This is a genomic window from Streptomyces asoensis (assembly GCF_013085465.1).
Classification (GTDB): domain Bacteria; phylum Actinomycetota; class Actinomycetes; order Streptomycetales; family Streptomycetaceae; genus Streptomyces; species Streptomyces cacaoi_A.
On record NZ_CP049838.1, the window covers coordinates 7,835,540 to 8,066,225 of the forward strand.

General features: G+C 72.3%; 181 protein-coding genes, 3 pseudogenes and 1 riboswitch (1 of these 185 only partly in view). Of the genes and pseudogenes, 105 read left to right on the forward strand and 79 right to left on the reverse strand.

What is annotated here, in order from left to right; all coding sequences use genetic code 11:
* The 6 genes in view from G9272_RS35115 to G9272_RS35140 are tightly spaced (at most 27 nt apart) and all read right to left on the reverse strand, a layout consistent with a single transcriptional unit that may run on beyond the window.
* Window positions 1-1,467, reverse strand: the 5' portion of a protein-coding gene (locus G9272_RS35115; protein ID WP_171400250.1) for an FAD-dependent monooxygenase. The gene continues 186 nt to the left of window position 1, outside the view; only the first 1,467 of its 1,653 coding nucleotides appear in the window; its start codon is at window positions 1,465-1,467; the stop codon falls past the left edge of the window.
* On the reverse strand, window positions 1,464-2,321 hold the full coding sequence (locus tag G9272_RS35120) for a fumarylacetoacetate hydrolase family protein (protein WP_171400251.1): 858 nt from the start codon (window positions 2,319-2,321) through the stop codon (window positions 1,464-1,466). Before G9272_RS35120 ends, G9272_RS35115 begins: the two co-directional genes overlap by 4 nt.
* On the reverse strand, window positions 2,318-3,271 hold the full coding sequence (locus G9272_RS35125) for a dioxygenase (RefSeq protein WP_253268045.1): 954 nt from the start codon (window positions 3,269-3,271) through the stop codon (window positions 2,318-2,320). Before G9272_RS35125 ends, G9272_RS35120 begins: the two co-directional genes overlap by 4 nt.
* Window positions 3,268-6,195 (reverse strand): family 78 glycoside hydrolase catalytic domain, encoded by a 2,928-nt coding sequence (locus G9272_RS35130; protein ID WP_171400252.1) that lies wholly within the window; start codon window positions 6,193-6,195, stop codon window positions 3,268-3,270. The genes G9272_RS35125 and G9272_RS35130 overlap by 4 nt, the downstream gene beginning before the upstream one ends.
* A 27-nt stretch (window positions 6,196-6,222) precedes the next feature.
* The gene (locus G9272_RS35135) at window positions 6,223-7,143 is read right to left on the reverse strand and encodes an alpha/beta hydrolase (RefSeq protein WP_253268046.1); all 921 of its coding nucleotides are present in this window, start codon (window positions 7,141-7,143) and stop codon (window positions 6,223-6,225) included.
* A gap of 1 nt (window position 7,144) precedes the next feature.
* Window positions 7,145-7,693, reverse strand: coding sequence for a quercetin 2,3-dioxygenase (locus G9272_RS35140; protein ID WP_171400253.1), 549 nt, complete (start codon window positions 7,691-7,693; stop codon window positions 7,145-7,147).
* A gap of 203 nt (window positions 7,694-7,896) precedes the next feature.
* Here G9272_RS35140 and G9272_RS35145 point away from each other — a divergent pair, with 203 nt between their 5' ends.
* A complete protein-coding gene (locus tag G9272_RS35145) occupies window positions 7,897-8,733 on the forward strand; it encodes an IclR family transcriptional regulator (protein ID WP_367398568.1) in 837 nt (278 codons plus the stop codon).
* Between the two features lie 98 nt (window positions 8,734-8,831).
* Here G9272_RS35145 and G9272_RS35150 read toward each other — a convergent pair whose 3' ends face one another.
* Window positions 8,832-10,301, reverse strand: a complete 1,470-nt coding sequence (locus G9272_RS35150; RefSeq protein WP_253268047.1) for an MFS transporter — start codon at window positions 10,299-10,301, stop codon at window positions 8,832-8,834.
* A gap of 294 nt (window positions 10,302-10,595) precedes the next feature.
* Here G9272_RS35150 and G9272_RS35155 point away from each other — a divergent pair, with 294 nt between their 5' ends.
* Window positions 10,596-11,705 (forward strand): winged helix DNA-binding domain-containing protein, encoded by a 1,110-nt coding sequence (locus tag G9272_RS35155; protein ID WP_171400254.1) that lies wholly within the window; start codon window positions 10,596-10,598, stop codon window positions 11,703-11,705.
* Window positions 11,706-11,861: 156 nt separating this feature from the next.
* Here the strand turns inward: G9272_RS35155 and G9272_RS35160 are convergent, their stop codons facing one another.
* The 3 genes from G9272_RS35160 to G9272_RS35170 form a co-directional block, all read right to left on the reverse strand.
* Complete coding sequence (locus tag G9272_RS35160; protein WP_171400255.1) at window positions 11,862-12,653, reverse strand: S1 family peptidase; 792 nt, start codon at window positions 12,651-12,653, stop codon at window positions 11,862-11,864.
* Between the two features lie 295 nt (window positions 12,654-12,948).
* Window positions 12,949-15,768, reverse strand: coding sequence for an AAA family ATPase (locus G9272_RS35165; protein ID WP_171400256.1), 2,820 nt, complete (start codon window positions 15,766-15,768; stop codon window positions 12,949-12,951).
* Between the two features lie 223 nt (window positions 15,769-15,991).
* Window positions 15,992-16,852 carry a helix-turn-helix transcriptional regulator gene (locus G9272_RS35170; protein ID WP_171400257.1) on the reverse strand — a complete coding sequence of 287 codons (861 nt, stop codon included), beginning with the start codon at window positions 16,850-16,852 and terminating at the stop codon, window positions 15,992-15,994.
* A gap of 186 nt (window positions 16,853-17,038) precedes the next feature.
* Between G9272_RS35170 and G9272_RS35175 the strand changes: the two genes are divergently transcribed.
* The gene (locus G9272_RS35175; RefSeq protein WP_171400258.1) at window positions 17,039-18,715 is read left to right on the forward strand and encodes an AMP-binding protein; all 1,677 of its coding nucleotides are present in this window, start codon (window positions 17,039-17,041) and stop codon (window positions 18,713-18,715) included.
* Window positions 18,712-20,319, forward strand: a complete 1,608-nt coding sequence (locus G9272_RS35180; RefSeq protein ID WP_171400259.1) for an AMP-binding protein — start codon at window positions 18,712-18,714, stop codon at window positions 20,317-20,319. Before G9272_RS35175 ends, G9272_RS35180 begins: the two co-directional genes overlap by 4 nt.
* A gap of 89 nt (window positions 20,320-20,408) precedes the next feature.
* On the opposite strand, the gene G9272_RS35185 is transcribed toward G9272_RS35180, so the two are convergent.
* Entirely contained in the window at window positions 20,409-21,224 is an 816-nt protein-coding gene (locus G9272_RS35185) for a hypothetical protein (RefSeq protein WP_171400260.1), read from the reverse strand.
* Window positions 21,225-21,433: 209 nt separating this feature from the next.
* Here G9272_RS35185 and gcl point away from each other — a divergent pair, with 209 nt between their 5' ends.
* Entirely contained in the window at window positions 21,434-23,242 is a 1,809-nt protein-coding gene (gene gcl / locus G9272_RS35190) for a glyoxylate carboligase (RefSeq protein WP_171400261.1), read from the forward strand.
* Between the two features lie 196 nt (window positions 23,243-23,438).
* On the opposite strand, the gene G9272_RS35195 is transcribed toward gcl, so the two are convergent.
* The 4 genes from G9272_RS35195 to G9272_RS35210 all read right to left on the reverse strand — a co-directional run bounded on the left by G9272_RS35195 (window position 23,439) and on the right by G9272_RS35210 (window position 26,826).
* On the reverse strand, window positions 23,439-24,128 hold the full coding sequence (locus G9272_RS35195; RefSeq protein WP_171400262.1) for a TIGR04222 domain-containing membrane protein: 690 nt from the start codon (window positions 24,126-24,128) through the stop codon (window positions 23,439-23,441).
* Between the two features lie 156 nt (window positions 24,129-24,284).
* On the reverse strand, window positions 24,285-24,533 hold the full coding sequence (locus G9272_RS35200) for a hypothetical protein (RefSeq protein WP_171400263.1): 249 nt from the start codon (window positions 24,531-24,533) through the stop codon (window positions 24,285-24,287).
* A gap of 543 nt (window positions 24,534-25,076) precedes the next feature.
* Entirely contained in the window at window positions 25,077-25,979 is a 903-nt protein-coding gene (locus G9272_RS35205; RefSeq protein ID WP_171400264.1) for a 2-hydroxy-3-oxopropionate reductase, read from the reverse strand.
* A gap of 25 nt (window positions 25,980-26,004) precedes the next feature.
* On the reverse strand, window positions 26,005-26,826 hold the full coding sequence (locus G9272_RS35210; RefSeq protein ID WP_171400265.1) for a TIM barrel protein: 822 nt from the start codon (window positions 26,824-26,826) through the stop codon (window positions 26,005-26,007).
* Window positions 26,827-27,051: 225 nt separating this feature from the next.
* Here G9272_RS35210 and G9272_RS35215 point away from each other — a divergent pair, with 225 nt between their 5' ends.
* The 7 genes from G9272_RS35215 to G9272_RS35245 all read left to right on the forward strand — a co-directional run bounded on the left by G9272_RS35215 (window position 27,052) and on the right by G9272_RS35245 (window position 32,952).
* Window positions 27,052-27,336, forward strand: a complete 285-nt coding sequence (locus G9272_RS35215) for a hypothetical protein (RefSeq protein ID WP_171400266.1) — start codon at window positions 27,052-27,054, stop codon at window positions 27,334-27,336.
* Window positions 27,333-27,701 (forward strand): helix-turn-helix domain-containing protein, encoded by a 369-nt coding sequence (locus G9272_RS35220; protein ID WP_171400267.1) that lies wholly within the window; start codon window positions 27,333-27,335, stop codon window positions 27,699-27,701. The genes G9272_RS35215 and G9272_RS35220 overlap by 4 nt, the downstream gene beginning before the upstream one ends.
* 198 nt (window positions 27,702-27,899) lie before the next feature.
* Complete coding sequence (gene uraD / locus G9272_RS35225) at window positions 27,900-28,409, forward strand: 2-oxo-4-hydroxy-4-carboxy-5-ureidoimidazoline decarboxylase (protein ID WP_171400268.1); 510 nt, start codon at window positions 27,900-27,902, stop codon at window positions 28,407-28,409.
* An 8-nt stretch (window positions 28,410-28,417) separates the two neighbouring features.
* The gene (gene uraH, locus G9272_RS35230) at window positions 28,418-28,843 is read left to right on the forward strand and encodes a hydroxyisourate hydrolase (RefSeq protein ID WP_171400269.1); all 426 of its coding nucleotides are present in this window, start codon (window positions 28,418-28,420) and stop codon (window positions 28,841-28,843) included.
* 4 nt (window positions 28,844-28,847) lie between these two features.
* Window positions 28,848-29,753 (forward strand): factor-independent urate hydroxylase, encoded by a 906-nt coding sequence (gene pucL, locus G9272_RS35235; RefSeq protein WP_171400270.1) that lies wholly within the window; start codon window positions 28,848-28,850, stop codon window positions 29,751-29,753.
* Window positions 29,754-29,903: 150 nt separating this feature from the next.
* A complete protein-coding gene (locus G9272_RS35240) occupies window positions 29,904-31,283 on the forward strand; it encodes an 8-oxoguanine deaminase (RefSeq protein ID WP_171400271.1) in 1,380 nt (459 codons plus the stop codon).
* A 325-nt stretch (window positions 31,284-31,608) separates the two neighbouring features.
* Window positions 31,609-32,952, forward strand: coding sequence for a nucleobase:cation symporter-2 family protein (locus G9272_RS35245; protein ID WP_171402307.1), 1,344 nt, complete (start codon window positions 31,609-31,611; stop codon window positions 32,950-32,952).
* On the opposite strand, the gene G9272_RS35250 is transcribed toward G9272_RS35245, so the two are convergent.
* Together G9272_RS35250 and G9272_RS35255 are read right to left on the reverse strand one after the other, a co-directional pair.
* Window positions 32,918-33,520, reverse strand: coding sequence for an exonuclease (locus tag G9272_RS35250; RefSeq protein WP_171400272.1), 603 nt, complete (start codon window positions 33,518-33,520; stop codon window positions 32,918-32,920). The two genes, G9272_RS35245 and G9272_RS35250, sit on opposite strands and share 35 nt — an antisense overlap.
* 44 nt (window positions 33,521-33,564) lie before the next feature.
* Complete coding sequence (locus G9272_RS35255; RefSeq protein ID WP_171400273.1) at window positions 33,565-34,383, reverse strand: helix-turn-helix domain-containing protein; 819 nt, start codon at window positions 34,381-34,383, stop codon at window positions 33,565-33,567.
* A 96-nt stretch (window positions 34,384-34,479) separates the two neighbouring features.
* On the opposite strand from G9272_RS35255, the gene G9272_RS35260 reads away from it, so the two are divergent.
* Window positions 34,480-35,331, forward strand: coding sequence for an NAD(P)H-binding protein (locus G9272_RS35260; RefSeq protein ID WP_253268048.1), 852 nt, complete (start codon window positions 34,480-34,482; stop codon window positions 35,329-35,331).
* 663 nt (window positions 35,332-35,994) lie between these two features.
* Here the strand turns inward: G9272_RS35260 and G9272_RS35265 are convergent.
* Entirely contained in the window at window positions 35,995-37,482 is a 1,488-nt protein-coding gene (locus tag G9272_RS35265) for an MFS transporter (RefSeq protein WP_171400275.1), read from the reverse strand.
* Between the two features lie 101 nt (window positions 37,483-37,583).
* Between G9272_RS35265 and G9272_RS35270 the strand changes: the two genes are divergently transcribed.
* The gene (locus G9272_RS35270; RefSeq protein WP_171400276.1) at window positions 37,584-37,979 is read left to right on the forward strand and encodes a winged helix-turn-helix transcriptional regulator; all 396 of its coding nucleotides are present in this window, start codon (window positions 37,584-37,586) and stop codon (window positions 37,977-37,979) included.
* A gap of 1 nt (window position 37,980) precedes the next feature.
* On the opposite strand, the gene G9272_RS35275 is transcribed toward G9272_RS35270, so the two are convergent.
* From G9272_RS35275 to G9272_RS35290, 4 genes are all read right to left on the reverse strand, one after another.
* A complete protein-coding gene (locus G9272_RS35275; RefSeq protein WP_171400277.1) occupies window positions 37,981-38,403 on the reverse strand; it encodes an acyl-CoA thioesterase in 423 nt (140 codons plus the stop codon).
* A gap of 59 nt (window positions 38,404-38,462) precedes the next feature.
* Window positions 38,463-39,146: a hypothetical protein gene (locus G9272_RS35280; protein ID WP_171400278.1), complete on the reverse strand. Its 684-nt coding sequence runs from the start codon at window positions 39,144-39,146 to the stop codon at window positions 38,463-38,465.
* A 47-nt stretch (window positions 39,147-39,193) separates the two neighbouring features.
* Window positions 39,194-39,793, reverse strand: coding sequence for a histidine phosphatase family protein (locus G9272_RS35285; RefSeq protein WP_171400279.1), 600 nt, complete (start codon window positions 39,791-39,793; stop codon window positions 39,194-39,196).
* Between the two features lie 119 nt (window positions 39,794-39,912).
* On the reverse strand, window positions 39,913-41,121 hold the full coding sequence (locus G9272_RS35290; protein WP_171400280.1) for a pyridoxal phosphate-dependent aminotransferase: 1,209 nt from the start codon (window positions 41,119-41,121) through the stop codon (window positions 39,913-39,915).
* A gap of 86 nt (window positions 41,122-41,207) precedes the next feature.
* Between G9272_RS35290 and G9272_RS35295 the strand changes: the two genes are divergently transcribed.
* On the forward strand, window positions 41,208-41,849 hold the full coding sequence (locus G9272_RS35295; protein WP_171400281.1) for a winged helix-turn-helix transcriptional regulator: 642 nt from the start codon (window positions 41,208-41,210) through the stop codon (window positions 41,847-41,849).
* A gap of 179 nt (window positions 41,850-42,028) precedes the next feature.
* On the opposite strand, the gene G9272_RS35300 is transcribed toward G9272_RS35295, so the two are convergent.
* The 3 genes from G9272_RS35300 to G9272_RS35310 form a co-directional block, all read right to left on the reverse strand.
* The gene (locus G9272_RS35300) at window positions 42,029-42,865 is read right to left on the reverse strand and encodes a hypothetical protein (protein WP_171400282.1); all 837 of its coding nucleotides are present in this window, start codon (window positions 42,863-42,865) and stop codon (window positions 42,029-42,031) included.
* Window positions 42,865-44,127: a VWA domain-containing protein gene (locus tag G9272_RS35305; protein WP_020125460.1), complete on the reverse strand. Its 1,263-nt coding sequence runs from the start codon at window positions 44,125-44,127 to the stop codon at window positions 42,865-42,867. Before G9272_RS35305 ends, G9272_RS35300 begins: the two co-directional genes overlap by 1 nt.
* A 101-nt stretch (window positions 44,128-44,228) precedes the next feature.
* Window positions 44,229-45,755 (reverse strand): IucA/IucC family protein, encoded by a 1,527-nt coding sequence (locus G9272_RS35310; RefSeq protein ID WP_171400283.1) that lies wholly within the window; start codon window positions 45,753-45,755, stop codon window positions 44,229-44,231.
* A 102-nt stretch (window positions 45,756-45,857) separates the two neighbouring features.
* Between G9272_RS35310 and G9272_RS35315 the strand changes: the two genes are divergently transcribed.
* Together G9272_RS35315 and G9272_RS35320 are read left to right on the forward strand one after the other, a co-directional pair.
* On the forward strand, window positions 45,858-47,417 hold the full coding sequence (locus tag G9272_RS35315; protein ID WP_437184336.1) for an IucA/IucC family protein: 1,560 nt from the start codon (window positions 45,858-45,860) through the stop codon (window positions 47,415-47,417).
* Window positions 47,418-47,519: 102 nt separating this feature from the next.
* The gene (locus G9272_RS35320) at window positions 47,520-49,022 is read left to right on the forward strand and encodes an amidohydrolase (RefSeq protein ID WP_171400285.1); all 1,503 of its coding nucleotides are present in this window, start codon (window positions 47,520-47,522) and stop codon (window positions 49,020-49,022) included.
* 110 nt (window positions 49,023-49,132) lie between these two features.
* Here G9272_RS35320 and G9272_RS35325 read toward each other — a convergent pair whose 3' ends face one another.
* Entirely contained in the window at window positions 49,133-49,804 is a 672-nt protein-coding gene (locus G9272_RS35325; protein ID WP_171400286.1) for a formylglycine-generating enzyme family protein, read from the reverse strand.
* Window positions 49,805-49,903: 99 nt separating this feature from the next.
* Window positions 49,904-51,211: a lysine N(6)-hydroxylase/L-ornithine N(5)-oxygenase family protein gene (locus G9272_RS35330; protein ID WP_437184388.1), complete on the reverse strand. Its 1,308-nt coding sequence runs from the start codon at window positions 51,209-51,211 to the stop codon at window positions 49,904-49,906.
* Between the two features lie 96 nt (window positions 51,212-51,307).
* Between G9272_RS35330 and G9272_RS35335 the strand changes: the two genes are divergently transcribed.
* Window positions 51,308-52,261 carry a methionyl-tRNA formyltransferase gene (locus G9272_RS35335; protein ID WP_171400288.1) on the forward strand — a complete coding sequence of 318 codons (954 nt, stop codon included), beginning with the start codon at window positions 51,308-51,310 and terminating at the stop codon, window positions 52,259-52,261.
* A gap of 67 nt (window positions 52,262-52,328) precedes the next feature.
* Here G9272_RS35335 and G9272_RS35340 read toward each other — a convergent pair whose 3' ends face one another.
* The 3 genes from G9272_RS35340 to G9272_RS35350 form a co-directional block, all read right to left on the reverse strand.
* Window positions 52,329-53,288 carry an ABC transporter ATP-binding protein gene (locus tag G9272_RS35340; protein WP_171400289.1) on the reverse strand — a complete coding sequence of 320 codons (960 nt, stop codon included), beginning with the start codon at window positions 53,286-53,288 and terminating at the stop codon, window positions 52,329-52,331.
* 4 nt (window positions 53,289-53,292) lie between these two features.
* On the reverse strand, window positions 53,293-54,288 hold the full coding sequence (locus G9272_RS35345; protein ID WP_253268263.1) for a FecCD family ABC transporter permease: 996 nt from the start codon (window positions 54,286-54,288) through the stop codon (window positions 53,293-53,295).
* Window positions 54,289-54,410: 122 nt separating this feature from the next.
* A complete protein-coding gene (locus G9272_RS35350; RefSeq protein WP_171400290.1) occupies window positions 54,411-55,436 on the reverse strand; it encodes a FecCD family ABC transporter permease in 1,026 nt (341 codons plus the stop codon).
* 250 nt (window positions 55,437-55,686) lie between these two features.
* Between G9272_RS35350 and G9272_RS35355 the strand changes: the two genes are divergently transcribed.
* Both G9272_RS35355 and G9272_RS35360 read left to right on the forward strand, forming a co-directional pair.
* Window positions 55,687-77,739 (forward strand): non-ribosomal peptide synthase/polyketide synthase, encoded by a 22,053-nt coding sequence (locus tag G9272_RS35355; RefSeq protein WP_171400291.1) that lies wholly within the window; start codon window positions 55,687-55,689, stop codon window positions 77,737-77,739.
* A gap of 117 nt (window positions 77,740-77,856) precedes the next feature.
* Window positions 77,857-78,060: an MbtH family protein gene (locus G9272_RS35360; RefSeq protein WP_081548826.1), complete on the forward strand. Its 204-nt coding sequence runs from the start codon at window positions 77,857-77,859 to the stop codon at window positions 78,058-78,060.
* Between the two features lie 69 nt (window positions 78,061-78,129).
* On the opposite strand, the gene G9272_RS35365 is transcribed toward G9272_RS35360, so the two are convergent.
* The 3 genes from G9272_RS35365 to G9272_RS35375 all read right to left on the reverse strand — a co-directional run bounded on the left by G9272_RS35365 (window position 78,130) and on the right by G9272_RS35375 (window position 82,851).
* Window positions 78,130-79,200, reverse strand: coding sequence for an iron-siderophore ABC transporter substrate-binding protein (locus G9272_RS35365; RefSeq protein WP_171400292.1), 1,071 nt, complete (start codon window positions 79,198-79,200; stop codon window positions 78,130-78,132).
* 82 nt (window positions 79,201-79,282) lie between these two features.
* Complete coding sequence (locus G9272_RS35370) at window positions 79,283-81,097, reverse strand: ABC transporter ATP-binding protein (protein ID WP_437184337.1); 1,815 nt, start codon at window positions 81,095-81,097, stop codon at window positions 79,283-79,285.
* Window positions 81,094-82,851 carry an ABC transporter ATP-binding protein gene (locus tag G9272_RS35375; RefSeq protein ID WP_171400293.1) on the reverse strand — a complete coding sequence of 586 codons (1,758 nt, stop codon included), beginning with the start codon at window positions 82,849-82,851 and terminating at the stop codon, window positions 81,094-81,096. Before G9272_RS35375 ends, G9272_RS35370 begins: the two co-directional genes overlap by 4 nt.
* Window positions 82,852-83,060: 209 nt before the next feature.
* Between G9272_RS35375 and G9272_RS35380 the strand changes: the two genes are divergently transcribed.
* Entirely contained in the window at window positions 83,061-83,837 is a 777-nt protein-coding gene (locus tag G9272_RS35380; RefSeq protein WP_171400294.1) for a cobalt-precorrin-6A reductase, read from the forward strand.
* A 7-nt stretch (window positions 83,838-83,844) separates the two neighbouring features.
* On the opposite strand, the gene G9272_RS35385 is transcribed toward G9272_RS35380, so the two are convergent.
* From G9272_RS35385 to G9272_RS35395, 3 genes are read right to left on the reverse strand one after another with little or no spacing between them, the layout of a single operon-like run.
* Window positions 83,845-84,663, reverse strand: a complete 819-nt coding sequence (locus tag G9272_RS35385) for an ABC transporter ATP-binding protein (protein ID WP_171400295.1) — start codon at window positions 84,661-84,663, stop codon at window positions 83,845-83,847.
* Window positions 84,660-85,712, reverse strand: a complete 1,053-nt coding sequence (locus G9272_RS35390; protein WP_171400296.1) for a FecCD family ABC transporter permease — start codon at window positions 85,710-85,712, stop codon at window positions 84,660-84,662. The genes G9272_RS35385 and G9272_RS35390 overlap by 4 nt, the downstream gene beginning before the upstream one ends.
* Window positions 85,709-86,782: an ABC transporter substrate-binding protein gene (locus tag G9272_RS35395; protein ID WP_171400297.1), complete on the reverse strand. Its 1,074-nt coding sequence runs from the start codon at window positions 86,780-86,782 to the stop codon at window positions 85,709-85,711. Before G9272_RS35395 ends, G9272_RS35390 begins: the two co-directional genes overlap by 4 nt.
* 87 nt (window positions 86,783-86,869) lie before the next feature.
* A riboswitch (cobalamin riboswitch) is annotated at window positions 86,870-87,022 on the reverse strand.
* A gap of 135 nt (window positions 87,023-87,157) precedes the next feature.
* Between G9272_RS35395 and G9272_RS35400 the strand changes: the two genes are divergently transcribed.
* Both G9272_RS35400 and G9272_RS35405 read left to right on the forward strand, forming a co-directional pair.
* A complete protein-coding gene (locus G9272_RS35400; protein ID WP_171400298.1) occupies window positions 87,158-88,072 on the forward strand; it encodes a HipA family kinase in 915 nt (304 codons plus the stop codon).
* Window positions 88,069-88,356 carry a SelT/SelW/SelH family protein gene (locus G9272_RS35405; protein WP_171400299.1) on the forward strand — a complete coding sequence of 96 codons (288 nt, stop codon included), beginning with the start codon at window positions 88,069-88,071 and terminating at the stop codon, window positions 88,354-88,356. Before G9272_RS35400 ends, G9272_RS35405 begins: the two co-directional genes overlap by 4 nt.
* Before the next feature lie 22 nt (window positions 88,357-88,378).
* Here G9272_RS35405 and aceB read toward each other — a convergent pair whose 3' ends face one another.
* Window positions 88,379-90,013: a malate synthase A gene (aceB, locus tag G9272_RS35410; protein WP_171400300.1), complete on the reverse strand. Its 1,635-nt coding sequence runs from the start codon at window positions 90,011-90,013 to the stop codon at window positions 88,379-88,381.
* Window positions 90,014-90,196: 183 nt separating this feature from the next.
* Complete coding sequence (locus G9272_RS35415; RefSeq protein ID WP_171400301.1) at window positions 90,197-90,808, reverse strand: nucleotidyltransferase family protein; 612 nt, start codon at window positions 90,806-90,808, stop codon at window positions 90,197-90,199.
* A 188-nt stretch (window positions 90,809-90,996) separates the two neighbouring features.
* On the opposite strand from G9272_RS35415, the gene G9272_RS35420 reads away from it, so the two are divergent.
* Window positions 90,997-91,311, forward strand: a complete 315-nt coding sequence (locus G9272_RS35420) for a DUF5955 family protein (protein ID WP_171400302.1) — start codon at window positions 90,997-90,999, stop codon at window positions 91,309-91,311.
* Between the two features lie 218 nt (window positions 91,312-91,529).
* On the opposite strand, the gene G9272_RS35425 is transcribed toward G9272_RS35420, so the two are convergent.
* Window positions 91,530-92,327 (reverse strand): IclR family transcriptional regulator, encoded by a 798-nt coding sequence (locus tag G9272_RS35425; protein WP_171400303.1) that lies wholly within the window; start codon window positions 92,325-92,327, stop codon window positions 91,530-91,532.
* Window positions 92,328-92,594: 267 nt separating this feature from the next.
* On the opposite strand from G9272_RS35425, the gene allB reads away from it, so the two are divergent.
* Entirely contained in the window at window positions 92,595-93,932 is a 1,338-nt protein-coding gene (gene allB, locus G9272_RS35430; RefSeq protein ID WP_171400304.1) for an allantoinase AllB, read from the forward strand.
* Window positions 93,933-94,011: 79 nt separating this feature from the next.
* Window positions 94,012-95,127, forward strand: coding sequence for an allantoicase (gene alc, locus G9272_RS35435; RefSeq protein WP_171400305.1), 1,116 nt, complete (start codon window positions 94,012-94,014; stop codon window positions 95,125-95,127).
* 173 nt (window positions 95,128-95,300) lie between these two features.
* On the opposite strand, the gene G9272_RS35440 is transcribed toward alc, so the two are convergent.
* Window positions 95,301-96,047, reverse strand: a complete 747-nt coding sequence (locus G9272_RS35440; RefSeq protein ID WP_171400306.1) for an SDR family oxidoreductase — start codon at window positions 96,045-96,047, stop codon at window positions 95,301-95,303.
* Window positions 96,048-96,154: 107 nt separating this feature from the next.
* Here G9272_RS35440 and G9272_RS35445 point away from each other — a divergent pair, with 107 nt between their 5' ends.
* Window positions 96,155-96,991, forward strand: a complete 837-nt coding sequence (locus tag G9272_RS35445) for an AIM24 family protein (protein WP_171400307.1) — start codon at window positions 96,155-96,157, stop codon at window positions 96,989-96,991.
* A 74-nt stretch (window positions 96,992-97,065) separates the two neighbouring features.
* Window positions 97,066-97,695, forward strand: a complete 630-nt coding sequence (locus tag G9272_RS35450; RefSeq protein ID WP_171400308.1) for a dihydrofolate reductase family protein — start codon at window positions 97,066-97,068, stop codon at window positions 97,693-97,695.
* Window positions 97,696-97,805: 110 nt separating this feature from the next.
* Here G9272_RS35450 and G9272_RS35455 read toward each other — a convergent pair whose 3' ends face one another.
* Together G9272_RS35455 and G9272_RS35460 are read right to left on the reverse strand one after the other, a co-directional pair.
* Window positions 97,806-98,192 carry a ribonuclease domain-containing protein gene (locus G9272_RS35455; protein WP_171400309.1) on the reverse strand — a complete coding sequence of 129 codons (387 nt, stop codon included), beginning with the start codon at window positions 98,190-98,192 and terminating at the stop codon, window positions 97,806-97,808.
* 110 nt (window positions 98,193-98,302) lie between these two features.
* Entirely contained in the window at window positions 98,303-98,503 is a 201-nt protein-coding gene (locus G9272_RS35460; RefSeq protein WP_171400310.1) for a hypothetical protein, read from the reverse strand.
* Between the two features lie 199 nt (window positions 98,504-98,702).
* On the opposite strand from G9272_RS35460, the gene G9272_RS35465 reads away from it, so the two are divergent.
* The 3 genes from G9272_RS35465 (at window position 98,703) to G9272_RS35475 (ending at window position 101,996) form a co-directional block, all read left to right on the forward strand.
* Complete coding sequence (locus G9272_RS35465; protein WP_171400311.1) at window positions 98,703-99,965, forward strand: histidine kinase; 1,263 nt, start codon at window positions 98,703-98,705, stop codon at window positions 99,963-99,965.
* An 86-nt stretch (window positions 99,966-100,051) separates the two neighbouring features.
* Complete coding sequence (locus G9272_RS35470; RefSeq protein WP_171400312.1) at window positions 100,052-100,732, forward strand: response regulator; 681 nt, start codon at window positions 100,052-100,054, stop codon at window positions 100,730-100,732.
* Window positions 100,733-100,811: 79 nt separating this feature from the next.
* A complete protein-coding gene (locus tag G9272_RS35475) occupies window positions 100,812-101,996 on the forward strand; it encodes a cytochrome P450 family protein (protein WP_171400313.1) in 1,185 nt (394 codons plus the stop codon).
* Window positions 101,997-102,066: 70 nt separating this feature from the next.
* On the opposite strand, the gene G9272_RS35480 is transcribed toward G9272_RS35475, so the two are convergent.
* A complete protein-coding gene (locus G9272_RS35480; protein WP_171400314.1) occupies window positions 102,067-103,083 on the reverse strand; it encodes a Gfo/Idh/MocA family protein in 1,017 nt (338 codons plus the stop codon).
* Between the two features lie 128 nt (window positions 103,084-103,211).
* Here G9272_RS35480 and G9272_RS35485 point away from each other — a divergent pair, with 128 nt between their 5' ends.
* From G9272_RS35485 to G9272_RS35545, 13 genes and pseudogenes are all read left to right on the forward strand, one after another.
* Entirely contained in the window at window positions 103,212-103,949 is a 738-nt protein-coding gene (locus tag G9272_RS35485; RefSeq protein WP_171402310.1) for a GntR family transcriptional regulator, read from the forward strand.
* A 203-nt stretch (window positions 103,950-104,152) separates the two neighbouring features.
* A pseudogene (locus G9272_RS35490) lies at window positions 104,153-104,590 on the forward strand (ABC transporter permease subunit); the annotation flags it as partial.
* 184 nt (window positions 104,591-104,774) lie between these two features.
* Window positions 104,775-105,923, forward strand: coding sequence for an ROK family glucokinase (locus tag G9272_RS35495; protein ID WP_171400315.1), 1,149 nt, complete (start codon window positions 104,775-104,777; stop codon window positions 105,921-105,923).
* Window positions 105,924-106,034: 111 nt separating this feature from the next.
* On the forward strand, window positions 106,035-106,631 hold the full coding sequence (locus G9272_RS35500) for a sugar kinase (RefSeq protein WP_171400316.1): 597 nt from the start codon (window positions 106,035-106,037) through the stop codon (window positions 106,629-106,631).
* 128 nt (window positions 106,632-106,759) lie between these two features.
* Window positions 106,760-109,594, forward strand: coding sequence for a DEAD/DEAH box helicase (locus tag G9272_RS35505; RefSeq protein WP_171402311.1), 2,835 nt, complete (start codon window positions 106,760-106,762; stop codon window positions 109,592-109,594).
* Window positions 109,594-111,879, forward strand: a complete 2,286-nt coding sequence (locus tag G9272_RS35510) for an SWIM zinc finger family protein (RefSeq protein ID WP_171400317.1) — start codon at window positions 109,594-109,596, stop codon at window positions 111,877-111,879. The genes G9272_RS35505 and G9272_RS35510 overlap by 1 nt, the downstream gene beginning before the upstream one ends.
* A gap of 268 nt (window positions 111,880-112,147) precedes the next feature.
* A complete protein-coding gene (locus tag G9272_RS35515) occupies window positions 112,148-113,410 on the forward strand; it encodes a sulfite oxidase (RefSeq protein ID WP_171400318.1) in 1,263 nt (420 codons plus the stop codon).
* Between the two features lie 411 nt (window positions 113,411-113,821).
* Window positions 113,822-114,397, forward strand: coding sequence for a hypothetical protein (locus G9272_RS35520; protein WP_171400319.1), 576 nt, complete (start codon window positions 113,822-113,824; stop codon window positions 114,395-114,397).
* A 30-nt stretch (window positions 114,398-114,427) separates the two neighbouring features.
* The gene (gene pcaDC / locus G9272_RS35525; protein WP_171400320.1) at window positions 114,428-115,738 is read left to right on the forward strand and encodes a bifunctional 3-oxoadipate enol-lactonase/4-carboxymuconolactone decarboxylase PcaDC; all 1,311 of its coding nucleotides are present in this window, start codon (window positions 114,428-114,430) and stop codon (window positions 115,736-115,738) included.
* A 43-nt stretch (window positions 115,739-115,781) separates the two neighbouring features.
* On the forward strand, window positions 115,782-116,417 hold the full coding sequence (locus tag G9272_RS35530; RefSeq protein WP_171402312.1) for an MBL fold metallo-hydrolase: 636 nt from the start codon (window positions 115,782-115,784) through the stop codon (window positions 116,415-116,417).
* Between the two features lie 39 nt (window positions 116,418-116,456).
* Window positions 116,457-117,236: an exodeoxyribonuclease III gene (locus G9272_RS35535; RefSeq protein ID WP_171400321.1), complete on the forward strand. Its 780-nt coding sequence runs from the start codon at window positions 116,457-116,459 to the stop codon at window positions 117,234-117,236.
* A gap of 116 nt (window positions 117,237-117,352) precedes the next feature.
* On the forward strand, window positions 117,353-117,772 hold the full coding sequence (locus G9272_RS35540) for a DUF6278 family protein (protein WP_171400322.1): 420 nt from the start codon (window positions 117,353-117,355) through the stop codon (window positions 117,770-117,772).
* 116 nt (window positions 117,773-117,888) lie between these two features.
* Window positions 117,889-118,632 carry an amino acid ABC transporter ATP-binding protein gene (locus G9272_RS35545; protein ID WP_171400323.1) on the forward strand — a complete coding sequence of 248 codons (744 nt, stop codon included), beginning with the start codon at window positions 117,889-117,891 and terminating at the stop codon, window positions 118,630-118,632.
* A gap of 48 nt (window positions 118,633-118,680) precedes the next feature.
* On the opposite strand, the gene G9272_RS35550 is transcribed toward G9272_RS35545, so the two are convergent.
* Both G9272_RS35550 and G9272_RS35555 read right to left on the reverse strand, forming a co-directional pair.
* A complete protein-coding gene (locus G9272_RS35550) occupies window positions 118,681-120,276 on the reverse strand; it encodes a CocE/NonD family hydrolase (RefSeq protein WP_437184338.1) in 1,596 nt (531 codons plus the stop codon).
* Between the two features lie 55 nt (window positions 120,277-120,331).
* Window positions 120,332-121,078, reverse strand: coding sequence for a hypothetical protein (locus tag G9272_RS35555; protein WP_171400324.1), 747 nt, complete (start codon window positions 121,076-121,078; stop codon window positions 120,332-120,334).
* 143 nt (window positions 121,079-121,221) lie between these two features.
* Between G9272_RS35555 and ggt the strand changes: the two genes are divergently transcribed.
* Window positions 121,222-123,033: a gamma-glutamyltransferase gene (gene ggt, locus G9272_RS35560; protein ID WP_171400325.1), complete on the forward strand. Its 1,812-nt coding sequence runs from the start codon at window positions 121,222-121,224 to the stop codon at window positions 123,031-123,033.
* An 83-nt stretch (window positions 123,034-123,116) separates the two neighbouring features.
* Here ggt and G9272_RS35565 read toward each other — a convergent pair whose 3' ends face one another.
* Entirely contained in the window at window positions 123,117-125,669 is a 2,553-nt protein-coding gene (locus tag G9272_RS35565; RefSeq protein WP_171400326.1) for an ATP-dependent Clp protease ATP-binding subunit, read from the reverse strand.
* Window positions 125,670-125,872: 203 nt separating this feature from the next.
* Entirely contained in the window at window positions 125,873-126,643 is a 771-nt protein-coding gene (gene map / locus G9272_RS35570) for a type I methionyl aminopeptidase (RefSeq protein WP_171400327.1), read from the reverse strand.
* 32 nt (window positions 126,644-126,675) lie between these two features.
* Between map and G9272_RS35575 the strand changes: the two genes are divergently transcribed.
* The 9 genes from G9272_RS35575 (at window position 126,676) to G9272_RS35615 (ending at window position 137,803) form a co-directional block, all read left to right on the forward strand.
* Window positions 126,676-126,927: a helix-turn-helix domain-containing protein gene (locus G9272_RS35575; protein ID WP_171400328.1), complete on the forward strand. Its 252-nt coding sequence runs from the start codon at window positions 126,676-126,678 to the stop codon at window positions 126,925-126,927.
* Between the two features lie 143 nt (window positions 126,928-127,070).
* On the forward strand, window positions 127,071-128,585 hold the full coding sequence (locus tag G9272_RS35580; protein WP_171400329.1) for a hypothetical protein: 1,515 nt from the start codon (window positions 127,071-127,073) through the stop codon (window positions 128,583-128,585).
* 179 nt (window positions 128,586-128,764) lie between these two features.
* Window positions 128,765-129,607, forward strand: coding sequence for a nitrilase-related carbon-nitrogen hydrolase (locus G9272_RS35585; protein WP_171400330.1), 843 nt, complete (start codon window positions 128,765-128,767; stop codon window positions 129,605-129,607).
* A complete protein-coding gene (locus tag G9272_RS35590) occupies window positions 129,604-130,887 on the forward strand; it encodes an aspartate aminotransferase family protein (RefSeq protein WP_171400331.1) in 1,284 nt (427 codons plus the stop codon). Before G9272_RS35585 ends, G9272_RS35590 begins: the two co-directional genes overlap by 4 nt.
* A gap of 29 nt (window positions 130,888-130,916) precedes the next feature.
* On the forward strand, window positions 130,917-132,500 hold the full coding sequence (locus G9272_RS35595; protein ID WP_171400332.1) for a PucR family transcriptional regulator: 1,584 nt from the start codon (window positions 130,917-130,919) through the stop codon (window positions 132,498-132,500).
* A gap of 181 nt (window positions 132,501-132,681) precedes the next feature.
* Window positions 132,682-133,524, forward strand: a complete 843-nt coding sequence (locus G9272_RS35600; protein ID WP_171400333.1) for a nitrilase-related carbon-nitrogen hydrolase — start codon at window positions 132,682-132,684, stop codon at window positions 133,522-133,524.
* Window positions 133,525-133,648: 124 nt separating this feature from the next.
* Window positions 133,649-135,052, forward strand: a complete 1,404-nt coding sequence (gene hydA / locus G9272_RS35605) for a dihydropyrimidinase (RefSeq protein WP_171400334.1) — start codon at window positions 133,649-133,651, stop codon at window positions 135,050-135,052.
* Window positions 135,053-135,063: 11 nt separating this feature from the next.
* Window positions 135,064-136,083, forward strand: coding sequence for a TIGR03842 family LLM class F420-dependent oxidoreductase (locus tag G9272_RS35610; RefSeq protein WP_171400335.1), 1,020 nt, complete (start codon window positions 135,064-135,066; stop codon window positions 136,081-136,083).
* A 181-nt stretch (window positions 136,084-136,264) separates the two neighbouring features.
* Complete coding sequence (locus tag G9272_RS35615; protein WP_171400336.1) at window positions 136,265-137,803, forward strand: NCS1 family nucleobase:cation symporter-1; 1,539 nt, start codon at window positions 136,265-136,267, stop codon at window positions 137,801-137,803.
* 85 nt (window positions 137,804-137,888) lie between these two features.
* Here G9272_RS35615 and G9272_RS35620 read toward each other — a convergent pair whose 3' ends face one another.
* Entirely contained in the window at window positions 137,889-138,557 is a 669-nt protein-coding gene (locus G9272_RS35620) for a hypothetical protein (RefSeq protein WP_171400337.1), read from the reverse strand.
* 342 nt (window positions 138,558-138,899) lie between these two features.
* Here G9272_RS35620 and G9272_RS35625 point away from each other — a divergent pair, with 342 nt between their 5' ends.
* The 4 genes from G9272_RS35625 to G9272_RS35640 all read left to right on the forward strand — a co-directional run bounded on the left by G9272_RS35625 (window position 138,900) and on the right by G9272_RS35640 (window position 143,950).
* Complete coding sequence (locus tag G9272_RS35625) at window positions 138,900-140,726, forward strand: gamma-glutamyltransferase family protein (RefSeq protein ID WP_171400338.1); 1,827 nt, start codon at window positions 138,900-138,902, stop codon at window positions 140,724-140,726.
* Between the two features lie 125 nt (window positions 140,727-140,851).
* On the forward strand, window positions 140,852-141,703 hold the full coding sequence (locus G9272_RS35630; RefSeq protein WP_171400339.1) for an inositol monophosphatase family protein: 852 nt from the start codon (window positions 140,852-140,854) through the stop codon (window positions 141,701-141,703).
* Between the two features lie 289 nt (window positions 141,704-141,992).
* Entirely contained in the window at window positions 141,993-143,405 is a 1,413-nt protein-coding gene (locus tag G9272_RS35635; RefSeq protein WP_171402314.1) for a phytoene desaturase family protein, read from the forward strand.
* Between the two features lie 35 nt (window positions 143,406-143,440).
* Window positions 143,441-143,950, forward strand: coding sequence for an O-acetyl-ADP-ribose deacetylase (locus G9272_RS35640; protein ID WP_171400340.1), 510 nt, complete (start codon window positions 143,441-143,443; stop codon window positions 143,948-143,950).
* 99 nt (window positions 143,951-144,049) lie between these two features.
* Here the strand turns inward: G9272_RS35640 and G9272_RS35645 are convergent, their stop codons facing one another.
* Entirely contained in the window at window positions 144,050-146,029 is a 1,980-nt protein-coding gene (locus G9272_RS35645) for a M1 family aminopeptidase (protein WP_171400341.1), read from the reverse strand.
* Window positions 146,030-146,258: 229 nt separating this feature from the next.
* Between G9272_RS35645 and G9272_RS35650 the strand changes: the two genes are divergently transcribed.
* The 4 genes from G9272_RS35650 to G9272_RS35665 all read left to right on the forward strand — a co-directional run bounded on the left by G9272_RS35650 (window position 146,259) and on the right by G9272_RS35665 (window position 151,476).
* On the forward strand, window positions 146,259-146,780 hold the full coding sequence (locus G9272_RS35650; protein WP_171400342.1) for a hypothetical protein: 522 nt from the start codon (window positions 146,259-146,261) through the stop codon (window positions 146,778-146,780).
* Window positions 146,781-147,249: 469 nt separating this feature from the next.
* Window positions 147,250-147,948, forward strand: a complete 699-nt coding sequence (locus G9272_RS35655; RefSeq protein ID WP_171400343.1) for a tectonin domain-containing protein — start codon at window positions 147,250-147,252, stop codon at window positions 147,946-147,948.
* A gap of 667 nt (window positions 147,949-148,615) precedes the next feature.
* Window positions 148,616-149,113, forward strand: coding sequence for a hypothetical protein (locus G9272_RS35660; protein WP_171400344.1), 498 nt, complete (start codon window positions 148,616-148,618; stop codon window positions 149,111-149,113).
* A 791-nt stretch (window positions 149,114-149,904) separates the two neighbouring features.
* Window positions 149,905-151,476: a pectate lyase family protein gene (locus G9272_RS35665; RefSeq protein WP_171400345.1), complete on the forward strand. Its 1,572-nt coding sequence runs from the start codon at window positions 149,905-149,907 to the stop codon at window positions 151,474-151,476.
* A 195-nt stretch (window positions 151,477-151,671) separates the two neighbouring features.
* Here the strand turns inward: G9272_RS35665 and G9272_RS35670 are convergent, their stop codons facing one another.
* Entirely contained in the window at window positions 151,672-152,604 is a 933-nt protein-coding gene (locus tag G9272_RS35670; RefSeq protein WP_253268051.1) for a TetR/AcrR family transcriptional regulator, read from the reverse strand.
* A 170-nt stretch (window positions 152,605-152,774) separates the two neighbouring features.
* Between G9272_RS35670 and G9272_RS35675 the strand changes: the two genes are divergently transcribed.
* From G9272_RS35675 to G9272_RS35685, 3 genes are all read left to right on the forward strand, one after another.
* A complete protein-coding gene (locus G9272_RS35675; RefSeq protein WP_171400346.1) occupies window positions 152,775-153,122 on the forward strand; it encodes a hypothetical protein in 348 nt (115 codons plus the stop codon).
* Window positions 153,123-153,652: 530 nt separating this feature from the next.
* Window positions 153,653-157,876, forward strand: a complete 4,224-nt coding sequence (locus G9272_RS35680; RefSeq protein WP_171400347.1) for a bifunctional nitrate reductase/sulfite reductase flavoprotein subunit alpha — start codon at window positions 153,653-153,655, stop codon at window positions 157,874-157,876.
* Window positions 157,877-158,079: 203 nt separating this feature from the next.
* Window positions 158,080-161,988: a glycoside hydrolase family 2 TIM barrel-domain containing protein gene (locus G9272_RS35685; RefSeq protein WP_171402316.1), complete on the forward strand. Its 3,909-nt coding sequence runs from the start codon at window positions 158,080-158,082 to the stop codon at window positions 161,986-161,988.
* 105 nt (window positions 161,989-162,093) lie between these two features.
* Here the strand turns inward: G9272_RS35685 and G9272_RS35690 are convergent, their stop codons facing one another.
* Window positions 162,094-162,444: a DUF6980 family protein gene (locus G9272_RS35690; protein ID WP_171400348.1), complete on the reverse strand. Its 351-nt coding sequence runs from the start codon at window positions 162,442-162,444 to the stop codon at window positions 162,094-162,096.
* Window positions 162,445-162,530: 86 nt separating this feature from the next.
* Here G9272_RS35690 and lpdA point away from each other — a divergent pair, with 86 nt between their 5' ends.
* The 8 genes from lpdA to G9272_RS35730 all read left to right on the forward strand — a co-directional run bounded on the left by lpdA (window position 162,531) and on the right by G9272_RS35730 (window position 171,324).
* Complete coding sequence (gene lpdA, locus G9272_RS35695; RefSeq protein WP_171400349.1) at window positions 162,531-163,943, forward strand: dihydrolipoyl dehydrogenase; 1,413 nt, start codon at window positions 162,531-162,533, stop codon at window positions 163,941-163,943.
* A 132-nt stretch (window positions 163,944-164,075) separates the two neighbouring features.
* Window positions 164,076-165,362, forward strand: a complete 1,287-nt coding sequence (locus tag G9272_RS35700; protein WP_171400350.1) for a hypothetical protein — start codon at window positions 164,076-164,078, stop codon at window positions 165,360-165,362.
* Window positions 165,359-165,823: a DUF7144 family membrane protein gene (locus tag G9272_RS35705; RefSeq protein WP_171400351.1), complete on the forward strand. Its 465-nt coding sequence runs from the start codon at window positions 165,359-165,361 to the stop codon at window positions 165,821-165,823. The genes G9272_RS35700 and G9272_RS35705 overlap by 4 nt, the downstream gene beginning before the upstream one ends.
* A 129-nt stretch (window positions 165,824-165,952) precedes the next feature.
* The gene (locus tag G9272_RS35710) at window positions 165,953-167,443 is read left to right on the forward strand and encodes an AlkA N-terminal domain-containing protein (RefSeq protein WP_301272157.1); all 1,491 of its coding nucleotides are present in this window, start codon (window positions 165,953-165,955) and stop codon (window positions 167,441-167,443) included.
* Window positions 167,444-167,452: 9 nt separating this feature from the next.
* Window positions 167,453-167,962: a methylated-DNA--[protein]-cysteine S-methyltransferase gene (locus G9272_RS35715; protein WP_171400352.1), complete on the forward strand. Its 510-nt coding sequence runs from the start codon at window positions 167,453-167,455 to the stop codon at window positions 167,960-167,962.
* Between the two features lie 178 nt (window positions 167,963-168,140).
* Window positions 168,141-169,031: an alkaline phosphatase family protein gene (locus G9272_RS35720; protein ID WP_171400353.1), complete on the forward strand. Its 891-nt coding sequence runs from the start codon at window positions 168,141-168,143 to the stop codon at window positions 169,029-169,031.
* A gap of 5 nt (window positions 169,032-169,036) precedes the next feature.
* A complete protein-coding gene (locus tag G9272_RS35725; protein ID WP_171400354.1) occupies window positions 169,037-170,305 on the forward strand; it encodes an MFS transporter in 1,269 nt (422 codons plus the stop codon).
* The gene (locus tag G9272_RS35730; protein ID WP_171400355.1) at window positions 170,302-171,324 is read left to right on the forward strand and encodes a TolB family protein; all 1,023 of its coding nucleotides are present in this window, start codon (window positions 170,302-170,304) and stop codon (window positions 171,322-171,324) included. The genes G9272_RS35725 and G9272_RS35730 overlap by 4 nt, the downstream gene beginning before the upstream one ends.
* 14 nt (window positions 171,325-171,338) lie before the next feature.
* Here the strand turns inward: G9272_RS35730 and G9272_RS35735 are convergent, their stop codons facing one another.
* The gene (locus G9272_RS35735; protein ID WP_171400356.1) at window positions 171,339-172,073 is read right to left on the reverse strand and encodes an SIR2 family NAD-dependent protein deacylase; all 735 of its coding nucleotides are present in this window, start codon (window positions 172,071-172,073) and stop codon (window positions 171,339-171,341) included.
* A gap of 78 nt (window positions 172,074-172,151) precedes the next feature.
* On the opposite strand from G9272_RS35735, the gene G9272_RS35740 reads away from it, so the two are divergent.
* On the forward strand, window positions 172,152-172,352 hold the full coding sequence (locus G9272_RS35740) for a type II toxin-antitoxin system VapB family antitoxin (protein WP_054241626.1): 201 nt from the start codon (window positions 172,152-172,154) through the stop codon (window positions 172,350-172,352).
* Window positions 172,353-172,364: 12 nt separating this feature from the next.
* On the opposite strand, the gene G9272_RS35745 is transcribed toward G9272_RS35740, so the two are convergent.
* Complete coding sequence (locus G9272_RS35745) at window positions 172,365-172,865, reverse strand: NUDIX domain-containing protein (RefSeq protein WP_171400357.1); 501 nt, start codon at window positions 172,863-172,865, stop codon at window positions 172,365-172,367.
* A 48-nt stretch (window positions 172,866-172,913) separates the two neighbouring features.
* Complete coding sequence (locus G9272_RS35750; RefSeq protein WP_171400358.1) at window positions 172,914-174,002, reverse strand: ADP-ribosylglycohydrolase family protein; 1,089 nt, start codon at window positions 174,000-174,002, stop codon at window positions 172,914-172,916.
* 210 nt (window positions 174,003-174,212) lie between these two features.
* Between G9272_RS35750 and G9272_RS35755 the strand changes: the two genes are divergently transcribed.
* Window positions 174,213-175,331, forward strand: a complete 1,119-nt coding sequence (locus G9272_RS35755; RefSeq protein WP_171402318.1) for a glycerate kinase — start codon at window positions 174,213-174,215, stop codon at window positions 175,329-175,331.
* 87 nt (window positions 175,332-175,418) lie between these two features.
* On the opposite strand, the gene pssA is transcribed toward G9272_RS35755, so the two are convergent.
* The 9 genes from pssA to G9272_RS35800 form a co-directional block, all read right to left on the reverse strand.
* Window positions 175,419-176,237 carry a CDP-diacylglycerol--serine O-phosphatidyltransferase gene (gene pssA, locus G9272_RS35760; protein ID WP_171402319.1) on the reverse strand — a complete coding sequence of 273 codons (819 nt, stop codon included), beginning with the start codon at window positions 176,235-176,237 and terminating at the stop codon, window positions 175,419-175,421.
* Window positions 176,238-176,259: 22 nt separating this feature from the next.
* Window positions 176,260-176,916 carry a phosphatidylserine decarboxylase gene (locus tag G9272_RS35765; RefSeq protein WP_171400359.1) on the reverse strand — a complete coding sequence of 219 codons (657 nt, stop codon included), beginning with the start codon at window positions 176,914-176,916 and terminating at the stop codon, window positions 176,260-176,262.
* Between the two features lie 170 nt (window positions 176,917-177,086).
* Window positions 177,087-178,292, reverse strand: coding sequence for an acyl-CoA dehydrogenase family protein (locus G9272_RS35770; RefSeq protein WP_171400360.1), 1,206 nt, complete (start codon window positions 178,290-178,292; stop codon window positions 177,087-177,089).
* A 2-nt stretch (window positions 178,293-178,294) separates the two neighbouring features.
* Window positions 178,295-178,807 carry a MaoC family dehydratase gene (locus G9272_RS35775; protein ID WP_171400361.1) on the reverse strand — a complete coding sequence of 171 codons (513 nt, stop codon included), beginning with the start codon at window positions 178,805-178,807 and terminating at the stop codon, window positions 178,295-178,297.
* A 2-nt stretch (window positions 178,808-178,809) separates the two neighbouring features.
* The gene (locus tag G9272_RS35780) at window positions 178,810-179,769 is read right to left on the reverse strand and encodes an HpcH/HpaI aldolase/citrate lyase family protein (protein ID WP_057606081.1); all 960 of its coding nucleotides are present in this window, start codon (window positions 179,767-179,769) and stop codon (window positions 178,810-178,812) included.
* A complete protein-coding gene (locus tag G9272_RS35785; protein ID WP_171400362.1) occupies window positions 179,766-181,793 on the reverse strand; it encodes a protein meaA in 2,028 nt (675 codons plus the stop codon). The genes G9272_RS35780 and G9272_RS35785 overlap by 4 nt, the downstream gene beginning before the upstream one ends.
* A gap of 17 nt (window positions 181,794-181,810) precedes the next feature.
* Window positions 181,811-183,148 (reverse strand): crotonyl-CoA carboxylase/reductase, encoded by a 1,338-nt coding sequence (ccrA, locus tag G9272_RS35790; RefSeq protein WP_171400363.1) that lies wholly within the window; start codon window positions 183,146-183,148, stop codon window positions 181,811-181,813.
* 431 nt (window positions 183,149-183,579) lie between these two features.
* Complete coding sequence (locus tag G9272_RS35795; protein WP_216377891.1) at window positions 183,580-184,395, reverse strand: TetR family transcriptional regulator; 816 nt, start codon at window positions 184,393-184,395, stop codon at window positions 183,580-183,582.
* 136 nt (window positions 184,396-184,531) lie between these two features.
* A complete protein-coding gene (locus G9272_RS35800; protein WP_171400365.1) occupies window positions 184,532-186,337 on the reverse strand; it encodes a 3-hydroxyacyl-CoA dehydrogenase family protein in 1,806 nt (601 codons plus the stop codon).
* 436 nt (window positions 186,338-186,773) lie between these two features.
* Here G9272_RS35800 and G9272_RS35805 point away from each other — a divergent pair, with 436 nt between their 5' ends.
* A complete protein-coding gene (locus G9272_RS35805; protein ID WP_171400366.1) occupies window positions 186,774-187,349 on the forward strand; it encodes an adenylosuccinate lyase in 576 nt (191 codons plus the stop codon).
* A 31-nt stretch (window positions 187,350-187,380) separates the two neighbouring features.
* On the opposite strand, the gene G9272_RS35810 is transcribed toward G9272_RS35805, so the two are convergent.
* The 4 genes from G9272_RS35810 to G9272_RS35825 all read right to left on the reverse strand — a co-directional run bounded on the left by G9272_RS35810 (window position 187,381) and on the right by G9272_RS35825 (window position 191,128).
* Entirely contained in the window at window positions 187,381-187,908 is a 528-nt protein-coding gene (locus tag G9272_RS35810) for a GNAT family N-acetyltransferase (RefSeq protein WP_171400367.1), read from the reverse strand.
* Window positions 187,905-188,303, reverse strand: a complete 399-nt coding sequence (locus G9272_RS35815; protein ID WP_171400368.1) for a RidA family protein — start codon at window positions 188,301-188,303, stop codon at window positions 187,905-187,907. The genes G9272_RS35810 and G9272_RS35815 overlap by 4 nt, the downstream gene beginning before the upstream one ends.
* A gap of 56 nt (window positions 188,304-188,359) precedes the next feature.
* Window positions 188,360-189,937, reverse strand: a complete 1,578-nt coding sequence (locus G9272_RS35820; RefSeq protein ID WP_171400369.1) for an alpha/beta hydrolase — start codon at window positions 189,935-189,937, stop codon at window positions 188,360-188,362.
* A gap of 147 nt (window positions 189,938-190,084) precedes the next feature.
* Complete coding sequence (locus tag G9272_RS35825) at window positions 190,085-191,128, reverse strand: Rv2578c family radical SAM protein (protein WP_171400370.1); 1,044 nt, start codon at window positions 191,126-191,128, stop codon at window positions 190,085-190,087.
* A gap of 201 nt (window positions 191,129-191,329) precedes the next feature.
* Here G9272_RS35825 and G9272_RS35830 point away from each other — a divergent pair, with 201 nt between their 5' ends.
* From G9272_RS35830 to G9272_RS35850, 5 genes are all read left to right on the forward strand, one after another.
* Complete coding sequence (locus tag G9272_RS35830) at window positions 191,330-191,773, forward strand: SRPBCC family protein (protein ID WP_171400371.1); 444 nt, start codon at window positions 191,330-191,332, stop codon at window positions 191,771-191,773.
* Window positions 191,774-191,926: 153 nt separating this feature from the next.
* A complete protein-coding gene (locus G9272_RS35835) occupies window positions 191,927-194,323 on the forward strand; it encodes an MFS transporter (RefSeq protein WP_171400372.1) in 2,397 nt (798 codons plus the stop codon).
* Window positions 194,324-194,477: 154 nt separating this feature from the next.
* Entirely contained in the window at window positions 194,478-197,012 is a 2,535-nt protein-coding gene (locus tag G9272_RS35840) for a SpoIIE family protein phosphatase (RefSeq protein ID WP_171400373.1), read from the forward strand.
* 151 nt (window positions 197,013-197,163) lie between these two features.
* Window positions 197,164-197,889, forward strand: coding sequence for a class I SAM-dependent methyltransferase (locus G9272_RS35845; protein ID WP_171400374.1), 726 nt, complete (start codon window positions 197,164-197,166; stop codon window positions 197,887-197,889).
* A 103-nt stretch (window positions 197,890-197,992) separates the two neighbouring features.
* A complete protein-coding gene (locus tag G9272_RS35850) occupies window positions 197,993-198,346 on the forward strand; it encodes a DoxX family protein (RefSeq protein ID WP_171400375.1) in 354 nt (117 codons plus the stop codon).
* A 66-nt stretch (window positions 198,347-198,412) separates the two neighbouring features.
* On the opposite strand, the gene G9272_RS35855 is transcribed toward G9272_RS35850, so the two are convergent.
* The 4 genes and pseudogenes from G9272_RS35855 to G9272_RS35870 form a co-directional block, all read right to left on the reverse strand.
* Window positions 198,413-199,417, reverse strand: coding sequence for a sigma-70 family RNA polymerase sigma factor (locus G9272_RS35855; RefSeq protein ID WP_171400376.1), 1,005 nt, complete (start codon window positions 199,415-199,417; stop codon window positions 198,413-198,415).
* Window positions 199,418-199,573: 156 nt separating this feature from the next.
* Window positions 199,574-201,625, reverse strand: a complete 2,052-nt coding sequence (locus G9272_RS35860) for a PA14 domain-containing protein (RefSeq protein ID WP_171400377.1) — start codon at window positions 201,623-201,625, stop codon at window positions 199,574-199,576.
* A 199-nt stretch (window positions 201,626-201,824) separates the two neighbouring features.
* Window positions 201,825-202,136, reverse strand: a complete 312-nt coding sequence (locus tag G9272_RS35865) for an NIPSNAP family protein (protein ID WP_171400378.1) — start codon at window positions 202,134-202,136, stop codon at window positions 201,825-201,827.
* Window positions 202,137-202,179: 43 nt separating this feature from the next.
* A pseudogene (locus G9272_RS35870) lies at window positions 202,180-202,491 on the reverse strand (aldo/keto reductase); the annotation flags it as partial.
* 439 nt (window positions 202,492-202,930) lie between these two features.
* Between G9272_RS35870 and G9272_RS35875 the strand changes: the two are divergent.
* The 7 genes from G9272_RS35875 (at window position 202,931) to G9272_RS35905 (ending at window position 210,882) form a co-directional block, all read left to right on the forward strand.
* Entirely contained in the window at window positions 202,931-204,490 is a 1,560-nt protein-coding gene (locus G9272_RS35875) for a flavin-containing monooxygenase (protein WP_171400379.1), read from the forward strand.
* A 151-nt stretch (window positions 204,491-204,641) separates the two neighbouring features.
* Window positions 204,642-205,475 carry a M55 family metallopeptidase gene (locus G9272_RS35880; protein ID WP_171402320.1) on the forward strand — a complete coding sequence of 278 codons (834 nt, stop codon included), beginning with the start codon at window positions 204,642-204,644 and terminating at the stop codon, window positions 205,473-205,475.
* Window positions 205,476-205,513: 38 nt separating this feature from the next.
* Window positions 205,514-206,818 (forward strand): M20/M25/M40 family metallo-hydrolase, encoded by a 1,305-nt coding sequence (locus G9272_RS35885; RefSeq protein ID WP_171400380.1) that lies wholly within the window; start codon window positions 205,514-205,516, stop codon window positions 206,816-206,818.
* Window positions 206,819-206,834: 16 nt separating this feature from the next.
* Window positions 206,835-209,024: a S9 family peptidase gene (locus tag G9272_RS35890; RefSeq protein WP_171400381.1), complete on the forward strand. Its 2,190-nt coding sequence runs from the start codon at window positions 206,835-206,837 to the stop codon at window positions 209,022-209,024.
* A complete protein-coding gene (locus tag G9272_RS35895) occupies window positions 209,021-209,944 on the forward strand; it encodes a S66 peptidase family protein (protein WP_171400382.1) in 924 nt (307 codons plus the stop codon). Before G9272_RS35890 ends, G9272_RS35895 begins: the two co-directional genes overlap by 4 nt.
* A 117-nt stretch (window positions 209,945-210,061) precedes the next feature.
* Entirely contained in the window at window positions 210,062-210,310 is a 249-nt protein-coding gene (locus tag G9272_RS35900; protein ID WP_171400383.1) for a LapA family protein, read from the forward strand.
* A 20-nt stretch (window positions 210,311-210,330) separates the two neighbouring features.
* Window positions 210,331-210,882: a GNAT family N-acetyltransferase gene (locus G9272_RS35905; RefSeq protein ID WP_171400384.1), complete on the forward strand. Its 552-nt coding sequence runs from the start codon at window positions 210,331-210,333 to the stop codon at window positions 210,880-210,882.
* On the opposite strand, the gene G9272_RS35910 is transcribed toward G9272_RS35905, so the two are convergent.
* Together G9272_RS35910 and G9272_RS35915 are read right to left on the reverse strand one after the other, a co-directional pair.
* A complete protein-coding gene (locus G9272_RS35910; protein WP_171400385.1) occupies window positions 210,854-211,201 on the reverse strand; it encodes a DUF6204 family protein in 348 nt (115 codons plus the stop codon). The genes G9272_RS35905 and G9272_RS35910 overlap by 29 nt on opposite strands.
* Window positions 211,202-211,287: 86 nt before the next feature.
* A complete protein-coding gene (locus tag G9272_RS35915) occupies window positions 211,288-211,638 on the reverse strand; it encodes a VOC family protein (protein WP_171400386.1) in 351 nt (116 codons plus the stop codon).
* A 154-nt stretch (window positions 211,639-211,792) separates the two neighbouring features.
* Between G9272_RS35915 and G9272_RS35920 the strand changes: the two genes are divergently transcribed.
* From G9272_RS35920 to G9272_RS35985, 14 genes are all read left to right on the forward strand, one after another.
* Complete coding sequence (locus tag G9272_RS35920) at window positions 211,793-212,293, forward strand: phage holin family protein (RefSeq protein WP_171400387.1); 501 nt, start codon at window positions 211,793-211,795, stop codon at window positions 212,291-212,293.
* A gap of 242 nt (window positions 212,294-212,535) precedes the next feature.
* Window positions 212,536-214,308, forward strand: a complete 1,773-nt coding sequence (locus G9272_RS35925; protein ID WP_171400388.1) for an NAD(P)/FAD-dependent oxidoreductase — start codon at window positions 212,536-212,538, stop codon at window positions 214,306-214,308.
* Between the two features lie 4 nt (window positions 214,309-214,312).
* Window positions 214,313-216,169 (forward strand): transketolase, encoded by a 1,857-nt coding sequence (locus tag G9272_RS35930; RefSeq protein WP_171400389.1) that lies wholly within the window; start codon window positions 214,313-214,315, stop codon window positions 216,167-216,169.
* A complete protein-coding gene (gene ligD / locus G9272_RS35935) occupies window positions 216,166-217,098 on the forward strand; it encodes a non-homologous end-joining DNA ligase (RefSeq protein ID WP_171400390.1) in 933 nt (310 codons plus the stop codon). Before G9272_RS35930 ends, ligD begins: the two co-directional genes overlap by 4 nt.
* 45 nt (window positions 217,099-217,143) lie before the next feature.
* Window positions 217,144-217,572, forward strand: coding sequence for a gas vesicle protein (locus G9272_RS35940; protein ID WP_171400391.1), 429 nt, complete (start codon window positions 217,144-217,146; stop codon window positions 217,570-217,572).
* Window positions 217,573-217,631: 59 nt separating this feature from the next.
* A complete protein-coding gene (locus G9272_RS35945; protein ID WP_171400392.1) occupies window positions 217,632-218,066 on the forward strand; it encodes a gas vesicle structural protein GvpA in 435 nt (144 codons plus the stop codon).
* Window positions 218,063-218,815: a GvpL/GvpF family gas vesicle protein gene (locus G9272_RS35950; RefSeq protein WP_171400393.1), complete on the forward strand. Its 753-nt coding sequence runs from the start codon at window positions 218,063-218,065 to the stop codon at window positions 218,813-218,815. The genes G9272_RS35945 and G9272_RS35950 overlap by 4 nt, the downstream gene beginning before the upstream one ends.
* Window positions 218,816-218,822: 7 nt before the next feature.
* Complete coding sequence (locus tag G9272_RS35955) at window positions 218,823-219,086, forward strand: gas vesicle protein GvpG (protein WP_171400394.1); 264 nt, start codon at window positions 218,823-218,825, stop codon at window positions 219,084-219,086.
* Entirely contained in the window at window positions 219,083-219,817 is a 735-nt protein-coding gene (locus G9272_RS35960) for a DNA primase (protein ID WP_171400395.1), read from the forward strand. Before G9272_RS35955 ends, G9272_RS35960 begins: the two co-directional genes overlap by 4 nt.
* Entirely contained in the window at window positions 219,814-221,022 is a 1,209-nt protein-coding gene (locus G9272_RS35965; RefSeq protein WP_171400396.1) for an SRPBCC family protein, read from the forward strand. Before G9272_RS35960 ends, G9272_RS35965 begins: the two co-directional genes overlap by 4 nt.
* On the forward strand, window positions 221,019-221,495 hold the full coding sequence (locus tag G9272_RS35970; RefSeq protein WP_171400397.1) for a gas vesicle protein: 477 nt from the start codon (window positions 221,019-221,021) through the stop codon (window positions 221,493-221,495). The genes G9272_RS35965 and G9272_RS35970 overlap by 4 nt, the downstream gene beginning before the upstream one ends.
* Window positions 221,492-222,262, forward strand: coding sequence for a GvpL/GvpF family gas vesicle protein (locus tag G9272_RS35975; RefSeq protein WP_171400398.1), 771 nt, complete (start codon window positions 221,492-221,494; stop codon window positions 222,260-222,262). The genes G9272_RS35970 and G9272_RS35975 overlap by 4 nt, the downstream gene beginning before the upstream one ends.
* The gene (locus G9272_RS35980) at window positions 222,259-222,447 is read left to right on the forward strand and encodes a gas vesicle protein (protein ID WP_057602494.1); all 189 of its coding nucleotides are present in this window, start codon (window positions 222,259-222,261) and stop codon (window positions 222,445-222,447) included. The genes G9272_RS35975 and G9272_RS35980 overlap by 4 nt, the downstream gene beginning before the upstream one ends.
* Window positions 222,444-222,728, forward strand: coding sequence for a gas vesicle protein K (locus tag G9272_RS35985; protein WP_171400399.1), 285 nt, complete (start codon window positions 222,444-222,446; stop codon window positions 222,726-222,728). Before G9272_RS35980 ends, G9272_RS35985 begins: the two co-directional genes overlap by 4 nt.
* A gap of 44 nt (window positions 222,729-222,772) precedes the next feature.
* Here G9272_RS35985 and G9272_RS35990 read toward each other — a convergent pair whose 3' ends face one another.
* The 3 genes and pseudogenes from G9272_RS35990 to G9272_RS36000 form a co-directional block, all read right to left on the reverse strand.
* Complete coding sequence (locus G9272_RS35990) at window positions 222,773-222,943, reverse strand: hypothetical protein (RefSeq protein ID WP_057602533.1); 171 nt, start codon at window positions 222,941-222,943, stop codon at window positions 222,773-222,775.
* A gap of 178 nt (window positions 222,944-223,121) precedes the next feature.
* Window positions 223,122-223,943 (reverse strand): class I SAM-dependent methyltransferase, encoded by an 822-nt coding sequence (locus tag G9272_RS35995; RefSeq protein ID WP_171400400.1) that lies wholly within the window; start codon window positions 223,941-223,943, stop codon window positions 223,122-223,124.
* Window positions 223,944-224,062: 119 nt separating this feature from the next.
* Window positions 224,063-224,653: pseudogene (locus tag G9272_RS36000) on the reverse strand (phosphatase PAP2 family protein); the annotation flags it as partial.
* A gap of 68 nt (window positions 224,654-224,721) precedes the next feature.
* On the opposite strand from G9272_RS36000, the gene G9272_RS36005 reads away from it, so the two are divergent.
* The 3 genes from G9272_RS36005 to G9272_RS36015 all read left to right on the forward strand — a co-directional run bounded on the left by G9272_RS36005 (window position 224,722) and on the right by G9272_RS36015 (window position 227,513).
* Entirely contained in the window at window positions 224,722-225,381 is a 660-nt protein-coding gene (locus G9272_RS36005; protein ID WP_171400401.1) for a histidine phosphatase family protein, read from the forward strand.
* 79 nt (window positions 225,382-225,460) lie between these two features.
* Entirely contained in the window at window positions 225,461-227,080 is a 1,620-nt protein-coding gene (locus tag G9272_RS36010) for an ABC-F family ATP-binding cassette domain-containing protein (protein WP_171400402.1), read from the forward strand.
* 85 nt (window positions 227,081-227,165) lie between these two features.
* A complete protein-coding gene (locus G9272_RS36015) occupies window positions 227,166-227,513 on the forward strand; it encodes a DUF6158 family protein (RefSeq protein WP_437184339.1) in 348 nt (115 codons plus the stop codon).
* A 258-nt stretch (window positions 227,514-227,771) separates the two neighbouring features.
* Here G9272_RS36015 and G9272_RS36020 read toward each other — a convergent pair whose 3' ends face one another.
* From G9272_RS36020 to G9272_RS36030, 3 genes are all read right to left on the reverse strand, one after another.
* Window positions 227,772-228,314, reverse strand: a complete 543-nt coding sequence (locus G9272_RS36020; RefSeq protein ID WP_171400403.1) for a type 1 glutamine amidotransferase domain-containing protein — start codon at window positions 228,312-228,314, stop codon at window positions 227,772-227,774.
* A gap of 94 nt (window positions 228,315-228,408) precedes the next feature.
* On the reverse strand, window positions 228,409-228,789 hold the full coding sequence (locus tag G9272_RS36025; protein WP_171400404.1) for a DUF2795 domain-containing protein: 381 nt from the start codon (window positions 228,787-228,789) through the stop codon (window positions 228,409-228,411).
* A 78-nt stretch (window positions 228,790-228,867) separates the two neighbouring features.
* A complete protein-coding gene (locus tag G9272_RS36030) occupies window positions 228,868-230,664 on the reverse strand; it encodes a thiamine pyrophosphate-requiring protein (RefSeq protein WP_171400405.1) in 1,797 nt (598 codons plus the stop codon).
* Between the last annotated feature and the right edge of the window lie 22 nt (window positions 230,665-230,686).

Consider the following 230,686-nt stretch of genomic DNA (forward strand, 5'->3'; position numbering starts at 1 on the left):
GGTGGTGAGGGGGACGCCCCGGGCCGCGGCCTCCCGCGCGAAGGCGGCGCGGTCGGGCTCCCTGTCACCGGCCAGGAGGAGCAGCGTCAGACCGTCGCCGAGCAGGTCGTACAGGGAACGGCCGTCGGGGAGCCAACTGTGCGGCAGCCGGGCGCCCGGGAAGGACAGGCCGTGATAGCTGCGCGGCACGAGCGGCGGGATCGCGGAGCCGTCGTCGACGACGACGGGGGACGAGGCGTAGTGCTGGCCGAGGACGAGGCCCTCGCTGTGGAACTCGCCGGCCTTGGCCTGGAGGGCGGCCGCGGTCCGCGCACGGCGGCGACCGGCCTCGGGGGTGTCCCCGAGGAGCGCGGGGTCGGCGAAGGACGGGGCGAGAAGCCTGTCCTGGGCGGCACCGCCGGCGATGATCTGCCGGGCCACCGGGCGCCGCTCCGTCTGGTAGCTGTCCAGCAGCTCCGCGCCGCCCCAGCCCTGGAGGACCGCGGCGAGTTTCCAGCCGATGTCCACCGCGTCGCCGACACACGTGTTGAAGCCGTGCCCGCCCCACGGGGGGTTCAGATGGGCGGCGTCGCCCACCAGGAAGACCCGGCCGCGGCGGTAGCGGTCGGCCAGGAGCATACGGGCGGTCCAGGGGTCGGTGGCGAGCACCTCCACGGCCCCGGGGTGCCCTGCGCCGACGAGAGCGCGCACCAGCGTCTCCGGTGCCACCGGGTGGTCGGGGTCGGTCCGCTGGACGATGGCCCACCACCGGTCGTCCAGGTCGAGACGGCCCATGAGACCGGACGCCTCGGGGCTCACCACCCAGTACTGCACCGCCCGGTCCAGGCCGACGGCCTCGCCCAGGCCCGGGGCCCGGAAGACGATGCTGAGGTTGGGCCGTTCACCGGACGAGCCGGCGTAGCGCGCTCCGACGGCCTGCCGGCTGACTCCGCCGCTGCCGTCACAGCCCAGCAGATAGCCGGCCGTCAGCACGCGGACGGAGCCGTCGGCGGCGGTGACCGTGGCGTGCACGGCATGGTCGTCCTGCTCGACGGCGGTGACCCGGTGGCCGGTCAGAGAGGTGACCGAGGGCAGTTCGGCCACCGCCGCGCGCAGGATCCGCTCGACGACCGGCTGCGGGACCTGCTGGCCCGGCTCCGCCCAGCGCTCGTCGCGGCCGTCGTAGAGACCGAACACGTTGCGGAACCGGGTCAGTTCGGTGCCCAGGAGCCCGGTGCAGAAGATGACGTCCTGGGACCAGGCCACGGGCAGCGGGGCGGCCGCGCGCAAGCGGTCGGCCAGGCCCCAACGGCGGAAGTGCTCCATGGTGCGGATGCTGGTGGTCTTGGCCCGCGGCCGGTCGTCGTCGACGGTGGTGCGCGGTTCGACGAGCACGGTCCGGATGCCGCGGCGGCCGAGTTCGACCGCCGCGGCGAGACCGGACGGCCCGCCGCCCGCGATCAGTACCCGCGCGGTCGTCCCCGTCACGCGCCGGACCTCGCGGACGCGTCGGCGACGGGCGTACGCAGCGTCCCGAGCCGGTCGACCTCCACCTCGACGACGTCACCGGACCGCAGCAGCCTGGGCGGCGTACGGACGTAGCCGACGCCCTCCGGGGTGCCGGTGGCGACGACGTCGCCCGGATGCAGGGTCAGGGTGGCGCTGATCCGCGACAGCAGCTCGGGCACCCCGAAGATCATGTCGCGGGTGTTCCCGTCCTGCATGATCTCCCCGTTGACGCGGGTGACCAGGCGCAGCCCGTCGGAGAGGCTGCCCGCCTCGTCGGCGGTGACGACCGTCCCGATCGGGCCGCTGCGATCGGCGTTCTTGCCCAGCGTCCACTGGGCGGTGAGTTTCTGCGCGGTACGGGCGGTCAGGTCGTTGAAGACGGCGTAACCGAGGACGGCGGCCTCGGCCTCCCGCGCGTCGGCGTCACACAGCCGGGCGCCGACGACGGCCGCGACCTCGCCCTCCCAGTCCAGGCCCGGTTCGTTCGCGGGCACCGGGACCGGTACGCCGCTCACCGACAGGGAGGCCGTCCAGCGGCCGAACACGGTCGGGTGCTCCGGGGCCCGGAAGCCGCCCTCGGCCGCGTGCGCACGGTAGTTGAGACCCACGCACAGCACCCGCGCCGACGCCGGTACCGGCGGGGCCAGGGACACCTCCGCCAGCGGGACCGTGCCGTGGCGGACCGCGCGGGCCCGCTCCAGCCAGTGGGGGAGGTCCGCGTAGAAGTCGTCCACGTCCGTGAGCGGGGTCACCCGACCGTCCACGACGACGCCGATCACGATCCGCCTGCGGCCGGATTCCCGGCCCGGATCCACCATGCCGACGAGCTTCATGCGCGCGTGCCTCCTGTTTCCGCCGCGGGTGCCGCGGCCAGACGGATGTCGAACCCGGCCTCGAGGAACGGTCCGTCCATGCCGAACCGGCGCGCCGTGTCCTCGTCGCCCGGTACGAAGGGCGCGATCAGCGCGTCCTTGACGGCGAACGCCGCGTCGGATCCGAGGTAGGGGTCTTCGGCGGCGAACACATGGGTGGTGAGCGACCGGTGACCGGCCGCCTCCACCCGCAGGTGGACATGGGCCGGGCGCATGGGGTGACGGCCGAGCGCCCGCAGCAGCTCGCCCACCGGGCCGTCGGTCGGCACCGGGTAACTGGCGGGCTTGACCGTACGGAACCAGTAGGCGCCGTCGGGACCCGTGGTGAACAGACCACGCAGGTTGCCGTCGGGCTGCTCGTCGTCCTGGCTGTCGTACAGACCCGTGTCGTTCGCCTGCCAGACGTCCAGCACGGCATCGGCCAGCGGCCTGCCGTCGCAGTCCGTGATCCGGCCGTGCACCACGGCCCGCTCACCGCGCCGGAGTTCGGGGCCCTCGGAGATCCAGGCGCCCATCGGGCGGGGCGGCGCCGGCGAGTGGAAGGGTCCCTCGACCGAGCTGGGCGTCATGGTGGCCGGGCCCGTGTGGTTGACCTCGTCCACGGCCGAGGTGAGGCCCAGCATGTCGGAGAGCAGGGTGAACTCGTTGCGGCGTTCGGTGCAGGCCCGGCCCGTACGGACCAGGAAGTCCAGCGCGCGCAGCCACTCGCCCTCGGAAGGCCGTGTCTCCCGCACGAAGGCGTGCAGATGGGTCACGAGGCCGCCGATCAGCTCCCGCAGCCGCTCGTCGTCGCCCCGGACGGTGGAGAGGACCTGCCGCACCAGAGCGTCCGGTTCAGGATCGTGGGCGGAGCCGGGGGGCACCGGCCCTCCCGCGGGGGCGGGTCGAGCCGTTCCGGTGGTCTCGGTCATGGGGTCGCTCCCGCGGGAGTCAGGGCGGCGTCCGGTGCCGCGCAGCCGTAGGTGTGGGTGCCGGACCCGGCGTGGTGCCGGGCGCCGTCGGGCAGGACGACGTGCGCGGTGGTGCCGGGCGGCACGGCGACGGAGAGGTGGAAGCGGCCGTCCTCGATGTGCCAGGACGAGCGGATCGGCCCGTACGGCGAGTGGTGTTCGGCCCGGGCCCGGGTCAGGCCCCCGCCGGGGCGGGGCGCCACGGTGAAGCGGCGGTAGCCCGGAGCGTCCTCGTCGGGCCTGATCCCGGCCGTGCAGCGGTGCAGGAAGGAGACGACCGCGCCCTTCGAGTAGTGGTTGAGGGAGTCGTGCGGGGTGCCGTCCGCGCCGACGCCGTCCCAGTGCTCCCAGACGGTCGTCGCACCCCGGTCGATCATGTGGAGCCAGGACGGGGCGGTGTCCTGGAGCAGCAGCTCGTACGCGACGTCCAGATGTCCGGAGCCGGCGAGCACGGGCAGCAGGTCCGGTGTGGCGAGGAAGCCGGTGCCGAGGTGCGTGTCCGCGGCGCGGACGAGTTCCACCAGCCGTTCGGCGGTCCGGGCCCGCAGTCCGGCCGGGACCAGATCGAAGGCGAGCGCCCGCACATGGTGGGCCTGGGTGTCCGGGCGCAGCGAGCCGTCGGCCGCGATGAACTCCGTCCGCCAGGCGGCGCGCACCCGCTCGCTCAGTTCCCGGTAGCGGTCGGCGTCCTCGTCACGGCCCAGGACGCGGGCGATGCGCGCCGCCAGCCGGGTGGAGTGGGCGAAGTAGGCGGTGGCGACGTCCGCCTTGTCCAGGGCCGCGTACCCCTCCAGGTCGCCGATGTGTTCACCGGGCACGAGCCACTCGCCCCAGTGGAACCCGGTGTCCCACAGATACCGTTCGTGCGGCGCCGGGCGGGGGGAGCGCCGGATCCGGTCCGGGTGGCGCTCCTCGCGGGCGGCCCGTTCGACCCGGCCGAGCCAGGCGGTCATGGCCGGCCACAGCTCCTCCAGGATCCCGGGGTCGCCGTAGGCCAGGTACAGCTGCCAGGGCACGATGACCACCGCGTCGCCCCAGCCGGCGGAGCCGTTGAGATGCGCCACCGGACCCTTGGGACCCTCGGTGCGGCAGGCCGGTGAGATGTTGGCGACGGTGCCGTCCGGCCACTGGTCGGCGGCGACGTCGCGCAGCCACTTCACCGAGAAGCCCGACACGTCGTAGAGGAAGGCGGCGGTCGGCACGAACAGCTGCCAGTCCCCTGTCCAGCCGGCGCGTTCGCGGGTGGGGCAGTCCGTGGGGATGTCGCAGACGTTGCCGCGCAGACCCCACCGGGCTGCCTCGTGCAGCCGGGTGACCCGCTCGTCGTCGCAGTCGAACCAGCCGGTCCGCCGCAGGTCGGAGTGGACGACCACGCCGCGCAGGTCATCGGCGGTCAGCTCGCCGGGATGGCCCTCGACGCGGACGTAGCGGAAGCCGTGCGTGGTGTGCCGCGGTTCGAAGGCCTCACCGGGCCGGCCGGCCGAGACGACCCGGTCGACCTGGCCGGCGGGGAGCGGCTCGGGCAGGAACGGCATGTCCACGCGGAGGTGATCCGTCGTCACATCGCCGTCGGGGCCCAGGGACTCGCCGTGCGTGAGGGTGAGGTGGGTGCCCATCGGACCGAGGTCGGTCAGCCGCACCCAGCCGTTGATGTTCTGGCCGAGGTCGAAGACCTGCCGGTCGGGGCGCGGGCGGGTCACGGAGACCGGGGCGAGTTCCTCGACGCGCCGCACGGGCGGGGCGGGTGAGGCGACCAGTCCGGCGTGTCCGTGGTCGGCGACCTCCACCGGCGTCCACGCCGCGTCGTCGTACCCCGGCCGGTCCCAGCCGACGGGGGTGCGGCGCAGATCGGTGAACTGCCCCGCGATCAGGTCGGCGGCCACGATCGGCCCGGGAGCCCAGCGCCAGTGGCGGTCGGTGGACACGACGGACGTGGTGCCGTCGGCGTGCTCGAGGTGCAGCTGCGCCAGGAACGAGACCCGCTCGCCCCACTGGTCGTGGGCCCGGGTGACCCCGACCTGCCCGCGGAACCAGCCGTCGGACAGCACCGCCCCCAGGGCGTTCTCGCCCTCCCGCAGCAGCGCCGTCACGTCGTACGCCTGCACCTGGAGGCGTACGTCGTACTGCGTGAAGCCCGGTGTCAGCTCGGCGTCCCCGACCCGCTCCCCGTTGAGGAAGACCTCGTAGAGACCCTGCGCGGTGGCGTAGAGCCGGGCCCGGCGGACCGGGGAACCCGCGGTGAACGCCGTGCGCAGCAGCGGAGCGGGCCGGCGCCCGGCGGGCGGCCCACCGGACACGGGCCCACCGGACACGGGCCCACCGGATTCGCCGGACACGGGTTTGCCGGCCACGCCGGGTCCGCCCGGTCCGCCTGGCACGGGTTCACCGGGTTCGCCGGGCACACCCGCCTCGTCTGAGACGGGTTCACCGGGTTCGCCGGGCACACCCGCCTCGTCTGAGACGGGTTCACCGGGTTCGCCGGGCACACCCGCCTCGTCTGAGACGGGTTCACCGGGCAGGCCGGGCACACCGGGTTCGCCGGGTACGACCGGCTCGATCCACCGTGCCTGCCAGTCGGCGGGATCCAGCAGGCCGGTCTCGAACCAGGCCTCCCGCGACCACGCGCTCTCGCCGAGGTCGGTCCAGACCTTGACCCGCCAGGTGATCCGCTCCCCGGAGCCGGGCGGCGGCCCGCCGTACGGCACGTGCGTGCTGTCGGCGGAGTCGACACGGCCGGAGTCCCAGCCCGTGCTCGTGCCGACGCGGTACGCGAACTGCTCGCGTGAGCCGGGCGGCAGCCACCAGGACAGCCGGGGGCGGCGGTTGCCGAGGCCCAGCGGCTGTTCCAGCTCGTCGGCACGCAGACAGGTGGGAGCGGCGTTCATACAGGTGACCAAACGTTCGAGGAGGAGTCAGGCCGGGGCGGGAAGCCCGAGGTGGCCGCAGACCTGGGCGGCGAACTCCAGGGCTTCGGCGAACACGGTCTCCGGATCGGGCAGCCCGGCCCAGAGGTGATCCGCGCCGTCGACCAGGCGCAGGCTCACCCGGCACCCGTGGGCGCGCAGGGCCGCGGCGAGCTGTTCGCTCTGGCCGCTGGGGACGAACCGGTCGGCGGTGCCGTGGGCGAGCAGGAAGGGCGGGGCGGCGGCGGACACATGGCTCACCGGGCTCGCCGCGGCGGCGCGCTCCGGCGCCGCCGGTACGGGTGCGCCGAGGAGCAGCGCCTCCCGCGAGTCCACGGCGTCCGGGGCGCTCACCGCGTCGGGCCGGGACTGGCGCTGCATGGTGCGCAGGTCCGCGGGCCCGTACCAGTCGACGACCCCGGCGACTCTCACGCCCGGACCGGGCTCTCCGACATCGCCCTCCCACTCGGGCCTGGCGTCGGTCAGCGCGAGCAGGGCCGCGAGATGACCACCCGCCGACTCGCCCCACAGCACGACCCGTCCGGCGTCGAGCCCCAGTGTGTCGGCGTGCGCGCGCAGCCAGCGCAGCGCGGCCTTGCCGTCGTGCAGCTGGGCCGGGAAGACGGCCTCGCCGCTGAGCCGGTAGTCGAGGGAGGCGACCGCGAAGCCCGCCCGGACGAGCCGGTCGAACGGCCCGACCGGCCACCCGGCGAAGGCCGGGCCGAACCGGTCCCGCCGTCCGGTCCGCCAGCCGCCGCCGTGCACGAAGACGACCACCGGGACCGGGCGCTCCGGATCGCGCGCGGGGCGGTACAGGTCGAGCAGCAGCGGCCGGAATCCGGCCGGTGAGCCGTACTCGACCCCCCGGAGCACGCGGGCGCCGGCGGCCGTGGTCTGCTCCGCCGGGAGGGCGGAAGCGTTCGCCGCCATGTCAGCCGTCCAGGGGACGGAGGTCGAACCGGAACTCCTGCCGGTGCTCGCGGGCGACCCGGGCCAGCTGCTCGTGGGAGGGGATGTAGGGCGGGTGCGGAAGCTCCGGCGATTCCGTGCGGGTCCCGGCCGAGCCGAAGAACCGCTCGAAGCCGCCGCTGGACGCGCCCATGATCTTCGTGTCGTCGGCCTCGACCCGGAAGGTGTGCAGGCAGCCGGCGGGCACGTAGCCGAAGTCGCCGGGCTTCAGGAGCTTCTCGTACGTCTCCCCGTCGCCGTCCTGGATCCACACCCGGGCGCGGCCGGAGAGCAGATAGAAGGTCTCGTGCACGTCGGCGTGGCTGTGGGTGGGGATCGCGTCGCCCTTGGGAGCCGCGTAGGTGAAGAGGCCGAACTGGCCTGCGGTCTCGTCCTCGCTGAGCAGAACGGTGATGAGGGCGTCGAACAGGTGGGCCCGCTCGCCCTCTCCGGCTTCCAGGAAGAAGGGCACCGGCTTCCCCGGCAGGGGGAGGCGCTTCGCACCGCCGCTCTGGGCGAACTCCGCAGTCATGAGGTCTCCTCGGAAATCTGATCGGCTCTGCCCGAGGCGGGCAACCCGTCGAGGTGGGCCGTACGAACGGGTGCCGTAGGGACGGGTGCCGTAAGGATGGGGTCGGCCACCACCGTCCCACCAGGCGGAATTCCATTGAATGGCATGCGATCGAAACCTGGACGCAATGCGTTTGCGGCCGCCGGGTGGGTCACACTGCACGGGTGACGAACAACGCGGGCACGTCCGGTGCCGCCGCCCGGGGAAGGCGGCCGCCACAGGGCGAGCCGGTGATCGACCGTGCGTTCGCGCTGCTCACGGCCTTCTCCGAGGACCGTCGCTCGCTGACCCTCGCCGAGCTCAGCCGCGTCACGGACACGCCGCCGAGTACGACGCTACGCCTGGCCCGGCGGCTCGTGCACTGGGGCGCTCTGGAGCGGGACGCCGACGGCCGCTACGTCGTGGGCCTGCGGCTGTGGGAGGTGGCCTCGCTGGCGCCGCGCGCGCACGGGCTGCGCAGGGTGGCGCTGCCGTACATGGAGGATCTGTACGAGGCGACCCACCAGCACGTCCTGCTGGCCGTACGGGACGGCACGGACGCGTTGCTCGTCGAGCGGCTGTCGGCCCACACCGCCATCGACGTGCTGTACCGGGTGGGCGGCCGGCTGCCGCTGCACTCCACGGGCGTCGGTCTGGTGCTGCTGGCGCACGCCGGACCCGACTTCCAGGACGAGATCCTCGCGCGGGCCCTGACGCACGAGCCGGAGGGCGTGCCGCTGTCCTCCGCCGCGCTACGGCGTTCCCTCGCCGAGATCCGCAGCACCGGGGTGGCCGTCGTCAACCGCGCGGAGCCCGTCCCGCTGCACGCCGTGGCGGCACCCGTGCGAGGGGCCGACGGGGAGGTCGTCGCGGCGCTGTCGGTCGTCGTACCGGCCGGCCACGCGGAGCCCCGCGTGCTCGCCCCGGCTCTGCGCGCGACGGCCCGGGCCCTGTCCCGCAGCCTCGGCGCCGTCACGGCCCCGCCGGCTCCGGCGCAGGGCGGCCTCCGCCGACGGCAGTGAAGCCCGGAGCGCATCCCCGGCGAGGCAACGTCGTCGCCCCCCGCCCTGGGACTCGGCGGGGGGGGCGACGGTGGCGGTGCGGCTCGGTCGGGAGGCCGTCAGGAGGCGGGGGCCCCGTCGCTCTCCGCCGGATCCCGCGGTGCCGGGATGAACAGGGACACCGCCAGCGCCGCCAGCAGGATCAGCGCTCCGGTCCAGAAGACCCAGGTGTAGCCGGCGTCCAGGTAGAAGGCGGTGCCCTTCAGAACCGTGCTGTGCGCGGCGAGGACGGCGAAGCACACGGCGGGGACGACCGTGCCGAAGAAGTTGAAGAGCATCTGCATCAGGCCGCTGCCCTGCCCCTGCTCCTCCACCGAGACCACGCCGAGGACCAGCACGGGAGCGATGGAGACGATGAGTCCGGTGCCGAGGTTGGCCAGACACGCCGTCAGGACGAGCTCGGTGGCATCGGCGTGGAAGAGGCCCATCAGCCCGTATCCCGCCGCGCCCAGCCCCAGTCCGACCCCCCACAGCAGGCGGGCGTCGGCCTTGCGCAGCAGCCGGCCGGCGGCGAATCCGGTGCCCAGCATGACCAGGTTCCAGGTCAGACCGATCCGCGCGTTGTGCGTGCTGGTCCAGCCCAGTCCGTCGGAGACCCCGGGGATGGCGGGGTAGAGGGCCAGCAGGATGCCCATGGAGGCCATCGCCAGCGCGGTGGCCTGGCCCACGGCCGCGGCGCTCACGGTCAGCGCGACCGGCCGCCGGCCGAGCACGCGCAGATCGAGGATCGGATGGGCGCTGTTGCGCTCGACGAGGACGAAGGCGACGAGCGCCAGCAGTCCGCCGGCCGTCCAGCCGAGGGTCGCACCGCTGGTCCAGCCCCAGCTCCCTCCCTGGCCGACCGCGTAGACCACGGCCGTCAGGCCGCCGCCGAGCAGCGTTCCGCCCAGCCAGTCGAAGCCGTTCTGGAAGTCGTGCCGCGGGGTCTCGGGCACCAGCAGGGCCACCAGGACGAACGCCACCGCGGTCGCCCCGGCGATGAACCACAGCGCGGCCCGGTAACCCCCGGCGTCGATCAGCCAACCGGCGAGCAACGGCCCCACCACACCCACCAGACCCATGCTGCCGCCGAGGATCGCGCTGGCCTGCTTCACCATCCGGGCGGGGAAGAGGTCACGCACGGCGGGGAAGGACAGGGCGGCGAACGGGGCGTAACAAGCGGCGATGCCCCGGCCGACCAGCAGCAGCCAGAAGCTGCCCGCCATGGCCGCGACGATGTCGCCGACGACCCCGAGGCCGATCATGGCGAGCATGATCCGCCGCCGTCCGTAGCGGTCACCCGCCTTGATGACGAACGGGATGAGCAGGGTCGACACCATGGTGACGATCAGCGAGAACCAGGCGACCTGGGTGGTGTGGAAGCGTTGCGCGATGTCGGCCGTCGTGTTGGCCGTGACGATGCCGGCGACGGCCAGCAGCTGCGTCGGCCAGATCAGGGCCACCAGCAAGGCCACCAGCCGGCGGTTCCAGCGTTCGGAGGTCCGGGCGGACGATGCCGTGAGCGAGGGGCCTGGAGACGTCGATGTCACGCAGCCGCTCCTTTCGCGAGCCGGGCGGGAAGGGCAGAACGCTCGGGAGCGGCATCTCCGACACATGGCGGTCGGCCCCCCACGAGGCGTGCGGCAAGAATGAGCGTCCACCGCGATGGCCACCAGGCAGATTTCCATTGAATGGCACGCGACCGAAACGTGCCCGCAACGCGTGATCGCCGACCGGGCGGGTCCGCCGGACCGGGCGCCGGACGCCTTCCGTCCGCGCCCGCAGGTGCGCCCGCGACTGTGTTGCGGACGGAAGGTGTCCGCAAGCCCCGCTACGTTGCGTACATGACGAAGACGACGTACCCGGCGGGCCCCGTGCTCGGCGCTCGTGCCCTCAACCGCGCCACTCTCGACCGGCAGTTGCTGCTGCGGCCGTCGTCGATGTCCGCCGGGGCCGCCGTGGAGCATCTGCTCGGGCTCCAGGCGCAGAACGTGAAGCCGCCGTACTACGCGCTGGCCGCCCGTCTCGACGGCTTCGTGCCCGAGGAGTTGTCGACGCTGATGACCGGCCGGGAGGCGGTCCGTATCGTCAGCATGCGTTCCACCATCCACACCCACACCGCCGACGACTGCCTGACGCTCCGGCCGTTCGTCCAGCCCGCCCGCGACCGTGAGCTGACGTACTTCCGCAAGGGCCTCACCGGAGTCGACCTCGACCGGCTCGCCGCCCTCGCCCGCGACCTCGTCGAGGCCGAGCCGCGCACCATGAAGCAGCTGCGCGAGGCCCTCTCCGCCGAGTGGCCGGACGCCGACCCCCAGTCCCTCGCCGTCGCCGCCCGCTGCCGTCTGCCCCTCGTCCAGGTCACCCCGCGCGGACTGTGGGGCAGGAGCGGGCAGGTCGCGCTCACCACCGCCGAGCACTGGCTGGGCCGGCCCGCGCAACCCGCCCCGACGGCGGACTCCGTGGTCCTGCGCTATCTGGCCGCCTTCGGCCCGGCCTCCGTCAAGGACATGCAGACCTGGGCCGGCCTGACCCGGCTGCGCGACGCCTTCGAACGCCTCCGCCCGCGCCTCCTCACCTTCCGGGACGAGCACGGCGTCGAGCTCTTCGACCTCCCCGACGCGCCGCGCCCCGACCCGCACACCCCGGCCCCGCCCCGCTTCCTCCCCGAGTTCGACAACCTCCTCCTCTCCCACGCCGACCGCACCCGGGTCGTCCCGGCCGAGTACTGGGGCCGCTCCTGGCAGGGCAATCAGGCGTACTGCACCCTCCTCGTCGACGGCTTCCTGGCGGGCCTGTGGAAACTGGAGCAGGAAGCCCTGGTCGTCGAGCCCTTCGGCACCCTCAGCAGGGCCCAGCGGCAGGACGTGGCCGCCGAGGGCGAGCGGATGCTGGCCACCATGCACCCGGGGCAGTCCTACGACATCCGGTTCGGGACCGTCGTACGGTCGTGACCGCCGCGCTCCGCCGACAGACGAGAAGCCCCCACCGGCGACCGGTGAGGGCTTGGATAGGGGGCGCTGCGGGCCGCTCGTGGAGGCTCGCAGCGCCCCCCGGTCTTTCCCTGAGGGGTACTCAGGAGTTCTCGGAGACTGCTACGCGGTGACGGGCTACGAGTTGACCTGCGTCGTCACCAGGCTGGAGAAGGTGGTCAGCCGGGTGTACACACCCGGGTAACCGGCCTCCGCGCAGCCCTCGCCCCAAGAAGTGATCCCTGCCAGGACGCCCCCGATGAGCAGGGGACCGCCGCTGTCGCCCTGGCAGGTGTCTACGCCGCCGGATGTGTATCCGGCGCAAACCATGTCGGTCGCGACGAAGTCGGAACCGTAGGAGCTCTTGCAGCTGGAGTCGGACACGATCGGGACGGTCGCGGTCCGCAGCTGGTTGGAGGAGCTGCCGCTCTCCGAGGTCGTGCCCCAGCCGATGATGCGGGCGGTGGTGCCGGCCGCGTACACGCTGGTCTGGGACGAGGAGACGTACGACGCCGTGGTGTACGGCATCGATGTCGACAGGGTCAGGACGGCCACGTCGTCACCGTTGGTGGCGTCCGTGTAGCTCGGGTTGATCCAGATCTTGCTGACCCGGCTGACCGTGCCGTTGGTGCCGTTGAGGTAGGTGCGCCCACCGACGACGCGCACACTGCTCGTGGTCTCGCCGACCATACAGTGGGCGGCCGTGACCACCTTGGTCGCCGAGACGAGGGTGCCGCCGCAGAACTGGTTCTGCGAGGCGTCCGTGATCTGCATCATGAACGGGTACGTCGTGGTCGTGGTCGTCGTGCCGCCGACGATCGGCTGCGGCGCTGCGACAGCGGTGGGGGCGCTGAGCAGTGCGGTCGCCGCCGCCGCGGCGGTCGCCGCGAGGACGGCGGCGGTCTTCTTGAACCGGTTGAGCCCGAACATGGATCTCCTCGGTGGGGGATTGCCGGTGGGGGGTCGCGCGGGTGTGGGGGGTTGCACGGGGGTCGCGGGACCGACCCCCGTATGCCCGGGCGAGCGGCACATCCCTTAAGCTAGGACCCGGCACCCACTCCCCCCAATGAGGGAACCCCCTAAGGGAGTTGGGGCAGGGAAAACCCTCGGTCGGCTCAGGGAAGCCACAGCCGCCGCCGAGGGGGCGCTCAGAGAACCCGCCGCGCGGAGCGCAGCACCCGCTGAGGGTGGGGAGCCCCTCAGGGGCAGTTAACCCGCGGATTCCTCACTTCGCGTGACGCCCCGCCGCCAGTCGGACGATGTCCACCCGCGAACGGATCCCGAGCTTGCGGTAGACCCGGGTCAGGGTCGCCTCGACCGTCTTGACGCTGATGAACAGGCGTGCGGCGATCTCCCGGTTGGTCGCGCCCTCCATGACGAGTGCGGCGACCTGACGCTCCATCGAGGCGAGCCCCTCCAGCGCGTCGGACGAGGGAGCCGTCTGCTGGGGCACGGCGACCGTCCCGGGAGCGGCCGCCGCGGCCGCCGCGTCCACCTGACGGAGCCAGGGCAGCGCCCGGCACCGCCGGAACAGCCGCGCCGCCTCGTCGTACGACGTCGGACCCGGCCGCCCGGTGCGCAGCATGGCCAGCGCGAACGCCGCCCGCGCCTCCTCCAGGCCGTACCCCAGCTTGGCGAGCCGGTCCTGAACGGACGTCAGCCGGGACAGCGCCGCCTCGTGGTCGCCGAGCGCCGCCCGCACCATCGCCTCCGCCCGGTCCAGCACGGCCAGCACGCTCTCCCGGCCCAGCCGGAGCGCGTGCTCGCGCGTCACGTCGATGACGTCCTGTGCCTCGCCCGGCTCGCCGACCCGGACCAGCGCCTCGGCGAGGTCGCCCTGCCAGCGGCCCCGGGCGGGGTCGGTGATGCCCAGACCCTGCTCCAGCTCCCGCACCCGGCGCAGCGAGCCGACCGCGCCCGCCGCGTCCCCGGCCACCAACTGGGCGTGGCCCAGCGCGGCCAGCGCGCGCGAGACGTACATCTGGTCGCCGTCCTCCTCGGCCTTCCCCGCCGCCTCCCGGGCCAGCGCCAGCGCCCGGTCGACGTCACCGCCGGAGGCCTCGGCGAGGGAGGCCAGCATCGCGGAGGCACCCAGGCCGATGCCGGAGTCCCGGGCCAGCCGCAGGCTCTCACGGGCCAGGTCCAGCGCACGCCCGCAGTGCCCGGAGCGCAGTTCGGTCTCGGCGAGGAAGCGCTGGAAGTGCACCTCGCTCTCGACCATGCCGCGCCGGCGCACCTCGCGCAGCAGCGCGGTGATGGTCGACCGGGCCTCGGGCAGCTGATCGCTCATCAGCAGCCAGCGGAACCGGGCCGCCCCGACGCCGTTGTGATGGCACGCCACGTAAGGGTCCTGGGGTTCGCGCAGGGCCCGCTTGATGGTGGTGGGGGCGTTCGGGTGGCCCATCAGGGTCTCGGTCGAGGCCTGGAAGGAGAGCGCCATCAGCTCGGTGCGCCGGTCGTCCCCGCGGGCCGCCAGGTCGGCCGTGTGCGCGGCCTCCTCGCGGGCCTCGGCGAAGTCGCCCTCCACGATCAGCTTGCGCCAGGCCAGCCGGTAGTGGACCAGGGCGAGCAGCCGCGGGTCGTCACCGGCGTCGGCGAGGGCCTGCGGGAAGACGGCGTCGACCTCGCCCAGGGACTGCCCGGCGGCCTCGATGACCACCTCCCAGGCCCGGATCCGCTCGGCCGGCACGGTCGCCCGGGTCAGCACCTCGCGCGCGATGTCCCGGGCGAGGTCCACCTCGCCCGCGGTGATCGCGTCCTCGGCGGCCTGGAGCCGCCGGTCGTCCGGGGCGGGGGCGCCGTCCGGCGGGGTGTGCCGGGCGGCGAGCAACCCGAGGGAGGCGGCGACCGAGGGGGCGCCCCGGTCGCGGGCGAGCGCGGCGGCCTCGGCGAGCCGCGCGGCGACCTCCGGGTCGGTGCCGGTGGTGGCCAGGGCGAGGTTGCGGGCCCGCTCGATCGGATCGGAGGCGGCGGTGGACAGCGCGGCGTGCGCGGCCCGGCGCTCCTGGGCGGGCGCCTCCGCGTACAGCGCGGCCGAGATCAGCGGATGCGCGAACCGTACGGCCGGCCCCTCGGGCTCCGTCGCCAGCAGCCCGAGGGCCGCCGCCTGCGCGGTCTCGGCCTCGGCGTTCTCGCGGCCGGCCGCGTGCAGCAGGGCCAGCGTGGGGCGGGCGCCGGCGCTGGCCACGAGCAGGGTGCGACGGGCCTCGCCGGACAGCATGTTCAGGCGGCTGAGCACCAGGGCGCGCAGCGAGGTCGGCACCGGCAGGGGCTCGCCGGGCCGGGGCGGCGTCGGGCTCTCGCCGAGGGCACGGCCCAGTTCCAGGGCGAAGAGCGGGTTGCCGCCGCTGGTGCGGTGGATCTCCCGCATCGTCGAGCGGGGCAGGTCGGTGTAGCCGCGGTGGTCGAGCAGCGCGGAGACCTGGGCGCGGGAGAGGGGATTGAGCCGGACGGCGAGAGTGTCGGGCGGGGACGCGCGTAGATGACGGTCGTACTCCTGCTCCTCCGTACGCACCGCGCACAGCAGCTGGACGGGGGTGTCGCCGAGGCGGCGGGCGGCGAAGCCGAGGAGTTCGGCGCTGGCCGAGTCCAGCCACTGGAGGTCGTCGGCGACGAGCAGGACGGGACCCGCGGCGGCGAGGGCGCGCAGGGCCGACAGCACGGCCAACCGCAGGGCGAGGCCGTCGCGCTGGAGAGTCGATTCGCCTCGGCCGGTGAGCGCCGACTCCAGGGCCGTGCGCTGGGCGACGGGCAGCTTGTCCGAGATCTCGTCCAGCACGAGGCCGAAGAGGTCGGCCAGAGCCAGGAAGGGGAGGTGGGATTCGGACTCGGTCGCCGAGCAGCGCAGGACGGTGCGGGCCGCCTCGCCGTAATCCGCGGCCAATGCCCGCAGCACGGTCGACTTTCCTATTCCGGCCGGGCCGTGCAGCAGCACACTGCCGCCGCGCGTCAGCTGGTCACGGGCGGCCGTGAACAGCTCGTCCCTGCCGATGACCAGGTCGGGGCGGCATCTGGCAGGCTCCTTGAAGTCCCGTCGCACGGTCACCGCTCCCCTCCGAGTGTCGTGTCCGGGCCAAATTCTAGGCAACGTCCCTTTGAAATTCGGAGACACGGCGTGGTGAGCCATATAACAACGTGAAGCATAGGGAAATTCATGGAGGCGGCGAATGAATGGTCACTTGTCGTGACGGGCCTCCCTGGCTTGATGTGATCGCTGCTCCCTGGCATCTTGCACCGCCCGCGCTACGGGCATGTTGCGCGCCCCGCGTTCAGGGCAGCAGGCCCGCCCTCCGGGCCGCGACCACCGCCTCTCCCCGGGTGCGCGCGCCCAGCCTGCGCATCGCCGACCTCAGATAGCCCTTGACCGTCTCCGGGCGCAGTCCCAGCCGCTCGGCGGCCGCCGCGTTCGTCGCCCCCGCCGCCACGCACGCCAGCACGTCCAGCTCACGCGGGGCCAGGACGACCGGCTGCCCCGCCGACCGCTCCGGCGGCCTCGAGGTCAGCAGCCCGCAGACCTCGAGGAGCTCGGCGCGCAGGGCCGGATCGGCGATCCGCGGGGCCAGGGCGCGCAGGGCCGTGTGCGCCTCGCGCACCTGCTCCCAGCCGGCCCCCGCACCGGTGTCCGGTCCGGGCCCCGCGCTCGCGGCGCCCGGCCGGGCCGCCGTCAGCAGGTCGCGCGCCTCGTCCCCGACCACCAGCGCCTGCTCCACGTCCCGCGCCGCCTGCACGGCCGCGGTCAGCGTGCGGTCACCGAGCGGCTGGGCCGTGCGCAGGGCGCCGTACAGCACCCCGCGCACCCGGCGCCGTACGACAACCGGGATCGCCAGCACCGAACGCAGGCCCTCCTCGGCGACGGCCGCGTCGTACTCGTGACTGATCTGCCGGGAGAGCGAGTAGTCGGTCACCGCGCACGGGCGGGCCAGCGCCACCGCCTTGCCGCCGAGACCGTTTCCGGAGGTCACCGCCAGTCCGCGCAGCGCGAGACCGGCCGCGCCGCTGAACTCGCTGATCCGCATCCGCTGCCGCCCCGGCTCCACCAGACCGCCGAAGGCGACCGGCAGCCCCGTCGTCCGCCGCAGCCGCGCCAGCGCACCGCGAATCTCCACCGTTCCGGCCGCGTCTGCCGCCACGTTCTCGCCCTTTCCGCGCGGCTTGGTGCCGCACACCCCCGTCCGGGGGTAGTGAGACCTGCATCACGGATTACACGATGGCAGAGAGCCGCCCGGCAATGGTCCGGCACCACGGGAGTGAGCCGCAGGCGCTGAGAGCGCCCCGGAGGTGCACGACCGAGCAGGCCAAGAAAGCACGGAGGACAGATGACGACGGCGACGGCGACGGCGCGTTTCCGCACAGCCCGCGACTTCCTGCTGGAACACCGCGAGGACTACACAACCGCTTACGAGCGTTTCGAGTGGCCCCGCCCGGAGCGCTTCAACTGGGCTCTCGACTGGTTCGACGTCATCGCCGACGGCAACGGGCGCACGGCCCTGCACATCGTGGAAGAAGACGGTTCCGAAACCCGTCTCAGCTTCGCCGAACTGTCGGAGCGCTCCGACCGGGTCGCGAACTGGCTGCGCGGGCGCGGCGTCGGCGCCGAGGACCGGATCCTCGTCATGCTCGGCAATCAGGCCGAACTCTGGGAGACCGCGCTGGCCGCGATGAAGCTGCGCGCCGTCGTCGTCCCGGCCACTCCGCTGCTCGGCCCCGCCGACCTCACCGACCGCGTGGAACGCGGCCGCATCCGGCACGTCCTCGTCCGCACCGAGGACACCGGCAAGTTCGACGAGGTCCCCGGCGACTACCGGCGCATCGCGGTCGGCGGCGCACCCGAGGGCTGGCAGCGGTTCGAGGACGCCTACACCGCCCCGGCCGGCTTCACGCCCGACGGCCCCACCCTCGCCGACGACCCGCTGATGCTCTACTTCACCTCCGGTACGACCGCCCGACCCAAGCTGGTGGAGCACACCCACACCTCGTATCCGATCGGACATCTGTCGACGATGTACTGGATCGGGCTCCGGCCCGGCGACGTGCACCTCAACATCTCCTCGCCCGGCTGGGCCAAGCACGCCTGGTCCAACCTCTTCGCCCCGTGGAACGCCGAAGCAACCGTTTTCATCCACAACTACACCCGCTTCGACCCGGCCCGGCTGATGACCGAGATGGACCGGGCGGGGGTGACGACGTTCTGCGCCCCGCCCACCGTCTGGCGCATGCTCATCCAGGCCGACCTCACCCAGCTGCGCACCCCGCCCCGCGAGGCGGTGGCCGCGGGCGAGCCGCTCAATCCCGAGGTCATCGAGCAGGTGCGGCGCGCCTGGGGGGTGACCGTCCGGGACGGCTTCGGGCAGACCGAGACGGCCGTGCAGATCGCCAACAGCCCCGGACAGGAACTGAAGACCGGCTCGATGGGCCGGCCGGGCCCCGGCTACCGGGTGGAGCTCCTCGACCCGGTGTCGGGCGCGCCGGGTGCGGAGGAGGGCGAGATCGCGCTGGACCTGGCGGCCCGGCCGGTCGGCCTGATGACCGGTTACCACGGCGACGCCGACCTCACGGCGGAGGCGATGGCCGGCGGCTACTACCGCACCGGCGACATCGGCAGCCGCGACGAGAACGGTTACATCACCTACGTCGGCCGGGCCGACGACGTCTTCAAGGCCTCCGACTACAAGATCAGCCCCTTCGAGCTGGAGAGCGCGCTGCTGGAGCACGAGGCGGTCGCCGAGGCCGCCGTCGTCCCCGCCCCGGACGAGCTGCGCCTCGCCGTGCCCAAGGCGTACGTCGTGCTCGCCGAGGGCTGGGAGCCGGGCCCCGACACCGCGAAGGTGCTCTTCGAGCACTCCCGCGAGGTCCTCGCCCCCTACAAGCGCGTCCGCCGCCTGGAGTTCGCCCCGCTGCCCAAGACGGTGAGCGGCAAGATCCGCCGGATCGAGCTGCGGGAGGCGACCGAGGCGGGCTCGCCGGACGAGTACCGCGAGGAGGACTTCCGGTGAGCGAGACGTCGTACGCGCACGGGACGAGCGCGACCGCGCTGCTCGGGGACACCATCGGCGCCGACCTGGACCGGACCGCGGAGCGCTGGCCGGACCGCGAGGCGCTGGTCGACGTGGTGTCCGGGCGGCGCTGGACGTACCGCCGATTCGTCGAGGACGTCGACCGGCTGGCGTACGCGCTGCTCGCGAGCGGGGTCGCCAAGGGCGACCGGGTGGGCATCTGGGCGGTCAACTGCGCCGAGTGGGTGTTCGTCCAGTACGCCACCGCCCGCATCGGCGCGATCATGGTGAACATCAACCCGGCGTACCGCACGCACGAGGTCGAGTACGTCCTCCGACAGGCCGGGATCTCCGTGCTCTTCGCCTCGCTCAGCCACCGGACGAGCGACTACCGCGCGATGGTCGAGCAGGTGCGCGGCAGATGCCCGCAACTTCGAGAGACCGTTTACATCGGGGATCCGAGCTGGGAAGCCTTGCTGCGGCGCGGAACGCCCGACCTTTACGAGGACTTCCGCACCCGCAGAAACGAGTTGTCCTGCGACGACCCCATCAACATCCAGTACACCTCGGGTACGACGGGCTTCCCCAAGGGGGCCACCCTCTCCCACCACAACATTCTCAACAACGGTTACTTCGTGGGTGAGTCGATCGCCTACAGCGAGCAGGACCGGATCTGTATCCCGGTGCCCTTCTATCACTGTTTCGGCATGGTGATGGGAAACCTGGCGGCCACCTCGCACGGCGCCTGCATCGTCGTCCCGGCCCCGTCCTTCGACCCGAAGGCCACGCTGGAGGCGGTCCAGCAGGAGCGGTGCACCTCCCTGTACGGCGTCCCGACCATGTTCATCGCGGAGTTGAACCTGCCGGACTTCGCGACCTACGACCTCTCCTCCCTGCGCACCGGCATCATGGCGGGCTCGCCCTGCCCGGTCGAGGTGATGAAACGGGTGGTCGCCGAGATGAACATGGCGGAGGTGTCGATCTGTTACGGCATGACCGAGACCTCGCCCGTCTCCACCCAGACCCGCCGCGAGGACGATCTGGAGCACCGCACCGGCACCGTGGGCAGGGTTCTGCCGCACATCGAGGTGAAGGTCGTGGACCCGGTGGACGGCGTGACCCGGCCGCGCGGCGTCGCGGGCGAGCTGTGCACCCGTGGCTACAGCGTGATGCTCGGTTACTGGAACGAGCCCGAGAAGACCGCCGAGTCGATCGACGCCGGACGCTGGATGCACACCGGGGACCTGGCGGTGATGCGTGAAGACGGTTACGTCGAGATCGTCGGCCGGATCAAGGACATGATCATCCGGGGCGGGGAGAACATCTACCCGCGCGAGATCGAGGAGTTCCTCTACGGTCACCCGAGGATCCGGGACGTCCAGGTCGTCGGCGTCCCGCACGAGAAGTACGGCGAGGAGGTCCTCGCCTGTGTCATCCCGGCCGACGCGGCGGACCCGCTGTCACTGGAGGAGTTGCGCGCCTACTGCGAGGGCCGGCTGGCGCACTACAAGATCCCGAGCAGGCTGCGGATCATGGAGGCCTTCCCGATGACCGTCTCGGGGAAGGTACGCAAGATCGAGCTGCGTGAGGGGTACGCCCTTTAGCGGTGTTTCCGTGCTTCGGATTCCTCGGATTCCTCGGATTCCTCGGGTTCTCCGGGTTCTCCGGGTTCCTCATGGCGATGGCCGTCGTCTCAGGCGCCTCCGGCGTCGAGGGCGTCGGCCATCGCGTTGACCGGCTGAGGGGTGCCCGTCAGGTCCAGGACGAAGAGCGGGACGCGCAGTTGGTCGGCGCGTGCGCGGGCGTCCTCGGCGTACCCGGCCAGGGAGAAGTAGACGCAGTCCGCGGATTCCGTCATGGCCGTCAGCCACAGACACTCCACGTCCCGCAGTGAGGCCGGGCGCACGCTGGGGTCCACCTGGGCCACCAGCCCGCGGGCGGCGAGTCCGATGCCGGAGGTGGGCCGCTGATCGGCCCGCCGGATGTCCCCGTGCCCGAGCCAGTTCAGATAGAGCGCGGCGGCGGTGACCGCGTCGCGAGCGGTACGGATGGCGACGGGGCGAAAGGCACGCCGTTGCGCTGCGGGTGCGGGTGCGGGTGCGGGTGCGGGTGCCGGTGGGGATGGCGGCGGCGGTGTCGACGTCGGCGCGGTTGTTTCGGGCCCCGGCTCGAGCCCCTGCTCGGGCTCGAGCCCCTGCTCGGGCTCGGGCCCCTGCTCGGGCTCGGGCCCCTGCTCGGGCTCGGGGGCCGGGTCGGTCACCGGGATCCGTATCACCGCTCCGCAGGCGCAGCCCAGTTCAGGGTGCGGCCACTGGTGCCGGCGGTGGCAGGCGGGGCACCGCAGGGCGACCCACTCGTCGTCCCACGCCCGGTGCACGACGGCCGTCGGCGCCGTCCGCCGGTCGAGCACGGGCGTGACGGGAGCACCGCACGCGCACGGGTAGCACGGCGCGGTGTAGAGGCGCTCGTGCCGACAGGCCGGGCAGCGCACCGGCACGCTCTCGGACATGGCCCCATCGTCCTCCTCGGGCCCCCGCTTGTCCGTCTCTTGACGACCTTCGCGTGCCCACTTACATTACTTCCAGATAGTAGAAAGTATTTTCCGCATCACGGAAGTATGCGGACGATGTACACCGATGGAAGGGCTCACCGCGGGGCGCGACGGGAGAGCGAATCCGACAGCTGAAGCAGCTGAAGCAGTCGAAGCAGGAGTAGCCCATGGCTCGTATGACCGCTGCCCGCGCGGCAGTCGAGATCCTCAAGCGCGAGGGCGTCACCAGCGCGTTCGGTGTCCCCGGCGCGGCGATCAACCCCTTCTATGCGGCGCTCGAGGCCTCCGGCGGTATCAACCACACCCTCGCCCGTCATGTCGAGGGCGCGTCGCACATGGCCGAGGGCTACACCCGTACCCACCCGGGCAACATCGGTGTCTGCGTCGGTACCTCCGGCCCGGCCGGCACTGACATGATCACCGGGCTGTACTCCGCCATCGGCGACTCCGTCCCGATCCTGTGCATCACGGGTCAGGCCCCGACCGCCGTGATCCACAAGGAGGACTTCCAGGCCGTCGACATCGCCTCCATCGCCAAGCCGGTGACCAAGACGGCGGTCACCGTCCTGGAGGCGGCCCAGGTCCCCGGCGTCTTCCAGCAGGCCTTCCATCTCATGCGCTCCGGCAGGCCGGGCCCGGTCCTGATCGACCTGCCGGTCGACGTCCAGCAGACGGAGATCGAGTTCGACGTGGACACGTACGAACCGTTGCCCGTCTACAAGCCGGTCGCGACCCGTGCGCAGATCGCGAAGGCGCTCTCGATGCTGAACGCGTCCGAGCGGCCGCTGATCGTCGCGGGCGGCGGTGTCATCACGGCCGAAGCCACCGAACTCCTGGTGGAGTTCGCCGAGTTGACGGGTATTCCGGTCGTCCCGACGCTGATGGGCTGGGGTGCGATCCCCGACGACCACGAGCTGAACGCCGGCATGGTCGGCCTCCAGACCTCGCACCGCTACGGCAACGCGACGTTTCTGGAGTCCGATTTCGTCCTCGGTATCGGCAACCGCTGGGCCAATCGTCACACCGGTCGCCTCGACGTCTACACGGCCGGCCGCACCTTCGTCCACGTCGACGTCGAGCCCACCCAGATCGGCAAGATCTTCGCTCCGGACTACGGGATCGCCTCGGACGCGAAGGCGGCTCTGGAGCTCTTCGTCGAGGCGGCGAGGGAGTCGAGGGCGGCGGGCGCGCTTCCCGACCGTTCCGCGTGGGCGGCCGCCGCGCAGGAGAAGAAGGCGACTCTCCAGCGCCGTACGCACTTCGACGACATCCCGATCAAACCGCAGCGCGTCTACGAGGAGATGAACAAGGTCTTCGGCCCGGAGACCCGGTATGTCACCACCATCGGTCTCTCGCAGATCGCCGGCGCCCAGATGCTGCACGTCTACCGGCCGCGCCACTGGATCAACTGCGGCCAGGCGGGGCCCCTCGGCTGGACGATCCCGGCGGCGCTGGGCGTGGCGAAGGCCGACCCGGAGGCGCAGGTCGTCGCCCTCTCCGGGGACTACGACTTCCAGTTCATGATCGAGGAGCTGGCGGTCGGCGCGCAGCACAAGATCCCTTACGTCCATGTCCTCGTCAACAACTCCTACCTGGGGCTGATCCGGCAGGCGCAGCGGGCGTTCGACATCGACTTCCAGGTCAAGCTGGAGTTCGAGAACATCAACTCGCCCGAGCTGGGCGTGTACGGCGTCGATCATGTCAAGGTCGCCGAGGGCCTCGGCTGCAAGGCGATCCGGGTGACGGACCCCGCCGAGTTGGGGGCCGCTTTCGAGCAGGCCAAGAAGCTGGCCGCCGAGTTCCGGGTGCCGGTCGTCGTGGAGGCGATCCTGGAGCGCGTCACCAACATCTCGATGAGCGTCACCAACGACATCGGCAACGTGGTGGAGTTCGAGGAACTCGCCACCGAGCCGGGGCATGCGCCGACATCGATCAGGACGCTGAAGGTCCGAGGCCGAACGCCTGATGCCGGTTGAACGGCCGATGCCGAAGCTCTGGTGCCGAAGCTCTGATGCCGAGGGTCTGATCCCGAGGCTCGTCGTCGTGAAGGGGCGGCCCATCCGGGGGATGGGCCGCCCCTTTCCGCTGTCTTCCGTACGCGTTTTCCGAAAGCGTTGCCGTGCGCAAGTCCGGTAGGCGATTTCTGATCCTGTTTCTGGGCCGGGAGGGGGCTCAGTCCGAGCCGCCGCCGCCCCCACCGCCGCAGCTGTACATCACCCCGCCCGTGCCGCCGCCCCGCGGTGAGCGTCGGTGGAACCCCTTGTCCGCCACCTCGGCCCGGGCGATCAGACCTGCCCGCAGAGCGAAGCGCGCTGCCAGAACACTCAGGGCGGATTCGCCGTACAGGGCCACCGCCATCAGGACGTCGTCCGTCGACAGCCCTTTCCTGCCGGCCGGCAGGGGATGCCCGCCCCGCAGGGCGCGCAGAGCGCGTCGAGCGGCGCGGGTCCGGCGCGGCGGAAGGGAGCGCAGCATCCCGGCCGCCACCAGCCCGGCCCGCAGCCCGGACAGTGCCTGACGTACATCCGGCCGGGCCTCCAACTCCGCGATGCTCGCAGGCCGTTGAAGCGACGCGTAGAGCACCTCGGGCAAGACGGGCAGGGCAGGCAGGGCGTCCAAAGCGGGCCGACCGTCTCCCGCGTCCTCGGCCGGCAGTGCCCCCGACGCCCCGGTCGCCCCCGACGCCCCGGTCGCCCCGGTCGCCCCCGACGCCCCGGTCGCCCGGATCCTGCCCGGCCGGCCCGCGTCGACCAGCCCCCTCAGTTGAAGGGCGAGCGCGGCCACCGTGACCGCCGCCCGCGGACCGCCCCGCAGCAGCGCGACCTCGTACGGCTCCAGCCGGACCGACGTACCACCGCTCATGTCCTCACCCCCGGAACGAGGCCCGCCGCCCCCGTGTCGGCGGGCCCCGCGTGACCACAATGTGCCCATGCCCGTGGGTGGTTGAAGCCTCTTGAACAGAGTTCAGAGGTTGATTTGAGGTTTGGCGGGCGCCTCCCGCGCAGCCCGGGGCGAGGCCTATTCCTCGTGCCGGCGCCCGTGCTCCTCCGACAGTCCCGGCCAGTCGTCGGGGCCGCCGCCCTGCCACTCGATGAGGTCGCTCTCCTCCACCTCGATCCGGTCCAGGTCGGCCAGACGGAGGATCTCGACGACGTCGTCGAGATGGGAGGCGACCCCGAGAACGGCATCACCCGAGGTGACCCGCCGGGACCCGTCCAGCGCCGGAGGGTGGACCACGATGTGCGGATATTGCGGTGAATCGTTCATATTCGTATTCATATCCAGACCGACGCCCTTGTCCACAGGGCAACGCGCAGCGCTCCCTCGTCGGTCCTGCTGACGGGGGAGCGCTGGGGCACGGGTGGCCGTCCGACGGCGCGAGGCCGGGCGCGACAGGACGTTCGCGCCGCCGGACGGAGCTTTCGGGAGTGGGGTGCGGTGTGGTCGAGGTGGGGCGGTGGGGGCAGGGACCGCGGCGGGTTGCGACGGAGCCGGGAGCGGGCTTCCCTCAGGTCGAGAAGCGGGCCCCGTTCCTTCACCACCGCACTGGCTCGCACGCCGCCGCGGTCCTCGCCCTGCCCGCACCCGTGTCCGGCGGCCACCCCTCATCCGGGCCGCACGGTACGGTCACGGGCCGCGCGTACGAAGTCATGACGTGCCGTCAGGACCTGTACGCGAGCCTGGTGTTCGGTCGCCGCCCGGCGGTGTCGTGCGAACCGGACGTCAACAGGTTGCTGGAAACGGTTTCCGGGCGGCGTCGCCGCCTGGGCGCGACAGGACAGATGTCAGCGACACCGCCGCCCGGAAGTCTCAGAGTCGCGCGCCCGACAGGCGCTCGACGGCCCGCAGCAGGGCCGAGTGGTCCAGTCCGCCGTCGCCCTGCGCGCGCAGGCTCGCGACCAGCTGGGCGACCACCGCGCCGACGGGCAGGGCCGCGCCGACGTTGCGGGCGGCGTCCGTGACGATGCCCATGTCCTTGTGGTGCAGGTCGATCCGGAAGCCCGGCTTGAAGTCGCGGGTGAGGAAGTTGTCCTTCTTCCGGGCCAGCACGGTCGAGCCGGCGAGCCCGCCGCCCAGGACGTCCAGCGCCGCCTTCAGGTCCACGCCCGACTTCTCGAGGAAGACCACGGCCTCGGCGCACGCCTGGATGTTCACGGCGACGATCAGCTGGTTGGCGGCCTTCACGGTCTGGCCCGAGCCGTGCGGACCGCACAGCACGATGGTCCTGCCGAGCGCCTCGAAGAGGGGCTCCGCCTCGTCGAAGTCGGCCTGCTCGCCGCCGACCATGATGGACAGCACGGCCTCCACGGCACCGGCCTCGCCCCCGGACACCGGGGCGTCGAGCACCCGGATGCCCTTGTCCTTCGCCGCCCGGGCCAGGTCGATCGAGGTCTGCGGGGTGATCGAGGACATGTCGATCAGAAGCGCCCCGGACCGCGCGTTCTCCAGGATGCCGTCGGGGCCGTAGGCGATGGCCTCGACCTGCGGTGAGGCGGGCACCATGGTGATCACGACGTCGGCGTCGCGCACCGCCTCGGCGATGGACCCCGCGGCGCTGCCGCCCGCGGCGGTCAGCCGGTCCAGCTTGTCCTGCTCCAGGGTGAAGCCGGTGACGTCGTATCCCGCCTTGACGAGGTTCTCGGACATGGGCGAGCCCATGATGCCGAGGCCGATCCAGGCGATCTTGGGAAGTGCGGGAAGTGCGTTGCTCATCGGGGGTGCCTCTCGGTACGGGGGATCAGCGGGGCAGCCAGTCGAAGGCCTCGGCGCTCGGACGGTCGCCCGGCTTGTACTCGAGGCCGACCCAGCCGTCGTATCCGGCCTTGCTCAGCCGGTCGAGGAGGTCCTCGAGGGGGAGCGAGCCGGTGCCCGGCGCGCCACGGCCCGGGTTGTCGGCGATCTGCACATGGCCGGTCCGCGACGCGTAGCGCTCGATCACCGACGGCAGGTCCTCGCCGTTCATCGACAGGTGGTACAGGTCCATCAGGAACTTCGCGTTGCCGAGCCCCGTGGCGTCGTTGACCTTGTCGACGATCCCGATCGCGGCCGGCGCGCTGACCAGCGGGTAACGGGGCGACTCGGGCCGGTTCAGCGCCTCGACGAGCAGGATCGCGCCGATCCGGTGCGCGGCCCGGGCCGCGAGGACCAGGTTCTCCAGTGCCAGGGTGTCCTGCTCGGCCGGGTCCACGCCGTCGAGGCGGTTGCCGTACAGCGCGTTGAGCGCGCGGCAGCCCAGGGACTGCGCGAAGTCGGCGGCCACGTCGATGTTGGCGCGGAAACGCTCCGACTCCTCGCCGGGCAGCGACAGGGCGCCGCGGTCGGGGCCCGGGAGCCGTCCGGCGTAGAAGTTGAGGCCCGTGAGCTGTACGCCCGCGTCCTCGATCGCCCTCTTCAGGGCGTCGAGCTCGGACGGCTCGGGGGTGGGGGAGTCGATCCAGGGCCACCACAGCTCGACCGCGGTGAAGCCGGCCGCGGCGGCGGCCGCGGGGCGCTCCAGGAGCGGGAGTTCCGTGAAGAGGATCGACAGGTTGACGTTGAAGCGCCGGTCTTCGAATCCCATAGGGGTTCCGCGCTCCCTTCCGTGTCGAGTGTTTCCGTATTGCGGAAGTTGTTTTCTGCTTATTGGAAGATTGCCGTTCGGTCGGGCGGCTTGTCAAGGGGATGAGGGGGCGCCGAAGCCCGGCTGAGGTGGAATCCCGAGTCCCGGGTGATCGTCCGTCCGGTCCGTTAAAGTCGGGGTCCGGGCGCCGACGGTCCGGTCCCGTTCAGAGAGGTGTAGGGCGCGATGCGACTGAAAGTGGAGTTCACCACCGAGCCCTTCGACCTCGACGAGGCACCCGCGCATGCGCTGGTCGCCCGTGAGGTGATCGAGGCGGCCGACCTGGACACGGTGGACGTCGGGCCGTTCGGCAACACGGCGGAGGGGGCCGCCGACGCCGTGCTCGTCGCCGTGGACGCCCTGCTGCGCAAGTCCCTCGGCGCGGGCGCCACCCGCATCTCGCTCCAGGTCAACGTCATCGGGGACGCGGACCGGGACGCGGACGCCGACGCCGTCGGGGAGGGCGTGTGAGCACCTCCGGTGACGAGGCCTTCATCGCGGCCGTGAAGCCGCTGGTCGACGCGATGGGCGGGGAGATGATCCCGCCGGACGAGGCCGGCGCCGACGACGTGGTCCTGGCCTGGGAGGGTGTCGACGCCGTCGCGGTGCGCCTGCCCCAGCTCGCCGACTCCCTCGATCACATCCTCGCCGCCATGGAGCGCAGGAAGGGCAGACCGCTCGCCGACCTGGACCGCAAGGCCAAGCAGGAGGTCGTACGGATACTCGAGGCGCGTGGCGCCTTCTCCGTACGGCACGGCGTGGAGACCGTGGCGAGCGCGCTCGGGGTGAGCCGCTTCACGGTCTACAACTACCTCAACCGGGAGAAAGGGGCCTGAGCGGTCTGCCGGGGGGTCTCCGAGGTCGATCGAGGGCGGATGGCCGGCTGATGGGGGACGGATGGTCGGCCGTTGGGGGACGGCAGGGTTTCGTTACCCGGAATTTTCAACAAAGTGTTGACGTGATGTCGCGGACAGGCGTTAGCTGGCCGCAGCCCGCTCAAGCACGAAGGCCGTCTCGCGGCCACGGAGGCTCCCGTGACTTCGACTTCCCCACCCCCGGGCCTGGCCCGGTTCAACGACCTCGAGGAGTCCGTGGCCCGCGCCGCGCTCCATGAGGCGTGCGCCTCCACGGCGTGGGCCACCCGACTGCTCGCGGCCCGCCCCTACGCCACCGTCGCCGACCTGTACACCGTCAGTGACACCGCCATGGCCGACCTGACCGTCACGGACCTGGCGGAGGCGATGGCCGGGCACCCGCCGATCGGCCGCCCGAAGCCCGGCGACCCGACCTCGGCCCGCGAACAGCGCGGCATGGCCGGCGCCTCCGCGGAGCTCAAGGCCGAGATGCTCGAACTGAACCTGGCCTACCAGGAGAAGTTCGGCCATGTCTTCCTGATCTGCGCCACCGGTCGCACCGGCGAGCAGATGCGCGACGCGGTCAAGGAGCGGATCGGCAACGCGCCGGAGCAGGAACGGGAGATCGTCCGCGTCGAACTGGGCAAGATCAACCGTATCCGCCTCGCCCGACTCGTCGAAGAGGACTGAGACCCCCCATGAGCACCAGCAGCACCGCATCGGTGTCCACCCACATCCTGGACACCTCCGTCGGCCGACCCGCCGCGGGAGTCGCCGTCCACCTCTCCGCCCGCTCGGGCCGGGGTGCCCGGCACGGGCAAGGGGGAGACTGGCGGGCGCTCGGCGGTTCCGCGACCGACGCGGACGGCCGGTGCAGGGACCTGCCGGTGCTGCCGGAGGGGACCACCCATGTACGGCTCGACTTCGCCGTGGAGGCGTATTTCGAGCGATCCGAGAAGAAGCAAGCCGATGCGCAGCAGGACGCCCCCGCGAATCGGGACAGCGGTGCCACAGAAGTGTTCTTCCCGGAGGTGGCGATCACCTTCGCCGTCGTGCCCGGCGAGCACTACCACGTACCGCTGCTGCTCAACCCGTTCGGCTACTCCGTTTACCGAGGGAGCTAGCTAGATGCCCACCTATCTGGGACAGAACCAGTACGGCAAGGCCGAGAACCGAGTCGTCAAGATCACGCGGGACGGCACCACCCACCACATCAAGGACCTCAACGTGTCCGTGTCGCTGAGCGGCGACATGGACGAGGTCCACTACTCCGGCTCGAACGCCAACGTCCTGCCGACCGACACCACCAAGAACACGGTGTTCGCGTTCGCCAAGGAGCACGGCATCGAGTCCGCCGAGCAGTTCGGCATCCACCTCGCCCGTCACTTCGTGACCTCGCAGGAACCGATCAGGACCGCGCGGATCCGCATCGAGGAGTACAGCTGGGAGCGGATCGAGACGCCCGGCGAGGACGAACACTCCTTCGTCCGCCAGGGCCAGGAGACCCGCCTCGCCCAGATCACCTACGACGGCTCCTCCTGGGAGGTCGTCTCCGGGCTCAAGGACCTGACCGTCATGAACTCGACGAACTCCGAGTTCTGGGGCTACGTCAAGGACGAGTACACGACCCTGCCCGAGGCGTACGACCGCATCCTGGCGACCGAGGTGTCCAGCCGCTGGCGCTTCAACTGGTCCGACGACGCCCAGCAGGCGCCGGACTGGGAGGAGTCGTACGCCCAGGTCAAGCGGCACATGCTGCTGGCCTTCGCGGAGACGTACTCCCTCTCCCTCCAGCAGACCCTGTACGCCATGGGCGCGCGGATCATCGACCACCGGGGCGAGATCGACGAGGTCCGCTTCTCGCTTCCCAACAAGCACCACTTCCTGGTGGACCTGAAGCCGTTCGGACTGAAGAACGACACCGCCGACGGAGCCGTCTACTACGCCGCCGACCGTCCCTACGGCCTGATCGAGGCCACTGTTCTGCGGGACGGCTGCGAGGCGAAGATCCCGGTGGACCTCACCAACCTCTGAGCAGCCCCCTCTGAGCAGTCCCCTCTGATCAGCCCCCTTTTTCGGCACCCGTGGCCGGCGAGCCCGCGCCTCACCGGTCACGGCACTCAAACTTCCAGGGTCCTGCCGTGCCCTCTCCACCAGAGTCCACTGAGTGAAAAGGACGACACCATGGCAGCAGATCGGCGCACCGTCATCGAGAACTGTTCGATCGCGACCGTCGACGCTCGGGACACCGAGTACGCAAACGGTCACGTCGTGCTCGCCGGCAACCGGATCGAGTCGCTCGGCGCGGGCAGGGCCCCGGACGGCCTGGAGAACGTCGAGCGCCGCATCGACGCCACCGGGCACCTGGTCACCCCGGGCCTGGTCAACACCCACCACCACTTCTACCAGTGGATCACCCGGGGCCTGGCGACCGACCACAACCTCTTCGACTGGCTCGTCGCCCTCTACCCCACCTGGGCGCGCATCGACGAGCAGATGGTCCGCGCGGCCGCCCAGGGCTCCCTGGCGATGATGGCCCGCGGCGGCGTCACCACCGCCATGGACCACCACTACGTCTTCCCGAGGGGCTCCGGCGACCTGTCCGGCGCGATCATCGGCGCCGCCCGCGACATGGGCGTCCGCTTCACCCTCGCCCGCGGTTCCATGGACCGCAGCGAGAAGGACGGCGGTCTGCCCCCGGACTTCGCCGTCGAGACCCTGGAGGGCGCGCTCGCCGCCACCGAGGAGACCGTCGCACAGCACCATGACGCCTCCTTCGACGCGATGACCCAGGTCGCCGTCGCTCCCTGCTCGCCCTTCTCCGTCTCCACCGAACTGATGCGGCAGGGCGCCGAGTTGGCCCGTCGGCTCGGTGTGCGTCTGCACACCCACGGCTCGGAGACGGTCGAGGAGGAGAAGTTCTGCCACGAGCTGTTCGGCATGGGCCCGACCGACTACTTCGAGTCCACCGGCTGGCTCGGCGAGGACGTGTGGATGGCGCACTGCGTCCACATGAACGACTCCGACATCGACGCCTTCGCCCGGACGGGCACGGGCGTCGCCCACTGCCCCTCCTCCAACGCCCGGCTGGCGGCCGGTATCGCCCGGGTCCCCGACATGCTGAAGGCCGGCGTCCCGGTCGGCCTCGGCGTCGACGGCACGGCCTCCAACGAGTCCGGCGAACTCCACACCGAGCTGCGCAACGCCCTGCTCATCAACCGCCTCGGCGCCCACCGCGAGGCCGCCCTGAACGCCCGTCAGGCGCTGCGGCTCGGCACCTACGGCGGCGCCCAGGTCCTGGGCCGCGCCTCGCAGATCGGCTCCCTGGAGCCGGGCAAGCTGGCGGACCTCGTGCTGTGGAAGCTGGACACCCTCGCCCACGCCTCCATCGCCGACCCGGTGACCGCCCTGGTCTTCGGCGCGGCCGCCCCCGTCACCGCCTCCTTCGTGAACGGCCGTCAGATCGTGCAGGACGGACGACTGTTGCACGCCGACGAGGACGCGATCGCCCGTTCGACGCGGGAAGAGGCGCAGCGACTGGCGCGCATCGCCGCACAGGGCTGAACCCGCCTGCTCTCCGTAAGGGACTCGGTCCCTGCGGGCACCGAACTCCGGTCGAGGGGGACGGCCCTCGACCGGTAGCCGTGGCCGGGGCGCGCGTGGAACGCGCGTGCCCCGGAACGGTTCCCCACCGTCCCCGTTTCCAAGTACCTCCCGTTTCCAAGTACCTCCCGTTTTCGGGTACTTACCGTTTCCAGGTACTTCCAGCACCGCCGCACCACCTCCCTGACACCCGCGTCAGAGCCGACGTGTACCCGACCGGAGGAGAGCCGCCGTGTCCCCGCATGCAGTCGACCACCCCGTCGACGAGAAACTTCCCGCACTGAGAATGGCGACGAGCGGCCTCCAGCACGTGGCCGCCATGTACGCGGGAGTCGTCGCCCCGCCCCTGATCGTCGGCGCGGCCGTAGGCCTCACCGGTACCGAACTCACCTTCCTCACCGGCGCCTGCCTGTTCACGGCCGGTCTCGCCACCTTCCTCCAGACGCTGGGCGTCTGGAAGATCGGCGCCCGCCTTCCCTTCGTCAACGGTGTCACCTTCGCCGGGGTCGCCCCCATGACGGCGATCGTGGCCTCCACCGACGACAAGCGGGACGCCCTGCCCGTCATCTTCGGCGCGGTGATCGTCGCCGGTCTGCTGGGCTTTCTGGCCGCGCCCGTCTTCTGCAAGGCGGTCCGCTTCTTCCCGCCGGTCGTCACCGGGACGGTGATCACCCTGATCGGCGTCTCCCTGCTCCCCGTCGCCTTCGGCTGGGCGCAGGGTCCCGACCCCGCGGCAGCGGACTACGGTTCGACGACGAACCTGGGCCTGGCGGCGGCGACCCTCCTGATCGTGTTGCTCCTGCGCCGCTTCACGCGCGGCTTCGTCAAGCAGATCGCCGTACTGCTCGGGCTGCTCGCCGGCACGCTCGTCGCGATCCCCTTCGGCGTCACGGACTTCGGCCCGGTGGCCGACGCGGACGTCATCGGCTTCCCCACCCCGTTCCACTTCGGCGCCCCGCAGTTCCAGCTCGCGGCGATCCTGTCGATGTGCGTGGTGATGGTGGTCTCGATGACCGAATCCACCGCGGACATGCTGGCGTTGGGCGAGATCGTCGAACGCCCGGCGGACGAGCGGACCATCGCGGCCGGCCTGCGCGCCGACACCCTGGGCTCTGCGCTCAGCCCCGTCTTCAACGGCTTCATGTGCAGCGCCTTCGCCCAGAACATCGGGCTTGTCGCGATGACGAGGATCCGCAGCCGCTATGTCGTCGCCACCGGCGGCGGCTTCCTCGTCCTGATGGGCCTGTGTCCGATGGCCGCCTCGCTCATCGCCGTCGTACCCCGTCCGGTCCTCGGCGGCGCCGGCGTCGTCCTGTTCGGGTCGGTCGCCGCCAGCGGCATCCAGACCCTGGTCCGGGCCGGCCTGGAGAAGGACAACAACGTCCTGATCGTCGCCGTCTCCCTGGCCGTCGGCATCATCCCGATCACCGCGCCGGAGTTCTACCACGCCTTCCCGGAGACGGCGAAGATCGTCCTGGACTCGGGCATCTCCACGGGCTGCCTGGCCGCCGTCCTGCTCAACCTGGTCTTCAACCACGTCGGCCAGGGGCGGAACGCGGCGGACGTGACCCACCCGATGGAGGCGGGGGAGGAGATCACCGGGGCGTCCCGGGCCCCGGCCACGCCATGAGGTTCGCGAGCAACTCGGCCTGCTCGACGGCGTCGTCCAGCGCGTGGTGCGTGTGAGGACGCCTCGACAGCAGGTGGGCCGGCATCGTCCGCTTCGCCACCGCCCGCAGCGGCAGCCCCGCCTTGGTGGCGTACAGCGTCTTCATGTCGAGGCAGCCGGAGTGCCCGAAGGGGCTCTCGCCGGTGAAGCGGATCAGGTACCAGTACAGGAACGTCCAGTCGTACGACGCCGGATAGCCGCACATCACCGGCTGCGCGTCGCCGCTCACCTCGCGCACCCAGCGGGTGAACCGGGCCAGCGCCAGGGCGGGTTCGAGACCCTCCACGACCAGACGATCCCGGTCGAGCCCGCTCACGACCAGCGCCTCGGGGACGAACTCGTCGCTGATCGGCCGCAGTTCACAGTAGAAGGTCTGCCGGGTGGCGTCGGCCGCGGTGAACCCGTCGGCGTCCTGCCGCCCCGCGACCGCCGCGCCCAGGCTCAGCAACGAGTACGGTCCCGGGATCGGGCCGTCCGCCTCGACGTCGACGGAGATGTAGAGGCTGGGTTTCACGCGTCGTGCGGACATGGGACCGGAGCATCGCAGGTCCGCACGGCTCCCCGCATCCGAATTCAGCGCTGCCGGAGCGTCTGGCAGGGGGTGGCCCGGGGCAGCCGCCCGGTGAAGAACGCCTGTGGCGGGACACCCATCAGGGTGCGGAAGTCGGCCGTCATGTGCGACTGGTCGTAGTAGCCGGTGGCGGCGGCGAGCTCGGCCCACGGGGCGGATGCCGCGTGCGTGAGGATGTGGCGCAGCCGGTCGATACGGGCGTAGTGCTTGGGGGAGACGCCCACGCCCTCGGCGAACAGGTTGCGCAACTGGCGCTCGCTGACGGCGAGTTCCCGGGCCACGTCGCGCACGGCGGAGGGGGTGCGGTACGGGCGGGTGGACAGGGCGTCGACGGCGGCCCGCAACAGCCGTTCGCGCGAGCCGTCCCCGGCGGGCGGGAGCAGGTCCGCCAGACGTGCCGTGATCCCGTCCCGCTCGACCCCGGTCAGCTCGCGGGCGAGGCGCCGGGCCGTGCCGGCCGGCAGGTCGCCGAGCGGGACCACCCGGCCGACGAGGTCCACCGCCGGAACGCCGAACAGCGGGCCCACCGCCCCTGGCTCCAGGCGCAGTTGGACACATGACACCGATCGCTTGTGCTGGTCCGTGTGGTACGAGGCACGGGTGCGCGGGCCCACCACCAGGGTGTCGCGGCGCCCGTTCGCCTCCTCCCGGACGACCACCTTCGTGTCCGTGTCCGGCACGTGCGCGAAGGCGTCGTCGAAGGGGCCGTCGACCGTGACCGCCCCGATGCCGGTGAACCAGGGGCGCAACGCGGAGGGGACGGGCAGGGCCCGCTCGGACGGGGGCGGCGGATCTGCCGGAACCGTGGGGCTGTTCGTCACGCCTCCACGGTAAGCGCGTCCCGGGTTCCTCCGGGCGGCCGAAGCGTGCCGGAATTTCCTAGAGACGCGGCCGGGGCGGACGTCAGCGTGGTCGACATGATTCTTGTGACCGGTGCCACGGGCACCATCGGCAGCGAACTCGTACGACACCTGGCCGCGCGCGGCGAGAAGGTGCGGGCCCTGACCCGCGACCCGGCGAGGGCGCGGGTGCCTTCGGAGGTCGAGGTGGCACGTGGGGACTATCTCGACCGGTCCTCCCTGGAGGCGGCGATGTCGGGAGTGACGGCAGCCTTCCTGGTGGGGCTGCCCGGACCGTCCGTGCAGCACGACGGCGTCCTGGTGGCGGCGGCGCGGGCCGCGGGCGTGGGGCGGCTGGTCAAGCTGTCAGCGATCGCCACCGGGGATCCCGAGGTGGGCCCGAGTGGGGAGTGGCATGTCGCCGGCGAGCGGGCCGTCCGGGAGAGCGGGGCACAGTGGGTGGTGCTCCGGCCCTCCTCCTTCGCCTCGAACACGCTCGGCTGGGCGCGGTCGATCGGCGCCGGCGAGCCGGTGCCGAACCTGAGCGGCGACGGGCTCCAGGGCGTCGTCGACCCGCGGGACGTGTCCGAGGCGGCGGCCGCGGTCCTTCTCGACGAGCGGTGGGTGGGGCGGACGTACACGCTGACCGGACCCGAGACCATCAGCGTCCCCGGCCAGGCCGCCGTACTCGCGGATGTCCTCGGCCGGCCGGTGACGACACACGACCTCGCCCCGGACGAGGTGCGCGAGCACCTTCTCGGCTGGGGGCAGGACGAGGCCGTCGCGGACGGAATCGCGCGGGGCTCCGCGTACGTCCGCCGAGGCGGGAACGCCGTCGTCACCGAGGACGTGCGGGAACTGCTGGGTCGTCCGGCGCGGACGTATCGCGCATGGGCGCGGGACCACCGGGAGGCCTTCGACACGGCATGAGAGAGCGGGGCGCCCAAGCGACCGGGCTCCCCGCCCGGCCGCCGACCCGCCCCACTGTGCCCCCGCCCCGCCGCCCGCCTTGCTGGGTCTTCGCCCTGCCGACCGCCCGCCTCGCTGGGGCATTGCTGCGCTGGGCCTCGCCCCGGTCCGCCCCCGCCTTGCTGGGTCTTTGCCCTGCCGGCCGCCCGCCTCGCTGGGGCATTGCTGCGCTGGGCCTCGCCCCGGTCCGCCCCCGCCTTGCTGGGTCTTCGCCCTGCCGGCCGCCCGCCTCGCTGGGGCATTGCTGCGCTGGGCCTCGCCCCGGTCCGCCCCCGCCTTGCTGGGTCTTTGCCCTGCCGGCCGCCCGCCTCGCTGGGGCATTGCTGCGCTGGGCCTCGCCCCGGTCCGCCCCCGCCTTGCTGGGTCTTCGCCCTGCCGGCCGCCCGCCTCGCTGGGGCATTGCTGCGCTGGGCCTCTGCCCCGCCACGCCGCCCGCCTTGCTGGGTCTTAGCACCGCCGCCCGCCCCGGGGGGTCTTTGCTACGGCCGGGCGCCCGCCTCGCTGAGCCTTCGCCCCGGTGGGCCTCTGCCCCCGGTCTGTGTCCGCCTCGCTGGGCCTTTGCTGCGCTGGGCCTTCGCTCCGTTGGGTCTCCGCCCCCTCGGCCCCCCGCGGCCCCCGTCCCTCTCAGCCCCCGTCCCTCTCAGCCTCGTCTCTCTCCTGGTGGCTCGTTCGGAGGGTTGCTGTTGCTAGTGCCAGGGCTGTCAGCGCGATCAGCGAAGCCACTCGGAACGCCAGCTGGTAGCCCTCTGCTGTGGCCGGCAGCAGATGTGTGCCCTCGCCCAGCAGGTCGTCCGTGTGGCTCGCGGCCAGGGTCGACAGGACCGCGAGGCCGAGTGAACCGCCCACCACCTGTGTGGTGTTGAAGAGACCGGAGGCCAGGCCGCCGTCCTCCTCCCGGGCTCCCGACATGGCCAGTCCGGTCAGTGCGGGCATCGCGGCGGCGAAACCGGCGGCCATCAGCAGCATGGGCGGGAGGAAGTCGGCGGCGTAGGAGCCGTCGGCCGGTGCGCGGCTCAGCAGCGCCATTCCGGCGGTGATCAGCACCAGACCGGCCAGCAGGACGCGGTACGGGCCGAAGCGGCCGATGGTCCGTGCGGACAGGACCAGCATCAGCAGACCGATCGCGACCGGCGCGGGCAGGAACGCCGTACCGGTCGCCAACTCGCTGTACCCGAGGACGCGTTGCACATACAGCGCGCCGATGAACTGGAAGCCGTACATCGTCGCGATCATCAGCACCTGGACGGCGTTCGCCCCGCTGAGCAGCCGGGAGCCGAACAGCCGCAGACGCAGCAGCGGGCGCGCGGCCCGGGCCTGGCGCAGGACGAACCCCGTGAACAGGGCCGCGGCGAGCAGGGCCAGGAGCGCGGTGGCGGTACCGTCGCGGTCGCCGGCGCCGACGATGACGTACACGGTCAGCATGAGCGCGCTCGTGACCAGGGCCGCGCCCGGATAGTCGGCGCCCTTGCCGAGCCCGGCGCCGTTCTCCGGCGCGAGGACGCGGACGGCCGCGAGCCAGGCCACGATGCCGATCGGCAGGTTGATGAGGAAGATCCAGTGCCAGTTGACGAGTTGGGTGAGCGCCCCGCCCAGGAACGTGCCCAGCGCGCCGCCCGCAGCGCCGACCGCGCTGAACACCGCGATGGCGCGGGCCTGTTCACGCGGCTCGGGGAAGAGCGTCACGAGCATGCCCAGGACCACCGCCGAGGTCATCGCCCCGCCGACCCCCTGTAGGGCACGCGCCGCGACGAGCATCCCCTGGCTGTCGGCGACCCCGCACAGCACGGACGCCGCGGTGAACACCGCGAGGCCCGCCGTGAACATCCGCTTGCGTCCCACCAGGTCGCCGAGCCGGCCGACCAGCAGGAGCAGACCGCCGAAGGGGATGAGGTAGGCGTTGACGACCCAGGCCAGACCCGGGCCGCTGAACCCGAGGTCGCTCTGGATGGCGGGCATCGCCACGGTGACGATGTTGCCGTCGAGGATCGTCATCAGGGTTCCCGCGCACAGGACGACGAGGGACGCCCAGCGGGAGTACGTTCGTTTGAATGCCGATGGGTGTGTCGGCGTCGGCGTCGGTGGCGATGTCGGGGACTCGGCGATGGCCGTCATGGCGGCGTGGCCTCCACATTCTCCAGGGGAACCCTTGGTGCACGACTTGTAACGGGGACCATCGTGGATAACCATGGAGAACGGCATAAGGAGGCACTTCGATGTCCCAGGGGAACACCGGTGTTACCTCGCAGGTCGTGAACGCGCACGCCTGCCCGGTGCGAGAAGTTCTTGACAGGGTCTCGGGCAAGTGGAGCGTGCAGATCCTCGTCGCGGCGGCGCACGGCCCCATCCGTTTCACGGAGCTGGAGCGCAGCATCGAGGGCATCAGCCGCCGTATGCTGACGCTCACCCTGCGCAACCTGGAGCGCGACGGGCTTGTCACCCGCACGGTTCATCCGACGGTGCCGCCCAAGGTCGAGTACGAACTGACCCCGGTGGCACAGGAGTTGCACGAGACCCTGCAACGTCTGACGAACTGGGCCGAGCGCAACAGGGTCTATATCGCCGAGGCGCGGGCGGCCTACGACACCGAGCGGGAGACGGAGCCGGTGTGAATCACAGCCCGAACAGGCCCGGATCCGCGGCCAGTTCCTTGAAGTAGGCCGTCGGGTCGGCGACCATCCGGCGTTCCTCGAGGTCCAGCAGTCCGCCGACCGAGGTGAGTTCGGCGGACACCGTGCCGTCCGCCTTGCGGATGGTCTGCCGGATCCGGAAGGTCTTGCCGCCGCCCCACTCGAAGACGCAGGTCACGTCGACCTCGTCGCCCGCCAGCAGTTCGCGCTGGTAGCGGATGGTCGTCTCCAGGGCGACCGGGCCCACCCCCTTGGAGAGCAGGCCGGCCTGGGTGATGCCCGCGGCCTGGAGCAGTGACCAGCGGGCGTGTTCCGCGTAGTTGATGTACACGCTCTGGTTGAGGTGCCCCTGCACGTCGGTCTCGTATCCGCGTACGGTGATCCGGACGGAGAACGGCTCGCTCACGGTGTCCCCTTCTCGCTTTCTCGGTGTCGGTGCCCTGCCCGTCGATCTTGGCATGTCCCTCACACCCGGCGTGGGGAGGCCAGCAGATAGCGCGCTCTCGAGCGGGGATCGGTGTGCTCGCCGACCTGCCAGCCGGCCTTCTCCAGGGTGGCCGCGCAGACCCGCAGTGTCGCGTCGTCCGGTCCGTGCACGGCGACCGCCTCGGGCTGCGGGGTCGCCCGCACCCGGTAGCCGTCGGTGCCCCGCGGCCCGGCGGGCCGGTGGCCGGCCGCCTCCAGGGCCAGCGCGGCGGCCCGCACGAGGTGGGTGCGCTCCCAGCCGCACGGCCGGTCCGTGCCTCCGTCCCGATTGGTCATCCGGCGCAGCTCGAGCAGGCCCTGCCAGGCGCTCTGCACCTCGCGGGCCCGGGAGGAAGCGGCGGCCGGCCCGGTGTCCTCCTCGCCGCCGACGCGCGCGGCGAAGACCCCGGCGTCCGCCGGCGGCGGCTCGGGAGCAGCCCGCGGAGCACCTACCGGAGCGCCTACCGGAGCGGCTTCGGGTGCGGCCTCGGGCGCCGGGACCGCCTCTCGCGTCCGATGCCCCGCCGGTGTCAGGAAGTGGTCGTGCGGCGGGCGCGGGTGCCGGAAGGCGAGCCCGTGCCGCACCAGCGCCGCCAGCTGTGTCTCCGTGCCCCGCAGACGCCCGGTGACCGGGTCGGCGGCGTCGATCACACGCCGCTGGGCGGCGGTCGGCGGTCGTGTCACGGCGTGCTCCCTTCGAGTGCCGCCCCCGGCGGGGGCTTCGTCGAAGGCTACGGCCCGGGTCTGACATTCCAGGCGGCGATCACCGGCCGCCCGTGCTCCGTGCCCAGCAGGCCCAGCGTCCCCGTCGCCAGTTGGAACAGCGCTCCGGCCGACGCCGGCAGTCCGAGCCGACGGGCGGTCAGCACCCGCAGGAAGTGCCCGTGCGCCACCAGCATCACGCCTCCCTCGGCGGCGGCGTGCGCCGCGTCGACCTGGGCCAGCACCCGGTCGGCCCGCTCGCCGACCTGCTCGGCCGTCTCCCCGGGACGGTCGGGCGGGCCGGGCGCGACCCCGTCCGTGAACAGGAACCAGCCCGGTCGCGTCCGCTGGATCTCGGCCGTCGTGATGCCCTCGTAGCCGCCGTAGTCCCACTCCCGCAGATCGGCGTCGACCTGGACCTCGTGCAGTCCGATCAGCTCCGCCGTCTCCCGCGCCCGCTGCGCCGGGCTGACGAACGCGGCCTCGATCCGGTGCGCACGGATCAGCGGCACCAGCCGTCGTGCCTCGTCCCGGCCGTGCTCGGTGAGCGGGACGTCCGTCGATCCGGTGTGCCGGCCCGAGCGTGACCATTCGGTCTCCCCGTGCCGTACGAGAAACAGGTCGCCCACGCGCGCGTGCCCCTTCCTGCCGTGCCTCTGAGCACCGTGACACAGGACCCGGGCCTGCGCACGTCAGCGATCGGCGGCGTACGGGAGGAAACGGTCCGGCGGACCCGCGGCGTCGCCGCCTACTGCCGGTACCCGCTGAGGAACCGCCCGATCCGGCCGATCGCCGCCTCCAGGTCGTCCGCGTGCGGCAGGGTCAGGATGCGGAAGTGGTCGGGGGTGGGCCAGTTGAAGCCGGTGCCCTGGACGACCTGGATCTTCTCCCTCAGGAGCAGGTCCAGGACGAACTTCTCGTCGTCGTGGATCGGGTGCACCTTGGGGTCGATGCGCGGGAACGCGTACAGCGCGCCCTTGGGCTTCACGCACGACACGCCCGGGATCTCGTTGAGCTTCTCCCAGGCCGTCTCGCGCTGGTCGTAGAGCCTGCCGCCCGGCACCGTCAGCTCGTGGATGGACTGGCGGCCGCCGAGCGCCGCCTGGATGGCGTACTGGGCGGGCGCGTTGGCGCACAGGCGCATGGAGGCCAGCATGGTGAGGCCCTCCAGGTAGTCCTTGGCGTGCTGCCTGGGGCCGGTCACCACGAGCCAGCCCGAGCGGAAACCCGCCACCCGGTAGGTCTTGGACAGGCCGCAGAAGGTCAGGACCACCAGGTCGGGCGCGAGCGCGGCGGCCGAGTGGTGGACGGCGTCGTCGTAGAGGATCTGGTCGTAGATCTCGTCGGCGAAGACCATCAGACCGTGCCTGCGGGCCAGGTCGAGGATGCCCTCGATGATCTCCTTCGGGTAGACCGCGCCGGTGGGGTTGTTGGGGTTGATGATGACGACGGCCTTGGTGCGGTCGGTGATCTTGGACGCCATGTCGTCCAGGTCCGGGTACCACTCGGCCTGCTCGTCGCAGAGGTAGTGGACCGCCTTGCCGCCGGCGAGGGTGGTGACCGCCGTCCAGAGGGGGAAGTCGGGCGCCGGGATCAGGATCTCGTCGCCGTCCTCGATCAGTGCCTGTACGGCCATCGAGACCAGCTCCGACACGCCGTTGCCGAGGAAGACGTCGTCGACGCCGACCTCCAGGCCCCGCTCCTGGTAGCGCTGGGCCACGGCGCGGCGGGCCGAGAGGATGCCGCGCGAGTCCGTGTAGCCGTGCGCCCGGGGGAGCATCCTGATCATGTCCTGGAGGATCTCCTCGGGCGCCTCGAAGCCGAAGGCCGCGGGGTTGCCGGTGTTCAGGCGCAGCACGCTGTGGCCCGCCGCCTCCAGCGCGTCGGCCTGCTCGATCACCGGGCCGCGGATCTCGTAACAGACCTCGCTCAGCTTGTTCGACTGCCGGAACTCCATGCGCGCTCGCCCCTCCGGTTTGTGTGTTGCTTGGTTTTACCAAGTTCCAGCTTGGAAAGTCCAACGACATGTCTAGACTGCGTGCCATGTCACCTCGCCGAAGCTACGACCAGTACTGTTCCGCCGCCCGCGCGCTCGACACCGTCGGCGACCGCTGGACCTTGCTGATCGTCCGGGAGCTGCTCGCCGGCCCGCGCCGTTACACGGACCTGCACGCCGATCTGCCGGGGGTGAGCACGGACGTGCTCGCCTCACGGCTGAAGGACATGGAGCGGGACGGGCTGACCACCCGGCGCCGGCTGCCTCCGCCGGGCGCGGCCTACGTGTACGAACTCACCGGACGCGGGCGGGAGTTGCTGCCCGTCCTCCAAGCCCTGGGGAAGTGGGGAGAGGGCGAACTCGGTGAGCGGCGGCCCACCGACGCCCTCCGTGCGCACTGGTTCGCGCTGCCCCTGCTGCGCGGGCTCGACGACGAGGCGGCCGGGGGCGCGGGGCTCGTCGAAGTCCGGCTCGACGAAGGGGTCTTCCACCTGTACGTCGGCGCGGAGGACGGGCCGGTGTACGGCGACGGACCCGCGCCCGGGGAGCCCGACGTGCGACTCGTCCTCGACGCGGACACCTGCACGGCCATCGCCCAGGGTGGGTCGGGCGTGCTCGACGCGGTACGGGCCGGGCGGATCGAGGTCAGCGGTGACGGCACCCTGGCCAAAGCGCTGCGGGAGGCCTGAGGGCGGGCACAGGGGCGGGCGCAGGGGAGGGCGTCACGGACGGCGGGACGGCGGGACGGCGGGGTGGCGGGACGGCGGGACGGTGGGACGGCGGGGGTGGCGGGACGGCGGGGGTGGCGGGATGACAGAAGGCCCGCCGCGTGACGCGGCAGGCCTCCTGATGAGCTGTCGAGTAACCGTCAGGCGCCCGGCGGTACGTGCCGTGGCCGTCCCGACCCCCGGGTCAGCGTGTACCCGCCGATCCCGGCGAGAGCGGCCAGCACCGCGCCGATCGCGGTCCACACCCAGCGGTCGGACCACCAGCCCGACGCCCAGCCGTCGTCCGGCTCGATGCTCGACAGCACGGCCGTGGCCGACGAGTCATCGGCATCGTCCTCCTCCGCCTGGGACGTGACGGCGATGCCCGGAACCAGCGGCTTCGCCAGCGAGCCGTCGACGGCGGCGGCGCCCCCGATGTCCTTGGAATCCACCCGCAGTTCGGTGCTGACCGGCAGACCCAGGTCGGCCGCCTTCAGGTCGAGGGCCGTCAACCGGACGTAGTACGTGCCCGGCAGCGGGTCGTCGGCCCACGGCTCCGACCAGGCGCGGACCGTGCGCAGCACACAGGCCAGTTCCACCGAGGCCGTGCCCTGGCCGGCGGTGCGCGTCTGGGCGCCGTACTGGCAGGCCTGACGGCGCCGCAGACCGTCGTACACGTCGACCTGCCAGGTCTGCGTGGTGTGGGTCTCCGGCAGCTTCACCGTCGCCTTGACGGTGGGGCGTTGTCCGGAGTCGGCAGGGAACGACCAGTAGAGGTAGTCACCCGCGGACCCGCTCGCCGTCGCGGTCTGCCCCTGGTCGATCTCCGTCGCCGTACGGAACGACGTGCCCGCCTCGGTCGGCGCGGAGCTGTCGTCGGACGGGCTCGCCGACGGGGTGGAGTCGGCCGCGGCCGGTGCGGCCGCCGGGCCGAGCGCCAGCCCGAGCACCGGGCCCAGTGCCAGCAGGGCGCCACTCAACACACGTGTGATACGCATCAGTTGGTCCTCCAGACCGCGACCCGCCAGCGGGACACCCAGCCCCACAGCACACCCGCGAGGAAGCCGAACAGCACCAGGACACCCAGCAGCCACCAGCCGCGCCCGAGGCCGAAGGAGGCCACGTCGCTCGCCTGCGACGGGCCGTCGACCACGTCCACGGTCAGCTCCAGCGGCATGCCCGGCGTGGTCTTCACCCCCGAGGCCGCCGAGTAGGAGTTGGTCACCTGCACGCACACCGTCTCGGCGGGCGCCTCGTCCTCGTCGCTCTCCGCCTTCGGGTAGCGCAGACCGGTCGAGATGACGTCGGTACGGCCGTTGCCGGCCGCCTCGCCGCGCACGATCTCCCGGCCGTGCACCGTGACCGCCCGCAGCAGCACCCCGTAGTCGGGGTTCATGGTCCGGTCCGCCGACACGCTCACCGAGGCGCGCAGCTCCTGGCCCGGCTCGACGTCGACCTTGTACCAGCGCTCCTGCCCGAACTCCTCGCGGTCGGTGTACAGCCCGGACTTCAGGGCGGGGGCCGCGGAGCACGAGGCCGCGCCCTCGGTGGCGACCGGTGTCACCACGGGGTCGGCGGCCCGGTCGACCAACTGGTTGACCCGGTCGGTGAGTTCGTCGGTGTGCTCCACGGAGGTGTAGGTGCCGCCGGTCGCCTCGGCGATGCAGCTGAGCTGCTGACGCATCTTGACGTTGGGCACCAGGCCGAGCGTGTCGATCGTCAGGCCGATGCCCTTCGCCGCGATCTCACGGGCCACCTCGCACGGGTCGAGCGGAGCGCAGGTGTCCTCGCCGTCGCTGATCAGCACGATGCGCTTGGAGCCGGTGCCGCCGTCGAGGTCGTCGGCCGCCTTCAGCAGGGCGGGACCGATCGGCGTCCAGCCGGTCGGCGACAGGGTCGCCACCGCGGTCTTGGCCTCGGTCCGGTCCAGCGGGCCGACCGGGTAGAGCTGCGCGGTGTCCTTGCAGCCCGTTTTCTGGTCGTCGCCCGGGTAGTTGGCGCCCAGGGTGCGGATGCCCAGGAGAACGTTCTCCGGGGTCGCGTCCAGCACCTCGTTGAACGCCTGCTTGGCCGCGGCCATCCGCGTCCCGCCGTCCATGTCCTTCGTCCGCATCGAACCGCTGACGTCGAGGACCAGGTCGACCTTGGGCGCGGTGGCGGTGGTCTCGTCGGCGACCGCCCCGGCCGGGAACGCGATCCCGGCCGTGAGCGCGGCGAGCAGGGCGCAGACGCCCGCCGCCAGCCGTTGTGTTCTGATCATCGGCGGATCCTATTGATCAGAGGCGTCCCGCCACAAAACGGCGGCGGAACCGGTTTCGACATCCGGGTCGGACTTCGTCCCCGGTCAGTGTTCGTGCTCGGTCAACGCACGTCCCCGGTCAGCGGGTTGGGCAACGGGGCCCACTGGTCCCCGGGCACCCCTTCCGACAGCCGCATCAGCGTCAGCGCCTTTGCCGGAAGGGGTTCCTCGCACAACGCCACGAGGTCCGGCGAGCGCGGGAGATCCCGTACGGCCGTCTCCAGGGCCGCCCGCAGGGTCGGGCGGCTGCCCGCCGTCCCGGCCAGCGCGCCCGCGACCAGGGAGCCGAACAGCTTGCGCCGCAGCGCGGTCACGTCGTCCGTGCGGATCCGCTCGGGCAGTTCGTCCGGCAGCGGGATGCCGTGCCGGGCCAGTCGGGCCGGGCTGACCCGGATGTCGGCCAGGTCGCGGTAGACCAGTCGCAGCGGGGCGCCCGACGCCGACAGCACGACCAGCAGGTTCTGGCCGTGCGCCTCCAGCGCCACGCCCAACTCCAGCAGCCGCAGCCCGACGGTGAGCGCCAGACGCGCGAACTCCGCCAACCAGGCAGGGGAGCCGGGCAGTCCGGTGCCGGCGAGGGCGGCGACCGGGACGACGTGTTCGCCGGGCGCCCCGAACACGCGCGGCGACTCCCGGAACACGGCCGCCAGATCGGGGGAGTTCGCGGTGGCCGCACCGAGGGTGCGGGTCATGTGCAGCAAGCCGTACGTGTGCGGAGTGAGGGTCTCCGCGAACGCCGAGAGGGCCGCGGAGGCGGCGATGGAGCCGACGGAGATGTCCCGCACGGAGGATGTCAGCCGGGTGCCCAGCGCGGTCTTGACGTGCGGGCCGTCGGGGAGGGCGAGGGTGCGCAACGACATCAGCGGATACGCGGCGACCTCCTGATCGCAGGACCGCTTGAGCACGTGCGCCGCCTGCCACGGATGCACCGGGATCACCAGCCGCGTCCCGTCGCGCAGCTCCCGCGGCCACTCGCCCGACACCAGGCACTCACCGACCGGCACCGGCAGCAGGCCCAGCCGCACCGAGGGCCGGTGCTCGGGTCCGTACGCCAGCTGCTCGGCCACCGAGAAGCCGGGCCGCGCACGGCAGTTGGGATGGTACGGATGCCCGTCGACCACCCGCTGCTCCCACTCCCAGTCGTGCACCGGCCACTCGCCAGGATCCTTCAAGGAGACGAGGTCGGGTTCCTGCCCGGCCCGCGACAACGCCAACGACGCGACACTGTGGCCGAGTTCGCCGGCGAAGCCCGCCCCGTGCGGCACCGCCAGGTCCGTCATCAGCCGCGCGGGATCGTCGTACGCCATGCCGTCCAGCCGTACGTCCGTCACATAGGCGGCGGTCGCGTACGGATCCGCGCGCGGGCCGTGCAGACGACGGCCGTCGCGCAGCCGCAGGAGGCTCTCCCCGCCGGACTCCTCGCGGTGCGCGATCCACGGCAGGGGTTCATGGACGAGCGCCCGCCACAGCCGCGTCAGCACGGCCGTCCTCGCCCCGGGCAGCGCGGCCGTGTACCGCGGGCCGAGAGAGGGGCGTACGGCGGCCAGTTCCGTGGCCAGCTCGGCCTCGGCGGTGGGGGGACGGTGCACGGGTGGGCTCCTGAGGGTGCGGGTACGACGTCACGGAGGGGCCGTGACGACAGCGATACTGATCGTCTCCGCCCGGAAGAACCGTAGGGAACCAGGGAACCAGTGGATCGCGTGGACCTCATCCCCCCGCCCGCCGAGGCCGCGGCGTCCGCCGACGGCGTCGCCGAGCGCGCCGACGCCTACGCGGCCGCGCCGCTGCTCAACTGTCTGTTGCGGGAGGTCGCCGAACCGCTGCCCCGCCCGCCGGGCGGCGACGGCCGGTTCGTGTACCGGCTGCCCGGCGACGGGTCGCCCGGCAGCGGCCGGCTGCTGCGCGTGCGCGGCACCCGGCGGCCCGCCGAGCCCGAGGAGTACACGGCGGGCGCCTGGCGCCGCCTCGGTCACACCGCACTCGTCGAACTGGTCGCCGAGGTGCTGCGCGGGCACACCGGGCTGGCCAACCACGAACTGCCCGCCGAGATGACCGACAGCAGGGACGTGGTGGCCGCGATGCTCACCGCACGCGCGCGTGCCACCCCGCCGCCCGGCGGCTATCTGCGCTCCGAGCAGTCGCTCCTCACCGGCCACCCCCACCATCCCGCCCCCAAGGCGCGCGGCGGCGGCCCGCCGGCCGGCTGGCTGCCCTACGCCCCGGAGGCGTACGCCCGCTTTCCGCTGGTCCTGCTGGGGCTGCGCGAGGACGCGGTCGTCGAGGAGGGCGACACCTGCGCGCTGGACGCCCTCGGTACGGCCCCGCCCGGCTACCGGCTGCTGCCCGCCCACCCCTGGCAGCTCGACCTGGCCGGACGCGAGCTCGCCCCGGCCTTCGCCGACGGCCGCCTGGTCCGGCTCGGCACGACCGACTTCGAGGCCTGGCCGACGGCCGCCGTGCGGACGGTCTACGCACCCGAGCGGGACCTCTGCCTGAAGTTCAGCCTCGACGTCCGCATCACCAACGACATCCGCCGGCTGTGGCGGCACGACCTGCTGAAACTGCGCCGGACCGACGAGGCGGCGGTCCGGGCCTTCGCGGCGGGCGGCGGCCCCGCGGTGCGCCGCCCGGCGGTCTGGCTGAGCGACCGCGGCTACCGCACCGCCGAGTTCGCCTTCGAGGCGCTCGCGGTCCTGGTCCGCGACGGGCTGGCGGACGCTCTGCCGCCCGGCACGACCCCGCTGCTGGCCGCGGGACTCGTGGAGGGCTTCGACGGCGACCCGTTGGCCGCCGCGGCGGACCCGGCGGCCTGGTGGGAGGCCTATCTGGCCGTCGTCGTCCCCCCGGCGCTGACGGCCTTCGCCGACCACGGTGTCGTCCTCGAGGCGCATCTTCAGAACACGCTCGTCGCCGTGGACGCCGACGGCACCCCTGTGCGGGCCCTGTTCCGGGACGCCGAGGGCGTGAAACTGCTGCCGGACGTGGAGCGGGCGGCCGGCTGGGAGCGGCTGGTGTACTGCCTGGTGGTGAACCATCTGTGGGAGGTCGCGGCGGCGCTCGCCGAACGTCACCCCGGCTTCGACCCCTGGCCCGCCGTACGGCGTGAGCTGGGCCGCCACGACCTTCCCGAGGCCGCCGCCCTGCTGACCGCGCCCACCCTGCCCGGCAAGACGAACCTGCTGCTGCGCTGGACGGGCGCGGACGGCGCCGACGCCCGCTATCTGCCGCTGCCCAACCCTCTCGTTCGGTGAGGCCGATCGGGGGACGGAAGCGCGATCATTAGATAAGGTAAGCCTAACTTTACCTGGCGGATTCCGGGGTGTTGAGAGACGCCTGTCGCAGAGGAGGTTCCCATGGCGGACCACGCGAGCGCCGCGCTGACGCTCGACCGGGTGCGGCTCGGCGCCGGCGGGCCGCTCACCCGGCTGCGGATCGCGGACGGCAGGGTCACCCATGTCGTCGCCGAGGCGGAGACCGGGGGACGGGCGGTGGCGGCCGACGGCGAGCGGGTCCTCGATCTGGACGGTCGGGTGCTGCTGCCGGGCCTGTGGGACGCCCACGTCCACATGGCGGAGTGGGCGAGCGCCCGGCACCGTCTGGACCTGGCCGGAACAGCCTCCGCGCGGGCGGTGGCCGACCTGGTGCGGGAACGCGGCGGCGCGGCGCCCGACGGCACGGTGCTCTTCGGATACGGGTTCCGGGACGGGCTGTGGCCCGACGCCCCGCACAAGCGGCTCCTCGACGCGGTCCTGCCCGACCGGCCGGTCGCCCTGGTCAGCGCCGATCTGCACGCCGCGTGGCTGAACTCCGCCTGTCTCGCCCTCGTCGGCCGGGGCGACCACCCCACCGGCCTGGTCAGGGAGACCGAGTGCCACGAGGTCCTGTCCGCGCTCCCCAAGGCGCCGGCCGCGGTGGTCGACGGCTGGATCGCGGACGCCTGCGCGGCCGCCGCCGCCCGCGGGGTCACCGGCGTCATCGACTTCCAGTTCGGCGACACGGTCGCGGACTGGGAGCGGCGCTCGGCCGCGTTCCGGCCGGCCCTGCGGGTGTCGGCCGCGATCTACCCGAGCCGCCTGGACGCGGCCGTGCGGCGTGGACTGCGCACGGGGGACGAGGTCGGCGCGCCCGGCGGCCTGGTGCGGGTGGGACCGCTGAAGCTCTTCACCGACGGCTCGCTCAACACCCGTACCGCGCTGTGCCGCGATCCCTATCCGGGGCTGGAGGGCACGGACGGTTCCCACGGCATCGAGGAGACGCCACCGCACGAGCTGGTGCGGCTCATGCGGCGGGCCGCCGCGCACGGCGTCGAACCCGCGGTGCACGCCATCGGCGACCACGCCAACACGCTGGCCCTGGACGCCTTCGAGGCGGTGCGCTGCCGAGGCCGGATCGAACACGCGCAGCTGCTGAGCCCCGAAGACCTCCCGAGGTTCGCGCGGCTGGGCGTCACTGCGGGGGTGCAGCCCCGGCACGCGACGGACGACCGTGACGTGGCGGACCGGCACTGGGCCGGACGCACCGGACGCGCCTTCGCCTACGCCGATCTGCTCGCCGCCGGGGCACGTCTGGAGTTCGGTTCCGACGCCCCGGTCTCGCCGCTCGACCCATGGCTCGCCATCGCGTCGGCCGTCAGCCGGACCGACGACGAACGCCCCGCCTGGCATCCGGAGCAGCGCCTGTCCGTCGAGGACGCGCTGGTCGCGGCGGCGCGCGGACGCCGGCTCATCAGGGTCGGGGACCCGGCCGACCTGGTGGTCGTGGACGTGGACCCGTCGAGGGCCGGCCCGGACGCCCTGCGCGCGATGCCCGTGCACGCCACGATGACGGACGGCCGCTGGACCCATGGGCCGTACTGAGGCGAGGAGCGGCGGCGCGATCGCGCGCCGCGCATGCCCGACGTGGTCGGACGACCGGTGAGCGAGCTCGCCGATCTGCGCGCGGGTGACGGCGGACGCGGAACCGGTCGTCACACGAGGGAACGCGCGATGCGGAAACCCACGTCGTCGACCTGGAAGGTCGGGTGGCTGCGGCGCCGCGCGGAGGCCCGGCAACTCCAGTGCTCATCGAACCAACCACCGCCGCGGAGCACCCGGTAGGTGCCGTAGACCTCGGCGTCGTAGACGTCCCAGCACCAGTCCCAGACGTTGCCGAGCATGTCGTGAAATCCCCACGGGTTGGGGTGTTTTCCGCCCACGGCGTGCATGCGTTCGTGCGAGTTGCCGCGGTACCAGGCGATCTCGTCGAGCTCCCCGTAGCGCGGTCCGGTCGTACCGGCTCGGCAGGCGTGCTCCCATTCCGCTTCGGTCGGCAGCCGGTACCCGTCGGCGGACGCGTCCCACTCGATCCCTTCGTCGTCGGCGCGGAAGTGGTACGCGGGCGTGCACCCGTCGCGCCGGGACAGGGAGTTGCAGAATCTCGCCGCATCCCACCAGGAGACGCACTCGACGGGCAGCCGGTCCCCGTGGGCGGTACTCGGCCGCCTGCCTGTGATCTGTGCGTACAACGCCTGGGTGACCGGGCTTGCCGCCAGCTCGTAGGGCGCGAGCTCGACCGACCAACTGCGCTGCGTCCGCCGGTCCGACAGCGTCACCTGTCCCGGCGGGACGGCGACCATCTCGTTCCCCGTAAGCACGTCCATGATCAGGAGATCCTAACGAGACCGGGCGGCCCGGGCGGCCCGGGCGGACCCCGGGACCGGAAGGGACCGTACCCTCCGGGCCCGGGGAGTTCGGGTGGGTCAGACCGTCGGCCTGCCGGCCAGCACGGAGCGGTGGATCTCCTCCGCCCGGACGGCGACCGTGGACAGCAGGGTGCTGGTCAGCCCGTGGGTGTGCTCGGTTCCGCCCTGGAGATAGAGGCCGGCCGTCACCTCCGGCACGGTCTCCACCCGGTGGTCCCGGCCCACGCGGACCGCGTCCCCGTCGTCCCGGAGGCAGAGCTTGGCCGCCTCGCCGAGCAGCGACGCCAGATCGCGGGGCCGGTAGCCGGTGGCGAGCACCAGTACGTCGGCGGAGAGCACCTGCCGCTCACCGGTGGGCAGGAACTCCACGGCGATCTCGAGCCCGCCGTCGGCACCGGGGTCCACGGCGCGGACCCGCGAGACGTTGAGGAAGCGCAGCCGCTCCCGGCCCGCCACCTTCTCCCGGTACGAGGTGGCGTACAGGGCCTCGATCAACTCCATGTCGACCACCGAGTAGTTGGTGGAGCGGTGGTAGTCGATCAGCGACTGCTTGACCTCGGAGGGCGCCGAGAAGTAGACGTCGACCGCCTCCGGGTCGAAGATGCGGTTCGCGAACGGGCTGTCGTCGGCCGGGGTGTAGCCGTACTTGGCGAAGACCGAGCACACCTCGGCCTCGGGGAAGGTGCGGTGCAGGTAGTCCACCGCCTCGGCGGCGCTCTGGCCGGCGCCGAGCACGACGGCCCGCCGTACCGGGGCACCCGACTCGCCCAGTCGCGTGGCCCGCGGGATCAACTCGCTGTTGTGCCAGACGCGTTCGGCGAGTTCGAGGTCCGGCGGCACATGCGGCTCAAGACCCATGGCCACGCTGACGTTGCGGGTCCGGCGGGTCACGGTCGGGCCGAAGCCCGCGGTGTCGCGGCAGGTGACATCGAAGAAGGCCACCTCTCCGTCGTCGCCGCGCACCGGGTCGACGGAGACCACCTCGCTGCCGTACGAGACCAGGTGGGAGACCCGCGCGGCGGCCCACTCGAAGTACTCGTGGAACTCCATCCGCAGCGGGAAGAGGGTCTTCTGGTTCAGGAAGTCGATCAGTCTGCCCCGCTCGCGCAGGAAGCAGAGGAAGCTGAAGTCGCTGGTCGGATTGCGCAGGGTGACGAGGTCCTTGAGGAAGGACACCTGCATCGTGGCGTCGTCGATGAGCATGCCCCGGTGCCAGCCGAAGCGCGGCTGCCGCTCCAGGAAAAGGGCGTTGAGGCGGCGGTCTGCCGGAAGGCCTGTGTTGTGCTCCTCGACCGCTATGGACAGAGCGAGATTTGACGGACCGAATCCGATTCCGATCACGTCGTGGATGACGTCGGGACCCATGAGCGGTGACTTCACCTTGGCATCGCCTCCTCAGGCAGGCCCATGCTAGATAAGGTAAGGCTTACCTTGCAATGAGTCGTTGAAGGGAAGGACGTCATGCGGGTCGTCATGCTCGGCTACCAGACCTGGGGTCACCGCACGCTTCAGGCGCTGCTGGACTCCGACCACGAGGTCGTCCTCGTCGTCACCCATCCGAAGAGCGAGCACGCCTACGAGAAGATATGGGACGACAGCGTCGCCGAACTCGCGGACAAGAACGACGTCCCCGTCCTGCTGCGCAACCGTCCCGACGACGCCGAACTCCTGGCCGCGGTGGCGGACGCCCGGCCGGACATCATCGTCGCCAACAACTGGCGGACCTGGCTGCCCCCGGAGCTGTTCGACCTGCCGCCGCACGGCACCCTCAACATCCACGACTCGCTGCTGCCGTCGTACGCGGGGTTCTCGCCGATCATCTGGGCGCTCCTCAACGGCGAGCAGCGCGTCGGCGTGACCGCCCACCGCATGAACACCGAACTCGACGCCGGGGACGTCCTGGTGCAGCGTTCGGTGCCGGTGGGGCCCACCGACACGGCGACCGACCTGTTCCACCGGACCGTCGACCTCATCGCGCCCATCGTGCGGGAGTCGCTCGACCTGATCGCCTCCGGCCGGGACGCCGGCCAGTGGGTGCCGCAGGACCGTGCCCGGGCCAGCTTCTTCCACAAGCGGTCGGCTGAGGACAGCCGGATCGACTGGAGTTGGCCCGCGGAGCGGCTGGAACGGCTGGTGAGGGCCCAGTCGGACCCGTACCCGAACGCGTACGCCTTCCACCGGGGTCAGCGGCTGAGGATCGTCTCGGCGGCCGTGTCGGAGGGGTACTACGGCGGCACTCCGGGCCGGATCTTCATCCGGGAGGGCGACGGCGTCGTCGTGGTGGCGGGGGCCGAGTCCTGGTCGGGTCGCTGCCGGGGCCTCCTCGTGCGCCGGGTGCGCACCGACGACGGCACCGAGTACGCGGCCACCGACTGGTTCCGCACCATGGGCGGGTACCTGACGTCCCGGCCCTGACGGCCTGAACGGGAACGGCTGAACCGGACGGGCCCCCGGCCCTGCGTGGCGGGGGCCCGTCGCCGGGTCAGTCGACGATCGCCGCCGGCCTCGCGTCCTCGGCCCGGACGTCGCCGTCGTGGTGGTGCCGGCCCAACGGGATGACCAGCGGAGTCCCGCTGACCGGGTCGGGGGTGATCCGGCAGCGCAGGTCGAAGACGTCCTCGACGGTGGCCTCGGTGACCACCTCGGCGGGCGGGCCCTCGGCGACGATCCGGCCCGCCTTCATGGCGATGACGTGATCGGCGTACCGGCAGGCCTGGTTGAGGTCGTGCAGCACCATCACCACCGTGCGTCCCTCGCGCCGGTTGAGGTCCGTGATCAGGTCCAGCACATCGATCTGGTGCGCGAGGTCGAGATAGGTCGTCGGCTCGTCCAGGAGCAGGACGGGGGTGCCCTGGGCGACGGCCATCGCGATCCACGCCCGCTGCCGCTGGCCGCCGGAGAGCTCGTCGACCGGACGGTCGGCGAGGTCGGTCAGACCGGTCGCCGCCAGCGCCCCGTGCACGGCCTCCTCGTCCGCCGCGGACCACTGCCGCCACCAGGTCTGGTGCGGTGAACGGCCCCTGCCCACCAGGTCGAAGACGGTCAGCCCCTCCGGTGCCACCGGCGTCTGCGGCAGGATGCCGAGGGTGCGCGCGAGTTCGCGGGTCGGCACGGACCGCAGGGCGACGCCGTCCAGCTCGACGACGCCCTGCCGCGGCGTGAGCAGCCGGGCCAGCGCGCGCAACAGGGTCGACTTGCCACAGGCGTTGGCCCCGACGATGGCGGTGATCCGGCCGGTCGGCACGCTGAGGTCCAGATCCTCCACCACCGACCGTCCGTCGTAGGCGAGATGCAGGTTCCTGGCCCGCAACTCCGGCCCGGCGGACGGCGGGTGGGCGGCGTCCGGGCCCGTCGCATCGGCGCCGGTGGCGGACGGACGCGGGATGCCGGCGCCGGCCTTCGGCTCGGACGGCCGCGGGGTGCGCGGGTCGGTGGTCGACATGGGATCAGCCTCCAGAGCCCGCGCGGTTGGCGCGGATGAGCAGCCACAGCAGGACCGGCGCGCCGAGGGCGCCGGTGACGATCCCGACCGGCAGTTCCGTCCCGGGGATCGCCTCGCGGGCGAGGAGATCCGAACCGAGGACGACCAACGCGCCGGTGAGACCGGAGACGATCGGGGGCGGCGACGCGGTGCCCGCCAGCCGCTGGGCGATCTGCGGACAGGCCAGCGCCACGAAGGCCACCGGGCCGGCCGCCGCCGTGCCGAAGGCGACCAGCCCCACCCCGGCCAGCAACAGGGCCAGCCGGACCGGCTGGACCGGCGTGCCGAGCCCCGCGGCCACGTCGTCGCCGAGCTGGAGGGTACGCATCCAGCGGCCCATGCCCAGGGTGACCGGCAGGAGCACGGCCATGGCGAGGGCCAGGGTGTCCACCTGGTCCCAGGTCCGGCCGTTGAGGTTGCCGACCAGCCAGCCGACGGCCTCCTCCGCCTGGAACCGGCTGCCGCGCGCCACGAGGAAGTCGGTGGCGCTGGTGCAGATCCAGGACACGCCGATGCCGACGAGGATGATGCGGTACCCGGTGGTCCCGCCCTTCCACGCCAGCGCGTAGACGAGCAGCGCGGTCGCCAGCGCGCCCAGCAGCCCCAGCGTCGACAGTCCGAGGCCGCCGGTCCAGCCGAGGACCACGGCCGCCACCACGGCCGTTCCGGCGCCCTCGGTCAGCCCGATCATGTCGGGGCTGGCCAGCGCGTTGCGGGTCATCGTCTGGAACACGGCCCCGGAGACGCCGAACGCGATGCCGACCAGCAGCCCCGTCAGCGCGCGCGGCAGCCGCAGATCCTGTACGACGATGACCGTGCCGGGGTCGCCCGCGCCGCCGAGCGCCCTGACGACGTCGGTGAAGGGCACGGGGTAGTCGCCGAGGGTGAGGCCCCAGCAGAACAGCAGGAACGCTCCCGCGCCGACGAGGACCCCGGTCAGGACCAGGCGCGGGCGCAGCATGCCGGACACCGGCGGAAAGGCCAGCCGGAACGGCCGGCCGCGCAGCGCGGGGTGCGTGGGGACGGCGGGGGACGCCTCGACGGTTGGTGTGGCCGGTGTGGTGGGGGACTGTGCGGGCACGCTCACACCTCCGCGAGCTTGCGGCGGCGGACCAGGGCGATGAAGAACGGGCCGCCGAGGAAGGCGACGAGGACGCCGGCCTGGATCTCGGTGGGCCGGGCCAGCGTCCGGCCCAGGATGTCGGCGGACAGCAGCAGTACGGGCGCGAGCGCGGCGGACAGCGGCAGCAGCCAGCGGTGGTCGGGGCCGATCCCGGCGTACTGGGCGAGGACCCGCGCGATGTGCGGGACGACCAGGCCGAGGAAGACCACGGGACCGATGACGGCGACCGACGCGCCGGTCAGCAGCATCACCGCGGTGACCCCCTGGAGGCGGACCAGACCGAGCCGCCGGCCCAGCGAGGCGGCCACGTCGTCGCCGAGGGCCATGCTGTTGAGGGCGGGCGCGCAGGACAGGGCGAGGACGGCGCCGACGGCGAGGAAGGGCGCGATGCGCAGCAGTTCACCGGAGCCCTGGTCGGCCAGTGAGCCGGCCGACCAGAAGCGGTAGCGGTCCAGGGCGTCCTGGTCGGTCAGCACCACGGCACTGGTGAGCGACGACAGCAGCGAGGTGACGGCGACCCCGGCGAGCGCCAGCTTCACGGGCGTGGCCCCGGAACGGCCCAGCCGCCCCAGGTAGAAGACCAGGACGCTCGCGGCGAGCGCCCCGCCGAACGCGAACCAGACATAACCGTAGAGCGATCCGACCCCGAACACCGCGACCGCCAGCACGATCGCGAAGGACGCCCCGGCGCTGACGCCGAGGATGCCCGGGTCCGCGAGCGGGTTGCGGGTGAGGGCCTGCATCAGCGCGCCGGACAGGCCGAGCGCGGCGCCCGTCGTCAGGCCCAGCAGGGTGCGGGGGACCCGCACCGACCAGACGATGTTGTCGACGAGGCGGCTGGGCGGATGGCCGAGGACCGCGCGGACCACCTGGTCGAGCGGGACGTTCAGCGCGCCCAGCGCCACGGACAGCAGGGACAGGGCGATGAGGAGGGCGGCGACGAGTGTCACCAGCACCGCGGTGCGAAGCCTTCTGCCTGAAGCCACTTGCCGGTCTCCATGTCGCGGTCCGGGGTCTCGCCGGGGTGCCGTCGGGTCATCGCCCCTCGCGCAGACCCCTGTTGGCGGACCGCCGGACGATCCTGTCAGCAGGTTAGGTGAGCATAACCTCAGCCACGGTGACTTGGACCCGTGGTTCCGGAAGGGGTCTATCAAGTAAGGCAATGCTTACCTTACTATTCGAGCGGTCGCGGCTCCGCTGAGTCGTTCCACACCGCACTGGGAGGCACGGGCAGCTGTGTCGGGCAACACGCGTTCTTCTGCACAGGCGACGGCGGCGGACTACTGGCGGCGACGGTTCGCCGCACCGGTACCGCAGCCCGCACTGCCGCTGGACTTTCCGCACCCGCCCCGCCAGGAGGGCGCGGCGCCGCGCGCGCGGCGCGCCGCCGCGCTGGAGGCGACCGCCGACCGGGCGACCGGACTCGCCGCCCTCGTGGCCCTGCTGCACCGCTACGGCGGTGCGGCGGCGACCGGGACGGCGGTGGCGTACGAAGGGCTGCCGCTGCGTGTGGCGGTCGACGGCGACACCCCGTTCGCCGAACTGTGCGAACGGGTCACGGCGGCGCACGCGGAGGCCGCGGCCCACCGCCTGCCGACCCCCGAACTGCTGGCACTCCTCGCCCCCGAACCCTTCCGCGGCGGCGGGCTGTTGTGCGCCACGGGCTTCGGCGACGCGCCCTGGGACGGGGGCGGCCCGCTGGACCTGGCCCTGACCGTGGCCGACGGGGAGGTGTCGGCGGACTACCGCACCGACCTCTTCGCACCCGCCACCGTCGACCGGATCCTCGGCCACTACCGCACGCTCCTCGCCGACGCCCTCGCCCGCCCGGCCACCCCGGTCGCCGACCTGGAACTCCTCGTGGAGGAGGAACGGCACCGGATCCTGCACGACTGGAACGACACCGCGCACGACGTACCCGCGCTCACCTGGCCGCGCATGTTCGCCGACCAGGTCGCCGCCCGCGCCGACGAGGTGGCCCTCGTCCACGAGGACGTCCGCCTCACCTACGCCGAACTCGACGCGCGCGCGGCCCGGCTGGCGCACGCCCTGGTGGCCCGGGGCGCCGGTCCGGAGACCGTGGTCGCCCTCGCCGTACCGCGCTCGGCCGACATGATCGTCGCGGAGGTCGCCGTCCTGAAGGCGGGCGCGGCCTATCTGCCGGTCGACACCGACTACCCGGCCGACCGCATCGCCTACATGCTCGCCGACGCCCGGCCGGTCTGCCTCGTCACCACCGCCGAGATCGTGCCCGACCTCCCCCCGGACATCGAACCGCTGGTCCTCGACGCCCCGGACACGATCGCCGAGCTGGCAGCCCACCCCGCGCAAGGTCCCTCGGCCGCCGACGGGTTGACGGCCGGGCACGCGGCCTACGTGATCTACACCTCCGGCTCCACCGGCCGTCCCAAGGGCACGGTGCTCTCGCACGCCGGTGTGGCGGGGCTGGTCGCCACACAGCGGGAGCGCTTCGGGATCGGCCCGCACAGCCGGGTCCTCCAGTTCGCCTCGCCCAGCTTCGACGTGGCGTTCTGGGATCTGTGCCTCGGACTGCTGTCCGGCGGCCGGCTGGTCGTCGTGCCCGCCGACCGCCGGGTGCCGGGCGCGCCGCTCGCCGACTACGCGAACGAGCACGGCATCACCTTCATGATCCTGCCGCCCGCCCTGCTCGCCGCCATGCCGGACGACGTGCGACTCCCGCCCGGGGCGACCCTGTTGGCCGGCACCGAGCGGGTGTCTCCCGAGCTGGTCGGCCGGTACGCGCGCGGCCGGATGATGTTCAACGCCTACGGCCCGACCGAGGCCACCACCAACTCCACGCTGGGCCTGTGCGATCCGGACACCCCGCCCGGCACCATCGTGCCGATCGGCGTGCCCGACCCCGGGACCCGCGCCTACGTCCTCGACGACCGGCTGCGGCCGGTCCCCGCCGGTGTCACGGGAGAGCTCTACCTCGGCGGCGCCGGCCTCGCCCGCGGCTACCTGGGCCGTCCCGGCCTGACCGCCGAACGCTTCGTCGCCGCCCCCGCCGACCTCGCCGCCGCGCCCGGCGACCGGCTCTACCGCACCGGCGACCTGGTGCGCTGGAAGGCGGACGGACGACTGGAGTTCCACGGCCGCGTGGACAGCCAGGTCAAGATCCGCGGCTTCCGCATCGAGCCCGGCGAGATCGAGTCCGTCCTGCGCTCCCACCCGGCCGTCGACCAGGCCGCGGTCGTCGTCCGCGAGGACCGCCCCGGCGAACGGCGCCTCGCCGCCTATGTCGTGCCCTCGCTGGACGCCGGCCCGGAGACGGACGCCGAGGCCGGTGTCGCCGACTGGAAGGACCTGCACGAACTGCTGTACTCCGCGGCGGGTTCGGAGGGCTTCGAGGAGAACTTCGCCGGCTGGAACAGCATGTACGACGGGCTGCCCATCCCCCTCGCCGACATGCGTGAGTGGCGGGAGGCGACCCTCGACCGGATCCGCGCCCTGCGGCCCCGGCGCGTCCTGGAGATCGGCGTCGGCTCCGGCCTGCTGCTGTCCCGGCTCGCCCCGGACTGCGAGGCGTACTGGGGCACCGACCTGTCCGAGGAGGCCGTACGGGCCCTGGACGCCCAGGTGTCCGCCGTCCCCGGCCTCGCCGACCGGGTCACTCTGCTGGCCCGGCCCGCGCACGACCTCACCGGGCTGCCCGAGGGTCACTTCGACACGATCGTCGTCAACTCCGTCGTCCAGTACTTCCCCGGCGGCGACTACCTCACCGGCGTGCTGCGTGCCGCCGCCGCACTGCTCGCGCCCGGCGGCGCCCTCTTCGTCGGCGACGTACGCAACCTGCGGCTGCTGCGCACCCTGAGCGCGGCCGTCGAGGCCGGGCGGGTGCGGGAGGAAGCGGACGGCGAGAAGGAGGCCCTGCGCGCCGCCGTGGACCGGGCGCTGGCCTGGGAGGGCGAACTCCTCGTCGACCCCGACTACTTCACCACCCTCGACGGCCTCACCGCCGACATCCGGATCAAGCGCGGCACACACCACAACGAACTCACCCGCTACCGCTACGACGTGGTCCTGCGGTCGCAGGCCGACGGGTACGCGGAGGTGCCCGAGTCGCCCTGGCCCGCGCTCGGTTCGGTGCACGCCCTCGACGCCCTGCTCGCCGGACAACCGGACCGGCTGCGGGTCACCGGCATCCCCAACGCCCGGCTCGCCGACGACCTGGCCGCGCTCGACGCCCTCCGGGACAGCAGCAGACCGGCCGACGCCCCGCACGGAGTGGACCCCGAGTCCCTCCACGAGACCGCCGCACGGCACGGCTACCAGGCGACGCTCACCTGGAACGGGGACGCCGAGGACGGCAGCCTGGACGCCGTGTTCGCGCCCGCCGGGGACGATCTCGCCGTCCGGTACCGCCCCGGCGGCGGCCACCCTCTCACCAACCGTCCGGCACCCTTCCGCAATGTCACCGCGCTGATGACGGCCCTGCGCCGGCACGCCGCGGAGTACCTGCCCGACTACATGGTCCCGGCCGCCTTCGTCCCGCTGGACCGGCTGCCCGTCACCCCCAGCGGCAAGCTCGACGCCGCCGCCCTGCCCGTGCCGGACCTCACCCGCACCGGCGCCGGACGGGCCCCCGGCACGGACCGCGAGCGGCTGCTGTGCGATCTGTACGCACGGGCGCTGAAGGTGCCCTCGGTGGGCGTCGACGACGACTTCTTCGCGCTCGGCGGCGACAGCATCGTCGCCGTCCAACTGCTCATCCTGGCCCGCCGGGCCGGCCTGGAGCTGACCCCGCGCGACGTCTTCCGCCACCGTACGGTCGCGGAGCTGGCCGGCGCCGCCCGCACCGCGGCGGCCGACCCCGTGGACGACACCTCCTGGCAGCTGAGCGACGACGAACTCGCCTCCCTCCAGGGGGAGTCCGCCGTCACCGTCGAGGAGACACTGCCCCTCGGTCCGCTCCAGGAGGGCTTCTTCTTCCACGCCCTGATGGACGGCGCCGAACACGACACGTATGTCGTGCAACAGGTCGTCGAGCTGTCCGGACCGGTCGACGGCACCCTGCTCCGCCAGGCGGCGCAGCGGCTCCTCGACCGGCACGCCCCGCTGCGCGCCTGCTTCCGGCAGACGCCCGACGGCCGCCCCGTCCAGATCGTCGCCACCGGCCTCGAACTGCCCTGGCGCGAGGTCGACCTGGCCGCGCAGGACGACCTCGTGGTCCGGCGCGCCCTGGCCGAGGCCGTCGCCGCCGACGAACGGGCCCACCGCTTCGACCTCGCCCGGCCGCCCCTGGTCCGCTGCGCGCTGATCCGCTTCGGGGACGAGCGCAGCCGACTGGTCCTGACGTTCCATCACATCGTCGCGGACGGCTGGTCCCTGCCGATCCTGCACCGCGAACTGCTCGCCCTGTACGGCGATGACCCGGCCCCCCTGCCCGAGGTCGCCCCGTACCGCGGCTACCTCCGCCGGATCGCCGGTGCCGACCGCCAGGCCGCCCGGGCGGCCTGGCGCGCCGCGCTCGCCGACGTCGAGGAGCCCACCCGGCTGGTCGAGGCCCCGGCGCCCGCCGGACCCGTCGAACCCGCGCAGATCCGCGTGGAGCTGTCCGAGCGGGTCACCGCCCGGCTCGCCGCCCGCGCCCGGGAGCGCGGGGTGACCCTCGGCACCCTCGTGCAGGGCGCGTGGGGACTGCTCGTCGGTCGTATGACGGGCCGTCAGGACGTGCTGTTCGGCACCACCGTGGCCGGCCGGGACGCCGCCGTCGACGGCATCGAGTCGATGATCGGTCTGTTCATCAACACGCTGCCCACCCGGCTGCGCTGGACCCCGGGCGACACCCTCGGCGGGCTGCTGGAGCGGCTCCAGGAGGAGCAGAGCGCGCTGCTCGACCACCAGCACCTCGGCCTCGCCGACATCCAGCGGGCCGCCGGGCACACCGGGGGCGGCGAACTCTTCGACACGCTCGTGGTGTTCGAGAACTACCCCGGCGGCGAGGGCGCCCCGGGCATCACCGACCCCACCGGCACGATCGCCGTCGCCGGGCACGCCTTCCACGACGCCGTGCACTACCCCCTGGCCCTCATCGTCAAGCCCGGCCGCCGTCTCGACCTGCGGCTGAAGCACCACGCGCGGCGCCTGGACGCCGACGCCGCGCAGTCCCTCGCCGACCGCCTCACCCTCGTCCTGAACGCCCTGGCCGACGACCCCGCCGCCCGGGTCGCCGACCTCGAACTGCTCACCCCGCGCGAGCTGGCCGGCGCCCACCCGACGGGGGAGTCCCGGCCGGTCCCGGCCACCACACTGGCCGCCGCGTTCGCCGCGCAGACCGCCCGTACCCCGGACGCCACCGCCGTGGTGTTCGACGGCACGACCACCCTCACCTACGCCGAACTGGACGCTCGGGCAGAGGAGTTGGCCGATCGGCTGCGGGCCCGGGGTGCGGGCCGCGGGCGGTTCGTCGCGGTCGCCGTACCGCGCTCGGCCGAGCTGATGGTGGCGCTGCTGGCCGTCCTGAAGTCGGGGGCCGCCTATCTGCCCCTCGACCTGGACTACCCGGCCGAGCGGCTCGCGTACACGCTGACCGACTCGGGGGCGACCACGGTCGTCACGAGGGCACGGGACGCGGGACGGCTGCCGTCGGTCGAGGGCCTCGACGTGATCGACGTCGACGGCGTGACCGGCGTGGTCGACGTGACCGGCGTGGCCGACGGTGCCGCGGCGGCGGGCGGCCTTCCGCCGGCCGGCCCCGTGGACCCGGCCCGCCCCGACGACCCCGCCTACCTCATCTACACCTCCGGCTCCACCGGCCGCCCCAAGGGCGTCGTCGTCACCCACCGCGCCATCGTCAACCGGCTGGCCTGGATGCAGGGCGCGTACGGCCTCACCGCCGACGACCGGGTGCTCCAGAAGACCCCGGCCGGCTTCGACGTGAGCGTCTGGGAGTTCTTCTGGGCGCTGTGCGAGGGCGCCACCGTCGTCCTCGCCGCGCCGGACGGCCACCGCGACCCCGCCTACCTGGCCCGCCTGATCCGGGCCGAGGGCGTGACGACGACGCACTTCGTGCCGTCCATGCTGGAGGCGTTCCTCGCGTCCGACGAGGTCACCGCCGACCCCACGTGGGCGGGCAGCCTGCGCCGTGTGTTCAGCAGCGGCGAGGCCCTGCCCGGGGCCGCGGCCCGCCGCTGGCGCGACCTGACCGGGGTGCCGCTGCACAACCTGTACGGCCCCACCGAGGCCGCCGTCGACGTGACGTACCACGCCTACGACGGCGCGTCCGACACCACCGTGCCCATCGGCCGGCCCGTGTGGAACACCGGCCTGCGCGTCCTCGACCCCTGCCTGCGCCCGGTCCCCGACGGGGTGCCCGGCGAGCTGTACCTGACCGGCGTCCAGCTGGCCCGCGGCTACCACCGGCGCCCCGCGCTCACCGCCGACCGGTTCGTCGCCGACCCGTACGCCGGCGAACCCGGCGCCCGGATGTACCGCACCGGTGACCTGGTGCGCCGCCGGCCCGACGGCACCCTCGACTATCTCGGCCGCACCGACCGGCAGGTCAAGCTGCGCGGCAACCGGGTCGAACTCGGCGAGATCGAGGCCGCGCTGACCCGCCACCCGGCCGTCGCCCGGGGCGCGGTCGTCGTCCGCGACCAGCGCCTCGTCGCCTACGCGGTCCCGGCGGCCGGATCCGCCGTCGACCCCGCCGCGCTGCGCGCCGCCCTCGCGGACGCGCTGCCTGCGCCCCTGGTCCCGGAGGCGTACGTCGTCCTCGCCGACCTCCCGCTCACCCCCAGCGGCAAGCTCGACCAGGCCGCGCTGCCCGCCCCCGAGGCCGAGCGCGCCGCCCGCCGGGAGCCCGCAGGACCGCTGGAACGGCAGCTCACCGAGATCTTCGCGGCCGTCCTCGGCATCGAGGACGCCGGCCCCGACGACGACTTCTTCCGGCTCGGCGGCGACAGCATCAGCTCCATCGGCGTCGCCGGCCGGGCCCGGGCGGCCGGCCTGGACCTGAGCCCCCGCGACGTGTTCACCCACCGCACCCCCGCCGCCCTGGCGACGGCGGCCGGAGCGGTGACGGCGGCCCCGGGCGCCGACCGGGCACCCGCCGCCCCCTTCACCCTCACCGACGCCGAACACGCCCGCGTCCGCGCCCTGGCCGCCCCGGCCGCCGTCGCCGACGTATGGCCGCTGGCCCCCCTCCAGGAGGGCCTGTTCTTCCACTCGGCGTACGACGAGGGCGCCCTCGACGTCTACACCGTCCACGAGACCTTCGACTTCGCGACCCGGCTCGACGCCGGACGACTGCGCGCCGCCGTGCGCACCCTCCTCGCCCGCAACCCGGGCCTGCGCGCCGGCTTCACCAGCGAGGGCCTCGACCAGCCGGTGCAGTTCATCGTCGAGGACCCGGAGGCCCCGCTCGAGGAGGTCGACCTCTCCGACCTCCCCGCCGCCGAACAGGACGTACGGCTGCGGGAGTTGACGGACGCGGAGCGCGACCGGCGGTTCGACCTCTCGGCGCCCCCGCTGTTCCGGCTGCTCCTGCTGCGCCTGGGCGCGCAGCGCGGCGACCGGCTCGTCATCGGCCGTCATCTGATCCTCTGGGACGGCTGGTCGGCCTGGCTGTTCCTGGACGAGCTGTTCGCGCTCTACGAGACGGGCGGCGACGCGAACGCCCTTCCTGAACCCGGCAGTTACCGGGACTACCTGACCTGGCTCGAGGAGCAGGACGACTCGGTCGCCACGGCCGCCTGGCGCGCCGCCCTGGCCGGCCTCGACGAGCCCACGCTGCTGGCCCCGGCCGCGGCCGACGGCCTCGAACCGGTCATCCCCGACCAGCTCGACATACGTCTGTCCGCAGAGCTCGGCGACCGGCTGCGGGAGACGGGCCGCGCCCACGGCCTGACCCTGAACACCCTCCTCAACGCGGCCTGGGGGCTCACCCTCGCCTCCGCCACCGGACGCCCCGACGTGGTCTTCGGCACCACCGTGGCCGGCCGGCCCAGTGAGGTCCCGGACGTCGGCGACATCATCGGGCTCTTCCTCAACACGGTCCCCACCCGGATCGTCCTCGACCCCGCCGAGCCGGTCCTCGGACTCCTCCGCCGCATCCAGGGCGAACGCCTCGACCTCATGCCGTACGAGCACCTCGGCCTCGGCGTGCTCCAGGCCGAGACCGGGCACCGCAAGCTCTTCGACACGCTGTTCGTGCTGCGCAACAACGACACCGAGGAACGGCTGGCGGACCTGCGCACCCGGCACGGCGCCACGGCCGTCGCCAACGTCGACGCCACCCACTACCCGGCCAACCTCGTCATCACCCCGGGCCGCCGGATCGCCGTCACCCTCACCCACCGCCCCGACCTCGTCCCGGCCGACCGGGCGCGCTCTCTCCTCGACCGGTTCGCGCTGCTCCTCGACCGCCTCGGCGCCGACCTCACGGTGCCCGTCGGCTCCCTCGACCCGCTGCTGCCCGCCGAACACGAGGCGCTGCGCGCGGAGTCGGCGGCCGGCCGGGTGCCCGACCCCGAGGACACCATCGCCGACCTGCTGGCCGCGCAGGCCGGACGCACCCCGGACGAGCGGGCCCTCGTCTTCGGCGAGCGCACCCTGACATACGCCGAACTCGACGCGGCCGTGAACCGCATGGCCCGGCTGCTGATCGACCGGGGCGCGGGCCCCGAGCGGGTCGTCGCCCTCGGCCTGCCGCGCTCCCTGGACATGGTGGTCGCGCTCTTCGCGGTGCTGCGCACCGGCGCCGCCTATCTGCCGCTGGAGCTGGACCATCCGGCCGACCGGCTGTCCCTGATGCTGGCCGACGCCCGCCCGCTCCTGCTGCTCACCACCCGGGCCGTCTCCGCCACGCTGGACGGCGACATGGCCCGTGTCCTGCTCGACGACCCGGAGATCAGGGGGGAGCTGGCCGGTCACTCGGACGCTCCGGTCCGGCTCCGCTTCAGCCTCGAACACCCCGCCTACGTCATCTACACCTCCGGCTCCACCGGCCGCCCCAAGGGCGTCGTCACCCCCTACCGGGGCCTGACGAACATGCAGCTCAACCACCAGAAGGAGATCTTCGCCCCGGCCATCGCCTCGGCCGGCGGGCGACGGCTGCGCATCGCGCACACCGTGTCCTTCGCCTTCGACATGTCGTGGGAGGAACTGCTCTGGCTGGTCGAGGGCCACGAAGTGCACGTGTGCGACGAGGAGTTGCGCCGTGACGCCGAGGCCCTGGTCGCCTACTGCGAGCGGCACCGTGTCGACGTCGTCAACGTCACCCCGACCTACGCCCGGCTGCTGATCGAGCAGGGCCTGCTGACGGGCCATGTGCCGCCGCTCGTGCTGCTGGGCGGCGAGGCCGTCCCGGAGACGGTGTGGACCGCCCTGCGCGACACCGAGGGGACCTACGGCTACAACCTGTACGGGCCGACCGAGTACACCATCAACACCCTCGGCGGCGGCACCCTCGACAGCGAGACGCCCACCGTCGGCCGGCCCATCCGGGGCACCCGCGCCCACATCCTCGACGCCTGGCTGCGCCCGGTGCCCGACGGCGTGCCCGGTGAGCTGTACATCGCCGGCGTCGGCCTGGCCCGCGGCTACCTCGGCCGGCCCGCGCTGACCGCGGAACGCTTCGTCGCCGACCCGTTCGGGGAGCCCGGCGAGCGCATGTACCGCACCGGCGACCTGGTACGCCGGGGCCCCGACGGCAACCTCGACTTCCTCGGCCGCACCGACGACCAGGTCAAGATCCGCGGCTACCGCATCGAACCCGGCGAGATCGAGACCGCCCTCAGCCGTCACCCGCTGGTCGCCCAGGCCGCCGTGGTGGTCCGCGACGAACGCCTCGTCGGCTATGTCGTGCCCTCCGGCGCGGACTCCGAGGAGCGCTCCGCGGCCGAGGCCGCGCAGGTCGGGGAGTGGCAGGAGATCTACTCCGACGAGTACGAGGAGATCGGCACCGCCGTCTTCACCGAGCGGTACGACGGCTGGGACAGCTCCTACGACGGGCAGCCCATCCCCTTCGAGGAGATGCACGAGTGGCGCGAAGCCACCCTCGCCCGCATCGCCGCCCTGCGCCCCCGCCGCGTCCTGGAGATCGGCGTCGGCTCGGGCCTGCTGCTGTCCCGGCTCGCCCCGGACGCGGAGGCCTACTGGGCGACCGACTTCGCCGCCCCCGTCATCCGCAAGATCGGTGAGGAGGTGCGGCGCGACCCGGCCCTCGCCGCCAAGGTCGAACTGCGCTGCCGGCCGGCCGAGGACCTGAGCGGTCTGCCCACCGGCTACTTCGACACGATCGTCATCAACTCCGTCATCCAGTACTTCCCGAGCATCGACCACCTCACCGCCGTACTGCGCGGCGCGATGGACCTGCTCGCGCCCGGCGGCGCCCTGTTCGTCGGAGACGTCCGCAACCTGCGGCTGGCCCGCACCTTCCACACCGAGATCCAGCGCGCCCGCGGCACCGCCGAGGCCGACCTGGAGGCGGCGGTGGAGCGCGGCCTGCGGCTGGAGAAGGAACTCCTCGTCGACCCCGAGTTCTTCACCACCCTCGGCTACGGCGTCGACCTGCGCACCAAGCGCGGCCACCACCACAACGAGCTGACCCGGCACCGCTACGACGTCGTCCTGTACGCCGACGAGCCGGACGTACGGCTGGACGGTGTGCCGGTGGTCGACTGGGCCACGGCCGACACCATCGGCGAACTCGTGCGCGGCGACTGGTCCGGCGCCGAGAGCATCGGCGCACTGCTGGGCGGCAACTGGTCCGCGACCGGCGGCACCGGCCGGCACCCGCGGGGCGAACGGCCCGCGGGCCTGCGTCTGACCGGCGTGCCCGACGGCCGTACCTCCGCAGCGGGCGTCGACCCGGAGCACCTGCACGAACTGGGCGCGGCCGCCGGATACCGGGTGCTGACCACCTGGTCGGCGCGGACCGGCACGTTCGACGCGGTGTTCCTGGCGTCCGCCGCCGCCGAACCACGCCTCACCGGCGGCCTGTTCCGCCCCGGCGGCGGCACCCACCCCTACGCCAACGACCCCACCGCCGCCCGCGAGGCGAGCACACTGGTGCGCCGGCTGCGCGAGGACCTGGGCCGCGAACTGCCCGACTACATGGTCCCGGCCGCCTTCGTCACCGTCGACGGCCTGCCCATGAACGCCAACGGCAAGCTCGACGTACGCGCCCTGCCCGACGCCGAGCCCGCCGTCGCCCTCGGTGGTGGACGCGGCCCGCGCACCCCGCGGGAGGAGGTGCTGTGCCGGCTGTTCGCCGAGGTGCTGGGGCTGCCCGAGGTCGGCGCCGAGGACAACTTCTTCGACCTGGGCGGACACTCGCTGCTCGCCACCCGGCTGGTCAGCCGCGCCCGCACCGAACTGGGCGCCGAACTCGCCATCCGTGACCTCTTCGAGGCGCCCACCCCGGCGCTGCTCGCGGGCCGCGCGGACCGGGCGAGCCCGGCCCGGCCGCCCGTCGCCCCCGTCACGGACCGGCCCGCCCGCGTTCCGCTGTCGGCAGCTCAGCGCCGGCTCCTGCTGGTCGAGCAGATCACCGGAAGCGGCGTCGCCTACAACTTCCCGCTTGTTTTCCGGCTGCGCGGCGCCCTCGACACCGAGGCCCTGGGCACCGCCCTGCGGGATGTCGCCGGGCGCCACGAGGCGCTGCGGACGGTGTTCCCCGTGCACGAGGGCGAGCCGTACCAGCGGATCGTCCCGGCCGCCGAGGCGTTCCCCGACTGCACGGTGACCGACTGCGCCGAGGACGCGCTGCCCGCGCTGATCGAGGCGGCCCAACGCCGCCCCTTCGACCTGACCGCCGAACTCCCACTGCGCTGCGAGGTGTTCCGGCTGGGCCCGGACGACCACGTGGTGGCCGTCGTCCTGCACCACATCACCACCGACGAGTGGTCCGACCGCCCCTTCCTCGCCGACCTCGACGCCGCCTACGCGGCCCGCCGCGAGGGACGGCCGCCCGCCTGGGCGCCCCTGCCGGTGCAGTACGCCGACTACACCCTCTGGCAGGACGAACTGCTCGCCCGGACCGGCGAGAGCCAGCTCGCCCACTGGGCGGACGCCCTGCGCGGCCTGCCCGACGAACTCGCCCTGCCCGCCGACCGGCCGCGTCCGGCCGAGCCGACCGGGCGCGGCGGCAAGGTCCGCCTGGAGCTGCCCACCGCCACCGGCCACGCCCTGCGTGACCTCTCCGCAGCCACCGGGACCAGCATGTTCATGCTGTTCCAGGCCGCCACCGCGGCGCTGCTGCACCGGCTCGGCGCGGGGGACGACATCCCGCTCGGCGCGCCCATCGCGGGCCGCACCGACGAGGCGCTCGGCGACCTGGTCGGCTTCTTCGTGAACACCCTGGTCCTGCGCACCGACCTGTCCGGCGAGGACCTCACGTTCCGGCGGCTGCTGGGCCGGGTGCGGGAGTCGTCCCTGAAGGCCTTCGAGTACCAGGACCTGCCCTTCGACCGGGTCGTGGAGGCCCTCAACCCGCCCCGGGTGGCCGGCCGCAACCCCCTCTTCCAGGTCATGCTGGGCTACCACCACCGCCCCGACGGCGACCCGGACGTGCTCGGCCTGCGGACCGAATGGTTCGACATGGACACCGGCATGGCCAAGTTCGACCTCCACTTCACCTTCGTCGACGAGACCGGCCGCGACCGTGTCGTGCTGCTCCTGGAGTACGCGGCCGACCTCTTCGACCACGGGACGGCCGAGCGGCTCGCCGGGCGTACGGCGCGGCTGCTGGAACACGCCGCGGCCGAACCGGACCGTCCGGTGCGCGACCTCCGGCTCCTGGCGGAGACCGAACGGGCGCAGGTGCTTCAGGAGTGGAACGCCACCGCGCACCCCGTCCCCTCCGCCACCCTGCCCGGCCTCTTCTCCGCCCAGGCGGCGCGCACCCCGCAGGCCACGGCGCTCGTCTTCGAGGGCGAGCGGCTGACGTACGCGGAGCTGGACGCCCGGGTGGAGCGGACCGCACGGGTGCTGGCCGGGCTGGGCGCGGGCCCCGAGCGGACCGTGGCCGTCGCGCTCCCGCGCTCGCCCGAACTGGTCGTCGCCCTGCTCGCCGTCCACCGCGCCGGAGCCGCCTATCTCCCCCTCGACCCGGACTACCCGGAGGAACGCCTCGCGCTGATGGTCGAGGACGCCCGTCCGGTGTGCGTGATCCGCGACGGCCTGCCGACCGGCCCCGAGGAGGACCTGTCCGCGGCCCACGATCCGGCGCACCCCGCGTACGTGATCTACACCTCCGGCTCCACCGGCCGCCCCAAGGGAGTCGTCGTCCCGCACGAGGGCATCGTCAACCGGCTGCTGTGGATGCAGCACACCTACGGCCTGACGTCCGCCGACCGGGTCCTCCAGAAGACGCCCTCCAGCTTCGACGTGTCGGTGTGGGAGTTCTTCTGGCCCCTGATCACCGGCGCCGCCCTGGTGCTCGCCCGGCCCGAGGGCCATCGCGACCCGGCCTACCTGGCCCGGCTGATCCGCGAACAGGACGTCACCACCGTCCACTTCGTGCCCTCCATGCTCCAGCTGTTCCTGGAGGAGCCCACCGCCGCGCGGTGCGTCGGCCTGCGCCGGGTGATGTGCAGCGGCGAGGCCCTGCCCGTCGGCCTGGCCCACCGCTTCCACGAGGTCCTGACCGCCGAGCTGCACAACCTCTACGGGCCGACCGAGGTGTCGGTCGACGTGACGGCCGTCGAGATCGGACCGGACGCGCCGAGCGTGCCGATCGGCCGCCCGGTGTGGAACACCCGGGTGTACGTCCTCGACGCCGGGCTGCGCCCGGTGCCCCCCGGCGTCCCCGGCGAGCTGTACCTCGCGGGCGTCCAGCTGGCCCGCGGCTACCTCGACCGGGCCGCGCTCACCGCCGAGCGGTTCGTCGCCGACCCGTACGGGGCGCCGGGAACCCGCATGTACCGCACGGGCGACCTGGCCCGGTGGACGGCCGACGGGACGGTCGAATACCTGGGCCGCACCGACGACCAGGTGAAGGTGCGCGGCTTCCGCGTCGAACCCGGCGAGATCGAGGGAGCCCTGACCCGGCACCCGGCCGTCGCCCACGCCGTCGTCGCGGTCCGTGACCAGCGGCTGGTGGCCTATGTGGTGCCGGACCGGGACGCCGGACCGGTGGACGCGACGGCGTTGCGCGCCCACACGGCCGCCGCGCTCCCCGCGCACATGGTGCCCGCGGCCTTCGTCCCGCTGCCCGCGCTGCCCCTCACCCCCAACGGCAAGCTCGACCGGCGGGCCCTGCCCGCACCCGACTTCACGGCCGCGGGCGCGCAGGGCGCCCCGCCGCGCGGCCCGCGCGAGGAGATCCTCGGCGGACTCTTCGCCGATGTCCTCGGCCTCGACCGGGTCGGCGCCGACGACGACTTCTTCACCCTCGGCGGACACTCCCTGCTCGCCATGCGACTGGTCAGCCGCGTCCGTACGGTCCTCGGAGCGGACCTCACCGTCCGTACCGTCTTCGAGGCACCCACTCCCGCGCTGCTCGCCGTGCGGCTCGACGACCGGGCCGGCGGCCTGCCCGCCCTGGTCCCCGCGGACCGGCCCGAGGAACTCCCGCTGTCCTTCGCCCAGCAGCGGCTCTGGCTGCTGCACCGCATCGAGGGGCCGGGCGCCACGTACCACATCCCGGCGGCCTGGCGGCTGACCGGCGCCCTCGACCCGGACGCGCTGGCCGCCGCGCTGAACGACGTCGCGGTACGCCACGAGAGCCTGCGCACGGTCTTCCCCGAGAGCGACGGCCGGGCCCGCCAGGTCGTGCTCGACCCGTCCCGCGTCACGGTCCCCGTCCAGCACGGCCGGGTCACGGAGAGCGAACTGCCCGGCCGGCTCGCCGAGGCCGCCGCGCGGGGCTTCGAGCTCGACCGCGACCTCCCGCTGCGCGCCCACGTGTTCGGCCTGAAGCCGGACGAACACGTCCTGCTGCTGGTGCTGCACCACATCGCCGGCGACCAGTGGTCCGACGGCCCCCTCTGGCGCGACCTGGCCCTCGCCTACGAGGCCCGCCGTGCGGGACACCGGCCCGCGTGGGCGCCGCTGCCGGTGCAGTACGCCGACTACGCCCTCTGGCACCGTGAGGCACTCGGCGACGCCGACGCACCGGACAGCCGCCAGTCCCGCCAGCTCACCTACTGGCAGGGCGCGCTCGCGGGCCTGCCGGAGGAACTCGCGCTGCCCGCCGACCGGCCCCGGCCGGCGGAGAGCAGCCACCGCGGTGGCGCCGTCGGGCTGACCGTCGACGCCGGAAGGACCCGGGACCTGCGCACGCTGGCCCGCCGTCATGGCGTCAGCATGTTCATGGTCGCCCAGGCGGCCGTCGCCGCGCTGCTGCACCGGCTCGGCGCCGGAGCGGACATCCCGCTGGGCGCCCCGGTCTCGGGGCGCTCCGACGAACACCTCGAAGACCTGGTCGGCTTCTTCGTGAACACCCTCGTCCTGCGCACCGACCTGTCCGGCGACCCCACCTTCACCGAGTTGCTCGCCCGCGTCCGGGAGACCGACCTCGCCGCCTACGAGCACCAGGACCTGCCCTTCGAACGCCTGGTGGAGGCCGTCAACCCGGCCCGCTCACTGGCCCGGCACCCGCTGTTCCAGGTGATGGTCGTGCACCTCGAGAACGCCGGCGCCACCCCCGCCCTGCCCGGTCTGACCGCGCACCGCGAACCGCTCGGCCAGCAGGGCGCCAAGTTCGACCTCAGCTTCGACTTCGTCGAGCAGGGCGAGGACGGGCTGCGGTGCTGGATCGAGTACAGCGCCGACCTCTTCGACGAGCCGACCGTCGAACTCCTCGCCGAGCGGCTGGATTCGCTCCTGGAACAGATCGCCGCCGACCCCGGCCGCCGCGTCGGCAGCCTCGACGTGCTGCGCGACGACGAACGCGCCCTCGTCCTCACCGAGTGGAACGACACCGCGCGGCCCGTCCCCGGCCTCACCCTGCCGGAGCTGTTCCGCGCGCAGGCCGCCCGCACCCCCGAGGCCACCGCGGTCGTCTTCGAGGACACCGCCCTCACCTACGCCGAACTCGACCTGCGGGTGGAGCGTCTCGCCCACACCCTCGCCGCGCACGGGGCGCGGGCCGAGGCCACCGTGGCCGTCGCCCTGCCGCGCTCCCTCGCCCTCGTGGTGGCGCTGCTCGCGGTCCACCGCGCGGGCGCCGCCTACCTGCCCCTCGACACCGGCTACCCGGCCGAGCGGCTCGCCCACACGCTCACCGACGCCCGCCCGGTCTGCCTGGTCACCGCCGACGGGGTCGGCCTCCCGGACACCGGCGTGCCCACCCTCACGGTGGACGCCGACGGCGCCCCCGACCGCCCGGCGCACGCGCCCCTGCCCACCGCCCACGACCCCCGCCACCCCGCCTACGTCATCTACACCTCCGGCTCCACCGGCCGCCCCAAGGGCGTCTCCGTGCCGCACGAGGGCATCGCCAACCGGCTCCTGTGGATGCAGGACGCCTACCGTCTCGACTCCGGCGACCGAGTCCTCCAGAAGACCCCGGCCGGGTTCGACGTGTCGGTGTGGGAGTTCTTCTGGCCGCTCGTCACCGGCGCCGCCCTGGTCGTGGCCCGCCCGGAGGGCCACCAGGACCCGGCCTACCTCGCCGGCCTGATACAGCGGCAGCACATCACCACGGCCCACTTCGTGCCGTCGATGCTGCGTGCCTTCCTCGACGAGCCGGCCGCGGCCCGGTGCACCGGACTGCGCCAGGTGATGTGCAGCGGCGAGGCACTGCCCGCTCCGCTGGCCGCCCGCTTCCACCGGACCCTGCCGGGCAGCCGCCTGCACAACCTGTACGGCCCGACCGAGGCGTCCGTCGACGTCACCGCCCACGAGGTGCCCGCCGATCCGGCCGCCGTGCCGATCGGCCGCCCGGTGTGGAACACCCGCACCTACGTGCTCGACGCCGCACTGCGCCCGGTGCCGCCCGGCGTGGCCGGCGAACTGTACCTGGCGGGCGTCCAGTTGGCCCGCGGCTACCTGGGCCGCCCCGGCCTGACCGCCGAGCGGTTCGTCGCCGACCCCCACGCCGACGGGCCCGGCGCCCGTATGTACCGCACCGGGGACCTGGCCCGCTGGACCCGGGACGGCGCACTGGAGTACCTCGGCCGGGCCGACGACCAGATCAAGCTGCGTGGCTTCCGGATCGAGCTCGGCGAGATCGAGACCGTCCTCGCGGCGCACCCGTCCGTCGACCACGCCACCGTCGTCCTGCGCGACGCACACCTGATCGCGTACGTCGTCCCGGCCGGGGACGGCGCGCCGGTGAACGCGACGGCGCTGCGCGCCCACGCCGCCGCCGTGCTGCCCGACCACATGGTCCCGGCCGCCGTCGTCACCCTCGACGCCCTCCCGCTCACTCCCAACGGCAAGCTGGACCGCCGGGCGCTGCCCGCCCCCGACTTCGCCGCCGAGGTGACCGGCACCCGGCCGCGCACAGCGCTGGAGGAGACCCTCGGCGCGCTCGTCGCGGACGTCCTCGGCCTCGAACGGGTCGGTGTCGAGGACGACTTCTTCTCCCTCGGCGGCGACAGCATCGTCGCCATGCAGCTGGTCGCCCGTGCCCGCGCCGCCGGGCTCGCGTTCAGCCCGCGTGACGTGTTCCGGCACAAGTCCGTCGCGGGACTGGCCACCGTGGCCGCCACCACCGGCCCCGGCCCCGTCGACGGGGACCAGGAAGACACCACCCCCCTGCTCGACCTCACCGACGACGAGCGCGCCGAACTCGCCGCCCTGCCCGCCGGAACCGAGGTCCTGCCCGTCTCCCCGCTCCAGGCCGGCCTGCTCTTCCACGCCGCCCTCGACTCCGGCGAGGAGGGCCCCGACGTGTACACCGTCCAGGTCTCCTACGACCTGGAAGGACCGCTGGACGCCGACCGGCTGCGCGCCGCCGGACAGGCGGTGCTCGACGCGCACGAGAACCTGCGCAGCGGCTTCAGGCACCTGTCCTCCGGGCGGCCCGTCGCCGTCGTACCGCGCACCGCCGTGCTGCCCTGGCGGCAGCTCGACCTCACCGGCCCGGACACCGACCCCGGCACCGACCCGGACACCGACCGGGCCGGCGACCCGGACACGTGGACGCGGCTGCTCGGTCAGGAGCGGCGCCGCTTCGACCTCGAACGCCCGCCGCTGCTCAGGCTGCTGCTGGCCCGGCTCGGCCCGGACCGGCACCGGCTCGTGCTCTCGCACCAGCACCTCCTGCTGGACGGCTGGTCGCTGCCGCTGCTCACCGCCGAGCTGTGGGCGCGCTACGAGGGCCGCACCCCGGCCGCGCCGGCCCCGTACCGCGAGCATCTGCGGCTGCTGGCCGCCCAGGACCCGGCCGCCTCGGCCGCCGCGTGGGCCGAGGTCCTCGGCTCTCTCGCCGAACCCACCCGGCTCGCGCCCGTCGACGCCGACCGTGCCGCCGCCGTGCCGCACACCCACACCGTCGAACTGGACGCCGTTCGCACGGCGGAGCTGGAGGCGTTCGCCCGGCGCCGGGGTGTCACCCTCAACACCCTCGTCCAGGCCGCCTGGGGCGTCCTCCTCGGCCGGCTCACCGGACGGGAGGACGTGGTGTTCGGCGCGACCGTCGCCGGCCGCTCGCCCGAGCTGGCCGGGGCCGACTCGATGATCGGCCTGTTCATCAACACCGTGCCCGTCCGGGTGCGGGTCCGTCCGCGGGAGAGCACGGCCGACCTGCTGGCCCGGCTCCAGGACGAGCAGTCCCGGCTGATCGCCCATCAGCACCTCGGCCTCGCCGACATCCAGCGGGCCGCCGGACTCGGTGAACTCTTCGACACCCTGGTGGTGTTCGAGTCGTACCCGGTGACCGAGGCGGACGGGGAAGGCGCCGGACCGCGCGTCACCGTCCGCGACCACGAGGACTCCACCCACTATCCGTTCGCGTGGGCCGTCGAGCCCGCGGAACGGCTGCGGCTGACCGCCGAGTTCCGCCCCGAGCTGTTCACGCCGGCCACCGTGCGGCGGATCACCTCCGCCCTGACCGCTCTGCTCACCGGCATGGCGGCCGACCCCGACCGCCCGGTCGGGCGGCTCGACCTGCTGGACCCCGACGACCGGCACACCGTCCTCCAGACCTGGAACGACACCGCGCTGCCCGTACCGGCGGACGACCGGCCGGGCACCGTGCCCGCGCTGTTCGCCGCCCAGGCCGCCGCCGCCCCCGACGAGGTCGCCGTCACCGACACCTCGGTGACCTGGACGTTCGCCGAACTCGACGCCCGCACCGACCGGCTGGCCCGGACCCTCGCGGGACACGGCGCCGGCCCCGAGCGGATCGTGGCCCTCGCCCTGCCCCGCACCGCCGACCACATCGCCGCGATCCTCGCCGTGATGAAGGCGGGCGCCGCCTATCTGCCCCTCGACCCCGACCTGCCCGGGTCCCGGCTCACCGGCATGCTCGACGACGCCCGCCCGGTCCTGGTCCTGGCCACCGAGGAGACCGCCCGCGCGCTGCCCGCCACCGAGGTCCCGGTGCTGCTCCTCGACGCCCCGACCGACGGCCTGCCGGAGGCGGAGCCCACCCCTCCCGCCCCCGACCACCCCGCCTACGTCATCTACACCTCGGGCTCGACGGGCCGCCCCAAGGGTGTCGTCGTCACCCAGCGCGGTATCGCCAACCTCTTCCACAGCCACCGCCACGACCTGCACGAAGTGGCCCGGCGCCGCACCGGACGCCGGCACCTGCGCGTCGGGCACGCCTGGTCCTTCTCCTTCGACGCCTCCTGGCAGCCGCAGCTGTGGCTGCTGGACGGACACGCCCTGCACATCGCGGACGACGAGACCCGCCGCGACCCCGAACTCCTCACCGCCTTCGTCCGGGACCGGGGCATCGACTTCATCGAGGTCACCCCGTCGCTGCTCGCCCAGATGGCGGACAGCGGGCTGATCACCCCCGGGGGCGACTGCCCGCTCGCCGTGGTCGGCTTCGGCGGCGAGGCCGTACCCCCGTCGCTGTGGGCACGGCTGGCCGCGCTGCCGGACACCGAGGCGTTCAACCTGTACGGCCCCACCGAGGCCACCGTCGACGCCCTCGTCGGCCGGGTCCGCGACAGCGCGAGCCCGGTCGTCGGACGCCCCGTCCACCACTCCCGTGCCTATGTGCTGGACACCGCGCTGCGCCCGGTCCCGCCCGGCGTCACCGGCGAGCTGTACCTGTCGGGACCGGGCCTGGCCCGCGGCTACCTCGGCCGGCCGGACCTGACCGCCGAGCGCTTCGTGGCCGACCCGTTCGGGGCGCCCGGCGCGCGCATGTACCGCACCGGCGACCTGGCCCGCTGGACCGAGGACGGCCTGCTGGAGTTCGCGGGACGCACCGACGACCAGGTCAAGATCCGCGGCTACCGGGTCGAACTCGCCGAGATCGAGGCCGCGTTGGACACCCACCCGGCCGTCGCGCAGACGGTCGTCGTGGCCCGCGAACACCGGCCGGGCGTACGGCAGCTCATCGCGTACGCCGTTGTCCCGGACGGTCCGCAGGACCCGGCCGCCCTGCGCGCCCATGCGGCCGCCGCGCTGCCCGACTACATGGTCCCGGCCGCCGTGGTCGTCCTGGACCGGCTGCCGCTGCTGTCCAACGGCAAGCTCGACCGGGCCGCCCTGCCCGCCCCGGACTTCGCCGCCGCGGGCGGCGGCCGGGCCCCTGCGAGCGACGCCGAGCGCACCCTGCGCGACCTGTTCGCGGACGCCCTCGGGCTGCCCGCCGAGGCGGTCGGCACGGACGACGACTTCTTCTCCTTCGGCGGCGACAGCATCATCGCCATGCAACTCGTCGCACGGGCCCGGGCCGGCGGCCTGCGGGTCACCCCCCGTCAGGTCTTCCGGCACCGCACCGTCGCCGCGCTGGCCGCCGTCGCGGTCCCGCTCGGCGCCGACGAGCGGCTCGCCGCCCACGACGACGGCACCGGCACCGTCCCGCTCACCCCGATCATGCGCGCCCTGCTCGAACGCGGCGGCCCCATCGCCGCCTACCACCAGGCGGCCCTGGTCCGTACCCCGGCCGACCTGACCGGGCCCGGACTGCTGGCCGTGCTCACGGCGCTCGCCGCCCGGCACGACATGCTCCGCGCCCGGCTGGTCCGCGACCCGGAGTGGACCCTGCGGGTTCCCCCGGCGCGGGACACCGACGTCAGCTCCTGGCTCACCCGGGCCGACGTGCGCGGCGCGGACGAGGCCGGACTGCGCGCCGCCATCTCCGCCCACGCCGGGACGGCACGGGCCGGGCTCGACCCGGACGGCGGGGCGATGGTGCGGGCGGTCTGGTTCGACGCCGGGCCCGGACACGCCGGCCGGCTGCTGATCCTCGTCCACCACCTGGTGATCGACGGCGTCTCCTGGCGTGTCCTGCTGCCCGACCTCGCCACCGCCTGGGCCGCCGTCCGTACCGGCCGGCCCGCCGAACTGGCGCCCGTGGAGCTGTCGTTCGCCCGCTGGTCACGGCTGCTCGGGACCCGCGCAGGCGATCCGGCGGCCGAGGACGAGCTGCCGTGGTGGACCTCCGCCCTCGCCGAGGGCGCCGACCTCCCCCTGGCCCGCCCCCTGGACCCCGCCCGGGACACGGTCGCCACCACCCGCTATCTCTCCCTGACCCTGTCCGCGGATCTGACCGGACCCCTGCTGAGCCGGGTCCCGGCCGCCTTCGGCGCCACCGTCAACGACGTCCTGCTCACCGCGTTCGCCCTCGCGGTCGGCGACTGGCGGGCCCGGACCACGGGCGCGCGAGGGCCGGGCGGACCCGTCCTGGTCGATCTGGAGGGCCACGGCCGCGAGGAGGAACTCGCGGGCGACGCCGACCTGTCGCGTACGGTCGGCTGGTTCACCAGCGTCGTCCCGGTACGGCTCGACCCGGGCGACGCCGACCCGGCCGACGCCTTCGCGGGCGGCCCCGCGCTGGACGAGGCCCTGGCCCGGATCCGCGCCCACCTCGCGGCGCTGCCCGCCTCCGGGATCGGGCACGGCCTGCTGCGCCGGCTCAACCCCACGACCGGCCCCCGGCTCGCCCGACTCGGGGAGCCGCAGATCGAGTTCAACTACATGGGCCGCTTCGAGTACCCGGAGGCCGTCGACTGGTCCTACGCCCCCGAGGGCGACGCCGCCGACCTCGACGCGGACCCGGGCATGCCGATGTCCCACGCCCTCACCCTCAACGCCCTCACCGAGGACCGCCCCGAGGGGCCGGAGCTGAGCGCCCACTGGGCGTACGCGGCCGAACTCCTCACCGAGGACGCCGTACGGGACCTGGCACGGACCTGGTTCCGGGCGCTGGAGGCGCTGGTACGGCGAGCGGCCGCGGCACGCCCCTAGCCAGGACCTCACAGCCACGACGACGGCAACAACAACCACCACGACCACGACCACGACCACGACGACAACGGCAACGACAACGGCAACGGATCAGACCAGAAAGACAGGGACCCCGATATGAGCAACCCGTTCGAGAACCCCGACGGCGTCTACTCCGTCCTCGTCAACGACGAGGGCCAGTACAGCCTGTGGCCCGACTTCGTGGACGTCCCGGCCGGCTGGACCGTCGCGCACGGCCCGGCCGCCCGGCAGGAGTGCCTGGACCACATCGAGGCCAACTGGACCGACCTGCGGCCCAGGAGCCTCGTCGACGGGGCCTGAGCCCGGCGGGACATGACGAAGGGGGGCGGCCCGCACGGGCCGCCCCCCTTCGACATGCCGTGGGACCGGTCAGGAAGCCGGCTGCTCCACCTTCGTCGCCGTCTTGCCGTCCACCGCCGCGGCGAGCTGCGGCACCAGGCGGTCGATGACGTAGGGGAGGCTCAGCACGGTCGACAGCGACACCGCGTTGCCGTAGTCGCCGGTCTCCTGGATGAAGACCTCACGGCCCTGCTTCACCACGTTCAGGTCGGAGTAGATCTTGTCGCTGTGCAGCTTGGTGACCGCCGTGGTGAGGTCCGGCACGATCCACACGGCGACGTCCTGGTCGAGCAGGTCGAAGCGCTCCTTGCTGATGTTGGCGCCGAACGTGTCCCCGATCACCTTGTCGAGGTCCTTCGGCAGCGAGAAGCCGAGGCCGGACAGGATCCGCGAGCGGGTGTCCTGGCTGCCGTAGACGAACGTGCCCTCGTACGGGGTCGCCATGACGGCCGTGGCCCCGGCGAAGGCGGGGTTGGCCTTCTTGGCCGCCGCGAACTTCTCCTCGACGCCCGACACGAGCGTCTTGGCCTCGGTCTCCTTGCCGAGCGCCTTGCCGATCTCCTCGGTCTGCTGCTGCCACGGCACGCCGTAGTCGTTGTAGGCCTTCGGCTGGGCGACCACCGGCGCGAACTTCGACAGGCTCTCGTACTGGGCCTTGGTCAGTCCCGAGTACACGGCGAGGATGAGATCGGGCCTCAGCGCGGCGATCTTCTCCACCTGCGGGCCGGTGCCGGTGTCGGTGAGGACGGTCGGCGCCGCCGCGCCGCCCAGCTTGTCCTCGGCCCACGGGCCGATGGCGCCCTTGTAGCCGCCGAGCCACTCGGTCGTGCCGACCGGCACCTTGCCCAGCGCGAGGACGGCGTCCTGGTCGGTGAGACCGACGGTGACGATCCGCCGGGGCTCGGACTTGATCGTCGTGCTGCCGTACTTGTGGTCGAGTGTCACGGGGAAGGCGCCGGCGGCGGACGACGAGTCCGACCCCTTCGCGCCGGAGGACGAGGAACCGGAATCGGAGTCGCCGCAGCCGACCGCCGCGACGGCGAGCAGGACTACGGAGGCGAGCAGGCCGGACAGCCGTGAGGCTCTGGTGGCGCGGGGCATCGGATGATCCTTCTGTTCGTCGCGGTGCTTTCGGCGGGGGGTGGCCGGTTCCGGGGCGGGGGGATGGCGGTCAGGGTTCTCGTCAGGGGCCGTCCGGGGCGGGGGAGCGGCTGCCGGACCAGGCGTGCCACAGGGTGGCGTACGCGCCGTCGGCGGTGAGCAGTTCGTCGTGCGTGCCGCTCTCCACGACCCGGCCGTCGCTGAGGACGACCACCCGGTCGGCGGTGGCGGCCTGGCTGAGCCGGTGCGCCACGACCAGCGCCGTACGGCCCCGCAGGGCCTGCTCGGCGGCCTCGTCGAGCTGACGGGCGCCCGAGCTGCCCGCCTCCGCGGTCGCCTCGTCGAGGACCACGACCGGCGGGTCGGCCAACAGGAGCCGGGCCAGCGCGAGTTGCTGGGCCCGGTCGGCGGTGAGCCGGTGTCCGCCGTCACCGACGACGGTCTCCAGGCCCTCCGGCAGCGCCTCGGCCCAGCCGAGGGCGCCCACCGTGGCCAGTGCCTCCCGCAGCTCCTCGTCGTCCGCCCGGGGGCGGGCCAGCCGCAGGTCGTCGGCGAGCGGCCCGGCGAAGACGTGCACCTCCTGCGTGACGAGCCCCACCAGGCGGCCGGACTCGTCCGGTTCGACACCGCCGACGTCGATCCGGCCGCTCTCCGGCCGGTGCAGCCCCGCCACCAGCTTCGCGAGCGTCGTCTTGCCCGCCCCGGTCGTGCCGACCAGCGCGACCCGTTCCTTGGGCCGGATCTCCAGATCGACGCCGTGCAGCACCGGGCGGCCGGGCACGTACGCGTGCGAGACGGCGGTCAGCGTCACGGACGGGGCACCGGCGGCGGTCGAACGGTCGTCCGCGCGCTCGGCGAACACGGGCGCCGGTTCGTCCACCACCCCGACCAGCCGGGCCAGTCCCGCCGTCGCCGACTGGGCGTCGTCGAGGAGGACGAGCGCGGTGTTCACCGGCCCGAAGAGGCTGTGGAAGTACAGCGCGGCGGCCGTGGCGGTGCCGACCGAGGCGGAGCCGGAGCGCACCAGCAGAAAACCGGTGACCAGGACGGCGCTGAGGCCCGCGTACTCGGCGATGTGCAGACGGCTGTAGAAGCGCAGCACCAGCTGCACCCCGCGCATCGTCAGTTCCACCGAGGCCCGCGAGCGGTCGGTGACCCGCCGGGTGTGGCCGGCCTGAAGCCGGTACGCCCGCACGGTCCGCGCCCCGCCGATGGTGTCCAGCAACTGCTGCTGCTGGGCCCCGGTGGCGATGCGCTCCTTGGCGTACAGGGGCACGGCGTTGCGCACGTACCACCGCGCGGTGTGCGCCTGTACGGGCAGGGCGACGAGCGCGGCCAGCAGGAACCGCCAGTCCAGCAGGGCGAGGGCGCCCAGGGTCAGCACGATCGACAGCGCGGAGCGCGCCAGCTCGGGCAGGGCGCCGCGTACCGCGTCGGCGACCCGGGACACGTCCCGGGTGACCCGGGCGTTGAGGTCGCCGGAGCCCGCCTTCTCCAGCCGCTCCAGCGGCAGGGAGAGGGCACGCTCCACGAACAGCTCGCGCAGCCGGGCGAGCACGGTCTCGCCGAGCCGGGACACCAGCGACATGCCCAGCGCGGTCGTGACGCCCTGCACCACGGCGACCCCGGCCAGCGCGAGGACGGGCGGGGTGAGCGCGTCGGGGGAGCGCCGCTCGGTGACCACGTCGACGATGTGACCGAGCAGGGGCTGGGTGAGCAGCCCGACGGAGGTGGCGAGCACCATCAGCCCGAACCCGGCGGCGGCCAGCCCCCGGTGCGGGCGCAACAACTCACGCACCGCGGCCCGGGTACGGGCGGGACTCGCCGTCGGCAGCAGAGCCCGATCGGGTTCCGTCCGCCCGGCCTCCGTCCGTTGCGTCGTCACGTCCGTCGTCACGTCAGCACCGCCGTCCGGTAGGTCGCGTCGGCCCGTACGAGTTCGGCGTGTGTGCCCTCGGCGCCGATCCGGCCGCCGTCGAGGAGGACCACCCGGTCGGCGACGGCGAGCAGTGCCGGGCTGTTGGTCACCACGACCGTGGTGCGGCCGCGCCGGATCTCGCGCAGTCCTTCGGCGATGCGTGCCTCGGTCACCGCGTCCACGGCCGTCGTCGGGTCGTGCACGACCAGGACGGGCGGCCCGGCACGCAGGGCGCGCGCCAGCAGGACCCGCTGGCGCTGACCGCCCGACAGGGACCGGCCGCCCTCGCCGACACCGGTCGCGGCGCCGCGCGGCAGGGAACGGGCCACCTCGTCGGCGTGGGCGGCGGCCATGGCACGCTCCGTCCGGAGATCCGCCGCCTCGTCCGTCGATCCGGCTGCCGCCTCGTCCGGCTCCCCGTCCGCCGGGCCGCTCCGCGGCTCCGCTTCCGGAGTCACGTTCGCGGCCAGTGAGCCGTCGAACAGCACGGCGTCATGGGCGGCCACCAGCACCGCAGCCCGAAGCCCCGCCGGATCGAGCCGGGTCAACGGCACACCGTCCAGTTCGACCGAGCCCGACTCCGGGTCGCTCTCCCGGCCCAGACAGCGCAACAGGGCCTCGGCGGAGGCCGGATCCGTCACGGCGATCCCGGTCAGCCGCCCGGCCGGTACGTCGAGGTCGACGCCGTCCGGCCCACCGAGCCGTACCCCGCGCAGCCGCAGCTCCCCGCGCACCGGGTCCGGCACCGGGGCGTCCCCGCCCACCACGGCGGGCGCGGCGGCGAGGACCTCCGCGACCCGGGCGGCCGAGGCCCGGCCCTGCGCCAGTTCCGCGTTGACCCAGGCGAACGTCTCCAACGGCCCCAGCAGGAACAGCGCGAGACCCACCGCGGACACCAACTGCCCCAGGGTGAGCGAGCCGTCGAGCGCCAGTCGCCCACCGACCAGCGCTATCAGCGCGATGAACCCACCGGTCAGGGCCAGCACGAGCCCGGTCTGCCAGGACTCGGCCCGTGCCGCGCGCAGGGTGGCCACGAGGGAGGCACGGCTGGTACGGCGGTACCGCTCGACGGCCGCCTGCTGCGCGCCCAGCCCCTTCAGCACCCGAAGTCCGGCCACCAGGTCGGCGGCGACTCCCGAGGCGTGGGCGGCCCGGTCCTGCTCGGCCTCGCTGCGGCGCTCCAGCGGCTTGCTCAACAGGTGCCCCAGCCACAGCAGCACCGGCGTGCCCAGCAGCACGATCAGCCCGAGCGGCACGGACGTCAGCAGCAGCCACACGGCGCTGACGGTGATGCCCGCGACCGCCCATATCCCGCTCATCAGCGCCATGTTGACCGCGCCGACGCGCTTGGCGTCCTCGGTGGCGACGTTGGCCAGCTCGCCGGGCAGCCGTCCCTCCTCGGCGCCGCCCCGGGCGTCGAGCACCCGGCGCACGATCGCCAGACGAAGGGTGTGCGCGGCCTCTTCGGCGCCGCGCTCACCGGCCCGCGCGCCCAGCCGGAAACTCCACGACAGCGCCACGTACATCACGGCCAGGACGGCCAGCCAGAGGGCGAGCCGCCCGGCGTCCTGTCCGGCCACGGCCTGGTCGATGACGACACCGATGAGCACCGGTACCAGGGCTTCCCCCAGCTGGTGCACACATCCGAGCGCCGCACCGAGGCCGACGCGCCGCGCCTGCCCCCTGACCGAGCGCGTCAGGACGTCCCGCCCCGACTGTTCCCCTGATCTCACCAGCCACCCTCCGGAAACCGGTCAACTTAGGCAAGGCTACTCTAAGTGAATGCGGGCGAGTCAATGCCTTGTCGGTCCGCCGACGCGCGGAAGGCTCCCGAACGCGACGCCGGTCCGGACGGGCCGGGCCCAGTGTGCTTCAGTGGGGCGCCGTGAGCAGTCCCGGCCGCGCCGCTCGGGCCTCGCTCTCCGGAAGGGACCGGACTTTCGTGCACGTACTGATCCTGGGCGGGACCACCGAGGCCCGTCGCCTCGCCGAACTCCTGGCGGCCGACGCCGGGCCCGGGCTCCGCGTGACGACCTCCCTGGCCGGACGGGTGGCCGCGCCCCGGCTGCCGCCCGGCGAGGTGCGCGTGGGCGGCTTCGGCGGAGCCGAGGGGCTCGCCGCGTGGCTGGGCGGGCACGGGGTCGACGCGCTCGTCGACGCCACCCACCCCTTCGCCGGGGGCATCAGCCTCAACGCGGCGAAGGCCGCGGCCGACGCCCGTGTTCCGCTGCTCGCGTTGCGCCGTCCGGGCTGGGTCCCGGTGGCGGGCGACGTCTGGCACGAGGCCGGTTCCCTGGCGGAGGCCGCCGAGCTGCTGCCCTCGCTCGGCCGGCGGGTGTTCCTCACCACCGGGCGCACGGGGCTGGCCGCCTTCGCCGCCCTGGACGACCTGTGGTTCCTCGTACGGTCCGTCGACGCCCCCGAGGCGCCGGCCCCGTCCCACATGGAGGTGCTGCTCGACCGCGGGCCCTTCACGCTCGACGGGGAGCGCGAACTGCTGCGCCGCCACCGGATCGACGTCGTCGTGACCAAGGACAGCGGGGGAGCGGCCACCGCCCCGAAACTGACCGCCGCCCGTGGGGCGGGGCTGCCCGTGGTCGTGGTGCGCAGACCGCCGCTCCCCGCGGGCGTCCGGGTCGCGGCAGGGCCGGAGCAGGCCCTGGAATGGCTCAGGGATGTCGAGCGGGGCGTCGAACGGGGAGGCGAGCAGGGGCGCTGAGGCCGCGTCAGAGGGTCGGTACGGCGCCCAGGAAGCGGATGTGCGGGCGGTCGTCGGGGCCGTCGGCGGTGACGGTGGCCCGGACGCCGTAGACATCGGCGATGAGGGCCTCGGTGAGGACGTCGTGCGGGCTGCCGCAGGCCACCACGCGCCCCTCCTTGAGGACGACGAGCCGGTCGCAGTACATCGCCGCCAGGTTGAGGTCGTGCAGCGCGACGACGCTGGTGACCCGGAGTTCGGTGATCAGGGCCAGCAGCCCGAGCTGATGCCGGATGTCGAGGTGGTTGGTGGGTTCGTCCAGGAGGAGTTCGCGGGGTTCCTGGGAGAGGGCGCGGGCGATCTGGACGCGCTGGCGTTCGCCACCGGAGAGCGAGTGCCAGGGCCGGTGGGCCTTGTCGGCGAGCCCGGTGCGGGCCAGCGCGGCGCGGACGGCTTCCTCGTCGGCGGCGGTGGCGGGAGCCCAGGCGCGGCGGTGCGGGATGCGGCCGAGGCGTACGACGTCGTGGACGCTCAACGCGAGCTGGGTGTCGGCCTGTTGCTCGACGACGGCGATGCGCCGGGCGACGGCGCGGCGGCTCACCCGGGGCAGCGGGCGCTCGTCGAGGGTGACGACGCCGGAGTCCGGGGCGAGCACGCCGGCGAGCAGACGCAGCAGGGTGGACTTGCCCGAGCCGTTCGGGCCGAGCAGGCCGGTGACGGCGCCGGGGCGGGGCGTCAGGCTGACCCCGTCGAGGATCAGGGTGCCGCCGGCGGCGCGGGTGACCCGGTCGGCGCGCAGCCCCTCGGAGCCGGTCGTCTGTGAGCCGGTCGTGTCGGAGCCGGTCATCGGGTGCCCTTCGCGCGGTACAGGACGGCGACGAACGCCGGGACACCGATGAGGGAGGTCACCACGCCCACCGGCACCTCCTGCGGGTCGAGCACGGTGCGGGCGAGGGTGTCGACCCAGACCAGGAACACCGCGCCGGTCAGGGCGGTGGCGGGCAGCAACCGGGTGTGGCCGGGGCCGGTGAGGACGCGTGCGGCGTGCGGGAGCACCAGACCGACGAAGCCGATCGCCCCGGCCGAACTCACCAGGGCGGCGGTGAGCAGCGCGGTGGTGCACAGCAGCACCAGACGGGTGCGGGCGACGGAGACACCGAGGGAGAGGGCCGCGTCCTGCCCGAAGGCGAACGCGTCCAGGGTTCTGGCGTGGCCCAGGCAGACCACCAGCGCCACGACCAGCGCGGCCGCGCCGGCGGTCACGTCCGTCCAGTCGGCGCCGCTGAGCGAACCGAGCAGCCAGAACAGGATTCCGCGGGTGGTCTCCGCGTCGGCGGCCGTCATCACGACGAAGGAGGTGAGCGCGGAGAACAGCTGCATGGCGGCGACTCCGGCGAGGACCACCCGGTCCGTGGTGCCGCCGAGGGTGTGGCTGAGCAGCAGCACCAGCGCGAAGGAGACCAGCGCGCCGAGGAACGCGCCACCGGAGACCGACAGGAGGCCGCCGCCCGCGCCGAGGACGACGACCAGCACCGCGCCGGTCGAGGCGCCGGAGGAGACCCCGAGGACGAAGGGGTCGGCGAGCGGGTTGCGCAGCAGGGACTGCATCACGGCCCCGCACACCGCGAGACCGGCGCCGCACACCGCGGCGAGCAGGGTGCGCGGCAGCCGCAGGTTCCACACGATGCCGTCCCGCAGGGGTGTCAACTCCGCCTGTCCCCAGCCGAGATGGGCCGCGACCGCGGACCACACGTCACCGACGGCGATGTCCGCGGGGCCGATGGTGATGGCCACGGCGACCGAGGCGCACAGCAGCGCGAGACCGGACGACCACAGCAGCGCGCGGCGCAGGCCGCCCACTGCCGCGGCCAGGGACGCCGACGGCGCGCCGGTCATCCCGCGAGGCCGTGACTGCGCAGCGCCGCCGCGACCTTCTCGATGCCCTCGACGGTCCTGACGGTCGGGTTCATGGCCTGTCCGGACAGCAGCACGTACCGCTTCTTCTTCACCGCGGTCATGTTCTTGGTGACCGGGTTCGACTCCAGGAACTCGATCTTCTTGGCGGCGGTCTCGGCCGTCTGCTCCTTACGGGTCAGATCGCCGATGACGAGGAGGTCGGGGTCGCGGTCGGCGACGGTCTCCCAGTTGACCTGGGGCCACTCCTCCTTGGTGTCGTCGAAGGCGTTCTTCGCGCCGAGCGCGTCGGTGACGATGCCCGGAGCGCCGCAGCAGCCCGCGAGGTACGGGGACTGGGAGTTGGCGAACCAGTACATGAGGGTGACGCCCCGGGCGTCGAGGCCGGCGGTGGCCCCGGTCACCCGGCTCTTCAGCCCGGCCACGAGCCGCTCGCCGCGCTCCTGGACGCCGAAGACCTGCGCCAGGTCGCGGACTTCGCCGTAGACCGCGTCCATGGTCAGCGGCTCGGTGCGGACGCCGTCGCCGTCGCCGCTGTTGTCCTTGCCGACGCAGTCGGAGGGGGAGAGGTAGGTGGGCACGCCGAGCTTGTCGAACTGCTCGCGCGGGGCGACCCCGCCCTTGCCGAGGGTGGAGGCGAAGGAGGCGGCGACGAAGTCGGGTTCGGTGTCCAGGACCGTCTCGAAGGAGGGGGCGTTGTCGGCGAGGCGCTTCACCTTCGCGTTCGCCTTCTCCAGGCCCTCGGCCACCGGGTCGGTCCAGGTCGCGGTGCCCACCATGCGGTCGGCCAGCCCGAGGGAGAGCATGATCTCGGTCGTGCCCTGGTTGAGGGAGACGGCCCGCCGCGGAGGGCTGTCGACCTCGACTTCCTGCCCGCAGTTGTCGAGCCGGACCGGATGGCCGGCGGCCCCGCCCTTCCCCGTCGAACCGGAGGAGCCCGTCGAACCGGAGGAGCCCGACGAGCCCGGGGAACCGCAGCCGGCCAGCAGCAGGACACCGGCCAGGAGCAGCACGGCAGGGCGGGCAGGGCGGACGGGGCGTGCGAACGGCACAGGGTTTCCTTCGGCGTCGAGGGCTCATGCGCGAAGCCCGGTCGTACGGTGCTCCCCCCGGCCGTCTCCCGGCGGCGGGGGTCGCCAGCAGGTCTTCGGACTCGGGGTCACCCGGACGAGGCGCCTTCCCGGACCGCGTACGCCGTCCAGTGGCCGTTGCCCCGCCCGTCGCCCTCACCGCTGCGCGTCAGCTCCGGATTCGCACCGGATTCCCTGACCCGTACACACTCGCGTGCGCACATGGGTTCGACTGGCCTTGGCAAGCTACCACACGCCGCCGAGGCCGCCCGGGGGCCTTTTCGCACGGTGACTCGGGCACTCTCGTCGGCTGCCGTGCCTGGTTACTATGCTCATTCAGGCCAGAGGGAGAGAGTCATGCTGACCGAGGTCACAGCGACCCGCTACCTCGCTCCGCTGCGGGCGGGCGGCTCCGTGCCCGCCGTCGTCGAGGCCGACGACCTGGGCACCTACGTCGTGAAGTTCACGGGCTCCGCGCAGGGCCGCAAGGCGCTCGTCGCCGAGGTGATCGTCGGCGAGCTGGCACGCGCCCTCGGGCTGCGCTTTCCCGAGCTGGTCCTGGTCCACTTCGACCCGGCGATCGCGGAGCACGAACCGCACCAGGAGGTACGGGACCTGCACGCCGCGAGCGCGGGGATCAACCTCGGGATGGACTTCCTGCCGGGTGCGGAGGACTTCACGCCGGAGGTCGCCGAGGCCTTCCCGGTGGAGCCGCTGGACGCCGGGAGGATCGTCTGGCTGGACGCCCTGACCGTGAACGTCGACCGGACGGTCCACAGCTCCAACCTGATGGTCTGGCCGACGTTCGGCACCGTCCCGCCCCGGCTGTGGCTCATCGACCACGGCGCCGCCCTCGTCTTCCACCACCGCTGGGACGGCGCCGACCCCGAGAAGCGCTACGACTTCCGTCACCACGCCCTCGGCCGCTGCGCCCCGGACACCCGGGCGGCCGACGCCGAGCTGGCGCCCAGGGTGACCGAGGAGCTGCTGCGCCGGATCGTGGCGGAGGTACCGGACGCCTGGCTGACCGGCGAAGCGGGGTTCGCGACCCCGGACGCGGTCCGGGAGGCGTACGTGCGCTACCTCCACGCGCGCGTGCGGGCCTCCGCGGCCTGGCTTCCCACCGACTTCCCCGCCCCGGAGGAGCTCGCCGCCGACGAGGCCCGGCGCGCGGCGAGGACGCGGCAAGGACGGCCCGACTGGCTGAAGCGGGTTCCCGACCTGCACGGCAAGCCGGCCGCGGAACAGGATTGGTCGGTGCACCTCGGATGAGCGAACTGAGTGACGCGAGCGGGCGGGTCGAGATCGAGTACTGCACCCAGTGCCGCTGGCTGCCGCGCGCGGCCTGGCTGGCGCAGGAGCTGCTCACGACCTTCGAGGCGGAGCTGACGGAGCTGGCCCTGAAGCCCGGCAAGGGCGGGGTCTTCGTCGTCCGGGTGGACGACGAGGTGATCTGGGACCGCCGCGAACAGGGCTTCCCGGAACCGACCGCGGTGAAGAAGCTCGTACGTGACCGAGTGGCCCCGGGAAAGTCCCTGGGCCACTCGGAGAGGTGAGCCTTCCGGCCGGTGCCGGTGCTCAGCCCCTCAGCTGCGCGTACGCCGGCAGGGTGAGGAAGTCCGCGTAGTCGTCGTCGAGGGAGACCGTCAGCAGCAGGTCGTGCGCCTGCTGCCAGTGGCCGGCCGCGAAGGCCTCCTCGCCGATCTCCGCGCGGATCGCGGCCAGTTCCCCGGCGGCGACCTCGCGGGCCAGCTCGGGCGTGGCCTTCACCGTGGTCCCGTCGTGCTCGAACTCCACCCCCGCGTTGATCCACTGCCAGATCTGCGAGCGGGAGATCTCGGCGGTGGCCGCGTCCTCCATCAGGTTGAAGATGGCGACCGCGCCCAGGCCGCGCAGCCAGGCCTCGATGTAACGGATGCCGACCTGCACGGCGTTGACCAGGCCCGGGTAGGTCGGCCGGGCCTCCAGCGAGTCGACGGCGATCAGGTCGGCCGCCTTGACGTCGACGTCCTCGCGCAGCCGGTCCTTCTGGTTCGGCCGGTCGCCGAGCACGGCGTCGAAGGAGGCCATGGCGATCGGCACCAGGTCCGGGTGGGCCACCCACGACCCGTCGAAACCGTCGTTCGCCTCGCGGTCCTTGTCCGCCTTGACCTTCTCGAAGGCGACCTTGTTGACCTCCTCGTCGCGGCGGGACGGGATGAAGGCCGCCATACCGCCGATCGCGTGCGCGCCGCGCTTGTGGCAGGTGCGGACGAGGAGTTCGGTGTACGCCCGCATGAACGGGGCGGTCATCGTGACCGCGTTGCGGTCCGGGAGGACGAACTTGGCGCCGCCGTCACGGAAGTTCTTGACGATGGAGAACAGGTAGTCCCAGCGGCCCGCGTTCAACCCGGAGGCGTGGTCGCGGAGTTCGTACAGGATCTCGTCCATCTCGTACGCGGCCGTGATCGTCTCGATGAGCACGGTGGCACGGACGGTGCCCTGCGGGATGCCGACGTGGTCCTGCGCGAAGACGAACACCTCGTTCCAGAGGCGGGCCTCCAGGTGCGACTCCGTCTTCGGGAGGTAGAAGTACGGGCCCTTGCCGAGGTCGAGCAGGCGCTGGGCGTTGTGGAAGAAGTAGAGGCCGAAGTCGACCAGGGCGCCGGGGACCTGACGGCCGTCCGCGTCGACGAGGTGACGCTCGTTCAGATGCCAGCCGCGCGGGCGCATGACGACGGTGGCGAGCTCGCCCGCGTCCTTCAGGGCGTACGACTTGCCCGACCTCGGGTCGGTGAAGTCGATGTTCCGGGTGTAGGCGTCGGCCAGGTTGAGCTGACCGAGGACGACGTTCTCCCAGGTGGGCGCCGAGGCGTCCTCGAAGTCCGCGAGCCAGACCCGGGCGCCCGAGTTGAGGGCGTTGACGGTCATCTTGCGGTCGGTCGGGCCGGTGATCTCGACCCGGCGGTCGTCCAGGGCCGCGGGGCAGGGGGCCACCCTCCAGGAGTCGTCCGCGCGGATCGCCGCGGTCTCCGGGAGGAAGTCGAGGGTGGAGGTGCGGGCGATCTCGGCGCGGCGCTCCGCGCGCCGGGCGAGGAGCTCGTCCCGGCGCGGTGTGAACCGCCGGTGCAGTTCGGCCACGAAGGCGAGCGCCGCCTCGGTGAGGACCTCCTCCTGCCGGGGCAGGGGCTCGGCGTCGACGATGGCCAGCGGGGACGGCGCTGGTGCGGACATGAGCGGTCACTTCCTTCAGCGGTGGCACCGGGTGCCAGTCGAACCGGGTACGGCGGGCGGGGCCCCGGACGGGCCGGGTCCTTCTGAACAGTGGATACTAGTTTCCTCATCGTGGAACTTCAATGATTTGTTGATGTCGAGATTCTCTGCGTCGAGGCAAGGTGGCGCTCGGTGCCAGGCCCCTCACTCCAGGTGTGCGAGGTCCTGCGGGGTGTCGATGTCGAAGGGGCGGGCCACGTCACCGCACTCGACGAGCGTGATCGCCTCCTCGTGTTCCTTCAGATAGGCACGTGCCCCCCGGTCGCCGGTGGCAGTCGCCGCGATGCCCGCCCAGTGGGCGGCTCCGAACAGCACGGGATGGCCGCGTACGCCGTCGTAGGCGGCGCAGACGAGCGAGGACGCGTCCTCGTGAGCGGCCAGCACCCGGGCCACGGCCCGCGGCCCGATGCCGGGCTGGTCGACGAGGAGGACCAGCGCGGCACGCGCTCCCGTCCCGGCGAGCGAGCCGAGTCCGGCCCGCAGTGACGTGCCCATGCCCTGCTCCCACTCCGGGTTCGGCACGATCACGCACCCCTCCAGCCGAGCCCGCTCCCGTACGGTGTCGGCGGCGGCCCCGAGCACCACGTGCACTCGTGCGCAGCCCGCCGTACGCAGCACCCCCACCGCGTGTTCGACGAGCGGCCGCCCCCGGTGTTCGAGCAGCGCCTTGGGGCGTCCGCCGAGCCGGCGGCCCCCGCCCGCCGCGAGGAGCAGGCCGGTCACCTGGTCCGCGGCCCGGTCTTCCTTGTGCGTCATGCGTCCTGCATACCTGACGTGGCGTCGGCCGCGCGGTTTCGTGGGGCTGAATTTCGGTCCGTGCGGTGGCGCACGCCGCGTCGGGTGGCGTTTACTGACCCGCGTCCTCCGGTGCCCGGCCGGTACCGCGGGGCTGCGGGGCGGGTGAGCGCGCACGCGCGCTCGGCGGAGCGCGCGGGGGGAGAGCTGTGTTGCGGAGCTTGAGGCAGAGGGCAGTGACCGGCAGCTACGAGGATCCGAGGGTGGCGGTACTGCGGACCGCGGTGTCCCGGCTGCGCCGCGAACTCGCCACGTATCCGGCCGAGTTCCCGGACCGCGCGATCGCCGAGGACGAACTCGCCGCGCTCGCCGCGATGGTGACCCACGGCGTCCCCGAAGTCCCCCGGTTGCGCCGTTCCCTGCTGCTGATCGCGGGCGCGATCGGCTCGGTGAGCGCACTGGCCAGGAGCCTGTCGGAGGTACGCCACGCAGTGGAGCTGTTCGGGGAGACGCCGCGCCGCTGAGCGGCCGTGGGCGCTGCCGGACGCGTCGCGGCGAGGGCCCGCCCCGGACCTGCCCTAGGGCGTGTCTGACAATTCCCGCCGGGCGCGCGACGCCTGGCACGGCACCTCGCCGCGTTGTCGGATCACCCGAGTACATCCAGTACGCGGGCGATCCTCCGCCTTGCGATGCACCGCACCAGACGCCGCGCGCTGATCCGACGCGAATTGTCAGACACGCCCTAGACCGCCGGACCGGAACTCGTCAGCGCCTGTGACAGTTCCACCGCGACCTGCCGCAGTACCGGCACGATCTTCTCCGTGGCCGACTCCGTGACGCGGCCCGCCGGGCCGGAGATGGAGATGGCCGCGGGGGTGGGGGAGTCCGGCACCGGCACCGCCAGGCAGCGCACGCCGATCTCCTGCTCGTTGTCGTCGACCGCGTAACCGGCCTGCCGCACGTCGGCGAGGGCCGCGAGGAAACCGTCCGGGGTGATGATCGTCTTGTCCGTGGCGGCGGGCATGCCGGTGCGGGCGAGCAGGGCGCGCACCTCGTCGTCCGGGAAGCCCGCGAGCAGCGCCTTGCCGACCCCCGTCGAGTGCGGCAGGACCCGGCGGCCGACCTCGGTGAACATCCGCATCGAGTGCTTGGACGGCACCTGCGCCACGTACACGATCTCGTCGCCGTCGAGCAGTGCCATGTTGGCCGTCTCGCCGGTCTCCTCGACCAGGCGGGCCAGGTAGGGGCGGGCCCAGGTGCCCAGCAGCCGGGCGGCGGACTCGCCGAGCCGGATCAGCCGAGGGCCCAGCGCATAGCGGCGGTTGGGCTGCTGGCGGACGTAACCGCAGGCCACCAGGGTGCGCATCAGGCGGTGGATGGTGGGCAGGGGGAGCCCGCTGCTCGCGGACAGCTCACTCAGGCCGACCTCGCCGCCCGCGTCCGCCATCCGCTCGAGGAGATCGAAGGCGCGCTCGAGGGACTGGACCCCGCCGCTGGCGGACTTGGCGGAGTCGGTGGTGCTGGCGCTGGACGTCGGCACGGGCGCGTTCCTTTCGAAACCGGCGGAAGGGCTGAAGCCTACCCGGCGGTCGGTTGACTCCTCGCTTGCGCGTCATTAGATTCTGCTGGCCGGAATAGTAATTCCATTATGTGGAAACGTCCAGAGTGTCGGGGGTGGGTGCACTCTGGGGAGTGGGCCCTTGACGGCGCGAGGGCGGGAGGGAAGACTCCTTCAACAGAACGTTGAATTCCGTTACGTGGAAGTTTCTCCGGCGTAACTGGAGGAGAACGGAAGAGAGGGGCCCGGGTGTCCGAGGCTGAACTGGTGCTGCGCTCGACGCGCGTCATCACTCCCGAAGGGTCACGGCCCGCCGCGGTCGCGGTCGCCGCCGGCCGGATCACGGCCGTACTGCCGTACGACGCGCCCGTCCCCGAGGGAGCCCGGCTGGAGGACTTCGGCGACGACGTCCTGCTGCCCGGCCTGGTCGACACTCATGTGCACGTCAACGATCCCGGCCGCACCCACTGGGAGGGCTTCTGGACCGCCACCCGCGCGGCGGCGGCCGGCGGCATCACCACCCTCGTCGACATGCCCCTCAACTCCCTCCCGCCGACCACCACGGTCGACCACCTCCGGGTCAAGCGGGAGGTCGCCGCCGACAAGGCGCACATCGACATCGGCTTCTGGGGCGGCGCCCTGCCCGACAACGTCAAGGACCTGCGTCCGCTGCACGAGTCCGGCGTCTTCGGCTTCAAGGCGTTCCTCTCCCCCTCGGGCGTGGACGAGTTCCCGCACCTCGACCAGGACCGGCTCGCCCGCTCCCTCGCCGAGATCGCCGGGTTCGACGGCCTGCTGATCGTGCACGCCGAGGACCCGCACCACCTCGACGCGGCCCCGCAGCGGGGCGGCCCCCGGTATGCCGACTTCCTGGCCAGCCGTCCCCGCGACGCCGAGGACACCGCCATCGCGAACCTCGTCGCGCAGGCGAAGCGCCTCCACGCGCGCGTGCACGTGCTGCACCTCTCCTCCAGCGACGCGCTGCCGCTGATCGCCGCCGCCAAGGCGGAGGGCGTCCGCATCACGGCCGAGACCTGCCCGCACTACCTGACCCTGACCGCCGAGGAAGTCCCCGACGGCGCCAGCGAGTTCAAGTGCTGCCCGCCCATCCGCGAGTCCGCCAACCAGGACCTGCTCTGGCAGGCCCTGGCGGACGGCACGATCGACTGTGTGGTCACCGACCACTCCCCGTCCACGGCCGACCTCAAGACCGACGACTTCGCGACGGCGTGGGGCGGCATCTCGGGCCTTCAGCTGAGCCTGGCGGCCGTGTGGACGGAGGCCCGCCGGCGGGGCCACGGCCTCGAGGACGTCGTCCGGTGGATGTCCGCACGTACGGCCGCCCTGGTGGGTCTCTCCCACAAGGGCGCGATCGAAGCGGGCCGCGACGCCGACTTCGCCGTCCTCGCCCCCGACGAGACCTTCACCGTCGACCCGGCGGCACTCCAACACCGCAACCGCGTCACGGCGTACGCCGGGAAGACCCTGTACGGCGTCGTGAAGTCCACCTGGCTGCGCGGCGAACGCATCGTCTCGGACGGCGAGTTCACCGAGCCGAAGGGCCGGCTCCTCACCCGCACCCCCTGAGCCGAAGCGGCGCCCGACCCGCATTCCGACTCCACCCGCACCCGCACCGGCCGACTCCCGAAAGGCAGACCTGATCACCGTGACGGCGATAGAGAGCTTCACCGGCGACGCGAACCCCTACGGCGGCGGCGACCCGTACGCGGACTACCGCACCGCCGACTTCCCCTTCACCCGGTACGCCGATCTCGCCGACCGGCAGCTCGGAGCCGGAGTCGTCGCCGCCAACGACGAGTTCTTCGCCCAGCGCGAGAACCTGCTGGTGCCCGGACCCGCCGAGTTCGACCCGGAGCACTTCGGGCACAAGGGCAAGGTCATGGACGGCTGGGAGACCCGCCGCCGCCGCGGCGCCTCCGCCGACCACCCGTGGCCGACCGCCGAGGACCACGACTGGGCCCTCGTCCGCCTCGGCGCGCCCGGGGTGGTCCGGGGCATCGTCGTCGACACGGCCCACTTCCGCGGCAACTACCCGCAGGCCGTGTCGGTCGAGGGCGCCTCGGTGCCGGGCTCGCCGTCCCCCGAGGAACTCCTCGGCGACCACGTGAAGTGGACGACGCTGGTCCCGCGCACGCCGGTGGGCGGCCACGCGGCAAACGGTTTCTCCGTCTCGGTGGAGCAGCGCTTCACCCACCTGCGGGTCAACCAGCACCCCGACGGCGGCATCGCCCGCCTGCGCGTGCACGGGGAGGTCGTGCCCGACCCCGAATGGCTGACGGTGCTCGGCACCTTCGACGTCGTCGCCCTGGAGAACGGCGGCCGCGCCGAGGACGCCTCCAACCTCTTCTACTCGCCGGCGAGCAACACCATCCAGCCGGGCCGCTCCCGCAAGATGGACGACGGCTGGGAGACCCGCCGCCGCCGCGACCGGGGCAACGACTGGATCCGCTACCGCCTGGCGGCCCAGGCGCGGATCCGCGCGCTGGAGATCGACACGGCCTACCTGAAGGGCAACAGCGCCGGCTGGGCCTCGGTGTCGGTCAAGGACGGCGAGAGCGGCGAGTGGACGGAGATCCTCCAGCGCACCCGTCTCCAGCCCGACACCAACCACCGCTTCGTCCTGCCGGACCCGGCGGTCGGCACGCACGCGCGCGTGGACATCCATCCCGACGGCGGCATCTCCCGCCTGCGCCTGTTCGGCTCCCTCACGGAAGCGGGCACGGCGGCGCTGACGGCCCGCCACCAGGAGCTCGGCGGCTGAACCGACCGCCGCCGCCACCACTGTGAACACCTCGGGCGGGAAGGGGCGTTGACAGTGGTGGCGACGCGACGGCACTCCCGCCCTCCCGCGAGAGCATCGCCCGGTCCCGGTCCCGGTCCCGGTCCCGGTCCGGAGCCCGGTCCGGAGCCCGGTCCGGAGCCCGAGCCCGATCCCTATGCCGCGTGACCGCCGTCCACGGCGAACTCGGCGCCCGTGACGTAGGCGGCCCCCGCCAGGTGCGCGACCGTCGCGGCCACCTCCTGCGCCGTGCCGAAGCGGCCCAGCGCGGTCATCGTCGCCTGACCCGCCGCGTACGGGCCGTCGGCCGGGTTCATGTCCGTGTCGATCGGGCCGGGGTGGACGAGGTTCGCCGTGATCCCGCGCGGGCCCAGCTCCCGGGCGAGGGCCTTGGTCAGACCGATCAGGGCCGACTTGCTCATCGCGTACAGGGTCCCGCCGGGGCCGGGCACCCGCTGGGTCATACAGGTGCCGATCGTGATGATCCGTCCGCCGTCCGCCATCCGCCCGGCGGCCGCCTGCGAGGCCAGGAACACCCCGCGCACGTTCACGGCGAGCACCCGGTCGACGTCGGAGAGGTCGAGCCCCTCCAGTGGTCCGAGGACGCCGACGCCCGCGTTGTTCACCAGCACGTCGAGGCCGCCCAGCGCCCGGACCGTACGGTCCACCGCCCCGGCCGCCTCCCCGGGGTCCGCCGAGTCCGCGCGCAGGGCCACCGCCCGCCGCCCCAGCGCCTCCACGGCCGCTACGACGTCCGCGGCCGCCTCCTTGCCGTTCACGTAGGTCACCGCCACGTCCGCGCCCTCGCGGGCCAGTCGCAGCGCGGTGGCCGCTCCGATGCCGCGGCTGCCGCCGGTCACGAGGACCACCTTGCCGTTCAGGGTCTTGTCGGTCGTTGTCATGGGTCCATCCCAGCGGCCGGCGCCCCCGTGCGCTGGCGGCGAACGGACGTCGAGTGTGGGCCGCAGCAGAGCGGAACTCTTTCCTCCGCCTCCCGCGTTCTCGTCGTGTGACCCTTCAGCAAGAAATCGTCGGCAACGCCATGCAGATGGCGGTCGTCAATCTGTCCCCCGGCCAGACCGTGTACTGCGAGGCCGGAAAGTTCCTGTTCAAGACGGTCGACGTGACCATGGAGACCCGTCTGGGCGGCCCCTCCGGCAGCAGCAGCGGCGGCGGCAGCGGCGGGCAACCGCAGGGCGGCCCGTCCGGCGGCGGCAGGGGCGGCATGCTGCGCCAGGCCATGGGCACGGCCATGCAGGTCGGCCAGCGCGCCCTCGCGGGCGAGTCGCTGGCGTTCCAGTACTTCACCGCCCAGGGCGGCGAGGGCACGGTCGGCTTCGCGGGCGTGCTCCCCGGCGAGATGCGCGCCCTGGAGCTGGACGGCACGCGCGCGTGGTTCGCCGAGAAGGACGCGTTCGTGGCCGCCGAGTCCACCGTCGACTTCGGCATCGCCTTCCAGGGCGGCCGCACCGGCATGAAGGGCGGCGAGGGCTTCGTTCTGGAGAAGTTCACCGGCCGCGGCACGGTGATCATCGCGGGGGCCGGCAACTTCATCGACCTCGACCCGGCCGACTTCGGGGGCCGTATCGAGGTCGACACCGGCTGTGTGGTCGCCTTCGAGGAGGGCATTCGGTACGGCGTCCAGCGCGTCGGCGATCTCAACCGCCAGGGGGTCATGAACGCGGTGTTCGGCGGCGAGGGCCTGTCCCTGGCCACCCTGGAGGGCAGCGGCCGCGTCATCCTCCAGTCCCTCACCATCGAGAGTCTCGCCAACGCCCTGAGGAAGGCCCAGGGCGGCGACAAGCAGGGGCCGACCGGCGGACTGTTCTCGACGAACGCCGGCTGAACCGATGAGTTGCGGGTGCCCGTGGGGTCTGAGCTGATGAAAACAGGCCCCACAGCAGAAAGCAGGCACTCGCCATGGGCAAGTTGGTCTCCACCGTCTTCGTCACCCTCGACGGCGTCTACCAGGCCCCCGGCGGCCCCGACGAGGACACCCGCGGCGGCTTCGAACACGGCGGCTGGAGCTTCCCGTACGGCGACGAGGACTTCGGCCGCTTCGTCTCCGGAGTCTTCGGCGACGTCGGCGGGTTCCTCCTCGGCCGGCGCACGTACGAGATCTTCGCCGGGTTCTGGCCGAAGGTCACCGATCCGGCCGACCCGGTCGCGGCCAAGCTGAACGCGCTGCCGAAGTACGTGGCCTCCACGACCCTCACCGATCCCTCCTGGGAGGGCACCACCGTGCTCCGCGGCGACGATCTCGCCAAGGAGGTCACCGCCCTCAAGGAGCGCACCGACGGCGAGCTCCAGGTGCACGGCAGCGGCGCGCTGCTCCGGTCGCTGTTCGCGCTGGACCTCGTGGACACCGTCCATCTGCTGACGTTCCCGGTGGTGCTGGGCTCCGGCCTCCGCCTGTTCGCCGAGGGCGCGCTGCCCACGGCGTTCCGGCACGCCGGCGGCCTGATCACCGCGGCGGGCGTCTCCGTCCAGACGTACGACCTCGAAGGCCGTCCGCGCTACGGCTCGTACGCACTCCCGGACAACGGCTAGCCGCGGGGTGGCTCCCGGCGGCCCGGCCGGACGTGCCTCGCCCCGCGGCCTGGAGACGTGGGGGGTCCGCGGGGCGAGGGTCTGTGGATCGGACGGGCGAACGGTGTCGGTCAGCAGCCGTAGTTGATCAGGTTGAAGGTGACGTAGTGGTCCGCGGTGTAGTAGTCCTCGGCGGACTTCTTCCCGGTCACGATGCGGCGCGCGCCGCGTGTCGACGAGCCCGGCGTCTTCACCGTGTACTCGTGGTAGTAGCCGGTGGTCTGGCTGGGCAGGACGCCTTCCCGGTTCTGGAAGACGGCTCCGTCCTGCGAGTACGGGAACGGCCCGCCGGCATCGATCAGTTCGAGCGTGTCGTACGCCTGGGAGGGCAGCTTCGTGTAGCAGACGCTGCCGACGGCGGCGTGGGCCGTGGTGGCGGAGACGGCGCCGCCGACGAGGAGGGCGGACAGGACGGCCGCCGAGGTGACAGTACGAGTGATCCGTGGGGGGAATCTCATGGCCTCATGATGACGCGCGTAGACAGTGTCATGTCAATGACAAGGCAGGGGAATTTGCCTTCGGGTCCGAGAAGTTTTCACGGCGTTAACCGGAGTCCGGCGCCCTCCGCTCAGCCCGGCTTCCGGCTCTCCGCGGCGGCGAACAGGGCGAACGCCAGCACGATGAGCGCCACGCTCGCGTAGACCTCGTAGCCGTCGAGGAGGCCGAGGCGCTGCACGAGGCCCACGTGCCAGCGGGTGAACTCGTGCAGCAGGCCCAAGGCGCCCTGCACCAGGGCGAGAAATCCGAGTACTCCCAGCAGTTCCTTCATGCTGGTGACCCTCGCCCCGCGGAACCCCGCGGACCATCGGCCGCCGGGCGGGAGCTGTGCGGCGGAAGGCTGCGGATCGGCGGTCCGGCCGCGCCGAAAGTAGGCGGCGCCGTGACTTGGGTCGGTCGTTCCCGGTCTTCGGTAGCGGATGCGTCCACGGGGAGGTGTGGCAGGCCCGCGCTGCGTAGATTTGTCGACCATGAGGGCGGACGACAACACGGCACCGGCGGCACCCGGGTTCACGGGACGTCGGTGGCTGCTGCCGTCGGCCGTGGTCGCGGAACTCGCCCCGGACGCCGGGCACCCCGGCCGGCCGCACCGGCGCACCGCGCGCGACTGGATCGTCGACTTCCTCTGTTTCCTCGTGGCCGTGGCCGTCGGCCTGACGGTCGCGGACTCCTTCCCCGGCGAACGGGACCTCCCCGAGGTCGTCGCCGCGGCCGACCAGCTCCTGGGCGCCCTCGCCTGCGCGGCGGTCTGGCTGCGCCGCCGGTGGCCCCTCGGCCTGGCGATCGCGATGGTCCCCCTCGGCTTCCTGTCGACCACCTCGGCCGGCGCCTGCACGGTCGCCCTCTTCACCCTCGCCGTGCACCGGCCGTTCCGGTACGTGGCCTGGGTGGGCGGCGCCCAGGTGGCCCTGATCCCGCTGCTGGCCTGGGCCCGCCCGGACCCCACCCTGGCGTACCTGCCGTCGGTGGCGTGGAGCGTGCTGTTCACCGTCACGGCCATCGGCTGGGGCATGTTCGTCCGGTCCAGGCGGCAGCTGATGGTGAGCCTGCGCGACCGCGCCCGGCGCGCCGAGACGGAGGCCCGGCTGCGCGCCGAGCAGGCCCAGCGGCTGGCCCGTGAGGCCATCGCCCGGGAGATGCACGACGTGCTCGCGCACCGGCTGACCCTGCTCAGCGTGCACGCGGGCGCGCTGGAGTTCCGTCCGGACGCGCCCCGCGAGGAGGTCGCGCGGGCGGCCGGCGTCATCCGCGAGAGCGCCCACGAGGCCCTCCAGGACCTACGGGAGATCATCGGCGTCCTGCGGGCCGCCGAACCGGACGACGCCGGCCGCCCCCAGCCGACACTGGCCGCCCTGGACACGCTGGTCGCCGAGTCCCGCGAGGCCGGCATGAAGGTCACCCTCGACCAGCGGGTCACCGACGCCGGAGCCGTCCCCGCCTCCGTCGGCCGCACCGCCTACCGCATCGCCCAGGAGTGCCTCACCAACGCCCGCAAGCACGCCCCGGGCGCGGAGGTCGCGGTCACCGTCGTCGGCGGCCCCGGCGAGGGCCTCGACGTGACCGTGCGCAACCCGGCCCCCGAGGGCGACGTACCGCCCGTTCCCGGCTCCGGCCAGGGCCTGATCGGCCTGACCGAACGGGCCACCCTGACCGGGGGCCGACTGGAGCACGGGACGTGGGGGGACGGGGGATTCGAGGTACGGGCGTGGCTGCCGTGGCCGGCGACGCCCTGACGGGGGCCGGGCGTGGCCGACACCCGTCGGCTCGTTCGTCGCGAACCGTGAACTCGCCCGCCCGCAACCGTGATTACGTAAGGTCCATGACTGCGATCAGACTCCTCCTCGTCGACGACGATCCCCTGGTGCGGGCCGGTCTGGCTTTCATGATGGGGGGCGCCGACGACATCGAGATCGTCGGTGAGGCCGCCGACGGGAGCGAGGTCGAGGGGCTCGTGGAGCGCACCCGCCCCGATGTGGTCCTGATGGACATCCGGATGCCGACCGTGGACGGACTCACCGCCACGGAACGGCTGCGCGGACGTGAGGACGCCCCGCAGGTCGTGGTGCTCACCACCTTCCACGCCGACGAACAGGTGCTGCGTGCGCTGCGCGCGGGTGCCGCCGGGTTCGTCCTCAAGGACACCCCGCCCGTCGAGATCCTCGACGCCGTGCGCCGGGTGGCGGCCGGTGACCCCGTCCTGTCGCCCACGGTCACCCGGCAGCTGATGGACCACGCGGCCGGTACCGCGGCCGACACGAGGCGCCCGCACGCGCGCGTGCGTCTCGCGGCCCTCGGCGAGCGCGAACGCGAGGTGGCCGTCGCGGTCGGCCGGGGGCTGTCCAACGCGGACATCGCCGCCGAGCTGTTCATGAGCGTCGCCACCGTGAAGGCCCACGTCTCCCGGGTGCTGGCCAAGCTCGGCCTCAACAACCGGGTGCAGATCGCCCTGCTGGCGTATGACGCGGGGCTCCTCGAAGAAGGGGCGGACGGGCCCGGGTGACGAGCCGCGAAGCCGGGCGGCACGGCGGGCACCGGGCGGGCGTCCCGCTCGTTGTACGCGTGACGGGACGGGGAGGGACATGACCGACGTGATCGACCTGGGGGAGTTCGGCGACGACTTCCGGAGGAACCCGCATCCGGTCTACGCCCGACTGCGCGAGCGCGGCCCGGTGCACCGGGTGCGGCTGCCCGTGCCCGACGCACACCATGTGACCTGGCTCGTCGTGGGGCACGAGGAGGCGCGCGCGGCGCTCGCCGACCCCCGGCCGGCCAAGGACTCCGAACGGATCGGCGTCACGTTCCTCGACGAGCAGCTGATCGGCAAGCACCTGCTGACCGCGGACCCGCCGCGGCACACGCGCCTGCGCGCGCTGGTCTCCCGCGCCTTCACCGTGCGCCGCGTGGAGGAACTGCGGCCCAGGATCCAGCGGATCACCGATCACCTGCTCGACGCGATGCTGCCGCACGGCCGCGCCGACCTCGTGGAGTCGCTCGCCCACCCCCTGCCCCTGACGGTCATCTGCGAGCTCCTCGGGGTCCCGGAGGTCGACCGCACGGCGTTCCGCAAGCTGTCGGGCGAGGCCGTCGCGCCCACCAGCTCGGAGACCGAGTACGACGCGTTCGTACGGCTGGGCACGTACCTCACCGAGCTGATCGAGGACAAACGGTGCGCCGGGCCGAGCGGCGACCTGCTGGACGACCTGATCCGCACCACCGCGCAGGACGGCGACCGGCTCTCGCCCGCCGAGCTGCGCGGCATGGCGTTCATCCTCCTCATCGCCGGACACGAGACCACCGTCAACCTGATCACCAACGCGGTCCACGCCCTGCTCACCCACCCGGATCAGCTGGCCGCCCTGCGCGCCGACATGACCCTCCTCGACGGCACCGTCGAGGAGGCCCTGCGCTACGAGGGGCCGGTGGAGAACGCCACGTACCGGTTCGCCGCCGAACCGCTGGAGATCGCCGGCACGTCCGTCGCCCAGGGCGAGGCGGTGATGATCGGCCTGACCGCGGCCGACCGCGACCCGGGGCGCTGTCCGGCCCCCGACGACTTCGACATCCGCCGGGACAGCCGGGGCCACCTGGCGTTCGGGCACGGCATCCACTACTGCCTGGGCGCCCCGCTGGCCCGCCTGGAGGCGCGCACGGCGATACGGACCCTGCTCGACCGCACCCCCGCCCTGGCCCTCGACGGCCCACCCGGCGACTGGCTCCCCGGCCCCCTGATGCGCGGAATGCGCAGCCTTCCGGTGCGCTGGTAGAACGGCCGGAACGGCGGCCGCCCCACCCCATGTGCCGACCGGGCCCCGGCGTTCTCGAGACCGGTCCTGGTCAGCCCGCCGCGGAAGTCACCGGGATCTCCTCGAGCCACACCGCTCTGCGGTCTCGCCGGGACACCTCGCAGGCCTCGGCGATCCGGAGGGCCTCGAGCGCCTCGCGGCCGTCGCAGGGGTTGGCCCGCTCGCCCCGCACCACGTCCACGAAGGCGTTCAGCTCCGCCGCGTAGGCGGGCTCGAACCGCTCCAGGAACCCGGTCCACGGTTTGTCCGCGGCCGGTGGACCGGTGGGTTCGGTGGACGCGATCGGGGTGCGGTCGTCCAGGCCCACGACGATCTGGTCGAGCTCCCCGGCCAGTTCCATGCGGACGTCGTAGCCCGCCCCGTTCAGCCGCGTCGCCGTCGCCGTGGCGAGGGTGCCGTCGTCGAGGGTGAGGACCGCGGCCGCCGTGTCCACGTCTCCCGCCTCGCGGAACATCGCGGGCCCGGCGTCGGAGCCGGCGGCGTACACCTCCGTCACCTCGCGGCCGGTCACCCAGCGCAGACAGTCGAAGTCGTGCAGGAGCGCGTCCCGGTAGATCCCGCCGGACACCGGCAGCCAGGCGGCCGGCGGCGCCGACTGGTCGGACGTCAGCGCCCGTACGGTGTGCAGCCGCCCGAGCCGCCCCGAGAGCACCGCCTCCCGGGCCCCTGTGTAGCCCGCGTCGAAGCGGCGCTGGAAGCCCATGTGAAGGATCGTTCCGGCGGTCTCGACCTCGGCGATCGCCTGTAACGTGCCCGCCAGATCCAGGGCGATCGGCTTCTCGCAGAAGACCGGGAGCCCGGAGCGTGCTGCCCGACCGATCAGTTCGGCGTGGGCCGACGTGGCCGTCGTGATCACCACGGCGTCCACGCCCCAGCGGAAGATCTCGTCCACCCCCGGGGCGGCCGTCTCGCCCAGCCGATGCGCGAGCTCCTGGGCCCGCGCGTGGTCCGCGTCCGTCAGGATCAGGGATCCGACCTCGCGGTGACGGCTGAGTGTGTTCGCATGAATGGTGCCTATGCGGCCCGTCCCGATGACCCCGATGCGCATGAGACAAAGGTGCGTTGCAGGCCGGGCGCTGTCAATGCGTATGTCCGGACAACCGAACTACACAACTTCCCGTCAACCGGTCGCGGAGCTACGCTCGGGCCGTGCCGAAACCAGAAGTGGACCCGACCGTGCAGCTAGAACTACGTGTGGACCGAAGTTCTCCGGTGCCGTTGTACTTCCAGCTCGCCCAGCAGCTGGAGGCCGCGATCGAGCACGGATCGCTCACCCCCGGCAGCCTCCTGGGCAACGAGATCGAGCTCGCCGCCCGGCTCGGCCTGTCCCGGCCGACCGTCCGCCAGGCGATCCAGTCGCTCGTCGACAAGGGCCTGCTGGTCCGTCGCAGGGGCGTCGGTACGCAGGTCGTGCACAGTCAGGTCAAGCGCCCGCTGGAGCTCAGCAGCCTCTACGACGACCTGGAGGCCGCCGGGCAGCGTCCGGCGACGACGGTGCTGGTCAACACGGTCGTACCGGCGTCGGCGGAAGTCGCGGCCGCGCTCGCGGTGGCCGAGGGCAGCGACGTGCACCGGGTGGAGCGGCTGCGCCTGGCGCACGGGGAGCCGATGGCGTACCTGTGCAACCACCTGCCCTCCGGCCTGCTCGACCTGGACACCGGGCAGCTCCAGGCCACCGGCCTCTACCGGCTGATGCGGTCCGCCGGGATCACCCTGCACAGCGCCCGCCAGTCGATCGGGGCCCGCGCCGCCACCACCGCCGAGGCCGAGCGGCTCGCCGAGGAGGAGGGTGCCCCGCTGCTGACGATGCAGCGCACGACCTTCGACGACACCGGCCGGGCGGTGGAGTTCGGCGACCACATCTACCGGCCGACCCGCTACTCCTTCGAGTTCCAGCTGCTCGTACGCCCCTGAGACCCGTCTGTGCGATCGGCCCGCCTTGGTCGCATTGTCCAGACAATGTGACCGGATGTCCGGACAAGGTGAGTGATGGGCGGTCCCCGGCCTGAATGTGTGTGATCCCTGTGTTCGATAATGGGGCGTTTGTGTCCGGTGAGAGGTCACCGGGTGCGGGCGTTCGACGGAACACAGCAAGAAGGGCACCGCCTCGTGGCACGCGCGCCGGCAGCCTCAGCACGGTCCTCTACGCGTCCTCGACGATCGGCATCATGGCCGTCCCGGTCGCGCTGCTGATGATCGGCGGCGAGTTCGACCTGTCGGCCGGGGTCATGGTCACGTCCTCGGCGCTGATCTCGTCGATGTCCAGCTATCAGACGACGGCGAACGTCTGGGTGGGCGTCGGCGTGTCCCTGCTGGTCACCCTCGCCATGGGCGCCTTCAACGGCTTCATGCTCACCCGTACGAAGCTGCCCAGCTTCATCATCACGCTGGGCACCTTCCTGATGCTGACCGGCATCAACCTCGGCTTCACCAAGCTGATCGACGGCACGGTGTCGACGAAGACCGTCGCGGACATGGAGGGCTTCCGGTCCGCCCGGGACGTCTTCGCCTCCACCCTCACGATCGGCGGCGTCGACTTCAAGGTCACCATCCTGTAATGCCCGCGCCGTTGTCGCCCAGGACGCAGGTGATCTCCCCCGCGAGGCCCTCCAGGCCGCGCCGACGCGCGGCCGCACCGGGCGCGACCGGCCAGGACGCGCCCGGGCACGGCAGGGACCGCCCGCCCCCGCCGCCGCCCCGCTCGGCACCCGGGGGGAGGGTGAGGCAGAATCGGCGGCGATGAGCACCTACGGCAACTTCACCGCCCCCATCGGCTCCCGCCGCGCCCCCGCACTCCGCACGGTGGGCACGAGGGAGCGCCGATCGCACCTCACCGCACCCCGAGTGCCGACGGTCGGCATCGACATCGGTGGCACCAAGGTGATGGCGGGGGTCGTCGACGCCGACGGCAACATCCTGGAGAAGGTCCGCACGGAGACGCCGGACAAGTCCAAGAGCCCGAAGGTCGTGGAGGACACGATCGTCGAGCTGGTCCTGGACCTGTCCGACCGCCACGACGTGCACGCGGTCGGCGTCGGCGCGGCGGGGTGGGTGGACGCGGACCGCAACCGCGTCCTGTTCGCGCCCCATCTGTCGTGGCGCAACGAACCGCTGCGCGACCGCCTCTCCAGCCGTCTCGCGGTTCCCGTCCTGGTGGACAACGACGCCAACACCGCCGCCTGGGCGGAGTGGCGTTTCGGCGCGGGCCGCGGCGAGGACCACCTCGTCATGATCACCCTCGGTACCGGCATCGGCGGCGCGATCCTGGAGGACGGCCAGGTCAAGCGCGGCAAGTACGGCGTCGCCGGGGAGTTCGGCCATATGCAGGTCGTGCCCGGCGGCCACCGCTGCCCGTGCGGCAACCGCGGCTGCTGGGAGCAGTACAGCTCGGGCAACGCGCTGGTCCGGGAGGCCCGCGAACTGGCCGCCGCCGACTCCCCGGTGGCGTACGGGATCATCGAGCACGTCAAGGGCAACATCGGCGACATCACCGGCCCGATGATCACCGAGCTGGCCCGCGAGGGCGACGCCATGTGCATCGAGCTGCTCCAGGACATCGGCCAGTGGCTCGGCGTCGGCATCGCCAACCTGGCCGCCGCCCTCGACCCGTCCTGCTTCGTGATCGGCGGCGGCGTCTCGGCCGCCGACGACCTGCTGATCAGCCCCGCGCGGGACGCGTTCAAGCGCCAGCTCACGGGTCGCGGCTACCGCCCCGAGGCCCGTATCGTCCGCGCCCAGCTGGGCCCCGAGGCCGGTATGGTCGGCGCGGCCGACCTGGCCCGCCTGGTCGCCCGCCGCTTCCGGCGCGCCAAGCGCCGCCGCGTGGAGCGCTACGAGCGCTTCGAACGGTTCACCGAGGCCGCCCGTCGTACCCAGGACACGGCGTGACCGCCGTACCGCCCCGCCCCCAGGACACCGCATGACCACCGCACCACCCCGCATGACCACCGCACCACCCCGCACGACCGACGCACCGACCCGCACGACCCGGGACACCGCATGACAGCATCGCTGCCCCGCCAGGGCGCGCCGCCCCCCGACGAGCCGCACCGCCCGCCGGAGGACCGCCGGCACGTGATCCGCCGCAGGGCGCTCACCCTGCTGATCATCGTGCTGCTCATCGGTGTCCCGGCCGGCTATCTGGTGATCTCCGCCAACCAGAGCCGCGACAGCGGCAAGGACAAGGAGGCGAAGTACTCGGCGACCGGCCTGACCGAGGGCTGGCCGTCGAAGGTCCAGCGCCGCCTGTACCAGGTGCCGATCCCGCACCCGTCGAACCAGGTCGCGTACTACGAGACGAACAACTGGAAGACCAGCCGTCTGTACGCGCAGTTCCAGACCACACAGGCCGGACTGGACGAGTTCCTCGCCGGCATCGGCGTCAGCCGGGGCGACCTGAAGAAGGGCGACATCACCATCAGCGCCCGCGATCAGGAGGTCACGGGCTGGAAGTTCACGGGCCCCGGCTCGCGCCCCGGTGACGACTTCGGCATCGTCCACGAACAGAAGAACCCCAAGCCGACGCTGGACGTGGTGGTGAACACCGGCAACGCGATCTACCCCTTCGTCTACGTGGTCTCCCGCACGGTCCCCTGACCCCTCCCGCCCCGACCGGAACGCCGTGACCCGGCCGGCCGCCGGGACCGATTGTCAGACCCCGCCCGTAGAGTCGAAGACGACTGATCCGACATGCGGGCGGGAGGTGGACACAAGGCATGAGCGTCATGGCCGACGGCACGGCCGCGGCGGAGCCCGGCTCCGTCTCCGTGCGACTCGCCGCCGTCTTCCTGCCCGCGCCCCTCCCGCGCGAGGGCCGCGTCGCCTTCTGGGACCCGGCGGAAGGCCCGCTGCCCACCACCGCGGACGTGGAGCACACGGAGCTCACCGTCGTCCGGCGCCACGGCTCCGCGATCCGCCGCGATCAGACCCCCGCCCTGTCCCTGCCGCTCGACAAGGCGCTCCCGCTGCTCGTGCGGGCCCGCCGCGACCCCGCCGCCCACCCGGCGACCGCCTGCTGGGGCGCGGCCGCGCTGCACGCGCTGCGGCTCACCGCCCGCGGCCGCCTGCTGCCCGGCCTGACACCCTCGGGACACGACGCCTGGCGGGCGGGCCCGCTGGACCCGGAGGACATCGCCCATCTGCGCGCGGTCGCCGCCGCGCTCCCGCACGAGGGCCACGCGGTGCCGCTCCCCGGCGCCGGGCCGCTCCGGCTGCCCCGGCCCGAGGCCCTGATGCGGTCCTTCCTGGACGCCGTGGCGGACACCCTGCCCCGCACCCCGGCCGCGCCGTACGCGTGCGGGAAGCCCTTCGCCGACCGCCGGCCCCAGCGGCTGCCCGGCGCGCACGACTGGGCCGCGGAGGTCGCCGCCGGCATGGACGCGGGCGTGCGGATCTCGCTCCGCCTCGACCTGTCCGCGTACGACATGTTCGACCGGCTCGACGACGGCGAGCGGACGCGCCGGGCGGGCGCCGCGATCGTCCAGGTGCACAGCCTCGCCGACCCCACCCTGATGACCGACGCGGCGGCCCTGTGGGCGGGCGAGGCCGACGCCGCCTTCGGGGCACGCGCACGCGTGGACGCGGCCCTCGCCGTACGGCGCGCGGCCCGCGTCTGGCCGCCGCTCGCCCGGCTCGCCGAACAGGACGCGCCGGACGTCCTGGCCCTGTCCGAGGACGAACTGAGCGATCTGCTCGGGGTGGCGGCCACCCGGCTCGCGGCGACCGGGGTCGCCGTGCACTGGCCGAGGGACCTGGCGCAGGACCTCAGCGCGGCCGCGGTGGTCAGGACCGCGCCCGGCTCGGCGACCGACGGCACCGGCTTCTTCGAGAGCGAGGAGCTGCTCCAGTTCCGCTGGCAGCTGGCGCTCGGCGGCGACCCGCTCAGCGAGGCCGAGATGGACACCCTGGCGGAGGCCCACCGCCCGGTGGTCCGGCTCCGTGACCAGTGGGTCCTGGTCGACCCGGCGCTCGTGCGCAAGGCCCGCAAGCGGGAACTGGGCCTGCTCGACCCGGTCGACGCCCTGTCCGTCGCCCTCAGCGGTACCGCGGAGGTCGACGGCGAGAGCGTCGAGGCGGTCCCCGTCGGCGCCCTGGCCGCCCTGCGCGACCGCCTCACCAGCGGCGTGCACCCCGCCGATCCGCCCGCCGGTCTGCACGCCACCCTGCGCGACTACCAGCTGCGCGGCCTGGCCTGGCTGGACCTCATGACCTCGCTCGGCCTCGGCGGCTGCCTCGCCGACGACATGGGCCTCGGCAAGACGATCACCGTCATCGCCCTGCATCTGAAGCGCGCCCGCACCGAACCGACCCTGGTGGTCTGCCCGGCCTCCCTCATGGGCAACTGGCAGCGCGAGATCAACCGCTTCGCGCCCGGCGTCCCGGTCCGCCGCTTCCACGGCCCCGACCGCAGCCTGGCGGACCTCGGCGGCGGCTTCGTCCTCACCACGTACGGCACGATGCGCTCGGCGGCGCCCACCCTGGCCGGGCAGCCCTGGGGCATGGTCGTCGCGGACGAGGCCCAGCACGTGAAGAACCCCTACTCGGCGACGGCGAAGGCCCTGCGCACCATCCCGACACCCGCGCGCGTGGCCCTGACCGGCACCCCCGTCGAGAACAACCTCTCCGAGCTCTGGGCCCTGCTCGACTGGACGACACCGGGACTCCTCGGCCCCCTGAAGTCCTTCCGTGCCCGGCACGCGCGCGCGGTCGAGAACGGCGAGGACGACCAGGCGGTGGAGCGCCTGGCCCGGCTGGTCCGCCCGTTCCTCCTGCGCCGCAAGAAGTCCGACCCCGGCATCGTGCCCGAGCTGCCGCCCAAGACCGAGACCGACCACCCGGTCCCGCTCACCCGCGAACAGGCCGCGCTGTACGAGGCGGTGGTGCGGGAGTCGCTGCTGGCCATCGAGACGGCGGACGGCATCGCCCGGCGCGGCCTGGTGCTGAAGCTGCTGGGCGCGCTCAAGCAGATCTGCGACCACCCGGCCCTGTACCTCAAGGAGGAGACCGCCTCCGTCGGCGACGCCCTGGCCGCCCGCTCCGGCAAACTCGCCCTGCTGGACGAGCTGCTGGACACCCTGCTCGCCGAGGACGGCTCGGCCCTCGTCTTCACGCAGTACGTCGGCATGGCCCGCCTGATCACCGCCCACCTCACCGCCCGCGCGGTCCCGGTCGACCTGCTGCACGGCGGCACCCCGATCCCCGAGCGGGAGCGGATGGTGGACCGCTTCCAGGCCGGTGCGACCCCGGTCCTCGTCCTCTCCCTGAAGGCCGCCGGCACCGGCCTCAACCTCACCCGCGCGGGCCATGTCGTCCACTTCGACCGCTGGTGGAACCCCGCGGTGGAGGAACAGGCCACCGACCGCGCCTACCGCATCGGCCAGACCCAGCCGGTCCAGGTGCACCGCCTCATCACCGAGGGCACGGTCGAGGACCGCATCGCCGAGATGCTCCAGGCGAAGCGCGCCCTGGCCGACGCGATCCTCGGCTCCGGCGAGTCGGCACTCACCGAACTCACGGACCGTGAACTGTCCGACCTGGTCAGGCTGCGGAGGGAGGCGTGATGGGCGAGACGGAGAAGACCGAGACCACTGCCGAGACGGCTGCCGACACCGCGGCCGGGACCGCCGCTGCCGTCACGGCCGGGGAGCGACGGGAGAAGACCGCCGGCCCGGCCGACGAGGCACGCCGAGCCCTGCGGGCGGCTCGGGAGCGCTCGCAGGAACAGGAGCCGATGCAGGGACCGTCGCACGGGCCGACGCAGGCACCGTCGCACGGGCCGAGGCAGGCACCGTCGCACGAGTCCACGGTGCGGCCCGGAAGCCCCGCCTCCAGGCCCGGCGACGCGGCCCGCGCGGCCCTGCGGCGCGGGGCGGAACCCGTGCCCGCGAAGGACACCGCGCCCGTGGTGGACTCGACCCCCGCGGAAGCCGCCCCGGTCGCCGACGCAGCTTCCACCGTGGCCCCCGCCGCGCCCGCGGCGGACACCGCGCCCGTGGCGGACTCGACCCCCGCGGGAGCCACCCCGGCCGCCGACGCCGTAGTGGCCCCCGCCCACCCGGCGGAGGCCTTGCCGGCGGTGCCCTCGTCGGTCGATGCTCCGCCGGCGGCCGCCGAGCCGCGCGCCCCGCAGGCCGGCACCGGCTCGCGCCCCGGGGACATCGCCCGGGAGGCCCTGCGCGCCGCCCGCGCGGAGGCACGGCAGAGCCCGGCCGAGACCCGGACGCGGGCAGGCCGCGGGACCCCGCGCGGCGACGCCGGCCCCCGCACCGACGCACGCCCCACCGGCGCACGCGCCACCGAAGCCCGGCGACACCGCGCCGCACATGACCAGGTCGCCGACGAACGAGCGCGTGTCGTACGGGAGTTGCTCGCGGACGCCTTCCGGATGCCGTCGGAGGAGACTGCCGAGGCCGCCCCTGTGGCCGAGTCCGACCCTGAGGCCGAGACCGCCCCCAAGGCCGAGACCGCCCCCGGCAACGCGACGGCGACCGACGGAAGTTCAGCCGAAGGGGCACCCTCCGCGACACTCCCGACTCTCCTCGGAAGCGCACCTTCCCCGCCTCCCGAACCGTCCCGTAGCCCCCGCTCCATGGCCGCCCCCGCACGGGACGGCGAACACCGCCGCACCTTCCCCGCCTTCCCGCCGCGCACCGGCGGATCCTTCGCCGGGACCTGGTGGGGCAACGCCTGGGTCGCCGCGCTGGAGGAGGGCGCCCTCGACGCCAAGCGCCTGGCCCGCGGGCGCGGTTACGCGGAGCAGGGAAACGTGGACGCCATCACCGTGACCCCCGGGCTCGTGCTGGCGTATGTGCAGGGCAGCCGTCCCCGCCCCTACCGCGTACAGGTGCGGCTGCGCACCCTCGGCGGCGAGGACTGGGAGCGCTTCCTGGAAGCGGCCGTCGAGCGCCCCGGGCACATCGCCGCGCTGCTCGACAAGGAGATGCCCGAGTCCCTCGCCGAGTGCGGGGTGCCGCTGCTGCCCGGCCCCGGTGACCTCGAGCCGCAGTGCAGCTGCCCCGACCGCGGTCACCCCTGCAAGCACGCGGCCGCCCTCTGCTACCAGACCGCGCGGCTGCTCGACGCCGACCCGTTCGTGCTGCTCCTGCTGCGCGGCCGGGGCGAACGCGAGGTGCTCGACACGCTGTCCCGCCGTAACGCCACCCGCGCGGCCCGCGCCGCCCAGGAACAGGAACCGGAACCCCTGCCGGGCGTACGGGCCGCCGAAGCCCTCGCCGAGCGCCGGCTCCCGCCGCTGCCCGCCCCGCTGCCCGTGCCCCCGCACCCCGAGCAGCCCCCCGCCTACCCGTCCGCGCCGAACGGCCCCGACTCCTTCGCGCTGGACCACCTCGCGACCGACGCGGCCGCCCGTGCCCACGCCCTGCTGGTCACCGGCCAGGACGAGATCGGCGAACTGACCCTCTGGCGGGACGCCGTACGGCTCGCCGCGTCCCGCCCCGGGTCCGGGCTCACCGTCACCACCCGCGCCCTCTACGCCGCGCTCGCCTCCGCCGCCGGCCGCACCCCCGTCGAACTGGCCCGCGCGGTGGCCGCCTGGCGGCAGGGCGGGCCGGACGGGCTCACCGTCCTGGAGGAGACCTGGGACCCGCCGGCGGGCCGCTTCGACCGGGCCCGGCCGCTCCTCCTCGCCGCCGACCTCCCGGCCTTCCGCCCGCGCCGCAACCACCTCACCCACCCCCGGGGCCATGTCCAACTCCGCTTCGGCCGCGACGGGTTGTGGTACGCGTACGAGTCCGAACCGGGCCACGACGACTGGTGGCCACGCGGCACCCCAGACCCGGACCCGGTGGGCGCGCTGACCGGTCTCGGCGGCTCGGACGAGCTCTGACCCGCCCTGACCCGCCCGCCGGGTGACCGCCGCTCGCGACCGCCCCAACTCCCCGGATCCTCCCCCCACTTCTCCGCCCGCCTCGTACGATGGCGCCCGTGACTGTCGACGACCACCGCCACGCCCCGCGGTACCGCGCGCTGCTCTCGCGCGGCTGTTGTTGATCCTCACCTCACCCCTCTCCGCCCTCCTGCCGTGGACGCGCCGCGCCTTCTGACGCCCTGATCGCGTCCCGGTTCAGGCACCCCACCCCCGGAAAGGCAGGCCCATGCCCATGTCTCCCACGCCCGAATCCGCCTACGACCGCCGCAGACTGCACCAGTGGCTGGCCGGCGAGGCCCGCGCCGACGGTGTCTCCCGGCGCGATCTGCTCCGCCTCGTCGCCGCCGCCGGACTCGCCACCGCCGTGGCCCCCGCGTTCTCCGCGCCGGCCGCCGCAGCGACGTCACCCGGAATCGTCAAGGCGCTCCCCGACGACTGGTTCACCGTCCGGGGCACCAACGCCGAGACGAAGTTCGCGTCCCTCGCCGGGACCGGCTACCACACCCCCGTCGACCACTTCTTCGTCCGCAACCACACCTCCACCCCCGTGCTCGACGCCGCCGACTGGACCCTCACCGTCCATGGCGACGGCCTCACCCACGCCACCCCGGTCGAGTTCACCCTCGACGACCTGAGGAAGTTCCCCTCGGTCACCCGCACGGCGTTCGTGGAGTGCGCGGGCAACGGCCGCAGCTTCTTCACCTCCCAGCAGGGCCAGACCGTCACCGGCACGGCGTGGACGCTGGGCGCGATCGGCACCGCGCGCTGGCGCGGGGTCCGCCTCGCCGACGTCCTGCGGCGGGCGGGGCTCGCCCGCGACGCGGTCGACGTCCTGCCGCGCGGCCTCGACCCCGACTACGTCACCGCCGACGGCACCGACCTCGGCCGGGTCCGCCGGCCCCTGCCGGTCTCCAAGGCGCTCGACGACGTCCTCCTCGCGTACGAGATGAACGGCGAGCCGCTGCCGTACGACCACGGCTTCCCCGTACGCGTCCTGGTGCCGAACTGGATCGGCATCGCGTCGATCAAGTGGGTCGGTGACATCGAGGTGTCCGCGCAGCCCCTCTACTCGCCCTGGAACACCGACTTCTACCGGCTGTTCGGCAGCGCCCACCCCGAAGGCGGCAGCGCCCCGCTGACCCGGCAGACCGTCAAGAGCGCCTGGGAGCTGCCCTGGGACGCGAGCCTCGGGGCGGGTGCCGTGCACCGTCTGACCGGACGCTCCTGGTCCGGCGCCGGGGCCGTCGTACGTGTCGACGTCAGTACCGACGGAGGGACCAGCTGGCGGCGCGCCCGGCTGCACGACGCCCCTCGCCGCGCGGGCTGGGTCCGCTGGTCCACCGACTGGCACCCGTCGGCCCCGGGCGGGTACACCCTGCTGGCCCGGGCCACCGACAGCACCGGCCGCACCCAGCCCGAGACGACCGTCCCGAACACACAGGGCTATCTGTTCGACGCCGTGGTCCGGCACCCCGTACGGGCGGTGTGAGGGGCGCGTACGGCAGGACGGTCCGGCGCAGAGCAGGTCGTCCGGAGTCCCTCGGGTGGCCGGCGGCGATGCGGTCCGCAGCCGGCCGGCCGGCTGGGCTCGGGTGGGGCAGCCGCCGTTCGGCGTCGCCCGAGTCGGCGCCGGACGACGGACCGGCGTCGTCCAGCAGGTCACCGGGGCGAGAGTGTTCGCCGTCGCGCTGCACACCGACGCCGACCGGGCCCAGGTGACCGCACGTGGTGGCGCGGTCGGCGGACGTGGGTGCCGAGGCGGCCACCCCGCAGCCCGAGGTCTTCGACCGCCGGGTGTGGGCCCGGCCCGAGGAGCTTCCCGGTCCGCTGTTCCCGGCGAGCGCCGCTCTGCTCGCCGCCTGGCAGGGGAAGCCCGTACCCGGCGGATGGATTCAGCGCCATGGGCGCGGCGGGCTTCTCGCTCGGTGTCGTCACCGCCGGACAGCTGCTCTACACCACTGTGGAGCAAGGCGCCTACACCACGCACCTGTTGCCCGCGGCACTCCTGGTCGGCACGGGCATCGCCATCGCCCACCCGGCAGCCGTCATGCTCGCCAGCGCGGCTGCGTCCCTCGACGACCAGGGCACCGCGTCGGGCTTCCTGGTGACCTGCCAACAGGCAGGCGGAGCCACGGGGGTCGCGGCGGTGACCGCCATCCGGAGTGTCGCCCCCGGCACCTTCTGGAGCGGCCCGTACAGCCTGTGGGGGTGCTTCGCCTTCGCCGCCGCGTCGCTGCCCGGCTGCCTCCTTCTCCTGCCTCCCGGGGAAGACCCGCGGGAACGGTGCGACGACCCGGGCCCAGCACACCGCGCCCCTCGCGGAACGAACTCGCTGACCCCTCTCGGATCTCCCGGAAGGCACCCGCCGTGGGCCGTACGTCACCTGCGGTCGTCCCTCCGGCGATGGCAGGATGAGTTCTTGTTCACCGGTCGTCGCGAGAGGACGAGACCCGCTAGGTTCGCCCCGGCGACGTGAGTTTTCGTGATGCATGAGAGGGTCATACGGGTGAGCGAGACACCACCGAACACCCTGCAATACCGCTTCGACGGGCCGGAAGACGCTCCGGTCCTGATCCTGGGTCCCTCACTGGGTACGACATGGCACATGTGGGACCGTCAGGTTCCCGAGCTGGCCCAGCAGTGGCGGATCTTCCGTTACGACCTGCCCGGCCACGGCGGCGCCCCTGCCTACCCGGTCGGCTCCGTCTCCGACCTGGCCGGGCGGCTGCTCGCCACCCTCGACGGGCTCGGGGTGCAGCGCTTCGGCTACGCGGGCTGCGCGTTCGGCGGCGCGGTCGGCGTGGAGCTGGCGCTGCGGCACCCGGAGCGGGTCGCCTCCCTCGCGCTGATCGCGGCCTCGCCGCGGTTCGGCACGGCCGACGAGTTCCGGCAGCGGGGCGTGATAGTCCGTACGAACGGCCTCGACCCCATCGCCCGCAGCTCGCCCGACCGCTGGTTCACCAGCGGCTTCGCGGCCGCGCAGCCCGCGATCACCGAGTGGGCCGTGCAGATGGTGCGCACCACCGACCCCGGCTGCTACATAGCGGCCTGCGAGGCGCTCGCCTCCTTCGACGTGCGGGCCGAGATCGGTCTCGTCGGTGTGCCCACGCTGGTCCTCGTCGGCTCGGACGACCAGGTCACCGGCCCCGCCGAGGCGCGCACCCTGGTGGCCGGCATCCCGGACGCCCGGCTGGCCGTCGTACCGGGCGCCTCGCACCTGGTCCCGGTGGAGCAGCCCGCGGCCGTGACAGACCTGCTGGTCCGCCACTTCTCCACCGCCTGGCAGCCCGCCTACGACTCCGGCACCGGGCAGACGGCCGTGCCGGGCATCCCCGTCAGGGCGGTCCCGATCGCGCCCCAGCAGCCTCCGCAGCCGGTGGCCATCGCGGAGATCGCGCCCGCCCCCGTCCTCGAACCGGTGCAGGTCATGGGCCGCCCCGATCCGTACGACGCCGGTCTGAAGGTGCGCCGGGAGGTCCTCGGGGACGCCCATGTGGACCGGGCGCTGTCGCAGGCCGACGACTTCTCCGGGGAGTTCCAGGAGTTCATCACCCGCTATGCCTGGGGCGAGATCTGGGACCGGCCCGGCCTGGACCGGCGCTCCCGCTCCTGCGTCACGCTCACCGCGCTGGTCGCGGGGGGCCACCTGGAGGAGCTCGCCTTCCACATCCGTGCCGCGCTGCGCAACGGCCTCACCCCGGACGAGATCAAGGAGGTGCTGCTCCAGGCGGCCGTCTACTGCGGCGTACCCGCGGCGAACAGCGCGTTCAAGGTGGCGCAGCAGGTCATCCGGGAGGAGACCACCCCCACCGAGTGAGCCCCGCGCAGGACGCGGGGGCAGGATGGATCTCATGACGGCTCTGAAACTCACCAAGAAGTCGCACGCGTGTGTGCGCCTGGAGAAGGACGGGCGCACGCTCGTCCTCGACCCCGGCGGATTCAGCGAGGCGGACGCCGCGGTCGGCGCGGACGCGATCCTGGTCACGCACGAGCACCCGGACCACTTCGACGAGAAGCGGCTGCGGGCGGCCCTGGAGGCCGACCCGGCCGTCGAGCTCTGGACCCTGAGGTCCGTCGCGGAGAAGCTCTCCGCCGCGTTCCCCGGCCGGGTGCACACGGTCGGCCACGGCGACACGTTCACCGCCGCGGGGTTCGACGTCCAGGTCCACGGCGAGCTGCACGCCGTCATCCACCCCGACCTCCCGCGCGTCACCAACGTCGGCTTCCTCGTCGACGAGGGCCGCGTCTTCCACCCCGGAGACGCGCTCACCGTCCCCGAGCACCCGGTGGAAACCCTGCTGGCCCCGGTCCAGGCCCCCTGGAACAAGATCTCCGAGGTCATCGAGTACATCCGCGAGGTCCGGCCGCAGCGCGTCTACGACATCCACGACGCCCTTCTCACCGACCTCGCCCGCCCGATCTACGACACGCACCTGGGCAACCTGGGCGGCGCCGACCACGGCCGGCTGGCGCCGGGGGCCTCCGCGGAGGTCTGAGCGAGGGCGTTGTCGGACCCGCCGGGTAGGTTGTGAGGCATGCGTATCGCGACCTGGAACGTGAACTCGATCACCGCCCGCCTGCCGAGGCTGCTGGCCTGGCTGGAGAGCAGCGGCACCGACGTGCTGTGCCTCCAGGAGGCCAAGGTCGCCGAGGCGCAGTTCCCGCTCGACCAGCTGCGCGAACTGGGCTACGAGGCGGCGGTGCACGCCACGGGCCGGTGGAACGGCGTGGCGGTGATCTCCCGGGTCGGCCTGGCGGACGTCGTCAAGGGCCTGCCCGGCGACCCCGGCTACGACGGGGCGCCGGAGCCCCGCGCCATCGCGGCGACCTGCGGCCCGGTCCGCGTCTGGTCGGTGTACGTGCCGAACGGCCGCGAGGTCGACCACCCGCACTACGCGTACAAGCTCCAGTGGTTCGAGGCCCTCAAGGCCGCCGTCGCGGGCGACGCGGCGGGCAGCCGCCCCTTCGCGGTGATGGGCGACTACAACGTGGCGCCGACCGACGACGACGTGCACGACGTGGCCGCCTTCGAGGGCCTCACCCATGTCACCCCGGCCGAGCGCGCCGCCCTGGCGTCGCTGCGCGAAGCCGGTCTGTCGGACGTCGTGCCGCGCCCCCTGAAGTACGACCACCCCTTCACGTACTGGGACTACCGCCAGCTCTGCTTCCCCAAGAACCGCGGCATGCGCATCGACCTGGTGTACGGAAACGAGCCGTTCGCCAAGGCCGTCAAGGACGCCTATGTCGACCGCGAGGAGCGCAAGGGCAAGGGCGCCTCGGATCACGCTCCGGTCGTGGTCGACCTCGAGGTGTAGCGGGGGCCGGTGCCCGTCCGTCCACGGGCGATGCCCGCCCGGACGGGTACGTCGGCCGTCGGCATGTGCCAGCGCGCCTGTGGTGCGCATGCCGGTGTGAATGTCACGCTGGGCTTATGAACATCCCTTTCCTGGGCAACAGGAGCAAGAAGTACCGTGCGGCGGTGCTGGCCGAGGACCCCGAGGGGATCGCCGAACTCCTCTCCGAATGCGAGCTGTTGCGTTCCCAGGCGGCCCGGGAGGGGATCGGACTCGACGACACGGCCGCCTCGTTGGAGGCACTGGACCAGCTTCCGCCGCGCTGGCGCGATGACGAGGAGACCCTCCCCTGGTTCGGTCACGACGCCGGGCTCTACCTGGGGACGGTCGTCGTGCGCACGGTGCCCGGTGCCGTCTGGGTGATCTGGCCCGGCGGAGAACCCGTCGTCCGGCTGGCGTCCGGCCGGGAGGTCGACGTGGTCGCCGCCGGGCGTGACTGGGCCGCGACCGGCACCCCCGAACTGTCCCAGCTGTACGCCGAGGTGGCCGAGAACTGAGGTGCGGGCGCGTAAATACGGCTAATGACAGAAAAGTGCGTGTCGTGCCTCAACTCCATTCTTATGTGGATAGTTTGCGGCAACCACGACACAGCTGAAAGTGAGTAGGACTGCGCATGGCCGTCGATCCGTTGATCGAGCTGCGTGACGTCAACAAGTACTTCGGGGAACTGCATGTCCTCCAGGACGTCAACCTCACCGTCGGCAGGGGGGAGGTGGTCGTGGTGATCGGCCCTTCGGGGTCGGGGAAGTCGACACTGTGCCGCGCGATCAACCGCCTGGAGCCCATCCACTCCGGTTCGATCACGCTCGACGGACAGCCGCTGCCCGAGGAGGGCAAGGCGCTGGCGAAACTGCGTTCCGAGGTCGGCATGGTCTTCCAGTCCTTCAACCTGTTCGCCCACAAGACCGTTCTCCAGAACATCTCGCTGGGCCAGGTGAAGGTACGCAGACGCAAGAAGCACGAGGCCGACAGGCGCTCCCGTGAACTGCTCGACCGGGTGGGCCTCGCCGACCAGGCCGACAAGTTCCCCGCCCAGCTCTCCGGAGGCCAGCAGCAGCGCGTGGCCATCGCCCGCGCCCTCGCCATGGACCCCAAGGCGCTCCTGTTCGACGAGCCCACCTCCGCCCTCGACCCCGAGATGATCAACGAGGTCCTCGAGGTCATGCAGCAGCTCGCCCAGGAGGGCATGACCATGGTCGTGGTCACCCACGAGATGGGCTTCGCCCGCTCGGCCGCCAACCGTGTGGTCTTCATGGCCGACGGCCGCATCGTCGAGGACCGCACCCCCGAGGAGTTCTTCACGGCCCCGCGCAGCGACCGCGCCAAGGACTTCCTCTCCAAGATCCTCAAGCACTGAGCCACGGCGCCAGCCGCAGAGCCCACCCGCCCCGGCGGCGGCCGGAGATCACTGCCCGCGCAGCGGAACCGACACGTACGACGGGTCGTTCACCGGCGAGGAGAAGGTCAGCCGCGCGCCGGACGGGTTGTGCTCGATGTAGAGCGGGTCGACCGTGTCGACGACCAGGGCGAGCCGGTGCCCCGCCGGGACGTCGTAGGCCGTGGAGAACAGGTCCAGGTCGACACCGAACGGCTTGCCCGGCGTGTGCCCGTGGAAGGTGTACGGCGCGTTGGCGACCAGTTTGCCGAGGCCGAGCGGCCCCACGTCGTAGAGGTAGGCGACGAGGGTGCCGCTCTCCTCGGTCGGGGTGACGGTGGTGTGCACCTTCGCGGTGCCGCGCACCTGCTGGGCGGTGGCGTACTTCCCGGACTGCCATACGGCGGCCCAGCGGCGGGGGAGCAGGGGGATCGCGGCCACCGGGGGCAGCTTCGCCACCTGGTCGAGGATGCTGGACAGGAAGACGATCCCGCCGTCGGCGCCCGAGTCCACGTTGGTGTGGATCGTGGTGGAGCCCGCGAGGGCGATCTTCTGCCGGGTCGCGTTCACCGACTTCCAGTCCGGATATCCCTCGTAACCGCTTGTGGAACGGGACTTGAGCCGGACGGGCTGCTCGCGGTCGATGCCGTTGTCCTCGCCCTTGAGGTAGTGGTCGAACCAGCGTTCGGTGTCGGTCCAGACGTCGTTGGGCAGCCCGAACAGACCGGGGAGCTCGGCGGTCGCGTGGTCGCCGGGGCGGAACTCCAGCCGCTTCGGGCCGGTCAGCTCTTCGTAGAAGGCGGCGGACTGGTTGGGCGCGAAGATCGTGTCGCCCCAGGCGCCGGCGAGCATGATCGCCGCGCCGTTCTTGTTGAGCTGGTCCAGGTAGGTAGCGGGGGAACGTTTCTGCCCCCAGGCGACGATGTCCTTCTCCTTCGACAGGTCGGAGGAGTAGAAGGCCGAGAACACCTCCTGGGACTCGGCGCTCCGGCGACCGGTGACCGTGCCCACGGTGTCGAGCGCGGCGGCGGCCTGGACGTGCTGGGTGCGGCCGGAGTAGATCGAGTCGATCAGGTCGCCCCAGCCGCTGAGCGAGGCGACGGCCTTGACGCGCGGGTCGTGGGCGGCGGCCAGCAGGCTGATCCCGGCGCCGTACGAGACGCCCGCCATGCCGACGTTCTCGGGGTCGCTCGGGGTGTGGGCGAGTGCCCAGTCGACGACCTTGGCGGCGTCGGCGACATCGTGCGGCCCGGCCACGTCGATCTCGCCGCCGGACTGCCAGAAGCCGCGCACGTTGTAACTGAGGACGACGTACCCGGAGTCGGCGAGCCGCTGCGCCTGGGCGAGGTACTCGACCTGCGGGAAGCCCCAGCTCGTCGGCAGCACGATCAGCGGGTGGCGGCGGGTGCCGTCGGCGCCGGCGGGGGTGACCACGTTGGCCTTGAGGACCGTACCGCCGTCCCCGGCGATGTCGACGTACCGGACCCCGCCGGTGGCGGCCCGGGCGGCGGGCGTCAGGCCCAGCACCCCGCCCGCGACCAGGGTCGCGGAGACGGCGCCCATGGCGGTCGTACGAAGGGCCATGCGGTGCGGTCGTCCCACGGTCACTCCTCTTGCCTGCGTCATCGCAAAGTGACCCGACGGTAACCGCTCGGCCCCGTCGGAGGTAACCGTCGGTAAGTTACGTGGCAGTAACAATTGTCGTGTCCGGCAGGGGAGCCTGCGCCGCCCGGGTCACGTCGTCGACCAGTTCGACCACATCGGGGCCGTACGCCTGGGAGTTGACGACCTTCAGGAGCAGCACGAAGGAGCCGTTCCCGTGTTTGCGCGCCAGCCGCTCGTGGTTGCGGACCAGATAGCGGGTGGCGGCCTGGTTGTTGATCGCGCGCTGGCCGCAGAACAGGAACACCGGCCGTGCCTCGCGCCGCCGGCCGGCGGTGAGCCGGGCCAGCAGGACGTACTCGGTGACACCCGGGTCCATCCGGTGGTGCTCGCCGCCTATCTGGAACGCCAGCCGGTCCGGGCCCGGTTCCCGGTCGGTGTTGACGCGCACCCCGGGCAGCATGGCCTGGATGTGGGCCGCCATCCGCCGGTTCGATCCCGGGCCGCCGACACAGAACTCCGTCCGCTCTCCGAAACCCTGCCGGGCCACGTCCTGGGTGACCACCTCGGCGCCCGCGCCGCAGTCCTTGATGAGCGCGGCGAGCTCCAGGAGCGCGAACACGTCGTGGCGGTGCACCGCGAGGTCGGGGCTGCCCGCATCGCGGTTGACGACGAGCAGGCACTCCGAGTTCTCGGGCAGCCCGAAGAAGGCCTGCTTGCGCCGGAGTCTGCGCTTCCACAGGTAGGTGCGGGTCAACCAGCCGAGCGCGGCACTGATGCCGGCCGCGACCACGCCCAGGACGATGTTGCGCACGTCGTCGTTCATGGGCGCGCATGGTAGCGGGCCGGCGCGGCGGGGGCGTACTCGTGTTCGAGGTGTGGCGTTCGTATGACAGTGCCCGGAAGGAGGCTGTCGGGGCCCCGGGAATCTGGTTACGCTGCGCGGACTGTCCTGGACTGGAGGTACGGATGCGTCGCCCTGTCGCGCGGAAACTGTCGGTCCTGGCGGTCTCGGCCGCCGTGGTCACGGTGGGGGCCGCTGCGCCACCCGCCGCCGAGAGAACCACTGTTGCGAAGGTCCCGGTCGCCGTCGGCTACGGCGGTGCGGTCGCCAGCGTCGACGCGGACGCCTCCGCGGCCGGCATCGAGGTGCTGCGCAAGGGAGGCAACGCCGTCGACGCGGCCGTCGCCACCGCCGCCGCCCTCGGTGTCACCGAGCCCTACTCCTCCGGCATCGGCGGAGGCGGCTACTTCGTCTACTACGACGCCGAGTCCCGTGCGGTGCACACCATCGACGGCCGTGAGACCGCCCCGCTGACCGCGGACTCCGGTCTCTTCCTGGAGAACGGCAAGCCGCTCGCCTTCGCCGACGCCGTCAGCAGCGGCCTGGGCGTCGGCACGCCGGGTACTCCCGCCACCTGGGCGACCGCGCTGAAGGAATGGGGCAGCGAGAAGCTCGGCACGGTCCTGAAGCCCGCCCAGCGCATCGCCCGCGACGGCTTCACCGTGGACGACACCTTCCGCACCCAGACCGCCGCCAACGAGACCCGCTTCCGCTACTTCCCCGACACGGCGAAGCTGTTCCTGCCCGGCGGCCAACTCCCCGTCGTGGGCTCGACGTTCAAGAACCCCGACCTCGCCCGCACCTACGAGGAGCTGGCCCGCAAGGGCGTGGGCGCCATCTACCGCGGCGACCTCGGCAAGGACATCGTCTCCACGGTGAACAAGCCGCCCGTGGACCCGGGTTCGGGGTGGAACGCCCGGCCGGGCGACCTGTCCGCCAAGGACCTCGCGGCCTACCGCGCCAAGCTCCAGGCGCCCACGAAGACCTCGTACCGCGGTCTGGGCGTCTACTCCATCGCGCCCTCGTCCTCGGGCGGCACGACGGTCGGCGAGGCCCTCAACATCCTCGAGAAGACGGACCTTTCGAAGGCGAGCGAGGTCCAGTACCTGCACCGTTACCTCGAAGCCAGCCGGATCGCGTTCGCGGACCGCGGGCGCTGGGTCGGCGACCCCGCCTTCGAGGACGTCCCCACGAAGCAGCTGCTGTCGCAGAAGTACGCCGACTCACGCGCCTGCCTCATCAAGGACGACGCGGTCCTCACCAGCCCGGTGGCGCCCGGCGACCCGCGGAACCCGGCCGCCTGCGACACGGGCGGCACGGCGGCGCCGACGACGTACGAGGGCGAGAACACCACGCACCTCACCGTCGCCGACAAGTGGGGCAACGTGGTCTCCTACACGCTCACCATCGAGCAGACCGGCGGCAGCGGCATCACGGTCCCCGGCCGCGGTTTCCTTCTGAACAACGAGCTGACGGACTTCTCCTTCGCCCCCGCCGGCCCGGCCGTCCACGACCCGAACCTGCCAGGACCGGGCAAGCGGCCGCGCTCGTCGATCTCGCCGACGATCGTGCTCGACCGCCACGACAAGCCGGTGGTGGCGCTGGGTTCGCCCGGCGGCGCGACCATCATCACCACCGTGCTCCAGACCCTGACCGAGTTCCTCGACCGCGGACTGCCGCTCGTCGATGCGATCGCCGCCCCGCGCGCCAGCCAACGCAACGCCGCCCAGACGGAGTTGGAGCCCGCGCTCTACGACGACACCAGCCCCGACGGGCTGCGGGCCCGGCTGGAGGCCATCGGGCACTCCTTCAAGCTCAACCCGGAGATCGGCGCGGCCACCGCCGTGCAGCGGCTGCCGAACGGCAAGTGGCTGGCCGCCGCCGAGACCGTACGGCGCGGCGGCGGCTCGGCACAGGTGGTGCGTCCGGCGCCCTAGGGCCCGGCGCGGACAGACCGGACGTCCGACCTCGTCGAGTGCCGAGTGCCGAGTGCCGAGTGTCACGTGTCGGGCGTCGGGCGTCAGAGCTCAGGGGCGGGTGGCTCGCCGGTACGCGTGCGGAACGCGAGCCTCCCGTCCTCGACCTCCACCGTCACCCGGTCGCCCTCCTCGACCCGCCCGTCGAGCAGCAGCCGGGACAGCTGGTTGTCGACCTCGCGCTGGATCGTGCGGCGCAGCGGGCGGGCGCCGTACTCGGGCTGGTAGCCGCGCTCGGCGAGCCAGTCGACGGCCGCGTCGGTGAACTCGGCCGTGATGCCCCGGGCCTGCACCAGCCGTCGCGTCCGCTCCAGCAACAGGTCGGTGATCCGCCGCAGTTGCTCACCCGTGAGCTGCCGGAACACGACGATCTCGTCGATCCGGTTGAGGAACTCCGGCCGGAAGTGCTCGCGCAGCGGCCGCAGGATCTGCTCGCGCCGCGCCTCCTCGTCGGCGTCCGCGCCACCCGACCCGAAGCCGATGCCGGCGCCGCGCCGGGTGATCGCCTCCGAACCCAGGTTGCTGGTCATCACGATGACCGTGTTGGTGAAGTCGACCGTGCGCCCCTGGGAGTCGGTGAGCCGGCCGTCGTCGAGGACCTGGAGCAGGATGTTGAAGACATCCGGGTGCGCCTTCTCCACCTCGTCGAGCAGGAGCAGCGAGTACGGGTGCCGACGGACGGTCTCCGTCAGCTGCCCGGCCTCCTCGTGGCCGACGTAGCCGGGCGGAGCGCCGACCAGACGGCTCACGGTGTGCCGCTCCTGGTACTCGCTCATGTCGAGCCGGACCATGCGCTCCTCGCTGCCGAACAGCGCCTCGGCGAGCGCGCGGGCCAGTTCGGTCTTGCCGACACCGGTCGGGCCGAGGAACAGGAAGCTGCCGATCGGCCGGTCCGGGCTGGCGAGCCCGGCGCGCGAGCGCAGCACCGCGTCCGCGACGACCCGTACGGCCTCCTCCTGGCCGACGACCCGCTCGTGCAGGTGCTCCTCCAGGGCGAGCAGGCGGTCCTTCTCCTCCTGGGTGAGGCTGGCGACCGGGATGCCCGTCTGCCGGGACACCACCTCGGCGATCGCCTCCGCGGTGACCTCCAGATGCCGGCCCTCGTCGGAGGTGACCTCGCCGCTCGCGTCCGCGATGCGCTGCTTCAACTCGACGATGCGGTCCCGCAGTCGGGTGGCCAGCTCGTACTGTTCGTCCGCGACCGCCTGGTCCTTGTCGCGGGCCAGCTCCTCGGCCTCGCGCTCCATGGCCCGTACGTCCGTGCCCTTGGTGCGGGCACCGAGCCGTACCCGGGCGCCGGCCTGGTCGATCAGGTCGATCGCCTTGTCGGGCAGCCGGCGGTCGGTGAGGTAGCGGTCGGACAGCTGCACGGCCGCGACGAGCGCCTCGTCGGTGTAACGGACCTGGTGGTGGGCCTCGTAGCGGTCACGCAGCCCGCGCAGGATCTCCAGCGCGTCCGCGACGGACGGCTCCGGGACGAGGATCGGCTGGAAACGGCGGGCGAGCGCCGCGTCCTTCTCGATCCGCCGGTACTCCTCCAGCGTCGTCGCGCCCACGATGTGCAGCTCGCCGCGGGCCAGGGCCGGCTTGAGGATGTTGCCGGCGTCCATCGAGCCGCCCTCGCCACCGCCGCCCGCGCCGACGACGGTGTGCAGCTCGTCGATGAAGACGATCAGCTGGTCGGAGTGCGCGCGGATCTCGTCGACGATGTTGTTCAGCCGCTCCTCGAAGTCGCCGCGGTAGCGGGTGCCCGCGACCACGCCCGTCAGGTCCAGGGCGACCACACGCCGCGCGACGAGGACGTCCGGCACGTCCCCGTCCACGATCCGCTGGGCCAGTCCCTCCACGATGGCGGTCTTGCCGACGCCCGCGTCACCGATCAGCACCGGGTTGTTCTTGCCGCGCCGGGAGAGTACCTCGATGGTCTGCTCGATCTCGTCGTCGCGGCCGATCACCGGGTCGATCCGGCCCTGGCGGGCCAGTTCGGTGAGATCCGTGCCGTACTTGTCCAGGGTGGGCGTGCCGGTGGGCCGCTGCCGGTCACCGGGGCGGGGCGCCTGCGCGGTGTCCGGGGCGTCGTTCGGCAGGCTCGTGGCGGCGAAGCGGGCCGCGTTGAGGATGTGCCCGGCCGCGGAGTCCGGGTTCGAGGCGAGGGCGCTGAGCACGTGCTCCGGGCCGATGTAGCCGGCCCCGCGCGAGCGGGCCAGGTCGTGTGCGTCCAGCAGGGCGCGTTTGGCGGCCGGGGTCAGCGACAGCGACGTGGGCGGCGGCACCTCGCCGGGCGGGTGCTGGACCGGGCCCGAACGCTCGTCGATCTCCGACGCGAGGGACTCGGGGTCGGCGCCGGCCCGGCTGAGCAGACTACGGGTCGGCTCCGCGCCGAGAGCCGCGCGCAGGAGATGCTCGGTGTCCAGGTCGCGGCTGCCGTGCTCGGCCGCGTACTGGGCCGCGCCGCGCACCAGCTCCCTCGCGGGCCGGCTGAGGAGCTGGCCGATGTTGATCTGCCGGGGGCCGGGGCGTGGCCCGCCGAAGAAGCGGGCCAGGAACTCGCCGAAGGGGTCGCCGTACCCCTCCGGGCTGGAGAAGCCGCTGGTCATGGCGTTCCGTTCGATCGACTTGCGCTGCCGGTGCGGACGGGTGCCCTGTCCGTGCCGGGCTACACCACGATGGCACGATCCGCAGGGCGCGGCATGTCCTGGGGCCTGCCGCCGTACGGCGGCCGTGGACCGTGCGTGGCGTGTCGCGCCCACGGGGCGGAGCCGCGGACGGATACGGCCCCGCGCCCGTCGGCGGAACGGTCCTACCGTCGCTCGGTGAGGATCCGCGGTCCGCTTTCCGTGATCGCCACGGTGTGTTCCGCGTGGGCCGCTCGGGAACCGTCGTTCGTGCGCAGGGTCCAGCCGTCCGGCGCCTCGTGGTAACCGTCCTTGCCGCTCGCGATCAGCATCGGTTCGATCGCGATGGCCATGCCGTGGCGCAGCGGGTAGCCGCGGCCCGGTCGTCCCTCGTTGGGGACCGAAGGGTCCTCGTGCATGTGGCGGCCGATTCCGTGGCCTCCGAAGCCGTCCGGGATGCCGTAGCCCGCCGCCCGGCACACCGTGCCGATCGCGTGCGCGATGTCGCCGATGCGGTTGCCGACGACCGCCGCCTCGATGCCGGCCGCGAGGGCGCGCTCGGCGGTCTCGATCAACCGGACGTCCTCCGGGCGCGGCGTGCCCACGATGAAGCTGATCGCGGAGTCGCCGGCCCAGCCGTCGAGCGTGGCGCCGAAGTCGGCCGAGAGGAGGTCGCCGTCGCGCAGCCGGTAGCCGGTGGGGATGCCGTGCACGATCGCGTCGTTCACGGACGCGCAGAGCACTGCCGGGAACGGCGTCGTGGCGAAGGACGGCCGGTAGCCGAGGAAGGGGGACGTCGCACCCGCCTCCCGCAGCACGTCGTGCGCCAGTTCGTCCAGCTCCAGCAGGGATACGCCCACGTCGGCGGCCTCTCGTACGGCCGTCAGCGCCCGTGCGACGACCTGTCCCGCCGCGTACATGGCCTCGATCGATGTGTCTGTCTTGAGCTCCACCATGCCAATTACTATACCGGTATTAGAATGGGGGCATGGTGCGTACCCCCCTCACTCCGGAAGAGCGCGAACGCGGCGAACGGCTCGGCCTGCTGCTGCGCGAGGCCCGCGGCGGCCGGAGCATGGTCGACATCGCGGCGAGCGCCGGCATCTCCGCCGAGACCCTCCGCAAGATCGAGACCGGCCGAGCGCCCACCCCGGCGTTTTTCACCGTCGCCGCGCTCGCCCGCGTGCTCGGCCTGTCGATGGACGAGCTGGCGGGGCTGTGCGTGCCCGCCCCCGCGTGACACCCTGGGGTCGCTGTCCGCGCCCGGTCGGGATCGCGCGTGCACGTCGTCGCGTCGGTTTCGAAAACTGGCCGTAGCCGCGCTGTAACACGGTTGGTGTTTTCTACGAACCGGAGTGTTCCGGTCGGGGCGGGAGTCGTGCGATGGCTGTGGATCAACTCCCGGGCCGGGTACGGGAGTTCGCGAGCTACCTGAACGGACTTCTGGCGCGCCTCGATCAGGGCGCCGGCTGGTGCGCGGTGTTCTGGCAACGCGATCCCGACGGCATGCAGGCCTGCCTCGACGGGCGCGAGGTGCCGCCCTGGGACGTGGTGGAGGCGGTGCTCCAGGACCTCGCCGCCGAGTACGGCACCACGGTCGCCGCGCAGCAGGCGGAACGGGTCCGGCCCCTGCACGCCGCCGCCCTCGCCGCCCACGACGCCCGGCCCGGTGGCCGCGACGCGCTCGGGGACCGGCTCGACGTGATGCTGCGCGAACAGCGTTACGCCGCCGAACGGTTGGCCGACCTGGGGCGCAGGCTCCCGTCCGCGGCCACCCACGAGCAGGCCGAAGCCATCCGGCTGGACCTCGCCTGGGCCCACGACGACCACGAACGGGCCACCGCACGGTGCGCCGAACTCCGCTACCGGATAGCGGAGTCGGACCGGCTCCCGGCAGCCGGCGCGGGCCCCGGGCCCGCCCCGCACACCGCCGCCGACCCGGCCTACGAGGCTGCTGCCGGGTACGACACTCCTGCCGCGTACGACGCCCCTGCCGGGTACGACACTCCTGCCGCGTACGACGCACCTGCCGGGTACGCCGCCGCCGAGCCCATGGCCGGACCGCCGGTCGACGCGTACGAGGCCGAGGCGCCGACGGCGGACGCCCCCGCCCCCCGGCCGGCTCCCGCCGAGGATGCCCCCGCCCCGGCCGCCGTCCCCAAACAGCGCAAGCGCCGCCGCGGCAGCGCCCGTTTCGCCGGCATGGCCGAGGAGGAGGACGCCACCTCCCTCGCCGTACCGCCCGACGCCGCACCGGTGGCACCCGCGCCCGCCCCGACCGGGCGCCGCACCCCGCGCGGCGCCCGCTTCGCCGGGGCCGCCACCGAGAACGCCGAGCGTTCCGAGCCGCGGCGCGAGCCGCTGGACACGGCGGCCCGGCGGGAGACCGTCGAGACGGTCGAGCGGCTGGTGCGCCTGCGCGGCGAAGGCCGCAGTGGGGAGGCGCACGCCCTGCTCGTCGAGCTCGCCTACTGGCCGGCCGCCCGCATCCCGCTGCTCGCGGCCGAACTCCAGCGCGCCGGGCTCACCGCCGACTGGACCACCCTGCTCTGGGAGGCCGCCTCCCTCCCCGCCGACCGGCTCGTCGCCGCGGCCGACGCGCTGGTCGCGGTGGGGCGCACGGCGGACGGCGAGCAGATCCTGCGCCAGGGCGTCGCCCGGCCGGCCAACGAGATCGGGCAGGCCGTCCTCGGCCTGGTCGAGGAGGGCCGGCGACGGGAGGTCCGCGCGCTGCTCGACGCCTACGTCCGGGTCCGCACCCCCGAGGAGGCCGCCCGCAGCGTCGCCCCGGCCCCGCACACCCTCGTCCCCCTCGTGCTGGAGGCCGCCCGGGCCGTCTCCGAGGAACGGCACTGGGACCTGGTGCACGCCCTCAGGGTCGCCGGCTTCACCGCCTGACCCGCGCACCCCCTTACGCCGTACGGCCCGCGACTCACCCACCGGAGTGTGAAACGCGATCGACTCGGCGGGTTAACGACGATGGTCTTGGCAAGCCCGTCCCGGAGGCTTACGTTCGTCCCTCTACGACCTTCGTCTACGGGCGTAGAGGCTCTGACGTCCCGTCGAAGGAGCAGCTCATGGCCAACGTCGTACGTGCCGCACTGGTCCAGGCCACCTGGACCGGCGACACCGAGTCCATGGTGGCGAAACACGAGGAGCACGCCCGCGAGGCGGCCCGCCGGGGCGCGAAGATCATCGGGTTCCAGGAGGTCTTCAACGCTCCCTACTTCTGTCAGGTCCAGGAGCCGGAGCACTACCGCTGGGCCGAACCGGTCCCCGACGGGCCGACCGTGCGTCGTATGCAGGAGCTCGCGCGCGAGACGGGCATGGTCGTCGTCGTGCCGGTCTTCGAGGTCGAGCAGTCCGGTTTCTACTACAACACCGCCGCCGTGATCGACGCCGACGGCTCGTACCTCGGCAAGTACCGGAAACACCACATCCCGCAGGTAAAGGGTTTCTGGGAGAAGTACTACTTCAAGCCCGGCAACCTCGGCTGGCCCGTCTTCGACACGGCCGTCGGCAAGGTGGGCGTCTACATCTGTTACGACCGGCACTTCCCGGAGGGCTGGCGGCAACTCGGTCTCAACGGCGCCCAGCTGGTCTACAACCCGTCCGCCACCCACCGCGGCCTCTCCGCCCACCTCTGGCAGCTGGAGCAGCCCGCGGCCGCGGTCGCCAACGAGTACTTCGTCGCCGCGATCAACCGGGTCGGCGTCGAGGAGTACGGGGACAACGACTTCTACGGGACGTCGTACTTCGTCGACCCGCGCGGGAAGTTCGTCGGCGAGGTCGCGAGCGACAAGGACGAGGAACTCGTGGTCCGCGACCTCGACTTCGAGCTGGTCGAGGAGGTCCGGCAGCAGTGGGCCTTCTACCGCGACCGCCGTCCCGACGCCTACGACGGGCTGGTGCAGCCGTGAGCGACCTCCACGCCCGCCATCGGAAGGTCCTGCCGGACTGGCTCGCCCTCTACTACGAGCACCCGCTGGAGATCACCCACGGCGAGGGCCGGCACGTCTGGGACGCCGAGGGCAACAAGTACCTCGACTTCTTCGGCGGCATCCTCACCACCATGACCGCGCACGCGCTGCCCGAGGTCACCAAGGCGGTGAGCGAGCAGGCCGGGCGGATCATCCACTCCTCGACGCTCTATCTCAACCGGCCCATGGTCGACCTCGCCGAGCGCATCGCCCACATCAGCGGCATCCCCGACGCCCGCGTCTTCTTCACCACCTCGGGCACCGAGGCCAACGACACGGCGCTCCTGCTCGCCACCACCCACCGGCGCAGCAACACCGTCCTCGCGATGCGCAACAGTTACCACGGCCGTTCCTTCAGCGCGGTCGGCATCACCGGCAACCGCGGCTGGTCGCCGACCTCGCTGTCCCCGCTCCAGACGCTCTACGTGCACGGCGGGGTACGCGGACGCGGCCCGTTCGCCGGTCTCGGCGACGCCGAGTTCATCGAGGCCTGCGTCGAGGACCTGAAGGACCTGCTCGGGCACACCCGCGCGCCGGCGGCCCTCATCGCCGAGCCCATCCAGGGCGTCGGCGGGTTCACCTCGCCGCCCGACGGACTGTATGCGGCCTTCCGTGAGGTGCTGGACGCCCACGGGATCCTGTGGATCGCCGACGAGGTGCAGACGGGCTGGGGCCGTACCGGCGAGCACTTCTGGGGCTGGCAGGCGCACGGTCGCAGCGGACCGCCGGACATCGTCACCTTCGCCAAGGGCATCGGCAACGGCATGTCCATCGGCGGTGTCATCGCCCGCTCCGAGATCATGAACTGCCTGGACGCCAACAGCATCTCCACGTTCGGCGGCACCCAGGTCACCATGGCGGCCGGCCTCGCCAACCTCTCCTACCTGCTGGAACACGACCTCCAGGGCAACGCCCGGCGGGTCGGCGGCCTGCTCATCGAGCGGCTGCGGGCCGTCGCCGCCCAGGACCCCGGGGTACGGGAGGTGCGCGGGCGCGGGCTGATGATCGGCGTCGAGCTGACGAAACCCGGCACCGACCTGGCGGACCCCGACCGGGCGGCCGCCGTGCTGGAGGCGGCCCGCGCCGACGGGCTGCTGATCGGCAAGGGCGGCGGCCACGACACCAGCGCCCTGCGCGTCGCCCCGCCGCTGTCCCTCACCGTGGCGGAGGCGGAGGAGGGCGCCGCGATCCTCGAAGGCGCGCTGAGGAGCACGCAGTAGCGCAGGCCTGAGCAAGGGAACACAACGTCATGACCATCACCCTGGAGCCCTGGGGGCCCGTAGAGCCCCTGGAACCCGCCCTGTCGGTCCGTCAGGTCCTGGCCCTGGAAAGGGTGCTGGCCGGGGAGCCCGAGGTGGTGGCCGGCGCGGGCCAGCTCGACCGGCCGGTGCGCTGGGTGCACGTCGCCGAGGCCGCGGACGTCGGCGTGATGCTCAGCGGCGGGGAGATGGTCCTCACCACCGGAGTGCTGCTCGCCGGCGACGAGAACGCGCAGACCGAGTACATCCAGTCACTGCACCGCGCGGAGGCCGCCGCCGTGGTGCTGGGACTGGGACGGGCGTTCCCCGCCCCGCCGGCCGTGATGCGGCGCGCCGCCGAGCGGTGCGGGCTGCCGATGGTCGTCCTCCACCGCCCCTTCCCCTTCGCCGAGTTGACGGAGGAGGTCCAGTCCCGGCTGGTCCGGCGGAAGTTCGCCGCCGTCAGCCTGTCGGAGGCCGTACGGACCGCCCTCACCGGTCTGATCACCGCGGGCGCCCCGCTCCAGCTGCTGCTCGACGAGGTCGCCCAGCACGCCGCCTGTCCCGTCGTCGTCACCAATCTCGCCCACCGGGTGCTGGCGACGGCGGGGGAGCGGTCGGCGGTCGACGACGTGCTGCGGGACTGGGAGCGCATCGCCCGCCAGGCCGGCGGCAGCGAGGGCGACGGCTGGATCCGCGCCGAGCTGGGCGGACGCGGCGAGCGGTGGGGGCAGATCATGCTCTGCGGCCACCGCGGCGACACCGCCGGCGGACGGCTCCTCGCCGACCGGGCCGCCGAGGCCCTCGTCCTGCACCGCATGCTCGGCGGCACCTCCGCCCACACCTGGGAGGAGCAGTCCGCGCAGAGCCTGCTCACCGACCTGGTCTCCGGTGTCGTGCCGGCCCGGCAACTGCTGCCCCGGGCCCGGGCGGCCGGGCTCCCGGTCAACCGGCGCACCTTCGTCCCGCTGGTCGTGCGCGACGGCGATCCCGCCCAACTCGAGCGCATGCTGCGCCTGTTGGGTATGCCGGGACTGGTCGCCGAGCTCGCCGACGGGGCCACCGCCGTGCTGCTCAGCCTCGCCCGCGATCAGGACGCCGAGGCGCTCGCCGCGCACTTCGCCGCCCGGCTGCGGACCGAGTCGGGGGAGAGCCGCACGGTCGTCGCGGCGGCCGCCCCGCGCATCGTCTGGGACGACGTGTCCGCCGGGCTGCGCGAGGCCCAGCATGTCGCGGACGCCGTGGCCGACTCCTCGGCCGCCCTCGACCTCCCGGCCGTGGTCCGCCTCAAGGACGTCCATCTGCGCGGCCTGGTCCGGCTGCTGCGGGACGACCCGCGTGTGCAGTCCTTCGCCGAGCGGGAGCTGGACGGGCTGCTGTGCGCGGCCGGGGACGACCTGCTCGCCGTACTGCGCACGTATCTGGCCACCGGCCGCAACAAGTCCCGCACCGCGCAGCTCCACCATGTCTCCCGGCCCGCGCTGTACCGCCGGCTGGAGGCGATAGAAGGACGGCTGGGCGTGGACCTCGACGACTTCGAACAGGCCGCCTCGGTGCACATCGCGCTGCTCGCGCACGACGCGCAACAGGGCTGACCGCAGACGGCCGGCAACGGCCCCGAAACATGGAAAGACCAGGGAAAACGGTGGTGAAACATGGGTCCGGAAAGACGTGACACGGTGGCACGCCGGACGCCCGCAGGCGTGACACCGTGCAACTCAAAGCAGGCTCGCCGGCTTCCTAGGCTCCTCGTACACCGAGCGACCGGAGGTCCCGATGAGCAGAGTGATCCGTGCCGCCGTCTTCCAGACGGCCTGGACCGGCGACAAGGAATCGATGATCCAGGTACACGAGCAGGCGGTCCGCGACGCGGCCGCGCAGGGTGCTCAGGTCCTGTGTTTCCAGGAGCTGTTCTACGGACCGTACTTCTGCCAGGTCCAGGACCCGCAGTTCTACGAGTACGCCGAGCAGATCCCCGACGGCCCGATCGTCAAGCGTTTCCAGGCGCTCGCCAAGGAGCACGGCATCGTCCTGGTGCTGCCGATGTACGAGGAGGAGCAGCCGGGCGTCCTCTACAACACCGCCGCCGTGATCGACGCGGACGGTTCGTACCTCGGCAAGTACCGCAAGCACCACATCCCGCAGGTAAAGGGTTTCTGGGAGAAGTTCTACTTCCGGCCCGGGAACGTCGGCTGGCCGGTCTTCGAGACGGCCGTCGGCAAGGTGGGCGTTTACATCTGCTACGACCGCCACTTCCCGGAGGGCTGGCGCGCGCTGGGGCTGGAGGGTGCCGAGATCGTCTTCAACCCGTCGGCGACCTCGCGTGGTCTGTCCGCGTACCTGTGGCAGCTGGAGCAGCCGGCGGCGGCGGTCGCCAACGAGTACTTCGTCGGCGCGATCAACCGGGTCGGCGTCGAGGAACTCGGCGACAACGACTTCTACGGGACCTCGTACTTCGTGGACCCGGAGGCCCAGTTCGTCGGCGAGGTGGCGAGCGACAAGGAGACCGAACTCGTCGTCCGCGACCTCGACATGGCCAAGCTGCGCGAGGTCCGCGACCGCTGGCAGTTCTACCGGGACCGTCGCCCGGAGGCCTACGGCCCGCTGACCGCACCGTAAGACCCGAGGCCCCCGCGTCCCTGTCAGGGGCGCGGGGCAGCGTCCGTGTGCGGCTCCGCCGCGGGGCGCGACCGGCCTCGAACGACCCGCACGTCACGACCACAACCCAGCGGAGCGTCCACGCATGAGCATCCGTACCGTCATCCGCGGCGGCCTCGTCGTCACCGCGTCCGACGAGATCCACGCCGACGTCCTGATCGAGGACGGCCGTATCGCCGCCCTCGCCGCCTCCGGTACCACGGCCGCCGAGGCCTGGACCGCCGAGCGGGTCATCGACGCCACCGGGAAGTACGTGATCCCGGGCGGGGTCGACGCCCACACCCATATGGAGCTGCCGTTCGGCGGCACCTTCGCCTCCGACACCTTCGAAACCGGTACCCGGGCGGCCGCCTGGGGCGGAACGACGACGATCGTCGACTTCGCCGTGCAGAGCGTCGGGCGCAGCCTGCGCGACGGCCTGGACGCCTGGCACGCGAAGGCCGAGGGCAACTGCGCGATCGACTACGGCTTCCACATGATCGTCTCCGACGTGAACCAGGACACGCTGAAGGAGATGGACCTGCTGGTGGAGGAGGGCGTCACCTCCTTCAAGCAGTTCATGGCCTATCCCGGCGTCTTCTACAGCGACGACGGTCAGATCCTGCGCGCCATGCAGCGCTCCGCCGAGAACGGCGGACTGATCATGATGCACGCGGAAAACGGTATCGCCATCGACGTCCTGGTCGAGCAGGCGCTGGCCCGCGGCGAGACGGATCCCAGGTATCACGGCGAGGTCCGCAAGGCCCTCCTCGAGGCCGAGGCCACCCACCGCGCCATCAAGCTGGCGCAGGTCGCGGGCGCTCCGCTGTACGTGGTGCACGTATCGGCGATGGAAGCGGTTGCGGAACTGGCCCGGGCGCGCGACGAGGGGCTCAACGTCTTCGGCGAGACCTGCCCGCAGTATCTGTTCCTGTCGACGGACAACCTCGCGGAACCCGACTTCGAGGGCTCGAAGTACGTGTGCTCGACGCCGCTGCGGCCCAAGGAGCACCAGGCCAAGCTGTGGCAGGGGCTGAGGACCAACGACCTCCAGGTCGTCTCCACCGACCACTGCCCCTTCTGCTTCGTGGGTCAGAAGGAGCTCGGCCGGGGCGACTTCTCGAAGATCCCCAACGGTCTGCCGGGGGTCGAGAACCGGATGGACCTGCTGCACCAGGCGGTTGTCGACGGGCACATCAGCCGCCGCCGCTGGATCGAGATCGCCTGCGCCACCCCGGCCCGTATGTTCGGCATGTACCCGAAGAAGGGCACCATCGCCCCGGGCGCCGACGCCGACGTCGTGATCTACGACCCGCACGCCGAGCAGATCATCTCCGCGGACACGCACCACATGAACGTCGACTACTCGGCGTACGAGGGCAAGCGGCTCACCGGCCGCGTCGAGACGGTCCTGTCGCGGGGCGAACTCGTCATCACCGAGCGGGAGTACACCGGACACGCCGGTCACGGCGCCTACACCCCGCGCTCCACCTGTCAGTACCTCAACTAGGAGCAGCGCACATGGACTTCGGACTCGTCCTACAGACCGACCCGCCGGCCTCGAAGGTCGTCGAGCTGATGAAGCGCGCCGAGGGCAACGGCTTCACGTACGGCTGGACCTTCGACTCCGCCGTGCTCTGGCAGGAACCGTTTGTGATCTACAGCCAGATCCTGGCGAACACCAGCAGGCTGACGGTGGGCCCGATGGTGACCAACCCGGGCACCCGCACCTGGGAGGTCACCGCCTCCACCTTCGCCACCCTCAACGACATGTTCGGCAACCGCACCGTGTGCGGCATCGGCCGCGGCGACTCCGCGATGCGCGTCGCGGGCCGTGCCCCGAACACCCTCGCCCGGATCAGTGCGGCCATGAAGGTCATCAGGGCGCTCGGCTCGGGCCAGGAGGCGGACCTCGGCGGCACGGTCGTCAAGTTCCCGTGGATCAAGGAGGACGCCCGGCTCCCCGTCTGGATGGCCGCGTACGGCCCCAAGGCGCTGAAGATGACCGGCGAGGAGGCGGACGGATTCATCCTCCAGCTCGCCGACCTCTACCTCACCGAGTACATGGTGAAGGCCGTCAAGGACGCCGCCGTCGCCGCCGGGCGTGACCCCGCAGAGGTGAAGATCTGCGTCGCCGCCCCCGCGTACGTCACCGAGGACGACTCGCCCGAGGCGCTCGCCCACGCGCGTGAGCAGTGCCGCTGGTTCGGCGGGATGGTCGGCAACCACGTCGCCGACCTGGTGTCCAAGTACGGCGAGCACTCCGCCGCCGTACCGGACGAACTCACCGACTACATCAAGTCCCGCGAGGGGTACGACTACTCGCACCACGGGCGGGCCGACAATCCCGACACCGCGTTCGTGCCCGACGAGATCGTCGACCGGTTCTGCCTCATCGGTCCGGTCGAGAAGCACATCGAGAAGCTCCAGGCGCTCCGCGCGCTGGGCGTGGACCAGTTCGCCGTCTACGACATGCACGACGCCCAGGAGGCCACCATCGACGCCTACGGGGCACGGGTGATCCCGGCCGTCAACGGCTGACGCACTCACGACCGCCGTACGGCGCACGCACCGCCGTACGGCGTCGGAGAACCGCAAACCGCAGGAACCGCTCGACTCCCCATCCCCCCACTCCAGTTCTCCCCTCCTCCGACGTCCCGGGGGAGGGGGCCGGAGCCCGCACGGCCTTTCCGGATCCGCCCCTCGTTTGATTGGCCTGCCCATGACCGACACCGCTCCCACGGCCATACCGCCGACCTCTCAAGTCACCCTCGCCGACGGCCGGGTGGAGATCGCCCCTGGTTCGCCGCAGCCCAGCGGCCCCTACGCCAACGAGGACCTGCTTCCGGTCCCCGTGGAGAAGCGCACCTGGACCACGTACAACTTCTCCGCGCTGTGGGTCGGCATGGCCCACAACACGGCGTCGTGGACCCTCGCCTCCGGTCTGATCGCCGTCGGCATGGACTGGAAGCAGGCGGTGCTCACCATCGCCCTGGCCAACGTCATCGTGCTGGTTCCGATGCTGCTCACCGGGCACGCGGGGCCGAAGTACGGTATCCCCTTCCCGGTCTTCGCCCGCGCCTCCTTCGGCATCCGTGGCGCCAACCTGCCCGCCGTCGTCCGGGCGTTGGTGGCCTGCGGCTGGTTCGGCATCCAGACCTGGATCGGCGGCGAGGCGATCTACTTCCTCGCCGGGAAACTGATCGGAAACGGCTGGAGCGACGCCGGTGAGATCGGCGGCTACGCCTGGACGATGTGGCTGTCGTTCGCGATCTTCTGGGCGATCCAGGTCGCGATCATCTACCGGGGCATGGAGACGATCCGACGCTTCGAGAACTGGGCGGCGCCCTTCGTCCTTGTCGGCGCGCTGGTGATGCTGATCTGGATGAGCAACAAGGCAGGCGGTTTCGGCCCGTTGCTCGACCAGCCGTCGAAGCTCGGCTGGGGCGGCGACTTCTGGAAGCTGTTCTGGCCGTCCCTGATGGGCATGATCGGTTTCTGGTCGACGCTGTCGCTGAACATCCCGGACTTCACGCGGTACGGAAAGTCGCAGAAAGCGCAGACCTGGGGACAGGCGCTCGGCCTGCCGACCACCATGACGCTGTTCGCGCTGCTGTCGGTGATGGTCACCTCCGGTTCGCAGGCGGTGTACGGCGAGACGATCTGGGATCCGGTACAGCTCGCCGCCAAGACCGACAACGTCTTCGGTCTGCTGTTCGCGCTGGTGACCGTGCTGGTGGCGACCCTGTCCGTGAACGTCGCGGCCAACCTGGTCTCGCCGGCCTTCGACTTCTCCAACATCGCGCCCCGGAAGATCAGTTTCCGTACCGGCGCCCTCGCCACCTGTGTCCTCGGGGTGCTGATCTTCCCGTGGAAGCTGTACTCCGACCCGCAGGGCTACATCTTCACCTGGCTCGGTCTGGTCGGCGGTCTGCTGGGCACGGTCGCCGGCATCCTCATCGCCGACTACTGGATCCTGCGTCGCGGCAAGCTCGACCTGACCGATCTGTACCGCACGGGCGGCCGTTACTGGTACGACGGCGGCTGGAACTGGCGGGCAGTGGTGGCATTCGTGACCGGCGGAGTGCTCGCCGTGGGCGGCGCCAGCTTCAAGCCGCTGGTCGACGGACGGCCGATCCCGGCGCTGGAATCCCTCGCCGACTACGGCTGGGCGGTCGGGCTCGGTACCTCGATGGTGCTCTACCTGGCCCTGATGCTGCTGCTGCCCCCACGGCAGGAACAGGAACAGGACGCCGTCTGACGTGTGGTGCGAGAACGGCCGGAAGAGCGACTGGGCTCTTCCGGCCGTTCCGTGTCACGGTCCGTGCGGTGCGCGGCGGGAGCGCTCAGCTCTTCTGGCCGTTCAACAGGGCGGCCACCACTTCCTTCGCGGCCTTGATCGCACCCTTGTTGATCTCGTCGGTGCTGGGCGCCTTCTTCGTCTCGAAGTCGCTGCCGTTGTAGTTGACGACCACCAGCGCGTTGGACACCCGGGCGATGACGACGCCCTCGCGGGTCTGCTGCTTGTCCTCGGTCGTGAGGTTCACCACCGAATAGGCCTCGTTGCCGAGCCCCGGGACCGCCCCGCCGCCGCTCTTCTCGCCGGTCCGCTCCTTGTACGACGTCTGTGCCGCGTCGTCCGACTCCGTGATCTCGAAGGAGACGTCGAGCCACCGGTAGTCGTATCCCTTGAGCGCGTTCCAGGAGCAGGTGCGGCGCAGATCGGTGTCCGTGGAGGGGATCTCCTTGCCCGCCGTCTTGGCGCCCGGCACGAGTGCGGTGACCGTCTTCGCGGCGACGCTGGTGCACGGGGCGGGCGCGGCGGCGTACGTCTTGGACACGGCCGTGGAGGAGGGGCCGGACGCCTTCTCGGACTGGGTCTTCTGCGTGTCCTTGGCCGCGGTGTCCTGCTTTTCCGTGAGCGGGCCGGACGACATCGCCCAGCCCGCGCAGGCGAGCACGACCACGGGGGTCAGGCGCGCGGTGAGGGCGAGCGGCAGTGGGAGTGAGCGCACGGCGCACTTTCGTGGGGGACGGTGCGGACGGGGTCCGCAGTGCGGACAGTGGACGCCAGTGTCACACGACTCCCTGTGGGGCGGAAGTGTGAACTCGCTCCGTGGCTGTGCGGTGACGAAGGGGCCCGGCCCAACCGGGACATCACGGCTCTTCATGCGACATCTTCACGAGGCGCCTTCGTGCGAAGCCTGCATGCGCCACCTTTGTGCGACGCCCTTGTACAGCGTCCTCGTACGGCGTCCTCACGCGGCTTCCTCAGGGGTCATGGGACGACGGTGTGGGTGCGCGGCGGGTGGGTGCGTACGATCCCGGGAGCGGCCGCAGCGCAGTGAGGAGCCCCCGTGTTCACCACCCGCCCCACCCTCCAGGGCACCTTCGGCATGGTGTCGTCCACGCACTGGCTGGCCTCGCAGTCGGCGATGGCCGTCCTCGAGGGCGGCGGCAACGCCTACGACGCGGCCGTGGCCGGCGCCTTCGTGCTGCACGTCGTCGAACCGCATCTCAACGGGCCCGCGGGCGAGGTCCCCATCCTGCTCGCCCCGGCCGGCGGCGAGGTGCGCGTGCTGTGCGGGCAGGGAGTGGCGCCGGCGGGCGCGACGGTCGCCCACTACCGGGCTCTCGGCCTGGACCTCGTGCCCGGCACCGGCCCGCTGGCCGCGGCCGTGCCCGGCGCGTTCGACGCCTGGATGCTCCTCCTGCGCGACCACGGCACCAAGTCCCTCGACGAGGTACTGAAGTACGCCATCGGCTACGCCGAACACGGGCACGCTCCCGTGGAGAACGTCGGCGCGACCGTGGAGACCGTACGGGAACTGTTCGAGACGGAGTGGACCTCGTCGGCGGAGGTGTACCTGCCGGGCGGGAAGCCGCCGCGCCCCGGCGCACTGCTGCGCAACCCCGCCCTCGCCGCCACCTGGAGGCGACTGCTCGCCGAGACCGAGGGGGCGGGCGACCGGGAGGCGCGGATCGAGGCCGCGCGAGAGGTGTGGCGGACCGGGTTCGTCGCCGAGGCCCTCGTCCGGCAGGCCGCCCGGCCCACCCTGGACACCAGCGGGGAGCGCCGCACCGGCACGCTCACGGCCGCCGATCTCGCCGCCTGGTCCGCGTCCTACGAGGAGCCGGCGACGTACGACTGGAACGGCTGGACGGTGTGCAAGGCCGGCCCCTGGAGCCAGGGCCCGGCCCTCCTCCAGCAGCTCGCCCTGCTGCCGCCCGAGCTGCCCGCGTACGGCTCCGCCGACTACGTCCATCTCCTGGTCGAGGGCTGCAAGCTCGCCATGGCCGACCGCGAGGCCTGGTACGGCGACGCGGCCGAGGTCCCGCTGGGCGAGCTGCTCGACGCCGGCTACAACGCGGACCGGCGGCGGCTGATCGGCGACAAGGCGTCGTACGAGCTGCGGCCCGGCAGCCCCGGCGGGCGCGCCCCGCGGCTGAGCGCGCACGCGTACGTGGTCGCCACCGACGACCCCGCCTTCAACCCCATGGGCGCCGGCGAGCCGACGGTCGCCAGGAGCACCACGTCCCCCGTGCCGGGCGAACCGGAGGTCGGTGCGGAGGGCGCCACCCGGGGGGACACCTGCCACCTCGACGTCGTCGACCGCTGGGGCAACATGGTCGCCGCCACGCCCAGCGGCGGCTGGCTACAGTCCAACCCGGTCGTCCCCGAGCTGGGCTTCCCGCTCGGCACCCGGCTCCAGATGACCTGGCTGGAGGAGGGCCTGCCGAACTCGCTGACGCCCGGCCGCCGCCCCCGCACCACCCTCACCCCCTCGATCGCGCTGCGCGACGGGGTGCCGGTGCTGGCGTTCGGCACACCCGGCGGCGACCAGCAGGACCAGTGGCAGCTGCACTTCCTGCTGGCCGTCGCACTGCGCGCGCGGGTGCGCGGCGGTCTGGACCTCCAGGGCGCGATCGACGCCCCGAACTGGCACAACGACGCCTTCCCCGGATCCTTCTACCCGCGCGGTATGCGGCCGGGCAGCGTCACCGTGGAGTCCCGGATGCCGGCCGGGGTGGTGGAGGAGCTGCGGCGACGCGGCCATGACGTGACCCTCGGCGACTCGTGGTCCGAGGGCCGGCTGTGCGCGGTCGCCCGCGACCCGGAGACCGGGATCCTGCTCGCGGCCGCGAACCCGCGCGGAATGCAGGGATACGCGGTGGGTCGCTGACGCGGGTGAGCGGAGGGTCGCTGACGCGGGTGAGCGGAGGGGCGCGTTCCTGTTCTTCATCCCGATTCCACCCGTGATGCACCGGGCGGGTGGGGATTGTCAGTGGGGCGTGCTCTCATGGAGGCATGATCGAAGACACGGAAACCATCGACGAGTTTCTCGCCCGCCACTCGGCCGACGTGGAGGAGGCGGTCCGCAAGGCCGCCGCGGCCGAGATCATGCCCCGCTTCAGGCAGCTCGGCGCGCACGAGGTCGACCAGAAGAACGGCCCCCACGACCTGGTGACGGACGCCGACCGCAATGCGGAGCTGTACCTCACACAGGCCCTCGCCGCCCTCCTGCCAGGCTCGGTCGTCGTCGGCGAGGAGGCCGTGCACGCCAACCCGGCCACCTACGAGGCGATACAGGGCGACGCGCCGGTCTGGATCGTCGACCCCGTCGACGGAACACGGCAGTTCGTGCACGGCGACGACGGCTTCTGCACCCTGGTCGCGCTCGTCCGGCACGGTGTCCTGCTCGCCTCCTGGACCTACGCTCCGGCCCGCGACCAGCTGGCCACGGCCGTCCGGGGCGGCGGCGCCTTCCTGGACGGCGAGCGACTGTTCGCCGGCCCGCCCGAGCCGGGCCGCGACCTGAGGGTGGCCACCTCCCACCCCGACTACACGACCGACGAGCAGAAGCGTGCCCTGCTGGGGCTGTGGACGGACGGGGTCGCACCGCGCGCGTGCGGATCGGCCGGACTCGAGTATCTCGCCATAGCCCGGGGCGAGTTGGACGCCACGGCGTTCTCCTGGGAGGCGGCCTGGGACCACGCGGCCGGGCTGCTGCTGGTCGAGGAGGCGGGCGGCGCCCATCTCACCCTCGACGGCGGACCGTTCCGTGTCACGGGCGGCAACTCCCTGCCCTTCACGGCGGCCCGGGACGCGGCGACGGCCCGACGCGTGGCGGCACTGCTGTCGGGCGCCGGGCCCCGGTAGAGCCGAGGGCGGCCCGGGGAGGTTCCGGTGCCGGGAATTCGACGGGACCGCAGCCACTCCGGCCGGGCACGAGCGAGGCACTGCCGCGTCGAGAGACCCTGGGCCGCGTCCGGCCGCATACGCGGAGAAGCCTCCGGCGGACGCCCTCCGAGGGCGGTTCGGTCGAGCCATTCGGGGATGTTTCGGGGGCCCCGCGCCGCAGGTGTTGTCGTACCCCCGGCATATCCTGACTGTGGGGGCCACCGGTCTACGGAGGTCACCGGCTGACGAAGGGGTCGAAGTGCCGTCGATGCTCGATGCGGTCGTGGTGGGAGCGGGGCCCAACGGGCTGACCGCGGCGGTGGAGCTGGCCAGGCGCGGCTTCTCCGTGGCGATCTTCGAGGCGCGGGACACCGTGGGCGGAGGAGCCCGCACCGAGGAACTCACCCTGCCGGGCTTCCACCACGACCCGTGCTCCGCCGCGCACCCCCTCGGGATCAACTCACCCGCGTTCCGCGCGCTGCCCCTGGAGCGCTACGGCCTGGAGTGGCTGCACGCCGAGTTGCCCATGGCCCATCCCTTCCCCGACGGCAGTGCCGCGGTGCTGTCGAGGTCGGTCGCCGAGACGGCCGCCTCCTTCGGGCCGCGTGACGCGGGCACGTACCGCCGGCTGGTCGAGCCCTTCCTGCCCAAGTGGGACACCCTGGCCCGCGACTTCATGTCACTGCCGCTGACCGCGCTCCCGCGCGACCCGGTCACCCTGGCCCGTTTCGGCCTGGTCGGCCTGCCTCCGTCCAGCTGGCTCACCCGCCGCTTCCGCGACGAGCGGGCCAAGACCCTCTTCGCAGGACTCGTCGGGCATGTCATGGCCCCGCTGAGCGGCTTCGCCACCGGCGCCATCGGTCTGGTCTTCGCCCTCGCCGCGCACGCCCGCGGCTGGCCGGTGGCCCGCGGTGGCTCCCAGTCCATCTCGGACGCCCTCGCCGCCTACCTCAAGGACCTCGGCGGCAGCATCCACACCGACTACGAGGTCAAGCGCCTCGACGACCTGCCCCCGGCCCGGGCCTATGTCTTCGACACCTCACCCACCGCGCTCGGCCGCATCGCCGGCTTCGGCAACTACTACGAGGGATACCGGTACGGACCCGGCGTCTTCAAGATCGACTACGCGCTCGACGGTCCGGTCCCGTGGACCGCGAAGGAGGCCCGCGCCGCCGGCACCGTGCAGATCGGCGCGGACAGCGCGGAGATCGGCGCCGCCCTCAGAGCGGTCTCCCGGGAGGGCCGGGCACCCGACCGGCCCTTCATGATCACGGTGCAGCCCGGCGTCGTCGATCCCAGCCGCGCCCCGGCGGGCCGGCACGTCTTCTGGGCGTACGGCCATGTGCCCAGCGGCTGGACGGGCGACCTCACCGACGCCATGGAACGCCAACTGGAGCGCTTCGCCCCGGGGTTCCGCGACCGGGTTCTCGCGCGGGCGAGCGCGGGCCCCGCCGAACTCGCCGCCCGCAACGCCAACTACGTGGGCGGGGACATCGCCTCCGGAGCGGTCTCCGGGCTCCAGATCCTGCTGCGGCCCAAGCTGACGCCGTTCCCGTACGCCACTCCGCACCCGGCCGTCTTCATCTGCTCGTCGGCCACTCCGCCCGGCCCGGGCGTGCACGGGATGTCGGGCCACAACGCGGCGAAGGCCGTATGGCGGAGGCTGCGGCAACAAAGGTGACCGGCCGTCCGGTCCCGGTTGGTATACACGCAGGCATGACCACGATCACGCTCGTCCAGGGCGACATCACCCGGCAGTCCGTGGACGCCATCGTCAACGCGGCCAACTCCTCACTGCTCGGCGGCGGCGGAGTCGACGGCGCCATCCACCGCCGGGGCGGCCCCGAGATCCTCGCCGACTGCCGTCGGCTGCGCGCCTCCCGGTACGGCAAGGGCCTGCCCACCGGCCGGGCGGTCGCCACGACCGCGGGTGAGCTGGACGCGCGCTGGGTGATCCACACCGTGGGTCCCGTGTACAGCACGACCGAGGACCGGTCGGAGCCGCTGGCCTCGTGTTACCGGGAATCGCTGCGGGTCGCGGACGAGCTCGGCGCCCTTTCCGTCGCGTTCCCGGCGGTCTCCGCGGGCATCTACGGCTGGCCGATGGACGACGCCGCCCGGATCGCCGTGGAGACGGTCCGGGCCACGCAGACGAACGTCCAGGAGGTCAGGTTCGTCCTCTTCGACGAGCGGGCCTACGAGGCGTTCGCCCGGCAGGTCGGGTGACGGTCCCGGCCCGTCCGCCCCGCGCTCGACCGAGTCGGCTCCGCGGGTGACGCCGGACGGCGTCACCCGCGGAGCCGGTGGACGGTGCCGGGGGCCGGATCAGCCCTCGATGCGGTGGGTGGTCCAGAACGACGTCAGATCCGTGGTCGTGGCGGCCTGGGCGGCAGCCTTGAACTCGGCCGTGGTCGAGACGCCGTACCAGTGCGAAGTGGCGTAGTCCTTCAGCAGCTTGGTCATCGCGGTTTCGCCGATGAGTCGCCGCAGGTCGTGCAGGGCGCACTTGCCGTAGCCGTAGACGACGGTGGAGTACCGGGAGGAGTGGGTGTCCCAGTAGGCCATCGAGTTGGTGATCTTCTCCGCCGACGAGGCCCACGAGACGCTGCTCCAGCAGCTGGTGCCCGTCTTGCCCAGCGCCAGGTCGGTGGCGTAGTCGGTGAAGGACTCGTCCAGCCAGGGGCTGTTGTACTCGTCGTCGCCGACGATCCCGTACCACCACTGGTGGCCGATCTCATGGGTCAGGGCCGTCGTGCTGACCAGGTCGAGGACGAAGCCGGGGTACTCCATGCCGCCGAACCAGAAGTTGTTGTCGATGACCGCGTCCAACTCGCCGTACGGGTAGGCGCCGAAGCGGGAGGAGTGGGCGTCCACGGCGGTCTTGGCGGTGGTGAGCATCGACTGGGCGTTGGCCGAGCTGATGCCGGTGACGGAGTAGACGTTGATCGGGGTCCCTGCGGTCGAGGTGCCGGAGATCTTGCTGAACGGGCCGGCCGCCCACGCGAAGTCACGGACCTTGGTGGCGGTGGCCGTGGTGACGGTGCGGCCGCTGGTACCGGCGGCGTCGACCGAGGCGCCGGTGGCCGGCACCAGGAGGGTGGTCGGATGGTCGAGGGTCACCTTGAAGTCCGCGGCCAGCGAGTAGAACGACTCGCCGTTGTTCGTGTACGGGTCCAGGTGCCAGCCCGCGCCGTCCTTCACCGCCAGCAGGGGCAGCGCGTTGCCGATGAAGCTGAACGCCCCGTCGTAGCCGAACCGGTCGGCGCCGCTGGGCACGGTGATGCCCAGGTCGAAGCCGATCGTGGCGCTCTGCCCCTGGGTCAGGGGACTGGCGAGCGTGATCTGGAGGGCCGTGCAGCCCACCGACAGGGCGCCCGCGGTGCCACCGGTGACGTTGCTTACCGCGATCGGCATCGATGTGCAGGTGCCGTGGTAGTTGTCCCAGAGCCGCAGGTACACCTCGCCGAGCGCGGTCGCGGAGGCGTTGGTGAAGGTCGCGCTCTCGTGACCGGTCCAGACCGTGCCGGCCGTGTTGCTGCTCAGACTGACGGTGTACGACGGTGCCGCCGGGGTGCGCGTGGAGTCGGCGGGCGGAGCGGTGTCGCCGGAGGTGTTGAGCGCGAGGTCGTCGAGGACGAAGCTCGACTGGAGGCTGGAGTCCTCGGTGCCGGTGAAGGCGAGGCTCACGGTCTGGCCCGCGAACGCCGACACGTCGAACGACTTCTGGACGTAGCCGGTGTTCTTGTCGAGGTTCGAGTACGTGGCCAGTGTCGTCGTGCCGATCTTGGCCGTCAGCTTGTCGTACGCGGTGGACGAGGTCGTCTCGGCCGTGTCGATGTGCAGCCAGAACGTGAGGGTGGCTGCGGCGCACCCGGACGGGATCGTGACGCTCTGCGAAAGCGTGTCGGTGTGGGTGCTGCCCACGCCGTCCAGCCAGGCGAACGCGGTGCCGCCGTGGGCGCTCTGCCCGGTACGGCTGGTGATCACACTGGTCGAGGACTGGGTCCACGGCGAGACGCCGCTCTCGAAGCCACCGTTGGTGATCACCTGGGCCGGGGTGCAGGCGTCGGCCGCGGCAGCCGCGTTCGCGGGCGTGACAGCCGCGCTCCCGGGTGCGGTGACGCTCGTGGCGGCGATCGAGTCCGGTGCGGCGGCTGCCGCGGGGGTGGCGGTCCCGGGCGCGGCCGCGACCGAGACGGTCCGCTCCGGTGTGGCTGCCGCGGGCGTGGCGGGGAGCGAGACGGCGGCCAGCGCGGCGAGGGTGAGTGCGCTCGCGGCGACGGCCTTGCGGGGGGTGGGTCTCACACGTGGCTCCTTTGCGGCGGCCGGGTTTCCGGCCTGCTGGGTGGCTGTCCCTGACGGCGTGGGTGAGCCGGAGGGGCGGTGCGCGACGGCTGCCGGAAGCCTGACAGATTTGACGCGGCCATGCCATCAGGCAGGGGTAAAGGGTCCACACCGGAACCGGACCCAACGCCCCCGCTCGCAGAGGGGGGGGCGTTTTGAACACGTTCAACTACCGGCGTACGCTACCCCCATGAGCGACCGAGCCGCCCTTGTGAAGGGCATCCGCGCATGGTTGGCCTTCTTCGTCGTCTGTCTGGTGCTCAGCGGCGCCACCGCCTTCCCGCTGGTGCACGAACTGCGCTGGACCGAGGAGCTGTTGCGTCACCTGTCCGTCCCCGAGCATCTGCCGGGCCTCATGGAGTGGATCGAGCGCGTCCGGCGCGGGCTCGACACCGCCGACGCCGACTACCCCTTCCTCCTCTACGGAACGGACTGGCTGGCCTTCGCCCATCTCGTCATCGCCGTCGCCTTCTACGGCCCCTACCGCGACCCGGTGCGCAACATCTGGGTCGTCGAGTTCTCGATGATCGCCTGCGCCGGGATCGTCCCGCTCGCGCTGATCTGTGGACCGCTCCGGGGGATTCCCTTCTGGTGGAGCGTGATCGACATGTCGTTCGGGGTGTTCGGGGTGATCCCGCTGTACGTGGTGCGGAAGAAGATCAAGCGGCTGGAGTCGATGACCGTCGACGTTCCCGCACCGGCTGTTGCCTGAGCGCGGCCGTCGCGAACCACGGGGTTCATGACTTGCGGTTCCTGAGCGCCCGGCGGGTTCGAAGAAGCCCAGCGCATCAACGCCGAATACCGCCGTGCCGCCTCCCGGCACACGGCCGGCATCCGACCCGCAGTCCGCAGCGACGCGCCGGGCCCCTCACGACTTGATCCGCCCCGGTCCCGGCCGCCGCCGAGTGACGTCCTCTCCATCGCCCCGGCCCCCGCTCGCGCGTTGCCGTGCCGCGATCGTCGCGCACCTTCGGTGCCTCCATGTGGGTTACCGCGTTTCTGGCCTTTGGGGAACCGGCGCCGACTCTCCGATTCCCGTGCCCTCCGGGGTTGGGGCAACACCAAACATCGATTTCTGGATGTTTTAAGTGGTCAATCGGTATATGGGGCTGTTTGGGTGTCCTGGTCGCGCCGCATGTACCGGGTGCAACGTGCACGTGCGATGTGAAAGGGGCACAGGCGTGGCTGACTGGAAGCAGATCTCTGGTGGTCTGACGACGATCTCGGTGGGGTCGCGGACCCATGTGTGGGGGGTGAACTCCTCGGGGCAGATCTACCGCTACACCGGGCACGACGCGAACCCGTGGATCGGTATCCCGGGTAGGGCGGTGGACATCGGTGTGGCGGCCGACGGCACGGTGTGGCACGTCAACTCCGCCGGTGGGATCTTCCGTTACACCGGGGACCAGGGCTCCACCGACTGGGTGGGCGTCACCGGCGGATTAACCCGTATCTCGGTGGGGTCGCGGACCCATGTGTGGGGGGTGAACTCGCTGGGGCAGATCTACCGCTACACCGGGCACGACGCGAACCCGTGGATCGGTATCCCGGGTAGGGCGGTGGACATCGGTGTGGCGGCCGACGGCACGGTGTGGCACGTCAACTCCGCCGGTGGGATCTTCCGTTACACCGGGGACCAGGGCTCCACCGACTGGGTCCCGGTCTCGGGAGGCCTGTCCCGCATCTCCGTCGGCTCGCGGACGAACGTCTGGGGCGTCAACTCCTCCGACCAGATCTACCGCTACACCGGCCACGACGCCAACCCCTGGACCGGCATCCCCGGCGGCGCGGTCGACGTCGGCGCCGCCGCCGACGGCACCGTCTGGGTCGTCAACTCCGCCGGCGGCATCTACCGCTACACGGGAGACCAGCCGAGCTGATCCCCGTGAGCAAGGCCGTGCGGGTCCCGGTCCACAGCGACCGGGACCCGCACGGCGAGCGCGGCGACGGCGAACTTCGACTCCCTCGTCGCAGCGCGGAACGCCGGACCGCCGTCAGTGCGGCGACGTCGGGCTGGGGATGCCGGTGGGGGAGAGGCCGGGTCGGGCAAGTGGCAGCCTCTCGCCCGGCGCCGGCAGGGGCGCAGGTGTCCGGGCAGCCCGTCGGTACGGGCACGGCGGCCCAGAGGGAGCAGGGCGGCAGAGCGCGCGGAGGAGGCGGGCGGCAGGCGTGGTGCCAGATCACCGGCCGTACGCACCAGATCGGGCGGGCTGACGGCTGTGCCGTCGACGCGGGGCCGCCGAACGTCGGCAGGCGCCAGGCGGCGGCACGTCCCGGCCGGGTCTGGATGGGGTTTCCCTGAGCAGGGTGCGCAGTGGTCTGCGGAGTTGCAGCCTGATCGGCGACCCGGCGCCGTGCGGTCGTCGCTCAGTCCTTCGGCCGCAGTCGCGGCGTGAGCGTGTCAGGCGTCAGGTGTGCGAAGGCCGCCGTCCTCTGGCGAACGCGCGTAGAGGTCGGGCACCATCTCCCTGCACCGCCTGCACCGCCTGCACCGCCTGCACAGCCGTTCCACAGGAAGCACGGTCGTCCGCAGGAAGGGTTCCCCCCATGAAGTTCCGCTCCGCTCTGACCGCCCTCGCGCTCGTGGTCGCCCCCGGCGTCGCCGTCGTCGGCACCGCGACCGACGCCTTCGCCGTCACCAAGATCAGTCACGCCACGGCCACCTCGATGTTCCGCGAGGTGGGTATCACCTGGTCCTCGTCCGGCAGCTGCTCCGACCGCAACAACTCCACCTGTACGTCCTTCGAGCAGCTGAACCTGCCCACCGCCCAGGGCGCGCAGACACTGAAGCGGGCCACCGGCTGCGCGCTCAACATCACCGGCGGCACGGAGACCGGCCACGCGAGCGGCACCTACTCGCACTGGAACGGCTACAAGCTCGACTACGGCAAGAACACCTGCGTCACCAACTACATCAAGAACACCTTCACCTACATCGGCCTGCGCGGCGACGGCGCCCCGCAGTACCGCTCGGGCTCCGGCAACGTCTACGCCGACGAGGGCAACCACTGGGACGTCCTGTACTACAACTGCGGCGGCTGCTGAACGCTTTGTCGGACGACTCCCTCGGCGGCGGGATCAAGACCCCGTTGAGCCAGAGGGCGTTCATGTATGTGGACTGTAAGGATCGCGGCGCGAAGCAAGGGTGAGACGGTCCATGGCTCTCCATGGCGTGTAGTGCCGTCCTGGGCTCCCGGGTCGGGTAGTGGTGAGAGTCCGACGGGCCGATCAGTGTTCACATACTTGTCACTCCGTAGTGACCGCCCTATCCTCACGTGGAGAAAGCGCTTTCCCCGACACCCGTTGACCGTGCCGGGGAAAGCGGCCCGCGGTATCGGCCGTGGGGCAGCCCGCGCGCCGCAACCGATCCGGCGCAAGGCTGACCAGGGCTGACCGCACCGAGGTGCCGACGCGCCAGGACTCCGGGATGCGCTCCGGGGCGCGGACGCATCGCGCTCGTCGCCGTGGCCGCGGTGGCGGGCACCCGCACCAGGGGGCCGGCCGGGGCCTCTACAGCCACGTTCCCCCGGTCGTCCCGCCCTCGGCGGCGTCCCCGCCTGCGTCGCCTCGGCGTGCGCCCCGGCCCGGCACCCGACCGCGTCGCCCGCATACCGGTCGCACCGCCGGCATCACAGCGGTACCGCCCGCCCGCACCACATCAGCACCACCGTCCCTTCCGGCCTGCGGCGAGTACGACATCCGCACGGTCGGCAGGGGCCCGCTTCGACTCCTGCATGGCATGAACATGGCAAGGGTGCGCGACCTCGACGGCCCCCAGATCCGGGCACGGACGTGCGCGGCACCCCCGGTACGCGATCACGAAAGACGAGGCAAGGATGAGAAAGCCAGTCGCTCTGCGACTCTCCGCGGCACTCGGCACGTTGGCCCTGGCGGCGGCGACAGGCGTGGTCCTGTCCATGCCCACCGCGTCGGCGGCCGGCGCCGGCGCGACCGGGTATGCCACCCAGAACGGCGGCACCACCGGCGGCGCCGGCGGGACGACGGTCAAGGCCACCACGGGCACCCAGATCCACGAGGCCCTGTGCGGCCGGGCCGGTACCAGCACCCCGATCACCATCCAGGTCGAGGGGACCGTCACCGTCGGCAACACCGCGAAGGTGTCGGGCGCCGGCTGCAACACCGCCGCCGGCGTGATCGAACTGAAGGGCATCAGCAACGTCACCCTCGTCGGTGTCGGCAGCGGAGCCGTGTTCGACCAGATCGGCATCCACATCCGCCAGTCCAGCAACATCATCGTCCAGAACGTGACCGTCCAGAACGTGAAGAAGTCGGGCTCGCCCACCTCCAACGGCGGGGACGCCATCGGCATGGAGGCCGACGTGCACAACGTCTGGGTCGACCACGCCACGCTGATCGCCTCGGGCGGCGAGTCGGAGGGCTTCGACGGCCTGTTCGACATGAAGGACAACACCCAGTACGTGACCCTGTCCTACAGCATCCTGCGCAACTCCGGCCGCGGCGGTCTCGTCGGCTCCAGTGACAGCGACCTCGCCAACGGTCCGGTCACCTTCCACCACAACCGGTACGAGAACATCGACTCCCGTACGCCCCTGCTGCGCGGCGCCACCGCCCACATCTACAACAACTACTACGTCAGCCTCAACGAATCGGGCATCAACCCCCGGGCCGGCGGCAAGGCCAAGGTCGACAACAACTACTTCAAGGACTCCAAGGACGTCCTCGGCACCTTCTACACCGACCTGCCGGGATACTGGCAGGTCAGCGGAAACGTCTTCGACAACGTGACCTGGTCGGCGCCGGGCGAGGACAACAACCCGGCCGGGCCGAACCCGACGTCGAACACGACCGTCAGCATCCCCTACTCCTACAGTCTCGACGCCGCGTCCTGCGTGCCGTCGATCGTGACCGCGACGGCGGGCGCCAACAACGGCCTGAAGGTGTCGGACGGCAACTGCGCGGCGACGACGCCGACCGCGACCGCCACTTCGACTCCCACGTCGACCGCCACCGCCACACCGACCGCCACCGCCACGCCGACGGCCACCGCGACGTCGACGCCCGGCGGGACCAATCTGAGCATCGGCGCCGACTCCGACGGTTCCAGCAAGGCGTCCGGCACCAGCTACGGCAACGTCCGTGACGGCGACACGAGCACCTACTGGTCGCCGGCCGGCTCGACCGGCTCCATCTCGATCAAGTGGGGTTCGGCCACCACCGTCTCCAAGATCAACATCCGGGAGGCCTCCGGCGCCACCGGCAACATCGGCTCCTGGCGGGTGCTCAACGCCGACACCGGGGCGCTGCTGACCTCGGGCAGCGGAGCGGGCGCCATCTCGTTCACGTCCACCTCGCTGAAAAAGGTCACCTTCGAGATCACGGGCTCGAGTGCCGTCCCGAGGGTGGCCGAGTTCGAGACCTACGCCTAGCCAGGAGCTGTCCGGCCGATCGTGTGGCCTTCGTCTGATCAGCTCGTCGTCTGCGGCATGGGACGGGGAGAACGCGGTGATCTGCCGGACGCGGAGCAGGAACGGCTGCGACCGTTCCTGCCCTTAAGCCACGGCCGACGCGGGCGGTGGAGCGATCACCGCCAGGTGATCGACGGAAATCCTGGCCAGGGATCCCTACGTCCTGAGGCCTTCCGGGGGCCGGTATTCGGCCCCCAGTCCCAGGCGGGTCACACTTTCGTACATCAGCAGTTCGAACATCGGCTCCTGGTCGGTGATCAACGGGGGCAGGTGCTCGAACACCTCCAGTGCCACCTGTCCGAACAGAGTGCGCCAGCACGACAGCATCACGACCAGTGCGCCGAGCGGCATTTCCACGCCCGTGGCGGCGCGGTAGTCGGCGATCTGCCGGCGCATCCGTGGGGCGAGGTGCTCGTCGGCCAGGATGGGGTAGGGGCGGGCCGCCCACAGCCGCATGTGCTCGGCGCCCCAGATGGCGGCGAGGTTCCGGACCCACTCGGCGGTCACATCGGTGTGGGCCACACCGGCGGCCACGGTGGGTGTGCCGAAGAGCAGACGGAACTCCTGGCGATGTGCCAGGGCCCAGTGGCGGAACACCCGGGCCGGGGCGATCAGGCGGGCTGCGAAGTCCGTTTCACGCTCCCCCTCGATGGCCTCCCGCAACTGGTCCGTGAGCTCGGCGACGATGTCCCGGGCCGTGCGCCGCACGATGTCCCCGAGATCGTCGAAGTGCCGGTAGAGAGCCGCCGGGGTCACCCCGACCCGGCGGGCGATCTCGGCGAGCGTCAACGCCTCCACACCCTGCCGGGTGATGACGTCCCGCGCCGCCGCGCGGACGTCCCTCGACATCTGCCGGCGCAGCCGTTCGCGGCGCGTGGGAGCGGGCATCGCACTGTCGTCCTCCTCCGGACGCTCCCGCAGCACGACGAACACGTTGACGGTCCTCACGTCACCACCGCCGGTGATGTACTGCGTGCCACCGTGATGCGCCGCGTTGCTCTGCCCCGGCACCGCGGCCGCCGTCGACGGGCTCTGGTGCCCTGCCTCACCGCTCACCGCGAGCCCCGCTTTCCCGGTCGACGTTGACATCCCCGCTCAGGGTGATGTGCTGCGTCCCGCCGTCGTGGGCGATGTTGTGCTGCAAGCAGGTTCGCCGGGACCGGGACCGGGACCCGGACCCGGACCCGGACCCGGACGGGGGCCCGGACCCGGACGGGGGCCGGTGACCGGGCTCCCGCTCCGCCGTGCGGGCCCCCGCGATGTCCGAGGCCGCAAGGCCGAGTCGGCCTGACTCGCCCCGCGCCGTCTGGACCGGCGCCGTCTGGCCCCGCGCCGTCTGGACCGGCGCCGTCTGGACCGGCGTCGTCTGGACCGGCGTCGTCTGGACCGGCGTCGTCTGGACCGGCGTCGTCTGGACCGGCGTCGTCTGGCCCGGCGTCGTCTGGCCCGGCGCCGGCTCGCCCCGCTCCGGCGCGACCGGCTCCGCCTCGCCGCGGCCCCGGGCCGACTGGACCGGCGCCGTATCGCCCCGCTCCGCCTCGCCCCGCTCCGGCGCGACCGGCTCCGCCTCGCCGCGGCCCCGGGCCGACATTCCCTGGCCGAGCTGACCCGCGAACCGCAGTCGTGCAGACCGCCAGACGTCTGTCGCCACCGCCCCCACCATCGCCGTTCCGCCGGCTGTCGCCAGCCCCCACAACGCTTCCGAGAGCACTGTTTCTCCTGTCGCCCCCGCGGCACCGCGTGTGCCGCTGCCCGAGAAACGTTCAGGGGCGTCACCGAGTAACGGGCCGCAACTTTGCTTGCGCCCGTTTCTCGGTGCGTGGGGAACGTGCGTACCGGCTCGGCGTACGCCGGCCCGGCGGGGGGCGCACGGACCGGGCTCACAGCGGGAACGCAACCGCTCGCGCGGCCGGAACCTGTCGCCGCACCGGCACGGAACGTGCCCGCCCGCGGTCCGGGTAGCCTGCCCTCCTGCGGGGCGGCAGCGGCCGGCTCACATCCGCCCGCCCCCCGGTGTGCGCCGGGCTTAACTCCTGGCGGCCGGTCCGGGAGACACCTGTGTAATGCACGGTTCGTACCGTCACAGAGGCTTGCAGAGGCTCTCACCAGGCTGATCGGCAGAAGGAAAGGGGCGCCCGTGGCCGCGTTGGACCCGCGGACCGACAGCGCGACCACGACGAAGGTGCGCACGGTCTGCTCGTACTGCGGTGTGGGCTGCGGCATGCTCCTCGACATCGGCCGCGGACCGGACGGGCGCCGTACGGTCCTGAAGGCGTCCGGCGACAAGCAGCACCCGGCGAACTTCGGCCGGCTGTGCACCAAGGGCGCGACCACCGCCGACATGCTCGCCGCGCCCGGCCGGCTGACCGGCGCGCTCGTCCGCCCGGACCGCGGCGCGGAACCGGAGCCCGCCCCCGTGGACACGGCGATCGCCGAGACGGCACGGCGGCTGCGGGCGATCGTCGACGAGCACGGCCCCGACGCGGTCGCCCTCTACGTGTCCGGCCAGATGAGCCTCGAAGCGCAGTACCTGGCCAACAAGCTGGCCAAGGGCTACCTCCGCACCAACCAGATCGAGTCGAACTCCCGACTGTGCATGGCAAGCGCCGGAACCGGTTACAAGCTCTCTCTCGGCGCCGACGGCCCGCCCGGCTCGTACGAAGATCTCGACAAGGCGGACGTCTTTTTCGTCATCGGCTCCAACATGGCCGACTGCCACCCGATCCTGTTCCTCCGGATGATGGACCGGGTGAAGGCGGGCGCCAAGCTGATCGTCGTCGACCCGCGCCGCACCGCCACGGCCGCGAAGGCCGACCTCTTTCTCCAGGTCGCGCCGGGCACCGACCTCGCCCTCCTCAACGGCCTGCTCCGCCTCCTTCACGAGAACGGCCACACCGACCCCGACTTCGTCGCCGCGTACACCGAGGGCTGGGAGGCCATGCCGGAGTTCCTCGCCGACTACGCGCCCGCGACGGTCGCGGAGATCACCGGCATACCGGAGGACGACCTCCGTGCGGCGGCCCGGCTGATCGGCGAGGCGGGGGAGTGGACCAGTTGCTGGACCATGGGCCTCAACCAGTCCACGCACGGCACCTGGAACACCAACGCGCTCATCAACCTCCACCTCGCCACCGGCAGGATCTGCCGCCCGGGCAGCGGCCCCTTCTCCCTCACCGGCCAGCCCAACGCCATGGGCGGCCGGGAAATGGGTTACATGGGCCCGGGGCTGCCCGGCCAGCGCTCCGTCCTCGTCGACGCCGACCGTGCCTTCGTCGAGGAGCTGTGGGGGCTCGAGCCGGGCACGATCAGGGCCGACGGCGTCGGCAAGGGCACCATCGAGATGTTCCGGAAGATGGCCGAGGGCGACATCAAGGCCTGCTGGATCATCTGCACCAACCCGGTCGCCTCCGTCGCCAACCGCAGGACGGTCATCGAGGGCCTGGAGGCCGCCGAGTTCGTCGTCGCGCAGGACGTCTTCGCCGAAACCGAGACAAACGCTTACGCCGATGTTGTCCTGCCGGGCGCGATGTGGACCGAGACCGAGGGCGTCCTCATCAACAGCGAGCGCAACCTCACCCTTGCCCGGCCCGCCGCCGACCCGCCCGGCGAGGCCATGGCGGACTGGCGGCTCATCGCGGCCGTCGCCCGCGCCATGGGTTACGAAAGCGGTTTCACCTACGACACCGCCGAGCAGGTCTTCGAGGAGATCAAGCGCGCCCACAACCCGCAGACCGGCTACGACCTGCGCGGAGTGACCTACGACCGGCTGCGTGCCACCCCCGTGCAGTGGCCCGCGGCCACCGCCGACGGCCCCGACCGCAACCCGATCCGCTATGTGAACGACGACGGCTCGCTCACCTTTCCCACGGCTTCGGGCCGCGCGGTCTTCCACCCGCGTCCGCACGTCCCGCCCGCCGAGATGCCGGACGACGACTACCCGTTCTTCCTGAACACCGGCCGCCTCCAGCACCAGTGGCACACCCTGACCAAGACCGCGAGGGTGGCCAAGCTCAACAAGCTGGATCCCGGCCCGTTCGTGGAGGTGCACCCCGAGGACGCCGCCGCGCTCGGCATATCCGACGGCGACTCCGTCGAGGTCGCCTCGCGGCGCGGCCGGGCCGTGCTGCCCGCCGTCGTCACCGACCGCGTCCTGCCCGGCTCCTGTTTCGCGCCGTTCCACTGGAACGACCTGTTCGGCGAGTACCTCAGCGTCAACGCGGTCACCAGCGACGCCGTCGACCCGCTGTCCTTCCAGCCCGAGCTGAAGGTGTGCGCGGTCTCCCTGACGAAGGTGTCGACACCGGTTACCGTGCAGCCGCCGGCCACGGAGGCGCCGACGCCGGAGAACCCGCTCGGGAACGCGCCGGGCACCCGGACCCCGGTGCCGGAAGGGCCCGGAGCCGTGCTCGTACCGACCGCGGTCCTGCCCGCCGCGGCCGAGGTCTTCGGTCTGCGCCCCGCCCCGCCGCCGGTCCTGACCGAGCGCGAACGGCAGTACCTGGTCGGTTTCCTCGCCGGGATCCCGGCCGGCGCCCCCGGGGTACCGGTGCTGCCGGCGGACGCGCCGTTCAGCCCCGAGCACGCGCTGTGGGTCAACGGCACCCTCGCCGGCATGTACTCCCGCACCGCCACCGTCACCGCCATGTCGCCGCAGACCCCGGCGCGCCGGGTCGTCATCCTGTGGGCCTCGCAGACCGGCAACGCCGAGGACTTCGCCACCACCACCGCCGAGCGGCTCACCGCGGGCGGTCACCCGGCGTCCCTCGTCGCCATGGACGAGGCCGACCCCGCCGCGCTGCCCTCCGACGCCGACCTGCTGCTGATCACCAGCACCTTCGGCGACGGCGACGCCCCCGACAACGGTGCCGGCTTCTGGGACGGCCTCGACGCGCTGGACACCGGCCGCCTGGAAGGCCACCGCTACGCCGTGCTCGCCTTCGGGGACTCCTCGTACGACGACTTCTGCGGGCACGGCCGGCGGCTGGACCGTCGGCTTGACGAACTCGGCGCGGTCCGGCTGGCCCCCCGTACCGACTGCGAGCCGGACTACGAGACGGAGGCGGAGGCGTGGCTCGACCAGGTGGCCACCGCCCTGAAGGAGGCCACGGAGGCGGTGCCCGCGGCCCCGGCGGGCCAGGTCCCGGCCGCCGGGGTTCCGGCCACCGCTCACGCGTCGGCGACCGTTGCGGAAGCCGTTTCCGCAACCGTGACGAAGGGCCCCGCCGCGCCCCGCCCCAAGCGCCCCGCACCCGTCACCGCCCGTCTGACCGGCAACCGGTTGCTGAGCCTGCCGGGCTCCGGCAAGGAGGTCCGGCGCTTCACCTTCGACACCCGCGACAGCGAGACCCCACTCGTCTACGAGGCGGGCGACGCCCTGGGCGTACGCCCCCTCAACTCCCCGGAGGTGGTGGCGGAGTGGCTGAACGTCACCGGCCTCGACGCGCACGCGCGCGTGCAACTGAACGGCGTTGGTGAGATCGCTCTGGGTGAGGCCTTCCTGCGCCACCTCGACATCACCCGGATCACCCCGGCCCTGCTGCGCTTCACCGCCGACCGCACCCGCGACCCGCGTGAACTGCGCAAGCTGCTGCGTCCCGACAACAAGGACGAGCTGGCGAAGTGGTCCTGGGGCCGCCAGGCCGTCGACGTGGCCGCCGAGTTCGGTGTCCGGGCCGACGCGCAGGAGTGGGCCGAGCTGCTGGGACGGCTACAGCCGCGGTTGTACTCCATCTCGTCCAGCCCGCTGACCGACCCCCACCTCGTCTCGCTCACCGTCTCCGTCGTGCGGTACGAGAACCTGGCCGGCCGCCCCCGGCAGGGCGTCTGCTCGCCCTTCCTGGCCGACGCGGAGCCCGGCACCGAGGTGACCGTCCACGTGCAGCGCAGCCCGCACTTCCGGCCGCCGGCCGACCCCGCGACCCCGATGGTGATGGTCGGCCCCGGCACCGGAGTGGCGCCTTTCGTCGGCTTCCTCCACGAGCGCCGGGCCCGTGGGCACCGGGCTCCCAACTGGCTGTTCTTCGGCGAGCAGCACCGGGCGACGGACTTCTACTACGAGGAGGAACTGGCCGCCCTCCGGGACGACGGCACCCTCGCCCGTCTGGACACCGCCTTCTCCCGGGACCAGCGCGCCAAGGTCTACGTCCAGGACCGGATCCGCGAGCACGGTTCGCACCTGTGGTCCTGGCTCCAGGACGGCGCCCACTTCTACGTCTGCGGCGACGCCTCCCGGATGGCCAAGGACGTCGACCTGGCCCTGCGCGACGTCGCGATTCTGCACGGCGGTCTGAGCGAGCCGGAGGCGGCGGCCTATGTGAAGCAGCTCGCCTCCGACAAGCGGTACGTGCGGGACGTGTACTGACGGGAGTCACCAAAAAAGCCCTTGGGAGATGGGGGCACCAAGTGGCGTTGCGCCGAAGAGAGTTGATATTCGGCCATCGCGGCGCGTCCATGTTCGTTTTCTCAACAGGAGTGGACAAGATCTGACGCACCCTCCGTCCGTGCGAAGCCGCACGGGTCGCCCCGAGGAAGGTCGTGGTCATGTCGCACCCGCATGTGTCGTCCATGGACCGGCCGGACCGCCCCCAGTGGGTGGAACCGGACCACCCCCGGCGGACGGTCGTCAGCCGTCGTCGTCTGCTCGAAGGGTCGGCCGCCGTCCTCGGCGCGCTCGCCCTGTCCGCGCCGTCCACCGCCCACCGGGCCGTCGCGGCGGACGGCACCCCGGAGTGGAACGGCGCCATCGACGTCTTCCGGCTCGGTACCGAGGCCCCGCACACCACCCTCATGCCGTACGCGGATCTCGCCCAGGCCCTCGCCGCCGACCGCACCCGCTCGCCCTACCGGCTGAGCCTCGACGGCACCTGGAAGTTCGCGCACGCCGACCGTCCCGACGACCGGGACCCGGACTTCCACCGCACCGATGTCGACGACAGCGGCTGGGACACCATCCCGGTTCCCGCCGCCTGGCAGTTGCACGGTTACGACCGCCCCATCTACATCAACATCACCTATCCGTGGTGGGGCGCCAACGGACTGGGGGAGGAGGCGCAGCCGCCGGCCGCCCCCACCCGCTACAACCCCGTGGGCCAGTACCGTCGTACCTTCACGGTCCCGCGCGGCTGGGCGGGACGGCGGACGTTCCTTCACTTCGAGGGGGTCAAGTCCGCCCACTACGTGTGGATCAACGGCGAGTTGGTCGGTTACCACGAGGATTCCTACGACCCGGCCGAGTACGACATCACCCCGCACCTCAAGCCGGGCACCAACCGGATCGCCGTGGAGGTCTACCGCTACTCGGACGGCGACTGGCTGGAGGACCAGGACATGATCCGGCTGAGCGGCATCTTCCGCTCGGTCTACCTGTACTCCACACCGGCCGTGCACCTGCGGGACTTCAGGCTGGACACCCCGCTGGGCGACGACCACGGGACGGCCGAGCTGTCGGTCACCGCCAACGTGCGGGACTACGGCGGACAGGGCGCCGGCCAGTACTCCGTCGAGACACAGCTCTACGACGCGAGCGGGCACCCGGTGTGGCCCCGGCCCCTCCAGCAGGCCGTCGCGCTCGGCGCCGGGGAGGAGCAGGCCGTACAGGCCGCGAAAGCAGTGCCCGCGCCGCGCCTGTGGTCGGCCGAACACCCGTACCTCTACACCGCCGTGCTCCGCCTGCGCGACCCGTCGGGAAAGGTGATCGAAACCCTTTCCCACCGCGTGGGCCTGCGCGAGTTCGCGCTCACGGACGGCCTGATGCGCATCAACGGCAAGCCGGTCTCCTTCCGGGGCACCAACCGGCACGAGATGCACCCGACCCGCGGTTCGGCCCTCACCCGCGCCGACCTCGTCGAGGACATCGGGATCATCAAGCGGCTGAACATCAACACCGTCCGCACCTCGCACTACCCCAACAACCCGCTGTGGCTCGAACTCGCCGACGAGTACGGCCTGTACCTCGTGGACGAGACCAACCTCGAGACCCACGGCATCCGGGGCGAGTACCCCGGCAACCACGCCGAGTGGACGAAGGCGTGCGTGGCCCGTGCCCAGAACATGGTCCACCGCGACAAGAACCACGCGTCGGTCGTCATCTGGTCCCTCGGCAACGAGGCCGGCGGCGGTACGACGTTCAACGCCATGCACGACTGGATCCGTTCCTACGACACCACCCGCGTCATCCAGTACGAGGGCGACGACCGACCGGGGATCAGCGACATCCGCTCCGAGATGTACGACAGCCCCGCCCGCGTCGAGGCGCGGGCCGAGGACACGAGCGACACCCGGCCGTACGTGATGATCGAGTACTCCCACGCGATGGGGAACTCCAGCGGGAACTTCAAGAAGTACTGGGACCTGATCCGCCGTCACGACGTGCTCCAGGGCGGTTGGATCTGGGACTTCGTCGACCAGGCCCTCGACTGGCCCACCCCCGTCCGCAAGCTGTTCACCGAGGCCGGGCCCGCCGCACTCAGGGGCGAGCTCATCGCCTCCGGCGGCACCTTCACCCGCGCCGAGGGCGTCTCCGGAGGAACCGTGTTCGCCCGCGACGCATCGCTGGACCTCACCGGCTCCCTCACGCTGGAAGCCTGGATCACCCCGCACGTAACCGGTTACCACCAGCCGATCCTGGCCAAGGGCGACACCCAGTACGCCTTGAAACAGACGAACAGGACCCTCGAGTTCTTCATCTACGGCAGCGGCCAGTGGATCACCGCGAGCTGGGCACTGCCGGACGACTGGACCGGCACCGAGCACCAGGTCGCGGGCGTCTTCGACGCGGCGACCGGCACGCTGACCCTGTATGCCGACGGCGCGGTCCGGGCCACCCGCACCACCACGGTGCGCCCCGGCAACAACACCGCACCCCTGTCCCTGGCCACCGACGTCGACAACCCGACCCGGGAGTTCAGCGGCACCGTCCGGCGGGCACGCGTGTACGCCCGGGCGCTGAGCGCGGCCGAACTGGCCTCCGCCGGCCGTGGTCCCGGTGACGACGGCGTACGGTTCTGGTTCGACGCCGCCACCGTCGGCCTCACCGAGAAACGCCCCCGCGAGAAGTCGTTCCGCGCCTACGGCGGCGACTGGGGCGACAACCCCAACGACGGGGCCTTCTCCGGCGACGGCATCGTCACCGCCGACCGCGGGGCCACCGGCAAGTCCGCCGAGGTCAAGCGGATCTACCAGGCCGTCGGCGCGGCACCGGCCGCCGGCGACCTGCTCGCCCCGGGAGCGGCGGTCACCCTCACCAACGAGTACCTCTTCACCAACCTCCGCGAATTCGACGGACGTTGGGAACTCGTGCGGGACGGAGAAGTGGTCCAGCGCGGAAAGCTGAGCCGTGACCGACTCGACGTGGCCCCGCTGACGAGCAAGGACGTCACCGTGCCCTTCGAGCTGCCGGACCACCCGGCGCCGGGCGCCGAGTACTTCCTCCAGCTGTCGTTCACCACCAGGGAGACGACGAAGTGGGCGAAGTCCGGCTTCGAGGTGGCGAGGCAGCAACTCGCGGTCGACGCCGGGAGCCCCGCCGTCACGCCCGTGCCGCTGGCCGGCGTTCCGGCGCTCAGCCACCGGGACGGCGCCGAAACGGTCACCGTCGAGGGCAGGAACTTCTCGGTCACCGTCGACAAGAAGACCGGCGTCATCACCTCCTACGAGGCCGACGGCACCCGGCTGATCTCCTCGGGACCGGCCCCCAACTTCTGGCGTGCCCCCACCGACAACGACCGGGGAAACGGACAGCACACCCGCAACCAGACCTGGCGCGACGCCGGCGCGCGTCGCAAGGTGACCGACGTGAGCGTGCGGCCGCTGCGCGACCGGGCCGTGGAGATCAAGGTCGCCGGCACGCTGCCCACCACGACGGAATCGACGTACACCACCACCTACACCGTTTTCGGAAACGGTGAGATCAAGGTCGACAACACCCTGCACCCGGGTGCCGCCTCCTTGCCGTACATCCCGGAGATCGGCACGCTGCTGTTCCTGCCCGCCCGTCTGGAGCAGCTGCACTACTACGGCCGCGGTCCCGAGGAGAACCACTGGGACCGCAACGACGCCACCGACGTGGGCCGTTACTCCGGCACCGTCGCCGGGCAGTGGACCTCCTATCTGCGGCCCCAGGAGAACGGCAACAAGACCGACGTCCGCTGGGTCGCCCTCACCGACGGCGACGGCACCGGCCTGCTGGTCTCCGGCGAGCCGGTGCTGGAGTTCAACGCCTCGCACTTCACTCCCGAGGACCTGTCCGTCGGAGCCCGCCACGACTACCAGCTCACCCCTCGCAAGGAGGTCGTACTGCGCCTGAACCACCGGCAGATGGGTGTCGGCGGTGACAACAGCTGGGGCGCGCACACCCACGACGAGTACAAGCTGTTCGCCGACCGCGACTACGCGTACACCTACCGGCTGCGGCCGTTGACCGACGTCGACAAGGCGACGGCCGCGTCGCGGCGGCCGACGGCAACCTCCGAGTAACCGGTTCCACCGCTTCCACAGCCCCACCACTGCCGACGGTACGGACACGGGCACGGCCACGGATGCCGGGCCGCGTGGCCGTACCGTCGGCGGTTTTCGAGCGCCTCAGGGAGAACGCGGCAGGTCTTCGCCGGCCGACACCGGGTCGGTGAGGCCTTCCCGCAGCCACCGGTCGTCCTCGAATTCCGGCGGCACATCGTCCTCCCAGGGATCGATCCCCCGTGCCTCGAGTGCGTCGAACCACCGGTCCCGTTGCGACTCCGGCAGACGCGCGCCGCACCACGGACAGAAGTCGATTCCCCGGGAGGCCGACCCTCCGTCGTGGACGATCAGTCCGTACTCCCGGAACTTCGGTTCGAACCGCACCATCGCGTCCGGGCAGGCGAAGACATCGGGGTGCGCCTGGCATCGCAGGTCGGCCTGGCGGGTCATCTCGGCACAGCAGTGATCGATCACTCACGCATTCTCCCCGTCGGCGCGCGAGAATCGGAACGGCAGCACGCATCACCCGTATCGCACTCCACGGAAAAGGAAACGAATCCATGACCGAGCAGGACGAACGCTTCGACGTCGTGGTCCTAGGCGCCGGTCCGGGCGGCTACGTCGCCGCGGTCCGCGCCGCCCAGCTGGGCAAGCGCGTCGCCGTCGTCGAGGAGAAGTACTGGGGCGGCGTCTGCCTCAACGTGGGCTGCATCCCCACCAAGGCCCTCCTGCGCAACGCCGAACTCGCCCACATCTTCACCCGCGAGGCGAAGACCTTCGGCATCAAGGTCGACGGACAGGTCTCCTTCGACTACGGAGAGGCGTACCGCCGCAGCCGCAAGGTCGCCGACGGCCGGGTCAAGGGCGTCCACTACCTGATGAAGAAGAACAAGATCACCGAGCTCGACGGCCGCGGCGCCTTCGTCGACGACCACACCCTGCGGGTAACCGGTTACGACGGGGAGATCCGCACCATCGGTTTCGACCACTGCATCATCGCCACCGGCGCGACTCCCAAGCTGCTCCCCGGCACCAAGCGCAGCGCCCGCGTGGTGACGTACGAGGAGCAGATCCTCGCCGACGACCTTCCGCAGTCGATCGTCATCGCGGGCGCCGGCGCCATCGGCATCGAGTTCGCGTACGTCCTGCACAACTACGGTGTGAAGGTCACGATCGTCGAGTTCCTGGACCGGGTCGCGCCCCTGGAGGACGCCGAGGTCTCCGCCGAACTGGCCAAGCAGTACCGCAAGTTGGGCATCGACGTACTCACCTCCACCCGGGTGGAATCCATCGACGAGTCCGGTCCGCAGGTGCGGGTCACGGTCACCGGCAAGGACGGCGCCCAGCAGGTCCTGGAGTCCGACAAGGTGCTCCAGGCGATCGGCTTCGCCCCGAACGTCACCGGCTACGGCCTGGAGAACACGGGTGTGCAGGTCACCGAGCGCGGCGCGATCGACGTCGACGGCCGCTGTCGCACCTCCGTCCCGCACATCTACGCCATCGGCGACGTCACCGCGAAACTGATGCTCGCGCACGCCGCCGAGGCCATGGGCGTCATCGCCGCCGAGACCCTCGCCGACGCGGAGACCATGGAGCTGGACTACGCCATGATCCCGCGCGCCACCTACTGCCAGCCCCAGGTCGCCAGCTTCGGCTACACCGAGGCACAGGCGCGGGAAAAGGGTTACGACGTCAAGGTGGCGAAGTTCCCGTTCACCGCGAACGGCAAGTCGCACGGCCTCGGCGACACCACCGGTTTTGTGAAACTGATCAGCGACGCCGAGTACGGCGAGCTCATCGGCGGTCATCTGATCGGCCCCGACGTCACCGAACTGCTCCCCGAGCTGACGCTCGCCCAGCAGTGGGACCTCACCGTCCACGAGGTCGCCCGCAACGTCCACGCCCACCCGACGCTGGGCGAGGCCGTCAAGGAGGCCGTCCACGGACTCGCCGGACACATGATCAACATGTAGCGGCTCTCCGTGCGGGCGGGGCCGTTCACCTGAACGGCCCCGCCTCGCTCGCCGCCGCCGCACGGCCGGGATGTGCTGGCATCCACCGGACCTGCCCCGGGCCGGAGCCGACCGACGGCGAGGGAGTCCGCCATGCCGGAAAGCGGTGTCCCCGCCGACGCGGAGCTGGAGGCACTCAGGGCCCGCATCACGGCACTGGAGGAGGAGCGCACCCGTCGTCCCACCCACCACCGGGTCCGCTCGATCGTCGCGGTCGTCCTCATCGTCCTCGGCTGCGTCCTGGCCCCGCTGGGCGTGGTGGCGGCCTGGACCTCGAGCATCGTGGGCGACACCGGCCGTTACGTCGACACCGTCCGCCCGCTGGCCTCCGACAAGGACATCCAGAACGCGGCCGCCACCCGCGTCACGAACGCGGTGATGGGACGCCTCGACCTCACCGCGCTCCTCCAGGACGCCGTCCCGGCCCAGCGTCCCCTGCTGGAGAAGGCCCTCGGCAGGCTCGGTCCCGCCCTCGAGGACGCCGTCCGCAGCTTCGTGCACGACAAGGCGCAGGCGGTCGTGGCCTCCGACGCCTTCGAGAGGATCTGGACCGACGCCAACCGCAGAATCCACAGTGCCGTCGAGAAGGCCCTCACGGGCAGCGGCGGCGGCGCGGTGAAGATCGAGAACGACACGGTGACGGTCGACCTCGCCCCGGTCGTCGACCAGGTCAAGCAACGGCTGGTCGACTCCGGGATGACGGTCGCGGGGAAGATCCCCGAGATCCACACGAACTTCACGGTCGTCAGGTCCGAGGACATCGGCAAGGTCAAGACCTACTTCCGGCTGCTCCAGCTGGCCGGTTTCTGGCTGCCCGTCATCGCGGTCCTGCTGGTGGCGGCGGGCGTCCTGCTCTCTGCGCACCGCCGCCGTGTCCTGATCGTCGCCGCGCTCTGTTTCGCCTTCGCCACACTCCTGCTGGGCGTCGCGCTGACCGTTTTCCGGGTCGTCTACCTGGACGCTCTCCCGGCCGGCGTCTCACAGCCCGCCGCCGGGTCCGTGTACGACACGCTCACCCGTTTCCTGCGCACCTCCGTGCGGTCGGTGGTCGCCCTCGGTGTGGTGATCGCCCTCGCGGCCTGGCTGACCGGGCCCGGCCGCCATGCCGCTCTGGTGCGGCGGCTCTGGCACTCGGGCGTCGGCGCCGTGCGCGCGACGGCCGATCACGCCGGACTGCGCACCGGTCCCGTCGGCCCGTTCGTCGACCGCTACCGCACCTGGATCACCTGGATCCTGGCCGCGGGAGCCGTTCTGGCCTTTCTTCTGTGGCCGTATCCGACCGGCTGGGTCGTGGTCGGCCTCGCCCTGGCCCTGCTCTTCGCGCTGGGGATCGTCGACTTCCTCGCGACCCGGCCCCACCGAAAGGACAGCCCCGCATGAGCTCGCACTCCCCGACCGGAGAGCCGCACGGTGAGGTCGGCACCGCCTGGTCCACGCCTCCCGGCGGCCCGTCCGGGCCCGCCGCGCACGACAACCGGGCCGGCGGCGTCGTCTTCGCCGGCGTCCTGCTGCTGTGCAGCGGTGTGCTCGCCGTTCTCCAGGGCATCGCCGCCATCGCCGAGGACGACATCTACGCCCGCGTCGGCTCGTACTCCTACGAACTCGACCTCACCGGCTGGGGCTGGATCCACCTCGTCCTCGGCGTCGTCGCGGCGGCGACCGGCGCGGCCCTCCTCAAGGGCATGACCTGGGCGCGCTTCGCGGGTATCTTCCTCGCCGCGCTGAGCCTGGTCACCCAGTTCCTGTTCCTGCCCTACGAGCCGCTCTGGTCGATCGTCGTCATGGCGATCGACGTGTTCGTGATCTGGTCGCTGGCGTCGTGGCCGGAGAGGGCGGGCTGAGGCCGGCCCGAGGCCGGTGGGAAGGCGCCCCGGTGCCTCTCCGGAAGAGCCGGTGGGCGGTGCAGGCCACGCGAGGTCGATGTCGGATTCTCGCCAGCGCCGGAGCGGCGCCTGGTCGATGCTGGACGTATGCAGAACGGGATGTACACCGATCGCGAGCGCTGTGTGCGCGCCGTGCAGTCCAAGGACGCGCGGTTCGACGGCTGGTTCTTCACGGCCGTCCTGACCACCGGCATCTACTGCCGGCCCAGCTGCCCCGTCGTGCCGCCCAAGCCGCAGAACATGGTCTTCCACCCGAGTGCCGCCGCCTGTCAGCAGGCCGGCTTCCGCGCCTGCAAGCGCTGCCGACCCGACACCACGCCGGGCTCCCCGGAGTGGAACCAGCGCGCCGATCTGGTCGCCCGCGCCATGCGGCTGATCGCCGACGGCGTCGTCGACCGTGAAGGCGTGCCCGGACTCGCGGCCCGCCTCGGCTACAGCACCCGCCAGGTCGAACGCCAACTCCTCGCCGAACTCGGCGCGGGTCCGCTCGCGTTGGCCCGCGCGCAGCGCGCCCAGACCGCTCGCCTGCTCATCGAGACGACCGAACTCCCCATGGCGGAGGCTGCTTTCGCGTCCGGCTTCGCCTCCATCCGCACCTTCAACGACACCGTGCGCGAGGTCTTCGCGCTCTCCCCGAGCGAGCTGCGCGCGCGTGTCCCGCGGAGGAACCCCTCGGCCCGCCCGGCCACGCCCGGCACGCTCGCCCTGCGCCTCCCCTTCCGTGCCCCGCTCAACCCCGACAACCTCTTCGGGCACCTCGCCGCGACCGGCGTCCCGGGTGTCGAGGAGTGGCGGGACGGCGCGTTCCGGCGCACGCTCCGGCTGCCGTACGGGCACGGCATCGTGGCGCTCACCCCGAACCCCGACCACATCGGCTGCCGCCTGACCCTCAGCGACCTGCGCGACCTCACGGTCGCCATCAGCCGCTGCCGGCGCATGCTCGACCTGGACGCCGACCCGGTCGCCATCGACGACCAGCTGCACACGGATCCGCTCCTCGCGCCCCTGGTGGACAAGGCCCCCGGCCGCCGGGTGCCCCGTACGGTCGACGAGGCGGAGTTCGCCGTACGCGCCGTGCTGGGTCAGCAGGTCTCCACGGCGGCCGCCCGCACCCACGCGGCCCGCCTGGTCACCGCGCACGGCGAACCGGTCGACGACCCGGAGGGTGGTCTCACCCACCTCTTCCCGACCGCCGAGGCGCTCGCCGCCGTCGACCCCGACACGCTGGCGATGCCCCGCACCCGACGCACCACCTTCACCATCCTCGTCGGACAACTCGCCGACGGCACTCTGCACTTGGGAGTGGAGAGCGACTGGCCGAAGGCGCGCGCCCTCCTCCTCGAACTGCCCGGCTTCGGACCCTGGACGGTCGACGTCATCGCGATGCGCGCCCTCGGCGACCCCGACGCCTTCCTCCCCACCGACCTGGGAATCCGGCGCGCCGCGAAGGAGCTGGGCCTGCCCTCCACCCCGGCGGCGCTCACCGCCCGCGCGGCGGGCTGGCGCCCCTGGCGGGCGTATGCCGTCCAGTACCTCTGGGCGACCGACAGCCACCCGATCAACTTCCTGCCCGTGTAAGGAACTTCAGTGAAACAGCACACGATCCTCGACAGCCCGTACGGCCCTCTCACGCTCGTCGCCGACGACGGCGTCCTGTGCGGCCTCTACATGACCGAACAGCGCCACCGCCCACCCGAGGAGAATTTCGGCCCTCGCGACGCCACCCTTTTCGGCGACGCGGAGGAACAGCTGGAGGCCTATTTCGCAGGCGAGCTGAAGGAGTTCAGCCTTGAAGTCCGCCTGCACGGAACCCCGTTCCAGCGGTCCGTGTGGGCCGAACTGCGGAAGATCCCGTACGGCGAGACCCGCACCTACGGCGAACTCGCCGAAGCCCTCGGCAATCCGACCGCCTCCCGCGCGGTCGGCCTCGCCAACGGCAGGAACCCCATCGGCATCATCGTGCCCTGCCACCGTGTGATCGGCGCCGGCGGCGGCCTCACCGGCTACGGCGGCGGCCTGGACCGCAAGCGGCGCCTGCTGGACTTCGAGGGCGGCACCGCCCCCGGCGACGCGACCCTCTTCCAGCTCGAGGCGTAAGGACTCGTGCGGCCGACGGCTCCCGCTGTACGTGACCTGTGCATGACCTGTACCTGGTGAGACCTTTGCGCGGTGGGGCCCACCGTTCGTCTGGCCTTCACTCAGGCCCGGTCCGGGGCTCCTAGGGTTTGCGGCGCTGCCCCCCCGCACGTCCGTCACTTCTGTCCGGAGGACAGTCATGGCCGCCGTCAAGGCTTCCCAGCGCAACCGACGCCCCCTCGCCGCACTCGCCGGGGCCGTCGCCCTCACCGCCACGTCGATCGGCGTGTGGACCGCCACGGCCTCCACCGCTCAGGCGGCCGCTCTCCCGACCCCCGACCACGTGGTGGTCGTGGTGATGGAGAACCACGCCTACTCGCAGGTGATCGGCAGCTCCAGCGCCCCCTACCTCAACAACACCCTCAAGGCGGGTGGCGCCGCCCTCACCCAGTCCTACGGTCTCACCCACCCCAGCGAGCCGAACTACTACATGCTGTTCTCGGGCTCCAACCAGGGCCGTACCGACGACAGTTGCGTCTCGGTCGGGTCGCTCTCCACGCCGAACCTGGCCTCGGAGCTGATCGCCGCCGGCAAGACCTGGGCCAGCTACAACGAGTCGCTGCCCAGTCAGGGCTCCACGACGTGCAGCAGCGGCACCTACGCCCAGAAGCACAACCCGTGGTTCGGCTTCTCCAACGTGCCGACGAGCACCGCGAAGACCATGGCGCAGTTCCCGACCGACTACACGACCCTGCCCAAGGTCTCCTTCGTCGTACCGAACCTGTGCAGCGACATGCACGACTGCTCGGTCTCCACCGGCGACACCTGGATCAAGAACAACCTGGGCGCGTACGCCACCTGGGCCAAGACCCACAACAGCATCCTCGCCGTCACCTTCGACGAGGACAACAAGCTGTCCGGTAACCGCATCCCCACCGTTTTCTACGGGCAGCACGTCACTCCCGGCAGCTCCAGCTCCACCACCTACAACCACTACAACGTCCTGCGGACCGTGGAGGACCTGGCCGGTCTGACCGCGCACGCGGGCAACGCCTCCTCGGCGTCCGACATCACCGGCATCTGGAACTGACGCCCGTGTATCTCGCGGACTCCCGCAGCACCACGCCCGTCGCCGCCCCGGACTCCCGTCCGGGGCGGCGGCCGGCCGCCGTGCCCACCACCGTGCTGGCCCTGGGTGCCGTCAGCCTGATCACGGACGTCTCCTCGGAGATGGTCACCGCCGTCCTGCCGCTCTACGTCGTCGCGGGCCTCGGCCTGTCACCGCTCGGGTTCGGGCTCCTCGACGGCATCAACAACGGCGTCGGGGCCCTGGTCCGGCTGGCCGGAGGCCATCTCGCCGACCGGGGAGGCCGCCGGCACAAGGTGGTGGCCGGCCTCGGCTACGGCCTGTCGGCGTTGTGCAAGCCGTTGCTGCTGCTCGCCCACACCCTCCCCGTGATCAGCGCCGTGCTCGCCGCCGACCGCACCGGCAAAGGGCTGCGCACCGCCCCCCGGGACGCGATGATCTCCTTGGCCACCGAACCCCGTTACCGGGGACGGGCGTTCGGGGTGCACCGGGCCATGGACACCACCGGCGCGCTGCTCGGCCCGCTCGTCGCCTTCGCCGTGCTGCGGGCCACCGTCGACGGCTACGACGCGGTCTTCGCGGTCAGCGGCTGCGTCGCCGTGCTCGGAGTCCTGGTGCTGGTGCTCTTCGTGCCCCGCCACATCGTCCCCGCCGGCGCCGTGCAACCACCCGAACCGGCCCGGCCGGTGCTCCGGGACGCGCTCGGGCTACTGCGCCGCCCCGAGCTGCGCAGGCTCACCGTGTGCGCGACCCTGCTCGGCCTGACCACCGTCAGCGACTCCTTCCTCTATCTGCTGCTCCAGCGCGAAGGGGCCCTGCCCGCCCATCTCTTCCCGCTGCTGCCGCTGGGCACCGCCGCCGTCTTCCTGCTGCTCGCGTTCCCGCTCGGCGCACTCGCCGACCGCGTCAGCAGCCGCCGGCTCTTCCTGGCCGGCCACGGCGTCCTGCTGCTCGGCTACGGCCTGGTGCTCTCCCCCTGGCACGGCGCGCCCGCCGTGATCGCCGTCCTCGTCCTGCACGGCACCTTCTACGCCGCCACCGACGGGGTCCTCGCGGCCGCCACCGCCGGCGCCGTGCCGGACCGTCAACAAGGTGCCGGTCAGGCACTGGTCGGCACCGGCCAGGCACTGGCCCGCTTCACCTGTTCGCTCGCCTTCGGCGCGGCCTGGAGCCTGTGGGGCGGGCGCACCGCCCTCGCCGTGACCGCCGCCGCACTGGCCGTCAGCGCCGTCGTGGCCTCGTTCGTCCTCCGCACCACCGATGAGGGGCCCGCATGACCCGGACAACCCGCCTGCTGGTCCTGCTGGTCGCCGTGGTGCTGCTCGGCGCGGTCGGGACCGGGTCGGTGCTGTACGCCGCCCACCGGTCGGGCCTGCGTGACGAGCAGCAGGCCGACGGCCCGACCGTGCGGGCCGGCACCGTCTCGCTCCGGCCGACGTCCGGTCGCCGGCTGCTGGTGCGCAACCTGGCCTGGGGCCCGCATCGCGACGAGATCGCCACCGTGCCCGCCGACGACCCGCAGGGGCCGCGCACCGCGTCGGGCGTCAAGTGCCTGCGCTTCCACGCGGCGGCCGGAACCGGCATCTGCCTCCGGGCCGTACACGGCGCGTTGGAGGACACCTACCGGGCGGTGGTGCTCGACGCGCACCTGCACGAGCTGCGCAGCTTCCCGGCGGCGGGCATCCCCACCCGGGCCCGGGTCTCACCCTCCGGCCATCTGGTGGCCTGGACGGTCTTCGTCAGCGGAGACTCCTACGCCGGCACCGCCTTCTCCACCCGCACCGCCGTCGTCGACACCCGGACCTGGGCCGTCGACGACAACCTGGAGACCTTCCGCATCATCAAGGACGGCCGGACCTACCGCGCGGCGGACATCAACGTCTGGGGTGTCACCTTCGCCGACGACACCCGCTTCTACGCCACGCTGGCGTCCGGCGGCCGGACCTACCTGGTCCGCGGTGACGTCGCCGCACGCACCCTCACCACCCTGCACGGCAACGTCGAATGCCCCTCGCTCTCACCCGACGGCACCCGGATCGCCTACAAGAAACGTGTCCAGGGAGCCTCGCCCGACGCCCCCTGGCGGCTCTACGTCCTCGACCTGCGCACCCTGGAGGAGACCGCGACCGCCGAGCGGCGCAACATCGACGACCAGGCCCTGTGGGCCGACGACTCCACCCTCGTCTACGCCCTTCCCGGCGACTACGGTTCGGACCTGTGGACCGTCCCCGCCGACGGCAGCGGCGCGGCCCGCACCCTCATGACCTCCGCCGTCGCCCCCGCCTATCTGGGGTGACAGAAGAGGTACCGTCAGAGCTCCGTCTCGGTCAGCTCCCGCAACAGCCTCGGCAGCGCCGTCCCGATCGGCTCCCGGACGACCTCGTCGGCGATCTCGTCGTACGGCGTCGGCTCGGCGTTGACGATGACGAGCCGGGCCCCGTGGTCGGCGGCGACGCCGGCCAGCCCGGCGGCGGGCTGGACCTGGAGGCTCGTGCCGACGGCGACGAAGACCTGGCAGGCCTTGGTGACGGCGACGGCCTCGCCCAGCACCACCGGGTCGAGCCGTTCGCCGAACATCACCGTGGCCGACTTCAGGATCCCGCCGCACGTCAGGCACGCCGGGTCCTCCTCACCGGCCTCGACCCGCGCCAGCGCGTCCTCCATCGGCCCCCGGGCGTGGCACCGCGTACACACCACACTCCGTACGGTGCCGTGCAGTTCGAGCACCTTGCGCACGGGCATCCCGGCGAGCTGGTGCAGCCCGTCCACGTTCTGCGTGATCACCCGCACCGGCACCCCGGACCGCTCCAGTTCGGCCACGGCCCGGTGCGCCGCGTTCGGCTCGGCCGTCAGAGCCCGATTCCTCCGCCGCAACTGCCACGACCGCCGCCGGATCTCCGGATCGCCCATGTAGTACTCGTACGTGACGAGCTTCTCGGCCTCGGGATCCTTCCGCCACAACCCGTTGGGACCGCGGTAGTCGGGGATGCCGGAGTCGGTGGAGACACCGGCCCCGCTGAGGATGGCGACGAGAGGCTTGCTCATGTGTTCGAGCGTAGGCCGGGGAGCGGAGGGTCGCGAGCAGATATATCGCGGCGCCCCGGCCGGTGTTACCGTCCCGGCATGGCCAAGGTCGCTGTCTCGCTCGACGCCGAACTCGTCGTCGAAGTCATGGTGCTCACCGGTGTGGGCAACCCCCAGGACGCCGTCGAACTGGTCGTGCGCGACTACATCGAGCGCGGCCATCGCACGGAGGCCAGGACCGCCGTCCGGGACGAGGCCCTGCGCGAGGTGGACGGCAAGCCGCGCGACGTCGAGGGCTGAGCGGGCCGGAGGTCAGCGGGCGGGGCGGCCGTTCTCCAGTTCCGCCGTCGTCGAGCCGTCCGCGAGCGCGTCCAGGGCGGCCAGGACCCGGCGGCCCAGCGAGCCCAGCAGGTAGTCGCTGAGCTCCTCGCGCGGGACCAGCCGCCAGGACAGCAGCTCCGTCTCCTGGAGCTCGATCGCCTCGAACTCGACGGTGCCGAGGACCCCGCCGTCGTACACGTACGCCATCAGCGGCGGCCGGTCCGGGCCGAGCACCCAGTCCACCGCGAGCAGCCGGCCGAGCTCGCGGTCGAGACCGATCTCCTCGAGCGTCTCGCGGCGCGCGGCCTGCCGGGGGCTCTCGCCGGTGTCGGACTCGATCGTGCCGCCCGGCAGCGCCCAGCCCGCCCGATAGTTGGGCTCGACGAGCAGGACCCGCCCCGAGGTGTCACGGAAGATCGCGGCGGCGCCTGCCAGGACACGGGGCAGGGAGGCGATGTACGCAGCGAAGTCGGGCGTGCCGGGGATGCTCATCCGGAAAGCGTAAGGGCGGCCGGCAGGGGCGCCCGTCCGCCTACCGGCTCAGCTCTCCGCCGGGCGGTCCTGCGTCCCGACCAGCCGCAGCGTCCGCCGCGCCAGCTCGCTGATACGGACGCCGTCGAAGCCGAACACCGCGCTGCGCACCGTGTCCTCCAGCGGCTCCGTCCACTGGGGCGGGATCGCCGCGGCGCCGGTCAGGACACCGGCCACCGAACCGGCCGTCGCGCCGTTGGAGTCGGTGTCCAGGCCGCCGCGCACGGTGAGCGTGACGGTCCGGGTGAAGTCGCCGTCGCCGTACAGCAGTCCGGCGGTGAGGACGGCGGCGTTCGGGACGGTGTGGATCCAGCCCAGGCCCGCCGTCTCCTCGGTCACCGTGGTGAGCGTGTCCTCCCAGGTCATGCGGGTGTCGTGGAGGGAGGCGACCCGGCGCACGGTCCGGGCGAGCCGGCTGCTCGCCGGGACGACGGCCAGCGCCTCGTCCAGCGCGTGGCGCACCGTCGGCGCGGTGAACGCCGCCGAGATCAGCGCCGCCGCGAACATCGCGCCGTACACGCCGTTGCCGGTGTGCGAGAGCACCGCGTCCCGGCGGGCCAGGGAGGCGGCGCGGCGGGGGAGGCCCGGGCAGGTCCAGCCGTAGATGTCGGCGCGGATCAGGGCGCCGATCCACTCCTGGTACGGGTTGTCGTACGTCGCCGTCAGGGGCGGCTTCAGCCCGGCCGTGAGGTTGCGGTAGGCGGCCCGCTCGGCGGTGAACGTCTGGAGGTACGGCAGCCGCAGCAGCCACAGGTCGCCGACCTGCTCGGTACTGAAGCCGAAGCCGTGGGTCTCCAGGAGGTCGAGGCCGAGGATCGCGTAGTCGACGTCGTCGTCGCGGCAGCTGCCGTGGATGCGGCCGCGCACACACGCCCGCCACTCCGGGCGCAGCCGCAGGCCGTCCTCCTGGGTGGCCGGCTCGGGCAGGTAGTCGGTGAGCGGCAGGGCTGCGGCCCGCCGCAGATAGCGGTCGATGCGCTCGCGCGTCCACAGGTCGCCCTGCTCGACCGGTTTGCCGAGCATGTTGCCCGCGATCCGGCCCAGCCAGCCCCCGAGGACGCGGTCGGCGAGCTCAGGCTCGCCGCCGACAGGGGTCATGGGTCCGGTCTACCCGATTCCGGTGACACCCGCGAGGGTTGCGGCGGCCCACGGGCGCCGCTCAGGGTTGTTCCAGGGTCCGGGCTCCGCATGACGGCGGGGGCGCCTTCCGGTTAAGGTCGCAGCGGCGCGACTGGCCCTGACATGCGCGGGGCCCGGAGAGCAAGGGGATGCAAGGTGACGGACGCTCCAGCGCGGGGCACCCGACGGGTGCTCGTGGCCGCGGACAAGTTCAAGGGCTCGCTGACGGCCGTGGAGGTCGCCGAGCGGGTGACGGCCGGGCTGCGCCGGGTCGTGGCGGACCTCGAGGTGGAGGCCCTGCCCGTCGCCGACGGCGGCGACGGGACCGTCGCCGCGGCGGTCGCGGCAGGCTTCGAACGCCGGGAGGTACGGGTCGCCGGGCCTCTCGGGCAGGAAGTGACCGCCGCGTTCGCGGTACGCGGCGACACCGCGGTCGTGGAGATGGCGGAGGCGAGCGGCCTTCAGCGGCTCCCGGCCGGCGTCTACGCGCCCCTCACGGCGTCCACGTACGGCTCGGGCGAGCTGCTGCGGGCCGCGCTGGACGCGGGGGTGCGGACGATCGTGTTCGGGGTCGGCGGCAGCGCCACCACGGACGGCGGCGCGGGCATGCTGTCCGCGCTCGGCGCTCGGTTCCTCGACGAGGACGGCGAGCCGGTGGCCCCGGGCGGCGGCGCTCTCGCGGAGCTGGCCCGCGCCGACCTGTCGGAGCTGGATCCCCGGCTGGCCTCCGTGGAACTGGTCCTGGCGAGCGACGTCGACAACCCGCTGACCGGCCCCAAGGGCGCACCGGCGGTGTACGGCCCGCAGAAGGGCGCCTCGCCGGACGACGTCGAGACGCTGGACGCGGCGCTCACGCACTACGCGAAGGTACTGGAGACGGAGCTCGGCTCGAGGGCGGCGGAGTACGCGGCCGCGCCGGGCGCGGGCGCCGCGGGCGGCATCGGCTACGGGGCGCTGCTCATCGGCGCCCGGTTCCGCGCCGGCATCGAGGTCATGCTCGACGTGCTGGGCTTCGCGCCGGCGCTCGAGCGGGCCGAGCTGGTGATCACCGGTGAGGGCTCGCTGGACGAGCAGACCCTGCACGGCAAGGCCCCCGCGGGCGTCGCCGCGGCCGCCCGGGCGGCCGGCAAGGAGGTCGTCGCCGTCTGCGGCCGCCTCGCCCTGCCGCCGGCGGCGCTGGGCCGGGCCGGGATCCGCCGGGCCTATCCGCTGACGGATGTCGAGCCGGACGTGGCGACCTGCATCTCGGACGCGGGACCGATCCTGGAACGGGTCGCGGAGCAGATCGGGCGGGACTTCCTGAACTGAAGGACGGCACGGCGAGCAACGGGAGAAGTGAAGGGGCCCGAACCTGATGGTTCGGGCCCCTTCACCGTCGTACGACTGCTGTCACCGCTACGGCAGCTGTGCCGCCCGCGCCTCGCGGCGGTTGCCGCGGAAGTTGTTCACCCGGCGGGCCGTGGCGAACAGCGGGATGACCGCGCCCATGACCAGCTGAAGCGCGCAGCCGGTCTGGAGCAGGAGCTGACCGCTCGGGGCGTCGAACGCCCAGGCCGCCAGCAGGCCCATCGACAGCACGATCCAGGAGAGCATCGCGCCGGCGAGGCGGCCCCGCGGCTTCGGGTACTCGACCCGGCTCACCATCAGCCAGGCGGTGCCCAGGATGGCCATCAGAGTCGCCACGAAGGGCAGCTCGAGGAGCACGATCGAGACGACCGTCAGCGCGCCGAACGGCGACGGCATGCCCTGGAAGGTGCCGTCCTTGACGGTGACGCACGAGAATCTCGCGAGCCTCAGCACCACCGCGAGCAGCACCACGATCGCACCGACCGCCGCCACCCGCTGGTGGGCGTCGTCGGCGACCATGCCGTAGACCAGGACGAAGTACGCCGGGGCCAGACCGAAGCTGATCAGGTCCGAGAGGTTGTCCAGCTCCGCGCCCATCGGGGAGGAGCGCAGCTTGCGTGCGACCAGGCCGTCGAACAGGTCGAAGACCGCCGCGCACAGCATCAGGATGACCGCCGTGGCCGCGCTGTGGCGGGCCATGCCGGATTCCTGGCTGCCGGTGAGGTGCGGGATCAGGATGCCGGTGGTGGTGAAGTACACCGCCATGAAGCCGCACGTTGCGTTGCCGAGGGTGAGGGTGTCCGCTATCGACAGGCGGAGAGAGAGGGGCATCTCCTCCTCTTCGTCCACCTCGTCGGCCTCGGGCACCCAGCCCGCCTGGGTCTCCGGGTCAATCACGGTCAATGCGAGTCACCCCTGCCACCGTCTTCTGCCCCACCTCGACCGCGACGTCCACGCCCTCGGGGAGGTAGATGTCGACACGTGAACCGAAGCGGATCAGGCCGATCCGCTCGCCCTGCTCGACCTTCGTGCCCTCGGGGATGTAGGGGACGATGCGGCGGGCGACGGCTCCGGCGATCTGGATCATTTCGATGTCACCGAGCTCGGTGTCGAAGTGCCAGACTACGCGCTCGTTGTTCTCGCTCTCCTTGTTGAACGCCGGCACGAACCCGCCGGGGATGTGCTCGACCGACGTCACGGTGCCGGCCAGCGGCGCGCGGTTGACGTGGACGTTGAGCGGGCTCATGAAGATCGCGACCCGGGTGCGCCCGTCCTTCCACGGCATGATGCTCTGCACCACACCGTCGGCGGGGGAGATGACCCGGCCCGAGGAGATCTCGCGCTCGGGGTCGCGGAAGAACCACAGCATGCCCGCCGCGAGAGCGGTGGCGGGCACGGCGACGGCCTTGGCGGCACCCGAGCGGCGGGCGCGCAGCAGGCTGACGGCTGCGGTGGCGACGGTCGGCAGGAGCCACGGCGATGCTCCGCGCGCGAGGCGTGCGCCTACCAGGCTGTCGCGATGTGCAGAGGTTTGGCTGTGGGGCATGGATGACCTTCGTAGCGGATGATGCCGCGCTTCGACGGGGGGACGGCGGCTTTCCGCGATCGTAGCGGTTCGGGGCCACAACTGGGTAAGCAAGGAAGCCGAGTCGACGGCAGAGGGAAGTTGACGGGGTGTGATCTTCTTCTCGAAGAAAACACCCCCAACCCGGACAATCAGCCCTGGAACCGGTACTCCTCGAGCAACCTGCGCCCGATGATCATTTTCTGGATTTCTGCGGTGCCTTCACCGATCAGCAGCATCGGGGCCTCGCGGTAGAGGCGCTCGATCTCGTACTCCTTGGAGAAGCCGTAGCCTCCGTGGATCCGGAAGGCGTCCTCCACGACCTCCTTGCAGTACTCGGAGGCGAGGTACTTCGCCATCCCTGCCTCAAGGTCGTTTCGTTCCCCGGAGTCCTTTTTGCGTGCGGCGTTCACCATCATGGCATGCGCGGCCTCGACCTTGGTAGCCATCTCGGCGAGCTTGAACTGGATGGCCTGGTGCTGGGCGATCGGCTTGCCGAACGTGTGCCGCTGCTGGGCGTACGAGACACCCAGTTCGAAGGCACGCTGGGCGACGCCGCAGCCACGCGCCGCGACATTGACGCGACCCACCTCGACCCCGTCCATCATTTGGTAAAAACCTCGGCCGGTGACCCCGCCGAGCACGCGATCGGCGGGAAGGCGCAGGCCATCCATGATCAGCTCAGTGGTGTCCACCCCCTTGTAGCCCATCTTGTCGATCTTGCCCGGGATGGTCAGGCCGGGTTGGATCTGACCGAAGCCGGGTTCCTTCTCGATCAGGAAGGTCGTCATCGACTTGTGGGGGGCGGTGCCCTCGGGGTGTCCTTCGTCACTTCGGACCAGAACGGCCACCAGTGACGACGTGCCGCCGTTCGTCAGCCACATCTTCTGGCCGGTGAGGACGTACTCGTCGCCGTCCTTCACCGCCTTCGACGTGATCGCGGACACGTCGGAGCCGAGAGCCGGCTCCGACATGGAGAAGGCGCCGCGGACGTCGCCGGCCGCCATCCTCGGCAGATAGTGGTCCTTCTGCTCCTGCGTGCCGTGCTGCTTGAGCATGTACGCCACGATGAAGTGCGTGTTGATGATGCCGGAGACCGACATCCAGCCGCGGGCGATCTCCTCGACGCACAGGGCGTACGTCAGGAGCGACTCGCCCAGACCGCCGTACTCCTCGGGGATCATCAGGCCGAACAGGCCCAACTCCTTGAGGCCGTCGACGATCTGCTGCGGGTACTCGTCGCGGTGCTCCAGCTCGGTCGCGACCGGGATGATCTCCTTGTCCACGAAGTCGCGGACGGTGGAGAGGATCTCCTGCTGGATGTCGGTCAGACCGGCGGTCTGGGCGAGGCGTGCCATGGCTACTTCTCCTGCTCCTTGAGCTGGGGGCGGCCCGGCTGCTCGCCGCCGCGCTCCTTGATGTACGTCTCGGTCGGCACCATCACCTTGCGGCGGAACACGCAGACCAGCGTGCCGTCCTGCTTGTAGCCCTTGGTCTCGACGTAGACGATCCCGCGGTCGTTCTTCGATTTGGAGGGCGTCTTGTCGAGGACGGTCGTCTCGCCGTAGATCGTGTCGCCGTGGAAGGTCGGCGCCACGTGCTTCAGCGACTCGATCTCCAGGTTGGCGATCGCCTTGCCGGACACGTCCGGGACGGACATGCCGAGGAGCAGGGAGTAGATGTAGTTCCCCACCACGACGTTCCTGCCGAAGTCCGTCGTGTTCTCGGCGTAGTTGGTGTCCATGTGGAGCGGGTGGTGGTTCATGGTGAGGAGACAGAACAGGTGGTCGTCGTACTCCGTCACCGTCTTGCCCGGCCAGTGCTTGTACGTCGCCCCGACCTCGAACTCCTCGTAGGTGCGTCCGAACTGCATCGTCAGGCCTCCGGGATCTCGAACTTGCCGGTGCGCTGCATGCCGGCGGCGCGTCCCTTGCCGGAGATGACCAGCGCCATCTTGCGGCTGGCCTCGTCGATCATCTCGTCGCCGAGCATCGCCGAGCCCTTCTTGCCGCCCGCCTCGGACGTGTAGTAGTCGTACGCGTCCAGGATCAGCTCGGCGTGGTCGTAGTCCTCCTGCGACGGCGAGAAGATCTCGTTGGACGCCTCGACCTGGCCCGGGTGCAGCACCCACTTGCCGTCGAAGCCGAGGGCGGCCGCGCGTCCGGCGACCTCGCGGTAGCCGTCGACGTTGCGGATCTGGAGGTAGGGGCCGTCGATCGCCTGGAGGTCGTTGGCGCGGGCGGCCATCAGGATCTTCATCAGGATGTAGTGGTAGGCGTCCGCCGGGTAACCGGGCGGCTGCTCGCCCACGACCAGCGACTTCATGTTGATCGACGCCATGAAGTCGGCCGGGCCGAAGATGATCGTCTCGATGCGCGGGGAGGCCTGCGCGATCTCGTTGACGTTGTTGAGGCCCTGCGCGTTCTCGATCTGCGCCTCGATGCCGATACGGCCGACCTCGAAGCCCATGGTCTTCTCGATCTGCGTCAGGAGCAGGTCCAGCGCGACGATCTGCTGGGCGTTCTGCACCTTCGGCAGCATGATGCAGTCGAGGTTGGGGCCGGCCCCCTCGACCACCGTCACGACGTCGCGGTACGTCCACTCGGTCGTCCAGTCGTTGACCCGGACCACCCTCGTCTTGCCCGTCCAGTCGCCCTCGTTGAGGAACTTGACGATGGTGTGCCGCGCCTCCGGCTTGGCGAGCGGCGCACACGCGTCCTCGAGGTCGAGGAACACCTGGTCCGCCGGGAGGCCCTGCGCCTTCTCCAGGAAGCGGGGGTTGCTGCCCGGGACCGCGAGACACGAGCGGCGGGGACGCAGACGGTTGACGGTCATGCGGGGACCTCCAGGGGGTCGAGCTTGTTCGCTTTCCGGATCTCGTCGACGATGCGGCCGATGATTCCGGTGATGTCGAAGTCCTTCGGGGTGAAGACCGCGGCCACGCCGGCAGCCCTGAGCTGTTCGGCGTCTCCATTCGGGATGATGCCACCGGCGATCACCGGGATGTCTGTGGCACCGGCCACACGCAGCCGTTCGAGGACGTCCGGCACCAGCTGGGCGTGCGAGCCGGACAGGATGGACAGGCCGACGGCGTGCACGTCCTCCTCCAGCGCGGCGTCCACGATCTGCTCGGGCGTCAGCCGGATGCCCTGGTAGACCACCTCGAAGCCGGCGTCCCGCGCGCGGACGGCTATCTGCTCGGCGCCGTTGGAGTGCCCGTCCAGGCCCGGCTTGCCGACCAGGAAGCGCAGCTTGCCGACGCCCATGTCCTTCGCGGTCACGTCGACCCTGCGGCGGACGTCGGCCATGGCCGAGCCCTCCTCGGCCGGGACCGCCACCGGCGCCGACGACACGCCGGTCGGGGCGCGGAACTCGCCGAACACCTCACGCAGCGCCCCGGCCCACTCGCCGGTCGTGACCCCGGCGCGGGCGCACTCCAGGGTGGCTTCCATGAGGTTGGCGGTGCCCTTGGCGGCCTCCTTCAGCTTCTCCAGCGCCTTGCACGGACGCGGGTGGTTGAAGGGCGGCTGGTAGCGGGTGTCGCGCCAGTTCTCGAGGGAGGCGATGACACGGGCCTCGACCGCCGGGTCGACCGTCTGGATGGCCGTGTCGAGATCCGCGGTGAGCGGGTTGGGCTCGGTCGTCTCGAAGATGTTGACGCCGATGATCTTCTCCTGCCCGGACTCGATCCGGGCCCTGCGCTCGGCGTGCGAGGAGACGAGCTGCGACTTGAGGTAGCCGGACTCGACGGCGGCCATCGCGCCGCCCATCTCCTGGATCCGCTCGATCTCCGTGAGGGACTCCTCGACCAGCTCGCCCACCTTGGTCTCGATGACCTTCGAGCCCTCGAAGATGTCCTCGTACTCCAGCAGGTCGCTCTCCAGGGCGAGCACCTGCTGGATACGCAGCGACCACTGCTGGTCCCAGGGGCGGGGGAGGCCCAGGGCCTCGTTCCAGGCGGGGAGCTGCACGGCACGCGCGCGTGCGTCCTTCGACAGCGTCACGGCGAGCATCTCGAGGACGATCCGCTGGACGTTGTTCTCCGGCTGCGCCTCGGTCAGGCCCAGGGAGTTGACCTGGACGCCGTAGCGGAAGCGGCGCTGCTTGGCGTTCTCGATGCCGTAGCGCTCCCGGGTGATCCGGTCCCAGATGCGGCCGAAGGCGCGCATCTTGCACATCTCCTCGACGAAGCGGACGCCCGCGTTGACGAAGAAGGAGATCCGGGCGACGACATCGCCGAACTTCTCGGCCGGCACCTGCCCGGAGTCGCGGACGGCGTCCAGCACGGCGATCGCCGTGGACATCGCGTACGCGATCTCCTGGACCGGCGTGGCCCCGGCCTCCTGTAGGTGGTAGCTACAGATGTTGATCGGGTTCCACTTCGGGATGTGGGAGACCGTGTACGCGATCATGTCCGTCGTGAGACGGAGGCTCGGCCCCGGCGGGAACACGTGCGTGCCCCGGGACAGGTACTCCTTGACGATGTCGTTCTGGGTCGTGCCCTGGAGCAGGGTGATGTCCGCGCCCTGCTCCTCGGCGACGACCTGATAGAGCGCCAGCAGCCACATGGCGGTGGCGTTGATCGTCATCGAGGTGTTCATCTGCTCCAGGGGGATGTCCTGGAACAGCCTGCGCATGTCACCGAGATGGGCCACCGGCACGCCGACCCGGCCGACCTCGCCGCGGGCGAGGACGTGGTCGGAGTCGTAGCCGGTCTGGGTGGGCAGGTCGAACGCGACCGACAGACCCGTCTGGCCCTTGGCGAGGTTGCGCCGGTACAGCTCGTTGGACGCCTCGGCCGTGGAGTGACCGGCGTACGTGCGCATGAGCCACGGCCGGTCCTTCTGACGCTCAGTCATCTATGACCTCGGGTGTCTCAGATGTTGCGGAAGCGGTTGATGGCGTCGATGTGCTGGGCGCGCTTCTCCTCGTCGCGCACACCCAGACCCTCCTGGGGGGCCAGCGCGAGGACGCCGACCTTGCCCTGGTGGAGGTTGCGGTGCACGTCGTAGGCGGCCTGGCCGGTCTCCTCCAGGGAGTAGACCTTCGACAGCGTCGGGTGGATCTTGCCCTTCGCGATCAGCCGGTTGGCCTCCCAGGCCTCGCGGTAGTTGGCGAAGTGCGAGCCGATGATCCGCTTCAGGGACATCCACAGGTAGCGGTTGTCGTACTCGTGCATGTAGCCCGAGGTCGAGGCGCAGGTGGTGATGGTGCCGCCCTTGCGGGTGACGTAGACCGAGGCGCCGAAGGTCTCGCGACCGGGGTGCTCGAAGACGATGTCGATGTCCTCGCCGCCGGTGAACTCGCGGATGCGCTTGCCGAAACGCTTCCACTCCTTCGGGTCCTGGGTCCGCTCGTCCTTCCAGAACTTGTAGCCCTCGGCGTTGCGGTCGATGACCGCCTCGGCGCCCATGGCCCGGCAGATGTCGGCCTTCTCGGGGGAGGAGACGACACAGATCGGGTTGGCGCCGCCGGCCAGCGCGAACTGCGTGGCGTAGCTGCCGAGTCCGCCGCTGGCGCCCCAGATCAGGACGTTGTCGCCCTGCTTCATGCCGGCGCCGTTGCGGGAGACCAGCTGCCGGTACGCGGTGGAGTTGACGAGGCCGGGGGCCGCCGCCTCCTCCCACGACAGGTGGTCCGGCTTCGGCATCAGCTGGTTGGACTTGACCAGGGCGATCTCCGCCAGGCCGCCGAAGTTGGTCTCGAAGCCCCAGATGCGCTGCTCGGGGTCGAGCATCGTGTCGTTGTGGCCGTCGGACGACTCCAGCTCGACGGACAGACAGTGCGCGACGACCTCGTCGCCCGGCTTCCAGGCGTTGACGCCCGGGCCGGTACGCAGGACGACGCCCGCCAGGTCGGAACCGATGACGTGGTAGGGCAGGTCGTGCCGCTTGGTGAGCTCGCTGAGCCTGCCGTAGCGCTCCAGGAAGGAGAACGTCGACACCGGCTCGAAGATCGAGGTCCACACGGAGTTGTAGTTGACCGAGGAGGCCATGACGGCCACCAGGGCCTCGCCCGGACCGAGCTCGGGCAGGGCCACCTCGTCCAGGTGGAGGGACTTGCGGGGGTCCTTGTCGCGGGTCTCGAGCCCGGCGAACAGCTCCGTCTCGTCCTTGTGCACGGTGATCGCGCGGTACGACTCGGGGAGCGGCAGAGCGGCGAAGTCGTCCGGTGTCGAGTCCGGCGACTGGATCGCGTCCAGAATCTTCTGCATGGTCACGGTGTTGCCTCCGGCGGTGAGCGCCCTGAGGGCGGGGCGCTGAGGGTTACGTCGGTGCTGCTGAGGGTTTGGGGTGAACGTGCCGTCGGTTCGGCGGATGTGCTGTTCGGCAGCGCTTTGTGGCGCGGGAGGTTGCCTGTGACGCAGGCGTCCGGGCGCGCAAACCATGAGCTTGCGGGGACAGCCGGCGTACGAAAGGTCTCTGCACGCCGGCCGCCCGGACACCTTCAACGTATGACACCGCGTGTCACCCCGCAAGGCACTGAGTGCCAGAACTTGGTCTCAGCTGAAATCTTTACGTAACAAATGAGCGATGATCGATCGAACGGGCTCTGAAATGTGCGCGAAAAGGGGCTCTGACATGCCAAAACGGCCACCCGGTGGGGTGGCCGTCGTCACAGCGTGAAAGGGGTTCCGAGGGGTGCTCAGCGCTCCTTGAGAGCCTGCTCGATGGTGCGCATGACCTCGTCCAGCGAGGCGTCGGTGCGGGCGACCGTCACCAGGACCTCGCCCTGTGCGGAGACCACCGCAGGGGCGGGCTGGGGGGCGCCGGCGCTGCTGCGGCCGGCTCCGATGCCCGTCCCGAACGTCTTCCGCACGATCGCGAAGGCATGGTCGAGCTGGGTCTCGACGTCGCCCTGGCCGCCGGCCCTCAGCCAGCGCCGCAGCACGTGGTTGTGGGCCGTGACCACGGCGGACGCGGCGACCTCGGCGAGCAGCGGATCGTCGTTGGCGTCGTCGTCGTGGGCGTGCTCGTCGAAGTGGCCGAGGAGGTAGCGGGTGAAGAGGCGCTCGTAGCGGGCCACCGAAGCGATCTCCGCCTCGCGCAGGGTGGGCACCTCGCGCGTCAGCTTGTAGCGGGCGACCGAGATCTCCGGCCGGGCCGCGTACATCTTCATGACCTCTTTGATGCCGCGGCACACCGTGTCGAGCGGATGCTCGTGCGCCGGGGCCGCGTTGAGCACGGCCTCCGCCCGGATCAAGGTGTCGTCGTGGTCGGGGAAGATCGCCTCTTCCTTGGAGCGGAAGTGACGGAAGAAGGTCCGGCGGGCGACTCCGGCCGCGGCCGCGATCTCGTCGACGGTGGTCGCCTCGTACCCCTTGGTCGCGAACAGCTCCATCGCCGCGGCCGCCAGTTCTCGGCGCATCTTGAGCCGCTGGGCTGCCGCGCGGCTGCCCGCGGCACTCTCCGGCGCGTCGGGCGTGGCGGGTGTACGTGAGGACCTGGCGGGCTGGGGCATGACCCGAACGTACTGCATGTGCGCAGCTCGGTGCGCCTGTCCGGGGTTTCCCCCGCCCTCGGCGGGCGGGGGCCCGAGGGCGGGGTCGAGCAGCCCGCCCCAGTCCTCGTCTGCGCGGAGCCGGTCGCCGATGCCGTCAGCGGCGGGCATATTCGCGGAAGCCACGGCCGGTCTTGCGGCCGAGGCAGCCCGCGGCCACCAGGTGCTCCAGGAGCGGGGCGGGGGCCAGGCCCGGGTCCCGGAACTCCCGGTGCAGCACCTTCTCGATCGCCAGGGAGACGTCGAGTCCGACGACGTCCAGCAGCTCGAAGGGGCCCATCGGGTAGCCGCCGCCCAGCCTCATCGCCGCGTCGATGTCGTCGAGGGACGCGTAGTGCTCCTGGACCATCTTGATCGCGTTGTTGAGGTACGGGAAGAGCAGCGCGTTCACGATGAAGCCCGCGCGGTCCCCGCAGTCCACCGCGTGCTTCTTGATCCGCCCGCACACCTCGCGGACCGTCGCGTGGACGTCGTCGGCCGTCAGCACCGTACGCACGACCTCGACCAGCTTCATCGCGGGCGCCGGGTTGAAGAAGTGCATCCCGATCACGTCCTGCGGGCGCGAGGTGGCGCGGGCGCAGGCGACGACCGGCAGCGAGGAGGTCGTCGTGGCGAGGACCGCGCCGGGCTTGCACACCTTGTCCAGCGTCGCGAAGAGCTGCTGCTTGATCTCGAGGTCCTCGGCGACCGCCTCGAGCGCCAGGTCGACGTCGGCGAAGGCGTCGTAGGAGCCGGCCGGGGTGATCCGGTCCAGGATCTGGGCGGCGGCCTCCGCGGTCAGCCGGCCCTTGTCGACCGAGCGGGAGAGCGACTTGCCGATCCTGGCCTTGGCGGTCTGCGCCTTCTCCTCGCTGCGGGCGGCGAGGACGACGTCGTAGCCGGCCTTGGCGAAGACCTCGGCGATACCGGAGGCCATGGTGCCGGAGCCGGCCACGCCGACCGAGCTGACCGGGCGACCGGGGGCCCCGCCGGCGCCGGACAGGGGCGTCAGCGCGTCCGGGACGACCGTCGCGCTGTCCGGGGCGTCGTAGGTGTAGAAGCCGCGGCCCGACTTACGGCCGGTCAGGCCCGCCTCGCTGAGCTGCTTGAGGATCGGCGCGGGAGCGTGCAGCCGGTCGTGGGACTCGGCGTACATGACCTCCAGGACCGTACGGGCCGTGTCGACGCCGATCAGGTCGAGCAGGGCGAGCGGGCCCATCGGCAGTCCGCAGCCCAGCCGCATCGCGGCGTCGATGTCCTCTCGGGAGGCGTACCGGGCCTCGTACATCGCGGCGGCCTGGTTGAGGTAGCCGAACAGCAGGCCGTCGGCGACGAAGCCGGGGCGGTCGCCGACCGCGACCGGCTCCTTGCCGAGGTCGAGGGCGAGGTTGGTGACGGCGGTGACCGCGGTGGGCGCGGTCAGCACCGAGGAGACGACCTCGACCAGCTTCATGGCCGGCGCCGGGTTGAAGAAGTGCAGGCCCAACACCCGCTCCGGACGCGCCGAGTCGGCGGCGAGCCGGGTCACGGAGAGCGCGTTGGTGCCGGTGGCGAGGATGGTCTCGGGCCGCACCAGCCCGTCCAGCTCGCGGAAGATCTGCTGCTTGATCTCGTACGACTCCGGCGCCACCTCGATGACGAGGTCGGCGTCGGCCGCCGTGCGCAGGTCGGTGGAGACCCGGACGCGGGCCAGGGCCGCCGTGCGCTCCTGCTCGGTGAGCCGGCCGCGCTGCACGGCGCGGGCGGTGGAGGCCTCCAGCGCGGCGAGGGACCGCGCGGCCTGGGCCTCGCTGATGTCGATGCCGATCACCTCGCGCCCGGCCTTCGCCAGGACCTCGGTGATGCCGGTGCCCATGGTGCCGAGGCCGATGACGGCGATCGTCCGGAGCGGGGACAGAGGGGTGTCGGACAGGGGAGCGACCATCGCGGGACTCCAGAAATGAGGTGACGACTGGGAACGCGCCCGGGTGCGCCGAGCGGCCTCTGCGAGGCCCGGGCGCACCGGGTGCGGTGAAGGATTTGCGGGTGTTGCCGGGCTGACAAGCGCACACGCCCGGTGCCGTCGCCGGGGGCGTGCACACGCCCGGAGCGAACGGGAGATCCGACCGGCCCTGTCCCGTGGCCGGGTCGTACAGCGGTACAGGTGGTACCGAACCGACTTCTCGCGGCGACTGCGTCACCAGGCCACCACGAGGAGGTGAAGCGAGTGATTGACTCGCTCGTATGAGCTTAACCGGTGGGTAACGAGCGCGCCAGCCCCTGGGACTGTGACCTGTTTCGCTCGAACGTCCCCACCCGGCCGGGTGGGCCAGGTGCCCGGTTTGCGCCTCCGCGCACAGCACAGCCCCTACGCTCGGCACATGGACGAAGAGTTGCGATCACTCACGGAGCGCTTACGGCGCGAGTCCGGCGCGACGGCGGCCTACGAGCGGCTGGAGCGTACCGCGGACCACGACGAACTGGCGTGCGTGCTCACCGAGTCGGGGCAGCCCCTCTGGGCCCGCGAGCTGGCCGCGTTCCGGCTGGGATGCGCCGGGGACCGGCGTGCCTTCGAGGCGCTCGTCCTGCTGCTCAACCACCGGGACCCGCCGCGCTGCGCCTCCGCCGCCCACGCGCTGACCCGGCTCGACGATCCCCGCACCGCCCGCGCCGCGGCCGCCCTGGCCACCAACGAACTGCGCGTCGCCTACGCCCTGCACCCGGTCCGGCTGCTGGTGGACCTGCGCGCACCCGAGTCCGTACCCGCGCTGATCACGACCCTGCGGCGACGCCTGCGCCCGCACGACCCCCACCGCCGGGTGGCCCTCGCCTGCGTGGAGGGCCTGGGCACCCTGGCCGACGACCGCGCCCGACCGGTCCTGAACGACGCCCTGGCCCACCCGGCACTGGCGGAGGCGGCCGTACACGCGCTGGCACGCATTCCCCGGCAGCGCTGAGGGCACCGGACCGACGGGCGTGAGCGCGCCTTCAGAGGGGCAGGTGCCCGAGGTGCCGCACCTCGGGCACCGCGACGCCCTCCACCTCGAAGGGCTCCTCGGCGCCGTCCGCGTGAAGGCCGGCACGCTCGTAGAAGCGGCGGGCCGTGGCGTTGCCCTTGAGGACCCAGAGGTACGTGCGGGAGTACCCGAGGGCGCCGGCCCGCCGCACCGACTCCTGGAGAAGCACCCGCCCGACACCCCTGCCGAGGTACTCGGTGTCGACGTAGATCGCGTACAACTCGGTGTCGTCGGCGCGGACTTCGCCGTCGCGGCAGCCGCCGTGGGCGGCCCGGCCGACCACCCTCCCGGCCTGTTCCACGACCAGGTTCACCACGCCGGCACCGCCCTGCCCGAAGCGGGCGCGGCGCCGCTCCGCGTCCTCGGCGACGCTCGGCGCGTCCAGGTACGGCTGCGGCAGCAGGCCCCGGTAGGCGCTCTGCCGGCCGCGGATCCGGATCTCGGAGACGCGGTCGACGTCGGCGAGCGCCATGTCCCGTACGACGAGCGCGGGAGTCATTCGCTCAGCACCGCGAAAGCCTCGATCTCCATCAGGAAGTCCGGGTGGATCAGGGCGGCGACCTGTACGGCCGAGGCGGCGGGGAGGCGGTCGTCGGGTATGTGGGCGGTGCGGGCCGCGCGGATCGCGGGCATATGGGCCATGTCCGTGACGAAATAGGTGAGTTTGACGACGTCGTCGAAGGTCGCGCCGGCCGCGGCGAGGCAGCGGCGCAGATTCTCGAAGACCTGGCGGGCCTGGGCCTGCGGGTCGCCCTCGCCGACCAGCCTGCGGTGTTCGTCGAGCGGGAGCTGACCGGCGACGGCCACGAAACGGCCGGTGCCCATGACGACATGTGAGTACTGGGCCGCGGCGGCGACTCCGTCGGGGGCGGGGATCCTGGTCGGTTCGCTCATGCGTCCATGGTGGACCACGGGTCCGACAACGCCCCCGACGGGTCGGTGATCACCGCTCAGCCACGGAACCCCAGCAGCCCGTGCAGCGTCGAGCCGTGGGCGGTGCGTGAGGCGACCTTCGAGGCCGCCGGCTTCGGGTCGGGCTGTGCCTGGCACACCGCGTCGACCCCGCCGGTCCCGCGCGGCACCGTGCCGTCGGTCAGGTACGCCGCCAGGTGCTTGTCCAGGCAGGTGTTCCCGCTCAGCGTGATGCCGTGGTTCTGGCCGCCCTCCTCGACGACGAGACTCGAACCGCGCAGCAGCGCGTGGACCGTCGCACCGCCCTCGTACGGGGTGGCCGCGTCCTCCGTCGCCTGGAACAGCAGGGTCGGCGGCAGCTTGCCGTTGGTGAGGTTCACCGGCCCCACGGACCCGGTCGGCCAGAACGCGCACGGGGCGTTGTACCAGGCGTTGTTCCAGGTCATGAAGGGCGCCTTCGCGTACACCGACCAGTTGTCCGTGCGCCACTCGTCCCAGTCGCGCGGCCAGAAGGCGTCACGGCACTGCACCGAGGTGTAGACGCTGTAGCCGTTGTCCCCCGCGGCGTCGACGGCGGCGAAGTTCTCGTACGCCGCGACCAGCGGGGCGGTGTCCTTGCGGTTCACGTACGCCGCGAACGCCTCGGCGAGGCGGGGCCAGTAGCCGTTGTAGTAGCCGCCGGGCAGGAAGGTGTCCTCCAGCTCCGAGGCGCCCACCCTGCCGCCGGCCGGCTTCTCGGCGAGGGCTGCCCGCATCGCGTACCACTTGGTCTCGACCTGCTCCGGGTCGGTGCCGAGCCGGTACGTCTTGTCGTATTCGGCGATCCAGGCCATCAGGGCGCGGTGCCGGTCGTTGAAGGCCAGGTCCTGGGTGAGGTTGTCCTCGTACCAGACGCCCGTGGGGTCGACGATCGAGTCCAGGACCAGGCGCCGCACCCGCTGCGGGTAGAGCTTGGCGTACACCGCGCCGAGGTAGGTGCCGTACGAGTAGCCGAAGTAGTTCAGCCGCCGGGCGCCGACCGCGGCACGGATCGCGTCCATGTCCCGTACGGCGCTGACCGTGTCGATGTACGGCAGCACGCGCGCGTACTTCTTGGCGCAGGCCGTGGCGAAGGACCGCGCGCGGGCGATGTTCGCCTCCTCGATCGCCTCGGTGCTCGGCACGGAGTCCGGGCGCACGGAGGCGAAGTGGCCGGGCGCGCAGACCAGCGCGGGCGTGCTCTTGCCCACCCCGCGCGGGTCGAAGCCGATGACGTCGTACTGGGCCGACACGGCCTTCGGCAGCGCCGAGGCGACGAATCCCGCGAGGCTCAGCCCCCGGCCGCCGGGGCCGCCGGGGTTGACCAGCAGCGGGCCCTGGTACGTCTTCGCGGTGTGCGGGACGCGGGACAGCGCCAGCGTGATCTGCTCACCGCCCGGCTGCGCGTGGTCGAGCGGCACCTCCAGGGACGCGCACTGGAGCTTCGGCTGCCCGGTGGTGCCGCAGCTCTTCCAGGTGAGCGCCGTCGCGCGGGCGGGCTCCGTGGAGTGCGAGGGGCTCGCGGCGGCGGGCACGGCGGTGACCGTCCCGGCCACGACGGCGGCGGCAGCGCACAGCACGGCTGCGCGTTGGTTCATGAAGTGCTCCCGAGACGACGAAGGGGCCGGAGGTGGTCGGACCGCACAGGTCACGGCCCTTGCCGCATCGTCCCGAAAAGAGCGTCCGTCAGAACCTGTTCCGGCGTTGTTTGACCCGTTCGGGTCGCCGGATGCGCTCGAACGCGCTCAGATCAGCGAGAGCTGGGTCGGCCCGGACCCGTTCGGCTCCTCCACCGGCTCGGGCCGCGGGATCCGGCGGGGCATCCCCGCGCGCGTGGGGCCGATCCCGTACTCCTCGGCCAGCTCGTGGACCTGACGGGTGATCCGCCGCTGGTACCACTTCGGGGCGTAGGCGCCGTCCGCGTACAGCCGCTCGTACCGGCGCACCAGGTAGGGGTGGTGCTGCCCGAGCCAGGCCATGAACCACTCGCGGGCGCCGGGGCGCAGATGCAGCGCGAGCGGGGTGACGGAGGTGGCCCCGGCGGCCGCGATCGCCCGCACGGTGGCGCGCAGCTGGGCCGGCTCGTCACCGAGGAACGGGATCACCGGCGCCATCAGCACCCCGCAGCCGATCCCGTGGTCGGTGAGGGTCCTGACGACGTCCAGGCGCCGCTGGGGGGCGGGCGTGCCCGGCTCCACGGTGCGCCACAGCTCGGTGTCGGTGAAACCGACGGAGACCGAGACGCCGACGTCGGTCACCTCGGCGGACTGCCGCAGCAGGTCGAGATCGCGCAGGATCAGGGTGCCCTTGGTCAGGATCGAGAAGGGGTTCGCCCGGTCGCGCAGGGCGGACAGGATGCCCGGCATCAATCGGTAGCGGCCCTCCGCGCGCTGGTAGCAGTCGACGTTCGTGCCCATCGCGACGTGCTCCCCGTGCCAGCGGGGCGAGGCCAACTGACGACGGAGCAGGTCCGGCGCGTTCACCTTGACGACGATCTGCGTGTCGAAGCCGGTCCCGGTGTCGAGGTCGAGATAGCTGTGCGTCTTGCGGGCGAAGCAGTACACACACGCGTGCGTGCAGCCCCGGTAGGGGTTCACCGTCCACTCGAACGGCATCCGGGAGGCCCCCGGCACCCGGTTGAGGATCGAGCGGGCCCGGATCTCGTGGAACGTGATGCCGGCGAACTCGGGCGTGTCGAACGTCCTGGTCGTGACCGCGTCCGCACCGAACAGCGCGGCATCGGCCGGCCGGTCGTGACGGGTCTCCACGGTGAGGTTGTCCCAGCGCATGACGCCTCCTCGGTAGCACTGCCCCCACAATAGAACATGTGTTCCCATGATCGTGCGGGGAACCGTTCGGCAGCCCTTTTCGATCGCCCCGCGATCGCTTCCGGGACCCCGATTTGGGTGGCCGCGGACCGGGGTGGTTGGCTTGCCCCGAACCTGAGGAACCCCGAACAACCCTGAGCAACACAGACCTGGAGGAACCCCATGGCGCAGGTCGAGGCCACCACCGAGCGGGTCGTCGCCGCGGACCCGGAGAAGGTGTTCGACACCATCGCCGACTACAGCGACGCGCGCGGGAAGCTGCTGCCCGAGCACTTCAGCGAGTACGAGGTGCGCGAGGGCGGCGACGGCGAGGGCACCCTCGTCCACTGGAAGCTCCAGGCCACCAGCAAGCGCGTCCGTGACTGCCTTCTGGAGGTCGCCGAGCCGACCGACGGCGAGCTCGTCGAGAAGGACCGCAACTCCTCGATGGTCACCGTCTGGCGCGTCACCCCGGCGGGCGAGGGCAAGTCCCGCGTCGTCGTCACCACCACCTGGAACGGCGCCGGCGGCATCGGCGGCTTCTTCGAGAAGACGTTCGCGCCCAAGGGCCTCAACCGGATCTACGACCTGATTCTCGACAACCTCGCCACCGAGGTCGAGAAGTAGATCAACACCCGTGCGCTCCGCGCGCGTTGACTCCCTTCACCGGTTCGAGTGGATCTCTCTTGTGACCGGGACGGCGCCGTAACTCGTCGCGCTTGCTCGTGGTTGTCGCTTTACGCGGGAACTGTGTGGCAGGCGCGACGAGGGGAGCGGCACATGGGCGGGACCATGTCGGCACAGGACGAGCCGGTCACGGCACCTGCCAGGGAGGACCGGCCGCCGGCGTCGGCCGGCACGACGGAACCCGGCCGACGCCGGGTGCGGCTGATCTTCTTCTCCCTGATGCTCGCACTGCTCCTCGCGGCCCTGGAGCAGATGATCGTCGCCACCGCCCTGCCGAAGATCGTCGGCGAACTGCACGGCCTGGACCGGATGTCCTGGGCGATCACCGCCTATCTGCTCACCGCCACCGTCGGGCTGCCGGTGTACGGCAAACTCGGCGACCTCCTCGGCCGCAAGGGTGTCTTCCAGTTCGCGATCGTCGTCTTCGTCATCGGCTCCGCGCTGGCCGGGCGGGCCCGGACCATGGACCAGCTGATCGCCTTCCGCGCGGTCCAGGGCGTCGGCGCGGGCGGACTCATGATCGGCGTACAGGCGATCATCGCGGACATCGTGCCGCCCCGGCAGCGCGGCCGGTTCATGGGCATCGTCGGCGCCGCCTTCGGCCTCGCCTCGGTCGCCGGACCGCTGCTCGGCGGCTACTTCACGGACCACCTCTCCTGGCGCTGGTGCTTCTACATCAACGTCCCCTTCGGCCTTCTCACCCTCGCCGTCGTCACCGTCGTGCTGAAGCTGCCGAAGCCGACGGCGAAGCCCCGATTCGACGTCCTCGGCGCCCTGTTGCTCGCCGCTGCCTCCACCTGCCTGGTCCTGCTCACCAGTTGGGGCGGCACCCGGTACGCCTGGGACTCCGGAGTCGTCCTCGGCCTCGGCGCGGGAGCGGCGGCCGCGGCCGTCCTGTTCCTCGCCGTGGAGCGCGCCGCCGCCGAACCCCTCATCCCGCTGCGGCTGTTCAGGGACTCCGTCTTCAACGTCACCGCGCTGGTCGGCCTGGTGATCGGCGTCGCGCTGTTCGGCGCCGCGAGCTATCTGCCGACCTTCCTCCAGATGGTCGACGGGGCCACCGCCACCGAGTCGGGGCTGCTGATGCTGCCCATGATGGGCGGCATCGTCGGCGCCTCGGTCCTCTCCGGGCAGCTCATCACGCACACCGGCCGCTACAAGATCTATCCCGTCCTCGGCAGCGCCCTCGCCGCCCTCGGCATGTGGCTGCTGTCCCGGCTGGAGGTCGACACACCCCGGCTCCAGTACAGCCTCTGGATGGCCGTCCTCGGCGCCGGCATCGGGCTGGTGATGCCCGTGCTCGTCCTCGCCGTGCAGAACTCCGTGCGCCCCGCCGACCTCGGCACCGCCACCAGCGCCAACAACTACTTCCGGCAGATCGGCGGCAGTGTCGGCGCGGCGATCTTCGGCACGCTCTTCGCCGACCGGCTCACCGACGCCCTGCGCGCCCGCCTGCCCGCCCGCACCGGCGTGGGCCTCCCGGACCCCGAGTCCCTCACCCCGCAACTCGTCCACGCCCTGCCCCCGCAGCTGCGCGACGCCTACATCCGCGCCTACGCCGACGCCATGCCGAGGATCTTCCTCTACCTCGTGCCGGTGCTGGTCCTCGGCCTGCTCATCGCCTTCTTCCTCGAGGAGAAACCGCTGGTGTCCCACCACACCGCCGAATCGGAACCCGCGCCCGGGAACACGGCGGTCCCGCAGACCCTCGCGCTCAACATGCCGCACACCGCCGGCGTGCCCGTCCGCGGCACGGTGCGGCACTCCGACGGGACCGTGGTGCCCCGCGCGGCGCTCACCCTCATCGATGTGACCGGGCAGCAGATCGGCCGGGACGCCGGCGGCAAGGACGGACGGTTCGCGCTGGCCGCGCCCGGCTCCGGGGCGTACGTCCTGATCGCCGCCGCCGGCGGTCACCAGCCGCGGGCCGTCTCCGTCACCGTCGGCGAGCGCCCCGTCGAACTGGACGTCGTCCTCGGCGGTGCCGGACGCCTCGCCGGGAGTGTGCTGACCGCCGACGGATCCCCGGTGCGGGAGGCCACCGTCACCCTCACCGACGTCCACGGCGAGGTCGTCGCCGGCACCCGCAGCGGCCTCGAGGGCGGCTATGTCATCAACGAGGTCGTCGCCGGGGAGTACACCCTCGCCGCCGGCGCGCCCGCCTTCCGCCCGGCCGCCGTTCCGGTCAGCGTCCAGGCCGCCCGGGAGACCCGCCAGGACGTCGAACTCGCCGCGGGCGCCCTGCTGCGCGGCACCGTCCGGGCCACCGGCGGGCGGCCCGTCGAGGACGCGCGCGTGACCCTCCTGGACGCGGCGGGCAACGTCGTGGACACCCTCACCACGGGGCCCGACGGCGCCTTCCGCTTCGTCGACCAGTCCTCCGGCGAGTACACCGTCATCGCCGCCGGTTACCCGCCGGTCGCCACCGTCCTCCAAGTGGCGGGCGGCGGCCGCACGGAACGCGACCTTCGGCTCGGCCACGAGGACTGATCCCGTCGCGAGCGGACGCCGGGACGTGCGGCGTACCCCGGCGCGCCCCGCTGAAACCAATTCCAGGATTGCCGCACATGCCGACCGACCTGCGCCGTACGGTGGTGACGGCGGGACAGATCTTGCACAGCTCTGGGGAGAGAGGGCCTGGGCCATGGACCGTGGCACCGAGCGGGACGTACCTCCCAGCCGCGGAGAGGGTGGGGGAGGGTCCGCCGACGCCGGGCGCGTCCCACTGGCCGTGGTCGTGGTGGACCGTGAGGGGCTCGTCTCCCACTGGAGCACCGGCGCACGCCGGCTCTTCGGCGTCGTCAAGGAGGAGGCGATCGGCCAGCCCGCCATCGACCTGCTCCCCGTCTCCGGCGCGCTCCCCGAGCCGGACGACGATCTTCCGGACGGCGGATACGACGGCTACGGGGACTACGCGGCCTACGACGGACTCGGGCCCGGCCTCGACTCCTCCCTCGACCGGGGCCTCGGCTACCCGGCCGCCGGACGGGCCCGGCTGACCGTGCCCGAGCGAAGCGAGATGGGGGTCCCCCTGCCCGCAGGGTGGGGGAAGGACCGCGAGCGTGGTCGCGTCGACGTGCTGTGGTGGGCGTACCCGCTGGTCGGGCCGGGCACGGAACGGCTGCTGGTACTGGCCGCGGACGCGGCGGGACTGCACCAGGACGAACCGGCGGACCCCCTGGCCGTCGAACGCATCGCGCCCGCCTTCGCACTGCACACCGACTTCCCCGGCGCCGCGGAACTCGCCCGGCGGCTGCCCGAGATCCTGCCCAGCATGAGCGTCGGCGAAAGCGCTCGCATCGTCGCGCAGATCCTCGAACTCGGCTATCCCGTACTGGAGTTCAGCCAGAACGACCGGGTGCCCGTGACCCCCGACTGGGGCGTGGCCCGGCGAGTCGAGCGCAGAGCGCGCCGGGAGCGGGCCGCCCGCGCCGTCTCCGAAGGGGCGCCCGTACCGCAGGAGCTCGTCGACGAGGGCGAGGACCTCGAGTACGTCGCCGTCCGTGAGCGACTGGAGTTCCTCAACGAGGTCAGCGGGAAGATCGGCACATCCCTCGACCTCTCCCGCACCATCCTGGAGGTCAGCAGAGCCGTCGTCCCGCGCTTCACCGACGTCGCCGGCACCTATCTGCGCGAACAGGTCGTCGCCGGGGAGGGGTTCCCCGACGGCGTGCCGGACACGACCACCATGTGGCACCGGGTCGCCGTCGAGCACACCGACGAACCCGGCCGCTGGGACGACGTCGTACCCGTCGGCGAGGCCATGCCGTTCCCCGCGCACACCCCGTTCTTCCAGTGCATGACGACCGGACAGCCCGTCCTCGTGCCGCGCATCAGCGAGCAGATGGGCCACGCCATCGCCTCGCAGTTCGAGAAACGCGACATCCGGCCCCTGATCACCGGCCGTTCCATGCTGGTCGTCCCGCTGAAGGCCCGTAACGTCGTCCTCGGCTTCATGATCCTGCTGCGCCACCCGGAGCGCGCCCTCTTCAACGACATGGACCGGGTCACCGGCGCCGAACTCGCCGCCCGCGCGGGCCTCGTGCTCGACAACGCGCGCATGTACACCTACCAGGAGAGCGTCGCCGAGACCCTCCAGGACAGCATGCTGCCGCACATCCCGCCGCGCATGGCCGGCTGTGACATCGCCACCCGCTATCTGCCGGGTACGTTGCTCGGGCGGGTCGGCGGCGACTGGTTCGACTCGGTGAAGCTGCCCGGCGCGCGCACCGCCCTCGTCGTCGGCGACGTCATGGGACACGGTCTCCACTCGGCCGCCATGATGGGGCAGTTGCGGACGGCCGTGCAGACCATGGCCGCCCTCGATCTGCCGCCCGCCCAACTCCTGCGCAACCTCGACGACTTGGCGCAACGGCTGGGCGACACCTATCTCGCGACCTGTCTGTACGCCGTCTACGACCCGATCGAGGGCGAGCTGCACCTCGCCAACGCGGGCCACATCCCACCCGTGTTGGTGCGTGCCGTCGACGGCCGCAGCGAACTCCTCGACCTGCCCACCGGCGCGCCCATCGGGGTCGGCGGGGTGCCCTTCGAGGCGGTACGCGTGCGCGTGGAGCCGGGCGACCGGCTGGTGATGTGCACCGACGGGCTGGTGGAGGTACGCGGCGAGGACATCGGCGTAGGGCTCGCGACCCTCTGCGAGTCCGCCGCCCACCCGGCCGCCTCCATGGACGACGCCTGCGACACCATCATCCGCGCCCTCAACACCCGCGGCGGCCGCAAGGACGACGTGGCCCTGCTCCTGGCGCGCCTCAACGGCATCGAGCCGGACGACGTCGCCGAGTGGCGGTTCCCCCTCGACCCGGCGGAGGTCGGCCGGGCCCGCGCGGTGGTCCGCGAACAGCTGCACGACTGGGGCCTGGCGAAGTCGGCCGACGCCGCCGAGCTGATGGTGAGCGAGCTCGTCACCAATGCCGTACGGCACTCCCGCCGGAGCCCCGTGGCCCTGCGCCTCGTCCGCGGCGACACGCTGCTGTGCGAGGTCGAGGACGACGACCACGAGCTGCCGACCCTGCTGAGCGCCGGGCCCGGCGACGAGGCCGGGCGGGGGCTGCGCGTGGTGAGCGCGCTGGCCCGCGAGTGGGGCACCAGCCGTACGGGCGCGGGGAAGTCGGTGTGGTTCGAGCTGACGCTGCCGCGCCGCACCGCAGGGCGCTGAGCACGACCGACCGGGGCGCATCGGACGGCTGACGGATCTCGAACGCGGCGTGAAGGAATGCGCACCGCGCTTGTCGCGCCGACCGGGGAGCGATAGACCGTACTCGCCCGTCACTTGCGGCGGATCGGCCTTGCATTCTGGGGAGTTGTGCATGAGCGTGACGAGTCGGTACCGGGAGGCGTGGGAGGGCTTCTGGCGCGAGGCTCCACAGGAGCCGGGCGGTGTGTTCTGGGACGCGGATCCGAAGGTGACCGCCGCCCTCCACCTGGCCCTCTTCGAACCTCATCTCGCCGACCCCGGGCTGGCGCTGGTGGACCTCGGCTGCGGCAACGGCACCCAGACCCGGTACTTCGCCGACCGCTTCCCGCATGTCGTCGGCGCGGACCTGTCCGCCGCGGCCCTCGACCACGCCCGCCGCGCCGACCCCGCCGGACAGGCCACGTACCGGCTGCTGGACGCGGTCGAGAAGGGCGCGGCCGAGACGCTGCACGCCGAACTCGGGGACACCAACGTCTACATGAGGGGCGTCCTGCACCAGTGCGAGCCCGACGACCGGCAGCCGCTGGTGGACGGGATCGCCGCGCTGCTGGGGGAGCGTGGCCGGGTCTTCCTCGTCGAACTGTCGGAGGCCGCCCGCCCCGTCCTCGGCGGACTGGCACAGAGTCCGGCCGGCCCGCCGCCGAAGCTCGCGCCGATCTTCCGGCACGGCATCGCCCCCGGCGAAGTGGCCGACGACGCGGTGCCCGGGTATCTGCGCACCGCCGGTCTCACGGTCCTGGCCTCCGGTGAACTGCCCCTGGTCACCACCGAGTTCGCGCCCGACGGCACCCGGATCGAGCTGCCGTCGAAGTGGCAGGTGGCCGCCCGCGTCGAGTGACCGTCCTCACGTCGAAAGCAGCTCCTGCGGCTGTCACACATCGGCGGCGCACCGTGTCAGGGGGGTGAAGGAACGCACGGAAACCCCTTGAGGAGCTGCTGAGATGTTCACCGACCACTCCACCGCATACGTCGTCGTCACCGTTGTCGGAGCTGTCATGGCGGGCTTCTCGGCCGCCTCGATCTTCCTCGGCGCCGAGTGGACGGTGAAGCCGCTGGCCGACTACGGAGTGCCGCGCTCGTGGTGGCCGTGGCTCGGCGCGGCCAAGGCCGCGGGCGCTGCCGGTCTGCTGGCCGGGCTGTTCGTGCCCGTGGTCGGTGTGCTCGCCGCGATCGGTCTGGTCCTGTACTTCCTGGGCGCCGCCGGCACCGTGCTGCGGGCCCGCTGGTTCGCGCATCTGCCGTTCCCACTGGTCTACGCGGCGCCGGCGGTGGCCTCGCTGGTGCTGGCGTTCTGAGCACGGGCGAGGGACGAGGGACGGGTGGGGGGCGACCGGGAACTCCGGTCGCCTCCCACCCGTTTGTCAGTCGTCGGCGCCCACGGGCGCGGTGTCGACGGGTCCGGCGCCCACGGACTCGGCCCCGATGGTGTCGAGCACCGCCACCTCGATACCGTCCAGCCGCTCCCGATCCGCCACCACGTCGATCCTGGTGATCCCGCCCTCCGTGATCGTGAACAGCAGAACCAGCCGCAGCCTGCCGTGCGGCGCCATCGCGAGGCCGACCCGGCCGTCGAGCAGGGCGAGGCCGGTGAACCGGGCCCGGCCGGTCGCCGCCATCGCGCCCTCGGCCACGGGTCGGGCGCCGCTGACCGTGATGGGCTCCGGCGTCGGGACGACGAAGCGGTCGGCGGTGAGGACCACGTCCGGGTGCAGCAGGGCGAGCAGCGCCTCGAAGTCGCCGCCCCTGGTTGCGGCCAGGAACGCGTCGGCGACCCGGCGTTGCCGGGCCCGGTCGGCGGCGGCCGCGGGTGCGGCGAGGCCGGGGCTGACGGTGTCAGGAGTCCCGGTACCGCCGGGGGTGACGGGAGCGCCGCCCCTGACGCGGCGGCGGGCCCGGCTGGCCAGTTGCCGTGTCGTGGCCGGAGTCCGCTCGATCATCGGGGCGATGGTGTCGAACGGCACGGCGAACAGGTCGTGCAGCACGAACGCCAGCCGCTCGGCCGGGGCGAGCGTGTCCAGCACGACCAGAAGCGCCACCCCGACCGAGTCGGCGAGCAGCGCCTCCTCCTCGGGGTCGCCGCCCTCCGCCGTGGCGACCGCGGGCTCGGTCACCTGGGCGTCGAGCGGCACCTCGGGCCGTGTTCTTCGAGAGCGGAGCATGTTCAGGCACACCCGGCCCACGACCGTGGTGAGCCACCCGCTGAGGTTCTCCACGTCACCGACGTCCGCCCGGGTCGCCCTGAGCCATGTCTCCTGAACGGCGTCCTCCGCCTCGCTGAGTGAGCCGAGCATGCGGTGGGCGACGGCGCGCAGATGAGGCCGGTCGGCCTCGAAACGCTCCGGTGGCAGGGCGGTGTGCGTGGTCATGGCAGGGTCCCCGTTCGTGTCGCTGCGGTGCAGGCGTGTGCGCCCAGATCACCACACGTCCGGGGCCGGCCGCACCGACGTCTCCTCGAACGAAGGGGAGCACCCGGGATCTCCGCCCGGTGGACGGAGGTCGTCGACGCGCCCGGCGCACCCTTCCTAGACGCGGTCCTGGAAGACGCAGTTCCACACGTGTGTGCCCGCGACGCTGCTGTCGGCGCGCACTGCCTCAAGCGTGTAGAAGTGCGTGGTCCCCCGCGCGGCCGTGGTGTCCGTGTAGGCGCGGGTCTCCGCCGGCAGCAGTCCGGTGTGCAGCGGCTCGTACGCCTTGGTGGTCGCGTTCCATCGGCTGACCCGGTAGCCCGCGACGGTGGCGCACTCGGCCGTCCTGTCGCACCGCCAGCCGATGGACGGTCCGTCCTCGTCGGGTCCGCCGATCACGGTGCCATGGCCGAGGCTGCCGAGGTCCCAGTCCCGGGTGACCGTCACGGACGGCCGGACGTCCAGCTCGGTGGCCTCGACGACCGTGACCTTCGGGTCGCTCGGATGCAGCGCGTTGTCCCAGCGGTCCCGGGCGACGACCGCGTACACGTACGTCTCGCCGTCCGGCAGGTCGCCGCAGAGGACCGCGAGCGGGTCGCTCGTGCCCTCCCGGCAGGAGGCGGAGCCGAGCCACTTGACCGTGCCGTCGGCCTGCCGGGCGCCGGTCCAGGCCGTGTAGCGCTCGACGTCGTCCTCGGCCGAGGCCGCCCAGCTCATCAGCACGCCGTCGGCGCGCGGGGTGGCTGTCACGCCGGTGAGCGGGCCGGGCGCGACACGGTCGCCGGTGCGGACGACGAGCGGGGCGGACAGCGCCGACTCGTTGCCGGCCGGGTCCACCGCCGCGACCGCGTACGTCACGTACGTGCCCGCGGGCATGTCCAGGTCGTGGCAGATGCCGCCGGTGCTGGTCTCGTCGCTCTCCTCGGCGCAGGGCACACGGGTGAGCGCGGTCGGGTCGAGGGCCTTGCCGGGCGAGCGGTAGACGCGGTAGGTCCCGCCGTTGTCGAAGTCCTCGTAGAAGCCGTCGGGCTGCTTCCAGTACACGTCGGTGTAGCCGACGCGGACGACGGAGCCGAGGGAGGCCGGGGACTTCGGCGGCGTCCGGTCGACGCCGTCGCCGGTGACGGCGGCGTACGCCGACGGGTTGCCGAGCGCGTCGAGGGCGCGGACCCGGTAGTACCGGGCGGTGTTCACGGGTGCGTCGGTGCGGTACGAGGTCGTGGTCGTCGTGCCCAGCAGCTCGAACGGCCCGGTGGCCGCGGAGGCGGCGTACACCTCGTACGTCGCGGCGTCGGCGACACCCTGCCAGGCCAGGGTGGCCCACCACGCGTCGCCGGCGACCGTGAGACCGGTCGGCGCCGCCGGGCCCGTGCGGTCCACGGTCACCGCGGTGGCGTCGAGGCTGCCGGCGGACTCGCGGCCCGCCTTGTCGACGGCGCGGACCTCGTACAGGAAGGTCTGGCCCGTGGCGGGCGTCGCGTCCACGAAGGACGGGGAGGTGAGCAGCGACGAGCCGCTGACCTTCACCCACTGGGTGGTGCTCAGCCGGCGGTAGAGGCGGTAGCCGGCGAGGTCCATCTCCTTGTTCGCGGCCCAGCGCAGGGTGGTCTTCGTGGTGTCCCGGTGGTACGCGGCGGTGAGGCCGGTCGGGGCGAGCGGTTTGACCGTGTCGACGGCGGCCTCGGTACGCGGGGCGTACGTGAACGCGGCGTGGGCGAGGCCGGTCCAGGCCACGTAGTCCACGCGGATCGTGTGCCTGCCGGCCGGGATGGTCAGGTCGACGGCCTTGCGGGCGGTGGCGGAGACGTTCTTCCACAGGTTGATCTTCCGCACGCCGTCGACGTGGACGCGCATGCCGTCCTGCGTGGCGGCGGAGAGCCTGAAGGGGCCGCCGGAGCCGAAGTCCCGGGTGAGGGACCAGCGGACGGAGAAGTTGTCCTTGGGCAGCGTGACGCCCGTCGGGTCGCCGTACCCGTAGTTCTCGCTGATGGCGGCGTCGCAGGCGGTCAGCTTCGGGGTGCCGCTGAAGGTGGAGTTGCCGAAGTACTGCGCCCTCCAGACGGGAGAGGTGCAGGTGACGGCCGCGGAGGCCGGGGCGGCGGCGATCATGCCGCTGGTGGCGGCGAGGACGGCCGTCGCGGCCAGCGCGGTCAGCCGGGTGCGAGTCATCACAGAGAGTGAGGCCCCTTTCGGACCAATGGGAATCAGGTGCGCCTGTGTGACCCATGAGGCGGGGGCAGGGTTGCCCCGCCCCTTCACCTTTTGCACGAGGCCCGTCACCCGCGCCGCAGGTCCGCCACCCATGCCGGGTCCACGCACGCCCCGCGCCCCAGCACGGACTGCGGACAAGCCATCCTGCACGCCTGGCCTAGGACACGCCGTCGAGCGGCCGGAGGAAGCGGCGTTCGTATCGCTTGATGCAGCGCGTGCGACGAGCCAGTTCGAACGCCTCCTGGCACTCCGGATCGGACACGCTGTCCGTGCGGTACCGCTCGTACGCAGCCAGACCGGGAAACGAGAAGAGGGCGTAGGCGATGTCGCTGTCGCCCTCACTCGGCAGGAAGTAGCCGTGGTGCGTCCCGCCGAAACGGTTGACGAGCCCGACCCAACGGCGGCCGTACTCCTCGAAGTCCTCCAGCTTGTCGGCGTCGATCTCGTACGTCAGATGAATGGTGATCATGCCTACATGATGCAGCGAGGACGCCGCCCACCGGCGCCGACGGTCAGCGGTCGATACTGGCCATGTTCGCCTCGTCGTGGCGCTCGCCCGCCGCAGGCGTGAGGTTGTTCAGGCGGTCGAGCTGAGCGGCGCCGAGTTCGATGCCGTCGGCGGCGGTGTTCTCCTCGACGCGCGAGACCCGCCGAGTCCCGGGGATGGGGGCGATGTCGTCCCCACGGGTCAGCAGCCACGCCAGCGCGGTCTGGGCCGGGGTGGCGCCGATCTCGGCGCCGATGGCCTGCACTTCGTCGACGATGCGCAGGTTGCGCTGGAAGTTCTCGCCGGTGAAGCGCGGGTTGGTCTTGCGCCACTTCGTCGTCGCCACCGCCACGTCGTCGCGCCGGCCCTTGACGGCCGCCCGCGTCACCCTCGCAGGACGCCCTGAACCTGCTGGCCGGCTGGGCCGCGACCAACGACGACATCGAGCGGTCCGCGTCGGCCGACGACTCCGAACCGGCCGACTCGGCCGAGACACCCGACTGACCGACGACGAGCCACCCGAGTCGATCCGCGGCGAAGTTCCCGGCGCGGCGGATCTGCCTGTCGGGTGGGGTGACGCCGCAGAGTCGTAGTCGTTGGCGGTACGTGATCACACCACTGGAGCGGGGCCCGGCCCCGATCGCCCCGCTGCCCCACGCCGCCGCCCAGGCCGCCGCACGACGGCCCCGGCCACCGGGGTCCGCCCGCCCGACGGCCCCGCAAGAGCCGCGTGCGGGCCGTGCCCTGTGCGCCGGCCGCACGGCTGGAGCGTCGCTGTGATCCCGGCGCAGAGTGAGCGGACGGTCAGGGACGTGCGGGCCGTCGTCGTCGGAGCGGGGTTCTCCGGGATCGGGGCCGCCGTCCGGCTTCGCGAGGCAGGGTGTGACGACGTCCTTGTTCTCGAGAAAGGGACACACCTCGGCGGCACCTGGAGGGAGAACACCTACCCGGGCTGCGCCTGTGATGTGCCCTCGACGCTCTACAGCTACTCCTTCACACCGGATGCCGCCTGGAGCAGGGTCTTCGCCGGGCAGCAGGAGATCCTCGCCTATCTGCGGGCGACGGCCGAGCGGTACCGGCTCGGTGACGTGCTGCGCTGCGGCGTCCAGGTGCTGGGGGCGCGATGGGACGGGGCGGCCGGCCGCTGGCTGCTGGAGACCAGCGACGGGCCCTACAGCGCGGCGGTACTGGTCCTGGCCACCGGCCCGTGGCACGTCCCGCGCCGCCTGGAGGTGCCCGGCATCGAGGACTTCGACGGTCCCGTGTTCCACAGCGCCCGGTGGGATCACAGCGTCGACCTGACCGGGCGACGGGTGACCGTGGTGGGCGGCGGCGCCTCCGCCGTGCAGATCGTCCCGGCCGTCGCAGCCCGGGCCGCGACCGTCAACCTCGTCCAGCGCACACCCCAATGGGTGCTGCCCAAGCCCGATCTGCCGGTACCCGCAGCGCTCAACCGGCTTGCGGACCGCGTCCCCGGCGCACGCGGCGCCCTGCGCGCCGGCCAGTACGCCCTTCAGGAGGGCTTCGGCTACGCCTTCCGGCACCCGCAGGCCGCCCGCCTTCTCGAGGCGGGCGCCCGCGCACACCTGCGCCTCGCCGTCCCCGACGTGCGGCTGCGCCGACAACTGACACCGGACTACCGGCTGGGCTGCAAGCGCCTTCTGACGTCGAGCACCTTCTACCCGGCCCTGTCCCAGCCGCACGTGCGCCTGCATCCCACCGCCGTGAGCGCCGTACGGGGCAACGAGGTCGTCGGCGCCGACGGCACCACCGTCCCCACCGACGTGCTCGTCGAGGCCACGGGCTTCCGCGTCGGCGAGCTGCCGTTGGCCACGACCCTGTACGGCACGAACGGCCGGACACTCGACGAAGCCTGGGGCGGCGCACCGCAGGCGTACCTGGGCACCACCGTGAGCGGCTTCCCCAACCTCTTCCTGCTGCTGGGGCCCAACCTGCTCGGCGGCTCCACCTCCGCGATCACGGTCCTGGAAGCGCAACTGACGTACCTCGTCGCTGCTCTGGCCCACCTCGACCGAGGGGGCCACCGCGCCCTGAACGTCAGGCCGGACGCACAGGCCGCGCACAACACCGCCGTCCAGGAGGCGCTCGCGACCACGGTCTACAACACGGGCGGCTGCACCAGCTACTACTTCACCTCCACCGGGCGCAACGCCTTCGCCTGGCCGTGGTCCACCGGACGACTCGTGCGCCGCCTGAGCCGTTTCGACGCCGACGCCTACACCTCCGACGCACCGGACAGGCGCCTTCCCCTCCCCGCTCAGGCGAGGCCGCAGCCCGGAGACCGTACGACAGCCGCGAACGCGGAGCAGCCATGACGCGGTGCGGTGGCGACGAGCGGGGAGCGAGCGGGGCGGTCGAGGGTGGTGGTCGCCGTGGGGGAAGCGCCCGAGCGGGTGGCGTCGCTCCCCGGAAAACCGGGGCGTGGCCCGATAGGCTCGGGTCTCCTTGAGCGGACGGGGGCCGGACGTGAAGATCCTCATCAGCGCCGACATGGAGGGCGCCACCGGCGTCACCTGGCCGGCCGACGTGCTGCCGGGGGCACCGGAGTGGGAGCGGTGCCGGTCGATGTTCACCTCGGACGTCAACGCCGCCGTGCTCGGCTTCTTCGACGGCGGGGCGGACGAGGTCCTGATCAACGAGGCCCACTCGACGATGCGCAACCTGCTCCTCGAGCAGCTCGACGAGCGGGCGGAGATGCTCACCGGCCGGCACAAGTCCCTCTCCATGGTGGAGGGCGTCCAGCACGGGGACATCGACGGCATCGCCTTCGTCGGCTACCACGCGGGAGCCGGCATGGAGGGCGTCCTGGCCCACACCTACCTGGCCAACTCCCTCACCGGCGTCTGGCTGAACGACGTACGGGCCAGCGAGGGGCTGCTCAACGCGCACGTGGTCGCCGAGTACGGGGTGCCGGTCGTCCTCGTCACCGGTGACGACGTGGCCTGCGAGGACGCGCTCGGGTACGCGCCCGAGGCGTTGAAGGTCGCGGTGAAGGACCACGTCTCCCGGTACGCGGCCGTGTGCCGTACCCCGGCCCGCACGGCCGCCGACATCCGGGCGGCGGCGAAGGAGGCGACGCAGCTGGCGGTTCGTCAGGAACCGCTGAGCGGTGGGCCGTTCACAGTCGTCGTGGAGTTCGACGCCGAGCACCTCGCGATGGCGGCCACCGTCGTGCCCGGCGTCGCCCGTGCCGGCGAGCGGAAGATCGCGTACACCAGCGGCACCATGTACGAGGGCATCCGTACCTTCAAGGCGGTCACCACGATCGTCTCGGCCGCGATCGAGGAGCAGTATGGCTGAGGAGCAGCGCCGGGGGCCGGGGCAGGGGCGGGAGCGGCATGGCTGACGCGCAGGCGCGGGACGAGGTCGTCCGGTTCACCTCCGATCTCATCCGCATCGACACCACCAACCGCGGCGGCGGCGACTGCCGGGAACGGCCCGCCGCCGAGTACGCCGCCGCGCTGCTCGCCGAGGCGGGCATCGAGCCGACGCTCCTCGAACGCACCCCGGGGCGGACCAACGTCGTCGGGCGGATCGAGGGCACCGACCCGGCCGCGGACGCGCTGCTCGTCCACGGTCACCTGGACGTGGTGCCCGCGGAAGCCGCCGACTGGAGCGTCCACCCCTTCTCCGGGGAGGTGCGCGACGGGGTCGTGTGGGGGCGCGGTGCCGTCGACATGAAGAACATGGACGCGATGATCCTGGCCGTGCTGCGGGCCTGGGCCCGGCAGGGCGTCCGGCCCCGGCGCGACCTCGTCATCGCCTTCACCGCCGACGAGGAGGCCAGCGCCGAGGACGGCTCCGGGTTCCTCGCCGACCGGCATCCGGGACTGTTCGAGGGCTGCACCGAGGCCATCGGCGAATCCGGGGCGTTCACCTTCCACGACGGCGCGGGGCGCGAGATCTACCCCATCGCCGCGGGCGAGCGCGGCACCGGCTGGCTGAAGCTCACCGCACGCGGGCGCGCCGGACACGGCTCCAAGGTCAACCGGGAGAACGCGGTGACCCGCCTGGCCGCCGCCGTCACGCGTATCGGCGAGCACGAATGGCCCCTGCGGCTCACCCCGACCGTCCGTGCCGCCCTCACCGAACTCGCCGCGCTGTACGGCGTCGACGCCGACCTCCATGACGTGGACGGTCTGCTGGCGAAGCTCGGTCCGGCGGCCGCCCTGGTGGAGGCGACCGTCCGCAACAGCGCCAACCCGACCATGCTGGGCGCCGGTTACAAGGTCAACGTGATCCCCGGGGAGGCCGTCGCCTACGTCGACGGCCGCTATCTCCCGGGCGGCGAGGACGAGTTCCGCGCGACGCTCGACCAACTCACCGGCCCCGACGTCGACTGGGAGTTCCACCACCGCGAAGTCGCCCTCCAGGCACCCGTGGACGCCCCGCTCTACGCCCGTATGCGGTCCGCCGTCGAGGAGTTCGCGCCCGAGGGGCATGTGGTGCCGTACTGCATGTCCGGCGGTACGGACGCCAAGCAGTTCTCGCGGCTCGGCATCACCGGCTACGGCTTCGCACCGCTGAAGCTCCCGGAAGGCTTCGACTACCAGGCCCTCTTCCACGGCGTCGACGAACGGGTCCCGGTGGAGGCGCTGCACTTCGGCGTCCGGGTACTCGACCGGTTCCTGCGGACGGCCTAGGTAGACGGGGGAGAACGTGCAGGTCCTGCCGTACGGTTCCTGGCTCTCGCCCATCGACGCGGTCCTCGCGGCCACGCACGACGGGCGCCCCGAGTACGTCGGCTTCGTCGGCGACGAGGTGTGGTGGACCGCGCCCCGGCCGGCCGAGCACGGCCGCCGCACCCTCGTCCGGCGCCGGCCCGACGGCACGGAGGAGTCCGTACTGCCCGCCCCCTGGAACGTCCGCAGCCGGGTCGTCGAGTACGGCGGACAGCCGTGGGCCGGTGCCGTGCACGAAGGCCGGCTCCTCGTGGTGTTCGTGCACTTCGCCGACCAGCGGCTCTATGTGTACGAGCCCGGGTCCGCGCCGGGCGCCGGGCCGCGCCCGCTCACTCCCGTCTCGGCCGTGGGTGGCGGACTGCGTTGGGTGGAACCGCAGTTGCTGCTGGAGCGGGGTGAAGTGTGGTGCGTGCTGGAGGAGTTCACGGGCGAGGGGCCGACCGACCTGCGCCGGGTGCTGGCCGCGGTGCCGCTGGACGGCTCGGCCGCGGACGATCGCGCCGCCGTGCGCGAACTCACCGACGACCGCCGCCGGTTCGTCACCGGAGCCCGCCTCTCGTCCGACGGCCGCCGGGCCGCCTGGCTGGCCTGGGACCACCCGCTGATGCCGTGGGAGGGCACGGAGGTGATCGTCGCCGACGTCAGGGGCGACGGCACCCTGAGTGGCGCCCGGGTGGTGGCCGGCGGGCCGGGGGAGTCGATCGCCCAGGTCGACTGGATGCCGTCGACGAGATACGGGCGACAGCTGTTGGACGACGGTCGACGGTCTGCGGGTGACGGCGGACGGTCGACCGTCGTCGGAGAACCGTCGACTGTTGTCGGAGAACCGTCGACGATCGACGGAAGGCCGTCTACGGGCGACGGGCGACGGTCCACTCGCGACGGGCGACGGTCCACAGGCTACGGAGAACAGTCGGCGTACGACGGACGGCAGTCCGCAGAAGACTGCCTACTGTATACAAGCGACCGTAGCGGCTGGTGGAACCTGTACCGCGACCACCAGCCCCTCTGCCCCCGCGAGGAGGAGTTCGGCGGAGCCCTGTGGAAGCTCGGGCAGCGCTGGTTCGCGCCGCTGGAGAGCGGGCTCGTCGCCGTCGTGCACGGCCGGGGGGCCACCGTGCTCGGGATCCTCGACCCGGAGACCGGTGAGCTCGTCGACGCGGCCGGGCCGTGGACGGAGTTCGCGCCCACCCTCGCGGTGCAGGGGGAACGCGTCGTCGGCGTCGCGGCCAGTCCGCGCAGCGCGTACGAGGTGGTGGAGCTGGACGCCAGGACCGGCCGGGCCCGGGTGATCGGAGCCGCGCACGACGACGCGGTGGACCCGGCCTACTACCCCGAGCCCCGGATCCGTACGTTCACCGGCCCCGACGGTCGTGACATCCACGCGCACGTCTACCCGCCCCACCACCCCGGACAGGTCGCGCCCGGACATGAACTGCCGCCCTATGTCGTGTGGGCGCACGGCGGGCCCACCGACCGCGCGCCGCTCGTACTGGATCTGGAGATCGCCTACTTCACCTCCCGGGGCATCGGGGTCGCCGAGGTCGACTACGGCGGCTCGACCGGCTACGGGCGGGAGTACCGGGAGCGGCTGCGCGAGCAGTGGGGCGTGGTCGACGTCGAGGACTGCGCGGCCGTCGCCCTGGCGCTCGCCGACGAGGGCACCGCCGACCGGCGGCGGCTGGCCGTCCGGGGCGGCAGCGCGGGCGGCTGGACCGCCGCGGTCTCGCTGGCCGGCACCGATGTCTACGCCTGCGGCACGATCCGCTACCCCGTGCTGGACCTGGTGGGCTGGGCGTCGGGGGAGACCCACGACCTCGAGTCCCGCTACCCGGACAGCCTCGTCGGGCCCCTCGCACAGGTGCCCGCCCGATACGCGCAACGTTCGCCGATCGAGCACGCCGACCGGATCACCGTGCCGTTCCTGCTCCTCCAGGGGCTGGACGACGTGATCTGCCCGCCCGTCCAGTGCGAGCGGTTCCTGGCCCGACTGACCCGATCGGCCGGGCGGCCGGTGCCGCACGCGTATCTGGCGTTCGAGGGGGAGGGGCACGGGTTCCGGCGGGCGGCCACGATGGTGCGCGCCCTGGAGGCCGAGCTGTCGCTGTACGCTCAGGTGTTCGGGCTGCGCCCGCCCGGAATCCCGAGGTTGGAGCTTGTGCGGTGAAGGAACTCGTGCGGCCGTCCCGGCTCGCCCCCGGCGCCCGGGTCGTGGTCGTCGCGCCCAGCGGGCCGGTGGCGGAGGAGCGGCTGGAGGCCGGCCTCGACCTGTTGCGCGGCTGGGACCTCGACCCGGTGGTCGCCCCCCATGTGCTGGACCGGCACGACCGGCTGCCGCACCTCGCGGGCACCGACGCCGACCGGGCCGCCGACCTCCAGCGGGCCTGGTGCGATCCGGGCGTCGACGCCGTGCTGTGCGCACGCGGCGGCTACGGTGCCCAGCGGATCGTCGACCTGCTCGACTGGGACGCGATGCGGGCGGCCGGACCCAAGGTGTTCGTCGGCTTCAGCGACAGCACCACCCTGCACGAGGCGTTCGCCCTCCGGCTGGGCCTGGTCACGCTGTACGGGCCCGCGGCCGCGGGCATCGACTTCATCAAGAGCGCCCGCGGGCAGGAACACCTCAGGGCCACCCTGTTCGCCCCGGAGACCGTCCGCACGCTCGCCTCCACCGGTACGGCCATCGCTCCGGGCCGGGCGCGGGGCGTCACCCTGGGCGGCTGCCTCGCCCTGCTGGCCACGGGCTACGGCACCCCGCACACCCGGTCCGGCGCCCGCGGCGGGCTGCTGCTGATCGAGGACGTGGGGGAGCGGCCGTACAGCGTCGACCGGGCCCTCACCCAACTCCTGCGCACCGGTTGGCTGGACGGCGTCGCGGGTGTCGCGCTCGGCTCCTGGGAACGCTGCGGCCCCTACGAGGAGCTGCGCCCGGTCCTCGTGGACCGGCTCGGCGGCCTCGGCGTCCCGGTCGTCGAGGAGCTCGGGTTCGGTCACTGCGAGGGGGCGCTGACCGTGCCGTTCGGCGTGCCCGCCGTACTCGACGCGGACGCGGGCACGCTGACCCTCGACACCCCCGCCCTGTGCTGACCTCCCGGCCGTCCCACCGCTGACCTCCCGGCCGTCCCACCGCTGACCTCCCGGCCGTCTCACCCGGTGGGCGCGCCTCACCGTGCGTGAGCGCGGCGCAGCGATCACGCTGGGCGCATGAGCCCGAAGACCTCGAAGGCCTCCGAGAGCGGTGGCAGGAACGAAGCGCTGACGCCGGGCCGGATCGTCGTCCTGGCGCTCGCCGTCCTCACCCTGATCTTCATCTTCCAGAACACCCGTCCCACGAAGATCCGACTGCTGATCCCCGAGGTGACGGTGCCGCTGTGGACGGCGCTTCTGGCGATGTGGGTCATCGGCGTCCTGTGCGGCGCTTCCTTCGCGTACTTCAGGAAACGGCGCAGGTGACCTCGTCGTAGGCTGTCCCGATGCCGCACACCGCATCCCGTTACCTCGCCGAGGGCCCCCGCGTGGGCATACGCCACTTCACCTACGAGGACGGGCCGGAGTTCACCGCCCGCGCGCGGGAGAGCAAGGACCTGCACCACCCGTGGCTGTTCCCGCCGGCCACCGCCGACGCGTACACCGCCTACGCGGGCCGGCTGATCGAGGACCCGTCGAAGGCCGGCTTCCTCGTGTGCACCCTGGAGGACGGGGCGGTCGCCGGGTTCGTCAACATCAACAACATCGTCGAGGGAGGCTTCCAGTGCGGCGCACTGGGCTACGGCGCCTTCGCGCACGCGGCCGGGCGCGGGCTGATGCGCGAGGCACTCGACCTCGTGGTGGGCCACGCGTTCGGACCGATGCGGCTGCACCGGCTGGAGATCAACGCGCAGCCCGGCAACGTCGCCTCGATCGCCCTCGCCCGCGGCTGCGGCTTCCGCCGGGAGGGCTTCTCCCCGAAGATGATCTACATCGACGGAGAGTGGCGGGACCACGAGCGGTGGGCGATCACCGCCGAGATGCGGACTTGTAGTTGATCTTCATCGTGTCGAGGTCGGTGACCGTCGACCGCAGCCCGGTGAAGCCGTGGCCGAGCTCCCGCAGCGTCGCCTCGGCGCGCTCCTCGGCCAGCGCGCCCGCCATCTCCTCGCCGTCGGCCGCGTCCGACACCACCACGTAGCGCATCGAGAAGTGCTTCAGCTGCGACGGCTCGTACGACAGCGTGCCCTCCTCGGTGAACCGCATGCTCGTCAGACCGTGGTCGGCGGCCTCGGCGAGGAGGCGGGTCCTGCCCTCGTCGGTGAGGCCGTCCCAGGTTCCCCGGACGATCACCCGGTAGGTGTGCTGCTCACTCACTGCCGCTCCTTCGTGCCTGCCGTCGAACGCCCGACTCTACGTCCGCGACGACCCACCGCCCACGGAATTTCCCCGGGCCCGGCGCCTCACGACCCGCGCCGGTCGACGTACTCGTACACCGCTCCGTCCGGGTGCCGGGCGATCAGGTTGCGGCCCACCGGGGTCGGCACCGGGCCGGCGATGACGTCCGCGCCCAGCTCGGTGAGGGTCCGGTGGGCCTCGTCGACGTCCGCGACGGCGATCGTCGCGGCCACCTTGCGCAGCAGCTCCAGCTCGGCCGGAGGCCCGCTCATCAGCAGGAAGCAGCCGACCGCGGCCACTTGTACGCCGCCCCGCTCGAAGCGGAGCGCGCCGGTGCCCGCCAGCCGCTCGTAGAAGGAGACCGAGCTCTCCAGATCGTCGACACAGACACGCAGTGTGGCTCCCAGAATGTCCATGCGGACGAGCCTAGTTGGGGCGGCCGCGGTGAGGTGATCCCTTCGTCCGATCCCCGCCAGGCCTCTCCCCGGCCCTCTCCCCGGCCCTCTCCCCGTCGCTTCGGTGCACCGGTTCGTGGAGTTAAGCGTCCATGACAGCGGGTACCCGACGCCCATGGAGCGCATGGATCACCTGGAGCATCTGGACAAGCATCTGGTCGACGAGCTGGCGCAGGTGGCGCGCGAGACGATCCGCGAAGAGCTGCGCGAGCAGACCCGCAAGCAGCGCCGTACGGCCATGCTCTACGCGGCGTCCGGCGCCGTCGCCCTCTATGCGGGCGCGGCCGTCGCACTCGCGGTGGGGCTCGCCCTCGGCATCGGTCTGCCGGACTGGGCCGCGGCACTGATCACCGCCGCGATCCTCGCAGTCGTGGCGTACCTGCTGCGCGGCGCAGCCAAGCCGCACGCGTCGTCGCCGCCCACGGCCGGGCTCGAGGCCGCACCGGACAAGGGCCCCGGTCGGGTCATCGGCGGTACGCCGCCGGCCGGGCCGCCCGGTGGTACCGGGCTGGCGTACCCCCCGATGCCGCCGACCGCGCCCGGCGCCCGGGTGCCGGCACCGGGCGAGGCGCCGCGCGCCGACGACATCGATCCCGAGGGCCCGCACCGGGCCTGACAACGCGGTGCGCATCCGCCGAAGTGACGTACCCGCGTCACGTGTTCGGCATCCGGACGGCCCCGCGGCACCTGTTGCCGCGGGGCCGCCCGGTGCGTGCGGGCGTTCCCGGTTCCGCCGGGGCCTTCGCGTTCCGGACACCGGGCGCCCGGAGGGGACACCGGCGCACGTTTGGCGGCTCCTGCCAGGGGGACGCGGAAACCTTCGTACGACAACCGTCCGAACCCCTTCGGAGGCCCACCGTGATGCGTCCCCGCATCGTGATCGTCGGAGCCGGCTTCGCCGGGTACCGGACGGCCCGCACCCTGGCGCGGGCGGCCAGAGGCCGGGCCGACATCACTCTGCTCAACCCGACCGACTACTTCCTGTACCTGCCCCTGCTGCCCCAGGTGGCGGCGGGCATCCTCGAGCCGCGCCGGGTCACCGTCTCCCTGTCGGGGACCCTTCGTGAGGTGCGCCCGGTGCTCGGCGAGGCCGAACATGTCGACCTCGACGCGCGCACCGTCCACTACACGAATCCCGAAGGGGACAAGGGCACGCTCGGCTACGACCGGCTCGTGCTCGCCGCCGGCAGCGTCAACAAACTGCTGCCCATCCCCGGGGTCGCCGAGCACGCGCACGGGTTCCGCGGCCTGCCCGAAGCCCTCTACCTGCGCGATCACCTCACCCGGCAGGTGGAGTTGGCCTCATCCGGCGCCGACGCGGCCGAACGCACGGCGCGTTGTACGTTCGTCGTGGTCGGCGCGGGCTACACCGGTACCGAAGTCGCGGCGCAGGGGCAGCTGTTCACCGACGCCCTGATCCGCGACCACCCCCTGCGTCGGGGCATGCGGCCGCGCTGGCTGCTTCTCGACGTCGCGTCGCGCGTCCTGCCCGAACTGGACGAACGGCTCTCCCGCACTGCCGACCGGGTGCTGCGCGAACGGGGTGTCGAGGTGCGCATGGGAACCTCCGTCAAGGAGGCCACCCGCGACGGAGTCCTGCTGACCGACGGCGAGTTCGTCGACACCCGCACCCTGGCGTGGTGCGTGGGCGTACGGCCCGATCCCCTGGCGGAGTCGCTCGGGCTGCCCATGGAACGCGGGCGGCTGCTCGTCGAACCGACGCTTCAGGTGCCGGGCAGGCCCGAGGTGTTCGCGTGCGGCGACGCGGCCGCCGTACCGGATCTGGAGAGGCCCGGGGAGTACACGCCGATGACCGCGCAGCACGCGTGGCGGCAGGGCAAGGTGGCCGGGCAGAACGTCGCCGCCTCGCTCGGCGAGGGCGGCGGCAGGGCCGGGCTGCGGCCTTACCGGCACAAGGACATGGGGTTCGTCGTGGACCTGGGCGGGGTGCAGGCCGCCGCCAATCCGCTCGGCGTCCACCTGTCCGGCCCCGCGGCCGGCGCCGTCGCCCGTGGCTACCATCTCGCCGCCATGCCCGGCAATCGCGTGCGCGTCGCCGCCGACTGGCTGCTGGACGCCGTACTCCCGCGCCAGGACGTCCAGTTGGGCCTGGTCAGGTCCTGGTCGGTACCGCTGGACACGGCGTCACCGGAACTGGCACGGGTACCGGGAGACCACAAGCGCGAGTCGGCGGCTTCCGGCCCCGGCGCGGCCACCGAGGAGGACGTGAACGCCCCGGACGACGCGGACGGCACGGACGACAAGAACGCGTACGGCAAGAACGCGGACGACAGGAATGAGGGGAACGACGTGAAGGACGTGAAGGACGTGAAGGACGTGAACAAGGCGACCGGCGGGTCCGGCGAAAAGCACCCCTCCCCGGAGGACGACTCCCAGTCGATCACCTCGCCGACACCCGAGGTGGGACGGCATTCGGGCGGTGAGAGCGGCTCCCGTGTGGGGCAGTCGTCGCCGGAGGAGGGTTCCCAGTCGATCGACTCGCCGACGCCCGAGGTGGGGCGGCACGGCTCCGGACCGGCGACCGCGCGGAAGGACGGGACCGCCGGGAACGAGCCCGTCCCCAACCCCGTCGAGCGCGGCGACGCCCGCGACGCGAAAGGAGATCAGTAGCCAGATGGACACCGCCGAACTCACCGAACTCGGACAGCAGTTGCGGGTCGACAGTGTGCGTGCCGCCGCCGCGGCGGGGTCCGGGCATCCGACGTCCTCGATGTCGGCCGCGGACCTGATGGCCGTACTGCTCGCGAACCACTTCCGCTACGACTTCGACCGCCCGGCGCACCCGGGCAACGACCGCTTCGTCCTCTCGAAGGGCCATGCCTCCCCCCTGCTGTACTCGGCCTACAAGGCCGCCGGGGCCATCGACGACGAGGAGCTCCTGACCTTCCGCGAACTCGGCAGCCGGCTCGAGGGACACCCCACCCCGCAGCGGCTGCCGTGGGTCGAGACGGCCACCGGCTCGCTCGGCCAGGGCCTTCCGGTGGGCGTCGGCATCGCGCTGGCCGGGGAGCGGCTGGACCGCATCGGATACCGCGTATGGGTGCTGTGCGGGGACAGCGAGATCGCCGAGGGCTCGGTGTGGGAGGCCGCCGAGCACGCGGGCCACGAGCACCTCGACAACCTCACGGTGATCGTCGACGTCAACCGGCTCGGTCAGCGCGGCCCCACCCGGCACGGCCACGACCTCGGCGCCTACGCCCGCCGCTTCCAGGCCTTCGGCTGGCACACGATCGAGATCGACGGACACGACGTGGACGCCGTCGACCGCGCCTACGGCGAGGCGGCCTCCACCCTGGGGCAGCCCACCGCGATCCTCGCCCGCACCCTCAAGGGCAAGGGCGTCCGGTCCGTCGAGGACCGCGAGGGCCTGCACGGCAAGCCGCTGCCCGACGCCGACGAGGCGATCGAGGAACTGGGCGGCATCCGTGACCTGCGGGTCCACGTGCACGAGCCGACCGACGCCCGCATGCTGCACTCCGTCCCGACCGGGCCTCTCGTGCTGCCCCGCTGGGACGGGGAGGACCGCGAGAAGGGCGTGGCGACCCGGGACGCCTACGGCAAGGCCCTCGCCGCCCTCGGCTCCGCCCGCGAGGACATCGTCGCCCTCGACGGCGAGGTGAGCGACTCCACCCGCGCCGAGGCCTTCGCCAAGGAGCACCCCGACCGGTTCTTCGAGTGCTACATCGCCGAACAGCAGCTCGTCGCCGCCGCGGTAGGCCTCGCGACGCGCGGCTGGGTGCCGTACGCCTCGACGTTCGCGGCCTTCCTGACCCGGGCCCACGACTTCGTCCGGATGGCCGCGGTCAGCGGGGCCGGCATCAATCTCGTCGGCTCGCACGCGGGGGTAGCCATCGGACAGGACGGGCCCTCGCAGATGGGCCTGGAGGATCTGGCGATGTTCCGGGCCGTGCACGGCTCGACCGTGCTGTACCCCTGCGACCCCCACCAGACCGCCCGGCTCGTCACCGCCATGGCCGGCCTGGACGGCGTCCGCTATCTGCGCACCTCACGCGGCGCCGACCCGGTGCTCTACGGGCCGGACGAGGAGTTCCCCGTCGGCGGCAGCAAGGTGCTGCGCTCCTCCGACCGGGACCGGCTGACGATCGTCGCGGCCGGCGTCACCGTGCACGAGGCGCTGAAGGCCGCCGAGGCGCTCGACGGCGAGGGCATCGCGGTCCGGGTGATCGACCTGTACTCGGTCAAGCCCGTCGACCGGGCCACGCTGCGGCGGGCCGCCGAGGAGACCGGCCTGCTGCTGAGCGTGGAGGACCACCACGAGCAGGGCGGCCTCGGGGACGCGGTCCTCGACGCCTTCCTCGACGGGCGGCCGGTGCCCCGGCTGGTGCGGCTCGCCGTCCGGACGATGCCCGGCTCGGCGAGCCCGGCCGAGCAGCTGCACGCCGCGGGCATCGACGCCGAGTCGATCGCCGCGTCCGCCCGGCTGCTGGTGGAGCAGGCGATCGCGCCGTGAGCGGTGACGACGTACGGAAGGTGCGGGTGGGCCGCCGTAGCGTCGAGGTCCACCGGCCGGACAAGGTGCTCTTCCCGGGCGGCGAGGAGGCGAAGAGTTACACGAAGGGCGACCTCGTCGCGTACTACCGGTCGGTCGCCGCGTTCATGGTTCCGCAGCTGCGCGGCCGTCCGCTGATGCTGGAACGGCATCCGGACGGGATCGACGGGCCCCGCTTCATGCAGAAGAACACCCCCGAGCACTATCCGGAGTGGATCACGCGGGCCGAGGTGGCCAAGGAGGACGGCACCGTCCGCCACACGGTCTGCGACGACTCCGCCACCCTCGCCCACCTCGCCGACCAGGCGTGTCTCACCCTGCACCGCTGGCTGTCGCGGGTCGGCCGGGTCGACCGTCCGGACCTGATGGTCTTCGACCTCGACCCGGCCGACGGCTCCGGCTTCGCCGCCGTCCGGGAGGCCGCCGAATGGCTCGGCGAGCTCCTCGATCAGCTGCGGCTGCCTTCGGCCCTGATGACGACGGGCTCGCGCGGACTGCACGTCGTGGTCCCGGTCGACGGGCACGAGGACTTCGACGCGGTGCGCGGATTCGCCCGGGACGCCGCCGAGCTGCTCGTCGCGGAGCACCCCGACCGGCTGACCACGGCCGCCCGCAAGAAGGACCGCGGCGACCGGCTCTACCTGGACGTGCAGCGCAACGGCTACGCGCAGACCGCCGTCGCCCCCTTCGCGGTCCGCGCGCTGCCCGGGGCGCCCGTCGCCACGCCCCTCACCTGGGAGCAGCTGCACGATCCGGAGCTCGGCCCGCGGCGCTGGACCATCGCCGACGCCGCCGAGCAGGCCCACGCCCGGCCCTGGTCGGCGCTGACGGGCCGCGGACGCGCCCTGGGCCCGGCCCGGCGCCGGCTCGACGCACTCCGGGCCACGTGAAGGTTTGGCCAAGAGCCTTTGGGCCACCCGGAAGAAGAGGTGGCCATGGTGAACACAAAAAGCACATCACAGTCACATACATCACGCACTTCACATAACACACGCGAATCACCTGAATCACGCAATTCTCAAAGTTCACGGACTCCGGAGACTTCGGGGACTTCGACGAGCAGGGAAGGAAAGGACGACGTGGCGGACGACCGGCCGAGCCCCATGGAGGTGCTGCGCCACGCCTGCTCCCAGCTCGGAGAGCTGACCGGCATGGCGGTCGAGGGCGCCTCGTCCTTCGCGCAGACGGAGGGCGGCTGGCAGTTGGAGGTCGAGGTCATGGAGCTCGAGAGGGTGCCCGACACGATGAGCCTGATGGCGACCTACCAGGTGGAGCTCGACCAGGAGGGCGGGCTCACCGGCTACCGGCGCGTTCGTCGTTACGAACGCGGACGGGCCGATTCGCAGAGGTCCGGCGGCCGGTAGGCCGCTCGGCGAAAGAGAACGTCCCGACAACATTCACGAGGCAAGGAGGTGCGGTCGGCATGACCGTAGTCCCGGCACAGCAGTCCGGTGGCGGAGGCGGCTCCAGCGGTCTTTACGACGTGCTGGAGCTCGTCCTCGACAGGGGTCTCGTCATCGACGCGTTCATACGGGTCTCCCTGGTCGGTATCGAGATCCTCAAGATCGACGTACGGGTCGTGGTGGCCAGCGTCGACACCTATCTGCGCTTCGCCGAGGCGTGCAACCGGCTGGACCTGGAGGCGGGGCCGCGCAAGAGCCCGGGCCTGCCCGACCTGGTCGGCGAGATCACCGAGTCCGGCGCGCGCGGCAAGTCCAAGGGCGCGCTGTCCGGCGCCGCGGAGACCATCTCCGACGCCTTCAAGCAGTCCCGTGACGAGGGCTCGCCGCAGGAGCGGGAGTCCAGGCCGCGGGCGCGCAAGAGCACCACCGCGCGCAGGAAGGAGGAGCAGGAGTGAGCACGTACGTGTACGGCATTGTCGCGAGCTCGCACGCCGACCTTCCGGACGCCCTGGCCGGCGTCGGCGATCCTCCCCTGCCGGTGCGCGTCCTGAAGGAGGGCACACTGGCGGCGATCGTCAGCGACGCCCCCGACGGGCTGCGGCCCAAGCGCAGGGAGCTGCTCGCCCACCAGACCGTGCTCGCCGAGGCGGGCGCCGACGGCTGTGTGCTGCCCATGCGGTTCGGCAGTGTCGCCCCCGACGACAGTTCCGTCACCGGGGTCCTCGCCGAGCGCGCCGAGCACTACGAGGAGCGCCTGCGGGCCCTCGAAGGCAGGGTCGAGTACAACATCAAGGCCTCGCACGTGGAGGAGGCCGTCCTGCATCAGGTGATGGCCGAGAGTCCCGAACTGCGCGGCCTCGCGGAGGCCAACCGGCAGTCGGGCGGCGGCAGTTACGACCAGAAGATCCAGCTCGGCGAGATGGTGGCCGCCGCGGTCAAGGCCAAGGAGGCCGAGGACGCTGCCGAGGTGCAGCAGAGCCTCCAGCCGCTGGCCGCGGCCACCAGCGTGGGCCCCGAGTCCACGGGCTGGCTGGTCAACGTCTCGTTCCTGGTGGACCGCGACTCGGCGGCCCGGTTCCTGGAGGCCGCGGAGGACCTGCGCAAGGGCCGTCCGCACCTCGAACTGCGTGTCAACGGGCCGCTGCCGCCGTACAGCTTCGTCGAGCCGGGTCCGGCCGCACCGGCGGGCACCAGCACGGAGTAGGTGTGCCATGGGACTCATCTCAGAGGTGCTGCTGCTGCCGTTCGCCCCGGTGCGCGGCAGCGGCTGGGTGATCGAACAGGTGGTCCGGGAGGCCGAGCGGATCTACTACGACCCCGCCACGGTCCGGACCGAACTCGCGCGTCTGGAAGAGCGGTTGGACGCCGGCGAGATCACGGAGGAGGAGTTCGACGAGCAGGAGGACGAACTCCTGGACCGGCTGGAGAGCGCGACGCGCAGAAGCGCGGGAACGGACAACGGGTGGACAGGATGAACCGAACGGCATTGGGCCTCGCGGTCGGGGCCGGGTATCTCCTCGGACGTACCAAGAAGCTGAAACTGGCTTTCGCCGTCGGCTCCTTGGTGGCCGGCAAGCGGATGAACCTGACCCCCAAGGGCATCGCGGACCTGGTCTCCCAGCAGCTGCGGGACAACCCGCAGTTCAAGGAGATCGGGGACCAGCTGCGCCAGGACCTGCGAGGGGTCGGCAAGGCCGCCTCCGGCGCCATGGTCGAGCGGCAGATCGACGCCCTCGCGGACCGGCTGCACGGCCGCACCGCCGAGGTGCGCGACCAGCTCGAGGGCATCGTGCCCGGCGAGGACGCGGACGACGAGGCGGAAGACGAGGCGGACGAGGAGTACGAGGAGCCGCAGGACGCCGAGGAGGAGGACGAGGAGCCGCAGGACGCTGCTGCGGACGAGGAGGACGAGGAGGACGAGGAGCCGCAGGACGCTGCTGCGGACGACGAGGACGAGGAAGAAGAGGAAGAAGAGGAACCGCCGAGGAAGACGGCGGCGAAGAAGGCGCCGGCGAAGAAGGCGCCGGCGAAGAAGACGGCCAAGAAGGCCCCCGCGAAGAAGGCGCCCGCCAAGAAGGCCCCGGCCCGCACGCCGGCCGCGAAGAAGACCGCGTCGGCCGGGAAGACGGGCACGAGAACCGCAGCGAAGACCGCCTCGGGTACCGCATCCCGGGCCCGGCGGCCGAAGGGAGGCGGTGACCGATGACCGAGACCCTCGGATCCGCCAAGTCCGCGACGTCCGCGGCTGACACCGCCGGCAAGGCGGCAGGCGGCAACCCGCTCTCCGGCATCGCTCACAGCGAGGCCGCCGACCGGCTCAAGGAAGAGGTACAGGAGTACCTCGCCGCGCAGGCCACGCGCCTGCTGTCCGGCGTCGGCCACAAGCTCGGCGACACCACGGCCAAACTCAACGACATCGCCGAGGGCAACAGTCCGGGCTTCGCCAAACTCGCCCTCGAGGGCGGCAAGAAGGTCGCCGAGGGCAAGGGACCGCTGCGCACCGCGCTGGAGCTCGGCGCCTCGCGGGCCAAGGACAAGGTGACCGGCGCGTTCAAGAGCCTCGGCGGCAAGGGCGGCAAGGGCAAGAAGAGCGCGGGCAAGAAGCCGACCGTGATCATGGAGACGATCGACGTCGGCGTGCCGCTGCGCACCGCCTACGACCAGTGGACGCAGTACCAGGACTTCAGCACCTTCGCCAAGGGCGTCAAGAGCGCGAACCGCGCCGACGACACCACCAGCGACTGGCAGGCGAAGGTCTTCTGGTCCAACCGCAGCTGGAAGGCGAAGACCACCGAACAGGTGCCGGACGACCGGATCGCCTGGACGTCGGAGGGCGCCAAGGGCACGACGAAGGGCGTCGTCTCCTTCCACGAGCTCGGCGAGAACCTCACCCGGATCCTGCTGATCATCGAGTACTACCCGACGGGTCTGTTCGAGAAGACCGGCAACATCTGGCGCGCCCAGGGCCGCCGCGCCCGCCTCGACCTGAAGAACTTCGCCCGCTTCATCACTATCAAGGGGGAGGCGGAGGACAGCTGGCGCGGTGAGATCCGCGACGGCGAGGTCGTCACCTCCCACGAGGACGCGGTCGCCCAGGAGGACGAGGAGAACGAGGAGAACGAGGAGAACGGCGAGCCCGAGGAGGGCGCCGAGGCGCGGGATGCCGAGGACACCGCCCCGGAGGACGATGAGGAGTACGAGGACGAGGGCCCGTACGCCGAGGACGAGGAAGTCGAGGACGAGGAAGCGGAGCCCGAGGGCGAGTACGAGGAGGAGGACGAAGCCGAGGAGGGCGAGCCGGCGGCCGCCGAGGACGAGTACGAGGAGTACGACGAGGAGGAGCCCGAGGAGGAGCCCGAGGAGGAGCCCCGGGCCGAGGACGCGCGAGGCAAGGGCAGGACCCGGCGATGAGCATGCCGAGCCGGATGCCGGAGCCGTACGGCCAGAGCGGCGGAGCCAACCTCGCCGACATCCTGGAACGCGTCCTCGACAAGGGCATCGTCATCGCGGGCGACATCCGGATCAACCTGCTCGACATCGAACTGCTCACCATCAAGCTCCGCCTCATCGTCGCCTCCGTCGACAAGGCCAAGGAGATGGGCATCGACTGGTGGGAGGACGACCCGGCTCTTTCCTCCGGCGCCCGCCGCAACGAACTGTCGCGTGAGAACGCCGAGTTGCGAGAGCGGCTGGCCCGGCTGGAGGAACTGGAGCTGAGCCGCGCCCCGAAGGAGACCCGTGCCCTGAAGGAGGGCCGTGCTGCCCCGAGGGAGAGCCGCTCCCCGAGGGAGACCCGCGCCCCGAGGGCGGGCCGTGCACCGAAGGAGGGCCGCACCCCGAGTGAGGGCCGTGCCCCGAAGGACGTCCGAGAGGAGTCACCATGACCGGACTGCGTTACGTGTACGCCGTCTGCCACCCCCTCGGCGCGCCCCTCCAGACCGCCCTGTCGGGGGTGGCGGGCGATCCGCCCAGACTGCTCACCCACCGCGGCCTGATCGCCGTGGTCAGCCATGTTCCGGAGCGGGACTTCGCCGAGGAGCCGCTCCGCCGCCGTCTGGAGGACCTGGACTGGCTGACGGAGACCGCCCGCGCCCATCAGCAGGTGATCGACGCCCTCACGGCCGTCACCACCCCGCTGCCGCTCCGGCTCGCCACGGTGTTCCGGGACGACAGTGGCGTCCGCGTGATGATGGAGGAGCGCGAGGAGGACTTCCGGCGCGTCCTCGACCGGCTCGCGGGGCGGGTCGAGTGGGGGGTGAAGGTGTATGTCGAGCCCGAGGCGCAGGCCGAGCAGGCGGTGACGAAGCCCGCCTCGGGCCGGGACTACCTGATGCAGCGGCGCACGAAGGCCCGGGCCCACGACGACACCTGGCAGCGTGCCGAGCGGTTCGCCGGAAGTCTCCACGAGAAGTTGTCCGCGCATGCCGACGACGCCCGCCTCCATCCGCCGCAGAACTCCGCCCTTTCCAAGGCGTCCGGACAGAATGTGCTGAACGCCGCCTATCTCGTTCCGCGCGCGGAGTCCGAGGAATTCGTGGAAATGGTGGACCGCACCAAGGGGGAGGAATCCGGAATGCGTGTGGAACTCACGGGGCCATGGGCGGCCTATTCCTTCGTGGAGTCCGCCGGTGAGCCGAGGGAGGACGCATGACAGTGGTGGAGCGCCGTGAGGTCGCCCTCGTCGACCTGCTCGACCGGCTGCTGGCCGGCGGGGTCGTCATCACGGGCGACATCACGCTGCGCATCGCGGACGTCGACCTCGTCCGCATCGACCTCAACGCGCTGATCAGCTCGGTCAACGAGCAAGTACCGTCGCCATGGGGGGAGTCGCTGTGACCGAACGCCGAAACCATCTCGACCTCGAGCCCGACACCGTCGAGCGAGATCTGGTGAAACTCGTCCTGACCGTCGTGGAGCTGCTGCGCCAGCTGATGGAACGGCAGGCGCTGCGCCGCTTCGACACGGGCGATCTGGACGAGGAGCAGGAGGAGCGGATCGGGCTCACCCTGATGTTGCTCGACGACCGCATGACCGAGTTGCGCGAACGCTACGGACTGCGGCCCGAGGACCTGAATCTGGACCTCGGGCCGTTGGGACCGCTGCTTCCCCGGGAGTGAGTCGCTCACACCCGGGGAAGCCGGTGTTGCTTCGCCGCCTCAGTTCACCACCGGTACCAGCGACCCCTGCCTCCCGCGGAAGTGGTTCCGCGAGCCAGGAATCCGAGCAGCCAGAGGACGAGAACCGCGAGTGCGATCCACCAGAGCAACTTCACCGCGAATCCGGCGCCGAAAAGAATCAGCACCAGCAGCAGAACCAGCAGAACGGGAACCATAGTGTCAACCTCCTGCAATGCGGGTTTCCCGGATTCCAGGAATCATTCGCGCTTCATTTTCGAGTCGTCCGCGAATCGTCCGCGAGTTGTCCGCAGATCCTTCGTGCGTGCGCAAATTCGTGATGCGTGCGTTATGCGTGCGTGATTGACGCGTGATTCCGCGTGATGCGTCCGTGGATCAGATGGCCTTTCGGCACAGGATCTCCGCGTGCAGGACGCTGAACCAGCCGTCCTCCCGCCGCCCCCACTCCCGCCAGGCCTCCGACACCTCGCGCAGTTCCTCCGCCGTGGCGTGCCCGCCCTGCGTGGCGCGCTCCGCGTACGCCGAGGCCACCGTGCGGTCGGCCCACAGGCCGCTCCACCAGGCCCGCTCCTCGGCGGTGCTGAAGGTCCAGGTGGCGGAGGTCGCCGTGATGTCGGTGAACCCCGCGGTCAGCGCCCAGGACTTCAGCCGGCGCCCGGCGTCCGGTTCGCCGCCGTTGGCCCGGGCCACCCGGCGGTACAGGTCCAGCCAGTCGTCCATCCCGGACGAGGCGGGGTGCCAGGTCATCGCCGCGTAGTCCGAGTCGCGGACCGCGACGTAGCCGCCCGGCTTCGTCACCCGCAGCATCTCGCGCAGCGCCTGCACCGGGTCGCCCACGTGCTGGAGCACCTGGTGGGCGTGGACGACGCAGAAGGTGTCGTCCGGGTAGGCCAGGGCGTGCACGTCGGCGACCGCGAAGTCGATGTTGGTCAGACCCCGCTCGGCGGCCGTGGCCCGTGCCTGCTCCAGGATCCCCGGCGCGTGGTCGACGCCGGTGACGTGTCCGTCGGGGACCAGGGCGGCCAGGTCGGCGGTGATGGTGCCCGGACCGCAGCCGATGTCCAGGATCTTCATGTGGGGCTTCAGTGAACCGAGCAGGTAGGCCGCGGAGTTGGCGGCGGTCCGCCAGGTGTGCGAACGCAGCACCGACTCGTGGTGTCCGTGCGTGTAGACGGCCGTCTCCTGCGCTTTCGGCATGGCTCTACCCCTTCTCGACGAACCGGGTCCCCGGTTCCCTCACCGTACGCCGATGCCCGGATGATGAGACCATTCGTCTTGCGATATGAGCTGACGATGCGTCAGTCCTCTTTCTTGCCCGGGTGATTTCGCCGTCGGAGGCGCGCGGCGTGCCGGACGGCGAACGCGGCGCCGACGCCCAGTGCCGCGCCCGCGAGCACGTCGCTCGGGAAGTGGACGCCCGTGTACACCCGGGACATCGCCACCGAGAACGCGACCGGCGCCACCACCGCGCCCCACGCAGGCGACTCCAGGGCGACCCCGGCCGCGAAAGCCGCCGCCGAAGCGGAGTGACCGGACGGGAAGGAGGTGGTGATCGGCTGCCGCTTCAGTCGCCGACCCAGCGGCACCGCGTCCAGCACGGGCCGGGACCGGCGCACCGAGCGCTTGCCGAGGGTGTTGATGGTGAGGGAGGCCAGGCCGAGGGAGGTCAGCCCGCGCGCGGCGGCGCGACGGGCCCGGGGCGTGCCGGACACGGCGAGGGCCGCCGCCGTCGCGAACCAGAGCACGCCGTGGTTCGCGCCGCGGCTCAGTCGCGGCAGGACCGGCTCGGCGGCCGGCCAGTGCCGCTCGGCGGCGAACGCGAACACCTGGTCGTCGAGGGCGAGAAACAGATCGCGCAGGCCGTGGCGGCCGGGTTTCAGGACGGTGAGATCGACATCGGGCATCATGCGCTGCGGGTACCCTGAAGTGGCCGTTTCTTGTGCGGGGGCGGCTTTCGACACCGGAGGGTCACTGCATGCGACTGCTGCTCGTCCGCCACGGCCAGACCCCCACGAACGTGGACTACCTGCTCGACACCGCCGTCCCCGGCCCCGGCCTCACCGAACTCGGCGCACAGCAGGCCGCCGCCCTGCCGCAGGCCCTCGCCGGCGAGGACATCGAGGCCCTCTACGCCTCGACTCTCGTACGCACCCAGCTCACCGCCGCCCCGCTGGCCGCCGCCCGCGACCTCGACGTCCTCGTCCGCGACGGCATCCGGGAGATCTCCGCGGGCGACCTGGAGATGGCGTCCGGCAACTCGGAGCACGGCGAGATCTACCTGCGCACGGTGTTCGCCTGGGCGGCGGGCGACGTCGAGCTGCGCATGCCGGGCGGCGAGAGCGGCACCGAGTTCCTGGCGCGGTACGACGCCGTGGTCGCCGAGGCCGCGGCGAGCGGCGCCGGGACCGTCGCGATGGTCAGCCACGGCGCCGCGATCCGCGGCTGGGCGGCCACCCGCGCCGACAACGTCGACGTGCCCTTCGCCGCGGCCAACCGCCTCGCCAACACCGGCACCGTCATCCTCGAGGGCTCCCCGGCCGACGGCTGGAAGGCCCTGTCCTGGGCGGGAGCGACGGTCGTGCCCGCAGGGGAGGGCGGCCCGGCGGGGCAGCCGGTGGCGGGGGCCGGCGGCTGACGGGCGACGGCGCTCCTTTCCCGGCCGCCGTGCATAACGGTTTGCCGCATCCCGTGGACGGCCCGCAGAATGCGTCCTCATGGGACACCTGGAAGCCGCGCACCTCGAGTACTACCTCCCCGACGGGAGGGCGTTGCTCGGCGACGTTTCCTTCCGGGTGGGCGAAGGGGCCGTGGTGGCGCTGGTCGGACCCAACGGCGCCGGCAAGACGACCCTGCTGAGGCTGATCTCGGCCGAGCTGAAACCGCACGGCGGGACCGTCACCGTGTCCGGCGGTCTCGGCGTGATGCGCCAGTTCGTGGGCTCCGTGCGGGACGAGACGACCGTCCGCGACCTGCTGGTGTCCGTGGCCACGCCCCGTATCCGTGAGGTCGCGCAGGCCGTCGACAAGGCCGAGCACGCGCTCATGACCGTCGACGACGAGGCCGCGCAGCTCCAGTACGCGCAGGCCCTCTCCGACTGGGCCGAGGTGCGCGGGTACGAGGCCGAGACGCTCTGGGACATGTGCACCACGGCCGCGCTCGGCGTCCCCTACGACAAGGCCCAGTTCCGCCTCGTACGCACCCTCTCCGGCGGCGAGCAGAAGCGGCTCGTGCTGGAGGCGCTGCTGCGCGGCAACGACGAGGTGCTGCTGCTCGACGAGCCGGACAACTATCTCGACGTGCCCGGCAAGCGGTGGCTGGAGGAACGGCTGAAGGAGACCCGCAAGACGGTCCTCTTCGTCTCCCACGACCGCGAACTCCTCTCCCGCGCCGCCGAGAAGATCGTCTCCGTCGAGCCCGGCCCGGCCGGGGCCGACGCCTGGGTGCACGGCGGCGGCTTCGCCACCTACCACGAGGCCCGCCGCGAACGCTTCGCCCGCTTCGAGGAGCTGCGCCGCCGCTGGGACGAGAAGCACGCCCAGCTGAAGAAGCTGGTCCTGAGCCTCCGTCAGGCCGCCTCCATCAGCCATGAGTTGGCCTCCCGCTACCAGGCCGCCCAGACCCGGCTGCGCAAGTTCGAGGAGGCCGGCCCGCCGCCGGAGCCGCCCCGCGAGCAGGACATCACGATGCGCCTCAAGGGCGGCCGTACGGGCGTGAGGGCGGTCACCTGCAAGGGACTCGAGCTCACCGGTCTGATGAAGCCGTTCGACCTGGAGGTCTTCTACGGCGAGCGGGTCGCGGTCCTCGGCTCCAACGGCTCGGGCAAGTCGCACTTCCTGCGGCTGCTGGCCGGCGACACCGTGGCGCACACGGGGGAGTGGAAGCTCGGCGCGCGCGTGGTGCCCGGGCACTTCGCCCAGACCCACGCCCACCCCGAGCTGCTGGGCCGCACCCTCCTGGACATCCTGTGGAGCGAACACTCCCAGGACCGGGGCGCGGCCATGTCCCGGCTGCGCCGCTACGAGCTGACCCAGCAGGCCGAACAGACCTTCGACCGGCTCTCCGGCGGCCAGCAGGCCCGCTTCCAGATCCTGCTGCTGGAACTCCAGGGCGTCACGGCGCTGCTCCTCGACGAGCCGACCGACAACCTCGACCTGGAGTCCGCCGAGGCCCTCCAGGAGGGCCTCGAGGCCTTCGACGGTACGGTCCTCGCCGTCACCCACGACCGCTGGTTCGCCCGTTCCTTCGACCGTTACCTGGTCTTCGGCAGCGACGGCCGGGTCCGGGAGACCGCGGAGCCGGTGTGGGACGAGCGGCGCGTGGAGCGGGCCAGGTAGGGAGCCGGCCCGCACGGAGGCCCGAGGACCGGAATGTTCGTACAGTGGAAGCGGAGACGTGCTCCCGGGTGGGTACCCGAACCGCATGGACGAACACGACGAGCGGGGCATGACCATGACCGGAGTCGACCCGGACCGGCTGGACGACCAGCAGCTGATGAAAGAGCTGGAGACGATCCACCGCACGCGCCACGACACCCTGCTGTACGGCTCGAACGACGCCCTGCGCGCCCACAACGGCCGCATGGCCCAGCTGGAGGGCGAGTACCTGCGCCGTAACCCGCGCCGCTTCGTCTCCCCGGGCCGTACCCGGGACGGGGCGAGGGAGCGGGCCGTCGGAGCCGAAGGGGTCCGCTCGCATCAGGCTCCGGCCACGGGCACTCCGGTCGGCAAGTGGGGCCCGGGAACGACGAGCGGCCCCGGCGGGGCCTGAGCCCACCGGAGCCGTCCGACCGCTAATCCTTCGCGGTCTCTCGCGGTCTCTTGCATTCTCGTGCGGTGTTCTGCGATGTCTGTGTGGGGCCGGTCGGCCGCAGACTGTCTACAGTGTCCCGCCGACCGCCGACCGCCGACCGCCGACCGCCGACCGCCGACCGCCGACCGCCGACCGCCGACCGCCGACCGCCGACCGCCGACCGCCGACCGCCGACCGCCGACCGCCGACCGCCGACGACCGACCGCCGACCGGCGGTCAGCGCGCTTCCTGTGTGAACACGTCCAGGAACGCCTCGCAGAAGGCCTTGAGATCGTCCGGCTTGCGGCTGGTGACGAGCTTGTTGGGGCCGTGGTCGCAGATCCTCACCTGCTCGTCGACCCAGGTGGCGCCCGCGTTGCGCAGATCCGTCGCGAGGCTCGGCCACGAGGTCAGCACACGGCCCCGTACGACGTCCGCCTCGACGAGGGTCCACGGGGCGTGGCAGATCGCGGCGACCGGGCGGCCCTGCTCGAAGAAGTCCTTGACGAACGCCACGGCCTTGCCGTCGGTGCGCAGGAAGTCGGGGTTCGCGACGCCGCCCGGCAGGACCAGCCCGCCGAAGGACTCCGCGGACACCTCACCGACGACCTCGTCCACCCGGAACGTGTCCGCCTTGTCGAGATGGTGGAACGCCTGGATCTCGCCGGACCCGGTCGACACCAGAACGGGCTCGTGGCCCGCGTCCACCGCCGCCTGCCAGGGGTCGGTGAGTTCGACCTGCTCGACGCCCTCGGGTGCCGTCAGAAACGCGATGCGCATGAGGGTCAACGTCCTTTCCGTGTCCTTACGGCCCTTACAGCCCTTACCGCCCTTACGTCAGCGGGCCCGATCTCGCCGGACGGGTCCCGCGCCGTCACCGGCCGTTCCCGACCAGCGCCTCGGCCAGCTCCTGGGCATTGGCGTAGCGGTCCTTGCCCGGCAGTTGCCGCACCGCTTCCACCAGCGCGTCCGGCGCGTTCTTGCGACGCAGGCCCACGGCCAGCGCGCCCGCGCCCGCGGGGAAGGAACTCCGTCCCAGGGTCCGCGCCAGCTCCAGCCGCACGGTCTCCAGCGTCGCCCGGGAGCTCCCGGGCACCACCGGCCCGCCCCAGATGTCGGGGTCGTCCTCGGCGGACGGTTCGGGGTCGTGCCACTCCTCCACCCGCGTGGGGTGTCCGGACCTCAGCAGGCCCTTCAGTTCGTGCTTCATCTCGTCGTCCCGGTGCACGCTCAGCCGGTCGCTGCCTCGCTGCATGTCGCTCCCTCCAGGTCTTCGTCGGCGTCGGTGGCCACCGCGTACCCGAGCACAGGGAGCCGACACGGGGTCTCCGGGCTACTTCTCCTGCCGTCCCGGCAGGAACTCCTGCATCTTCGCCCTGAAGCCCTGTTTGATCATGGAGCCCCGGTCGGCGTCGCCCTTGAGGGCCGAGGCGACCGTGGCCTCGATCTGCTCCCAGGTGGCGTGCGGCGGGACCGGCGGCACGGCCGGGTCGGTGAGGAACTCGACGACCGCGGGGCCGTCCGCCTCCAGGGCCGTACGCCAGCCCCGCTCGACGTCCTCCGGCGTCTCCACCCGCACCCCGGTCAGCCCCAGGGAGCGGGCGAACGCCGCGTACTGCACGTCCGGCAGCTCCTGTGAGGGCAGGAACGACGGGGCGCCGCCCATGGCGCGCATCTCCCACGTCACCTGGTTCAGGTCGCGGTTGTTCCACACCGCGACGACCAGCCGCGGGTCCGGCCAGCGGTCCTTGTACTTGGCGGCCGTGATCAGCTCCGCGAGCCCGTTCATCTGCATCGCCCCGTCCCCGACCAGCGCGATCACCGGCCGGTCCGGATGGGCGAACTTCGCGCCGATCGCGTACGGCACGCCGCAGCCCATCGTCGCCAGCGTGCCGGAGAGGGAGCCGCGCATGCCGGGGCGCAGCGTGACGTGGCGGGCGTACCAGTTCGCCACCGAACCCGAGTCCGAGGTGACGATCGCGTCGGGCGGGAGCAGCGGGGACAGCGCGCGGGCCACATGCTCCGGGTTGATCGGGTCGGCCGACAGCCCCGCCCGCCGGTCCAGCACGTCGTCCCAGCGCCGTACGTTGTCACAAACGGTTTCGAACCACTCCCGGCCGCGTTCCTCGCCCCTGATCATCGGGATCAGCCGGCGCAGGGTCTCCCGCGCGTCGCCGACGAGGTTCACCTCGTACGGGTAGCGCATCCCGATCATGTGCGGATCGATGTCGATCTGCACGCCCCGCGCCTTGCCGAACTCGGGCAGGAACTGCGTGTAAGGGAAGGACGAGCCGATCGTCAGCAGGGTGTCGCAGTCGCGCATCAGCTCGTAGGACGGCCGGGTGCCGAGCAGGCCGATCGAGCCGGTGACGTAGGGGAGTTCGTCGCTCAGGACGTCCTTGCCGAGCAGCGCCTTCGCGACGCCGGCGCCGAGCGTTTCGGCGATCCGCTCGACCTCGGTCCGGGCCCCGGCGGCGCCCTGGCCGGCCAGGATCGCCACCTTGTCACCGGAGTTGAGGATGTCGGCGGCCTGCCGCAGGGACTCCTCCGACGGGATCATCGTCCCACCGCTCAGGCCGGGACTGGACGGCACCATCTTGAACTCGTGGGTGGGCGCCGCGTAGGCGAGCTCCTGCACGTCCCCGGGGATGATGACCGCGGTCGGGCAGCGGCGGGCGTACGCGGTGCGGATCGCCCGGTCCAGGACGTTCGGCAACTGCTCGGGGACCGTCACCGTCTCCACGAACTCCGAGGCGACGTCCTTGAACAGCGAGTGCAGGTCCACCTCCTGCCGGTACGAGCCGCCCATCGCCGAACGGTGCGTCTGGCCGACGATCGCGAGCACCGGCACATGGTCGAGCTTCGCGTCGTACAGGCCGTTGAGCAGGTGGATCGCACCCGGCCCCGAGGTCGCCACGCACACCCCGAGGCGGCCGCTGAACTTGGCGTAGCCGACCGCCTGGAACGCGGACATCTCCTCGTGCCGCGACTGCACGAAACGCGGCTCGTCGCCGGCCCGGCCCCAGGCGGCGAGCAGGCCGTTGATGCCGTCGCCGGGATAGCCGAAGACCTGCTCCACCCCCCACTCCCGCAGCCGCTGAAGGACATGGTCGGAAACCTTGACGCTCATGGAAGTGACCTCCTGGGCAGGG

Coding starts and splice junctions, on each gene's coding strand:
- G9272_RS35920 (WP_171400387.1), top strand. CDS start 211,793: ATGGAGCGCATGGATCACCTGGAGCATCTGGACAAGCATCTGGTCGAC.
- G9272_RS35965 (WP_171400396.1), top strand. CDS start 219,814: ATGACCGAGACCCTCGGATCCGCCAAGTCCGCGACGTCCGCGGCTGAC.
- G9272_RS35505 (WP_171402311.1), top strand. CDS start 106,760: ATGGCCGACGGCACGGCCGCGGCGGAGCCCGGCTCCGTCTCCGTGCGA.
- G9272_RS35860 (WP_171400377.1), bottom strand. CDS start 201,625: ATGACTCGCACCCGGCTGACCGCGCTGGCCGCGACGGCCGTCCTCGCC.
- G9272_RS35800 (WP_171400365.1), bottom strand. CDS start 186,337: ATGGTCGCTCCCCTGTCCGACACCCCTCTGTCCCCGCTCCGGACGATC.
- G9272_RS35640 (WP_171400340.1), top strand. CDS start 143,441: ATGACCACGATCACGCTCGTCCAGGGCGACATCACCCGGCAGTCCGTG.
- G9272_RS35465 (WP_171400311.1), top strand. CDS start 98,703: ATGAGGGCGGACGACAACACGGCACCGGCGGCACCCGGGTTCACGGGA.
- G9272_RS35995 (WP_171400400.1), bottom strand. CDS start 223,943: ATGCCGAAAGCGCAGGAGACGGCCGTCTACACGCACGGACACCACGAG.
- G9272_RS35470 (WP_171400312.1), top strand. CDS start 100,052: ATGACTGCGATCAGACTCCTCCTCGTCGACGACGATCCCCTGGTGCGG.
- G9272_RS35545 (WP_171400323.1), top strand. CDS start 117,889: ATGGCCGTCGATCCGTTGATCGAGCTGCGTGACGTCAACAAGTACTTC.
- G9272_RS35905 (WP_171400384.1), top strand. CDS start 210,331: ATGCCGCACACCGCATCCCGTTACCTCGCCGAGGGCCCCCGCGTGGGC.
- G9272_RS35440 (WP_171400306.1), bottom strand. CDS start 96,047: ATGACAACGACCGACAAGACCCTGAACGGCAAGGTGGTCCTCGTGACC.
- G9272_RS35940 (WP_171400391.1), top strand. CDS start 217,144: ATGGTGAACACAAAAAGCACATCACAGTCACATACATCACGCACTTCA.
- G9272_RS35825 (WP_171400370.1), bottom strand. CDS start 191,128: ATGCGCTGGGACAACCTCACCGTGGAGACCCGTCACGACCGGCCGGCC.
- G9272_RS35335 (WP_171400288.1), top strand. CDS start 51,308: ATGCGGGTCGTCATGCTCGGCTACCAGACCTGGGGTCACCGCACGCTT.
- G9272_RS35360 (WP_081548826.1), top strand. CDS start 77,857: ATGAGCAACCCGTTCGAGAACCCCGACGGCGTCTACTCCGTCCTCGTC.
- G9272_RS35955 (WP_171400394.1), top strand. CDS start 218,823: ATGGGACTCATCTCAGAGGTGCTGCTGCTGCCGTTCGCCCCGGTGCGC.
- G9272_RS35830 (WP_171400371.1), top strand. CDS start 191,330: ATGGCGCAGGTCGAGGCCACCACCGAGCGGGTCGTCGCCGCGGACCCG.
- G9272_RS35160 (WP_171400255.1), bottom strand. CDS start 12,653: ATGTTCGGGCTCAACCGGTTCAAGAAGACCGCCGCCGTCCTCGCGGCG.
- G9272_RS35215 (WP_171400266.1), top strand. CDS start 27,052: ATGCGACTGAAAGTGGAGTTCACCACCGAGCCCTTCGACCTCGACGAG.
- G9272_RS35795 (WP_216377891.1), bottom strand. CDS start 184,395: ATGCCCCAGCCCGCCAGGTCCTCACGTACACCCGCCACGCCCGACGCG.
- G9272_RS35130 (WP_171400252.1), bottom strand. CDS start 6,195: ATGAACGCCGCTCCCACCTGTCTGCGTGCCGACGAGCTGGAACAGCCG.
- pucL (WP_171400270.1), top strand. CDS start 28,848: ATGCCCACCTATCTGGGACAGAACCAGTACGGCAAGGCCGAGAACCGA.
- G9272_RS35300 (WP_171400282.1), bottom strand. CDS start 42,865: ATGCGTATCACACGTGTGTTGAGTGGCGCCCTGCTGGCACTGGGCCCG.
- lpdA (WP_171400349.1), top strand. CDS start 162,531: ATGACCGAGCAGGACGAACGCTTCGACGTCGTGGTCCTAGGCGCCGGT.
- G9272_RS35510 (WP_171400317.1), top strand. CDS start 109,594: ATGGGCGAGACGGAGAAGACCGAGACCACTGCCGAGACGGCTGCCGAC.
- G9272_RS36020 (WP_171400403.1), bottom strand. CDS start 228,314: ATGCGCATCGCGTTTCTGACGGCACCCGAGGGCGTCGAGCAGGTCGAA.
- G9272_RS35480 (WP_171400314.1), bottom strand. CDS start 103,083: ATGCGCATCGGGGTCATCGGGACGGGCCGCATAGGCACCATTCATGCG.
- G9272_RS35460 (WP_171400310.1), bottom strand. CDS start 98,503: ATGAAGGAACTGCTGGGAGTACTCGGATTTCTCGCCCTGGTGCAGGGC.
- G9272_RS35685 (WP_171402316.1), top strand. CDS start 158,080: ATGGACCGGCCGGACCGCCCCCAGTGGGTGGAACCGGACCACCCCCGG.
- G9272_RS35555 (WP_171400324.1), bottom strand. CDS start 121,078: ATGAACGACGACGTGCGCAACATCGTCCTGGGCGTGGTCGCGGCCGGC.
- G9272_RS35775 (WP_171400361.1), bottom strand. CDS start 178,807: ATGCAGTTCGGACGCACCTACGAGGAGTTCGAGGTCGGGGCGACGTAC.
- G9272_RS35455 (WP_171400309.1), bottom strand. CDS start 98,192: ATGAGATTCCCCCCACGGATCACTCGTACTGTCACCTCGGCGGCCGTC.
- G9272_RS35585 (WP_171400330.1), top strand. CDS start 128,765: ATGGCCAACGTCGTACGTGCCGCACTGGTCCAGGCCACCTGGACCGGC.
- G9272_RS35515 (WP_171400318.1), top strand. CDS start 112,148: ATGCCCATGTCTCCCACGCCCGAATCCGCCTACGACCGCCGCAGACTG.
- G9272_RS35765 (WP_171400359.1), bottom strand. CDS start 176,916: ATGCCCCACAGCCAAACCTCTGCACATCGCGACAGCCTGGTAGGCGCA.
- G9272_RS35345 (WP_253268263.1), bottom strand. CDS start 54,288: ATGCTGCGCCCGCGCCTGGTCCTGACCGGGGTCCTCGTCGGCGCGGGA.
- G9272_RS35980 (WP_057602494.1), top strand. CDS start 222,259: ATGACAGTGGTGGAGCGCCGTGAGGTCGCCCTCGTCGACCTGCTCGAC.
- G9272_RS35700 (WP_171400350.1), top strand. CDS start 164,076: ATGCCGGAAAGCGGTGTCCCCGCCGACGCGGAGCTGGAGGCACTCAGG.
- G9272_RS35290 (WP_171400280.1), bottom strand. CDS start 41,121: ATGGAGTTCCGGCAGTCGAACAAGCTGAGCGAGGTCTGTTACGAGATC.
- G9272_RS35200 (WP_171400263.1), bottom strand. CDS start 24,533: ATGAACGATTCACCGCAATATCCGCACATCGTGGTCCACCCTCCGGCG.
- G9272_RS35245 (WP_171402307.1), top strand. CDS start 31,609: ATGGCGACGAGCGGCCTCCAGCACGTGGCCGCCATGTACGCGGGAGTC.
- G9272_RS35710 (WP_301272157.1), top strand. CDS start 165,953: ATGCAGAACGGGATGTACACCGATCGCGAGCGCTGTGTGCGCGCCGTG.
- G9272_RS36025 (WP_171400404.1), bottom strand. CDS start 228,789: ATGCAGCGAGGCAGCGACCGGCTGAGCGTGCACCGGGACGACGAGATG.
- G9272_RS35630 (WP_171400339.1), top strand. CDS start 140,852: ATGATCGAAGACACGGAAACCATCGACGAGTTTCTCGCCCGCCACTCG.
- G9272_RS35205 (WP_171400264.1), bottom strand. CDS start 25,979: ATGAGCAACGCACTTCCCGCACTTCCCAAGATCGCCTGGATCGGCCTC.
- G9272_RS35845 (WP_171400374.1), top strand. CDS start 197,164: ATGAGCGTGACGAGTCGGTACCGGGAGGCGTGGGAGGGCTTCTGGCGC.
- G9272_RS35855 (WP_171400376.1), bottom strand. CDS start 199,417: ATGACCACGCACACCGCCCTGCCACCGGAGCGTTTCGAGGCCGACCGG.
- G9272_RS35185 (WP_171400260.1), bottom strand. CDS start 21,224: ATGTCCGAGAGCGTGCCGGTGCGCTGCCCGGCCTGTCGGCACGAGCGC.
- G9272_RS35960 (WP_171400395.1), top strand. CDS start 219,083: ATGAACCGAACGGCATTGGGCCTCGCGGTCGGGGCCGGGTATCTCCTC.
- G9272_RS35535 (WP_171400321.1), top strand. CDS start 116,457: ATGCGTATCGCGACCTGGAACGTGAACTCGATCACCGCCCGCCTGCCG.
- G9272_RS35660 (WP_171400344.1), top strand. CDS start 148,616: ATGAAGTTCCGCTCCGCTCTGACCGCCCTCGCGCTCGTGGTCGCCCCC.
- G9272_RS35610 (WP_171400335.1), top strand. CDS start 135,064: ATGGACTTCGGACTCGTCCTACAGACCGACCCGCCGGCCTCGAAGGTC.
- G9272_RS35295 (WP_171400281.1), top strand. CDS start 41,208: ATGTCACCTCGCCGAAGCTACGACCAGTACTGTTCCGCCGCCCGCGCG.
- G9272_RS35140 (WP_171400253.1), bottom strand. CDS start 7,693: ATGACTGCGGAGTTCGCCCAGAGCGGCGGTGCGAAGCGCCTCCCCCTG.
- G9272_RS35670 (WP_253268051.1), bottom strand. CDS start 152,604: ATGTCAACGTCGACCGGGAAAGCGGGGCTCGCGGTGAGCGGTGAGGCA.
- G9272_RS35385 (WP_171400295.1), bottom strand. CDS start 84,663: ATGACCGGCTCCGACACGACCGGCTCACAGACGACCGGCTCCGAGGGG.
- G9272_RS35120 (WP_171400251.1), bottom strand. CDS start 2,321: ATGAAGCTCGTCGGCATGGTGGATCCGGGCCGGGAATCCGGCCGCAGG.
- G9272_RS35990 (WP_057602533.1), bottom strand. CDS start 222,943: ATGGTTCCCGTTCTGCTGGTTCTGCTGCTGGTGCTGATTCTTTTCGGC.
- G9272_RS35450 (WP_171400308.1), top strand. CDS start 97,066: ATGGGCAAGTTGGTCTCCACCGTCTTCGTCACCCTCGACGGCGTCTAC.
- G9272_RS35580 (WP_171400329.1), top strand. CDS start 127,071: ATGGCTGTGGATCAACTCCCGGGCCGGGTACGGGAGTTCGCGAGCTAC.
- G9272_RS36010 (WP_171400402.1), top strand. CDS start 225,461: ATGGGACACCTGGAAGCCGCGCACCTCGAGTACTACCTCCCCGACGGG.
- G9272_RS35520 (WP_171400319.1), top strand. CDS start 113,822: ATGGGCGCGGCGGGCTTCTCGCTCGGTGTCGTCACCGCCGGACAGCTG.
- G9272_RS35210 (WP_171400265.1), bottom strand. CDS start 26,826: ATGGGATTCGAAGACCGGCGCTTCAACGTCAACCTGTCGATCCTCTTC.
- G9272_RS35740 (WP_054241626.1), top strand. CDS start 172,152: ATGGCCAAGGTCGCTGTCTCGCTCGACGCCGAACTCGTCGTCGAAGTC.
- G9272_RS35365 (WP_171400292.1), bottom strand. CDS start 79,200: ATGCCCCGCGCCACCAGAGCCTCACGGCTGTCCGGCCTGCTCGCCTCC.
- G9272_RS35325 (WP_171400286.1), bottom strand. CDS start 49,804: ATGGACGTGCTTACGGGGAACGAGATGGTCGCCGTCCCGCCGGGACAG.
- G9272_RS36030 (WP_171400405.1), bottom strand. CDS start 230,664: ATGAGCGTCAAGGTTTCCGACCATGTCCTTCAGCGGCTGCGGGAGTGG.
- G9272_RS35415 (WP_171400301.1), bottom strand. CDS start 90,808: ATGACGCACAAGGAAGACCGGGCCGCGGACCAGGTGACCGGCCTGCTC.
- G9272_RS35240 (WP_171400271.1), top strand. CDS start 29,904: ATGGCAGCAGATCGGCGCACCGTCATCGAGAACTGTTCGATCGCGACC.
- G9272_RS35930 (WP_171400389.1), top strand. CDS start 214,313: ATGGACACCGCCGAACTCACCGAACTCGGACAGCAGTTGCGGGTCGAC.
- G9272_RS35305 (WP_020125460.1), bottom strand. CDS start 44,127: ATGATCAGAACACAACGGCTGGCGGCGGGCGTCTGCGCCCTGCTCGCC.
- G9272_RS35600 (WP_171400333.1), top strand. CDS start 132,682: ATGAGCAGAGTGATCCGTGCCGCCGTCTTCCAGACGGCCTGGACCGGC.
- G9272_RS35650 (WP_171400342.1), top strand. CDS start 146,259: ATGAGCGACCGAGCCGCCCTTGTGAAGGGCATCCGCGCATGGTTGGCC.
- G9272_RS35270 (WP_171400276.1), top strand. CDS start 37,584: ATGTCCCAGGGGAACACCGGTGTTACCTCGCAGGTCGTGAACGCGCAC.
- G9272_RS35730 (WP_171400355.1), top strand. CDS start 170,302: ATGACCCGGACAACCCGCCTGCTGGTCCTGCTGGTCGCCGTGGTGCTG.
- G9272_RS35780 (WP_057606081.1), bottom strand. CDS start 179,769: ATGACCGTCAACCGTCTGCGTCCCCGCCGCTCGTGTCTCGCGGTCCCG.
- G9272_RS35635 (WP_171402314.1), top strand. CDS start 141,993: ATGCTCGATGCGGTCGTGGTGGGAGCGGGGCCCAACGGGCTGACCGCG.
- gcl (WP_171400261.1), top strand. CDS start 21,434: ATGGCTCGTATGACCGCTGCCCGCGCGGCAGTCGAGATCCTCAAGCGC.
- G9272_RS35155 (WP_171400254.1), top strand. CDS start 10,596: ATGACGAAGACGACGTACCCGGCGGGCCCCGTGCTCGGCGCTCGTGCC.
- G9272_RS35675 (WP_171400346.1), top strand. CDS start 152,775: ATGTCCGAGGCCGCAAGGCCGAGTCGGCCTGACTCGCCCCGCGCCGTC.
- map (WP_171400327.1), bottom strand. CDS start 126,643: ATGGTGGAGCTCAAGACAGACACATCGATCGAGGCCATGTACGCGGCG.
- G9272_RS35260 (WP_253268048.1), top strand. CDS start 34,480: ATGATTCTTGTGACCGGTGCCACGGGCACCATCGGCAGCGAACTCGTA.
- G9272_RS35975 (WP_171400398.1), top strand. CDS start 221,492: ATGACCGGACTGCGTTACGTGTACGCCGTCTGCCACCCCCTCGGCGCG.
- G9272_RS35820 (WP_171400369.1), bottom strand. CDS start 189,937: ATGAACCAACGCGCAGCCGTGCTGTGCGCTGCCGCCGCCGTCGTGGCC.
- G9272_RS35195 (WP_171400262.1), bottom strand. CDS start 24,128: ATGAGCGGTGGTACGTCGGTCCGGCTGGAGCCGTACGAGGTCGCGCTG.
- G9272_RS35750 (WP_171400358.1), bottom strand. CDS start 174,002: ATGACCCCTGTCGGCGGCGAGCCTGAGCTCGCCGACCGCGTCCTCGGG.
- G9272_RS35405 (WP_171400299.1), top strand. CDS start 88,069: ATGAGCGAACTGAGTGACGCGAGCGGGCGGGTCGAGATCGAGTACTGC.
- G9272_RS35400 (WP_171400298.1), top strand. CDS start 87,158: ATGCTGACCGAGGTCACAGCGACCCGCTACCTCGCTCCGCTGCGGGCG.
- G9272_RS35785 (WP_171400362.1), bottom strand. CDS start 181,793: ATGACTGAGCGTCAGAAGGACCGGCCGTGGCTCATGCGCACGTACGCC.
- G9272_RS35320 (WP_171400285.1), top strand. CDS start 47,520: ATGGCGGACCACGCGAGCGCCGCGCTGACGCTCGACCGGGTGCGGCTC.
- G9272_RS35390 (WP_171400296.1), bottom strand. CDS start 85,712: ATGACCGGCGCGCCGTCGGCGTCCCTGGCCGCGGCAGTGGGCGGCCTG.
- G9272_RS35970 (WP_171400397.1), top strand. CDS start 221,019: ATGAGCATGCCGAGCCGGATGCCGGAGCCGTACGGCCAGAGCGGCGGA.
- G9272_RS35125 (WP_253268045.1), bottom strand. CDS start 3,271: ATGACCGAGACCACCGGAACGGCTCGACCCGCCCCCGCGGGAGGGCCG.
- G9272_RS35340 (WP_171400289.1), bottom strand. CDS start 53,288: ATGTCGACCACCGACCCGCGCACCCCGCGGCCGTCCGAGCCGAAGGCC.
- G9272_RS35475 (WP_171400313.1), top strand. CDS start 100,812: ATGACCGACGTGATCGACCTGGGGGAGTTCGGCGACGACTTCCGGAGG.
- G9272_RS35815 (WP_171400368.1), bottom strand. CDS start 188,303: ATGAGCGAACCGACCAGGATCCCCGCCCCCGACGGAGTCGCCGCCGCG.
- G9272_RS35175 (WP_171400258.1), top strand. CDS start 17,039: ATGACGACGGCGACGGCGACGGCGCGTTTCCGCACAGCCCGCGACTTC.
- G9272_RS35615 (WP_171400336.1), top strand. CDS start 136,265: ATGACCGACACCGCTCCCACGGCCATACCGCCGACCTCTCAAGTCACC.
- aceB (WP_171400300.1), bottom strand. CDS start 90,013: ATGTCCGCACCAGCGCCGTCCCCGCTGGCCATCGTCGACGCCGAGCCC.
- G9272_RS35495 (WP_171400315.1), top strand. CDS start 104,775: ATGAGCACCTACGGCAACTTCACCGCCCCCATCGGCTCCCGCCGCGCC.
- G9272_RS35850 (WP_171400375.1), top strand. CDS start 197,993: ATGTTCACCGACCACTCCACCGCATACGTCGTCGTCACCGTTGTCGGA.
- G9272_RS35735 (WP_171400356.1), bottom strand. CDS start 172,073: ATGAGCAAGCCTCTCGTCGCCATCCTCAGCGGGGCCGGTGTCTCCACC.
- G9272_RS35330 (WP_437184388.1), bottom strand. CDS start 51,211: ATGGGTCCCGACGTCATCCACGACGTGATCGGAATCGGATTCGGTCCG.
- ccrA (WP_171400363.1), bottom strand. CDS start 183,148: ATGCAGAAGATTCTGGACGCGATCCAGTCGCCGGACTCGACACCGGAC.
- G9272_RS35665 (WP_171400345.1), top strand. CDS start 149,905: ATGAGAAAGCCAGTCGCTCTGCGACTCTCCGCGGCACTCGGCACGTTG.
- G9272_RS35915 (WP_171400386.1), bottom strand. CDS start 211,638: ATGGACATTCTGGGAGCCACACTGCGTGTCTGTGTCGACGATCTGGAG.
- G9272_RS35745 (WP_171400357.1), bottom strand. CDS start 172,865: ATGAGCATCCCCGGCACGCCCGACTTCGCTGCGTACATCGCCTCCCTG.
- G9272_RS35720 (WP_171400353.1), top strand. CDS start 168,141: ATGGCCGCCGTCAAGGCTTCCCAGCGCAACCGACGCCCCCTCGCCGCA.
- G9272_RS35770 (WP_171400360.1), bottom strand. CDS start 178,292: ATGGCACGCCTCGCCCAGACCGCCGGTCTGACCGACATCCAGCAGGAG.
- G9272_RS35865 (WP_171400378.1), bottom strand. CDS start 202,136: ATGATCACCATTCATCTGACGTACGAGATCGACGCCGACAAGCTGGAG.
- G9272_RS35805 (WP_171400366.1), top strand. CDS start 186,774: ATGGACGAAGAGTTGCGATCACTCACGGAGCGCTTACGGCGCGAGTCC.
- G9272_RS35835 (WP_171400372.1), top strand. CDS start 191,927: ATGGGCGGGACCATGTCGGCACAGGACGAGCCGGTCACGGCACCTGCC.
- G9272_RS35840 (WP_171400373.1), top strand. CDS start 194,478: ATGGACCGTGGCACCGAGCGGGACGTACCTCCCAGCCGCGGAGAGGGT.
- G9272_RS35550 (WP_437184338.1), bottom strand. CDS start 120,276: ATGACGCAGGCAAGAGGAGTGACCGTGGGACGACCGCACCGCATGGCC.
- uraH (WP_171400269.1), top strand. CDS start 28,418: ATGAGCACCAGCAGCACCGCATCGGTGTCCACCCACATCCTGGACACC.
- G9272_RS35810 (WP_171400367.1), bottom strand. CDS start 187,908: ATGACTCCCGCGCTCGTCGTACGGGACATGGCGCTCGCCGACGTCGAC.
- G9272_RS35885 (WP_171400380.1), top strand. CDS start 205,514: ATGGCTGACGCGCAGGCGCGGGACGAGGTCGTCCGGTTCACCTCCGAT.
- ggt (WP_171400325.1), top strand. CDS start 121,222: ATGCGTCGCCCTGTCGCGCGGAAACTGTCGGTCCTGGCGGTCTCGGCC.
- G9272_RS35595 (WP_171400332.1), top strand. CDS start 130,917: ATGACCATCACCCTGGAGCCCTGGGGGCCCGTAGAGCCCCTGGAACCC.
- G9272_RS35500 (WP_171400316.1), top strand. CDS start 106,035: ATGACAGCATCGCTGCCCCGCCAGGGCGCGCCGCCCCCCGACGAGCCG.
- hydA (WP_171400334.1), top strand. CDS start 133,649: ATGAGCATCCGTACCGTCATCCGCGGCGGCCTCGTCGTCACCGCGTCC.
- G9272_RS35265 (WP_171400275.1), bottom strand. CDS start 37,482: ATGACGGCCATCGCCGAGTCCCCGACATCGCCACCGACGCCGACGCCG.
- G9272_RS35705 (WP_171400351.1), top strand. CDS start 165,359: ATGAGCTCGCACTCCCCGACCGGAGAGCCGCACGGTGAGGTCGGCACC.
- G9272_RS35135 (WP_253268046.1), bottom strand. CDS start 7,143: ATGGCGGCGAACGCTTCCGCCCTCCCGGCGGAGCAGACCACGGCCGCC.
- G9272_RS35540 (WP_171400322.1), top strand. CDS start 117,353: ATGAACATCCCTTTCCTGGGCAACAGGAGCAAGAAGTACCGTGCGGCG.
- G9272_RS35565 (WP_171400326.1), bottom strand. CDS start 125,669: ATGACCAGCGGCTTCTCCAGCCCGGAGGGGTACGGCGACCCCTTCGGC.
- G9272_RS35575 (WP_171400328.1), top strand. CDS start 126,676: ATGGTGCGTACCCCCCTCACTCCGGAAGAGCGCGAACGCGGCGAACGG.
- G9272_RS35250 (WP_171400272.1), bottom strand. CDS start 33,520: ATGTCCGCACGACGCGTGAAACCCAGCCTCTACATCTCCGTCGACGTC.
- G9272_RS35900 (WP_171400383.1), top strand. CDS start 210,062: ATGAGCCCGAAGACCTCGAAGGCCTCCGAGAGCGGTGGCAGGAACGAA.
- G9272_RS36005 (WP_171400401.1), top strand. CDS start 224,722: ATGCGACTGCTGCTCGTCCGCCACGGCCAGACCCCCACGAACGTGGAC.
- G9272_RS35945 (WP_171400392.1), top strand. CDS start 217,632: ATGACCGTAGTCCCGGCACAGCAGTCCGGTGGCGGAGGCGGCTCCAGC.
- G9272_RS36015 (WP_437184339.1), top strand. CDS start 227,166: ATGGACGAACACGACGAGCGGGGCATGACCATGACCGGAGTCGACCCG.